Raw genomic sequence first — 230,686 nt, 5'->3', positions numbered from 1 at the left:
TATCGGCGTTGGTTTACTTTGCTTCGCTTTGCTTGTTTGGTATAAGAAAATTTCATCATTTAAAAACTAGCCTTCAAATGAAGGCTAGTTTTTAATTCAATTTTAGAAAAGTTTTAACTGCAAAGAATCGACAATTTCATCAATTTGGTTACGTAAATGAGGTTTTACTTTTTTACCGTACCTCTTTACTCAGTAACTGCATTAGATCTTGTCCTACAACATCATCTAGCTGCTGTTGATCAACTCTTAAAAATAAAAAAAGGGCATCGAATATGCCCTTCAATTGATTCTTTTATGCATTTGATTCTTTTATGCATTACTTCCCGATACAGAACGATCCAAAGATTTTGCCTAATAAATCATCAGCACTAAATTCACCGGTAATTTCTGCCAAGGCATTTTGTGCCAGACGTAAAGACTCAGCCACCAACTCACCCGCTTGATACACCACCAACTGCTCATGCGCTTCCGCCAGATACACCTGCGTACGCTTCATTGCGTCTAAATGACGTGTGCGGGCAATAAAGGTATCTTCTTCTGGCTGGAAGCCGGCATGCGCTGTAATCGCATCGATAAGCGACTGCACGCCTGTTTCCTGCTTAGCCGACACCGTGATATGACGGAAGCCCTGATAATCACCAATATCTGCCGGGGCATGGGTTAAATCACACTTATTGGCAATTAACATTAAGCGTTTCGGTTCAAGATGCTCAGCAAAATAATTCTGTGCCAATTGCAAAGGGTCTTCGCCTTGGCTTAAGTCATAGACCAACAGCAACAAATCAGCTTGTTCAATTTCTTTAATCGCGCGGCGAATGCCTTCTTTCTCGACTATATCGCCAGTTTCACGTAAACCAGCAGTATCAGTGAGGGTAATGGGTAAACCATTTAAGCTAATTTTTTCATGTAATACATCACGCGTTGTACCTGCAATATCCGTAACAATGGCACGTTCATTTCCTGCTAGGGTATTAAGTAACGACGATTTTCCGGCATTGGGTTTCCCTGCAATCACCACCTGTAAACCTTCACGCAGCAACTGACCCTGACGTGCCGAGGCTTGTACTGCCGTAACCGAGCTTTGCACATCTTGTAGGAGCGCTAAAATTTTACCGTCAGCCAAAAAATCAATTTCTTCTTCCGGGAAATCAATCGCAGCTTCGACATGTAAACGCAAATGAATCAGTTTCTCTAACACAGTGTTCACACGCGTTGAAAATGCACCTTGTAAAGAACGTACCGCAGAGCGAGCTGCCGCTTGTGAGGTTGCATCAATCAAGTCGGCAATGGCTTCGGCTTGAACCAAATCGAGTTTACCATTTTCAAAAGCACGCATGGAAAACTCACCGGCTTTGGCTGCAATTGCACCCAACTCAAGCAAACGTGCCAGCAAAGCATTTTGAATAACAGGACCGCCATGCCCTTGTAGCTCCACCACATCTTCACCGGTAAATGAATGTGGATTTGGAAAGCAAATCGCTAAGCCTTCATCCATTACCTCACCAGCAGCATCATAAAACTGCCGAAAAGCAGCAAAACGTGCCTTTGCTAAGTCTTTTTGCGTCAAAGCTTCGGCAATGGCATAGGATTTAGGACCTGACAGACGAATGACACCGACACCGCCACGTCCAGGTGGAGTCGCAATTGCAGCAATCGTTGTTCGGTTTTGCATAAAATTCACCTCAAAAAATCCTAAATCACAGCCAAATAAAAATCCGCCTAAGATTACCATCTTAAGCGGATTTATTCAGCTATTCGCAATCAGTCGTGATTAAACAACTTCGCGTTTGGCACGGTCTTTTTCAACACCTTTGTTGATCAAACTTTGTTGCAAGATGGTAATACTGTTATTGACAATCCAGTACAACACCAAGCCCGCAGGGAAGAACAACATAAATACAGTGAAGATAATTGGCATGATTTTGAAGACTTTCGCCTGCATTGGATCAGCCGGTTGTGGATTTAAAGACTGCTGAATAAACATGGTTGCACCCATCAATAACGGCAGGATAAACCACGGATCCATTGCAGACAAATCTTGAATCCAAAGTAACCAAGGTGCATGACGAAGTTCTACAGACTCCATTAACACCCAGTACAATGCAAGGAAAATTGGCATTTGTAATAACAGTGGCAAACAACCCGCAAGCGGATTCACTTGTTCACGTTTATACAAGGCCATCATTTCTTGAGAGAAGCGCATACGGTCTTCACCGAACTCTTCCTTCATGCGTTGCATTTCAGGGGCAATCACACGCATTTTCGCCATTGAGCGGTAGCTCTTAGACGACAATGGCCAAAGAATCAGTTTCACCAAGACAGTCAATAAGATAATTGCCCAGCCCCAGTTGCCCACAATGTTATGGAAGAATTGAAGACCCAAGAACAATAACTTCGCAATTGGCCATAACCAACCATAATCAACAGTTTGGTTTAAACCAATAGCCAAATCTTTAAGTTCAGATTGAACTTTAGGACCTGAATAGAAGGTTGCATCCAATTCAGCCGCAGTACCCGCAGGCACATTAATCATCGGTGAAGTGAAACCGATAATATTCATGTTGTCTGTTGATTGACGTGATTCTAATTTCGCACTATAAGGCTGACCACCCGCTTGAGTCAGTTTGAGATCACCCGGAATCCAAGCACTAACAAAATAGTGTTGAACCATTGCAACCCAGCCACCTTTTGCTTCAACATTCAATTTTTCTTCATTGAAGTTGGCAAATTTAAGCTTATTGTAATGTTCTTCTGGCGTACCCCAAGCACCACCCAAGAATGTTCCTAGGGTGAAAATACCTTGGTCTGATTTACCCGGATCATCTGAATTATCACGTTTGATTTGACCAAACATCTGACCTTGCCAATTGCCTGCACTACGATTGACAATTTTGTGGTTCACAATAATCGGATATTCACCTTGTTTAAAGGTAAATGTCTTGATGATTTCTACACCATCAGCGGTTTTATAAACCATAGGTACAGATAAAACTTTAACAACTTTGCCGTCTTCAGTTTTTTCTGCTTTAGCATCCGCTAAGTTATAAGATGATTTTTCAATCTCATAAACAGGGCGGCCATTACGGTTACTGTCTGGCCCATTTAAACCAATCAAACCAGACTGAGCAACATAAGTACGTTTTGCATCGCTTTCCAGCATGACAAACGGTTGATCACTGTCTTTATTTTTATCATGGTTCAATAATTCAATACGAACAATGTCACCACCTTTAGGATTAATCCAAAGATGATACAGGTCAGTTTGTACTGAAATAAGCTGTTGACTTACAGGTGCCGTAGCATCTGTTGTTGTTTGCTGAGTTGCAATATTTGCTTGAGGCATGTCAGACGCTACAGTAGCTGTTTGACCATTTGGCAAATCTGCAGATACTTCATGCGAAACAACCGCAGCTTCTTGCTGAGGTTTAGTTTCCGCATGACCATAATCCTTTTGCCATGCCAAAATAAGCAAATATGCGACGACAAACATGGCCCCTAGAATTGCAAACCTGGCCCATTGTTGCATATCTATTATCCCAAGTAGTTAGAGTGATTTCGGTTCAATAAACGATCACGAAAGGGTACAGCAACGTGAAGCATTTGAGAATCTATTTGCTGAAATGAAATAAAACGAATTGCTTTCTGGGGAACAGGGTCATAACCAGAACCACCCCAAGGATGACAACGACAAATACGTTTTGTAGCTAACCACGCACCACGCACAGCACCATAAGAATGCACTGCTTCTAAAGCGTATTGAGAACATGTTGGAATATAACGACAGCGGGGTCCCAATAAAGGACTAATCGCGATCTGATAGAATCGAATCAACCAATGCAGTAAACGTACCATTGGCCATCTCTACTTTTGTGGGGAGGGAGCTATCTTTTTATGCTTATTGGCAAGGCGTTGCAATTTCTGCCAAGCAAATTGTAATTGCTGCTGCAATTCTGCATTAGGAATTGCTTCAATACCTACTTTAGGCATGACCACAATATCTAATAAATCTAATTGCTGTTGATGTAGGCGAAAACTTTCGCGAGCAAGACGTTTTACTCTATTTCTTTCATGTGCGCGACGCACTTTTTTCTTAGCAACAACAATACCCAAACGACTTGAAGGTTGTTCGGAATTTTTTGCCAAAAATAAGAAATGGGGTTGATGCACTTTAAAAAGCGCACCATCAAACACACTTTTATAATCGGCAGCACAGCGTATACGCACGTCTGTGCTGAAGCCATAAAGTGTCATAACACCCAAAATCGTAATAACTTAACTAATTAAACAGTTAAGCTATGACGACCTTTTGCACGACGACGAGCTAATACTTGACGACCAGCTTTAGTTGCCATACGAGCACGGAAACCATGAACACGCTTACGCTTTAATTCAGATGGTTGGAATGTACGTTTCATATCGAAACTCCAAAAATGATCTTTCTATGAAGGTTCGCGATTTTAGTGCTCATTCAATGAGCTGTCAATCAAAAACAAGTTTTCTTGCAAAATAAGTCTTTTTTTTTAAAATTAAGATGCTTAGATGTGTTGAGTTAATTTAAAGCTGTTTGTATTTTATACACAGCACAAACTATTGATTAATAAAACAACATAAGTTATGAACAGAAATATTCACAATATTATCCACAACTTAGTGTTGATAAAACGAATTCCCTTGCTTTTGAATTTAAATTTAAAAATATTGAGAGTTATCCCCATGCCAGATCGTTCTTATTAATTAAATTCAAATTTATAAATTTAAATTTATTACTATTAGGGAGCTATTTTTCTGTGGAAAAGCTATTTTTACCTTTCATAACCATAAGCTTACATTGTGGATAACCATGTTTTTATAACTTTATTAAATTGTGGATAACTTTATGATATATTTTATCCACAGCTTGTGTGTAAGTTTATCCACAGCATGTTTTAAATTTAAATTTAATTTGAAAATTACTTTTTAAAGCAATATTTCGCTAATTTTGCCATGACAGATGTGGATAACTTAGATAGAATGGCGACCCGCTTAGTCGGGCTCAAATAATTTTTTACCAATAATGGAATAAATAGGGGTTTCACATGCTTTGGACAGACTGTTTAACTCGTTTGCGACAGGAGCTTTCGGGGAATGTCTTTACAATGTGGATTCGCCCTTTGGTTGCTGAAGAGCTTAATGACACCTTAAGACTGTATGCACCCAATCCTTATTGGACACGTTATATTCAAGAACATCATCTTGAGTTGATCACGATTTTGGCAGAACAAATGTCGGAAGGTCGTGTACGTAAAGTTGAAATTTTGGTGGATTCTCGTCCGGGTGCAATTTTATCAGCCAATGAGCAACCAGCAACGACAACAGCTGCATTACAATCTGCTCCCGCTGCAATGGTTAAACCACGAAAAGAAAAAGAAGAATCAACGATAAAAAATAGTCGTAAACGTTTATTAAACCCATTATTTACTTTTTCGTTATTTGTTGAAGGCCGTTCTAACCAAATGGCGGCAGAAACTTGTCGTAAAGTTTTAACCCAATTGGGTGCTTCGCAGCATAATCCCTTATTTCTGTATGGCCCGACTGGTTTAGGTAAAACGCATTTAATGCAGGCTGTGGGTAATGCTTTGTTACAGGCAAAACCAAATGCGCGTGTCATGTATATGACGGCAGAGAGTTTTGTCCAAGATTTTGTCAGTTCTTTACAGCAGGGCAAAGTTGAAGAATTTAAGAAAAATTGTCGTTCTTTAGATTTGTTATTGGTCGATGATATTCATTTGCTTGCCGGTAAAGAAGCCAGTTTGGTCGAGTTCTTTTATACCTTTAACGCATTACTGGATGAATCGAAGCAGATTATTTTGACTTCGGATCGTTATCCGAAAGAACTCACAGAACTGGATGCACGTTTAGTTTCACGTTTTTCTTGGGGCTTATCGGTCGGGGTAGAGCCACCAGATATTGAAACCCGTATTGAAATTTTATTGAAAAAAGCCGAAAGCAGTGGTGTAGATTTACCGCGTAATTGTGCGTTGTTTGTTGCACAACAAGTCGTGGCCAATGTGCGTGAGCTTGAAGGTGCACTCAATAAAGTGGTTGCCATTTCTCGTTTTAAAGGCACACCGATTGATTTGGATGTGGTGCGTGAATCGTTAAAAGATGTGTTGGCGATTCGTGCGAGAACCATCAGTACTGAAAATATTCAGCGCGTGGTGAGCGAATATTTTCGCATTCCATTAAAAGAAATTGTCGGTCCTAAACGTACCCGTATTTATGCACGTCCACGTCAGTTGGCCATGGGGCTTGCGCGTGAACTGACAGGGGATAGTTTTCCTGAAATTGGTATGGCATTTGGAGGGCGTGATCACAGTACCGTGATGCATGCCTGTGAGAAAGTACTTAGCCTTCGTGAACAAGATCCGATCTTTAATGAAGACTATAAAAACCTGCAGCGTTTGCTGCAAAGTTGATCTGTTTTGATCAAATTCTATTCTTGCAATGCGGCATATTCTGCCGCATAGTACACTGCTAAAAAATTAGTTAATTGACCTGAAATCTTCAGTTGTTAGAGGAATATGCCGTGCGTTTGAAAATCGCGAAAGAAAGCTTACTTAATGTTCTATCACATGTCGTAGGAGCGGTTGAACGTCGCCATACTTTAAACATTTTATCTAATGTCAAAATTCAAGTCAGCACCGAATCGTTAACCATTACCGGCTCAGATTTAGAAGTAGAATTGGTTGCCAGCACCCATTTGGCTGAGGGTGCATGTTTACAAGTGGGTGAGACAACTGTTCCTGCACGTAAATTGATGGACATCTGTAAATCGTTACCTAGTGCTGCATTGATTGATCTACAAATTACTGAAGATCGTTGTATTTTAAAATCGGGCAATAGCCGTTTTGTGTTGGGAACACTCCCAGCTGAAGATTATCCGCTATTGAGCACTGAAAATGCTCAAGGTACGCAAGTTACGGTAACTCAGCGCGAATTAAAACGCTTGTTTGAGAAAACCGCTTTTGCGATGGCGGTGCAAGATGTACGTTTTTATTTAACCGGTACATTGCTTGAAATTGATCAAAATCAACTTCGTGCAGTGACTACAGATGGTCATCGTTTAGCATTATGTGAAACCGCAGCAACGTCAACTGCGACTCAAGCCATTCAAGCGATTGTTCCACGAAAAGCGGTTGCTGAATTACAACGCTTACTGAGCATTGAAGACGAGCAATTGTCTTTACTGATTGGTCGTGAATTATTAAATGTGACGATTAGTATCCCGAGTCGTGACAAAGAACAAGGCAGTATCACCGTTCGTTTTACCACTAAATTAATTGATGGAAAATTCCCGGATTACCGCCGTGTGATTCCACGTGGTGGTGATAAAAATGTATTGATTGCACATGATGTCTTTAAACAGTCGCTGCAACGTGTTGCCATTTTAAGTAATGAAAAATTACGTGGTGTGTTTTTAAACTTTGGTGCGGACTGTTTGCAGCTTCGTGCCAATAACCCAGAACAAGATGAGGCGATTGAAGATTTAGCCATTCAATATGCTGATGCACCGATGGAAATGTCATTTAATGCGCAATATTTATTGGATGTATTGGGGGCTTTAGATGGTGATGATGTATCAATGACCATGACTGAAGCCAACCAATCGGTCTTGGTGCATGATCCAGCACAACAGGATCAAACCTATGTTGTGATGCCAATGCGTGTTTAATTTGCAGATTTTTGACAAGATCAAACGATGCATATCACGCGTTTAAATATAGAACGTGTTCGAAACTTAAAAGCGGTTGCACTCCAAGAGTTGCAGCCGTTTAATGTCTTTTATGGACCCAATGGTTCTGGGAAAACCTCTATTCTTGAAGCCATTCATTTATTGGCAACAGGGCGTTCTTTCCGGACCCATATCCCGAAAAACTATATTCAAAATGAAACAGCCAATGCCATTGTTTTTGCACAATCTGCCACTGAAAAAATTGGTATGCAAAAATTACTGTCAGGTGAGCAACTGATTAAAGTCAATGGCGATCATATTGCCACTCAAGGACAGTTGGCTAAAATTCTGCCTTTGCAACACATCGACCCACAAAGCACCGATATTATTGACCATGGCGCGAAACCACGTCGACAATTAATCGACTGGTTGATGTTCCACGTGGAACCTGAATTTTATCATGCCTGGCAATATTATTCTCGGGCTTTAAAACAACGCAACAGTTTGTTGAAATCGAGACGAAACATCAGTCTGAATGAATTGGAACCGTGGAACAAAATGTTGGGGGAATATGGCGAGATGTTGCATTCACAGCGCAGTGGAATCGTCGAGCAATGGAAAGTGTATTTTGAGCAGGATTTAAAGCATTTATTGCCTGATGTAGAAGTGCAATTGGAATATAGTCCGGGCTTTCATACCGAACTGGGCTTGCTGAATGACTTAACCGTACATCATCAGAAAGACGTCGATCGACGTTATACCGAATATGGCCCACATCGTGCAGATTTACGTTTAAAAACAATGCTAGGCGATGCTGACGTGGTGCTTTCACGAGGGCAAAAAAAGCTGCTGATTATGGCCTTAAAACTGTCACAGATTGCAATGCTGCATGCCTGTAATAAGGAAACTGTGGTATTATTAGATGATCTGACAGCAGAATTAGATTTAACCGCACAGCGACGATTAATTGAGCGATTGAGCCAGCTAGGTAGTCAAGTTTTTATTACCACTTTAGAGCATGAATCAGTAAAAAAACATTTACATGATTTGTCTATTTCTTATCAATTATTCAATGTTGAAAACGGTCAAGTTCAAGTTGTTGTGCAATAGTTTTTAGATTTTACCCATCTTTGGATAGACCTTTATTTCACTAGGGAGAAACCATGAGTTCAGAAGATCAAGCTGCTTCTCAAACAGAACAAACCAATGAAAAGGCTTATGATTCCTCTAGTATCAAAGTATTACGTGGCCTAGATGCTGTTCGTAAGCGTCCAGGTATGTATATTGGTGATACGGACGATGGTTCAGGCTTACACCACATGGTGTTCGAGGTGGTGGATAATGCCATCGATGAAGCCTTGGCGGGGCACTGTGATGAAATCTTAGTCACCATCCATGAAGATGAGTCTGTAAGTGTTGCAGATAACGGTCGTGGGATTCCAACGGATATTCACCCTGAAGAAGGGGTATCTGCCGCTGAAGTGATTTTAACCATTTTGCATGCTGGCGGTAAGTTTGATGATAATAGCTATAAAGTTTCCGGTGGTTTACACGGGGTAGGTGTTTCTGTTGTAAATGCCTTGTCGAGTAAATTATTACTGAATATTCGTCGTGCTGGTAAAGTTTTTGAACAAGAATATCATCATGGCGATCCAGTTTATAAATTACGTGAAATTGGTGAAACCACTGAGTCTGGAACGACCGTTCGTTTCTATCCGAGTGAATTAACTTTCTCTCAAACGATTTTCAATGTTGATATTTTAGCGCGTCGTTTGCGTGAACTTTCATTCTTAAACGCAGGGGTTCGTATTGTGTTACGTGATGAACGTATCAATGCTGAACATGTATTTGATTATGAAGGTGGTTTGTCTGAATTTGTAAAATATATCAATCAAGGTAAAACCCACTTAAATGAGATTTTTCATTTTACCAGTGAAGTTGTGGAAACAGGGATTACTGTTGAAGTAGCATTGCAGTGGAATGATACTTATCAAGAAAATGTCCGTTGCTTTACCAATAACATCCCACAAAAAGATGGTGGTACGCATTTAGCCGGTTTCCGTGCCGCGTTAACACGGGGTTTAAACCAGTATCTTGATAGTGAAAATATTCTCAAGAAAGAAAAAGTTGCTGTCACAGGTGATGATGCCCGTGAAGGTTTAACAGCAATTGTTTCAGTGAAAGTGCCTGATCCAAAATTCTCATCACAAACCAAAGAAAAATTGGTTTCCAGTGAAGTGAAAACTGCTGTAGAGCAGGCGATGAACAAGTCTTTTTCTGAATATCTTTTAGAAAATCCACAAGCAGCCAAATCGATTGCCGGCAAAATTATTGATGCTGCGCGTGCACGTGATGCTGCGCGTAAAGCACGTGAAATGACACGTCGTAAGAGTGCATTAGATATTGCTGGTCTGCCTGGTAAACTGGCGGATTGCCAAGAAAAAGATCCAGCATTGTCTGAACTCTACTTGGTCGAAGGTGACTCGGCAGGCGGTTCTGCAAAACAGGGTCGTAACCGTAAGATGCAAGCTATTCTGCCGCTTAAAGGTAAAATCTTAAATGTAGAACGTGCGCGTTTTGACAAAATGATTTCATCGCAAGAAGTGGGCACGCTGATTACTGCATTGGGTTGTGGTATTGGTCGTGAGGAATACAATCCTGATAAATTGCGTTATCACAAAATCATTATCATGACTGATGCCGACGTCGATGGTTCGCACATTCGTACGCTCCTGTTGACCTTCTTCTTCCGTCAAATGCCAGAACTTGTGGAACGTGGTTATATCTATATTGCACAGCCACCGTTGTATAAGTTGAAAAAAGGTAAGCAAGAGCAATATCTTAAAGATAATGATGCTTTAGAAACCTATCTTATTTCGAATGCGATTGATGAGCTTGAACTGCATGTAAGTAGCGAAGCTCCAGCCATTCGTGGTGAATCTTTGGCTAAAGTGATTGCTGATTATCAAACTTCACAAAAAAGTTTAAATCGTTTAACGCTGCGTTATCCTGCAAGCTTGCTAGATGGTTTGCTTGGTTTGGATGCATTTAAACTTGATCAAAATCATGATGAAGATTATGTAAAACAATGGTCTGAACAGTTGCGTGCAGCAATTGAACAACACCAACCAAGTTTGCGTCCTGAAATCACCTTAGAAGCTTTTGAAAAAGAGCATGCAGATGGTGAAAAAGTGACGCATTATTGGCCACGTGTAACGGTCTATGTACATAACTTGCCGCATCATTATTTGCTTGATTCTGGATTATTGGCTTCAAGTGAATACAAGCGTTTACTGCAAAATTCGAAGAGTTGGTTCACATTGCTTGAAGATGGCGCTTATTTACAAAAAGGTGAGCGTAAAATTCATGTCGCCACTTTCCATCAAGTTTGGCAACATATTTTATCCGACTCGCGTCGTGGCATGATGATCCAGCGCTATAAAGGTTTGGGTGAGATGAACGCGGAACAGCTTTGGGAAACCACCATGGATCCTGAAAACCGTAATATGTTGCAAGTCACCATTAATGATGCGATTGAAGCGGATCGTATGTTCTCTTGTTTGATGGGAGATGATGTGGAACCACGTCGTGCCTTCATTGAAGAAAATGCTTTAAATGCGGATATTGACGCTTAATGTGTTGATGAGTTCAGTTGTAAAAAGCATCCTTCGGGATGCTTTTTTAATGCCATTTTTATTTAAATATGATTAAATTTTAAGCATATTTTTTATTAAAATGACTTATTCCTCTGTCATGATGCTTTTAAACAGAGGGCATCATTATGCAATATGACGAGGTTAGCACGATGGACAATCAGCTGGAAAAGATTCGAGATATCTGGGTGAATGCATTTTTTACCGGTAATTTTGATCTGTTGGCTTAATATGAGCATGCAGATTTTAAAGTGGTGTATGAGCAAGAAGGGCGTGTAGAAAGTAATTTGACCCGTTATGAACGTATTGCACATGCTGTGAAAAATGGAGTGTGGAAACCGCAAAAACCAGCCATAGAATTTGAAGAGTTCGAATTTGATCGACATTTAACGCACTGTAAAGTTCTTATTGGTCTGGAAAATCAAAAGAAAATTCAGGAATTATGGGGCAATCAAGGGACTTGGAAAATTAGAGAACTTAGATTTTTAAACTAAAAAACTGCATTTAAATGCTGATTGAAGTGGATAAAAAAGCTGCTTTTATTTGAGTATTCACATGTGGATAAGTTTTCTTAGAGGGTTATTCTTGTTTAATATGCATGTGGAACGTTATTTATCCACAGCTTAAATTGGGTTTTTATTTTTAAATTCAAACTGGTTTTGACTGTTGTAGGGCAACCATTTAAATTTAAACATGGAGTTTGAATTTAAAGTGTCGGGGTTGATGATTTTAAATTATGCTAAAGATCTACTGCTTGAAATCAGGATAAAAGTATTGTGTAGTAAAATTAAAAAATCGCAGTACGGGTTGAAAATTGTACTGCGATGATAAAATAAGCATTATTGTAGTTTTACTTAAGAGTTAATTTTGGCTTATCCGAAAGAGCTTTCCAGTTCTTCCAATTCCATCATTAATTCAAGCATTTGCTCTTCAGCCTGTGCTAATTTGGCTTTTAATTCAGTCTGTTCATTCATCAGTTTTAGCAAATCATCCTTACGGTTTGCTTCATAGAGGGCAGTATTACCCAATAAAACTTCAATTTCTGCTAAGCGTGGCTGAACTTTGGCAATCTGAACTTCGTTTTTTTCAATATTTTTACGAATTGGACGACTTAGCTCACGATTACGTGCCGCTTCTTTACGTTGAGCCTCTTTATCCAGTTTAGAAATAGTGGTTTTCACTTCAACTTGTGACTGAACTGGCGCGGAAGGTTGTTGGCCATTCTTCATCATGTCGATACGGGCTTGACGTAACCATTCTGCATAAGCGGTTAAGTCACCATCAAATTCACGACTTTGACCTGCATGAACCAAGATCAACTCGTCACAGACTGAAGCAATGAGTTGGCGTTCATGTGAAACCAGAACCACCGCACCCTCAAAATCTTGCAGTGCCATCGTTAGCGCATGACGCATATCTAAGTCTAAATGGTTGGTTGGTTCGTCCAGAATTAACACGTTTGGACGTTGCCATACAATTAGCGCTAAAGCCAAACGCGCTCGTTCACCACCCGAGAAACTTTCACTTGGCGTGTCCATACGTTCGCCACTAAAACCAAAGCTGCCTAAGAAAGAACGTAAGCTCGCTTCACTGATTTTTCGATCGGCAATGCGTGCCAATTGCAACATTGGGCTGGCATTACCATCCAAAGCATCCATTTGATGCTGGGCAAAATAACCAATATTCAGCAGTTCAGAATCTTTACGCGTCCCTTGCAATAATTTTAAATCGCCAACCAGTGATTTAATCAGGGTTGATTTACCTGCGCCATTCATTCCCAGTAAACCAATCCGGCTGGTCGGGGTGATTTGTAGACTCACATTGGTCACAATCAGTTTTTCACCGTAACCAATATCGGCATTTTCAAGTTCAAGTAAAGGTGAACTCATTTTCGTCGGTTCACGGAAACTAAAGGTAAACGGCGTATCAACATGGGCAGCAGAAAGTTCCTGCATACGTTCCAGTTGTTTAATCCGGCTTTGCGCTTGTTTGGCTTTGGTGGCTTGCGCTTTAAAGCGGTCGATATATTTTTGCAAATGTGCGCGTGTTTCTAATTGCTTTTCGTAGGCTTGTTGTTGTTGTGCTAAACGCTCACTACGGGTACGTTCGAAAGTCGAATAGTTACCGGTATATAAAATCAGTTCTTGATTTTCGATATGTAAAATATGGTCGGTAATAGCATCTAAGAAATCACGGTCATGTGAAATCAGAACCAAGGTGCCTTCGTAGGCTTTCAACCAATCTTCTAACCAAAGAATGGCATCTAAGTCTAAATGGTTGGTGGGTTCATCAAGCAGTAATAAATCTGAACGGCTCATGAGGGTACGCGCAAGGTTCAGACGCATACGCCAACCGCCCGAGAAGCTTGAAACATCAAGTTGTGATTGATGTTCAAAGAAACCTAAACCGGCCATCAGTTGCGATGCTTTAGAAGATGCTGAATAGCCATTAATCTCATCAAAGCGACCATATAAATGCGCCAATTCATCATCACTTAAGCTGTCAGGATGATCTAATTTGTTCTGAATGTCCCAATATTCTTCATCACCAGACAAAACAAAATCAATGGCTTTCATCTCTAAGGCTTTGATTTCTTGTGCCATATGGGCAATGGTCCACACCGCAGGGCGGGTTAAAGAACCACCATCAGACTCCATGCCGCCTAAGAGGGCAGAGAATAAGGTTGATTTTCCTGCACCATTGACGCCTGTTAAGCCAATTTTCCATCCTGGATGTAGCTGCATGGATGCTTTTTGAAATAAAACACGTCCACCGCGACGTATAGAAAGTTGATCTAACTGAATCATTGAAATATCTAAATGAGAAGAATGGTGGACGTATTCTAAAGGAAGCGACTCAGAAAAGAAAAAATCTGAGACATTATTCTTGGATAAAGCGGGTTCTTTGTGTAAATAAATAAAAATGTGACAAGTTGTTTAAAAAATAACCTTTCGTCAGAAATGAAATCAAAGCTCTATTTTTGCCCTTAAAACAACACTATAGTTATTTTTAGAGGAGTCATTGAAAAACAATAAGGAAAGATGATGAAAAAAGGAATTTGGCTGGTCTCTACGGGACTGTTATTGAGTTTTTCCAGTTTGGCTCAAGCAAAACAAGATATCTGTGTGTTTGATTTGCTCGGCAAAGCAGGTGAATCTTATAAAATGATGGAGGAGTGGGCACTCGCTGCAAAAGGATGGAATGCAGATGTCCGATTAATTGCCTATCAAAACGAAGAAAAAGCAGATAATGATTTTAAAAATGGTAAATGTGATGCCATTTATATGACCACCATGCGGGCCCGTGCATATAATAAATTTGCAGGTTCTATTGATGCTTTAGGCGGTGTTCCCAGTAATGCGATTGCGCATAAAGCTATTATTTATGTGCTCGACAAAAGAAATATTAAGCGATTAAAAACAACCATTGATAATGTGCAATATGAAGTTGGTGGTATTGGGCAAATTGGACCTGCATATATTTTTGTGAAAGATCGCAATATCAATACGATTGAAAAAGCGACAGGGAAAAAATTTGCCGTTTTAGAATATGATAAAGCACAAATTGCCATGGTCAAACGAGTGGGTGCGACTCCTGTTTTGTCAGATGTTTCAGATTTTGTGAGTAAGTTTAATAAAGGGCAAGTTGAGATGGTCGGTGCACCCGCTTATGCATTTAAACCCTTAGAAATGGATAAAGGTTTAGGCGCGAATGGCGCGCTGTTTAACTTTCCAGTGCTGAATGTGACGGCCGATTTAATTTTTAATACCGAAAAATTTCCAAGCAATTTGGGCATTCAATCGAGAGATTGGTTTATTAAACAATTGCCGCGTCAATTTGCGATGGTGAAACGTTTAGAAGAGGGGATTCCTGCGAAATATCGCATGCAATTATCCAAAGAAGAAAAAGAAAAATATCAAAAGTTATTAAGAGATGGTCGCATCGAATTAACCAAGCAAGGTATTTATGATGCATCGATGATGACAGTGCTGAAAAAAGCCCGTTGTACGGTAGAGCGAACCAATTTTGAATGTTCTTTAGGGGGCGAATAAATATGCTGCACGCTGTGAATGTATAAAATCATTCAATTTTTTTGCGGATGTGGTGAAAAAAATAATTGTATAAGTGTTTAATTTTATTGTTAATTTAATGAAAATAACAGCAAGTGGATTTATAGACACTAAAAAATGGAGCATATGCTCTATTTTTTTATACTGAACTTGCTTAATATTCATAACGTGAACGGATACTCGTTAAACAATAAGATTCTAAAAAGGACCGCTACAATGAAAAAAACGATTCTCACATTAGCAACATTCTCTGCTATTGCGCTAACAACAACAGCTCAAGCTGCTAAAGTGGATGTATGTGTATTTGACTTACTGGGTAAATCTGGTGAATCTTATCAAATGGCTCAGGAATGGGCACTTGCTGCCAAAGGATGGGGCGCAGAAATTAATTTAATTCCACGCCAAGATGAAGCTGTTGCTGATAATGATTTTAAAGCAGGCAAATGTGATGGCGTTTTTATGACGGCGATGCGTGCACGTCAATACAATAAATTTGTGGGTTCTATTGATGCTTTAGGTGGTGCACCAAGCAATGCCATTGCACAACGAGCGATTACTTTTGCCCTTGATCAGCGTAATGCACCGAAAATGGTCAGTAATTTAGCGGGTAAAAAGTATGAAGTTGCTGGTATTGCACCTTTAGGTTCGGCTTTTATTTTTGTACGTGATAAAAAAATTGATTCGATTGAAAAAGCAGCGGGTAAAAAGTTTGCTGTATTAGGCTATGACGATGCACAAAAAATTATGGTGCAACGTGTCGGTGCTCAAGCGGTCATTTCTGATGTTTCTAACTTTGTAGCCAAGTTCAACAATGGTCAGGTGGATATGGTAGGGGCACCTGCTTATGCGTATAAACCTTTAGAGATTTATAAAGGTTTAGGTTCAAATGGTGCGATGTTTAATTTCCCAGTACTACAAGTCACAGCAGATTTTATTATCCGTCCAGATCAGTTCCCTGCGGGCTTTGGACAAAAATCGCGTGATTGGTTCGTGAAAAATTTACCAAAAAGTTTTGCGATGATTAACCGTCTGGAGACCAGTATTCCTGCCAAGTTTAAAATGAACTTAACCGCTGAAGATAAAACCAAATATCAAAAACTGCTTCGTGAAGGTCGCATGGATATGACTAAACGTGGAATTTATGATGTTGGCATGATGGGCGTATTGAAAAAAGCACGTTGCTCTGTCGATAAAGCCAATTTTGAATGTTCACTTGGTGGTGAATAACATTGATTTTTAAAAATAAAGCCTAGATTAATTCTAGGCTTTTTTGTCGAATTAAATCAGTCATTCCTGCCATTGTTGTCAGCTTAAAAAAGCGTAGGCTTAAAAAATGATGATAAAAATTTTTATCATAAAAATGAAATCAAGTATGACATGCTTGTGATTCGCGATAAATAAAAACTCAAAAAGCTTCAATCTCAGATTGAATAAAAACAAAGAAACAAGGAAGAAAAAATCATGATGCCATGGTCTAAAACACTGCTACTGGGTATGAGTTTATGTGCCGTAACAGGTGTTGCCCAAGCAAAACAAGTAATGTGTGTATTTGATTTAGTCGGTAAAAGTGGTGATGTCTTTACCCTGATGAAAGACTACCAACTTGCCGCTAAAAATTGGGGTGCAGATATTGAATTACGCGTGGGACAAAACGAATCGGTCATTGCTGAGGACTTTAAAGCGGGTAAATGTGATGCCATTAGTGTTACAGGGATGCGTGGTCGCCAGTTCAATGATTTTACGGGCTCTTTAGATGCGATTGGTGCAATTCCCGACTTAAAACTTGCAGTGAAGGTAATGCAAGGTTTAGCCAGCCCAACTTTTGCCAAACATATGGTACATGGCAAATATGAAGTCGTGGGGGTGATACCAGTCGGTGATGCTTATCTAATGGTCAATGACCGAAATATTAATACCGTGGCGAAAGCAGCAGGCAAAAAAATTGCCGTCTTAGATTATGATGAAGCACAAAAAATTATGGTTCAGCAAATTGGTGCACAAGCGGTCAGTGCGGATGTAACCAATTTTGGTGCCAAATTTAATAATGGTCAGGTCGATATTATTGGTGCACCTGCTGCGGTATTTAAACCTTTAGAGTTACATAAAGGTTTAGGCAGTAAAGGCGCTATTGTGAATTATCCAATTTTACAAGTCACGGGTAACCTGATTATTCGCCCAGATAAATTCCCTGCTGGTTATGGACAAAAATCACGTGAATGGGTGAAAAGTCAGTTGCCGCGTGCCTTTGGTATTTTAGGTAAAATGAAATCGGATATCCCACAAAAATATTGGATGCAAGTTCCTAGCGCAGATAAACCGGGTTATCAAAAGTTGATGCGTGAATCACGTGTCGATTTAACCAAACGTGGGGTTTATGATAAACGGATGATGAAATTATTATGGCAATTCCGCTGTAAGGAAGACCCAAAAAATTTCGAATGTAGCCTTCAAGATGAGAACTACAAACAATCTTGATAAAAATACTCAGATTTAACTTTAAATCTTCAAAGACTGACCATATATTGGGTATGATATACTTGAAATACGGTCTTTATCTTTTAAAGACATCTGAATTGAACAGAGGAATCCAACATGAATGCCCAAACTTTGGTGCTGACCGACAATGCTGCGAATAAAGTACGCCAATTGCGTGATAGTGAAGGCAACCAAGAATTAATGTTACGCGTTTATGTTACAGGTGGCGGTTGTTCAGGTTTTTCTTATGGCTTTAACTTCGCTGAAAGCATGAATGAAGATGATGCTGAATTTATCAATGGCGATGTAAAAATGCTGGTGGATTCTTTAAGTTATCAATATCTTGTGGGCTCAGAAGTCGATTATATTGAAGGCTTAGAAGGTTCACGTTTTGTTGTACAAAACCCAAATGCAACAACAACCTGTGGTTGTGGTTCATCTTTCTCTATTTAATAAAAAAGATTAAAAAAAGCCCTCCTTTTTGGAGGGCTTTTTATTATCCATACAATTTATGATGGTGCTAAGAAGGCATTGTTATGCTTCTAATTTAGCGGCTTCTAAAATATCAAAAATAACGGTGGTCACGTCTTGGCTTAAATCACGATTATTGAAAATTTCATGCGCCGAAATGGTGACATCTGTATCACTTGGCAGTAAACGCTGTTCCTCTTCAATCAAATGTTGAATAGGCAATAAGGTCTGTTTGATTTCCAAATGAAGAATATCGCTGAACTCAAGATTTTCATCTTCTAATTCAATTAATTGTTCATTCAAAAAGGGTAATAAAATTGAATGGAGATAAGGTTGAATCTCAAGAATATCAAAGATTTCGATCTCACGTGTTTGCTCAATCGTACTAATGTGATCATTCATTTCAATCAGAATATGGTAGTAACTCACACGCGTCTCCAGAGATTTTATCTTGTTATTTCTGTCCATCACAATAACATGAAATGCCCACTATTTCCGCTCTATTCTGATACATATACTTATAAAAAGTAAGGGATTTTTACATTGTATCTTGGTCGTTGCTTAACGGGCATGTAACAAGGCTAAATCTGCATTGGTCAGGCTAAAATTTTGCATATTTTGATCTTGCATGAGTGGGTACATTAGCGCGACGGGATCTTGATTATGTTTTAAACCCAACGCATGTCCAAATTCGTGTGCGAGGGTAAGACGCAAATCGTCTGTGGATGAAAACTCATAAATATTAATCTGTTTACCATTAAAAAGTCCTTTATCAAATAACCGAGCTTGAAAGCGCTGATTAAACTGATCAATAGATTGATTTAACTGATGGTTGATTTGATTGAGCTCATTGACCTGATGATTTAATTGTTGAATTTTTTGGTTATACAGATGAATTTCTTGCTCTAGCGCCACAATTTGTTGTTGTAGTTGATGACGTTGTTGTATGAATAGATCACGCTGTGAGGGATGGACGCCACCATTTTGATTCAGCATGGCAATTTGCTGATTATATTGCTGTAATTGAGCATCCAACTGTACTTTCTTCGTGTCGAGTTGGCGATTGGCACGATCTATTTCATCTTTAAGTTGCTTAAGATTTTGATTTTTGTTCGACCAAATTTGCTGATTGTGTTCGATATTGCCTAATTGTTGACGGCGTTGATTAGATTCATCTTGGCGCTCATCGTAGATTAAATGAATGGTAAGTTTGGCATTTGGGTCGTAAATAAAATAATCTTTGCCCGTCCCGAGTTTCCAAATATCGGTGGCTTGTTGGCTCAGTTGTATGACCTGCTGTTTGCTTAAACCAAAACGTGGGTCAACTTCAGCAATACGATAACGTAGCCGTGTATCGAAAGGATGCTTAAGTCGATCAGACACTGCATTATAGCGAAGTTGATGATGCTGATGTGTTTGATAGGTCATCAACAACACCCAAATAACGGCAAGAATAAGGCTGAGCATACGCATAAAATTGATTAATCTAGCTCACGGGGTTTTAGAGTCATAGATAGATGGATTGGGGCAATAAGCGTAGGTGCTAATCCCCCTGAAAACAGCCATATTTTAGTGAGATAATTCATTTTACCTATGCTTGAAGATATTTTATTTTGCTGATGACTTTAGCAAAAAGCAGGACTGAATACATTAAAAATGGACATAAAAAAACCGCGCATAAGCGCGGTTTTTTTATAACTTCGTTAAAGCGACAAATTATTTTTTGTCATCTTTAACTTCAGTGAACTCAGCATCTACAACGCCGTCATCCGCTTTTTGTTGTTGACCCGCATCACCTTGGAATGCATTTGGATCAAAACCTTCCGCGCCGCTTTGAGCACCTTGTGCTGCTTCATAAGCACGTTGGCTAATTGGCATAATGATGTTTTGAAGCGCTTCAGTTTTCGCTTTGATGTCTTCAACGTCATTTTCTTTGGTTGAAGCTTCAAGCTCAGCTACCGCAGTTTCAATGGCAGTTTTTTCGTCAGCAGTCACTTGCTCACCAAGATCTTTCACTGCTTTTTGAGCAGAAGACACTAATGCATCCGCTTCGTTACGTGCTTTCGCGAGTTCTTCGAATTTACGATCTTCTTCAGCATTCGCTTCAGCATCTTTGATCATTGCTTCGATTTCAGCATCAGACAAACCTGAGTTTGCTTTAATCTGGATCGATTGCTCTTTACCCGTGCTCTTATCTTTCGCAGATACTTTTAAGATACCGTCTGCGTTGATGTCGAACGATACTTCAATTTGTGGCACACCACGTGGCGCAGGTGGGATGTCGCCCAATTGGAAGTTACCGAGCAATTTGTTTTGCTGAGCCATTTTACGTTCACCTTGGAACACAGAAATGTCTACAGCAGGTTGGTTGTCAGCAGCAGTTGAGAACACTTGAGATTTCTTCGCAGGAATCGTGGTGTTTTTCTCGATGATAGCTGTTAACACGCCACCCATGGTTTCAATACCCAGTGTAAGTGGTGTTACATCAAGTAAAAGTACGTCAGTTTTGTCGCCAGACAATACCGCACCTTGAATTGCAGCACCCATAGCTACAGCTTCGTCAGGGTTCACGTCTTTACGTGGCTCACGACCGAAGAATTCTTGAACTTTTTGTTGAACCATTGGCATACGTGATTGACCACCAACCAAGATTACGTCAGAGATGTCGCTTGTTGAAAGACCAGCATCTTTAAGCGCAATACGGCAAGGTTCAATGGTACGAGCAACAAGGTCTGCAACTAAGCCTTCAAGTTTTGCACGTGTTACGTTGATCACTAAATGTTTAGGACCAGTCGCATCCGCTGTGATGTACGGAAGGTTAATTTCAGTTGCATTTGACGAAGAAAGCTCGATTTTTGCTTTTTCAGCTGCTTCTTTCAAACGTTGTAATGCAAGTGGATCTTGTTTCAAGTTGAAGTTTTGTTCTTTTTTGAACTCTTCAACTAAGTATTCGATTAAAGCGTTATCGAAGTCTTCACCACCAAGGAATGTATCACCGTTAGTCGACAATACTTCAATTTGTTGGTCGCCATCAAGGTCAGCAATTTCAATGATTGATACGTCAAAAGTACCACCACCTAAGTCATAAACCGCGATTTTACGGTCGCCTTCTTTTTTGTCCATACCGAACGCTAACGCCGCAGCTGTAGGTTCGTTGATGATACGTTTAACTTCTAAACCTGCGATTTTACCCGCATCTTTAGTTGCTTGACGTTGCGCATCATTGAAGTAAGCAGGAACCGTAATCACGGCTTCAGTCACGGTTTCGCCTAAGTAGTCTTCAGCAGTTTTTTTCATCTTTTTCAAGATTTCAGCTGAAACTTGTTGTGGCGCAAGTTTTTTATCGTTGACATCAACCCAAGCATCACCATTGTCTGCTTGAATGATTTTGTAAGGTACAAGACCAATGTCTTTTTGCACAGCTTGGTCTTGGTACTTACGACCGATCAAACGTTTGATTGCATATAATGTATTTTTTGGATTTGTCACTGCTTGACGTTTCGCAGACTGACCAATCAGAATTTCACCATCTTTGTATGCAACAATTGATGGTGTAGTGCGCGCACCTTCTGCGTTTTCGATGACTTTAACTTTGTCGCCTTCAAGTACAGCGACACAAGAGTTTGTTGTACCTAAATCGATACCAATGATTTTAGCCATTTGGATGTTTCCTCTAAATTTTTTACAATGTTTTTTGCTTGTTATCCGATATGAGAGCCATTCAAATTTTTTCAAGTTCTTTCAACGAAAAAAATAGAAAAACTCTCGAATTCTTTACTTTATTGACCTACTAAGACCATTGCAGGGCGAAGTAAACGGTTTGATAAGGTATAACCCTTTTGTAATACAGTACCGATTTCACCTGCTTTAGCCTCGGGTGCGATACCCACTGCTTGGTGTAAATCTGCATTAAAACCATTCTTCATATCCACTTCTACCACACCGAATTTTTCTAGCGTATGGAGCAGTGATTTCAATGTCAGTTGCACACCTTCAAGTAATGCTGATTCTGTGTCACCGGCAGCTTGAATTGCGCGTTCTAAATTATCAACCGAGTCGAGTAGCTCTTTGGCGAACTTCTCAATTACAGTTTCTTTGTGCTTTTCAGCATCACGTTGAATACGTTCTACGCTTTTTTGCGCTTCGTATACCGCATTGGCTGTACGTGCTTTTTCAAGTTTTAAACTTTCTTCCAAGTTTTTAATTTGTGCTTGTAAATCTTCAACTGAAACGGCAGTTTGCTCGGTTTCAGCTTGAGTTTGTGCTGTTTGTTGATCAACTTGCTCTTGCCCAAGATCCTGAACTTGTTCGTTTTGCTCAGTTGCCATAGATTTACTCCGTTTAAATGGGTTCTTAAACATGTACAGTCCTTTTGGCTGCAGTGTTAACTGGGTTAATCCTGAACTGCCATGAGTGATAAAATTCATGATTACTACAAAGGTCGGGGCAAGCGATAAAAATTCAAGCGAGACAAGCAATTAAATCTGTTTAATTTGATGAAAATCGTCAAAAAATCCAGTTTTTCACGCAATTCGGTAAAAATGATTGGATTATTGATGCTGATATTAAGGTCATGGCTAAAACAATAATCCAGCTGAAACCCCTCAACCCACTCAAGAATAAAAAGTTTTCGCTCTAAAAAATGCGCTTTGAGTTCATCGCGGTCAATATTATTGCGCTTACTGTTTATGAAACTTTAGCTCTGAAACAGATGGTTGCATCTTGGTGAACAATAGAAAGTTTGAAATTTTATGATTGTTATTTATTTTAATGCATAAAAAAATGCCCAGTAAAAAGGGCATGTGGCGTAAATGAAGGGGTTTTAATCATCGCGACGATGACGTTGCTGTTTGTCATGATCTCGACGAGGTTCATCCCAACGGTTTTTTTGAGATTGATCTTGCTGATGTATTTTTTGACGATCGTTCAGCGTTGGTTTTTCACGTTGTTGCTCTAATCGTTGGCGTTCACGTTGCTTAGCATCCCAACCGGATGAATTCGGTTGATTCTGTTCAGTGTACTTACGCTGTTCAGGTTTTTTGCGATCCCAATCAGACTGTTTTTGACGCTTCTGTTCCCATTGCCGATGTTCAAGTTCGCGCTTTTGACGCTCTAGCTCTAAACGGTTTTGTCGTTGTTGATATTCCCAATGTTGACGATTACGCTCGCGATCATAGCGATAGTCATAATCTCGATCATAGTTATAATCTCGGTTGGAGCGATGGTCATAACGTCCATCGTAATAACCATCATTTTCAGGGAATGCTACGCAACCTACAGCTAAAAATGTGGTTGCTAAAGCCAGTAGCATGAGTTTTTTAGTCATAGCCTATATCCTTCTTTTCAAGGAGTAGCAAAAACACTCCGAAATATACGTGGAAATTGTCAATGACAAGGTATAAAAAGAAGATTAGCGTATGAATGGTTTTACTGTGTATATAGATGATTAGACTTCTATAAGATTATGGTCATTGATAAGCGGATCATGTAGAAAATATGAAGAATATAAAAAAAGGAAGGTGCATGAATGGTTGCTTTTAATCAAACGCTACAGACGATCATCGAAAAAGGACAAGGCATCGCAGCACGCACTTTAGATCGCTTGCCGAGCCTTGCGCAAGAATCTTTGGTTAAAGTTTTAGGTTATCCCTATCAATATCCTGAGCTTGATCCATTAATTAAATGCATGATGGCTGTACAGTTAAAACAAGGCAATCGTGGTTTTATTGGTGCAGATGTAATTCGTGCCCGTAAATCTTTTGACCTGCAAATGCAGTCGATTAAGAGCAAACCAACCCCTGTGAAGCAAGTCGAAGATATACGTTTGCCTTTACACAGCGGCACGATCTTCGCGCGACATTATCATCCTGCTCCGAGTAAAAAACTTCCTATGATTGTGTTTTATCATGGCGGTGGTTTTGTCGTGGGAGGGCTGGAGAGTCATGATGAAGTGTGTCGTTTACTTGCTGTGTATGCGAAAGTACAAGTTTTGAGTGTTGACTATCCTTTAGCACCAGAAACCAGCCCAATGAAATTAATTCAAACCTGTGAAGATGCATTGGCATGGGTCTATCAAAATAGAAAACAATTTAAAATTTTAAAAAATAGAATTTCAGTGGCAGGGGATAGTGCAGGAGGCAATATTAGTGCTGTCGTTGCACAGCGTAGTGCTCATAAAGTATATGCACCGCAAGCCCAATTGTTACTCTATCCCGTTGTTGATTTTAAAAGTCGTCATCCATCGTTTTATGCTTATAAAGACGGTTTACTTCTGACTGGAGAGGATATGGATTTTGTGACGCACTATTATGCAGAGCAACATCAAGTCGAATTAGATGATCCGATTATTTCTCCCACCTATGGCAAACACGATAAATTGCCACCTGCATATGTGATTACAGCGGGTCATGATGTCTTACATGATGAAGGTGAAATTTACGCATATAAACTACGGCATCGTGGCGTGAAAGTGCATTACCAAGAATATAATGACCAACCGCATGGTTTCGTCAATCTCACCCCAATTTCTTCTCGCGCTAAAAAGCATTTTATTGAAATTAGTAAGAACTATAGAAATTTTTGGGATAAACACGCTTAAGCTTTTTTCTTAATGGGTGTAGCTATATGAAAGGTGTTTCACGTGAAACACCTTTTTATTTTTTCCCAATTTTAGCTTTGGGTAGAGTCAGTTGAAATTCGGGTACATAAAAACTGTGTAAGTACTTCGCTTGAGAAAAATCAGGAAAGATGTCGAGCGTATTTTTCCATGCTGCTTGTTTGAGTTTACATAGCTTGCCGCGAAATTGCGGACTGAATTGATAATGTAAACCTTGCCATGTTTGTTGGATGTTTAACAATCGTGTCGGTAAATGATGGCTATTCATATAAAAAGTTTGGCTATGTTTGTACTTATATAGACATAAGCTCATTTCTTGTTGTTCAAATGAAATGGTGCAATACACCACATCATCTTTGATTACCCATTCAAATTGGGCAAGTTGTTTTGGAATGCCCCAAAAATGTTGACCATGAACAACAGAGGTTTCAGTCGAAACATAAATTTTGGCAATCGAAGATAAGCGCCTTTTACTGATTAATGGGTGGTCTAAAAGGAGCAATTCATCATATGGGCCAACAGGGGACTCATGATAACGAACCAATATGACCTGTACCACTCGACCAATCGGAGAGGGTGCAATATGAAAAGCATGATTGTGTTTAATAAAGTTTGGCGTTAACCAATAATTCAAAATAAAAGCATCACCCTGTAAATGCCAAGGCGGATCATGATGAAAAGCCACTGTACTTAATGCTTCATTCATTGTAATTCTCATTTATCCCAAAAAGAGATACTGTTTTATTTATATTGAAAGATTAATATATAGTCATTCACAATGACAACTTGAAATAGAAGAGTAAAGAAATGTTAAAACAAACCTTATTCGCTGTAGGTGCTGTATGTATAAGTTTACAAGCGATGGCTGCAAATAGCATTGTAGAAATGAAAACCTCAATGGGAAATATTGAAATAGAGCTCTTTAATGACAAAGCACCTATTTCAGCAAAAAACTTTGAAGGCTATATAAAAGATAACTTCTATAACGGCACCATTTTTCACCGCGTTATTCCAGGCTTTATGATTCAGGGCGGTGGCATGGATGCCAACATGACAGAAAAACAAACCAAAGCTCCCATCCAAAATGAATCTTATAATGGCTTGAAAAATACACGTGGCACTTTAGCGATGGCACGTACCAACAATCCTAATTCAGCCAGTAGCCAATTTTTCATTAATACCGTAGATAACGACTTCTTAAATAAAAGTCAGATGAATGCAGGTTATGCCGTGTTTGGTAAAGTGACCAAAGGTATGGATGTGGTCGATAAAATTACCAAAGTTCCAACGGCAAACTTCGGTATGCACCAAAATGTACCGCAACAGGCCGTAAAGATTGTGAGTGTGAGCATTAAACCAGCAGTGGTGAAAAATTAATAAAAAAATAAAGCAGAAATATTTTAGTCATATTTTTGCTTTAAAATTATGTATTTATGTTTAAATTTGGGTGAAAATGAACCAAAATAGTGCATAAAAATACAACACTCGATAAAACAGTCAGTTAAAAGCGCTTGCTTGTGTACGAAATTGCCCTATACTGTGCTCATCCCGACGAGATAGCCGGAAACAAACGAAGCATGAAGTGCTGAGATGTTAAGGGTTGTTAAGTTGAGCTACTTAATTACTGACGAAGTATTAAGAAGATCATTAAGAGATTATGAAGAACAACTTGTGTGGATTTTTACTGGTTGATTGATCGAAATTATTTTCATTGATTGATGGTAGAAATTACTCGAAGTTTATTTGAGAAATATTTGTCAGAAAATTGATGAGCCAAGATTGGTAGCCTTTAAGCTACTACTGATTTTAAACTGAAGAGTTTGATCATGGCTCAGATTGAACGCTGGCGGCAGGCTTAACACATGCAAGTCGAGCGGAGATGAGGTGCTTGCACCTTATCTTAGCGGCGGACGGGTGAGTAATGCTTAGGAATCTGCCTATTAGTGGGGGACAACATTTCGAAAGGAATGCTAATACCGCATACGCCCTACGGGGGAAAGCAGGGGATCTTCGGACCTTGCGCTAATAGATGAGCCTAAGTCGGATTAGCTAGTTGGTGGGGTAAAGGCCTACCAAGGCGACGATCTGTAGCGGGTCTGAGAGGATGATCCGCCACACTGGGACTGAGACACGGCCCAGACTCCTACGGGAGGCAGCAGTGGGGAATATTGGACAATGGGGGGAACCCTGATCCAGCCATGCCGCGTGTGTGAAGAAGGCCTTTTGGTTGTAAAGCACTTTAAGCGAGGAGGAGGAGCTCTAGACTAATACTCTAGATGCTTGGACGTTACTCGCAGAATAAGCACCGGCTAACTCTGTGCCAGCAGCCGCGGTAATACAGAGGGTGCAAGCGTTAATCGGATTTACTGGGCGTAAAGCGTGCGTAGGTGGTCTTTTAAGTCGGATGTGAAATCCCTGAGCTTAACTTAGGAATTGCATTCGATACTGGGAGACTAGAGTATGGGAGAGGATGGTAGAATTCCAGGTGTAGCGGTGAAATGCGTAGAGATCTGGAGGAATACCGATGGCGAAGGCAGCCATCTGGCCTAATACTGACACTGAGGTACGAAAGCATGGGGAGCAAACAGGATTAGATACCCTGGTAGTCCATGCCGTAAACGATGTCTACTAGCCGTTGGGGCCTTTGAGGCTTTAGTGGCGCAGCTAACGCGATAAGTAGACCGCCTGGGGAGTACGGTCGCAAGACTAAAACTCAAATGAATTGACGGGGGCCCGCACAAGCGGTGGAGCATGTGGTTTAATTCGATGCAACGCGAAGAACCTTACCTGGTCTTGACATAGTAAGAACTTTCCAGAGATGGATTGGTGCCTTCGGGAGCTTACATACAGGTGCTGCATGGCTGTCGTCAGCTCGTGTCGTGAGATGTTGGGTTAAGTCCCGCAACGAGCGCAACCCTTTTCCTTATTTGCCAGCGGGTTAAGCCGGGAACTTTAAGGATACTGCCAGTGACAAACTGGAGGAAGGCGGGGACGACGTCAAGTCATCATGGCCCTTACGACCAGGGCTACACACGTGCTACAATGGTCGGTACAAAGGGTTGCTACCTAGCGATAGGATGCTAATCTCAAAAAGCCGATCGTAGTCCGGATTGGAGTCTGCAACTCGACTCCATGAAGTCGGAATCGCTAGTAATCGCGGATCAGAATGCCGCGGTGAATACGTTCCCGGGCCTTGTACACACCGCCCGTCACACCATGGGAGTTTGTTGCACCAGAAGTAGGTAGTCTAACCGTAAGGAGGACGCTTACCACGGTGTGGCCGATGACTGGGGTGAAGTCGTAACAAGGTAGCCGTAGGGGAACCTGCGGCTGGATCACCTCCTTAACGAAAGATTGACGATCGGTAAGAATCCACAACAAGTTGTTCTTCATGAAGATGTATCTGAGGGTCTGTAGCTCAGTTGGTTAGAGCACACGCTTGATAAGCGTGGGGTCACAAGTTCAAATCTTGTCAGACCCACCAATCTAACGAACGAAGATGAAGAAATTCATTGAGAGACAGAGAAGAAGATATATCGAATCTAATGATAAGCTGGGGACTTAGCTTAGTTGGTAGAGCGCCTGCTTTGCACGCAGGAGGTCAACGGTTCGACTCCGTTAGTCTCCACCATATATAAAGCTAGGTGATTACAGAATTTAGTGAATATAAAAACTTAATTAAGTTTTTAGTTTATTAAATTCTGTGATTTATCACAGTTACCTACGATCTGACGAAGACGTAGTTAATCATTAACAGATTATAAATTTGAGTTGAAATAAATTGTTTAAACTCAGAACTGAATTGACATTAATTTGTATCACGCAAGTGTTACGAAGAAATGAAAATAAAGAACTGAGCACTAGCGATTAACTGAATCAAGCGTTTTGGAAAACGAACTAGATTGAAGCTGTACTGTGGTTAAATCCACAAAACTCGAAGCAAGGTCATCAACATTAACTTGTAGTGTTGAAACGACTGTTTGGGGTTGTATAGTCAAGTAATTAAGTGCATGTGGTGGATGCCTTGGCAGTCAGAGGCGATGAAAGACGTAATAGCCTGCGAAAAGCTCCGGGGAGGCGGCAAATATCCTGTGATCCGGAGATTTCTGAATGGGGAAACCCACTTACCATAAGGTAGGTATCGCATGATGAATACATAGTCATGCGAAGCGAACGAGGGGAAGTGAAACATCTCAGTACCCTTAGGAAAAGAAATCAATTGAGATTCCCTTAGTAGCGGCGAGCGAACGGGGAAAAGCCCATTAAGTTATCTAAGTTCTAGTGGAATGCTCTGGGAAGTGCAACCATAGTGGGTGATAGTCCTGTACACGAAAGGGCTTAGATAATGATGTCGAGTAGGGCGAGGCACGTGAAACCTTGTCTGAATATGGGGGGACCATCCTCCAAGGCTAAATACTCCTGACTGACCGATAGTGAACCAGTACCGTGAGGGAAAGGCGAAAAGAACCCCTGTGAGGGGAGTGAAATAGATCCTGAAACCGCATGCATACAAGCAGTGGGAGCCGGCATTGCGTCCGGTGACTGCGTACCTTTTGTATAATGGGTCAGCGACTTATATTCAGTAGCGAGGTTAACCGAATAGGGGAGCCGTAGAGAAATCGAGTCTTAATAGGGCGAATTAGTTGCTGGGTATAGACCCGAAACCAGGTGATCTATCCATGAGCAGGTTGAAGGTTGGGTAACACTAACTGGAGGACCGAACCCACTGTCGTTGAAAAGCCAGGGGATGACTTGTGGATAGGGGTGAAAGGCTAATCAAACTTGGTGATAGCTGGTTCTCCCCGAAAGCTATTTAGGTAGCGCCTCGGACGAATACCATTGGGGGTAGAGCACTGTTTCGGCTAGGGGGTCATCCCGACTTACCAAACCGATGCAAACTCCGAATACCAATGAGTACTATCCGGGAGACAGACTGCGGGTGCTAACGTCCGTAGTCAAGAGGAAAACAATCCAGACCGCCAGCTAAGGCCCCAAAATTATAGTTAAGTGGGAAACGATGTGGGAAGGCATAGACAGCTAGGAGGTTGGCTTAGAAGCAGCCACCCTTTAAAGAAAGCGTAATAGCTCACTAGTCGAGTCGGCCTGCGCGGAAGATGTAACGGGGCTAAAACTATATGCCGAAGCTGCGGATTTGCAATTTATTGCAAGTGGTAGGGGAGCGTTCTGTAAGCCGATGAAGGTGGATTGAGAAGTCTGCTGGAGGTATCAGAAGTGCGAATGCTGACGTGAGTAACGACAATGCGAGTGAAAAACTCGCACGCTGAAAGACCAAGGGTTCCAGTCCAACGTTAATCGGGGCTGGGTGAGTCGACCCCTAAGGCGAGGCCGAGAGGCGTAGTCGATGGGAAATTGGTTAATATTCCAATACTTCTGTGTAATGCGATGAGAGGACGGAGAAGGTTAAGTCAGCCTGGCGTTGGTTGTCCAGGTGAAAGGTTGTAGGCATGTATCTTAGGCAAATCCGGGGTACTCTATGCTGAGAACTGATAGCAAGCTGTACTTGTACAGTGAAGTGGCTGATACCATGCTTCCAGGAAAAGTCTCTAAGCTTCAGTTACACAGGAATCGTACCCGAAACCGACACAGGTGGTCAGGTCGAGTAGACCAAAGCGCTTGAGAGAACTCTGCTGAAGGAACTAGGCAAAATGGTACCGTAACTTCGGGAGAAGGTACGCTGCCGACGGTGATGGGATTTACTCCCTGAGCGGTTGGCAGCCACAGAAACCAGGCCCCTGCAACTGTTTATTAAAAACATAGCACTCTGCAAACACGAAAGTGGACGTATAGGGTGTGATGCCTGCCCGGTGCTGGAAGGTTAATTGATGGGGTTAGCGTAAGCGAAGCTCTTGATCGAAGCCCCAGTAAACGGCGGCCGTAACTATAACGGTCCTAAGGTAGCGAAATTCCTTGTCGGGTAAGTTCCGACCTGCACGAATGGCATAATGATGGGGGCGCTGTCTCCAGCAGAGACTCAGTGAAATCGAATTCGCCGTGAAGATGCGGTGTACCCGCGGCTAGACGGAAAGACCCCGTGAACCTTTACTGCAGCTTGACATTGAACTTTGATCTTACTTGTGTAGGATAGGTGGGAGGCTTTGAAACTCGGACGCTAGTTCGAGTGGAGCCAATCTTGAAATACCACCCTGGTAATATTGAGGTTCTAACTCTGCTCCATTATCTGGAGCGAGGACCATGTCTGGTGGGTAGTTTGACTGGGGCGGTCTCCTCCTAAAGAGTAACGGAGGAGTACGAAGGTGCGCTCAGCGTGGTCGGAAATCACGCGTAGAGTATAAAGGCAAAAGCGCGCTTAACTGCGAGACCCACAAGTCGAGCAGGTACGAAAGTAGGTCTTAGTGATCCGGTGGTTCTGTATGGAAGGGCCATCGCTCAACGGATAAAAGGTACTCTGGGGATAACAGGCTGATACCGCCCAAGAGTTCATATCGACGGCGGTGTTTGGCACCTCGATGTCGGCTCATCTCATCCTGGGGCTGAAGCAGGTCCCAAGGGTATGGCTGTTCGCCATTTAAAGAGGTACGCGAGCTGGGTTTAGAACGTCGTGAGACAGTTCGGTCCCTATCTACCGTGGGCGTTGGAAATTTGAGAGGATCTGCTCCTAGTACGAGAGGACCAGAGTGGACGAACCTCTGGTGTACCGGTTGTGACGCCAGTCGCATCGCCGGGTAGCTATGTTCGGAAGGGATAACCGCTGAAAGCATCTAAGCGGGAAGCCTACCTCAAGATAAGATTTCCCAAGGACTTTATGTCCTCTAAAGAGCCGTTGAAGACTACGACGTTGATAGGTTGGATGTGGAAGTGCAGTGATGCATGAAGCTGACCAATACTAATTGCTCGTGAGGCTTGACTATACAACACCCAAACAGTTGTATTGCTCATCTAATTCGATACAAAATACTTGATTTAGTTTAAAAGCTAGTTACAATACCAACTCAAATTTAGCATAATCTGTTAATAACTCATTTGGTACAAAGTAAGGCATACGAAATAAACAGCGTAAATAAGACCCGAAAAAGTCCATAAACAGTTGTGCTGGCGACAATAGCAAGAGTGAACCACCTGATCCCTTCCCGAACTCAGAAGTGAAACCTCTTCGCGCTGATGGTAGTGTGGGGTTACCCATGTGAGAGTAAGTCATCGCCAGCTCATTATTACTAAAAACACCCCAACCTAAAAAGTTGGGGTGTTTTTTTATGCGGGGGGAAAATTAAATAAGTAAAAGTAGCCGCATTTAAACGGTTTAGATAAAAATAGCTAACTGTATGAAATGGATAGGCGCTGGATTTTGGCTTTTATTTATTTAAATGATCTAGATTCAATTCCTTGTACTGAAGCAGCTGATTTAGATCAAACCAATAATTTGAAAATAGAGATAAATCATTTCAATCTTCTACCTTTATTTTTAAGGATAAGCAATAAAATTAGAGAGAAAGATTTTTAAAGAATAATAAAGATTTCTTGGTGATGTGAGAGTGCATGTATAAAAAACTTAGAATAAATTGCTTCTTATTTAGCAGAAGTGGATAAAAGTAGAAAGATTACTGTCTAAAAATATGCATGAAATAAATATAGCTACAGCATAAAAATCATATATTTACAGATTTTTTAATATAGGTTTGCTGTTTTATCCCTAGGTCTAATTGTTCATAAAATTTGACTTGCGTATATTGCGCAAAAATTGAATTTTACTTAAAAATTCATGTGAAATTTTTAACAAGTACTCATGGGAGATGAGAACGATGACAACAGAAAACTTAGATATTAATTCTGTAGTCGATAAAGCGAAATTTACCCCGTTCCACTTCAATGTCGTGGCTTGGTGCTTATTGATTATTTTATTTGATGGCTATGATTTAGCGATTAATGGTGTGGTGTTGCCGCTTTTAATGCAAGATTGGGGCTTAAGCGCTGTACAAGCTGGAATGCTTGCGAGTACAGCATTGGCTGGCATGATGTTTGGTGCAATGTTCTTTGGCTCTTTAGCAGACAAGATTGGCCGTAAAAAGGTCATTATGATTTGTATTGTGCTATTCAGCGGTTTGACCTTTGCTGGTGGTTTTGCATCTAACCCGACTGAATTCGGTATTTTACGCTTTTTAGCCGGTTTAGGCATTGGCGGTGTAATGCCAAACCTTGTTGCCTTAACTTCCGAATATGCACCCCAAAAGATGCGTAGTACGCTGGTGACCACAATGTTCAGTGGTTATGCGGTAGGTGGTGTTATGGCTGCATTATTGGGTTCATGGTTTACCCCTGATTTTGGTTGGCAAATCATGTTCTTTATTGCCGGGATCCCATTATTTTTATTGCCTGTGATCTGGAAATTTTTGCCTGAATCGCTCTCGTTTATTGTGAAACAGAACAAGCAGACCGAAGCGCATCGTATTGTACGTCGCTTGTCACCAAATACTAAGGTTACGGACCAAACCACATTTATTTTGCCACAGGAAAATGTCCCTGAAGCGGCAAACGTGGTGAGTTTATTCCGTCGTGGCCGTGCAACCAATACGCTCTTATTTTGGGTAGCATTTTTTACATGCTTACTGACCATGTATGCATTGAGCAGCTGGTTACCGAAGCTGATGATGGCCGCGGGCTACTCAATGGATAACAGCTTAATGTTCATGATGGTCATGAATGTAGGGGCGGTTGTGGGTATTGTTGGTGGGGGAATCCTGGCGGATCGTTTCCATTTAAAACCCGTGCTTATGTGCTTGGGAATGATGGGTGCGATTGTGATGAGCTTAATGGGCTTCCAGTCGAACCAGTTCCTGCTATACATTTTGGTGTTCTTGGCGGGTGCAGCTTCTATTGGTTCACAAATGCTACTGTATAGCTATGTCGCACAGTTTTATCCATTGGCGATACGTTCTACCGGTATTGGCTGGTCATCTGCTATTGGCCGTATGGGCGCGATTGTAGGACCAATTTTAATTGGTGGTTTGTTAGGCATGAATTTACCTGCTTACATTAACTTTATGGCAGTGGGTTTACCGGTTCTGATTACGGCAATTGCTGTAGCATTAATTATGCATGACGATGAGTCTGAAAAGATTGGCGCAAGTCAGCCAGCTGTTTCTAAAGCTTAAAACGTAAATTTAAAAGAAGCCTCCGTAAGGGTAATGCCAGTCAGTTAAGGGTTTTAAAAAATAAAGCCCTTAGCTTTTTAGTTATTCACGACGGAGTCTTATATTTTTAAATCATATACTTGGAGCTCATCTATTACTTTGGATAAGCCCAAAGTAATCAAAGGCACTTGTCATCCGCAAAACTCGTCAAATACCTTTTATTGATTAATTAATCACAGAAACCTTACTTTTTTAAAATAGTTTTGCCTCGAACAGTTGCGGATGACGTTTCCGCGTATCGAATAACATCATGTATTAAAAAAATAAAATGCCAGTCAATTTCTTAACTGACTGGCATTATTCCGTAAGGGGGCTTTTTTATTTTTAAAATCAAAATAATAGTATTCTATAAAGAGAATCTGTTTTATAAAAAGAGATATAAATTTTATGAGAATATAATTTTAGGTGCAATATTTTTAGCAAATTCCTTTGTGCATGCTCAAAAAATAAACAGCTATGAATGTGTAATAGAAGAAATATCTAATAGTTATGATGTGAGAAATTTAGAGACTTATTACATTGGTCGGACTTTCAATGTTGATCGTAGTACAGGAATCATGAGTGGAGCTTTGAAAAATGATTACGTTAATAAACCATTTATTATTGATCCAGGTTCTAAAGATAATGGTTTTAAAGTAATTAACTATTTAAAAATAGGAGAAGGATTAGGAAGCGGAAGTAATGTATATTCTCTTATTCTTGAAGAGTACCAAAGTAAACCTATCAAATCCTTTACTTATATGGATAATGCAATGGTATTTCGAGGTAATTGTAAAAATAAATAATAGATTTTGATTTTTCCTCAGGCTTTCTCTTCAAAAAATTAAATACATAGTTTTACCTTATTTTTCTATACATATTCATAGCTATAGTTTTTTATTAAGTAGAGCGCGTTAGAATTAGTTATCAATTATAGATGTTGAATAAATAGGATTACTCAGATGAACATCAACTCATTCTCCCCAATCCCTGAAGATGATGACGAGCTGCATCTTCCTGAACTGGTGTACTGGGCATCTTTAGGCGACATCGAACAAGTCGAGCAGGCGCTACAGGAAGGTCTGGACGTCAACTCTGCCGATGAAGAAGGTTATAGTGCCTTACATGCAGCAGCTGAAAATGATCATTTAGAGGTAGTGAAGCTATTAATTAGTAAAGGTGCAGATATTAATCATCGCAGTACTTATACAGCTTTAGAACTTGCTGAAATGGCAGGTAATCAAGAAATAGTGAGTTATCTAAAGAGCTTAAAAGGAATAGCTTAAATCACTTAAATGCAAAAAAGCCCTATCATGATGAGAGGGCTTTTTTGTATGCATTGCTTAGGTATAACTTCTGCTATACCTCACATCCTGATGTTCAAACTTATTATTATTGTTTTCATTTGGGAAACATCCTGTTTCCTAATGAGTTAAGAATAATAAAACTTTATTCATTGGTATATACGCAAAAAGCAGCAGCCTGTGTACGTTATTTCCTACACTATAATTTGTGTCGATTATGTAGGCTAAGATTACTGGGCTGTAGCAATTAACAATAAAAAATAGTGATTTTGAATAAATTACTTAGAATGACAATGATAGAAACTTGCATAAAAGTGGAAATCATAATGAAAATATTACGACTGAGTCTGCTTACTACGGTGACTTTAACCAGTTCTTTGATTTTAATGGCGTGTAATGCACAAAGTAATTCCTCTAAATTTGAGCAAAAAACAGCGGCTGAAATAGCCAAAACAACATCTGTCACTCGGATCAACCAAACTTATCAAGTTAAAACGATTGCACAGTTTAATGAGCCTTGGGCAATGGCAGCTTTAAAAGATGGTCGTGTACTGGTGACTGAGCGTAAAGGAAAATTAAAATTATTTAATCCAAAAACAAAACAACAGGTTGAAATTAAAGGACTACCTACAGTGGCTTATGGTGGACAAGGTGGTTTGGGGGATATTGTATTGCATCCTCAGTTTCAGCGTAACCATTGGCTTTATATTAGCTATGCTGAAGCGGGACAGGGTGGTTATGGTGCTGTGGTTGTACGCGGTGAGTTAGATTTGTCGGATGCTCAAAATCCACAGATGAAACATTTAAAGACCATTTGGACACAAGTGCCTAAAGTACAGGGGCAAGGACATTATTCGCATCGTATTTTATTTGGTGCAGATGGAAAGCTATGGCTGAGTTCAGGTGAAAGGCAGAAATTTGATCCTGCACAGGATATGAATTCTAATTTAGGCAAGATTTTACGTTTAAATGATGATGGTACAGCTGCGTCGGGTAATCCCTTTACAGACAGAGGTGAAATTGCCAAACAAGTCTGGTCATTGGGACATCGCAATCCATTGGGTATGGCATTTGATCATCAAGGTCAGCTTTGGAGCGTTGAAATGGGTCCTAAAGGTGGCGATGAACTCAATATTATTATCAAAGGTGAAAATTATGGTTATCCCGTGGTTTCGAATGGCGATCATTACGATGGTACAGACATACCGGATCATGATACTCGTGCAGAATTTAAAGCACCGGCAATCAGTTGGACACCTGTCATCTCTCCATCTAGTTTAATTTTTTATACAGGAAATCAATTTCCTGCATGGAAAAATAAAGCGCTGATTGGTGGTTTATCTTCTAAAGCGATTGTGATTGTGGATACTGAAATGAAGCCTGTGCTTGAAGTACAACGTTTAAAGATGCAGCAACGGATACGTGGTTTACTCGAAGTTGAGGATGGTTCAATTTGGGTACTTGAAGATGGGAAAAATGCCAGATTACTGCAATTAACCGCACAATAATTTGCTTTTAATAAGAGATCATAGTTGCTGTGTTTAATGCTTTAAAGAAGCCTTTCAACTTGCTAAAACAGATCGCAATGTTCATTTAGTGCTGAATCAAATCATCAATTTTCTGTTCCGTCAGATCAGATTAAAATTGTTTTAACAGGACGTACTTTAGAAAATGGGGGCATACGTGGAGGGCAAGCTGCCTGTGATCTTGATTTAGGATTTCAAATAAACCTTTAATTGGTAAATTCCGACTGTCCCAAGCATTCAATAAAAAAAGCCCCGACATCCTGTCGAGGCTTTTTCATATTCATTTAAAGGTATAACGCCTGTCGTACCGATCAGCTTCCTGCTGTTTATGCTTTATTGTTATTGTTTTATGCATTAGAGGCTTTCTGTCTCTGTATGTCTTTAATATAGCGTGATAAATGATGTGTGAAAAGCGGTGATTTTCTGCAACTGTTGTAAGCTAAAACTGACAACAGACTAAAAAACATCAGGCACTGACATATTGGATCAATTTATCCAAAACGGATGTCAGCTTTTTTTCATCAAATTCATTGGGTTCAAATTCTTCCGTTTTATTGCGTGAGAAGATGTCACGAATTTCAATCACTGCATTACTGTCGACTAAGCCCAATTGTGTGCCGACTTGACGAATTTGATCAATCGAACGTGATCCATTGGTTGCACCATAGCCAATATAGGCCGCGGGTTTACCTTGCCATTCTTTGCCTAAGTAATCTAAAGCATTTTTTAAGGCTGGACTGTAGCCATGATTATATTCAGGACTGATAAAAATAATGGCATCGGCTTGGGAAATTTTATCAGCCCACTCTTGTTGTTTGGGTTGGTCATAAATACCCGTGATAGGAGGGTGTGCTCCTGCAAAAATAGGCAGATCCCATTGTTTTAAATCGACCAGTTCGGTTTGAACGGTACTGAAATTTGCTTTTTCGATACTTCGTTGTACCCAACGTGCGACTTTAATCGCAATACGCCCTTCACGCACACTACCAACAATAATTTGAATTTTCATGCTGAACCTGTTTTTTTTATCTCGTTGCGCTCTAGGGCGTGTCCTCATTTGAAGAATGGATGTTAAAGACTTAAAATAATATTCCAAATTAGTTGTATTTCAATATTATTCAATGGCACGTACTCTTTTAACAGATAATATTTGGCAGCAAATCCAAGATACAATGCGATTACACGGTTGCTACTGTTCAAAGAATAGTAGAAATATCATGGAAGCTATCTTATGGAAACTACGTACAGGTGCGACATGGCGTGATATTCCTCAAGAATTTTGTCCTTGGCAAACTGCTTATAATCGTTTTAATCGTTGGGCAAGTAAGGGGTTGTGGAATAAATTTTTTTTAGATTACGTGGCGTCTTGGATCAAGAATGGGTATTCATTGACGGAAGCTACATACGCGTGCATCAGCATGCAAGTGGAGCTCGGAATGGTTTCGAAAGAGCAATTGGACAATCACGTGGTGGGCGAACAACAAAAATACATCTTGCAACCGACGCGAATGGATTACCGATTGATTTTAAAATCACTGGGGGTCAAGTCCACGATAGCCAAGTTGCAGAGCAATTGATAGAGACTGTAGAAAAAGCAGATTATTTAATTGCAGATAAGGGATATGATGCTGAGACCATCAGAATATTGATTAAAAATAAAAATATGATTCCAATTATTCCAATGAGATCAAATAGTAAAAGATTAAATAAAGAATTTGATAAATATCTATATCGATTAAGGCATTTAGTTGAGAATGCGTTTGCGAGGTTAAAACATTTTCGAGCGATTGCAACCCGATTTGATAAGCTTGCACGAAATTATCAGTCTATGATTTACATTGCTTGCATGTTTATTTGGTGTAAAGCCAAATGAGGACACGCCCTAAATTAATATGAATATGAAGGGCTGAATATGAGGGTTTTGTATTTTACCCAAGCTAAAAAAGCTCCCGAAGGAGCTTTTTTAATACTGTCTCAGCGAATGCTGAATTACATAATTTTTATACCTTGCTGACCCGCAGGCGTGACTTTGAAGATTTCCACTTCAAAAGTAATATCTTTGCCAGCAAGTGGATGATTGAAATCAATTTCAGTAATATCTTCACCGACTGATTTCACCACACCAAATAAGCTTTGTTTGGCTTTATCTTCAAATTCAATCATATGGCCGACAATTGGCGTTTGTTCGAATTTTACCGTATCAAATGTTTGAATATTTTCAGGGTTCCACGGACCAAAAGCATCTTCGGGTGGAAGGCTTACGGTACGACGGTCACCAGCACGTAAACCAAACAGTGCTTTTTCAAAGCCCGGCAGTAAGCTGCCATCGCCCATGACAAGGCTGACAGGTTCTTCACGGCTACGGGTATTGTCAATTTCTACGCCATTTTCAATAGCAACAGAAAAGTGAAGCTCTACTTTTGAGCCTTCAGCAATACGGGTTTCTTCATTGGGATTAATTATTTCAGTCATGTTGTTGCACTTCAGCACGTTGAATACGTTGTTTTTCGAGGAAAAACGTATCGATAAGCAGCAGAATTGTGCCTAAGGTAATGGCACTATCTGCAATATTAAAAGCAGGAAAATGGCTGTTGTTGTAGTACACATGAATAAAATCGACCACATAACCTAAAGAGACACGGTCAATTAAATTACCGATGGCACCACCCAAAATAAGGGCAATCGCCAGCGGTAAAATCACGATTTTTTTTGGCATACGCATGAGCCAAAATACAAAAATCACAGACACTAAACCTGCCAGTGAAGTAAAGAAATAACGTTGCCATCCACCTGCATCGGACAAGAAACTAAAAGCTGCGCCATAGTTATGTAGCAATGTCCAATTTAAAAAGGGCAGTACCGGCACAGGATCTGCATAATTCAGATGTGTCGTTGCAATCCATTTGGTCCATTGGTCGAGAATAATCGCGACAATGGATAAACCCACCCACACTAAATTGTGTAGGTAGAATTGGAATAAGCCCTTTTTCGGTTGTGGATTAGGCATATTTTCTCTCTTCGCCTTGACCTGTAGGAAGGTTGATAATACAACGAGAACACAGACCTGGATGTTCGTGATGTGTATTTACATCTGGAAGAACATGCCAGCAGCGCGCACATTTTTCACCTTCCGCAGCAGAGACTTTCACACGTAAGCCTTCAAGCTCAGTCGCTTCACCTTGTGCTTCATCAAATGCATTCACAATCACAGTTGAGGTAATCAGGACGAAACGAAGTTCATCATTTAACTGATCTAGTACTGTTTTGAGTTCCGCATTGGCCCAAAGTTCAACTTTGGCAGATAAGTTTGAACCAATCAATTTGGCATTACGTGCCGCTTCAATTTGCTTGTTCACTGCCGATTTAACCGCAATCATGGTTTGCCAATCGGCTTCTGAAATCAGGTTTGCAGTTGAAGCAACAGGAATGTCATACCATTCTGTGGTAAATACATATTTTTCGGTCTGACCCGGAATTAACGGCCAAGCTTCTTGCGCGGTAAAGGTCAAGATGGGTGCCATCCAACGGACAAAGGCTTGTACCAAGTGATACAGCGCAGTTTGTGCCGAATGACGCGCTTGAGAATCTGCTTTGGTGGTGTACTGACGGTCTTTGATAATGTCGAGGTAGAAACCACCCAAGTCATTAATACAGAAGTTGGTCAATGAACTGGCCACGATATGGAAATTCATATCTTCATAGGCTTGTTGAATGGTTTTTTGTACTTCAGCCGCACGTTGCAAGATGTATTGATCCAGCGCGATCAATTGATCTACTGGCAAGGCATCTGTTGCAGGGGTGAAACCATTTAGGTTTGCCAACAAGAAACGCAAGGTGTTACGAATACGACGGTAGCCGTCTGATGCACGGTTAAAGATTTCTTTACCTGCGGTCATTTCATAACGGTAGTCTGAAGATGCGATCCAGAAACGTAAGCCGTCTGCACCCATATCTTTAATGATGTCTTGTGGGGTGATCACGTTGCCGATTGACTTCGACATCTTACGACCTTTTTCATCCACCACGAAACCATGGGTCAAGAGCCCTTTATATGGCGCACGTTTGTTGATGGCAATTGATGTCAATAACGATGATTGGAACCAGCCACGGTGTTGGTCTGAACCCTCAAGGTACAAATCAGCAGGGTCGGTTAAGTCTTCACGTTCACGAAGCACGGCAAAATGCGTTGTACCCGAGTCAAACCAGACATCTAAGGTGTCACGCACCGCATTGTAGTGTTCCGCATCTGCACCGATGAAGTCTTTGGCTTCACGGTTATACCAACCGTCAATACCTTCTTGTTCGATCAGTTTTGCAACTTCTTCAATGAGTTCAGGCGTACGTGGATGAAGTTCATTGGTGTCTTTATGTACGAAGAATGGAATTGGCACACCCCAAGTCCGTTGACGTGAGATACACCAGTCTGGACGACCTTCAATCATTGATTGAATACGGTTTTTACCCCAATCTGGTACAAAGCTGATGTCATTTTCGATGGCATTGAGCGCATCTTGACGTAAGCCTTGATCATCCATGCTGATAAACCACTGTGGGGTTGCACGGAAGATAATTGGTGTTTTATGACGCCAGCAATGTGGGTAGCTGTGTTTAATCGCCACATGTGCCCAAAGTTTTCCAGCTTCACTGAGTGCCGCAATAATCTGTGGATTGGCTTTATAGATGTGTTCGCCTGCAAAAATGGGTGCAGTGGGTAAATATACCCCGTTACCACCGACAGGATTATCCACTTTTAAGTTGTACAGTAAGCCAACTTTATAATCGTCTACACCATGGCCGGGAGCCGTATGTACCGCACCTGTACCACTGCTTGCAATCACGTGTTCGCCTAAAATGACTGGAACCTGACGTTCAGTAATTAAAGGATGTTGTAATTGTAAATTCTCAAGTTTGCTACCGGCAAAATCAGCAATCACTTCAACAGTGGTAAAGCCGTAACGTTCAGTGGCAGACTCAACTAAATCTTTTGCCAAAATAAAGTTTTGTGCAGCTTTTTCATCACCACGTGCTTTAACAAGTTGATATTCAATGTCAGCATGCAGGGCAACCGCTTGGTTGGCTGGAATTGTCCAAGGCGTTGTTGTCCAGATCACAATGTCAGTTGAATCTTTAACTTCAACACCCAAACGCGCTGATAAATCGGCTAAATCAATAACGGTAAAACCGACGTCAATCGCATCTGATCTTTTATCTTCGTATTCAACTTCCGCTTCTGCCAGTGCAGAACCACAATCCAAACACCAGTTGACCGGTTTCAGACCCGGTTGGATATGACCTTGTTTTTGAATTGCGCCCAATGAACGCACAATGTCTGCTTCTTGTTTGAAGTTCATGGTTAAGTACGGATTGTCCCAATCACCGAACACACCCATACGCACAAAGTCTTTTTTCTGTAATTCGACTTGTGTGTAAGCATATTCGCGGCAAGCCTTACGGAAAGTAGATGCATCGACTTTTACGCCGACTTTACCGACTTTTTCTTCGACTTTCAGTTCAATTGGTAAACCGTGACAGTCCCAACCCGGAACATAGGGTGCATCAAAACCATCCATAATACGGCTTTTGATGATGATGTCTTTGAGGACTTTATTTACCGCATGACCGAGGTGAATTTGACCATTGGCGTATGGAGGGCCGTCATGAAGCACATATTTTTTCTTGCCAATACGCGATGCACGAATCTGCTGATAAATGTTGTCGGCATACCACTCTTCTAACCATTTTGCTTCACGTACTGCGAGATTTGCTTTCATTGCAAATTCAGTACCTGGGAGGTTTAGCGTGGCTTTATAATCCACTGCATTTTCAGGAGTTTGCTTATCGCTCATGCAAGTTGTCTTCCAATTTAATCAGGCTTAGGCTGACGCGTTTTACAGTAAAAAATTAGGGATTTAAAAGGGAAAATGCGGCGTGTTTTGTCGAAACTCAAGCAGTTTCTCAACATCATCATCAATTCCCGCTTTTAATGCTTCAAGCGAAGGGTAGTCCTTTTCACCATGTAAATAGTTTAAGAACGTCACCCGCATTAACAGGCCATACAGATTAGCAGAAACATCAGGAAAATGTACTTCTAATCGCCATTCAGGATGTTCCTGTTTGATGGCTGGCCGTGTACCAACATGTCCTGCACCAAACAGTGCAGTGGGGTCATAAGCTGCAATCCCGAGTTTTTCAGGATGCTCGGCTTGGACTTTATCTTTTAAAGATTCGGTTTCACATAATACTTCAACGCCGTAAATACCATTTAAACAGGGTTTATGACGGTTGAGACGCACATTGATGGTTGGGAAATTAATCGTCCGTCCAATTTGATCGCCATATTGCACTCGACCTGTGATGCTGTATGGACGACCCAATAATTGTGCGGCGAGTGTTAAATCACCGGCTTGTAAGGTTTGGCGAATACGGGTGGAACTGACCCGTTCACCCGCTTGTTCGACGGTATTTAGATTGGTGACGTGAAAGCCATAGTGACGAAGAAATTCGCTGTTGCCCTGACGGTTTTTGCCAAAGTGGAAGTCATCACCCAGTACTAGGCTGTGTGCATTGAGTTTTTGTTTGAGTATTTGTGCAAATTCTTCAGCACTTAAGCTACGGAAATAATTATCAAATTTTGCGATGGCAATATAGTCGACACCCAGTTCAGTCAGATATTCGACTTTTTCACGTAATGAGCTAATGCGGGGCGGTGCTTCATAGCCTTTAAAGAACTCTAAAGGTTGCGGTTCAAAAATCATCACCAAGGTTTTTAAATTTTGCGCTGCTGCGAGTTCTTTTAATTGTGCAATCATCGCCTGATGACCCAAATGCACACCGTCAAAATTACCAATGGTGACGGCAGTTTTTGGCAATTGAAAATTGGGCGCTAAAGCATTCAGGCGGAGCAGCTTCATGGGCGAATCAATAAATGAAAAATTATCAGGGCTATATATTGCCATAATCTTCAGCGTTCGTCTTGTTGTTGTGTTTTTACTCAAAAAAATTAATCAAAGATTGTGCTTGTTATCAATTAAATTGATTAATTGAATAAAAATAAATCAATTTTTCTTATTTTAAAAGGCTCGTAAAATGCAGATATAGCCTTTGATGAGCAACTGCGATGAAAAAGCCATTTTATCAACTTGAACAAATGCAAGATATTGTGCGCCAATTTACCCCCAATTGGTTTACTGCCAGCATGGGGACTGGTGTTGTGGCATTAATTCTAGCTGAACTGCCATTTGCCCACAGCATGATGGTGCAATTGGGGGCATCATTATGGCAACTGAATATTTTATTGTTTATAAGCTTTTGTCTTTTATATGGGTTACGTTGGCTGATTTATCCGACTGAAGCGAAACAGATTTTTTCTCATGCCAGTATGAGCTTGTTTTTGGGTGCCATTCCGATGGCACTGGCGACCATTATTAATGGCTTATTAAAGTTTGGCATTAGCCTATATGGGGATGGGGTGATTCAGCTGGCGCAGATGTTGTGGTATGTCGATATCTTGCTTGCGGTTGCCATTGCTTGGCTGGTGCCATTTTGTATGTTCAGTCGGCAGGAGCATCAATTACACAGTATGACAGCAGTCTGGCTATTGCCGATTGTGGCCTGTGAGGTTGCGGCAACCTCTGGTGGTTTGTTGTTGCCACACATTGCCGAAGGTCAACAAGCGGTGGGCATTTTGGTCGGCAGCTATGTGTTATGGGGCATTTCAGTATTGCCTGCCTTTGCAATTTTAACCATTTTAATGCTGCGCTTGGCACTGCATCAATTGCCAAGCAAAGAGTTGGCAATCACCAGTTGGTTGGCATTGGGCCCGATTGCGACAGGTGCATTGGCCTTGTTGGTACTGGGTGCACAAGCACCACAAGTATTGGCTGCTGTGAATCTGCAAAGTTTAGGCGTGTTTTGTCAGCAAGCGGGAATTGTGGCAAGCATGCTGTTACTAGGCTTTGCCGTATGGTGGTTGGGCATTGCCGTTTTAACCACATTAAAACATGCCAAAACAGATTTACCCTTTAACTTGGGATGGTGGGGGCTGACCTTTCCATTAGGCGTATTAACCCTTGCAGTGCTGAATTTGGGTCTACAGATTCAGGTCAGTTTTATCCAGTCGATTGCTTATGCTTTGGCCGTGATACTGGTGATGTTATGGCTGTTGGTGGTGAGTAAAACAGCACAAGGTTTTTACCGTGGCAATTTGTTCTTTTCACCGTGTTTAAAATGCTATTTGGAGCAGAGATAAAGTTTTTCTCTTTGCGGAAATAATAAATAAATCATCTAAGGGGGAAATAGCGGTTAAGTCTAAATTTTTTAATCCCCCTAAATCCTCCTTTTTAAAGGAGAGCTTGCTGCCGTGAATATCTTCAAGAAAATAAGTAGAAGCACAGCTCCTCAAGAAAAAACCCACTTTGAAAAAGCGGATTAAAATTTGCACCTAATTACATTTTCTTTTCTAATGAGCACACCTTTTATCTTTTTCCATGAGTACATCACATGATTTCTGATCTGGCTTTAATTATGGCATTGCCGAATGAATCGAAAGGCTTGTTTGAGCAAGCAGGTATTGATGTGCATTACAGTGGTATCGGTAAAGTTAATGCGGCATTTAAAGCCTTTGAGGTGATTCAAAAAACGGGCTGTAAAACGCTGTTAAATTTGGGCACAGCAGGCAGTTCACATTTTGATGCGCATGCTCTGGTTGAAGTCATGACTTTTGTACAACGTGATATGGATGTTTCACCACTGGGTTTTCAGGTGGGTGTAACCCCTATGGATCATGATTATCCGGCTGAAATTGCCTTAGATGTCCATTTTGGAGATTTAGCTCAAGGGATTTGTGGAACGGGAGACAGCTTTGAAACCGGTCTGCCGAAAGTGCCGTGTAACCTTGTCGATATGGAGGGTTATGCCTTGGCCAAAGTGTGTAAAAAGTTAGATGTACGCTTAATTTCGGTCAAATATATTACCGATGGTGCAAATGATACAGCACATTTAGATTGGGAAGAAAATTTATTATTGGGCGCACAAAAATTACTGGCACTTTATCAAAAGCATTTTGTTTAAAGCGAAAATCGGGTGTTTTTATTATTAAATTATTAGTAAGTCATTTATTGGGAAGTTTGGCGACCATAGAGGGGCTATGGTCGTATGCCAAAATTATCGCGGACGATAATTTAAGGTTTATGCACGAGGAATAACGCCATATAACATCATATGCACCGTATGTTGAATAATTCGTTGCTGCATACTGCGGTTACGTAAAGTTTTGCCTGTCACCATTTCCATTTGGGTGGCAAAATCCGCATAGTTTTGTGTGATGGCCCAAATATTCAGGATTAACAGCTCAGGATCAATTTCCTTGGCAATTTTTCCTTGTTCTTGCCACAAAGCAATGACTTTGGCTTTACGTTTCACCAATTTTTTTAAGGGACCTTTTAAAATAGGCAAAATATGCGGCGCACCTTGAATCACTTCCAAAGCAAACAATCGAGACGCTTTCGGTTGGGTACGAGAAACCTCAATTTTTTGCAATAAATAATTGCTGATTGCTTCTTCAGGTTCGAGGTCGGTTTCCAGCATTTGCAGTGGAGAAAGCCACTTCTGTAATACCGTGGTCAGCACTTCAACATACAGCGCTTCTTTATTTTCATAGTAATAGAAAATATTAGATTTATGCATTTCAGCAATTTGAGCAATTTCGTCTAAGCTTGCCCCATTAAAACCATAAAGGGAAAATACATCGAGTGCTGCATTCAGCAGTTGATGTCGTTTTTGAGTACTCTTTTTTTGTTCCATCGGCAATGTGAAAATAATCAAAATTGGAATCTTAAATTGTACGGCAAATCGTCAGATTTGTGCACAGGCAAAAGTTTTAATTTGATGAATATTGGTGATTTATTTTTTAGATTGGCGATTAAAGCATTCAGTTTTTGAGCAATGTAAAACTATCCTGAAAAAGACCAAATGGAATAAATTAATCAATATTTATTAAAACTTTCAATAAGATTGAATTTTTCTATTTTGCAATGTCTGGTATTTAAGCCGCTAGCTGTTGCATGAATGATTAAAATGACTCAAAAATCAGCTTACATTTAGACAACAGAATGATGAAATGAGCCCAAACTAAACCAGAGTAATGTGCTCATTTCATAGCTAAGACATTAGGTTGCCAATACGGCATTTAAAACTTGTTGCTCTAATTCGCTAAACGCATAATCTTTTTTTCGTGGTCGCACTAAATCCACTTTAAATTGTTGAGCAATATGGCCTTTATCGAGCAGGATAATGCGATCGGCCAACTGTACGGCCTCACTGACATCATGCGTGACCAAAATAGCGGTAAAACCCTGTTCACGCCATAGTTTTTCAATCAGTGCCTGCATGTCTAAACGCGTCAGTGCATCTAGTGCACCTAAAGGTTCATCGAGTAATAAAATACGCGGCTTGTGTGACAGTGCACGTGCCAACGCGGTACGCTGACGTTGTCCACCTGAAAGTTGCGAAGGCCACAATGCAGCTTTATCTTTTAGTCCGACTTTTTCTAAAAGGGTGGAGGCATTGCTTTGCTGTTCTTTGGCTAAACCGAGTTGTACATTTTGTTCAATGCTGCGCCATGGTAACAGTCGTGGGTCTTGGAACATGACTCGAATATCATCGCTGGTAATGCCTTCACGGATGTGACGAGCCGATTTAAACTTGATTTCACCATAACTTGGTTGTTCTAAATCGGCAATCAGGCGCAGTAAAGTACTTTTACCACAACCACTACGCCCGACAATGGCAAGGAATTCTCCCGGTTGAATATGCAGGTCTAAATCTTCTAAAACGCTGACTTCACCGTAAAATTTATAGAGTTGCTCAATCAAAATTTCTGCACCGACCACAGCGCTTGGATTGATGTCGCTAGTGACAGGATATTGCGGTGCCTTAGTCTCTTCAGCGACATGGCGCCCTATGCTTAAATCAGTCATGACCCATTCCTTATTTTTGGTATCCAGCATGCCAGCGCAATAGATATTTTTCTAAAGTCACGGCTAAGACATCCGCTAATTTACCCAGTAGGGCGTATAACAAAATCCCGACCAGTACCACATCTGTTTGTAGAAATTCACGTGCATTCATGGTCATGTAGCCAATGCCCGATTGAGCCGAAATGGTTTCTGCCACAATCAGCAATACCCAAACCAAACCCAGTGAAAAACGTAAGCCCACTAAAATGGACGGCATTGCACCCGGTAAAATAATGTCTTTATACAACTGCCAGCGTGTCAGTCCGTAGCTTTTACCCATTTCAATCAATTGTGGATCGACTGAACGAATCCCGTGATAGGTATTAATATAAATTGGAAAAAATACCCCAATCGCCACGAGAAATAATTTTGCTGATTCATCAATTCCAAACCATAAAATGACCAAAGGAATTAAAGCCAAGGCCGGAATGTTACGGATCATTTGCAAGGTGGTATCGAGTAGCGTCGATGCCAGTTTAGATGAGCCATTGAGTAGACCTAGCAGTAAACCCAGACCACCGCCCACCAGTAAACCCAGTAGGGCACGTCCAGCACTGACTTTGACATGTTGCCAAAGTTCGCCGCTGATCAATAGCTGCCAAAATGCAGTCACGACAGCACTCGGTGCAGGCAGAATCCGGCTGGCTAAAAGTCCAGTGCTTGACGCGATTTGCCAAATCAAGATCAGAACGATGGGGAACAACCAAGGCAGCAAACGCTGCCCAAATGCTGTTCCACGTGAAACCTTAGTTTTTACCAAAGCTTCGGCAGAAATGCTTTTGCTCATTAAGCCGGCTCCTTAGTTTTGACTGCTTTTTGGGCTTCATCGGGAACATAGTTATTCGCTACGATTTCCCCAAATGGCCCTGTTAAATTTGGTTGCGCTAATTTTTGACGTGTTTCTAATGGAAGCAGTGGGAACACTAATTCGGCAAAGCGAATGGATTCCTCTAAATGAGGATAGCCCGAGAAGATGAAGGTATCGATACCTAAATCGGCATATTCCTGAATACGTGCAGCGACAGTTTCTGGATCTCCAACCAGTGCTGTACCGGCACCACCACGGACTAAGCCGACACCCGCCCAAAGGTTAGGTGACACTTCAAGTTTAGTCCGATCGCCATTATGTAATTCAGCCATGCGACGTTGGCCCACGGAGTCCATTTGCTTGAATTTTTTCTGTGCGGCGGCAATGGTGGCATCATCGACATATTGGATCAGTTCTTCAGCTGCTGCCCATGCTTGTTGATTGGTTTCCCGTACAATCACGTGTAAGCGAATACCGTAATTTAACGTTCGGCCACGAGCTGCCGCTTTGGCACGCATGGTTTCTACTTTTTCTTTTACCGCAGCAGGCGGTTCACCCCAAGTTAAATAGGTATCGACTTGTTCCGCAGCAAGTTCAAGGGCTGCATCAGAAGAACCACCGAACCAAAGAGGTGGGTACGGCTTTTGTACAGGTGGATAAAGGAGTTTTGCATTATCGACTTGTAAGCGTTCGCCGTGGAAAGTAAAGGATTCACCTGTATGTGAACGGGTTAAAATTTCACGCCAAATTTTGGTGTATTCAGCAGCGGTTTGATAGCGTGTTGCATGGTCTTCATAGACCCCATCGCCTTTGAGTTCTTGCTCATCACCGCCTGTCACCAGATTGAGTAATACTCGACCATTCGATAGACGGTCAAAAGTTGAAGCCATACGTGCAGCCAGTGCAGGTGTTGTTACTCCCGGGCGTAATGCAACGAGAAATTTCAAATTTTTGGTGGCATCAATTAAACTTGCGGCAGTAATCCATGGATCTTCACATGAACGACCTGTTGGAATAAGTACCCCTTCATAGCCCAAGTGATCTGCCGCGACCGCAATTTGTTTCATATAGGCATGATCAACTTGGCGTGCACCTTTACTGGTTCCTAAGTAACGACTATCACCATGGGTAGGAATAAACCAAAAGATTTTCATGTCAGATTTCCTTCGTTAATTTTGAATAAATTACTGTTTGCTCGGAAGTGTCCAGACCGCGTCTTGAACGTTAATTTTTTGTGGAATCAGTTGAACTTGCTGAAATAAATCAGCGATATTTTGTTGTGTCTGGATCACTTCAGGCGTCAAGGTCTGAATTGGTGATGGTTTTAAGCGGCGATCAAAAACACGCTGTGCAATGGTTTTATTGAGACCGGTACTTTGTGCATAAATATCTAAAGCCACTGTTTGATTCTTTAAAATCCATTGGTCTGCGTTATTCAATCCACCAATAAATTGCGTTACAGCCTGAGGGTGTTCAGTAATAAATTTGGGATTGGCAATATAAAATGAATAGGTTTTTGGAAAATCTGCCGCACTGGTCAGTACTTTCGCTTTACTGTCCAGCTCCGCCGCACTTAAGTAGGGATCCCAAATAGACCATGCATCAATAGATTGCTTGTCAAATGCAGCGCGAGCATCCGCTGGCGGTAACCAGATGGGTTGAATATCTGTCCAGCTTAAACCTGCTTTTTGTAAGACCTTGGCCAGTAATTCATGCGCACTCGAACCTTTTTGTACCGCAATGCGTTTACCTTTTAAATCGGCAATGGTTTTAATGCTGCTACTTGCTGGAATCACTAAAGCTTGCGATTGTTCAGGCACCACTTCATAACCGATGTAACGTAAATCTTTATTGGCCGCTTGAGCGAAGATTGGCGGAGTATTACCGACATAGCCAAAATCGACTGCATTTACGGCCAATGCTTCAAGCATTTGCGGGCCAGCCGGGAACTCGCGCCATTCAATTTTAGCTTGAGGAAATTGCTGTTCAAATAAGGCTTGCTGACGCGCAACCAATAAATTTAAGGATGATTTTTGGTAGCCAATAGACAATGTTTTGACTGGAGTATCTGCACGGGTTGCAGATGTGTTGGCTTGTTTTTGTTCTGATTTCTGGCATGCAGCCAGTCCAAGACTGAGTGCGGTCACAGCAATTAGGCTAAAAGATTTAAGTACACCCATGATGCTCATCCTATTATTTATTTGCTGGCATGATTTAAAATGGCAGCTTGAATATTGATTTTATTGGGGATGAGTTTTTGTTGATAAAACGCATCAGCGACATATTGCTGTTCTTGAGCCACTTCCGCAGAAATGGTTTGCACACCGAACCCCATCCGTGAAATCGAGGTTTTCAGGATGTCGGAAGATAAGCCTGTAGGTTTTTCTAACAGTTTTGCCGCTTCATCTTGGTGCTTTGAAACCCATTGTGTGGTGGTGTTGAGTTCATTCACCAGCGTTTTTAGGATTTCTGGATTTTGCTCAGCAAATTTGCGATCGGCTAAATAGAATTGGTGGTTGCTGACGAGGTTCTGACCAGTGGCCAGAATACGCGCACCAATTTGATGTTCTGCTGCGGCAAAGAAGGGATCCCAAATGACCCAAGCATCGACAGCGCCACGTTCAAAGGCAGCACGTGCATCAGAAGGTGGCAGGTAAACCACTTGAATGTCTTGCAGCGTCAGTTTATTGGCTTCTAGCAGTTTTAATAATAAATAATGTACGTTTGAGCCTTTATTCAGCACAACACGTTTACCTTTTAAGTCTTGAATGCTTTTGATCGGTGAATCTTTTTGTACAATCAGTGCTTCTGCCAAAGGTGCAGCGGGTTGGTTGGCAATATAAACCAAGTTTGAGTTTGCCGCCTGAGCGAAAATAGGGGGGGCTTCACCAGCTTCACCAAAGACAACGCTACCCACATTTAAGCCTTCAAGTAATTGTGGACCGGCAGGAAATTCAACCCACTTTACGGTCACGCCTTGTTCTTTTAACGCACTTTCCAAAGAACCCTGTGCCTTAATAATCGGCAATAAACCATATTTTTGAAAACCAATATTTAAGGTCACCGTTTCAGCCGGTTTTTTGCCACAACCTGACAGCATCATTGCACCGGCAATTACTGAAGAAAGAACCAGAAATTTCGCTAAAAAAGGTGCTTGAATGACGCTCATGACAGGGTGCTCCGCAACAGGAAGTGTTGAATATTGCACACAGGCTAAAGTCTTTTCTTTTTCGAAAAAAATAAAAAAATAGGGATTGATCATGAATAAAAAAGATAAATAAAAAACAGCAAAGCTTTGCTTAAAAAATGATTTATAGGGTCAATAAAATACGCGGATTTATTTTTTAAAATATTGATTTTTATTGTATTTTATTTTGGATGCGACATGACCATAAGCTTATGAAAAAAGAGCATAAGTTAAATGCGCCAGATTCAGCCAAATGCGAGATAAAGTTATCAAAAATAAAGATATCGCAAAAATAAAAAAAGCCACCTTAAAGTTAATCAGTTAATGGGTTTTACAGTTAACTCCTTAGCTTTTTAGTTATTCACGACGGAGTCTTATCGTTTTAAATCAAATTTTTGCAGCTCATTTGTTCTTTTGTTTTGCCAAAAGAACCAAAAGCATTTGTCATCCGCAAAACTCGTCAAATACCTTTTATTGATCAATTAATCGCAGAAACCTTAATTTTTCAAAGTAATTTTGCCTCGAACAGTTGCGGATGACGTTTCCGTGTATCGAATAACATCATGAATTTAAAAAATAAAATTAAAAATTAATTTCTTAACTGACTAACATTAATCTTAAAGTGACTTTTTGAAGACCAATGAATTACGTTGATAGTTATATAGGGCCTGACGTGTATTCGGCAGATCATCGACACTGGCTGGCTCAAAGCCATGTTCTACAAACCAATGCGCGGTACGTGTGGTCAGTACAAACAGTTGCTGAATGCCTAAACCTTTCGCCTTATCTTCTAAATAATGCAGAATTTGGCTGCCCCGATTGGATTTTCGATAGCTTGGATCGACCGCGACACAGGCAATTTCAGCCGACTGAATTTCATTGGCCGCCGTAGGAATAGGATAAAGCGCTGCACAGGCTAAAATCATGCCATCCCGTTCAATCACTGCAAATTGCTCAATTTCACTTTCGAGTCGTTCACGTGAGCGATAAACCAAAATTCCTTCAGCTTCGAGTGGACGCAGTAAATTCATCAAGCCACCAACATCTTGAATAGTGGCGGTGCGAACTTCTTCATAATGTGCATCGGTCATCATGGTGCCTGAACCATCGCGGGTGAAAAGTTCTTCCAGTAATGCGCCATCATAAGTATAGGAAATCAGATGAACGCGATTGACCCCTTGAAGGGAGGCATTTTTTGCCCCACGCAGCTGCAAGGCAATATCGGGATTGGAGTCTTGGTATTGCAAGATATGCTGATCGAGCTGATGGGGCGGAATTTCACGTTGTAATTGCCCTAATTCATTGACCAAACCTTGTTGTTTACCCAAGAAAATTAGTTTATCTGCTTTCAGTAATATCGCTGTATTGGTGGCCACTTCTTCTGCGACCAAGTTAAACACTTCACCTGTGTTGGAATAACCTGTTGGGCCGAGCAAGACAATATTATGATTTTTAAGATGGCGTTGAATCGCGTGGGTATCTACAGTGCGTAGTTCACCGGTCAATTGAAAATCAATGCCATCACGAATGCCATAGGGTTTTGCGGTGACAAAATTGCCTGAGATCACATCAATCCGTGCGCCGTACATAGGTGAATTGGCCAGCCCCATCGACAGTAAGGCTTCAATTTGCAAGCGAATAGAGCCGACTGCATTCATCACACAACTTAAAGATTCGCGTGTGGTAATGCGGCGGTGATGATGAAATGGCGTTTCAATACCGCTGGCTTTTAAATTTTGATTGATTTGCGAACGTGCACCATGCACTAAAATCAGGTGAATGCCTAAAGAATGCAGCAGGGCAATGTCATGAATAATATGTTGGAAATTTTCATGTTGTACCGCTTCACCATCAAACATAATGACAAAGGTTTTATTCCGGTGTGCATTGATATAAGGCGCAGAATGTCGAAACCAATGCACATATTGCAAAGTTGTGCTTTGTGATGTTTCAGAGGAATTCGCGTGCATACCTATCTCAAATGAAGAATAAAATCCTATGCATGATTCTAATCAAAAAAAAGCGGAGCGGAACAATAAAATAAAAAAAACACCTTAACTGGCGTTAAAGTGTTTTTAATAGGGGGCAAATTTAAATAACAAGTGTCAAAAATAAATGCCTTAGTTTTGAATGCGGATAATGCGATTGTTTCGTTCATTTACCAACACATAGTCACCATTTACTTTATACCATTGTTGATAACGACCTGTTTTAGCTAAGCGACGTGCTTCACGGTCACTAACTTGAAAACGTGAGCTGCTATATTGACGCGGTAGCGTTTGACCCACACGCCAGTCACGGCTTGGGTTGACACGGTGATTGTCATAACGATCGTGGTCATAATGGTTGTTGTTATTGTTCCAACGATTGTCTTGAGTATGGTTGTTATAGCGTTGCTGATCGTCATAACGATGATCAGATGCTGCCATTGCAGACGTTGCCATTAATGCAGATAAAGACAGTGCAATTGTAGTGATGATTTTTTTCATTTCTTTCACCTTATTTCAAATAGAATGTTTATTTCGATAAAGCCAAAATAACGAAAAAGTCGAGATAAAAGATGAGAGCTGTATAGTTGAATTGTGAAATTCATGGAGAAAAAAAGAAGATTGTAAAATGCTGTAAAACCTACAGAGCAAGGCTTAGCGCTAAAATAAACAAAATAAAAGACATAAAAAAAGCCCAAACTTGAGTTTGAGCTGAGTGTATTGAAAATTGGAGCTTAGAAGCCTTGAATACGCACAATATTATTACTATCCGTATCGACTAAAATATAGTCATTATTAATTTTGTACCACTGTTGATTACGTGACGGTTTGGGTAAGTCATGCTCTTTATAATCGACTTTATAACCATTACCACGATAATGCTGTGGCATCACATAACCGGTTTGCCATTTATGCTGCTGTAGCCGTTTTACGCCACGTTCTTCGCGTACCCGACGTTTATCTTGCATACGGTCATCGTCGTCATCATTGTCACGAAAGTCGCGACCTTTAGACTGATGACGTGGTTGATCCCAATCACGGTCGTTATCGTGAGGTGCAGCAGTGGTTACACTGTTTGCCATCAATGCACTGAAAGAAATTGCCAAAATTGTCAAAATCTTTTTCATGTTGAACCCTCATAAAAAAAGTATTAATTTCACTGACACTAATGTACGAAATAATTGCAGAGAAACTGTGAAGATCAATCACTCATTTCTTAAAAAATGCAGAGACAATCAGGAGATTCTGCATCCATAGTGCATGATTTAAAAATTTTAAGCCATGTTATTGTCCGTATTAAAGACTATAAAAACAGGATATTGATTAAAAAAATCTATCCAATTTGGGCTATTCATTTTATGGCTTCAAATGGTTGCTGTCAAAATATGGTAACGCTCTATTGCAACGGTTCTATCCAGCCTGTTTTAGTTCCATTGTTCTGCTAAGTCTTGTAAGCAGAGGATGGCTTCAGCAATACTTTCTGCTTGTTTGGCATCATTGAGCCCAATAATTAAGGCCGTTGAAAGTTGTAAGTTTTCAATCGAGCGAATGGTGTCCATTTTACGTTTTGGGTCAGCCATTTTAGATTCCTCAAATGTGGTGTTTTACGATGAGGATCAGCATAGCTAGAGGGGTTTAATTTGCAAAACCGTATATTTTTATAAAATTGATTTAAAAATACGATTTAAAGGCGTATTTATGTAATAGATAGCGGAATACTTTAAAAATTAGCCATAAAAAAGGAAGCAGTTTCTGCTTCCTTTTTAGTTTTAAAGATTAATAGATAACTTGCATAAATCAAAAAACTTTCAATATCCGATTCTTTAAAATCAGCACTGCCTCATTTGATTGATTCAATTTTTATGCCTTCGCGTAGGCATTATCTCTACTTTTGAAAGGTCAAAAGTAGGCAAAAACCTTTTGCTTCCCATACACGACATCCCTGTCGTGATGGGAAACCTGTGGCATCCATGCCACACTCATGAATCTAATACCTGCTAAAAAAATTTAATTTTGGCTTTACGAACCATTCGTATTAATCAAAAATGACTTATGAAGAAGTCTAATCCTGTGCATCAATACTTTCACCATTCATTTCTAAGCTGTCTTCACCCATTAAATATAGGTAAGCCGGCATAATCATTTCAGGTGTAGCTAAGGTTTTAGGGTCTTCATCTGGATAGGCTTTAGCACGCATAGCTGTACGGGTCGCCCCGGGATTAATACAGTTGAAACGCACATTGGGATAGACATTTTCTTTGGCAAAGATCTGGTTGACTGCTTCAATGGCAATTTTGGATACCGAGTATGCACCCCAACGCTCACGTGCTTCGCGACCAACGCCTGAACTGGCAAATACCACCGAGGCATGATCTGATTTGTTAAGTAGCGGTAACAGTTCTTGGGTCAAAATAAAAGGTGCGCGTAGATTCACCGCCATCACATCATCCCAAACATCAATTGGGTAATGGGCGAGTTCTGTGCGTTCGCCCAGAATACCGGCATTATGCAAAATGCCGTCTAGGCGACCAAATTGTTTTTCTAAAGTATCGACCAGTAATTCATAATCTCGAGGAGAGGCACTGGAGAGTTGCAAAGGTAGAATAGCCGGTTGTGGTGCACCTAAACTTTCAATTTCATCATAAATGACTTCAAGTTTATTTAAGGCACGTCCATGCAGTACCACTGTTGCACCATGTAGTGCATAGCTGAGTGCTGCTGCACGACCAATACCATCGCCCGCACCTGTAATCAGGATAATGCGATCTTTTAACAGATCGGGGCGAGGTTGATATTCTGAATATTTCATTGCAGACCTCCTCGTTTATTGTATTTTTAGGTGTTTATGAAGTTAGAGAATGATGCTGTTGCTTGGGCGTGACCAATTGATGAATCACTTGTTGTAATTCAGCAACAGTGTTTACTATACAATCCGCTTGCCATGCTGTTAAGTCATCTTTGTGCTGCAATGGTAAATAACCATAAGCCGCTAAGATGGTGTACATATGGGCATGACGACCGGCATCGATATCACGTGGATGGTCACCGACATAAATACAATCTTCTGGCTGAATCTGAATGTGTTTGGCGGCCAGATACATCGGTTCAGGATCGGGTTTGGTTTTGCTGACATCTTCTGGACAGACCAAAACCGCACAGCGATCGGTCAAATTCAGCGCTTTAAGTAAGGCTTCACTTAACCAGCGTGGCTTATTGGTGACAATACCCCACGGAATATTTTGGCTTTCTAATGCTTCCAGCAGTGGATACATGCCGTCAAACAGGTCGGTTTCTACCGCAATATCATCGCCATAGACATCTAAAAAACGTTGTCGATGGGCGAGAAAAACCGGATCTTCAACATCCAATTCTGGGTAAACCAACTTCACCATGGCGCGTGCACCTTCCGACACTTGGGTGCGAATCAGATCCGCAGCCACCACGTCACATTGTTTATCACGGCACATGTCTTGAATAATGCGAATAAAGTCAGCAGCCGTGTCAATCAGTGTGCCATCTAGGTCAAACAGAACCGCTTTCATTCGGCACCTGCTTTGACGGTATAAACCATGTAGTTTACGTCAACATTCGGGGCTAACCAATAACGCTTCGTGAGCGGATTAAAATGTAATCCAGTCATGTCTTTGAGGGTTAAACCGGCATTACGAATATCATGTGCCAGTTCAGACGGCTTAATAAATTTATGATAATCGTGAGTGCCTTTTGCCAACATGCGTAATACATATTCGGCACCAATAATGGCGAATAAATACGATTTGGGATTACGGTTAATGGTTGAAAAGAACACATGGCCACCCGGTTTGACCAGTGTTTGGCAAGCTTGAATAATCGATGCAGGATCGGGTACATGCTCCAGCATTTCCATGCACGTTACCACGTCATATTGTCCCGCTTGTTGTTGGGCTAATTCTTCTACCGGAACTTGACGATATTCAATATTGCTCACACCTTCTTGTTCGGCATGGATCCGCGCTACATTTAACGGAGCTACACCCATGTCGATACCTAAAACCTGAGCGCCACGACGCGCCATACTTTCAGATAAAATACCGCCCCCACAGCCAACATCTAGCACTTTTTTACCCGCGATACCACCTGAATGTTCATCAATCCAATTTAAGCGTAAAGGGTTAATTTGATGCAGTGGACGGAACTCAGAATGCTGATCCCACCATATGGCTGCGAATGCTTCAAATTTGGCAATTTCTTGTGGATCAACATTCAATTGCGACATCGGTGTCACCTCAATCAAGTCGTTATAATTTAAAAAATCTCATCTGCATTAGTGTAGCGTTAATTCTAAAAAAAGCGATAAAAGCTGTAAAAAAGTTCACAGAATGAAAACGAATTCGGAATAATTGATTTATAGTGATCGTATAAACTCATCATAATGATTTAGAGGACAATAAGGTTAATGAAACAATTCCTTTTCAGTAGTGTTGCTACTGCTATTTTTGCCTTTTCAGGCACGGCAATGGCTGCCAATTTTGTCGCGGGTAAAGATTACACCGTGGTTGCCAATCCGGGTAAAGTTCAAGTTCCGGGGAAAATTGAAGTCCGTGAATTTTTTTGGTATGGCTGTCCGCACTGCTTTAAATTAGAACCACATATGCAGACTTGGCTCAGAAATATTCCAAAAGATGTCAACTTTATCCGTACGCCAGCGTCAATGAACCCGTTATGGGAGCAAGGCGCACGTGGTTATTATGTTTCAGAAGCTTTAGGCATCCGTAAAAAAACCCATCTTCCGCTGTTCCATGCGATTCATGAGGGTGGTCAACAAATTTTCGATCAAAAATCACAAGCCAAATTTTTTGTGAAATATGGTGTACCTGAAGCCAAATTTAACAGCATGTTTAATTCATTTGCCATTACTTCAAAAGTGGCTCAGTCGAATCAATTGGCACAGCAATACCAACTGACGGGCGTTCCGGCAGTGGTGGTGAATGGTAAATATGTGGTGCAAGGTGAAGACGGTAAAGTAACGCAAGTGGTGAGCTACTTGGTGGAAAAAGAACGTAAAGCAAAATAATTTTTTTGTAAAAAAGCCCGCAATCATTGCGGGTTTTTTATGTCTAATCGTTCAGTGGCTAGATGGCTCCGCTGCTGTGGTTTGTGTCATATCCCAATTCGAAATACCCCGAAAAATTAGGTGCACTTGGGTAATGGTCTGTAGCTTGAATTGTTTTTGTTGTTCTAGGCGTGCTTGGTCTTGAAATTGACGACTCATGTTCATCCACGTCATGGCCCAAGTAAAGGATAAATTGATTAAAATATTGGCAAGGACTTGTAAGTCTTGTGCATTGCGAATGTGTTTGACGGTTTCCATTTGCGCTAAATCATTGGCCAAATCTTCAATTAAAAAATTAATTTCACGTGCAATGGCATGTCGAATCACTTCAGAGCCTCCCCAACGTTCTGCAATCAAAAACACCCAAGGTTCAGGATTATGCTCAACGGCTTGGAAAAACAGATCTAAGCTAATTTTTGTTTTGGTATTGGGTTGATAAATATAGGCTTGTCCCAGTTGATGCAAAATGCCTTTTAAATGCAGCGCAACTTGATCTACCAGCTCTAGCCCAAGCTCATTCATGTCTTGAAAATGACGATAAAAAGCCGTCGGGACTAAACCAACATGGCGTGCGATTTCACGCAAACTAATACTACTAAAAGAACGTCCAGACGTGCTTAAAGCAAGTGCAGCATCCAAAAGTGCTTGGCGGCTTTGTTGTTTGCGCTCATCCCGTATCGACATTCGACTACCCTAAAAAGATCCTGAGCGAAGTCTATCAAAAAAACACAGATTAAACGACGAATGTCAGTGAACAGGTGTTGACTGAATGAAAAAATAATTATAGTGTACAAGTGTTCACTATAAGAACATCTGTTCACTCAAATAAATAACCAGCAATAAAAGAGGAACGTCATATGAGTCATGTGATGCAGTATCAGCCGCAATGGATCCGAGAAGATTTCGTCGATTTTATTGCTGAAAAAATAAATCCACTGTGGGCGTGGAAAAAAGTGAAAGCCACGATTGTCGATATTCAAGCCATCGCGACAGATTTTTATCAAATTCAGCTGCAACCGAATCATAACTTTCAGACCAAGGCTTTTTGTGCAGGGCAAAGTATTTTAGTGACCGTAGTGATTGCAGGTGTGCGTCAGCAACGGCATTACTCGATTGTGAAAATAACCGAAACAGGCAACATCATCATTGCAGTGAAACGTCAGGGTAAAGTATCGAATGCATTAAGCCATTTGAGCAGCGGCAGTGTGGTGGAAATTTCGCAGGCTCAAGGGGATTTCAATTTAAACCCATCACAAAATTCTATTTTATTGTTGGCTTCAGGCAGCGGCATCACCGCAATTTATGCACTGCTACAACAGGCACTCACGCAAAAAATCAGCCAGATTGACCTGATTTATTTTAGCCGTGATGAGGCTTTTCATGCCGAACTGTTGCAACTGGCAGAGCAGTATCCACAGTTGCACTATCATTATTTTAATACCGTGGCACAGCAGCAACATTTAACGTTGCAACTGCTGGAACGTACGGTGGCAGATTTTGGGCAACGCCTAAGTTATGCCTGTGGTGCTGCGGGCATGATGCAAAGCCTGAATCAAATTTATCAACAGTTGGGCATTGCTCAGCAGTTGAAACAAGAATATTTCCAAGTACTGGTCGATGAAAGCGCATCGGTACAACCAGTGGTATTTTTACGGGCGCAACAACAGTTTGAGGCCAATAGCAATTTACTGGACAGTGCTGAACAGGCCGGTTTAAGACCTGCGCATGGGTGCCGTATGGGCATTTGTAATACCTGTACCTGTACCAAAGTCAGTGGTTCAACCAAAAACTTATTAACCGGTGAAATTGACCACGATAGCAATACCCAAATTAAATTGTGTATTAGCCAAGCGGTGAGTCCGGTGGTGATTAATCTTTAACAATATATTGTGCTTATTTTGGCTGAGGAGAAAAACAATGAATATGTCAGTTAAATTTACAGAAACGAGTAAATCGAAACATCTGAGTGCTGAACAAATGGCAGCATTTGGTCAACAAGTTGATGCCATCCGCCGTGAAATTATGGACAGCGTTGGTGAGCAAGATGCCCAATACATTTATAAAATTCGTAATTTTGTACGCTATAGTGAAATCGCATCACGTGGCATGTTGATGTTCGGGGGCTGGATTCCACCGATTTGGTTGTTGGGTACCGGTTTATTGGGTATTTCTAAAATTGTGGAAAATATGGAGTTGGGGCATAACGTGATGCATGGTCAATTCGACTGGCTCAATGACCCCAGCTTAAATGGTGCCAATTATGATTGGGATACCATGGCCACAGGCGATGATTGGAAACATACGCATAATTATATCCACCATACCTATACCAATATTGTCGGCAAAGACCACGACGTTGGCTATGGTTTGCTGCGTGTCAGTGAGTCGCAAAAATGGGAACCGCGCTTTTTATTCAATCTTCCTTTGGCCATTCAATTGATGGTGTTTTTTGAATGGTATGTCGGCTTGCAAAATTTGCATATCGAAGATGTCGTGGCTTATAAAACCAAAACATGGAAAGAGGTCTGGAAAGATTCAGCGAAATTCCGCAAGAAAGCAGTACGTCAGGTCGCCAAAGATTATGTGTTTTTCCCGTTGATTGCAGGACCCAATGCGATTCCTGTGTTTGCGGGCAATGCTGTCGCCAATGTGATTCGTAGCTTATGGGCATCGGCGGTGATTTTTAATGGTCATTTCACTGAAGATGCAGAAACTTTTGAAGTAGACAATACCGAAAATGAAACGCGTGCAGAGTGGTATTTACGCCAAATTCGTGGTTCAAGTAATTTCAGCGGAACCGAATGGTTGCATATTTTAAGTGGCAACTTAAGTCATCAAATTGAACACCATTTATTTCCAGACATGCCCGCCAATCGTTATGCAGAAGCGGCACCTAAAATCCGTGCCTTATGTGCAGAATATGGCATTCATTATAATGAAGCCAGTTTCATGAAACAGTTTGGCAGTGTCTGGGTCAGTTTAGCCAAATGTTCATTGCCAAATCACTGGTCATCTAGCTTGACGCAGTCTATGCAAAAGGTAAAAGGGCTGTTTGCCTGATTGAATGGCGTCGATGCTGAGCGATTGCCTAAATGTAGTCTGGTAGTCAGAGTTTTGGTATAGGCATAAGATAATTTTGATCGCACAATCTGATTAAACCGCTGTGTTGTGCCAAGGAGCATCTTTGTTCCTTGGCACAATGTCTTCCTATTCCTTTGTCGTGGATTCAATCTTTATGGTGTTGCTTAGAGGATGATATGCAAAAACCATCAAGTTGTAGCAAAATCATCTGATCTGCTTCTGTTATACTAAGCCGCAATGAATTTTAGCCCCAATAAGGACCCATTATGCGTATCGACCAACGTACATTAGATCAATTACGTGATGTAAAAATTACCCGTAACTATACGCGTTATGCGGAAGGTTCAGTATTGATTGAATTTGGTCATACTAAAGTTCTTTGTACCGCCAGTATTGATAATTCAGTGCCACGTTTCCTTAAAGGTAAGGGACAGGGTTGGGTGACAGCAGAATACGGCATGTTGCCACGTTCGACCCATACGCGTAGCGACCGTGAAGCGGCGCGTGGTAAACAAAGTGGTCGTACGCAAGAAATCCAGCGTTTAATTGGTCGTAGCTTACGTGCCATGGTTGATTTGAAAAAACTGGGTGAAAATACCATTACCATTGACTGTGATGTGATTCAAGCCGATGGCGGTACACGTACCGCAGCTATTACCGGTGCAGCAGTGGCATTAATTGATGCCATGAATGTTCTGCTTGAAAAGAAAAAAATTAAACAAGATCCTTTAAAAGGCTTGGTTGCTGCCATTTCTGTCGGCATGTACCAAGACCAAGCATTATTGGATCTTTGCTATGAAGAAGACTCAAGTTGTCAAACTGACTTAAACGTGGTGATGACCCAAGCGGGTGAGTTTATTGAATTCCAAGGTACTGCCGAAGAAAAACCATTTACTCGTGCACAGTGCAACGAAATGCTTGAATTGGCTGAAAAAGGCATTCAAGAGTTAATTAAAAAACAACAAGAAGCTTTAGGCTGGTAAGTTGTTGAGTTCTAAAATGCACCATGAGGTGTGTTTTAGATGAAGAACAAAACCCCATCACAGTGTTCTGGATGGGGTTTTGTTTGCTCTACGGCTTCTTTAAAAAATTTGAAAATAAAAACAGTCAGATACAAAAAGGGTGCAATTGCTGCACCCTTTTAAACATTTGCTTAAGATGACCTTCATATTTGCTGTTTAGACTAAGCTTTTTACTTTTAAGGGGTCTTAGATGTTGAATATCTTGATCATTGTTATTTCTATGGTGACGCTCGCACTGATGACCAGTGATCCAAGAGCATCTGCACAAAAGACCGAGCAATCCGCTTGGCAACAACCATCGACGGACATTCAAGATTTAGCTACTAGAGCAGAATTAGCCTCTCAAGCAAAAAATAAGACCGAGCAAACTTAAGCATTAAACCGCATGGATAAATCGACCGCTGTTACGTCTTTGGTCAAAACACCCATCGAAATATAATCGACCCCTGAGGTTGCCACTTCACGTAAATTTTCAATGGTAATGTTACCTGAAGCTTCTAATTTACAACGACCAGCCACGTGTTGCACTGCATCAATCATTTGTTGCTGACTAAAATTATCCAGCATCACAATATCGGCATGCGCTTCTAAAGCTTGGTTTAGTTCGTCCCACGTTTCCACTTCCACTTCAACGGGTTTGCCCGGAGCAATCTGACGCGCTTTGGCAATCGCTTGTGCAATACCACCTGCCGCCATAATGTGGTTTTCTTTAATTAAAAAAGCATCAAATAAACCTAAACGATGGTTTTGTCCACCCCCAATCGCCACGGCATATTTCTGTGCAATACGTAAGCCCGGCAGAGTTTTACGGGTATCTAATAATTTAGTGTTTAAACCATCAAGTTGTTTGACATATTCAGCTGTTTTTGTCGCAACTGCTGATAGCGTTTGCACAAAGTTCAGTGCAGGACGTTCAACCGTCAGTAAGCTGCGTGCCGAACCGGCTAATTTTAAAAAAGCTTCATTGGCTTGAACACGGTCGCCATCATTTTTAAGCCATGTGACTTGTACATTGGCATCATAGGCTTGAATTAACGCATTCACCCACGGTTGCCCAGCCAATACCATTTCTTCACGGCTAATAATGGTCGCTGTGGCTTGCTCATCTTCAGGAGTTAATAAAGCGGTGAGATCACCTTCACCAATATCTTCTTGTAAGGTGTGTTGAATATTGATTTGAATCGATTGTTCAAGCAGCGATGGAGAGATGCTCATAAGTATTTCCGTATCTTTTTTAACCCATGAAAATTGCGCGTTATATTAGCATTGTTCATTTAAAAGAAATGTTTTTTCAATGGATTTTATCTTTGTAATTTTAGATTTTAAGCTTAAAGTTTAAGGATTGCGCTAAAATCAGCGGCTTAAACCAATAAGACTCAGGATAGAAATATGCAACAGGCAGCGTCTTTTCAGGTCATCGATGGTCAGTTAATCGGTGCAAGGCAAATCGCATCCCCGAATTATAATCAACGTCCTGAACAGACCGAAATTCAGTTGCTTGTGGTACATAATATTAGTTTGCCACCCTCGCAGTTTGGTGGCGGCTATATTGAACAATTTTTTCAAAACCAGCTCGATTGGTCTGTACATCCTTATTTTCAAACCATTGAAGGGATGCAGGTTTCTACCCATCTGTTAATTTTGCGCAGCGGTGAAGTTCTACAATTCGTCAATTTTAATGACCGTGCTTGGCATGCTGGGCGTTCGACTTATTTAGCGAAAAAAGAATGTAATGATTATTCGATAGGCATTGAACTCGAAGGCAGTGATGACACGCCTTTTGAAGAGGTTCAGTACACGGTTTTAGCTGAAGTGATTGGTGTATTGCAGGCAGCATACCCTAAAATCTTACAGCATTTGGCGGGACATTCCGATATTGCGCCGGGACGTAAAACCGATCCCGGGCCATTTTTTGATTGGTCAAAAACCAGAGCGTTAATACAACAATGTAAAGCAGAGCAATAACACCTCGAGTTTATGATTTAACAACGAAATTCCTGTGGAGTTTCTTTACAATAGCGACTTATTTTAAGACTGGGTGGAAACGATGGCGCTTTGGCGGTCGACCTTTATTGTGAGTGCAATGACGATGTTGTCTCGGGTCTTGGGTTTAGTCCGAGACATCGTTTTGCTTAATGTATTTGGTGCAGGTAAAGATTTCGATACCTTTGTGGTGGCGTTTCGTATTCCGAATTTTTTTCGGCGGCTCTTTGCCGAAGGGGCATTTTCACAAGCTTTTATTCCTGTCTTAACCGAATATAAAAGCACGAAAACGCATGCCGAAGTGCAAATTCTGATTAGTCGAGTGTTTGGTTGCTTAGCGACCTTTATGACCGCTTTGACGTTTATTGCCATGATTGCGGCCCCTGCGATCTTGTATATCTATGCACCAGGCTTCCATGATGACCCTGAAAAATTTGCTTTAGCAACGGACATGTTCAGGCTGACGATTCCTTATTTACTGTTTATGTCGTTGACTGCTTTTGCCAGCAGCATCCTTAATAGTTACGGTTCATTTTCAACGCCTGCTTTTGCACCGGTTTTATTAAATATCACCATGATTGCAGGCGCATGGTGGTTAACGCCGTATATGGCTGAACCGATTATGGCCTTGGGTTGGGCGGTCGTGGTTGCAGGTGTGCTGCAACTGGCGATTCAAATCCCAGAGTTATGGCATAAAAAGCTGCTGATTCCACCTAAAGTTGATTTTAAACACGAAGGTGTCGATCGCATCATGAAACTGATGCTTCCGGCATTATTTGGTGTGTCAGTGACGCAAATTAATTTGCTGTTGAACACTATCTGGGCATCATTTATGCAAGATGGTTCAGTTTCATGGTTATACAGTGCAGAGCGTATGACCGAATTGCCTTTAGGTTTAATTGGCGTTGCCATTGGTACGGTGATTTTACCGTCTTTGTCGGCACGTCATGCCGAGCAAGATCAGGTCAAGTTCCGTGGCATGATTGATTGGGCTGCAAAAGTAGTGATGTTGGTGGGTATTCCAGCCAGTATTGCGTTATTTATGCTGTCTACTCCGATTATTCAAGCCTTGTTCCAACGCGGTCAGTTTACTCTAGAAGACACACAAATGACGGCACTGGCATTGCAATGTATGAGTGCTGGAGTCATTTCCTTTATGTTAATTAAAGTCTTTGCACCCGGTTTTTATGCACAACAAGACACCAAAACACCTGTACGTGTGGGCTTAATGGCTGTTGCCGCGAATGCGATTTTAAACGTCGTTTTTATTGGTTTCTTTAAGTTAATTCATTGGGAAGCAGAGCACATGGCATTGGCATTGGCATCTTCAGGTTCTGCCTTGGTCAATGCAGGCATGCTGTATTTCTATCTGCATAAACGGGATATTTTCCGTTTTGGCGCACACTGGAAAAAACTGTTTCTTCAATTTGCGATCGCCAATATCAGCATGATTGCGGTGCTTTGGTATGCCTTGACTTGGTATAATGGTGAGCTATCACAGTGGATTCGTATCTTTGAAGTGATCGGGCTGTGTGTAGCAGGGGTAGTGGCTTATGGCATTGGTTTACTGGCAACAGGTTTTAGACCACGTCATTTAAAACACTAAGTACTGATTAAAAATCTATCCTTTCGCTTAGAAAAATGAATCTTGATTTGAAGTTAATTGACAGAAAAGGGATATTTCAGCAATTAACTTCAACTTCTCTAGATGTGACTAATAAAATTTACCGATGAAAAAAGAGCCACAAATAGGCTCTTTTAACGATGTTTACTTCCTCAGTTTCTATTTTCCATGTAGGGGGACGTTATACTTTGCCTCGAGATAGGAAACCGATAATCGCTAAAATTACCGCGATCACCAGTAAAATAATCGCAAAGTCCTTTGATAAGCCTGCGACACCACCGAAGCCGAGTAAACTGGCGATCAGTGCAATCACTGCAAAAATAATTGCCCAACGAAACATAAGCTTTCTCCATGCGTTGTTATTTTCAAAGTAGATTCAGTATAGAGCTTAGAAATTTCTAGCATTGTTATGCTTCTGTTTATAAAGTGTTCAATTAAATAGTAAGTATATGATTAAAAGTAAAAATAACATTCCTCACATCGTGAACTTGAACACGTTATAATAAGGATTCTTCTTTATTCTTTCACGTTTATGATCGAGCAATTACGTCCGCAATTCTGGAAAAAATACCCTTTAGCTGAGCTTAATCGTGCGGAATGGGAGGCATTATGTGATGGCTGTGGTTTATGTTGTTTAATTAAATTAGAAGATGAAGAACTGCAAGAAGTGGCCTATACCAAAGTGGCCTGTAAACTGTTAGATTGCAAAACTGCACAGTGTAGTAATTATGCGCAGCGCCTTGATTTTGTTCCGGATTGTATTCAATTAACCCCAGAAAAATTAGCGACCATTCACTGGCTGCCAGCAAGTTGTGCCTATCGCCGTTTAAAAGAACAGAAAAAATTACCTTCTTGGCATTATCTAAATACCGGTACACGCAGCAGTGTGATCCAAGCCAGAAAATCGGCAGCAGGTCGCTGTATTTCCGAAGTTGAAGTCGATGAAGATGAGATTGAAGATTATATTGTCCGTTGGGTACGCTAGTCGGATGGGTTTAATAATTCAAAAAAAGTAGCTTCCGAGATCACGTTAAAACCATGTTGTCTTAATAGGGCCGTTGTTACGCCCATCGCACTGACTTTTTGATTGGAAAAAGTGCCATCATAAATAAAGCGACTCCCACAGGAAGGGCTATTTTCTTTTAGCACCACCGTAGATACATGATGCTGCTGTGCCAAAGTTAAGGTTTTATAGGCACCCTCAAGAAAAACCTGCGTGACATCAACACCATCTAGGTCGATGACTTGCGCACGACCGGCTAACACATCTTCTCCAGTGCCCCCAAAAATTTCTGCGGGTTTACGTGGAATGGGCAGTCCGGCTAAAACTTCAGGGCAGGCGGTGATGATTTGTTTAAGTTGAATGAGTTGTTGAATTTGCTCATACACATATGATTTTCCATCATAACGTACAGGCTGACCTGCAAGACAAGCACTGATTAAATACATGGCGGCACCAAGGGTTTATCGGTCTATGGTCTCAATGGAATCAAGTTTTGTCATACAACATTGCGCTCACACATTTACCTTTGCCATATATTGGTACATCGGTGAGCAGCCCTTTCAGATCAAGCATCAGTTGCATCCATGGGCTGTAATAATGCGGTGATATGATCAAATGCCATTGGACGATGAAAATAAAAGCCTTGTCCAATATGACAATCACATGCTTTAAGTGCATCTAATTGTTCTAGATGCTCAATGCCTTCAACCAATATATTTAACGAAATGCTGGCACCAATTTGGCTAATCGCTTTGACAATTGCCATTGCGGAAGGATCATCATGCATATTTTCGATAAAGTTGCGATCAATTTTAAGACAGTCGACCGGATAATTTCTTAAGCGGGTTAAAGACGAATGTCCGGTACCAAAGTCATCTAATGAAATGTGAATTCCGGCTTTCTTTAATAAATTAAGGGCACGAATGACATAGTCAGAGCCACGTTCTGAAAGGCTTTGCTCGGTAATTTCGATTTCCACCATGTCATATGGAATATTAAACTGTGCCAGTCGATTTAAGAGCGTTTCCGCATAATTATCTCTTAAGAATTCGACCGGTGCAGCATTAATTGAAATAGGTAAAAGCTGCATGCCTGAGGCTAACCACTGCGTCATATCTTGAAAGACTTTTAATTGCATAATTTCGCTGATACGCGTCGCAAGTTCATAATCTTGAAAAGATGAAAAAATATGCGAGGGCAGTTGTATTCGACCTTCTTTATCGTACCATCGCAGCAAAGCCTCAAAGCCAATCACTTTAGCATCAGTCAAACGAACTTTAGGCTGATAGAACGGCACGATTTTATCATTTTGAATGATTGCCCGAGCAAGGGCCAATTGTTTGGTGGCAAGCTCGATGGCTTTAAACATGCTGCTCTTAAACATCCGAATGCCGCCACGGCCACTGATTTTAAGATCATTCAAGGCAACATCTGCACATTGCAATAAGGTTGAGCTATTTTGCGCATCCCGAGGGTAAATTGCACAGCCAGTACTCATGCCACCGTTGATATATTGTCCCGCATAACAAATCGGGATATCGAGTTGTAATCGAGCTGTTTTGGCAATCTGTAGTAATTCAGATTCATCGCTTAGGTTGGGCACAATAATCGCGAATTCATCACCGCCTAATCGAGCAACCACGACGCCACTTTTAAAACAACCACTTAAACGTTGACCTAAAATTTGCAGTAAATAATCGCCCGCAATATGACCGAGAGTGTCGTTGATATGTTTGAAATAATCTAAATCAATCAGTAGAAAGCCAACCGATTGTTGCTGTTGACGTGCATTTTGAATGGTCTTTTTAAAAATTTTATTAAATGCCCGACGGTTATATAAACCTGTTAATTCATCTAATTCGATGACTTGTTTGAGTTTCTTTTCAGCAATTTTTTGTGGGCTAATATCACGAGAAACACAGAGGATGCTTTGGGTTAGGCCATTTTTATCCAGTATCGGGGTTAAGGTATGATCCCAATACTGCGCTGGTTGACCTGAAATCACCTTTACGCCATCAAAATGTGCATGTTCTCCTTTTTGGGCATGATGTAACGCATGTTGTCCTGAATTTTGCATAGATTCAGGCAATAAGTTTAACCAAGGCATGCCCCATTTTTTTTCATTGACGGATATATTGAGTGCAAGACAAGCTGAGCGATTCATATAACTGACCAGACCATCCGCAGTTAACATGTTAATGCCATCTAGACTTGCATCTAACATTTGGTTCTGTGCGGTGATTTGTTGAGTCAGTTGAAGCTGTTTTAAATAATGCTCATGTATATCGGTAACGGTGACCATCCAGGCAAAATTGTTTAAATTTTTATGCTGATGTTGTACGGAAATTAAACAAAAGCGATATCCTTTTTGCGCATGCTTAATCCGACACTCTTTTTCAAAATCTTGTTGTGTCAGTAATGAGTGTTGCCATAAAACAATGAAGTGTTCAAAATCTTCTGGATGAACAAATTTTTGCCAAAAATTGATATCCTGTTGATTGAGATTTTTACCAATATATTGGCACATTGCTTGATTATAATAATATTGATTTTGTTTGCTTTTCACCCAAATGAGTTGGGGTAATTCATCTAATAAGGCTTGGGACATTAAATTTTCTGTATGTAATTGAACCTTACTTGCTGCATTCATATGGTCAAGCTGAATATTAAACTCCTGCCTAAGAGGTACTAGCTTGTTTTTGAAAATATATTTCATACAGCTTACCCATTTTAAAATGACCATAGTAATGAGGAAAATGTGATGCTATTCACATAATAATTATATACTTTTTTGATAAAAAGTAGAATTATTAAGCGTAGGTTTTTTTAATCTATAATCACAGTAAGTCGACTTTATTTTATTTCAATGCAGATGCAGATCATTCACAATAATATGGCATAAACTTAAAAAAAAGCGATATGATTTTTTTGTAAAAGCCTTAAATTGAAATACGCGATCGCAAAATTACATAGTAGACTGGTTTGAAGCACAGTAAAGAAATAACAAGATGTCAGACAGTAATATTCCTCTTCCTGAACGGCTCCGCCCACGTGATTTATCCGAAATTATCGGGCAAGAGCATTTGTTAGGCGCCCAAGCACCGTTACGCCAAATGATTGATCAGGGGCATTTGCCTTCTATTATTTTTTGGGGCCCGCCAGGTGTTGGAAAAACCACTATTGCTTTGCTTTTGGCACAAGCGGTTGATCGGCCTTTCGTCAGTCTATCGGCACTCAATACTGGGGTGAAAGAACTTCGTGAAGTCATTGCTGAAAGTGGTGATTTACTGACACCTGTGGTTTTTATTGATGAAATTCATCGCTTTAATAAATCACAACAAGATGCATTACTCAATGCTGTGGAAAAAGGCAAAATTACCTTAATTGGCGCGACCACTGAAAACCCTTCTTTTGAAGTCAATAATGCATTGTTGTCGCGTTGTCAGGTCTATAGCTTAAATGCATTAACCGACGCTGCTATTCAGACCTTGTTAAATCAAGCATTGCAAAATGATGATTTTTTAAAACAGCGCTATATTCAAATTGAAGAATATGAGGCATTGATCCAATTTGCTGCTGGAGATGCACGTAAGGCACTCAATCTCTTGGATCTGATTGCCAGTACTTTTGAACCAGACTTGGAAAATAGCATTACCAATGCCGTGGTGGTGAAAGTCGCCCAGCAAAATATTGCCCGTTATGACAAATCGGGTGAGCAGCATTATGATTTGGTGTCGGCATTTATTAAGTCTATTCGCGGCAGTGATCCAGATGCGACTTTATACTGGATGGCACGTATGCTCAAAGGCGGTGAAGATCCCGTTTTTATTGCCCGCCGTATGTTAATAGCAGCCTCGGAAGATATTGGCAATTCTAACCCAAATGCCTTGTTGCTGGCGGGTGAATGCTTCCGTTCGGTTCAAGCGGTAGGCATGCCAGAATGCCGAATTATTTTGGGCCAATGTGCCGTGTATTTGGCCACCAGTGCCAAGAGTAACAGCACCTATTTAGCGATTAATAAAGCTTTGGATTTAGCTGAAAAGACCGCTAATTTACCTGTACCCTTGCATTTAAGAAATGCACCGACCCAGTTGATGAAAGAGCAGGGTTATGGGGTAGATTATTTATATCCACATAATTATCCTGAGCATTTTATTCTGCAAGAATATCTGCCACCTGAATTAAAAGGCACAAAATTATATGAGTCAGCACGTAATAAACGCGAAGTAGAAGGTGAGCGCTTACAACAACGCCGTTGGCAGCAAGAACAGCAACGGCAATAAATAAAAAAAAAGCCCAACTCAGCAATGAGTTGGGCTAAAAAGGATGTCCGAAATTGGGAGAAGACATCCTTTAGGAATAACGGTTGAGCCAATTAAATTGGGTTTCACAGCCTTAAAGCTGATCTGGTCTGCTATAGGATTATTTTAGCGCGCTAACTGAATTTTGTAAAAACGATCATTTTTATTAAATAAATTCATTTATCCGATCGTTGTGAGCAGTCAGCGTTATAAAAAAACCGAGCCAGCAGGCTCGGTTTTTTGCATCAGCATACGAATTAGATATCAGAAAGATCGATACCTAAACGTGTAGCCACTTCTTCATACGCTTCAACTACACCGCCTAAACCTTGACGGAAACGGTCTTTGTCGAGTTTCTTTTTAGTGTCTTTGTCCCATAGACGGCAACCGTCTGGAGAGAATTCATCACCAAGAACAATACGGTCGTGGAACACGCCAAATTCAAGTTTGAAGTCAACAAGAAGCATATTGCCTTTGTCGAACAAATCTTTCAGTACGTCGTTTACTTTGTAAGTCAGTACTTGCATTTGTGCAAGTTGTTCGGCAGTCGCCCAACCTAAAGCAATGGCTTGAGATTCATTGACCATTGGATCGCCAAGCGCATCGTCTTTGAAGAACAATTCGAAAGTAGGAGGTGTTAACTCTTTACCTTCTTCAACACCTAAACGACGGCACAAGCTACCTGCTGCGTAGTTACGAATGACACATTCAACCGGAACCATGTGCAATTTTTTCACCAGCACTTCAGTCGGAGAAAGAAGTTTTTCAAAGTGAGTTTCAATGCCAGCAGCAGCCAATTTTTCCATGATAAAGGCGTTGAAACGGTTATTAACCTTGCCTTTGCGATCTAGTTGTTCGATTTTTTCGCCATTAAACGCAGAGGCATCATCACGAAAGACTAAAATCAGGTGATCTTCACTGTCTGTTTCATAAACAGATTTCGCTTTACCAGTATAGAGCAAGGTTTGTTTCAACATGGGGGAACCTTTTTCAAAAAAAAATGCCTAGTACGACTAGGCTGGCCAATTTTGGTAAATCTGGGTTAATAGTTCAGCAGCGATTTCTTGGTCTGCAAAGCTATTATCGGCATTGAACACGGCTAGGTTGTTACTTGAACCGACAGATGTCAGTCTTAATACATACACTTTCTGGTCGACTTTAATGGTTACTTCGTAACGATTTTTGCTCTGACCAACAATGTTATGGTTAAGGCTGCTGAGGGTGGCAAGTGTGTACTGCCAAATTGTAGCAGAATTTCCATCAATTTTGAGTAACGGATTTTGATTTCCATCACGAACAAGTTGTGGACGACTGACATTGCTACTGTCCGCTTGACTATTGATTAAGCTGTTTTCTTGCACTTGATTTGGACGGGGAATCGCAAAACGGTTGCCCTTTTTATTTTCCAATTTAGGTGCGTGTTCAAGAGCAAGAGGGTCAACCTTTGGAGCTGGGTACAATGGCGTTGCAGGTCGAACCATTGAGCCTTCAGGATATTTCAGGGGTTCAAGGGATGCAGTATTTTTATAATCCAGAGAACCATTGTTGATTCCCATAGAACTACAACCCATTAAACCAAATGCTGAAAGTGCAAGGGTTAAACCAAAACGTAATTGCATAGTGTTGTGCTCTTTATTGAATGACACCCGAAGCGTTGAGTGCTTCACGCAACGGTGTGCGATATTGTTCTGCAAGAGGAGTTAATGGTAAACGAATACCCGTACCAATTAAGCCCATTTCATGGAGTGCCCATTTCACAGGAATTGGGTTGGATTCACAAAATAGAATATTGTGTAAATTTGCAATTTCGTTGTTCAACGCTTCAGCACGTTCTGCATCACCTGAAATGGCCGCAGCACAAATTTGGCTCATTTCTTTCGGTGCGACATTTGCCGTTACAGAGATGTTGCCTAGTGCGCCTAGCGCGATCAGCTGATAAGCCGTTGCATCATCACCAGAGTAAACGGTCATTTCTTTACCGTGTAATCCTTCAATGAGCGCTTGACCACGGGGTACATCACCTGTGGCATCTTTAATGCCAACAATTTGTGGGATATCAGCCAGACGAATCACGGTTTCATTGAGCATGTCTACGCCAGTACGGCCAGGGACATTATAAAGAATTTGAGGTAGATCAACTGCTTCAGCAATCGCTTTGTAATGCTGATATAAACCTTCTTGAGTGGGTTTATTATAGTACGGAGTCACTAACAATGCGGCATCGGCACCCAGCTCTTTCGCTTCTTTGGTGAGTTCGATTGCTTCATGGGTCGAGTTCGCACCCGTACCTGCAATGATAGGAATACGTTTGTTGGCTACACGAACGATTTCTTTAATCACTTGTTTATGTTCAGCCAGACTTAAAGTCGATGCTTCGCCTGTCGTACCCACCGCAACAATACTGTTGGTGCCTTGTGCAATATGCCACTCAACGAGCTTTTCTAGACCCTTCCAATCTACGCTGCCATCTTCAAACATCGGAGTGACGATTGCGACAATTGAACCTTGGATGATCTGTGCTTGCTGAGTCATTTTAAAAAAATATCCTATTTGTCCATCCGGCAGAGGTAGAAAAACATAAATTTGGATGGGTGCGTATTTTGATTTATAGCAATTTCAATACGATTGAAGTGAATTGAATAATGCTTATGCAAATTATGAACGAACAAACGATGAAGAACAATATGCTTTGGTCAAAGCATATAAAAACTTTATGCAAAGTCGTTAAAATAAATATAGCAAAGTTATGTTAAAAAAATCTTTAGCCCTAAAATTTTAATGAATATCATGGCAAGTGTCAGGCTATTTTTGCATAAAAAATACCAGTAAAAATGTCCTATATGCACTTTAAAGCCAACAGCAGTAAAAATTCCGTGTAAAAACATCAGGATTTAAGATTTAATAAAGCTTAGCATAGACTTTTAAGCTATATAAAACAAGAATTTAATCTATGCAAAACCGTATTAAAAAGTTGCAGAATAATCAGTTAAAACGATGACTGCCATTTTTTTATTTCATTATAAATCGGTCTATAAAGTTGTAATTATAGAGAAAGACGTCAGTTTTTTACGGTAAGGATTATCGGATTAAGTGTTTTTGCGACTATTTGTCATGTTTATTAAAAACGTTAAATATCTATTATTTTTGTTAATACAGTGTAAATCCTTCCACTTATTGGTAGTTATTTGAATTTCCTGAGTCATGGATGATGGCGTTCTATTTTGGACACTGATTGAATAGGGAAATTGCCAATGGAAAGATCAGATAACAGGCATGCTGCAATTACGGTGGCAATCTGCTTTTTAATTGCGGTTATTGAAGGTTTGGATATTCAGGCAGCAGGCATTGCAGCGGCGGGTATTCGTGAAGCTTTTGCTTTAGACAGTTCGCAATTGGGTGTGTTTTTTAGCGCAGGGATTTTAGGTTTATTACCTGGAGCGCTGATTGGTGGGCGATATTCAGATCGTATTGGTCGTAAAAAGGTATTGATTGGCTCGGTTGCAGTGTTTGCCTTATTTACTTTATGTACGGTCTGGGTCAATAGTTTTAACAGTCTTTTATTGGTTCGTTTTTTAGCGGGTGCAGGTTTAGGTGCGGCAATGCCGAATTTAATTACCCTTGCTTCTGAAGCAGTTAAAGCTGAAAACCGAGGACGTGCTGTGGGTCTCATGTATTGTGGTATGCCTGTAGGCGCTGCAATTTTGTCATACATTGCAAGTTTAGATTTTGGTTCAAATTGGAAAAACATTTTTTATTTAGGTGGTTTGCTGCCTATTTTTGTGATTCCAATCATGATGAAGTTTTTACCTGAGTCACGTGAATTTTTAAAAGCAAAAAATACAGTGGAAACCACAGCAGCAACGCAAGGTTCTTTTAAAGATTTATTTAATAGTCATAACGTGGCGCGTACTTGTTTAATTTCAGTGAGCTACTTCTTTACCTTGATGGTGGTTTACATCATGTTAAGTTGGTTGCCTTCATTGTTTATGGAACTGGGCTTTACTCGTAAAGAAGGCAGTACGGCACAATTCTTCTTTATGCTAAGTGCAACAGTGGGTACGGTGGTATTAGGCATGTTAACCGACCGCTGGAAAAAAGCCTATGTCATTATTTTGATGTACGGTGGCATTTTAGCGGGTCTATTTTGTTTAAACGCAGCCAGTTCATTGACGCAAATGTATATGGCTTCAGCATTGGTTGGTGCATTCGTGATTGGTTGCCAAGGTGTACTGTATGCGTTCGGGAGTATTGTTTACCCGACTGAAGTGCGTGCAACAGGCGTGGGTATGGCATCCGCCGTAGGACGTGTAGGTGCAATGCTTGGACCCGCAATTGCAGGTCAGCTCCTTGCTGCGGGCTTTGGTGCAGCAGGGGTGATTTCAGCCGCTATCCCTTGTATCGTTATTTCAGCAATCTTCATGTTGATTTTGGTTCGTCGCTTACAAACAGCAGCTTAAGTTGTTGTTTGATGAAATAGCTCGCATATTGCGGGCTATTTTTTATTCTGTATTAGCCCGTTGATTTGCCCAAGTATTCTTATTCTTTGTAGCACGCGTCATATTATTTTTATCATTAAGCCTGAATACTGAAATTTATTTTGTTATATGCTGAATAACAAAAATGACAACTGACCCAGAATGGACTAAAAATGATGCAAAACAATACCGCGCTGATTGTTGTGGATGTGCAAAATGGTTTTACCCCAGGTGGAAATTTAGCCGTGGCACATGCGGATCAGATTATTCCGAACATTAACCAATTGGCGCAGTATTTTAAAACTATTGTGATTACTCAAGATTGGCATCCTGAAAATCATGTCTCATTTGCCGTAAATCATGAGGCTAAACAGCCATTTGAAACGATTGAACTGGATTATGGTACGCAAGTATTGTGGCCTGTACATTGTGTTCAAGGTACGCCAGATGCAGAACTTCATCCCAAGCTGAATTTGCCCAGTGCTCAATTGATCATCCGCAAAGGCTGTCATACACATATCGACAGTTATTCCGCTTTTATGGAGTCTGATCAAAAGACCAGCACAGGTTTGGCAGGTTATTTAAAAGAACGCGGCATTGATACGGTGTTTATTGTTGGCATTGCCACCGATTTTTGTGTGGCATGGACGGCAATCGATGCGTGTAAGTTTGGTTTTAAAGCCTATGTTATTTCCGATGCCACCAAAGGAATCGATTTAAATGGTTCATTGCAGCATGCATGGCAAGAGATGTTGGCGAAAGGGGTGAAACGGATTTTGGTGAAAGATATTATTCAGCAGCAGGCATGAAAAGTACACAATCAGGTCGAGAACAGAAACACTTTAGCTGGATGAGTCTTGTAAAAAGTGATCTCACGATTCGATACTCGAATAAATAGGGAATGTCACCGTTATGTCTACTTTTTTGTGTTTTACGCAATTTATTCAAAAAACTTTTGCGCTCTGGGTGGTGCTATTCGCGGGTATTGCCTTAATTGTACCGGAAGCCTTTGTCTGGCTTAAAGCCTATATCATCTGGATGCTGGGCATTATTATGTTCGGTATGGGCATGACCATGACCGTAGATGATTTTAAAGGGGTGTTACACAGTCCCAAAGCGGTGGTGATTGGCGTGGTGGCACAGTTTATGCTGATGCCCGGACTGGCTTATCTGTTGTGTCAGTTGTTTCAATTGCCGCCTGCAATTGCGATTGGTGTGATTCTTGTCGGTTGTTGCCCAGGAGGAACGGCATCCAATGTGATTACCTATATGGCCAAAGGCAATACTGCTTTATCGGTGGCGTGTACTTCTGTTTCGACCATTTTGGCGCCTATTTTGACCCCAGCGGTTTTTTATCTTTTAGCCAGTCAATGGATTGAAATCAATGCCTTGTCGATGTTGGGTTCAATTTTACAAGTGGTGCTATTTCCCATCATTTTGGGCCTGATTGTTCGTTCGGTGCTAAAACAAAAAGTAGAGACTTATATTCAAGTCATGCCGTTGATTTCGGTGCTTGCCATTGTGGCCATTGTTGCAGCGATTATTGCAGGCAGTAAGACGCAAATTTTAGAATCAGGTTTGCTGATTTTAGCTGTGGTGGCGTTGCACAATGGTTTGGGTTATTTACTGGGCTTTGGGGCAAGTCGGCTATTTAAATTGCCTTATGCCGATAGTAAAGCCATTGCCATTGAAGTCGGTATGCAAAATTCGGGTTTAGGCGTGGCTTTGGCAGCGGTGCATTTTGCTGCATCACCGATTACGGCAGTACCGAGTGCCATTTTTAGTTTATGGCATAACATTTCGGGGCCAGCACTGGCGACCTATTGGGCCAGCAAAGCCAATCCAATAAAAACAGATTCCATCGAATAGTCTGTTATTTGAAGCGAAAAAAACCGAGCACAGAAGCTCGGTTTTTTTATTGAATTAATTTTAAGATGCTTTCGATTGTTTGGCTTTTAAAATTTCAGTTCTAAAAGTTTGTGCCAATTCAGCCACTTCGCTGTCCATACCATTCATCATAAAGGCATGACGCGTCAGCACATTGGTTGGATTAGGAATGCTGACCAATTGGTAACGATCGGAAATGTCTTTGAGTAATTCATTAGGTAAATGAATTGCACTTTCTTTTGCCGCCAATTGTTGTACCAGCCGCTCTGCGGCTTGCACTGGTGTCAGTTGCATAGCATCGACATGACTGGAAATGGCACTACGGGTTTGTAAAACAAAGCGCTTTTCTTCACGGTAGCGTTTGTATAAGACATCCGACAACAATTGAAACACGGTACTAATCATGACCAAGCATTGCACTGCATTCGGTGTTTCGACCGACATGCTAATGGTTGCACCATGTTCATCAAATTTATGTACTGTAGAAATATCTGAGCTATTGAGTTTGTAGTGTTGGATACACAATTCTGCCGTTTTATTCAGGAAAATTTGACACAAATTAAAATAAGGCACAGAGACTGTTTTAGTGACTGAATCCATCAATTGTTTAGGGTCATAAAACTGAATATTTAAGGCAATACAGTTGTCATTCAGTACCACAGGCTTTGGCTCTTTGATTTTAGCTTTTGCTTGCGCATTATGTTGTGCTTGGGCAATCGCGACAGCAGCGTTATGCTGTTCTTGTTGTAAAGCTTGCGTTAAGGTTTGAATTTCATGTTTCAGGCGTGATTCATTATTAATCCGTGCCAAATATTCGGTACGACTTGGGCGGGCAATTGCACGGTAAGCCAACCAAATTAAACCATGAATGATAAATGACAATAAAATGGCCAACCATTGGGTACGTAAAATTTCACCAATACTGGATTGAATTAAAGTAATTTCAATACTGCCGACTTTCTTTTCATTTTGCAGCGCTTCACGAACAAAGACTTCACCTTGACGTGTTTTGGTTAAACCACCCGTTGCAAGTACCTGATTATTCGCATCTAAAATACGAATAGAAGCAACACTTGGGTTGGTTGCATAACGGTCGGCTAATAATGCTAAGGACACGGTATTGGCAGGTTCAAGCTCGGATAAGCTGTCTGTGACCAATTGTGTGGTCATCAGTTGTCCCTGACTGGCACGATTTGCATTGAGTTGGTGTGTCGTCGCAAGTACCAGTAAAAACGTGTGTAAAGCAAAACTTACAATTAGTAGGCTAGCAAATAGCCCTTGTCTAGGCGCATTCAACGTAAACTTCCAAGGCATTTATATTCAAATTGGATTATGATTCTTACAATAGTTGTAGCTCAGATCCGAGTCAATTCATGCGAGAAATCATTCTTATATCATTTTTGGGACCAGACCAGCCTAATCAATTTACACGATTAATGCAGGTGTTGTCCGTACATTCTTTACAAATTCTGGATGTTGGACAAGCCGTCATCCATAACCAACTGACTTTAGGTATTGTTGTTTCGTCAGATGACCAAACTGCTACAGCATTAGCCATGAAGGAGATCTTGATTCTAGCACATGATATTGGCTTAACAGTGCGCTTTAAACCAATCTCTACAACAGAATATGATCAATGGGTCAGTGAGGGTGGTCAGACCCGTTATATCGTTACGGCACTGGCACCCGAATTGACGGCTTCACAATTACAAGCCGTGACCAAGATTGTCTCGAATCAGGGTTTTAATATTGAAACCGTGACGCGCTTATCGGGTCGTCCAGATCTTCATAGTCAAGCCGATGAGCCTAAACGTTCTTGCGTACAATTTGGTTTAAAAGGGCAAATGTTAGATGCCATTGCCATGCGTGCGGCATGCTTGCGTTTATCCTCTGAACTTAATGTCGATGTTGCAGTTCAAGAAGACAATGCGTTCCGTCGTAACAGCCGTTTGGTTTGCTTTGACATGGACTCGACTTTAATTGAACAAGAAGTAATTGATGAACTTGCGATTGAGGCCGGTGTTGGTGAGCAAGTCGCTGAAATTACTGAACGTGCCATGCAGGGTGAACTGGATTTCCAACAAAGCTTCCGCGCTCGTGTGGCCTTGTTAAAAGGAATGGATGCATCTGTGTTACCTAAAATTGCAGAACGCTTAACGGTCACAGAAGGGGCGGAACGTCTGATTTCAACCTTGAAAGCATTGGGCTATAAAACTGCGATTCTTTCAGGTGGTTTCCAATATTTTGCTGAATATTTGCAAGCAAAATTAGGCATTGACGAAGTGCATGCCAATGTTTTGGATGTGCAAGATGGCAAGGTGACAGGTGAAGTTAAAGGTCATATTGTCGATGGAGCACGTAAAGCTTTATTACTGCGTGAACTTGCCGATAAGATGGGCATTTCATTAGAACAAGCGATTGCTGTCGGTGATGGCGCAAATGATTTACCGATGTTATCGATTGCCGGTTTAGGGGTTGCATTCCGTGCGAAACCTTTGGTTCGCCAAAATGCCAATCAAGCCATTTCAAGCGTCGGTCTAGACGGTGTGTTATATCTTCTGGGTGTGCATGATAAAGATCTTAATCGTGCCTAAGTATTGAAGTTTATTGACGAAACGCGACACAATGTCGCGTTTTTTTGTGGCATAAATCGCTAAAAATGCGATAAACGGCTGACTGGCGTTGTTGATAAAAACAGCAATCAATCTATTTTAAAAAAATATTTTTTTCGGGCTTAAAAGGCATGGTTTTTTTGTAATGACACGGCAAGTCTGAGCCCATCTCACTTTTAGAAAAAGTTAAAAATAAAAAAATGTAATGACAAAATAATATTGCGACAAGGTGTGTCGTTTTATAAAAATACAAGACTTTTTTTCTGGTAAAAACTCCGCATAATGTCTGCATAAGAAATTGATATAGATATATTCCATCATTTATTTAACGGTCATCGGGGATTCGATTTAGGCAAAACTTAAATGTCCAAATTAAATCTTAGACGGAGGTTTTTATGGTCACAGCAAATTTAGCAACCCTTGTGGGCTTAAGCTTGATTGCGGCTGCGTTAATAGCTGTTTTCTTCTCACCTTATCGTCGTTTGTTAAGCTTTATGTTCGCAGGTATGTTGTTTTGGGGATTGATTGAAATTGTCCGTTTCAGTACAGAAATGGTGTTTGAATTGCCCATGACCTATAGTTATCTCACTGCGATCACGTCAGCGATGCTGATTGTGACGATGTTGTTATTGCGGGAAGACCACCGTGCAGAACGTGCTTTAGCCAAACGTCGTTGTATTGAACATACCCCCGTGTACGAAGATGAGCAACAACAATGCTCAAGCCGTTAAAGCGACGGAGCTAAAAATTCTCAAAAAGAGGTGTTCAAAACCCCTCTTTTTTTGTTGATGATTGTTATACAAAGCCTTAGTTCAAAAAACACAACTTATGTTAGGATAAGTCGTCAATTTTCCAACAATTACAATAGGCTTAAATGTCATGAAACTTTCTTCGATTCCTGTCGTAAAATTACCACTGGTCGATGTCAGCACGGATCCGCTTGATTTGTTAGTGGCGGGTTTAGCTTTGCGTATGAAACAGTTGGCGCGTACTAGCCCCAAATTTATTGAGCTGGTTCATGAACGTCAATTCCGTATTCAAATTGGGACTGATTTGGGCGTTGCACGTCAAATTATCGTCAACAATGGGCAAATTGACAGCGTCTCTGGTGCTGCTGAACCAGCCGACTTTATTTTGCAGTTTGCAGACAGTGAACAAGGGGTAAAAACCTTAATGAAAGGTGATCCGACCGCGTTCATGACAGGCATGCAAAATGGCAGCATTAAAATGGAAGGCGATTTTGGTCTTTTGGTTTGGTTTAATAAAGTCGCGAAGTTGATTCCACCTAAACTGCCAAAACCTGTGCAAGAAAAAGTAAAATTGGTTCGTTCATTTATTCGTGAAAAAACCGGTAAATAATTATTTTTTATTGAATATTTAATTCTTGTTGTGAATAATACCTCCTGTTTTTAGGGGGTATTTTTATATGGAATTATTTTTAACTACAGCTTGTTTAGCTGCTGCTTTAACAATGACGGGTTGTGCGAGTATTTTTTCTGGCTCAACACAGACATTGACGTTTAAATCTGTTCCAGATACAGCAAATATTACAATTATCAATAAATTGGGTGAAAAGATTCATACCGGTTCAACGCCTGCCACTGTAACTTTAAAACGTGGTAATGGTTACTTTAAACCAGCAGGTTATCAAGTCACCTTCTCGAAAGAAGGTTTCCAAACTAAAACGGTACAAGTCAAAGCGACAGTAAATGGTTGGTACATTGCCAATATTATTTTTGGCGGTTTAATTGGTTTTCTAATTGTCGATCCTGCAACAGGTGCGATGTACACTTTATCTCCGAGCGATATAAATACGTTATTAGATGCGACACAACTGGTTACGACAAAAAAAGAGCAGCAATCGCTCACTGTGATGTTGGTGCAAGATATTCCTGTAGATATGATGAAACGTGCTCAATACATTGCAACACTATAAAATTTAATACTTAGATTAGCCATAAAAAGCCCTCAAAATTTGAGGGCTTTTTATGGCTATAATTATGTCGTGTTATTCAACTTCTAAATTGAACGTCACAGGTCCATCATTGACCAAATGCACTTTCATGTCAGCGGCAAAAATACCGGTTTGTACCGCTTCAAATTGGCTTTGAGCATAAGCAACCAATTGTTCATATAAAGCTTTGGCTTCATTGGGTGGCATCGCTGGTCCAAAGTCAGGACGTAAGCCTTTTTGTGTTTGCGCCATTAAGGTGAATTGAGAAACCAATAATAATCCGCCACCTGCTTGAGCGACATTCCAGCCCATCTTGCCTTGTTCATCATCAAAAAAACGATATTTTAAAATCTTATCAATCAGTTTTTTGCCTTTTTCGAGATTATCTTCCTTCGCTAAACCCAGAAAGACCACAATGCCATGTTGAATTTCTCCCGTTGTTTCAGCATCCACGACAACTTTTGCTTCAAGAACTCGTTGCAATAACGCACGCATAATTTAACCAAATCAGTAATTTCAAATTTGCTGTGAATTGTAGCAAATACAGGCTTAAAGGCTGAACAAAGTCAGTCTTGATGAGTGTTGAAATAATCAGTTTATTTTCACTGAAACTGGTTTGAGGTTGCCTTGCTTAAAAAAGGCGGCTTATTTTTTAAGATAGCGTGGTGTGAATTGAAATAAGCGCATATGCGGGTTGAGCGTTTATAAATGCGATATCAATAATCCAATCACTTTTAGCATTTACGAAAACATTCGTTTTCAACTGAATAAAATATGCTTTAATGCAAGTAGTTGATAAAAACTGAAAGTTATATGTCTGCAATTATTCATTCATTATTAGATACCGACTTGTATAAATTTACCATGTTACAGGTGGTATTACATAAGTTCCCTCAAACGCATAGTGTCTATCATTTCCGTTGCCGTAATTTGGAAGATACGGTTTATCCACTGACGGATATTTTGCATGATTTGAATGAGCAGTTGGATTATTTATGTCAGCTGAAGTTTAAAGAAGATGAGCTGCTTTATCTGCGGAGTTTACGTTTTATCAAAAGCGACTTTGTTGATTATTTAGAATTATTCCAACTGAAGCGTCGTTTTATTAAAGCCAGTATTGATTCAGAAGGTCGTTTGGATATTTGGGTTGAAGGCCCGATGGTTCAAGCGATGATGTTTGAAATTTTTGTCCTTGCCATTGTCAATGAATTGTATTTCCGCCGTATTCGTAGTGATGCGGTTTTGGCAGAAGGCGAACGCCGTTTACAGGCCAAAATGGTGTTGCTGAATCAATATCAACAACAACAGCAGCCGAATGATCCACCCTTTTTAGTGTCCGACTTTGGCACCCGTCGTCGTTATAGTTATGACTGGCAAAAACATGTGATTGAAGCTTTTCATCAAGCTGCGCCTTATATTTTTCGTGGCACCAGTAACGTCCTGATCGCTAAAGAGTTGGGTTTGACCCCAATCGGCACCATGGCACATGAATTCCTGCAAGCCTTCCAAGCTTTAGATGTACGTTTACGTGATTTTCAAAAAGCCGCCTTGGAAACATGGGTGCAAGAATATCGTGGCGATTTAGGCATTGCGTTGACCGATGTGGTCGGTATGGATGCTTTCCTACGTGACTTTGATTTGTATTTTGCAAAGTTATTTGATGGTCTGCGTCATGACAGTGGCGATCCTTATGAGTGGGGCGATAAAGCCTACGCACATTATAAAAAACTGAAAGTCGATAGCAAAAGTAAGATGCTGACCTTTAGTGATGGATTGAATTTAGAAAAAGCATGGGCTTTACATCAATATTTTAAAGATCGTTTCCAAGTGAGTTTTGGTATTGGCACCAATTTAACCAATGATATGGGACAAACGCCCTTGAATATTGTGTTGAAACTGGTCGAATGTAATGGTCAGTCGGTGGCGAAAATTTCTGATAGTCCCGGCAAAACCATGACCGATAATGATACTTTCCTTGCGTATTTACGTCAGGTGTTCCAAATTACTGAAACCACATAAAGGTCGCTTTGCTATATCTGATTTTTTGCTAAATGAATGCAAAAAATCAGAATAATAGTGAAAATGACTTGTGCTAAGATCGTAACTGTTGATCTAAATAAAACTCGAAAAGTATGACTGTATCTACATTTAATTTTGCGCTGTTGATTGAAGCAGAACAACTGTTGCCACATTTGGGTCATGATAAATTACGTATTGTCGATTTAAGCCGTAGTTCTGTTTATGATCAATTGCATATTCCGCATGCGATTCATGTCAAACCTAAGCAGTTGCTGCGCCAAGAAGAGCAAGCTTCAGGTTTACTGCCAGATGTGGAGGCGCTACAAGCACTGATTGAATATCTCAATATTTCTCCAGAGCATCATGTCGTGGTCTATGACGATGAAGGTGGTGCATGGGCAGGGCGTTTAATTTGGAATCTGCATTGCTTAGGTTTTAAAAATACCAGTTTGCTCAATGGAGGCATTCATGCTTGGTTGGCTGCGGGTTATCCAACCTCGTCAGAAGTGGAAAAATTAACCCCTGTCGAAACTTTGTTTGAAATAAATCAAACGGATATTGATCAATACCGGATTGAATATCCCGAACTGCTGGATAAAGTGCAAAACAATACAATCCAAATCTGGGATTGCCGCACAGAAGATGAATACACGGGGCTGCGACTTGCAGCGCGACGCGGCGGTCACATTCCAAATGCCCGACATTTTGAGTGGAGTACTGCCCTTAACCGTGAAAATCATTTAAAATTGCATCCCTTAGAACGCACTCAACAACGCTTAGAACAATTGGGATTCAATTTAAATGAACCTGTCGTGGTGTATTGTCAGTCACATCACCGTTCAGGGTTAGCTTATATTTTGGGTCGATTACTCGGTTGGCATATTCAAGCTTATGATGGTGCGTGGAGTGAATGGGGCAACCGCCTCGATAGTCCGATTATTACCGGAGAGTTACCATCTTGAGCTTCACATCACGTTTAAAAAAACAAATTTTTATTCAAGCACAGCGTGTTGTGCCACAACATCAATTATCACGTGTGGTGGGCAAACTTGCAGCCAGTGAAAACCCAATTGTCAAAAATACGGTGATTCAGGCGTTTAAAGCTCAATATGGCATTGATATGTCCATTGCTGAACAAAGCAATGCATTGAAATATAAATCATTTAATGAATTTTTTACTCGTTCACTAAAAAATGGTGTACGCGCGATTGATGCTGATCCTAAAAGTATCGTTTCTCCAGCAGATGGTGCAATTTCACAATTGGGTAGCATTGAAGATGGCGACATTTTCCAAGCTAAAGGTCAAACTTTTTCGGTAGAAAAATTAATTGCTGATCCACAATTGGCTGAACCATTTAAAAATGGTCAGTTTGCAACAGTGTATTTATCCCCTAAAGATTACCACCGTGTGCATATGCCTGTTGCAGGCACGTTAACTGAAACGCTGTATGTGCCGGGTGAATTATTTTCGGTCAATCAAACCACTGCGGAAAATATTCCGGGTTTATTTGCGCGCAATGAACGCATGGTGTGTTTGTTTGATACGGAATTGGGTCGTATGGCCGTGGTTTTAGTCGGTGCCATGATTGTGGCTGGTATTGAAACTGTCGCGACAGGCAAGGTCAAACCTACCGGGCGTTTGGAACTCAATCAGCATGACTTATTCCTTGAAAAAGGTGCAGAATTGGGGCGTTTCTATTTAGGTTCGACCGCAGTCATTTTATTTGAACAAGATAAAATGGCATGGGATGCCGCATTTAAAGCCAATTCAACGGTGGTGATGGGTGAAGCTTTAGGCCATACGGTTTAAATGCTTTTAGTCTCCCTTTTTTAAAGGTGAGCATCCTCGAAATATATTTCGAGTGCGCAAGGGAGGGATTTTACCTCTTGAATTATATAAATCCCCCTCATTCCCCCTTTTTTCAAAGGGGGAGGTCCTTCTCTTAAATGAGGAAGAGTCGGGCAAGGTCAAAAAAAGCGCCATTAGGCGCTTTTTCATATCTGGGGTTTAGCGTTTCACTACAATCGAATCAATACCACTGCGTTGTAATGTTTGCTGGGCCATGATTGCAGCTTCAGGTGAATCATAAGGACCCGACATAACACGATACCAAGTTTGACCATTTTCCACTGATTTAACCACATCGGCAGACAGACCATTTAAAATAATTTCAGCGCGTCGAGCATCAGCACTATCTGGGTCCGAATAGCTCCGGACTTGAAGGATATAACTGGGCTGATGTGCAACGGGTGCTTCTGATGCTTCAAGACTTGGTTCTGTGACTGGGGTATTGATCGCAGGTTCTGCTTCTGGTGCTTCAACAATGACGACAGTACTTGAATTTTTACTTTCAGGCACCGCTTGTTCAGGAATAGGCGTGACTTGCTGTTGAGGCAATAAATCGTAGAAACGATAGTCTTTATTGGTGTCTTCTTGGTAATGTTCAGAATTAATTTGATTTTTGGGTTTAACAGGTTCCCACGGTTTCCACAGCATTAAAGCGACTGCAAAACTCAACACGATTAAAATGACCACAAGCGTCCCGAGCCATGTCGGAATCAATGGCTTTTTGGGCTTATTTGGTCGCTCTGATACACCGCGCTGCGTTTTTCCAAACACTTGTGAACCTCATTATTCTAATATTCAATTGGTTGTGCTTTAAGCATGGCTCACATGAGGAGCCATACCCAGTATTATTTCACATACGGACGCAGACAATAGTCGTCACTTAGCGAGCATAGCAAAGTTGCCATGCTCACTCGGAGGTTGTCCTTGTCTTGCAGCAATGTAAAATATTACATGCTCTCAGGAGCGGATACACCTAATAATTCTAAACCATTACGTAGCACTTGTTGTACGTTTACTGAAAGCAATAAACGTGCTTGCGTAAGTTCAGCATCATCATTGAGTACTTTATGCTCATTATACCAACCGTGGAATAATGCAGCCAATTCTTTCAGATAATTACCGACTTGATGTGGTTCATAGCTATTTGCTGCGCGAATCACAATTTCAGGATAAGCGGCAAGTTTGGCTAAAATTTCCGTTTCAGCATCAAGATCAAGTTTTGCTGCAAATTGACGTGCATTCACGGCATCAAAATTCACATCAGTCGCGGCTGCTTTTTCGAGCATACGGCAAATACGTGCATGGGCATATTGAATGTAATACACCGCATTGTCTTTACTTTGTGAAACAGCAAGGTCAAGGTCAAAGTCAATGTGCTGTTCAGATTTACGCATCACGTAATAGAAACGTGCGGCATCATTGCCGACTTCTTTACGTAGGTCACGTAACGTCACAAACTGACCTGAACGTGATGACATTTGTACCATCACACCGCTACGCCATAGGCTGACAAATTGCACCAGAAGTACCGTCAATTTTTTCGAGTCATAACCAAGCGCATCAATGGCTGCTTTGACACGGGCAATATAGCCATGGTGGTCAGAACCCCAAATATCGACAATATCGGTATAACCACGTTGTAATTTATTTAAGTGGTAGGCAATGTCCGATGCAAAGTAGGTGGTTTGACCATTACGACGTTTCACAACACGGTCTTTTTCATCGCCAAATTCAGTCGATTTAAACCAGATGTTGCCATCTTGTTCATATAAGAAACCACGTTGATCCAGCATTTGCAGTGCTTCATCAATTTTTTCAGTCAAGCTGGCTTCACTGAACCATTGGTTGAAAGTCACCCCGAATTCGCCAAGGTCATCTTTAATGTCATCAAGAATGGCTTTTAACGCCGCTTGATGGAAAACACGGTAGCCCTCGCCAATCAAACGTTGTGAATTATAGATTAAGCCATCGATGTGTTTTTCTTTGTCACCTGAAAGCACCACTTTATTGCCATCGCTATCTGGCTCAGCCGCATATTGCACATCTTCTGGCACATCTTGATAGACTTCAGCCACAGGGCGCACGTATGCGTCAGCATCTTGGTCGATAATGCTTTGCGCAATTTCTTTAACGTAGTCACCTTGATAGGCATTTTTTGGGAAAACCAATTCCTGACCGGTTAACTCAAGGTAACGTAAATATGTCGACGTTGCGAGGATGTCCATTTGACGACCTGCATCATTGACGTAGTATTCACGGTCAACCGTTGCACCCGTTGCTTCAAGTAGATTGGCAACCGTCATACCATAGGCGGCACCACGACCATGACCGACATGGAGGCTTGATGTCGGGTTAGCAGAAACGAATTCGACTTGAACACGTTTGGCTGCATTTGCACTGGTGCGACCGAATTGATCTTGTTGTGCTTGAACCAGATCCAGTACAGCAAAGCGTTGGTCGGCATTTAAAAAGAAATTAATAAAGCCGGGGCCTGCGATTTCTGCTTTGCTGATATCGGCAACTTCGGGAAGATGTGCGAGGATTTTTTCCGCGAGATCACGAGGCTTCATACCCGCAGCTTTAGAACCAATCATTGCAATATTTGACGCGAAGTCACCGTGGCTTCGGTCTTTGGTTCGCGTTAAGTTACCACTGTTATTAAAGTCGGATGGGAGTACACCTTCAGCTTGAAGAGATTGCACTGCATGTTCGAGAGCTGCTTGGATTGCCGTATTCATAATCAGTCGAAAAATAAATGTCGCGGAAAAACAATGAATATAGCAAATTTTGCCGTCTTTAGGTAAACCCATTTGTATTGAATAAAACTTACCCGACAGTCTAGCGAAAGAGGAAGGGCATAAAATCAGGAAAATACTCAAAAAAGCCTGATTTATGGCATATTAGAGGACGTCAAAAAAATTCGAGTCGAGCATATGCAATCTAAACGACCTATGATTATCGGCAATATTCCTAAGCTGCCTGCAAAATGGGCCACGGTGGTGATGCCGTTTATGTTGTCTTGTCTGATGAGTGGCATTATTTCTTTTATTAATATGCTGCGCAATTTGGGTTGGATCGACGGTTTTATCAGTTTGTGGTTGCACAACTGGATGATTTCGTGGGCTTTTGCTTTTCCCATAGTGCTGATCCTTTTACCTTTTGTGCGTAAACTGACCAGTAAACTGGTGGATATGCCTCCTCCGAATGAACCGAAATAAAACAATTCTCAGTGTGCAGCTTGCCTGTTGTTAGAAGATGATTTTTTCTCTTAGAGCTATTTTTACAGCACTAAATCAACCAAAGCACGAATAATTCCAAGCACCAAACCAATAAATGCACCGACCACCACGCCATTGACGCGGATCATATGCAGATCACCACCGACTTCATTTTCAATTTTGTCGATCATTTCGCGTGAATCCCATTCATGAATGCGCTCGCTAATAAAGCGAATGACTTTTTCACTGTATTGGTCACTTAAATTGATGGCAATGCCACTCATTTTTTCATTGAGCAGATCACGTACGGCTTGATTGGACATAATATTTTCACCGACTTGTTGAATGGCGACCCGTAGATTTTCTGCAATGCCTGAGTCGGCTTTGAGTAAATCCGCTTTAATCGCATCACATAAAATCACCACCGCACCGCTAATAAAATTCAGCACTTGTGGACTATCAAGTAAGGCATCTTTGCTGCTATTTAAACGATGACTGGCGCTACTTTCATCATCTGCCAGTTCGAGCATGAGCTGATGCCCAATTTCTTCAATCTGTTGTCGCCACGGATGTTCTGGGTCGGCCAGCATGGATTCAACCCGTTCGATCAATGAATCAATGGTACGTTGTTGTACATCAATGCCAATCCAACTGGCACCTTTAGCCAGTTTTAACACCCCCAGTTCTTTGAATAACCTATGGGTCAGTTCACGGGTTTCTTCTGGATGTGAAAGCATCCATTCATGCGCCAAGTCGAGTCCGTGTTGTAATACATCTTGATGGAAATCATTTTCTAAAACGGCACGCAGCATTTCACTGGCGAGGGTGTTGATTTGGGTGTTACGCACCCATTGCACGCTATTGTTTTGAATGAAACGCCCAATTTGTTCTTGTCCAACAAATTCAAAAATCTTGGGTACGGTTTGCTGAATGACTTGCGTCACTTGACGGTTATTTTCAGCTTTAGCCAGCCATTGCCCCACAGCAAGGCTAATGTCAGTACGGTGTAGACTTCTTTCGACCACTTGTGGCGATAAAAAGTTTTCTTGCACAAAGCGTCCCATCGATTCTGCAATACGGGCTTTATTGCGTGGAATAATTTCAGTGTGATCAAGTAAAAATTTAGGAATCGGCATTTTGCCAAACGGGTTGCGGAACAACACGGTAATGGCGTACCAATCTGCTAAACCACCCACGACCCCTGCTTCAGCAGCGAGCATTAAAATGTGAATCAGCCACACATATTCAGGAAGGAGCTTGGCAACCACCATCAGGATTAACCATGTGACAATCGCCATGATTAAGGCAATGGTGGCAAGGCGTTTACTGCGTTGCAAACTTGGGGTGGTTTCTGCTTCCGCTGTGCTCATGCAAGCTTCCTGTTGATGTGTAACATCAGGTTATTTTGTTGTGGTCGGCATTTGCGGTGCTAAGACTTGCCCCGTTGGGCTGAGTCCATATTTTTGACCCAGAGACTGTAAAATTAAACTGGCATCAAAAGCATCGTTCGGTGCTTTTTTCTGATCTTTATAGCATTCAATGGTATAGGAAACTTGCACGGGGTCAATCGTGACCACTTGTGGCATGTCATAAAATGGGTCAGGCCAGAAACCTGGGTAACGACGATAATAACCGTATGGCGCGTACATTGGGGTTGGATAGACCACCGCTTTGCGGGGTGGTTGGTTGATATTGCTCGGATCATTCAGCACTTTAAAATAGCGAAATCCGTTTTGTAGTGTGGTTTGCGCGGCTTTAACCAAGGTAATTTCTTCCGCTGTACCAAAACTCATATTGGGACGGGCCTGAAAACTGATGCGATAGGATTGGGCATTCAAAGGTGTGTTACTGAATTGACCGAGTTGGTCAAAAGTCAGGGGTTTTGAAGGCGTCATGGCACAGCCAGAGAGGGCAATGGCGAGTCCCATGCTCAGACCGATAAAGTTATTCTTCATGTTAAACCTCCATACTGATTTACTGTGCAAGGGAGGGGGCACAATAAATACTTAAAAACGACTATTGGGTTGCGTTAAAAATTCGAGTTCTTCTGCGGTCGAGGTACGCGCCAAAATTTGGTTACGATGCGGATAGCGCCCGAAACGATCAATAATGACTTTATGCTTTTTTTCATAATCGAGACCTATAGGCTGGCCTAATTGTTGAAACAATTTTAACCCAAATTCGTGGATCAATTTCGATTCACTGTGCATAAAGGGCATATATAAAAAAGCACGTTGTTCTGGATTTAAGTGCTGATCTACACCTAGGTCAATGGCTTGTTGGGCCAGTGCCAAGGCTAAAGCATCTTGGGCAAAGGCGTGTGCCTGATCACGAAACAAATTACGCGAAAATTGATCCAGTATGATTACTTCAGCTAAGCGACCTTCAGCGCTTTTACGCCAAGACCAGAGTTCGGCTTGTGCAGCTTGATGATGTATGTCCTGAAACTTTTGATGAATTAATCCATCAAAATCATCATTTTTTGCAAACCAGTAGGCTTGAGTGTCTGGATGAAACCAAAAGTCCAAAATATCTGAATAATTCATAATATTTACAATTCTTTAGCACTTATTATGCAATACAATCACAAAATTTAGATGTCTTGTAGAGTAACTTTGTGATAAAAATTTGCCAGAAATATAGTTGACGGTTTACTTGAAAAATATATAGCAGATCATGTGACAGTCCCAAATCACGTTATACTGCTATAAACTAATGATTTTATTTTAGTAGTTATCTTCCGATAAGCGAGATTGTAATGAGTCAACCCGAATCGACCTCTCACGTTGTATTGCCAACTTGGGTGGATTCTTCGCTGTTTAAAGGCATGTTGCGCGGTATTGAGCGTGAAAGCCTGCGTATGCAAAGTAATGGTTTTTTATCGCAAGCATTGCATCCAAAAACACTCGGGTCGGCTTTAACACATCCGCACATTACCACGGACTATTCTGAAGCCTTGATGGAGTTTATTACCCCTCCACAAGACAGCATTAAAAAAGCATTACATTATTTAGCCGATATTCATGCGATTGCACATCGTCATTTAGAAAATGGTGAAAAGCTCTGGCCGTTGTCGATGCCGTGTATGCTGGATGATGAGGAAGAAAACATTCGTTTAGCTCAATATGGAACGTCGAATGTTGGTCGCTTTAAGACCTTGTATCGTCATGGTTTAGGCGTGCGTTATGGTCGTCGCATGCAGACTATTTCAGGGGTGCATTATAATTTATCTTTCCCTGATCAAGTCTTTGAAGCACTGCAACAGCATGAGAGCGATGAGGCTTTAAAAAGTTTGAGCTTACAGGATTATCGTAGTCATCGTTATTTTGCTTTAATTCGTAATTTTATTCGTTTAACTCCATTGGTGATGTTCTTGGTTGGCGCAAGTCCTTCGGTATGTCAGTGTTTTATGACTGGGCGCGAGCATCACTTATTGCCTTTACTCAAAGGCACATTGTTTTTGCCTTATGCCACAGCATTACGCATGGGCAATTTTGGCTATCAAAATTCAGCGCAGAAACAGTTGGGTATTCACTACAATACCATGTCGGGTTATTTAGAAGGTTTACAGAAAGCGGTCAAAACGCCTTATGCACCGTTTAGTCATTTAGGTTTAACCGATGAACAGGGTGAGCCGATTCAAATTAATGATCATGTGCTACAAATTGAAAATGAATACTATAGTTTAGTGCGTCCGAAACAAGTGCCTAAAGCGGGTGAAACACCATCGCAAGCGCTTGAAAATCGTGGCATTGGTTATGTTGAATTACGTGCCGTGGATGTCAATCCATACAGTTCAATTGGCATCGATGAAAATACCGCGGCATTTTTGGAAGTGTTAGCACTGCATTGTTTATTGCAAGATAGCCCCGATTTATTAGACAAAGAACAATTGCAGATTGAGCGTAATCAAGCGGAAGTGGTCAATCGTGGTCGTGCACCCAATGCATCTATTATAGATGCGACAGGTGAACATCCGATTGAAGCATGGAGCCGCATGCAAGTCATCACCATGCAACCTTTGGCTGATTTACTGGACGCAACCTATAGCACAAATCTGTATTCAGCTGCCTTAGCGTTGATGCTTAAACGTATTGATGAAGTAGATGAAACGCTGTCTGCACAAGTGATTGCCGATACGTTAGAAAATGGCGGTACATGGGGCTTTGGTAGTTTGATGGCACAACAACATGCCATGAGCTATGAGCAACATCCATTAAGCCCAGATACATTGTCATATTTTGATGATTTAGCTGTGCAGTCATTGCAACAACAACAGCAACTTGAACAAGATAGCAGCCTCAGTTTTGAGCAATATCTTGCTGATTATCGATAAAAATTAAGAGGATTTGCCATGCAATGGCGTTATCGCTTCGTAAGTGGTTTTTTATTTTTAGCCAGCGTGATTGGTATGGCTTTTGCGTTGTATTTAGAACATGTACAAGGTCTTGAGCCTTGTCCACTCTGTGTCTTTCAGCGCATTGGATTAATTGGTTTAGGGCTTATTTCTTTGCTGGCCTTTATTCATAACCCAAGTTCAAATGCTGGAAAACGCGTTTATGCCTTTTTGGGAACGCTGTCTATTCTTTGGTCGGCAGGTGTGGCCGCACGTCATGTTTGGCTGCAAAACTTGCCACCTGATCAAGTGCCGAGCTGCGGTCCGGGCTTAGATTATTGGCTCAATACCTTGCCATTAAAATCGGTTTTCCAACAGGTTTTAACCGGTTCTGGTGAATGTGCAGTGGTTGATTGGACCTTTTTAGGGCAATCTTTACCTGTCTGGTCATTCTTATTTTTTGCCGTATTAGTGTTGGTGAGTGTGTGGCAATTATTGCGTAACTATGCTTTGACTACGCCTAAAGCAGTGAAGAAGAAATAAAAATTGTCAGCCAAAAAAGCCACCAAAAGGTGGCTTTTTTATGATTCATTTAAGTTGGCGCACTGTTGGATAAATCTGTTAACTGCATCCTATACTCATGAACCTGTTCTTTGATTGGTGCATCAGGAGGCGGATAAAACCATCTCACAATCTGTTCAGCCACATTGGAATGATAGTGAATTTCAAAGTGATGGATGCCATAGAAAATGGCTTTATTTGATTCAGGCAGCTTCAATTGAAAACGTGGATTAGGGTGTTCTCCTAACGCACTTTTAACACTGACTAAATAATCACCTAATAGGTCGAAGTGCCGGTTTTTCCTATTTTCATAGACAACAGAGCCTGCAACCAAAAAGGTGTTGATATGCGAAGGTAGGGGAGCAGGTTTGCGATTGTCATCCATGCCACCAATGCGGGCAGTATTATGTTCCCAATCATCATCACGCACGCTGCCATAACGTAAATCTAGAATGCCATTGCTGCGAATATTCACAATATGTCGGACGATTTTTACAAACGGGAAGTGCCCCAGTCGATCCTGTAAAATAAAACCAAAACGTTCTAAAACAGCACCATGATGCGGTGAACCTAAGCAGACTAGATTTTCAGTTAAGTGCATCCATTGATGCATATTTTGTTTGCCATAAAATAAGGCGCTGCGTAACACTAAGCCCCCCATGCTATGTCCAATCAAATCAATACTGGTAATCAGAGGGTTACGCTGAATCAAATCTTCTAACGTGTTGGCAAGGCTGCGACCATTGGCAGAAATACGGCGTCCAGTATTGTAGTTTAAGTACAGCATGGTGTTATGGTCACGTTGAGCCAATAATTTTTCACCAATGCCCCCGTATCGACGGTTTGACCATTCCAAATGGTTCATGCATAAGCCATGGGTAAAAATAACGACACGCCCTGAAAGATCACCTTTTTGCAGTTCAGCATAGTGGTCGTAGATCACCATCGGAAGCGCAAGCGGGTTTTGATATTTTAATAAATAATCACCCAGCACCCCGTTTAAAGCCCCCACTAAAAAATGCAGTGCAGGGGTCAGTGGTTTTTCATGTAATTTTGGATATTTTTCAATAATTTGACGTAAACTTGGTGCAAGTAAATAATGACCATAATTGAGTAAGGTGTCGTAGGCAAACTGGTACAATTTGTCAATATAGGGAATGTTTTGTATTTTTTTCGAGCGTTGTTCGCTCATCCCAAATAAGCTAATCAAAATTTCACGTTGAATCTCTTGTATAAGGTCTTGCACCACATCCCCTAAACGAGTCGTCACCAATTGAGCAAGCCCCTCTAATACATCGGCTTGGCTTGGTGGTGTACGATCCCATTTACAATAGGTTTCATGCAATGGTGTTAAACTTGGCATTTTATCCTATCCCTTTTATAGCACTACATCTGAGGCACTTTATTTTTTTTAAGCTCACGCTATCAATTCGTTGCTTTTAATTTAATATGATTCATCTCGAATAGCTTTTACAATAACGAGGATGTGCGTTAAGTTTTCACTTTTTTGTCTGACAATTGCTGTTATATACACATTAAAATAAAGTTGCGCTAGGCATCTTATTTTTTATAACTTAAATTAAACCGATTAATATGTCATAAAAAGCAATGAATATCATCTATTTGCATGGATTTCAAAGTAGTCCTTTATCAATCAAAGGGCAATACATTCAGGCATTTTGTCAAAATCAGCATCATGTTCATTTGCCTGATTTAAATATGCCACCAGAACAGGTGTTAGCATACGTTTCAGAGATGATTGCATGTTTAGATCAAGTGGTCTTAATTGGCAGTAGTCTTGGCGGTTTTTATGCGACACAATTGGTCGCAAAACATGCTGTGCCTGCTGTTTTAATTAATCCGGCTATGCGACCATGGCAATTATTTCATGATTTATTTGGCAGTGAGCTGCCCTATGTGGTGAATGCCCAATGGACTTTGGATCAGACACAACTTGATCAACTCGAACAGATGGCTGTGCCATTTGTGCAAGATGCAGACAAAATTTTAGTGTTACTGCAACAAGATGACGAAGTTTTAGATTATCGTGAAGCACAGCGTTATTATAGCAATGCTGCGCATCAGTCGATGATCATGACTGAAGCGAATGGCAATCATGCGATGGATAATTTCGCAGACAAAATACCGATGGCATTACAGTTTTTATCGGATTGTATAAAATAAGGAAACAGTACAACGTGTCTCAATATACGGCTCAATCACTTGAAGTTTTATCTGGTTTAGATCCGGTACGTCGTCGTCCCGGCATGTATACCGATACCACTCGTCCAAACCATTTGGCACAAGAAGTAATTGATAATGCAGTGGATGAGGCACTTGCAGGACATGCCAATAAAATTACCGTGACGGTGTATAAAGATGGTTCTTTGGCGGTAGAAGATAATGGTCGTGGCATGCCCGTCGATATCCATCCGGAATATGGCCAAAGTGGGATTGAAATTATCCTGACCAAGCTTCATGCCGGCGGGAAATTCAGCACCGATAACTACCAATTTTCTGGTGGTTTGCATGGAGTGGGAATTTCCGTGGTCAATGCACTGTCCAATCGAGTCGAAGTTGCTGTACAGCGGCATGGTAATCTTTACCAAATGGCCTTTGAGCATGGTGAACCTGTCTCACCACTTGAAGTGCTGGAAGGTAAAGCACCGAAACGCGCTTCAGGAACCACTGTTCATTTCTGGCCAGATGCCAAATATTTTGATTCACCCAAATTTTCCTTAAAAGCGCTAAAACATAATTTAAAAGCCAAAGCCGTGTTAGCCGCAGGCTTACAAATTATTTATTTCGATCAAATTAATCACGAAAAAATTGAATGGCAATTTGAAAATGGCCTAGTTGATTACTTGATGGATGAATTGCAGGATCGCGACATTATTCCATGTCCAGCTTTTGTCGCGACTGGAGAAGCAGAACGTGCCAGTGCTGAATTTGCCATTTGCTGGAATGCTGAAGGTGGCGAGCAAGTTCAAGAAAGCTATGTCAATTTAATTCCCACCGCCCAAGGGGGTACGCATGTCAATGGTTTGCGTTCAGGTGTGACCGATGCGATGCGTGAATTTTGTGAACTGCGTAATTTGCTACCGCGTAATTTAAAATTGTCTGCGGAAGATGTTTGGGACGGGGTAAATTATATTCTGTCATTAAAATTCCAAGAGCCGCAATTTTCGGGGCAAACCAAAGAACGTCTTTCCAGTCGTGAAGCATCGGGTATTGTATTGAATATTGCCAAAGATGCTTTTGCACTATGGTTGAATCAAAACTCTGATATTGCGATGCAGCTTGCTGAATTGATGATTGCGAAAGCGGGTCGTCGTTTAAAAGCCGCAAAAAAAGTAGAGCGTAAAAAGATCGTGGCAGGACCTACGTTACCGGGCAAATTATCCGATTGCGTTGGTCATACTTTGGAAGAATCTGAACTGTTTATTGTGGAAGGGGATTCTGCCGGTGGTTCAGCCAAACAAGCACGTGACAAAAACTTTCAGGCGATTATGCCGATTCGCGGTAAAATTTTAAATACATGGGAAGTCTCTTCCGATGAAGTTCTCGCCTCGCAGGAAGTACATAATATTGCGATTGCCATTGGTGTAGATCCGGGCAGTGATGATCTTTCAGAATTGCGCTACGGTAAAATTTGTATTCTTGCCGATGCTGACTCGGATGGTTTACATATTGCGACCTTATTGTGCGCCTTGTTTGTCAAACATTTTCCGACCTTGGTGGAAGCTGGGCATTTATATGTGGCCATGCCGCCTTTGTTCCGTATAGATGACGGCAAAGATGTGCATTACGCTTTAGATGAGGCTGAATTAGAAGTAACGCTGAAGAAAGCCAAGACCAAGTCGCCGCAAATCACCCGCTTTAAAGGTTTGGGTGAAATGAATGCCAGTCAGCTTCGTGAAACCACTTTAGATCCAGACACGCGTCGTCTGGTGCAGCTCGATTTAGACGATGCGCATTTTACTTCGGGTTTACTGGATAAGTTGTTGGCAAAAAAACGCGCAGCTGACCGTAAACATTGGTTGGAACAAAAAGGCAATTTAGCCGATTTGGTTGTTTAACTCTGTTTAGCCCCGAAAGGGGCTTTTTTATTTAAATCCTCAATTAAACAGGCAAGCAAACTTTCCAATACCGTGCAAATTTTTTTGTATTCTTAATCAAGGATGCGTTGCATCAAAACTAAATCACGCCATTGCCCAAATTTTTTCCCGACTTGTGGCATATAACCAGTTTGAATAAAGCCTAGCTTTTCATGCAACACTATCGAGGCTTTATTTTCATGATCAATCGCAGCCACCATGACATGGATATTATGCTGCTGAGCATGATCAATCAGTTTGAGCATTAAGGCTTTGCCTAAACCTTGACGGCTAAAGTCTGGATGAATAAAGACAGAATGTTCAACGGTCTGTTTAAAACCGTGAATTTGACGGAAAGCGGAATAATCAGCGTAACCAGCAATTTTTTTCGATGCACGATGTTCAGCGACAAAGAGTGGAAATTGTTGTGCCATCAAGCTGCTAAACCATGTTTCAAAATCAGCGCTAGACTTTGTCGTATTATTCCAATTCGCAGTTCCATCTAAAATTTCAGCATTATAAATAGCCAAAATCTGTTCTAGATCTGATATTTGAGCGGGACGAAGGAGAAAGTCCATGACATATGCCGAATCAATAAAGACTGTATTGTAGAAATAATCCTATTTTAGGGCAATAAAAAAGCAAGACCGAAGCCTTGCTTTTTGACATCAACAATACAGATTAGAAATGGTATTTAACCAATGCACTGACATTGTTTTCATCTTTGTCTTTTAGACCGAATTTGTTATTCCAAACTGAATGTTCGATACCAAGGTATAAACGCGTCTCTGGAGAAATGTGTTTACCTACATTCCATTTCCACTGTGTGGTCCAGTTAAGCTCGCTTGCATGATCATTTTTTTCAGCTGTAGACCAGTCAAGGAAACCATCTACAAGGAAATCTTCAGCGCCCAATTTAAATGGTACGCCATAAGTCAGCGTCATTTGATAGTCATCTTTAATTTTTTCGTTGTTAGCACGGTAGAAATTTACACTCGCATATTGGAAATATGGGATATCAAGATCGAAACCAACACCATAAAGGAAGTTGTCGAAGTTGTTGCCATCTTCACTATTACCTTCCCAAGTCGTAGACACTAACACGTCTTTTACTGGACCAAACGCAAGTTTTTGACCAGTCACTTCGCCCAAGCTTAAACGAGGTGATAATTCAAAATAAGTTGATTTATGATCATTATCACCGCGCATACGGTCAGCAAAGAAGAATACATCTGCATATTTAACTTTTGCTGCATATTCAACAGTTAAAGTCGTTTCTTTCTCATCTACAACTTCATAGTTTTCACCATAAAGCCCCGTTAGACTAAAATCTTGCCAGATTGGTGCAGCTTGAGTGAGTGCAGCAGTTGAAGCCAGTGCACATGTAGCAAAAATTTGTGTAAGTTTCATTAAAAAATATCTCCCCCGAGAAGCAAGCAAAGCATACAGATTCTTAAGCAAAAATAAAGCCAAAATTGATCAATGACCTAAAAATAATATCTTTTCTAAAACATTCGAGGGTGAAAATGGCAGTACAGCTTGAATACTTAAAAACACGTGCGGATAAAACCGATAAAACGAGGTACAGCAGCGTTTTAAGCGAAAAAAAATAATATGAGATTTATCAAATAACTTAAGCAATAAAGTTGAATCACATATTTGCTATAAGGAATTGCAAAAAATATCAAAATACTACTTGCATATGCTTCGCTTAGCCCCTTATATTCAAGGCATAAGGACACGATTCTGCAGACTCAAAAGTGTTCATCGTTCAATGTGGAGGAATTCGTTCCAAACTAAGTTGAAGATGCTCAGCGCTGTTTTTGACAGCAAAGTTAAACGTGCCAAGATAAGAAGTTTTGCACAAAAAAGATTCGAATAAAGAGGATGATATTATATGAACATTGAAATCCGTACTGATAAAAACATTCAAAATAGTGAACGTTTAATTACTTATGTTCGTGCAGAACTGAATGCAGAATTCCAGCGACACAGTGAACGTATTACCCATTTTTCCGTCCATTTAAGTGATGAAAATGGTCCCAAAGGTGGGGATGATGATATCAACTGTATGATTGAAGCACGCCCAGCAGGATTGAAACCTGTGGTTGTCAATCATCGCGGTCATAATATCGATACAGCGATTCATGGTGCGATCGATCGTTTAAAACGAAGTCTTGAACATCTCTTTGAAAAGAAAGAGAACCCACGTGGTGGAGCACTTGAATTTGCCGAAACCAGTGATGTGAATGGTACAGATGATCTCGATGATGACTAAGCCAAATTTTGCTTAAATTAGACAGAAAAAAAAGCTCTTCGGAGCTTTTTTTATGTGCCGATGTTATGCAAGCCAAATGAAGAATAAATATACTTGTTATACATTTACCCAAAACAAAGCAACTTTTATTCGGCATAATAGTTTAAAACTGATTTAAAGAGAACTTTCTCCATGTTAACAGCGCAACAACAAGTCTTTGTGCAAGCGATAGAAGAACTAGACCTTGCTCAAGTGCAAAGCCTTTTAGCAGACGGTCTGGATCCTAATTTTATTGATCTTGAAAAAGGTCCTGCTATTTCTGTTTGGTCAGATGGTTTGTTTCAATGGTGGGAACAAATTTGTGAAGCACATGAAGCGGGTACGCCGTTATCTGAGCAAGAAAAACAACAAAATTTGGCTCCGCATATTGAAATTTTAGATGCACTGATTCAAGCCAAAGTAAATCTACATTTATGGGATGCAGAAGAACTGTATGGTCCATTATGGGATGCTGCAAGTTCAGCGTGTGTTCCTGCGGTGCAACGCTTATTAGCAGAAAAGGTTGATCCAAATAGCAAAGATGAAGAAGGTCTTACTATTTTGTCTTCAATCAGTGATTTATTCTTTGATTGTGATTTTGATGAAATTAACTGGTCAGAAGCATTGGCTGAAGAAAAACAAACTTTAGAGTTGCTTCGTAGCCACGGGGCTAAAATGAGCAAAGAACTCATATAAAAGAACCAACATCAGAGTGAGATAAAAATGTCAGCAGTAAAAACAGCAGGTTTTATTTTTGGCGCAGCTTTCAGCATGAATGCGATGGCTGCCGATTTTTCCTTTGACCGCCCTGGCGCAGGTATGGGGACAGGCATTACGCCAGTCGGGAAGCTGGCATGGGAACAAGCTTTACCCAGCGCCAATTATAACGAAACGATGGTGAATGGTGAAAAGCAAAAAACCGTCACTTTAAATGGTGATATGTTATTTCGTACCGGTTTGGCCAAAGACCTAGAGTTACAATTGGGATGGCAAGGACCGGCATGGACCAAAGTGAAACGTGCAGGTCAGTCCGTTGAAGAAGATGGTTTGGGCGATGTCAGTATTGGCGTGAAAAAAGCCATTAATTTAGATGATGACAAACTCTCGATGGCTGTTGCAGCAGAAGCGATTTTAGCGACGGGCAATGATGGCTTTACGAATCATGATGATATTTATAGCGTCAGTTCTGTTGTTGCCTATGATTTTAGCGATTTAATTTCGACGTCTATTACCATGCGGTACGAAGTACAAAACAGTAATTGGGCTGTAACGGCCGTACCGACGATTGAATATAAAATTGCTGATAAATGGTCAGGTTTCTCTGAATTAGTTTATCGTAAAGTCGAAAGTGAGCCTTATCAATATGCATTGGGTTCAGGTGTTATTTATGCTTTGAATACACGTATGCAATTAGATGCAAGTGTTGGTGTGGACTTGAATGGTAAAGATAAAAGCTATCAATCAGGTTTGGGTGTATCCTTCTTATTTTAATTAAAAATATAAAACCATATGAAAAAGCATCTTCAAGATCTTGAGTTCTTGGGCAAGTCTGCAATCAGTGGATTGATTTGTAGTGTCATTTTCTTATTTTCAATGACTTTACAGGCGCAGGATCAATTACTTTCCGCAGAAGATGCTTTCTCTTTTACGGTTGAATCGAATCGTGAGCATGAAGCACAACTGAGTTGGCACATGCCCGAGCGTTATTATTTATATCAGCACAAATTTGAAGTCCAACAAGGCACACAAAAACTGGCTTTAAAGTTACCGCCCGCAACGGATTTGTATGATGAAAATTATGGACATACGCAAGTTTATTTTCAGAATGTGCAATTTAATATCGCAACCGAAGCATCAAAAACCTATCAGGTGACTTGGCAGGGCTGCGCCCAAGACCGTATTTGTTATCCACCACAAACCATTGAGTTTCAGACCGATGTTGATGGTTTAGTGCTGCTGCAAAATCAGGCCAAATCAAATCAACGTTTATTCGATCTGGCCCAAACAGCCAATAGCAATACAAGTGCTCAGCCGACTTTCACCGCTGAAAATCATCCTTCACGCAGTACTGCTCAACCTGTGGACATGGATACTGCTCAAGATCAAATGTGGTCAGAAGAATTGGCAGAAAGCTCTTTGGTTTATGGCTTATTGTTGTTTTTTGGCTTAGGCATATTATTGGCCTTTACGCCGTGTTCATTGCCGATGTTACCTATTTTGACCTCCCTTATTGTACGGGACAGTAAAGGCTTAAAAGCATGGATGATTGCTTTGGTCTTTGTCTGTAGCATGGCGATGGTGTATGCCATTTTGGGCTTAATTGCCTCTTCAGCTGGACTGAATTTTCAGCGCTGGTTACAACAGCCTTCAACGCTGATTGCCTTTAGTGCGCTATTTGTGCTATTTGCCTTAAATTTATTTGGTCTGTTTGAAATTAAATTACCACATGCTTTAGTGAACCGTTTAGATCGGGCGCACTCACTACAAAAAGGCGGCAGTTTAGTGGGGGCTGCGGTGATGGGGATGATTTCGGCGCTATTGGTCGGACCCTGTATGACTGCACCATTGGCAGGGGCATTATTATTTATTTCTCAGACGCAAAGTCAGTGGCAGGGTGCACTATTACTGTTCACACTGGGTTTTGGTATGGGCACGCCATTACTGTTAGCAAGTGTTTTGGGGGCAAAAGCGCTGCCTAAAGCAGGACTGTGGATGCACCAAATTAAGGTATTTTTTGCCTTTATTATGTTGGCTTTAGCGCTGTATTTTATTCGTCCTTTAATGTCTGAAGCATGGATGCAATGGCTCAGTCTGGCTTTGGGATTAAGCTTTATTGTTTATGTGCTTGCTCGCTTAATTACACAGAAAACCCAGTTTAGATGGTTGTATATTCTGGCTTTGCTGATGGTGATTCCTTATTTGGCATATAGTCAATATCAACAAAGTCAGCGCTTTTTTATTCAACCAAGCAGTACTCAAGCAACATGGCATATCGCGAAAACAGCCGCCGAATTTCAGGCCTTATTGACCAAGGCACCAGCCGATCAAGCCATCATTATTGATGTCTACGCAGATTGGTGTGTGGCCTGTCAGCCAATTGAACATCGTGTTTTAAAATCAGCCCAAGTTCAGCAGGCGATAGCACCTTATTTTTTAATTAAACTGGATTTGAGTGCCTATGATGCAACACATCAGGCTTTGCTGAATCAATGGGATATTTTAGGTCCGCCAACCTATTTATTTTTAGATCCGAAACAGCAGGAAATTCGTGGTTTGCGTTTAACGGGCGCATTTACCGAAGCTGAATTAATAAAACAAGTTAGTGTATTTCAAAAACATCTAGGACCATAAAAAATGTATCAGCTGTATATTGCCAATAAAAACTATTCCAGTTGGTCAATGCGTCCGTGGTTGGTGCTTCAAGCCTTTGACATCCCTTTTGAAGAAATCATGCTGTCCTTTCCATCAGAACGTGATACTGGCACGTTTAAGCAGCAGGTTTTAGCCATTAACCCGAATGGTAAAGTTCCTGCATTAATAGATGACGGGTTACTACTTTGGGACTCCTTGGCCATTTGTGAATATCTGGCAGAACAACATCCAGAGCAAAATTTATGGCCAAAAAATTTGCAGCAACGAGCGCGTGCCCGCTGTATCGCTGCGGAAATGCACAGTGGATTTCCACATTTGCGTAATGCCTGTGGGATGAATATTCGAGCCAATTTAAGCCAAGTGGGCAAGCGTTTATGGCAGGACAATGCAGAACTGCGTGAAGATGTTGCACGCATCGAGCAGATTTGGTCAGAACGGCCGGAAGCACAGGGTTTTTTATGTGGTGCATTTTCAATTGCAGATGCATTTTATGCACCTGTCGTGACACGTTTAATGAGCTATGCTTTACCTGTAAGTGATGCGACGCAGCAGTATATGCAAACCATGATGCAACATCCTGCCATGCAAGCTTGGGTGACTGCTGCATTACAAGAAGACGCTTGGGTGAATTATTTAGAGCTTTATCAACCACACGTGCTTTAGTATAGCTTGGCTTCGACCAAGCGTTCCCGATAGCATTTGACTTGATTGCGACCACAGGCTTTGGCTTCATACAGGGCTTTATCGGCTTGGCTTAATAATTTTTGTGGGTTGGTCTCTGTACTGGAAAATGCAACTCCAAAGCTTGCAGTCACCTTAATGAGGTCGCCCACATTGCTGAGTAAATGCAGGGCTTGAATTGCTTGGCGACAGCGCTCAGCAATATTTTCTGCTTGTGCTAAAGAAGACTGATGCAGAATCAGAATAAACTCCTCTCCACCAAAGCGACCAACCACATCGTTATCACGAATAATTTGTGAGAGCGCTGCACTGACTTGAATAAGAGTTTCATCTCCTTTGTTGTGACCATATTGATCATTAATTTGTTTAAAATGATCTAAATCAATCAAGACCAGTGCATAAGATTTTGTGGGCTTATGTTCTAATTTTTCTAAACAGGCTTTAATACTGCGTCGATTCAATGTATTGGTGAGTGGATCAATTTGACTTAAATGTTGAATCAGTTGTTCTCTATGCCGCCATTGGCTGAGTAAAATTTCAAATAAAATTAAACAAATAATTAGAATAGGTGCAATGAAATACAACATTGAACTGATCCAAAACTTATTTTGGTAAGGACTTGTGCTTAGATTAAATAAAGGCGCGTAACTGATTTGACCTTGTAAGCTTAAATAATTGGATAAGATTAAAAACAGGGTGACTGGGACCAAGGTGTAGTAAACAATTTTACGATTAAACAGCACCAAGCCCACGGTGACTAAACTGACGTAAGAGACCATTGTGGCGGGGCTAAGCACACCAATCATCGATCCATTACGACATAAAGAAAGAACCAAAATTCCAACGGATAAATAGGGCAACCATTGTTGTGCCCACTTTTTTTTATGCCAATAGGCACAAGGAAAAACCATTAGAATTAAAAGGCAGCAGAATAAAATATCGAGCTTAAGTTGGAGTTTGAGTAACGGTAAATGGACAAAATTCCATAAATTGGGAGAAAGAAGAATAAAACTTTTCCAAATAATCCAGATGATATGTACTAAACTGCCTAAAATCAGAATAAGAATACATTTATTGAGGACACTCCAATTCATGATCACTTCATCTTCGAGCAAATATTTCGCAATTTTTGCTTTCAATGAGGTCAGGGGATTGGGGGGCAAATTCTTCTTCATTTAATAGCGCCGACCTCTCAATCTTTAAATGCTAATTTAAAGATAATTTGATCTAATTTATTTTTTATAATTCACAACATAGCACGTTTTTTTATGAATGGTAATGGCTATATTTTATACTGATTAAAATCTAAAAATAGAGTTCATTTCCATCAAGTTTGTTCTAAAAATAAAACAGTGTGTTGTATATAAGCATATTATTCTATTTTTATAGATCGCTTAAACTGCTGTCATTGAATAAATACAGATCAAGGGTTTAAGCATGAAAGTTTTACATATCGATTCAAGTATTTTTGGTGATGCTTCTGTTTCACGTCAACTCAGTCAGGCCATTGTTACGCAATTAACTGCGAAACATAGCGATGCCAGCGTGGAATATTTAGATTTAGCGACGCAGATGATTCCCCATTTAACTGCTGAAATTTTGATGGGACAAGATGCTGAACAAGCGGCTTTAGGCGAAAAAATTATTCAGCAATATCTAGATGCGGACATTGTGGTGGTCGGTGCTGCCATGTACAACTTTGGACTTCCTTCAACGTTAAAAGCGTGGATTGATCGTATTAGCGTGGCGGGCAAGACCTTTCAATATACTGAAAATGGTCCTGTCGGTTTGGCTGGTGATAAAAAAGCGTATATCGCCAGTAGTCGTGGTGGTGTTTATGGTGCAAATAGCCCAGCAGATTTCCAAGAAGGTTTTTTGCAAACCGTCTTTAACTTCACGGGTGTTAAGGATGTGGAAATTATTCGTGCTGAAGGTGTCAATATGGGGCCAGAACTAAAAGAGCAAGCGATTGCAACGGCTTTAGCTCAAGTACAGGCCCTGTAAGTTTGAACTCAAGTGTTCCTCTTTAGTCAGCTTCGGCTGACTTTTTTTATAAGTTTGATTGTATTTATTGAAATTTAATTGAGTTGTAGCACATATTTGGCAACATCAGCCCAAGTCAAACTTGCACCATAAGAAGCAGCAAATCAAATATATTTTTGGCTTAAATACCTTGATTGAACAAGGTTTGATAGATGTTAAAAATAATAGCCAGCGCTTTAAGCGAAGGAAGCTCAGGTGGTTGAGGTGATAAGGGATGTTTGACGTGAATCACTTGCCTTGGTGTACATGCAGTGACATAGAATCAAAATACCCGATGGGTGCTCGGTGCAGCGAAAAAGCAGGCTCCACCATGCCGATGAAAAAGTGAATGGCAATGATTTACTTAGTGATTTTATTTTTTTAGCTGCTCAGTCTCGTGGTCAAATTTGGACCTGTTTATTGCTTGAAAACACACGACATATTTGCTCTAATGTAAAACGTAGCGCGTCGGGAATGCAGTTCAATTGGCTTGGTTTACGGACGGTGATTTTTAAAATACTTTCTGTAATGAGTTGTTTCCATAACGAACTGATCTTTATTTTTTCCATCTCATTTTTCCATGATGAGATGTTGCTGTATTTACCAATATAAGTTACAAAGTTACACTAAACTAAATAGTCACATTCAAAAATTGCAAAAATGGTGTGACTTTTTAACAATAAACAAGTCTAAACCAGACTAGGGAAATGAACAAAAATGAAAAAAATTGCACTTGCATTAGGATTGCTTGGATTCACAGTTTTAGCGAACGCTGCTGATCCATTAAATGGTACTGTGTGGAAGACAATTGATGACAAAACCAAACAACCCAAAGCTATTGTAAAATTTACTGAGCAAAAAAATGGCTCACTTTCTGCAAGCATTCAAAATGTTTTGACAGTAGGTGAAGAAAACGCATGTAAAAAATGTGAAGGTCCATACCATAATAAATCTTTAAAAGGTTTAAGAATTGTTCAAGGTCTTCAAAATGCGGGTGGTAACAGCTATGAAAATGGCACAATCCTTGATCCACAATCTGGTAAAACCTACAAATTAAAAGGTCAAATCGTGGAAGGTGGTAAAAAATTAGAATTACGTGGCTTTATTGGTGTTTCTGTTTTGGGTCGTAACCAAGTTTGGATTCGTGCAAACTAATTCAAAATAATCATAAAGTAATAAAAAAACCTAGCTGATATTCAGTTAGGTTTTTTTATTGCACAGAACTGATGCTAATTACTTTAAAGCGTTATAGGCTGCTTCATCATAACCGACAATATAGCCTTGTTCAGTTTCAAGTACAGGTCGTTTGATCAAACTGCTATGCGTTGTTAAGGCATGAATTAAATTTGTTTCATTCAAAAGTGCAGCTTGTTGCTCTGCTTCGCTTAATTTGCGCCATGTGGTGCCTTTTTTATTCAGAATTACATTTTGCCCAACGTCATTGAGCCATTTTTTGATTGTTTCAGCATCAATGCTTTGTTTTTTATAATCATGAAACTCATATGCCAAACCGAGTTGATTTAATCGGTCGAAGGCTTTTTTCATTGAACTACAATTTTTGATACCATAAATTTTAAGCATAAGCGGATCATTCCATTTTCTATTCCGAGATAGCGTAACGAAAATCTTAGAGAAGCTCTAGAGAAAATAAGCCGGATTAAATATTTAAAGATCGCGAATCATGTCATGAAATTGACATTTAGATTTGCCAATATAGCGCTATAGATCAGAAGAACATGATGATTAAAACAATACTATCTATGATTAAAAGAATAGAGATATAAAAAGAGAAAACCCGCATTTAATCATCCTGATCATGCGGGTCTCAATATAACGTCCATTGTCACATCCTTGCAAAATAAACAACCTAAGTGGTTTATTTTGTTTTCATCCTACGGCGTCCCATCCTTTTGCTGTCATCCTGACATGTCCCTGTGCCGTGAAGCTATAATGCACTGAAAGCGGCTGTATAAAAATATACAAACGCGTCAAGTGTTGTAGGATTTTGGATGGTATTGGGTGAACGAGTGTTCACCCAAATAAACTATATTGACTCGATTTTATAATCAATAATCACTGGGGCATGGTCGCTAAACCAAGTCTCTTTATACACCCAAGCATTGATGGTGCGTGCTTTCCAGTCGGGTGAGCAGGCTTGGTAATCAATCCGCCAACCAACATTATTGGCACGGGCTTGTCCGCGATTTGACCACCATGAATAGATTTCAGCTTCTTTACGCACTTCACGGAAGGTATCGACATAACCTAAATCATCATAAATATGATCTAGCCATGCACGTTCATGTGGTAAACAGCCAGAAGATTTTTGGTTACCCGACCAGTTTTTAATATCGATGCGTTTATGTACGATATTGTAGTCACCACAGACGATGATGGATTTATCTTCATCCCGCCATTGTTTTAAGATATCTTGATATTGATCTAAAAAGTGGTCTTTACGTGCTTGTGCTTCTTCACCTGATGAACCTGAAGGTAAATAAAGTGAACAAATATGCACTGGCTTGTCTAAACCTAAATCGAATTCCGCAGCAATAAAGCGTCCTTGAGAATCGGCCAGTTCAAAACCTAAACCTTGCGTTACAGAAACAAAAGGTAGGCGACTATAAATCGCAGTCCCTGCATAACCTGCTCGTTCCGCAGGGAAGAGGTGGGCATACCAACCTTCAGGTTTAAATTTATCCGTCCATTGAGCATGGGTGATCCGGCTTTCCTGCATACAAATCACGTCTGCATCAGATTGTTCCATCCACTCCAGTAAGCCTTTGGTGACAGATGCACGCAAGCCATTGACGTTAATTGAAACGACTCGTAGAATTTTTTGATCACTTGGATAGCTACTCTTTGGTATCATGCGCAGTCATAACCTCTATATTATGAATTTCGGAGCACCTCATGACCTCGCAAGCGACTTTTAACCCTCAAGCTTTTATCGAACTTGCACTCTCACGCGGTGTGCTTAAATTTGGTGAGTTTACTTTAAAATCAGGTCGTGTGAGTCCTTATTTTTTTAATGCAGGTTTGCTCAATGATGGTGAAGCATTAACACTGTTGGCTTCCGGCTATGCGGATCAATTAATCGCTTGTGATAATGTTGAAGTGATTTTTGGACCGGCATATAAAGGGATTCCATTTGTTGCAGCAACGGCGGTGGCTTTATCGCAAAATCATGGTGTCAGTGTACCTTGGGGCTTTAACCGCAAAGAAGCCAAAGATCACGGTGAAGGTGGTGTTTTGGTCGGTGCTGCTGTTGCAGGTAAAAAAGTTTGGATCATTGATGATGTAATCACGGCAGGCACTGCGATTCGTGAAGTGGTGACGATTCTTAAAAATGCCGGTGCGCAAATTGCAGGGGTTTTGGTGGCTTTAGATCGTCAAGAAAAAGGTCAAGGTAAACTTTCTGCGATTCAAGAAGTACAAAAAGAGTTAGAAATACCTGTTCATGCCTTAATTAGCATGAAAGATTTAATGGACTTCTTAGCTGCGAAAGGTGAGAAAGAGGCTTTAGCGAAAATGGAAGATTACCGTGTCAAATATGGTATCTAATTGCAGCCTTGCTAGGATTTAAAAAGAAGGAGCCTAAGCTCCTTCTTTTTTTATATATTTCAGCATAGAAAAAAGAATAAAAATGATACCTCACCACCAGCATGACACTGTAATTTTGATTGCTGATTAAGCTGATGATTGCACGGGGAGAGTGGCAAGGGTCTTGCATTAAAATTGTCTTCAAAGACATGCGGCTTGATTTTTATCGGGATTGAATAAAAACCAAATTTTAGCCACCTAGCACTTTATTTTTACTTTTCACTTTATTAGTCGGTGTTTATTTTATGCTCACCATGGTGATTGTGTGGTCGTAAAACGAGGATGAACTTGAAGTATTTTGGGACGTATATACGATTAAATTGCCTAAAATATGATGGATAAAATAGCGCTAGGGGCAAATTTATTTAAAATAATGACCAAGATATAGAATTATTTTCTGCGTGATAATTTAACGAAAATGTTTCATTGTGTGTTTAAGTTCATATTTTTGTAGTATTATGTGTTAGGAATTGTAAATAAACTTTGTCTTTATAATAAATTTTGCAGGTTCATACACATGATAAGCCAATTCAAGAAAAGTGCTGTTTTAAAAACGTCATGGATCACTTTACTTGGCTTATTTATTGGATTTCAAAGTACAGTGGTTTTTGCTCAGCCTAAAGCCGGAAGCAGTATTACCAATATTGCCAGCGGTGATTTTTATGATGAGCAGGGCAATCTGCAAGTAATTAATTCCAACGCTGTTGTTCTGACTGTTCAGGCTATTTATGCGCTCAATTTACAAAGCAATCAACAAAACATTGGCACCATTGGAAGTAAAGTTAATTTTCCACATGTGTTAACAAATACCGGTAATATTGTTGACGATTATAAATTGAGTCTTAGTCAGCTCAGCAATGATCAATTCAATTTAGACAATGTGGCTGTTTATATCGATCGGGATCAAAATGGTGAGCCTGATGATAACAATAACTTACTAAATACAACTACGAGCTTTCGATTAGAGGCGGGTGAATTTGCTTCATTGGTGGTGGTTGGAAGCATTCCCACCAATGTTTCCGCAAATAATGTTGCAAATTTTACTTTAACTGCCACAAGTCAGCATGATAATGCGGTCGTCATGATGGTGAGTGATACCGCAAAAGTTGTTGATGATGCCGTGGTTCAGGTCACTAAAGCGCAAAGTGTGAGTACAGGGAAAACTGGCACAGAAATTACTTACACTTTTAGCTATATAAATACGGGTACAGCAGCAGCCCGATTAGTTTTACGCGATACTTTAGCGACAGATCTCAGCTATAAATCTGGCAGTGGTAGTTGGGGTAATGGTTCTGGTTCACTGACGGATGCTGATGATGTTGAAACGGGTGCAAATGCTGCAATTAAATATAAAGTAAGTAACGGCCAAGTTGATATCGAATTAGCGAGTATTGCTGCTTTAAGTAAGGGGACGGTCAGCTTTAAAGTGACGGTGAATCCGAATGCAGTAGAAAAAGTTCCAAATACTGCGGATTATCAACAATATAATGCATCAAATACGGTTTTAAAAAGTACAACAACCAATACCGTGATTTTTAATGTGCAGCAAACATTAGGCGTCGTATTAAACTATAGCTCTGCTAATGCCAATGATGATGGTGAGCCAAATAGCGGTGCGAATAATTTACAAACTCAAAATAATACCTTTGCCGGAACGGCCAAAGAAATTCAATTTGATCATTATGTCTGGAATACTGGGCAAGCAACAGATACGTATAATTTAAGTTTAATTAAAAGTAATGTTCCAAGTTGTGCTGTAGTTCGTTTGTATCATGCGGATGGTCGCACGCTGCTCACAGATAGCAATGGTGATGGGGTTGTTGATACGGGTGGTTTAGCTGCGGGCCTATCCAAAGCCATTAAACTGGGAATTTATTTCCCTGCGAATTGTACTTCAACAGCAAGCATGGATTTTGATATTACAGCGGCATCAATCACTGATACGGCAGTGAGAAATAGCACACGTGACCGATTAATCAATACGCTGAATATCGGTGACAGCGATTTATATAACAGTAATAATTCGGGTTTAGGTATTGGAAATGTTGCGGATTCAGGTGGGCAAGCCTTACTGATCAAAAATGCCGCAAAAGGTGCAAATGCAGTATTCCCACTGGTGATTAAAAATAATAGTACGGTAGCGAATAATTATAATTTATATGCTTCAAGTGCGAGCATTGATATTAATAGCATGAGTACCACTTTGCCAGCAGACTGGAAAGTGAAGTTTTACAATGGAGATGCCTCTTGCCAAGCCTTGCAAGGTGAAATCAGCAATACTGGAACTTTGGCTGCTGGGGCGGTTAAACAATATTGCGCTGTGGTCAGTGTTCCTGCCAATACAACTTTATCGAATTTTCCAATTTGGTTTGCGATGAAATCGCCGATGAATGCGCAAGGGGACAGCATCAAAGACCAAGTTGATGTTGCGTATAGACAGCTAACCTTAGCCAATGATCAGCAAGGCCGAATTAATATCGGCGGTACTGTGGTTTATTTACATAGCTTAAAAAATGTAGGTTCATTTGTTGAAGGTGATGCCAGTGGCAAAGTGAGCTTAAATGTTGTGCCGCAGAATCCAAATGATGGCTTTAGCTATACGCTATATTACGATGCAAATAATAATGGCGTGCTGGATGCTACAGACCCAATCGCCACGGATTTGTTTATTTCCAGCGGTTTAGCACCTCAAAATTCAATTCAGCTGCTGCTAAAAGTTCAGGCGCCAACCACAGCAACCAATGGTATAGCGAGTGCTGCCAATATTGTTATTTCAGCGACTAATACCATTCAAGGCGTGACGTTGGTATCCGTCCAAAATACCGATTTAACCACGGTCGACCCGACACAACTTCGTTTAACCAAAGAACAAACCAAAGATGAAACTTGTGTGTTGATGAATGTTGCTACAGCCACATACAGCAGTACGCCATTAATGATTAAACCGAAGCAATGTGTGACCTATCGCTTAACCATTAAAAATGATGGTTCAACACCCGCCGCTAATGTTGTGATTAATGATGTCGTGCCCGCTTATAGTATTTTGCGCAGCAGTTTAGCGCCATCGGTGAGCAAAGGTGCTGTAGTGGTGAGTGGGAATCAAATCTCAGGAAATATTGGAGCACTTGCACCACAAGAGCAGGCAGCACTGTACTTTTCTATTCAAGTAACACCTTAAGTTGGGTGGATAATAGAAGATGAATATCATGAATACATTCGATAATTTCCGTACCAAAATTATTTCTTTGGCTGTTTTAGTCAGTACTGTGCTGCTGATGCAACCGTCCAGTTTTGCGGCTGTTTCGACTCGGCAAATTATCAGTAATATGGCGATTGGTGAATATACTGAAGAAGGCTCTACGGTTGTTCAGGTCAGCCGCTCGAATTTAGTTCAAACCACGATTCTGCCAGTTTATTCAGTCAATTTAACCGCAAACAATGCAAAAACTGTGGTTGCAGGGCAAACGGTCTATTTTAGTCATACCTTAACCAATACTGGCAATGAAACAGATCAATATACCTTTACTGTCAGCAATAATACTGGCGATAGTTATGATTTGAGTAATTTATCGGTATTTTTAGATAAAAATAATGATGCCGTGCCAGATGGTGCGGCAATGACCTCTTATGCTTTAAGTGAGGGTGAGTCTGTTGGTATTATTGTGGCGGCGGATGTGCCGAGTGGCGCGACTGTCAGTCAGAATGGTTTATTAACATTAAATATCACATCTTTAAATAATGCTTCAGGCAATAAAACCAATATCGATACAGCCACGGTTACCAACCAGTCGGCTTTGACTGTGCGTAAGAAATTTTCTCAAACCTCGGTCGCAAATGGCGATGTCATTACCGTTCGTTTGGATTATCAAAACTTAAGTAGTGTTGCTACAGGCGTAGTAACGTTAACGGATACGCTTGATTCTAGTCTGGTATATCAATCAAATAGTGGTGAAAACTGGAATGGCGCAGGGGTTAATCCAAATACGGGAAGCAATGATCCAGCAGGGATAAATTATAGTGTCACATCCAATGTGGTGAGTGCGGTATTGAGCAGCATTGCTGCAAACAGTGTTGGCTATATCGAATTTAAAGTTAAAATAAATAAAGTGTTGGCTGGCGCAGTTAACAATACAGTTAGTTTTCAATACGACCATGATAATAATAGCTCAACAGCAACTATTTCTGATTTAAGTAATACCGCAGTGCTTAGTGTTGCGCCAATTTATGCGGTCAAAATTAATGGCAGCACAAGCGATGTAAACAACAGTACTGCAATTACGGCTGCATCAGTCATGCAAGGTGGCGAGCTGGTTTTTAATAACTATGTTTGGAACACAGGAAACAGTGTCGATCGATTCAATTTAACTTTGACTGGGAGTACATTTCCTACGGGTAGCCAAATTGAATTTTATCGTGCGGATGGCGTAACGCCATTATTAGACAGTAATGGTGATGGTATTCCTGACACGGGTTTATTGTCACCTAGTGCTAGTGTCAATTTCCCGATTATTGTCAAAGTTCGTTTACCGAGCAGCTATGCAGTGACAAGTAATACTCTATTTGAAGTCTCTCCTCAGGCTCAGTCTTTAGGCGATACAACTAAAATAAGTTTGATTAAAGACCAAGGTAGTTTACTGGCAACGACCGCCGCTCGATTGGTCGATTTAACCAATAGTCCTGAAAATAATGCTTTGGGTAATGGAAATATTGATAATGCGGGCGTTGCTTGGAAAACTGTAACGACATCAACCAGTATTAACCCAGTTGCTGGTGGTCAAGCCATTTTTCCATTGAAAGTAACCCATACCGGTGTGGGAACAGAATATTTACTCAGCGCAAATGCAAGCAGCGATTTTAGTAGTCTAACTTTACCCAGTGGCGTGAATCGAGTTCGTTTTCATGTCGCACAAAATGGTACAAATTGTACTGTTTTGGGGGCTGAAATTGGTAAAACCAGTTACCTGAATGATGGCGAAAGTCAGCTTGTGTGTGCCGTTGTTGAAATAGATAAAATAAATAACAGTGTGACCATACCCATTTATTTCCGTGTTCTTTCAGCCAGTTTTGTCAGTGGAAATAACAGTAGCAATCCAAGCCAAGATACAATTAAAAATGCGATTACCATTCAAAGTGTAAATGCAGTTGCACAAGTGGAATTTATGCCGAACTCCCGCGGTCAAGTGGCTCCGCTCGGGACTGTCGTTTACAGTCATACATTAATTAATAATACGGATACTGATTTTAGCGGCAACTATAGTTTTCTGATTAGTGATGATCAACAAGCCTTTAATAGCACACTTTTCTATGACGCCAATGCTAATGGAATCGTGGATGGAAGTGACTTGATCATTAAAAACTTAGCAGATTTGCCCAATGGCAAGCTGGTTGCATATCAGCAGGTAAAATTGCTATTGCAAGTTCAGAATCTGGCTGCGAATAACGTCACTCAAGCGAACAGCACCGTAGTGAATTTGACAAATTCCAGTAACAGTCAAGTTTTAGCTTCCATTGTTGATGTGACCACAGTGGCTCAGGCACAGCTTAAGCTGAATAAATTACAAGCACGAGATTTTGATTGTAATGGTACAGCGGACGAAGCCTACAGTGCGAATACTTTGAATATTGGTCAGCAAGCGAATGGTCAGGGTCAGTGCGTATTGTATAAAGTGATTTTGACCAACACCAGTGCAGCGGATTTAAATCGTGTTTTTACTTTTAGAGATATGACACCTACTTATACGGTTCTATCGCAATCTCCAGTGTGTACATCTTGCAGTAGTGTCACCAGTCCTACAATGGGTCAGGTGGGGGCATTAACTGGAACGTTAAATAGTGTGATGGCAAATCAAAGCTACGAATTTAATTTTGGGGTGCGCTATGTGGGTCAGTAATTCAATGGAAAAATTCAAGATAATGAAACTTGCTAATCATGCTGTTCTAAAATTATTGATTCTGTTTGCTGTACTAATCAGTGGTATTACTGTTGCTCAGGCAGCTTACCAACGTAGTTATTTAAATTTTGATTTTGAGAGTACCCCATTAGGTACGGCATGCTATGTGCAGGTTGATGCAGCAAATGTGCCTGGCTGGAATACAACCCATAGAAGTATGCAAGGGAGTGGCGGCTGTGGTAGTACAACTGCACAGTTTGGTAAATTGATTGAGCTGTGGTCACATGGGTTTAGTAATATTCCTGCAAGACAAGGGAATGTATTTGCTGAATTAAATGCTGAAGAATATTCAGAAATGCAGCAAAACGTCTGTCTGATTCAGGGTGAGCCTGTAACGTGGAAATTGAGCCATAATGGCCGTGGTGCGATAGATAAAATGTCGTTACGTGCAGGTGCACAAACGATTGTCAGTGTAGCAACCTCTCAAAATGGGGCAGGAACAATTTTAAGTTGTGCTTCGGGTAACTGTAATGTGTCATCAGGTGTTGTGCCTTATAATGGTAATAAATTTTGGGCAGATTACAATGGAACATTTAATTACACGGGTACAACAGGTCAAACGGTTTTAGGTTTTAAAGCAGACACAGGCTCATCAGGTTCGCTTGGTAATTTTTTAGATGCAATTCAAATTTCGGTAAAACCAATTATTGAGTTTGCCTCAGCAAACTATAATATTCCTGAAAATGGTACTCCCCAAGATATTAAAGTCATTATTGTAGGTGTTATTCCTACGGGCGGTTTAAATTTAACTTTTAATGTAAATGATGGCACACCTCCCAAAAATGCTGAAATCAATTTAGATTACAAAATTAATGGCAGCACTAATAAAACGTTTACCAAAACCATTCCAGCAGGTGATTATGGGATGGGCACACCCTATACATTAAGTATTCCTGTAGAAATTTTAAATGATAATGTTAAGGAGGAAGACGAACAATTTACTGTCACCATTCAAAGAGACGATAGTAATTTTTACTTATATTCTTCATCTGTTTGTGGTTCAGCAGGAAATGGTACAACCACCTATACAATTCTGGATGATGACGCGCCAACCCAGATGAATGTTGCAATAGCGAAGAGTCAACGGGCAGGAACTTCGGGAATATTTAGCAGTGATCCTCTAACTGTTGGAACAAATGGTACTGTCCAATATCGATTGGTGATGACAAATTTGGGTGAAAATCCAATTAGCCAGACTGCATTGGCAACATTCACCGATACATTGCCAGCTAATTTTTCATCTGCGCCTATATCTGTTGTTTCTACAATCTCATCAACATCGGGTGAAAACTGCTCTGCCACAAAGTCAAGTAATACGATTAGTGGTACTTTTAGTGGAGCTAAAAACACAACCTGTACCGTTATTATTCAGGCAACTGCACCCTCTACAGGGGTGATACTCACTAATACTGCATCGACAAATGTACCTATTGGCAATACAGATATTGATACTTCAAATAACAGTAGTAGTGTACAAACGACAGTTGCCGCAGCCACACTTATATTAAATAAGGAAACCACGAGTGGTATTGGAACATTTAGTTATTCTTTAACCAATACCTTACAAAGTTCGGCAACTGTAGCTGTTGATATGCCAGGAAGCTCAACTCAAGTTGATAGTGATACTACTAAGTCGGGAGTACAACCTTTTATTATTAGTAGTATTAATAATGTGGTGATCACAGAAACCATGCCTACAGGGCAGAGATGGGAGCTTTCAACAGCCACCTGTAAAAACGCAGCGGGAACGACTATAACGTCCTCCATTTCAGGAAATGCATTAACCATTAATAGCAGTGGTATCACGGCAGGTGCAGTTATTACTTGTAATCTCATGAATACAAGACTGCCTACTGTTAAAGTACAAAAAATATCTTATGGTGGAACCGGAACATTCTCGTTTAGCAAGACTAACCTGACAGAAACACTCAATAATATAAGTACATCTAGTGCAGGGATTCCTGCTCCAGCGAATCCAACAGCATTATCCGTGACTGTAAAAGGAACGAATGTCACCATTACAGAAAGTTCACCACCCACGAACTATGTCCTAACAGAAGCCAGTTGTAGAGATGACAATAGCCTTGTAACAGGGAATACAGGAACTTTTGGTAGCTTGGTTAACTCAAGTAGAGTGCTCACCATTCCTTCTACCTATTTAGTTACAGGCGGGGCGGATATTACGTGTACTTTTGTGAACAGACTTAATCCACAGACCGATTTAAATATTACCAAAACCAATAATGAAACGGCCTTACTAAGAGGGCAAAGTACTTCTTATTTGGTACGTGTCACCAATAAAGGCAGTACCCCTGTAATGGGGGCAACGTTGGCTGATGCTGTTGGCACCAATCAAACAAAAACCAGTGTGACCTGTAGTAATGCAAACAATAATAAATGTACGCCAAGTTCTACGCCTACAACGTCTCAGATCGAGAGTGGATATGCCTTACCAAAACTAGATACTGATGAGTTCTATGAAGTCATTGTAACGGCAACCATATCGTCAAGCAGTATTTCGACTACCAATAATACTGCGTCAGTCGCAGCACCTTCGGGGGTGACTAATTCAGGAGTAAGTTGTACTGCTAGTAATTCAGGTGGTGTTGTGCGTAGCTATAATACAAGCACAGGAGTATGTAGTGTTGCAGATACTGATACTGTTTCTGTGGCTGGCCCAACTTTAACAGTTCAAAAAACATGGGTAAATGCTAAGCAGTATGACAAGGCAACGATTACTGCAGATACTACTACTGGCTTGGCAAAACTCGAGTCAATTGCGACAGGTGTGGCGAGTCAAACGGATAGTTCTAGTATTTTGATTGCAAACAATACCAGCGTCACATTAAAAGAAGTCATTGATATAGGTGATGGTAACTATACAGTCGCAACACCGACTTGTTCGGCAGGAACAGTGACCAACAATAACGATGGCACTTATAATTTAGCGATTCCATCTAGTGGTACAACAGGAATTACATGTACTTATACCAACACACGTAAAACTGCGACATTGAAACTGACCAAGACATGGACAAATGCAAAAACAGGTGATGTGGTTGCAATTCCTGCGACGTTGGGTTTAGCAGTTAACACCAATAAATTTAAAAGCACTGCGCCAACTTCAAGCGATTCGGGTACTGCGATTACCGTCTATGCGGGTGACACCATCACATTAGGTGCGGAAATAGGTCTAAATGACTATGCATCTGGTGACCCAAATTATGACGCAACTGTAACCATGAACAAAGATAACTATGATGCCATCCTGAGTTGTACCGCGAGTGGGGGAGCAACGGCAAATTTATTGTCTGGAACGAATGCCAAACAAAGTAACACCTTAACGATTGGTGCTAGTGATATGGGCAAGTTAATTACCTGTACATATAACAATAGCCGTATTCCACAACAAATTAGATTAGTGAAAGAGTGGAAAAATGCTGTTATTAATGATCAGATAAAAGTGGTTACCACAGGTGGAACGAACAATCCTGGCATGGTTTCTATTTCTAGCGGAAATAATATTGAATCAGGTGGTGTGGTAACAGTATATTCAGGAGATGTCATTTCATTACCAGCTGAAAGTTTCATCAGTGGAAATGCAAGTCAATATACGATAACGACAGCTTGTAATGGTGGAACGCCATTAAATGATGGATTGGTTGGGCGTACAATTACCGTTAGTAATAATACAGTTATTACTGTATGTACCTATAAAAATACACGAACAGCATTGGATGTGATCGTTTCAGGTAAAGTATTTACTGATAATAGTGGTACTACAGGGGATGTTAGTAAAGCGTACAATGCTGTTCAAGATACAGGCGAAATTGAAATTGCTAATAGCAAGATTAGTTTAACCAATTGTAGTTCAACATCCTTAGCGACTACAGCAACGAATGCTAGTGGTGAGTATCGTTTTAGTATTGATCAAAGCCAGTTGCCAGCAACGTTCTGTATCGTACAAACCAACTTACCTGAATATACCTCGGTGAGTGGTTCTAGCCCAACGGGAACTTATAATCGAAATACTGATACAGTCACACTGGCAAAAACTGCTGCTGTAAGCTATCCAAACAATAATTTTGGTGATGCTAACCTGAATGTGCTCTTTACTGAAGATGGTCAGCATACGGCTGTAGCAGGCGATGTGACTGAATATCCACATCGTTTAGTTGCGCAATCTCCAGTACAGCTTACACAGTTAAATCAAGTGCTTTCTCAGCAGCCAAACTCAAGCAATGATCAGCAGTGGCAAGCTTTGGTGTATCGCGATACCAACTGTAATGGCAATGTGGATGCGGGAGAAACTCTATTTAATCCAAGCGTAGCAAACTCAGTTTTATTGCAGCCAAATGCGGATATTTGTTTAGTTCAGCGTGTACATGTGCCGACAAATGCCGTTGCAGGTGCACAGCATATTGGAGCACTGCAAGCGAGTTATGCTGTGGCTTTGGCTAATCCTGTGCAGACAATTTCGGCGCAGACTGTTAAACGTCAAGATATGACACTTATTGGCAGTGCTGGCTTAACATTGACAAAAAAAGTCCGTGCTGTTGCAAGTTGCCCATCCTCGGCGGCTGATCAAAATGCTTTTTCTGTGAATAATCAAGCCAGAAAGCAAGATAATTTAGAGTATGAAATTATCTATAAAAATAATAGTACCAAGAAACTTCAGAACGTGAAAATCAAAGATAGTTTACCAACGGGTACAAATCTTGGCAGCATCAGCTGCGTCTCAACGCCTAGCGGAAACACGTGTAGTACAAATAGCTCAGGTAGTTCATTGCAATGGAATTTAACGGGAATGTTAAATCCTGCTGCAGCTGGCTCCCTAAGATTCTGCGTCACACAATAATTCTGAGCGTAAGTAAACTTTAAATAAGCAAAGGCAACTGGAATACCAAAATAGACAAAGTTGGTATAAAAGTTGCTTTGCTTGAATCAATTCGTATTTAACGTAAAAAAGTGTGATATTTATCAACAAAAGTGTATTGAAATGATGTATTTTTGTAATTATTAAGCATTTGTTTGAATAGGGTATCGAAAAGTCGAAACTGCAGTTCAAAAAATGGGATCGTGCGTTTTGGAGCAAGCAATATGTATTTAACAAGTCAATGGAAAACAGGTCTATTTGCAGTAGCGGCTTTACTTTTAGCTGTAAATGCAAGTGCTGAAACTAAAGTATCAAAAGATCCTGTATCAGTAGAATTAAAAACCTATCTGGTTAGTGCGAGTGCAGATGGAAAATCGACCGCTAAGCTAGTCACCAAAGTCAAGCCGAATGATGTGATTGAGTATCGTGCGACGTATACCAATAACACGGCTGGAAAAATTAAAAATCTTGCGGCGACTTTACCAATCCCAGTAGAAACCCAATTTTTGGGTAAGTCACAGCCAGAAAATGTGCAAGCAAGTACAGACGGTATGAATTTTGCCCCGATGCCTTTAAAGCGCAAAGAGGGTAACCAAATGGTGAATGTTCCGCTTAAGGACTACCGTGCATTACGTTGGACTATTACAGAGCTTCCAGCAGGAAAATCTGTCACGGTTTCAGCTCAAACACGTATTAATAGCGACAAAACCAAAAACTAAACAAATCGACATTGAATATTCAATCGGGGTAAGTTCCAAATGTCCAATCAAACACAACGTTTAAAGTTCACGCAACTAGCCGCATCTATTGCATTGGTTGCTGGTGGTGCTGCATTTGTTCCTGCGGCGAATGCTGCGGCACCAACTGCGGGTACAAATATCAGTAACATTGCATCTGCAAGTTATACCGACAGTACAGGTAACTCTAAAACTGTTACGTCAAACGTAGTGACAACTACCGTTTTACAAGTGGCTAGTTTTACTTTGGTATCTGACCAGACCAAAACTGCAAATGCCAATGGTCAAGTGTCTTTATCTCATACCTTAACCAATACAGGTAATGGTAGCGATACCTTTAACGTGGGTGTTGTGAATAACGATACACGTGATAGCACTACAGATAACTATGACTTTACTGGTTTAAATGTTTATCTAGATGCCAACAAAGATGGTATTCCAGACAGTCAAACGCCTGTTACTAGTGTCGCTTTAGCTGCTGGTGAGTCGGTTAACTTAATTGTACAAGCAACAACGGCTAGTACTAATGTGACAGCTGGTGATCTTGGTAAGTTGACTGTTTCTGCAATCAGTGGTTTCGATACAAGTATCACTGCTAAAAACGTTGATACCGTTAAAATTACCAATGGTGCGGTCATTAGCTTGGTTAAATCTGCAAGTGTAAAAAATGTAGATGCGACGCTAGCAAGTACGACAGCGCGTGAAGTTGAATATAGCTTAGCTTATCAAAATACAGGTAACACTACGGCAACTGACGTTACCATTACCGACGTACTTCCTGCTGGTTTAACTTATGTTACTGGTTCAGCAACGGTCAATGGCACAGTATTAACGGATGATGCTGATACAGATAAATATAATGTTACTGGTCGTGTAGTAACATTAGTTGTTCCTACTGTTGTTGCCAACAGTGGTGGTGTTTTGAAATTCAAAGTTAGAGTCGATCTAAATACGCCTGCAGGCACTATTACCAATACTGCAGAAGTTGATCCAGATGGTCCTGGTACAGAAGGTAAAACACCGTCTAACCCGAATGACATTACAGTACTGGGCGTTAAAAAAGGTACAATTAACGATCGTACAGATGATGCTTATGCGGATGCAGATGCAACAACTGCGACAAATAAAGATAACCAAATTGTAATTGATACTATTGCTCAAGGTGTGCCGGCTTTCTTTGGTAAATCAGGAAGCGGTGAACCGATTGTTATCCATAATACGGGTAATGTAACAGAGGTATTCAACCTTAGTGTTAACAAGAATACTTTACCAACAGGTAGTATTGTTGAGCTGTTCAAAGCGGATGGTGTAACACCTTTAACCGATACCAATGGTGATGGTATTGCTGACACTGGGCCAGTTGCAAGTGCTGCGACATATCAAGTTGTTGCTAAGATTACGTTGCCATCTGGGTATTCTACAGCATCGGCTATCAATACCATTTTAACCTCGGTTCCTGTTACCAATCCGACTGCGACAGATACCATAACTTTAGCCATTGATGAAGTAACCGCTTCTACAGTGGATTTACATAATGGCGATGCAACGAATAGTGCTGTAGGTTCTGTTTCAGGTGCATCGGGTAAAGATACTGGGCAATATGTTGAAACTAAATCAGCTAAGCCAGGTGTATCAGTTAATTTCCCATTAGCTGTAGAAAATAAAGGCGCGAATGGAGATAACTTTAATTTATCTACAGCACCGGCATTGCCTGCAGGCTGGACAGTTCAATACTACCTAGCAGATGGTTCTGGTAACCCAACAGGCGCTGCAATTACTAATACGGGTAATATTCCCGCTGCTGGTACAGTTAAACTGGTTGCTGTTGTAACATCTCCTGCAAATGCTTCAGCAGGTGATCAAGAAGTGATCTTTAAAGTTGCATCCCCTGCAACTGGTTTGACTGACGTAATGTCTGACCGTGTAACTGTAGAAACAAATCGCGTACTTAGTCTGCAAAATGATCGCACGGGTCAAATTGCACCAGGTGGTACGATAGTTTACAAACATACTTTGACCAACAACGGTAACATTGTTGAAGGTGCGACTACTGGTAGTTTGCCATATACGCTTACCAACGATCAGGCTGCAAATGGTTGGGTAACCAGCTTATTTGTTGACTTAAATAACGACGGTATTGCGGATGCAAATGAGTTAGTAACAGATTCTGATCTTGCAAAATTTTTATTAGATGCTAAGGCGCTAAATCCTTCTGTAGGTGGACCTATCCTAAAAGGCTCTGCTGTTAACTTACTCATTAAAGTTCAAGCACCAACAAATGCGACTGCTGGAACACCAAGTTCAGTTGTATTTACCATCTTGCCTACAACGGCGGGCGGTCAGTCGGTTGTTGCACTTGTGAATACTGATTTAACCACGGTAACGAATGGTCAAGTACGTTTGGTGAAAGAACAATCTTTAGCGAACTGTTCTAGTGGTGTTGCTACGGGTGTTTATACTCAAAACACAGTATCTGCTAAACCAGGTGAGTGTGTGAAATATAAGATTACGGCAACCAATGAAGGTAATGCAGATGTAACGAATGTCGTCATTAGTGATGCCACACCTGCTTATACCACGTTGAAAGTGATTGCAAGTGCTTCTCCAGTTGCAACAAATGCAACATTGAACACTTCAACTGCTGCTTTATTAGATGGTTCAACAGGTACCGTTGCTGCTGAGAAAACACCTTTAGCACCAAGTACAAGTGCGGTATTAGAGTTCGTCATTAAAGTTAATAATTAAGATTCATTTGATGATTTCTAATCGTCAGCAATGAATGGATTAAGCATGTGAGCATTTGCTAAATGCAGGTGCTCACATCACATAATTTTAAAATTTGTTTTTATTTAGACTATTTAGTTAAAGGGTAGAGCGCTGTGCAGCGACGGAAGCAATTTCAAGTAAGTCCGAACATGAGTTTCATGTTATCCACGTTGGCAGTGTCTATATTGTCAGCGCAGTACGGTCATGCGGCGAAGATGCCTGAAGTCGGAAGCACTATTCAGAATATTGCTTATGCAACGTATATCGCACCGAATGGTGTACAACAGCAGTCAGTTTCAAATGCTGTGGAAGTCAGTGTTTCAGCATTATATGCAATTGCGTTAACATCACCGCCTGTACAGGATATTGAACCGAGTGTTCGTGTGATCTGGGCGAATACACTGTCAAATAATAGCAATGCTTCAGTGAATGTTCAGCTAGAAGCTGTAACTATAAATGAACTCAGTAATATTAAAATTTATATAGATAGCAATAAAAATGGTCAATTTGATGCCAATGACCAGCAATTAACAACGACAGTGCCTTTACAAGTGGGGCAGAGCGTTAATTTGTGGGTTGTTGCAACTACAAGCTCAAGTTTAAAAGAAGGTCAGCAATTTAACTTACCAATTAAAGCAACTGTTGTTGAGGATAGCAATAAAGTACCCGTTGCTGAAGATCAGAATGCGACAGCTACAGCGACCGATAGCGCTGTGAGTTATGGCGCAAAATTAGTGGCCACCAAAGAAGTCTTACAAAAGACCTTTGAACCCTCTGCTGTAGCAAATTATGACTTGAACTATACCTTAAGCATCAGCAATCAAGGTCAAAAAACAGCGAAGCCGACAGATGTCATGGTTGATGGCCAATTACAGAAAATGGTGCTGTTGGTCGATGAGCTGCCTGCAAATACCACGTTTAAATCAGCTCAGGTCAAAAATGCTCAAGCTAAAATTTTGTATAAGCTTGCAAATGACCGTTACAGTACGGTTATTCCGAATGATGTAAATCAAATCAATCAGTTGGTGGTTGGATTTCCGCAAATTGATGCCAATACCACCGAGCAGGTTGATCTTGTCATCAGTATGAACCGTAATATTGCCAAAACAACGGTGAATAATACCTATCAAGTGTCTTATGCAGTGACGGATAGCCAAAAAACGGTTTTGTCCAATACGGCTTCCACTGTCGTGGGCGGTTCAGCAAATATTAGCAATAACTCTGGTGACTTTAAAAATATTTTAGCCACTGGTAGTGTGAATAAGCCACTGTATATTGCGGCTCAAAATGCCAGTTGCAATGCAGATCGCTATAGTTCAGATCGGGTCTTAATTCGGATTAAGTCAACCAAAACAGGTGACATTGAAAAAGTGATTGGCGTGGAAACAGGGGTGAATACCGGCGTATTCCAGTATACCTTGCCAACCACATTTTCAGACAAAGGCATTTTAGATGACGCTGTGCTACAAACGCTTAAGCGCGACCAAGTTGATATTCGTCTAACCGATTGTTTAGATGCTCAAGGGCAATCCACAGGCACGATTACCGATATTAGTACCAACGTATTGATAGATCCGTATGGCACCGTATTTGATGCCAAAACAGGCGCGCCAGTTGCTGGGGCAACAGTGACGCTTTTAGATCAAAATGGTCAGCCAATTGGGAATAATATTGCCTTTGCAATTGATGCACAAACGGGCGATAGAATTTCACTGCCGGCAAAGCAAGTGACCAATAGTGCTGGTGAATTTGTTTATCCATTTGTTGAAGCGGGTACTTATAGTTTTGTGGTGGATACCAGCACGATTCCGGGAAGTTCTCGCTATACCTTTAAAAGTGATACATCTGTATATCCAAGCTTCCCAGCAGATAAAGCGGTTGATTTAAAATGGTCGTATGCAGGCCAGTTCACCTTAAATAATGGTGATCCTGCACTGAATATTGATATTCCGATTGACCCAGAAGCGCCAAACAGCAGCTCATCGTTATTTGTGAAAAAGGCAGCATCGAATAAAACCGCAGAAATTGGCGAATTTGAAGAATATACGGTCACCGTGGCCAACCGTGGCACTATAGATTCAAGCAATGTTGCCATTACCGATACTTTACCGAGAGGTTTTATTTACGTACAAGGCTCTATGCGCGTAGACGGAACCAAAGTGGATGATCCTGTTGGCGGTAAAGGACCTTATTTAAAACTTGGATTAGGCACACTCACACCGAATAAAGAAGTTAAAGTTCAATACCGCGTTTATATTGGGCCAAATGCACTTAATGGCGATGGTATTAACCGTGTGCGTGCTAAAGATGCTCAAGGTATTGAATCTAATGAAGCTTCGGCAAAAGTTGAAGTCGTACCGGGTGCGATGATTTCGGATGGCTTCATTGTCGGCAAAGTGTTCACTGACTGTAACCGCAATGGGATACAAGATCCGGGTGAGATTGGCGTGCCGGGGGTACGGATTTATCTTGAAGACGGTAGTTATGTGATTACCGACAGTGAAGGTAAATATGATTTCTATGGTATCAGTGCCAAAACCCACGTTTTAAAAGTTGACCGTACCAGTTTGCCGCTTGCGTCTGAATTGGTCTTGATCAGCAACCGTCAAGCGGGGGATCCGAATAGCCGTTTTGTGGATTTAAAACGCGGCGAGCTGCACCGAGCGGATTTTGCCATTACCGATGATACTTCGCAGTGTTCACAGCCTTTGATGCAGCGGATACTCGATCGGAAAAAACAGATTGAACAAGACAATACCAATTTGGAGCAAGTGCTGCGTTCAGATTTAACCCTCGATCCGATTTTTTCTAAAGTGAGTGATGTGCGTGGCCAGCCAGCCAGTGGTTGTATCTCTGCACAAGGTGTTCAAGCCAACTGTAATCTTGATTTCTCTAAAGAGCAGATTAAAGAGTTAAAACAAGTTCAGTTTGAACCGGATAAAACAGGGATAAGACCTTCAGTTGCCTTACCGATATCTGAAGCTTTGGTTATTCCGAATGGCTCACCCGCAGAATTGATGAGCGCAGTGAAGATGATTAATTTGGAAACCGCTTTAGAAAGCGCTGCCAATAATCAATTAGAAATTTTGAACTTAAAAGATGGGCAGGTTTTGGCTTACCCTCAGACTTCTGTTCAGGTAAAAGGCGCTGCTGGTACGCAGCTACAGCTGTGGGTAAATGGCGAGCAAGTGCCAGAAAAACGTATTGGTAAACGGGCCGTTTTACCGAGTTTGCAGGTTTCAGGTCTCGATTTTATTGGCGTCGATCTTCAGGCAGGCCGCAATACGATTGAAGTCCGTCAAGTAGACATGATGGGCAATACCCGCGACACAAAACGCATTGAAGTGATTGCACCTGACCAATTGGATAAGTTGCAGCTTGAGCCAAGTAAAGCAGCAGCACAAGCCAATGGTTATGACCGTTTTAATGTGGCTTTGAAAATTGTGGATCGTCATGGCACTTTGGTTTCAAGCCGTACGCCCATTACCTTAGATAGCTCAATCGGTAAAATTGACTTATTAGACTTAGATCCCAAACAACCCGGTATTCAGGTCTTCGTTGAAGGCGGTACATTGGTTGTGCCTATTCAAGCACCGATTGAAGCGGGTGAGGGGACATTATCGGTTGAGAGTGGCATTTTTCATGCCAGCACTCCTGTACGTTTCTTGCCTGATTTGCGACCAATCATTGCCGTGGGTATGCTTGAAGGCTCAATTAATTTTAAAAAGTTTGATCCGAAACAATTGAGCGGCATCAATTCAAATGATGGTTTTGAAGAAGAGCTCAGTGAAATTTCTTCTTCTCATGATGGTCAACGCAGTACCACTGGACGGGCCGCTTTGTTCTTAAAAGGCAGAGTTAAAGGCGAATATTTACTCACGTTGGCCTATGATTCGGACAAAGATAAAAATCAGCGATTGTTCCGTGATATTCGTCCAGATGAATATTATCCAGTTTACGGTGATTCAGCCGCGAAAGGCTTTGATGCGCAATCGACCAGTAAGTTGTATGTGCGTGTGGATAAAGGTCGTTCCTATGCCATGTATGGCGATTATGTGACTCGTACTGAAAATGATGAAGGATTATCTTTAGGCCAGTATAACCGTTCTTTAACTGGTGTCCGTGGTGCAGTAGAAACTGATCAATACAAAGTGACTGCATTTGCAGCAAAGACCAATACCGAGCAGGTTGTGAATGAACAACGCGCAATGGGTATTTCTGGCCCTTATGGTTTGGGCAGCGTGAATGCGCAAGACATTCGTGACAATAGTGAAAAAGTCGAAGTGGTTACCCGTGACCGTAACAATCCCGGACTGATCATTACGCGTACGACCTTAACCCGTTTTACCGATTATGAAGTGGATTCATTTAGCAACAGTATTTATTTAAAAGATCCTGTGCCAAGTGTTGATGCAGATCTGAATCCAGTTTACTTACGCATTACCGTGGAATCTGACCAAGGCGGTGAAGAATACACCGTTGGCGGCGTATCGGGTTCAATGAAAATAACTGAGCAGGTTAAAGTGGGAGCCGCTTATGTCAAAAGTGATAACCCGCTTGCTCAAGATCAACTTGCCAGTGTAAATACGGTGGTTAAATTTGCCAATGATAAAGCTAAATTCATTGCTGAATTTGCCCGTTCAGAAAGTGTGAATGATGGCCTTGATCGCTTAACGCAGATTAATGCTGAACCCGATGCGTCTGGAAAATTATCAGGCAATGCGGGGCGGATTGAATTAAATTATGCTTATAAAGACTTGGAGATGAAGCTTTATCATAACCAAGCGGATAGCGGATTCTACAATACTGCCGCATCTATTACTGCCGGTCGTAAAGAAAGTGGTATTAAAGGGCGTATTCAGTTAAATAAAATTGGTTTAGCCAAATTAGAAGCGATCCGTACCGAAGATCAGTTAAATGGTGTGAATCAAGGGGTTTCGGCCAGCATTGAACGGGAGATCAATCGCATCGTGGCGCTAGAGCTTGGCTTAAAATATTATGATGAATCGGCTGATCCAGCGACGTTAAATACCACACAAATAGCGCCTTATCATGGTACATCGGTTCGAACAAAATTGACGAGTCAGCTGCCTTGGCAAGGTTCCAATGTCTTCGCTGAATACGAGCAGGATATATCGGAAGCAGATCGTCGTGTTTTTGCTTTGGGCGCAAATTATCAGATTAATACCAAATTAAGAGCATATGGCCGTCATGAGCTGGTCTCGAGTATTAATGGCTTATATGATTTAAATAGCAGCCAGCGCCGTAATGTCACTGTTTTTGGTGTTGACAGTAAATATAACAACAATGGCACTGCATTTAGTGAATATCGTGTGCGTGATGGCATCAGTGCGCGCGAAGCTGAAGCGGCTATTGGTTTGCGTAATCGCTGGGAAATTGAAAAAGGCTTTTATGCCAACACCAGTTTTGAGCAAACCAAAGCATTGTCGAATGCCAACAACCGGAGTTCAGACAGCACCGCAGCATCCTTAGGGGTGGAATATTTGAAAAATCCGAACTGGAAAGCGGTTGCACGGATTGAAGCGCGCTGGGCAGACCAAGCGGATACGATTTTGAATAATTTAGGGGTGGCTTATAAATATTCGGATGATGTGACCTTATTGGCGAAAAATGTCATTAGCCAAACAGACAGTAAGAGCCAAAGTAGCGGCGACCGTTTGGTTGATCGCTTCCAGCTTGGTTTGGCATACCGCGATACTGAACGCAACCGTTTTGATTCGTTGGCGAAAGTGGAATATCGTTATGACAACAATCAAACAGATTTAACTAAGTCTTACTTAAAGCATGTTTATATTTTCTCGAATCATTTGAATTACCACCCAACGCAGGATTTCACTGTTTCAGGTCAATATGCGGTAAAAAATGTCAATACCACCTTCTCTGGATTAGAGTCCAGCGGTATGACCCATATGTTGAGTGCGCGTGCCATGTATGACATTAATGAACGATGGGATGCCGGTGTGCATACGGGTGCATTGTGGTCCAATATGAGTTCGGGGCAGCGCATTTTGTTGGGTGCTGAAGTGGGCTATTTAGTGGCTGCAAATTTATGGGTTTCAGGTGGCTATAATTTCTCTGGCTATAAAGATGATGATTTGGCGGAGAGTGACACCACGCTTCAGGGCGCATATGTGCGTTTTAGATTTAAGTTTGATGAAAACTTATTTGCCAGTAAGAATACTTTAAGAGAGCCATAAAATTAGAGTAGCTTAAGATTTAAAAATAGGGAGTGTCAGCTCCTTATTTTTGTAGTGCACACTTCTTACACTGCAACATCATGCCTAATTTTTCTTGCCGTCCTGCTGCTGTCATGACCCAAGGACGGTTTTGCCACGGTGGATTATGCCGTACATGTTGTGCATGACCACAAGCAAGCTCAGCAACCCAATCTTGCTCATCATCCAAATGAAACCCAATAATGGCTTGCTGCATAGATTTCTCCTCAATCATCTTCACAATTATAGATAAAGCTTGAGCAAGAATGTGAAAACACATTGTCGTAATCTCCGCTATACTTTTGCCAATCTAAAAATATCAGAGTAAAAGATATGCGCGTACTTGTGGTGATGGATCCGATTGAAAACGTCAACTTGAAAAAAGATTCATCTATGGCCATGCTGTGGGCAGCCAGCCGTCGTGGACACACGTTGGGGTATGCCTTGCAGCAAGATTTATATATTGAACAAGGCAAAGCATTCGGTTTAATTTCACCGCTGAAAGTATTTGAAGATGATGATCATTATTATGAATTAGGTGAAAAACAAAAAGAATCGATTGCCGATTATGATGTGGTATTGATGCGTAAAGACCCACCATTCGACATGAACTTTGTCTATACCACCTATATTTTGGAACAAGCAGAGCGAGAAGGGGCGTGGATTATCAACAAACCGCAAAGCCTGCGTGACTGTAACGAAAAACTCTTTGCCACGCAATTTCCTGAACTGCAAGTGCCAACTTTAGTGACATCACAAGACCGTTTAATCCGTGAATTTCTGAAAGAACAGGTGGATGTAATCGTCAAGCCACTTGATGGGATGGGCGGAACAGGCATTTTCCGTTTATATCAAGATGGCATCAATATTGGGTCTACGATTGAAATGCTGACCAATAATGGTACTCAACCGATTATGGCGCAGCGTTATATTCCTGAAATTGTCGAAGGTGATAAACGCATTTTGATGATTAATGGCGAAGCTGTACCTTACTGCCTTGCGCGTATTCCACAAAATGGTGAAGTCCGTGGTAACTTGGCCGCAGGTGGTTTAGGACAAGCACGTCCATTAAGTGAAAATGACAAAGCGATTGCTGCAAAAGTTGGACCTTTTTTACGTGAAAAAGGGCTGGTTTTTGTCGGGCTAGATGTGATTGGTAATTATGTGACAGAAATCAATGTCACCAGTCCAACCTGTATCCGTGAAATTGATGACCAGTTTGGAACCTCTATTGCAGATGACTTATTTGCTGTTTTAGAAGCGGGTTTGAAGGATTAAAACGCCTGTGGTTAAAAAAGAGTCCAATGCGGGCTCTTTTTTTTAATCAAAGTGATATGGCAGAAGAAGCTTGAATTTATCGACCAGTTTAAATTAAGCGTACAAAACTGGATAAAACAGGCATAAAATTATATATTATTGCCTCGAGTAATAATAAAACTAGTTTAAACTTTTAAATCCGTAGAAAAAAACAATCAAGCACTTGGTGAAAAAAAGTAAATACGCTTCCCCGACTTCGTGTTTGTGATTACAATTGAATGCTTAAAATGAATTTTCCATTGCCTTTATTTTGAATTGAAGAATTAGACTGTGACCAAAGCAATGAAAACAAAGCCCCAACATGTCATGATGATGGCTGCAGGTACAGGTGGACATGTTTTTCCTGCATTAGCTGTTGCTAAACAATTACAGCAACACGGGGTACAAGTGTCTTGGCTTGCAACGCCAACGGGCATGGAAAACCGATTATTAAAAAATCAAGACATTCCAATTTATCAAGTTGATATTCAGGGTGTACGTGGTAATGGTGTGGTGCGTAAATTATTAGCGCCGTTTAAAATTTTAAAAGCAACGCTCAGTGCGATGCGTTATATGAAACAGCTCAATATTGACGCTGTTGTTGGTTTTGGTGGCTATGTTGCAGGACCGGGTGGTTTAGCCGCACGTGCTTTAGGGATTCCTGTCATCATTCACGAGCAAAATGCGATTGCAGGTTTTACCAACACGCAATTATCGCGTATTGCGAAAACGGTGTGTCAGGCCTTTCCAGACACCTTCCCTGAAAGTGCAAAAATTGTGACCACAGGGAATCCTGTGCGCAAAGAAATTACTGAAATTTTAAATCCGTCTTGGCGTTATCAAGAGCGTGCCAGAGCAGAGATGCCTTTACAGATTTTAATTGTCGGTGGTTCTTTAGGTGCTCAAGCATTAAATCAAATTGTTCCAGAAGCATTGAAACAATTGGATGTGCCGATGCAGGTGTTTCATCAATGTGGTCAAGACCACAAAGATGCAACGCAAGCACGTTATGCTGATGTACCGACGACGTTACAGGTCGAAGTACAACCCTTTATTGAAGATATGGCAAAAGCGTATGCCAATGCAGATCTGATTATTTGCCGAGCGGGCGCTTTAACCGTGACTGAAATTGCCACGGCGGGTGTGGCTGCAATTTTTGTCCCACTGCCAAGTGCTGTTGATGATCACCAAACCGCAAATGCCAAATTTTTAGCCAATATCAATGCTGCGAAAATTTGCCCACAAAGCAACATGACAGCAGAAAGTTTAAAAGAATTACTAACACCACTGATGAATCGCCAATTGCTGTCTGAAATGGCAGTCAAAGCACGTCAAAAAGCACAACCCGATGCAACCCAGCATGTGGTTGGTTTAATTCAAGAATTGTAAATTAGAGTTATATATGTCTCCATCTACTCCTGCTGATCAAGCGAAAAAGTTAATTAAAGTGCCTGAAATGCGCCGTATCAAGCACATTCATTTTGTGGGAATCGGTGGTGCAGGGATGTGTGGCATCGCGGAAGTATTAAAAAACCAAGGCTATAAAGTGTCTGGTTCAGATATTAAAGCCTCTAAAACCACAGCACAGCTTGAAGAAAATGGCATTAAAGTTTTCATTGGTCATAGCGCTGACAATATTAAAGATGCCAATGTGATTGTGGTGTCGACTGCCATTGATCAAGAAAATCCAGAAATTAAAGCCGCAATTGAAACCCGTACCCCCGTGGTTCGTCGTGCTGAAATGTTGGGTGAGTTGATGCGTTACCGTCATGGTATTGCCGTTGCAGGAACCCATGGTAAAACCACCACCACCAGCCTTGTAACGTGTATGTTGGCAGAAGAAAATCTGGATCCAACCTATGTAATTGGTGGTTTGCTGAACCGTACAGGTGTGAATGCTGCGTTGGGTGCGAGCCGTTACATTGTGGCTGAAGCAGATGAATCTGATGCATCATTCTTACACTTACAGCCGATGGCAACCATTGTAACCAATATTGATGCTGACCATATGGATACGTATGGCGGCAGCTTCGACGTATTAAAAGATACGTTTGTCGAGTTCCTGCATAAACTGCCATTTTACGGTTTAGCTGTAGTGTGTGGTGATGATGCCAATATCCGTGAAATTATGCCGCGTATTGGTCGTCCGTTATTGACCTACGGTTTTAACGAAGACAATGATATTCGTGCTGTCGATGTTGATCAAGATGGTATGCGCACGCATGTTACTGTACTGCGTAAAGACCGTGAACCGCTACGTGTTACAGTCAACCAACCGGGTTTACATAATGTATTGAATGCCTTGGCTGCGATTGGTATTGCGACCGATGAAGGTGTTTCTGATGGTGCAATCTGCCGTGCATTAGAAGGTTTTAGTGGTGTGGGTCGTCGTTTCCAAGTGCAAGGTGAGTTTGAACTGGACGGTGGCAATGTGAAATTGGTCGATGACTATGGTCACCATCCTAAAGAAGTGGAAGCCACCATTAAAGCGGCACGTCAAAGTCATCCTGATCGTCGTTTAGTCATGTTGTTCCAGCCGCACCGCTTTAGCCGTACCCGTGACTGTTTTGATGATTTTGTCGATGTATTGTCACAGGTTGATCAGTTATTGTTACTTGAAGTGTATCCTGCGGGTGAAAAGCCAATTGTCGGTGCGGATAGCCGCAGCTTGGCACGAAGTATTCGTTTACGTGGTGAAGTTGAACCGATTTTGATTGATCCTGTCGACGGCAATTTAGAAAATGTGATGCATAAAGTGTTACAAGCGAATGACTTGTTATTAACCCAAGGCGCAGGTAATGTGGGGGCTATCTCGAGTGAGCTTGCACAAAATAAATTGTATTTAAAGTAATCGCCTTGTGTGATTTTGAATTTGATTGTTCAATTATAAAGTTTAAGGATATAAACGTGGCAAATGCTTCAGAATTCGGCAAAGTTGCCGTGTTGCTTGGTGGGAAATCAGCTGAGCGCGAGGTTTCTCTAAATAGTGGTAAAGCTGTACTTGAAGCATTGGTACGTTCAGGGATAAATGCCGAAGCGTTTGACCCACAAGAACGCAGTGTGACTGAACTTGTAAACTATGATCGCGCTTTTATTGTGCTACATGGTCGTGGCGGTGAAGACGGTCAAATTCAAGGTGCATTAGAATGGTTGAACTTGCCTTATACCGGTACTGGTGTACAGGGTTCGGCCATTGGTATGGATAAAGTCAAAACCAAGCAAGTTTGGCAGGGTTCGGACTTACCAACAGCGCCTTATCGCATCATTAGCCAAGAGTCAGATTTGGCTGAAGTGGTGGCGAATTTGGGCCTTCCACTGATTATCAAGCCGGTACACGAAGGTTCAAGTGTTGGCATGAGCAAAGTTGAAAAAGCAGAAGATTTGGCGGCCGCGATTGCCAAGGCGACCGAACATGATGCTGTTGTCATGGCTGAAAAATGGATTACCGGACGTGAATTCACCATTTCATTTTTAAATGGCCAACCGTTGCCTGTAATTCGTTTGCAACCGCCTGCGGATGTAGCATTTTATGACTACGACGCTAAATATAAGCGTAATGATGTGCAGTATGGTATTCCTTGCGGTCTAAGCGAAGATGAAGAAAAACAACTGCAAAGATTATGTTTACGTGCATTCCAAGCCGTTGGTGCAAGTGGTTGGGGGCGTATCGATGCGATGCAAGATGAGCATGGTCACTTCTGGTTGTTAGAAGTGAATACTGTGCCGGGCATGACCAGTCATTCTTTGGTGCCTAAAGCTGCGCAAGCAGTCGGTTATAGCTTTGATGAACTGTGTGTGGCGATTTTAGAACAAACATTGACGGGTGTGGCTCACTAAACTATGGCTCAACTTCCTGCTTCAATGCGCCGTAAACGAGCAGCAATCACATCAATACATGATAAGCCACCGACGCGTAAGGAAAAGCTTGCGAATGTGGGTGGCTGGTTGTTATTGCTTGTTGCGCTCGCAGTATTGGCTGTAGGGGTCTATGGTTTATATACGGTCATGACCGATGCGCGAGTGGCTGAGCTTCATGTTGTCGGAACACGATCAGATGCTGAAAATCGTCAGGTCATGACCCATGTTGCACCGACAGTCACCGCCAATTATTTTACCTCTGATTTAGAAAAAGTTCGAGATCAAGCATTAGCATTGTCTTGGGTTGATCGCGTGGTGGTATCACGTGCATGGCCAAACTCAATTCGAGTACGCGTTATGCCGCGTCATGCCATTGCTCGTTGGGGAACAGGGCGATTATTAAGTGATAGTGGTGACATTTTTGCAGAAGTCATACCGCAAAATAATCAAAAATTGCCCTTACTGCATGGACCGACTACGCAGTCAAAAATGATGATGCGGCGCTACAATGAAATTAATCAATTATTCCTGCCAGTCAATGTTCGTTTAAAAGAATTATATTTAACAGAACGTATGACTTGGTTTATGCAGTTTGATTCTGGTTTACGCATTATTGTGGATCAAGATCAGACCATGAGTAAACTTCAACGCTTGAGTCATCTGGCACAAAGTGATTTAAAACCAGTTTGGTCTAAAATTTCATCGGTTGATTTACGTTACAGAAATGGATTGGCCATACAGTGGAAGAATTCAGCAGCACCAAAAATTGTAAATGGTCACTTTGTTGTAACGATTGATGACACAAGCATTGCAGATGTAAGAGCGGTAAAGCCATAATTGAGCGGCTTTATATAAAATAGAGGCTTTAAGCCAAAAATTAACTAAACACGTAATGGTAGTAGTAGATAATGAATGAAGCTGTTCCCTCGGTTGTTGCGATTGACATTGGGACACACAAAGTTTCAGTTTTGATTGGTAAGGTACATGCGCCAGACAATATCCAAGTAATTGGTATGGCGACCGCTCGTAACCGAGGCATGAATAAAGGAAAAATTGTAAGTCTCGACAAAGTCATTACTGCAATCAAAAATGCCGTACAAGAAGCAGAAGACATGGCTGAATGCCGAGTGCATTCCGCTTGGATTTCAATTCCAAGTGCAGAATTAAAAAGCTTTTATGCATCAGGTCGTACACCTATTGAAAATAGTGACCACACCATTACCACAAGTGAGGTGGTACGCGCACTAGAGCTGGCCAAAGCCAGTCATTTAACTTCTGACCATTATTTGGTCAGTGCAGTGCCTTTGGGTTTTGAATTAGATGATTCAACAGAATGGGTGCAGAATCCAATTCGGATGTCTGCGCACAGTATGAAAGGGCATTATCAGTTGATGATGTTACCGATTAGCACCATGCAGAATTTGGATCGTGCGCTTAAAGGTGCCAATATTGGCGTTGAAAAAATGGTGGTGTCTTGTTTAGCCACGGCTGAATCGAGCTTGCTCAAAGATGAAAAAGAGTATGGCGTATGTTTGGTCGATATTGGTGCGGGCACGACCAATATCGCTGTGTATTTGGATGGTCGCCTTGCTTTAACCCATACTTTGCAACGTGGTGGTGAGCATGTGACCCGTGATATTGCGGCTGTACTGCAAACCACAACAGAAGAAGCTGAGCGAATTAAGCTATTGTATGGTTGTGTTGAACTGAAAGTGGTCAAACCAGACCATATGATTCAATTTCAAGGCATTGATGGTCCGCAAACGATTAGTCGTATTGAATTAACTGAAATTATTATTGCGCGTTATGAAGAAATTTTGAATCAAGTGCATCAAGAGTTACAACATAATGGTGCAATTCATGGTTTATATCATGGCGTAGTGCTGACGGGTGATGCCAGTCAAATCGAAGGCATGGTGAATTTGGCACGTCATATGCTGGGTGTTTCTGCGCATTTAGGCAATCCACCGGTACAGGTCTATGCTGAAGAACAAAATCAGGCTGCTTTGCGCCGTTCGCAATATGCAACAGCTGCTGGATTGTTAATGTTTAGTCAAAGTGACACACAAGATACTATTGTGGAAACTACGGATCCTGAAAAGCTGTCTGTTTTCAAGCGAGTAGGGCGAGCATGGTCAGCATTAAATAATCAATTAAAGTCGATATTTTAAGTTTAATTTTTTGGGAATATTGTTAGGAAGTTGTACGTCTAACGGCTTGGACTTGACAAGCGTGCAGTTGAACAGCATTCTAAAAAACAATTTTATTAAGATCAAGGCAGTATACGGGCTTAAGTGACTGCCAATTACGCATTAGGAAATCCAAAGGTCATGGCCTCATTTGAATTTTTAGAAGATGATCAAAACGATAGCAACGGTCAAGCCCGTTTCACTGTGTTTGGTGTAGGTGGTGCAGGTGGTAATGCTGTACAACATATGCTTGAGTCAGACATTCAAGGTGTAAAATTTGTTTGTGCCAATACGGATAAACAAGCTTTAGATCGTATGAATGCACAATTCAAAATTCAGTTAGGCGAACAAAGCACACGTGGTTTGGGTGCGGGTGCAAATCCTCAAGTGGGTCAAACTGCTGCTGAAGAAAGCCGTGAAATCATTCGCCAACACCTTGAAGGAACAGACATGGTCTTTGTCACTGCCGGTATGGGTGGTGGTACAGGTACGGGTGCTGCCCCTGTTGTTGCGGAAATTGCCAAAGAAATGGGCATTTTGACTGTCGGTGTGGTGACAACTCCGTTTAACTTTGAAGGTAAACGTCGTCAACAATCTGCTGAAAAAGGTATTGAAGCTTTAGAAGCGCATGTTGATTCTTTAATTATTATTCCAAATCAACGTTTGCTTAAAGTCTTCCGTGATATTTCAATGAAAGACGCCTACAAAAAAGCCGATGACGTATTGTTAAATGCGGTACGAAGTATCTTTGATCTGGTGGTTCGACCTGGACATATCAACCTTGACTTTGCCGATTTAAAAACCGCAATGAGCACGCGTGGTTATGCCATGATGGGTGTAGGTTCTGGTCGTGGTGAAACGCGTGCCCGCCAAGCTGCTGAACAAGCGATTCGTAGCCCACTGCTTGATAATGTCACTATTATGAATGCCAAAGGTATTTTGATTAATGTGACCGGTGGTGATGACGTGACCTTCGGTGAAATTGAAGAAATTACCGATGTCGTCAATCAGATTGTGGATTTAGATGAAGGTCAAGTGTTCTACGGCACTGTATTTGATCCAGATGCGCGTGATGAAATTAGCGTAACCGTGATTGCTACAGGTTTAACGCGCAATTCAGCAGATTCTGTGGATACGGTAAAACGTCCAACCACGCAGTCTGCAACTCGTCCAGTCAGTTCAGTTGCTCAAGCTGCTGTGGAAGATGACGACGTGCCAGCAATTCAGCGTCAACAGAGCGAAGCAAGTGCGACAGCTGCTCCAGCCGTCGGTACAGCGCGTCCAACACCGATGAGTATTCAAGATTACTTGAAAAATCAGCAACGTAAATAAAGATGAATTAATGTCGTCTGTATAAATTCAACAGAAAAGGTAGCCTAAAGGCTACCTTTTTGTTTTTTATCAATGGCTAAATATGCTAACGTATAGCGGTTTGATGAGCAGATGATAGAAAACATGTTGAAACAAAGAACCCTACAACGTGTCGTGAAAGCGAGCGGTATTGGTCTTCATAGTGGGCAAAAAGTCTTAATTAACTTTGTGCCGCACCATGTCGATGGGGGAATTGTGTTTCGACGTATCGATTTAGATCCACCTGTCGATATTCAAGCCAATGCTATGCTGATTCAAGAAGCATTTATGTGCTCTAATTTGGTTCAAGCAGATGCCAAGGTCGGCACGATTGAGCATGTTATGAGTGCGATTGCCGGATTAGGAATCGACAATCTGATTATTGAGGTTTCTGCTTCTGAAGTACCGATTATGGATGGCAGTGCAGGTCCATTTATTTACTTGCTGATGCAAGGTGGTCTGGCTGAGCAAAATGCGCCGAAAAAATTTATCAAAATTTTAAAAACAGTAGAAGCACTGATTGATGATAAGCGTGCCATTTTTCGCCCGCATGAGGGTTTCCAACTCAATTTCACGATTGACTTCGATCATCCCGCTTTTAAGAAAGAATATCAGTCAGCCACTATCGATTTTTCAACCGAAACCTTCGTGTATGAAGTGAGTGAAGCGCGAACTTTTGGTTTTATGAAAGATTTAGATTATCTGAAAGCCAATAATTTAGCCTTGGGTGCAAGTTTAGACAATGCGATTGGCGTGGATGAAACTGGGGTGGTCAATGAGGAGGGACTGCGCTTCTCTGATGAGTTTGTCCGTCACAAAATTTTAGATGCTGTGGGTGATTTATACTTACTGGGGCATCAAATTATTGCCAAATTTGATGGCTATAAATCAGGACATGCATTAAATAATCAGTTATTACGCAATGTTAAAAGTGATCCAACCAGTTACGAAATTGTAACATTTAATGACGAAACGCAATGTCCAATTCCTTATGTAAGTGTGACATAAGTCATTGTCTTTTAATGTGTGTGTTATAATATAACAACTATGACTGTTAAATCGATCACATAATTTTTGATTGATTTCAGCGACAGCAAAGTGCTGGTTACTTTTTATTGCTTGCCAAACGTAGCATTGCTTGGCTAAGCTTGGGGTCGCTCACAAAGTCAGCAGCACCACGGATTAAATCTTGAGTATCTGGGCTAAGGGATCTGGTCAGCGCTTCAGGTTTTAAGGGTGTTGTTGTTTGAATTCTTAAACGAACTTGCAGTTTCTGCAAATCTTTGAATTCTTCTAATTGTAATAATTGAGCAATATATTGCTTTTGAAGATATGCCAGTTGACTAATCATTGCCTGATTTTCACCGGTAATGGTCAAAATGCCATTTTGATAACAAACAACTTTCCATTGCTCCGGTTGGGGCAAGATAGGTTGAATGATTTTTGTAAGTTTCTGCCATGCAGCAACTTGTGTAGAGAGAAACGTAAAGTTTCCTGTTTTTAAGTGTTTTCTTGTTTGTTGAAAGAGCTTCACTGGTTCAGACATACATTGTTCCTTCATATTTGTGTCTTAATCTTATGCGCTTCGTTCAGTAGATATCAAGGAAGAGATCACACAAGGACATTAACTAAGAACAGTTAAAAGAGGTTTTTTATGCATACGCGACGTATTCTATTAGCGTTTTCATTGGCAGCGTCTGCTGCATCTGTAGCTTTTGCGGATTTAGTTGAACTCAATTCTAACGACGTATCAACAGATCGTATTGAACAACTGACTCGTACTTTGGCTCAGGGTTCTTATGTAGAATCAAATGAGATTGATCTTCCTGCTGAAATTCAAATGAGTGTTCAGTTACGTGAAAAAACGGTTGAATTGAACAATGAATCGCTTGCAAAGAAATACGGCTCAAGCACCTCAAAAAGTTATTCTAACAATCCTTACTCTTGGTTGGTATCGCACCCATTGCCTGATATGAATCGTGTCAGTTCAAACTATGGTGGTCGTACCATGGGTGGTCGTGCTGAAAATCATTCAGGTTTAGATATGTCAGCCCCAAGTGGTACTGCTATTTATGCCACCGGTCCAGGTGTAGTCACTAAATCGGGTTGGGGTACAGGTTATGGTCAATATGTGGAAATTAACCATGGTAATGGTTATCTCACGCGTTATGCACATGCATCTCGTCTGATTGCTCGCGTTGGCGATAAAGTGCAAGCCGGCGAACATATTGCGAATGTGGGTTGTACTGGTCGTTGTACTGGACCTCATTTACATTATGAAGTTGTCAAAGATGGTCAACGTAAAAATCCGTCAACTTATTTAGCGATGTTGCCATAAGTTTTTCAATGACGGGTTAGCAGTCTGCTCTAAATGGTCTTAAAGAATGTGATCTAAGCGCTTATAGCTTTTAACTCTAAATATTATCATTCAAAAGAATACTTATTGTATAAAAAACCGCCTTTATTGGCGGTTTTTTGTTTTATTGCGTAAAGAATGGTCAGCAGATATTTATTTTCTAAATAATAGTGCTATTCCGTATTCAGCTGTGGCAATAACTGAAACCTGCCAAAGTATGATACATATAGAGAATATAAATAGGCTCAAGGAATAGGTGCAATATGGCGTTTTATGGTGATACTGACGCGCAAGAAACCCAAGAATGGCAAGATGCTTTCGACTCGGTTTTACAACATATGGGAACGGAGCGAGCGGCATTTTTACTCGAAAAACTCTATCAGCGTGCAATTGCTACACATGTTCCTATTCAGCGCCTAAATACGCCTTACCGTAATACAATTTCGGTTGACGAAACGCCAGCAATGCCAGGTGACCAAGATATGGAACGCCGTATTCGTGCGTTGATTCGTTGGAATGCTTTGGCAATGGTGTTGCGTGCGAATAAAACAGGTGATGATTTAGGTGGTCACTTAGCAAGTTTTGCATCTTCAGCAACCTTGTATGATGTTGGGTTTAACCATTTCTTCCGTGCTAATAGTGATCACTTCGGTGGTGACATGATCTATTATCAAGGTCACTGTGCACCGGGTATTTATGCACGTTCATTCCTTGAAGGCCGTTTGACTGAAGACCATTTAAATAATTTCCGTCGCGAAGTAGGCGGTATTGGTCTTCCAAGTTACCCGCATCCGTACTTAATGCCAGACTATTGGCAGTTCCCGACCGTATCGATGGGCTTAGGTCCAATCATGTCGATTTATCAAGCGCACATTCAAAAATATTTGATGAACCGTGGTTTGATTAAAGAAGAAGACCGTAAAGTTTGGGCTTATCTTGGCGATGGTGAAATGGATGAGCCAGAAAGCTTGGGCGCAATTTCATTAGCAGGCCGTGAAAAGCTAGATAACCTGATTTGGGTGGTCAACTGTAACTTACAGCGTCTAGATGGTCCTGTACGTGGTAACGGCAAAATTATTCAAGAGCTTGAATCATTGTTCCGTGGCGCAGGTTGGCGTGTGATTAAAGTCGTTTGGGGCCGTCATTGGGATCCATTGTTGGCGAAAGACACCACTGGCGCACTTCAGGCAGTAATGGAAGAAGCGGTCGATGGTGATTTCCAACGTTACCAAGTGAAAGGTGGCGCATATACGCGTGAAAAATTCTTTGGTAAGTATCCTGAAGCTGCGGAACTGGTCAAAGATTTAAGCGATGAGGATATTGATAATCTAAATCGTGGTGGTCATGACCCATACAAAGTCTTTGCTGCTTATGCAGAAGCATGTACAGCCAAAGGTCAGCCGACTGTAATTCTTGCGAAAACAGTTAAAGGTTATGGTTTATCTGAAGAAATTGAAGCGGTTAACAAAACGCATCAAATCAAAAAAATGCAGATTGAATCTTTAAAATACGTTCGTGACCGTTTCAACTTGCCATTCAATGATGAGCAATTAGAAGAAGTTCCTTTCTATCGTCCAAGCGAAAATTCGCCTGAACTGAAATATATGAAGGCACGTCGTGAAGCGTTGGGTGGTTACTTACCTGCACGTCGTAAAGAAAGTGAACAACTTGCTATTCCTGAATTATCTGTATTTGATGCGGTGTTGAAAGGCAGTGGTGGTAAAGAACAATCAACCACGATGGTGATGGTGCGTTTAATCTCTGCATTATTGAAAGAGAAAGCCATTAAAGACCGCGTTGTACCGATCGTTCCTGATGAAGCACGTACTTTCGGTTTAGAAGGGATGTTCCGTCAATTGGGTATTTATGCCGCTCATGGTCAAAAATATACCCCTGAAGACCAAGAACAATTGATGCATTACCGTGAAGCAAAAGACGGTCACATGCTTCAAGAGGGGATTAACGAAGCGGGCGCGATGAGTGCATGGGCAGCTTTGGCCACCAGTTATTCAACCAATAACCTGCCAATGATTCCAATGTACATGTACTACTCAATGTTTGGTTTCCAACGTATTGGGGACATTGCATGGGCAGCAGGCGACGCACAAGCACAAGGCTTCTTGTTGGGTGCTACCGCAGGTCGTACCACGCTAAACGGTGAAGGTTTACAGCACCAAGATGGTCACTCGCACATTCTTGCCAACACCATTCCAAACTGTATCTCTTATGATCCATGTTTTGGTTATGAACTTGCGGTCATCGTACATGATGGCTTACAGCGCATGTATGTGAATCAAGAGCGTGTGTTCTATTACTTAACGGTGATGAACGAAAACTACGAACATCCTGAAATGCCACAAGGCGCTGAGGAAGGCATTAAGCGTGGTATGTACTTATTGCAAGAAGATGAGAAAGCCACTGTACAGTTGATGGGTTCAGGCGTAATTCTACGTGAAGTGATTAAAGCGGCGCAAATTTTGCGTGATGAATACCAAATTCATTCGAATGTATACAGCGTAACCAGCTTTAACGAACTGGCACGTGACGGTATGGCGTGTGAAGAATACAACCGCTTGCATCCAATGGCTGAAACAGCAAAAGAAGCGTGGATCTCGAAGCAACTTCGCAATACCAACGGTATCGTAGTTTCGGCTACAGACCATATGCGTGCATACAGCGAACAAATTCGTGCTTATCTTCCAGATAACCGTCCATTCGTAGCGTTAGGTACAGATGGCTATGGCCGTTCAGATACACGCGCAAATTTACGTAGTTATTTCGGTGTTGATGCTGCGCATATTGTGGTAGCGACGTTGAAAAAACTCGCGGATGAAGGCGAAGTAGATGCGCGTTTAGTGAAAGATGCAATTTCTAGTTTTGAATTAGATACAGACCGCCCAGTGGCTTGGTTGCCACAAACGCATCCAGAGCTTCATGCGGTTGCTGACTACAAAGAGGAGAACTAATCATGCAAATTACGACTCCAGATATTGGTGTAGATAAAGCAACAGTGGCAGAAATTTTAGTCAAAGTGGGCGATACCATTAGCGTTGATGACAGTATTATCTTACTTGAATCTGATAAAGCCTCTGTTGAAGTGCCTAGCACTTCGGCAGGTGTGGTGAAAAGCATTTTGGTTAATTTGGGTGATGAAGTTGCTGAAGGTGCAGTCTTGATCGAACTAGAAGCAGAAGCTGCGACGGCAGTTGAAGCAGTTGCAACAACTCAGCCTGAAGCTGCGGTTGCTCCTGTTCAAGCCAATACAGCGCCAGTGGTTGAAGAAAAAACGTCAACGCCTGCTGCGACAGCAACAGTGGTTGAAGTACAAGTGCCGGATATTGGCGTAGACAAAGCCTTGGTTGGTGAAATCTTGGTTCAAGTTGGCGATGAAATTGACGTTGATCAAAGCATTGTTGTAGTTGAATCAGATAAAGCGACCGTTGAAGTGCCGAGTACGATTGCAGGTACGGTTGAATCGATTAGCATTCAAGTGGGCGATAGTGTCAAAGAAGGTGTGGTGATTCTGACTGTAAAAACGGTGAGTTCAGTTGCACAAGTGACCGCTGAGCCTGCAAAAGTTGCAGCGCCTCAAGTCGCTGAAAGTAAGCCTGCCGAAGTAGCAGCACAAGTTGCTTCTGCTCCTGCGGGCGCGGTTGAAATTGCAGTACCTGATTTAGGTGTAGATAAAGCTGCCGTTGCTGAAATTTTGGTGGCTGTGGGTGATACGGTTGAAAAAGACCAAAGCATCATCGTGGTTGAATCAGATAAAGCGACCGTTGAAGTACCAAGTACGATTGCAGGTGTGATCAAAGCAATTCATGTTGCACTGGGTCAAAATGTTTCGGAAGGTATTGCACTGGTAACGATTGAAGCTGAAGGTCAAGCTCCTACACCTGTTGCGAAAGTCGAGACAGCAAAAGCGACAGCTCCTACTCAAGCAGCAGCGAAAGTACAACAATCTGCTCCTGTAGTTGCGACTACAAATGACGTAGATAAGTTAACCAAAGAGCAGAGTGCGGCAAATTCGAAAGTATATGCAGGCCCTGCGGTGCGTAAACTTGCACGTGAACTTGGTGTCGTGTTGTCAGAAGTGAAAGCATCAGGCCCGCATGAACGTTTGATGAAAGAAGATCTGGTTGCTTATGTAAAAACGCGTTTGACCGCGCCTCAGGTTGCTCCAGTCGCTCAAGCGGTTGCTCAAGTTTCTGGTTTGCCAAAACTGCCTGACTTTACAGCATTTGGTGGTACAGAAGAAAAAGTCATGACGCGTTTGCAACAGGTTTCTGTTCCGCAATTGTCATTGAATAACTTCATTCCACAAGTCACACAGTTTGACGCAGCGGATATTTCTGAGCTTGAAGCATGGCGTAATGATCTTAAAGGAAACTTTAAGAAAGAAGGCATTAGCCTGACCATTATGGCATTCATTATTAAAGCCGTTGCGCATCTATTGAAAGAAGAGCGTGATTTTGCAGGTCACTTGGCAGATGATGGTAAGTCAGTGTTGTTACGTAATGAAATCCATATGGGGATTGCCGTTGCGACACCAGATGGCTTAACCGTTCCTGTATTACGTCATCCTGACCAAAAATCAATTAAGCAAATTGCGGTTGAATTGGGTGTGCTGGGTCAAAAAGCGCGTGACAAAAAGCTTTCTCCGAAAGATCTTCAAGGTGCGAACTTTACCATTACTAGCCTAGGTTCAATTGGTGGTACAGCATTTACCCCATTGGTGAACTGGCCTCAAGTGGCAATTTTGGGTATTTCGCCGGCAACCATGCAACCTGTTTGGAATGGCGAAGGTTTTGATCCGAAATTGATGCTTCCATTGTCATTGTCTTATGACCACCGTGTGATTAATGGTGCAGATGCTGCGCGTTTCACCAATAAATTGACCAAGCTTTTGGCTGATATTCGTAGCTTATTGCTCTAATTTTTAGTCTAAAAAGGCGCATCAAAACCCTGCTTAGGCAGGGTTTTTTTATTGGGAAAAATTCGTTGCTTTATATGTCGTGGACAAAAATAAAATCTGATTTGAAAAAAAATGCTGTGTAAATTACACTAGCACTACTTCATTGGGGAGTAGCCGCTTTTTACGCAATGTAAAAAGGTGATGATCAACATAATTGTTCAACAGAACATGGTCATCATAGCAAAGAACCAATTCAGCTTTTCAAAAAGCTTTTTTTGTTGGCAAGACCTTTGATTTATTACTCTGCAGATTTTTGGCTAGCAGGAGTGATAAGTCATCGGCAAATTTTGCTAGCCAGAGAAAGTTCATATGTATGAGTTCCTGATCTCAACCGCGATAGTTGCACTTGCTGAAATGGGTGATAAAACCCAATTATTGGCACTCTTGCTCGCAGCACGCTTCCGTAAACCGATTCCAATTTTATTGGCCATTTTACTGGCGACCTTATTAAATCATGGTATTTCAGCCGTTCTCGGTCAGTGGATTACCACAGTTCTTAGCCCTGATGTGTTGCTTTGGATTGTATCGCTTGGTTTTATTGCCATGGCATTGTGGATGCTGGTTCCAGACCAACTGGATGATGAAACCGACAGCATTAATAAATGGCAAAGATATGGCGTGTTTGGTGCGACCTTTGTGCTGTTTTTTCTGGCTGAAATTGGCGATAAAACTCAAGTGGCAACCATAGCGCTCGCTGCACGTTTTGACAGTATTTTCTGGGTGATGGCGGGTACCACAGTGGGGATGATGATTGCCAATGCTCCTGCCGTCTTTATTGGCGATAAGCTGGCAGATAAGTTACCTATTTCACTGATTCATAAAATTGGTGCAAGCATATTCTTGCTGATCGGTATTTCAACTTTAGTCCAACATTATTTCTTTTAAAGCTGTGTTAGGGTAAAAATCCTTGCGTTTTTGTCGGGATTTTTACTCGCTTAAATGTGGCACAATTTACTGATAAATTTAAGAATATTTAAACACATGTTTATTGTATATTTCTATAATTCCATATATGTTGTGAGGGATTAAAAAGGCAATTTTAAAACAATATTTTGGGGAATCGGTTATGGCGTTTGATCGCACGACATCACAAGTGTTATTTGATAATGGCACACATAAGTGTATTAGCTTTACCAGCCTCGTCAAAGGTGAAGGCGTACAAGCGAACCAATTTCTAATTTTGGATAATGAACGTGCAGCGGTACTTGATCCAGGGGGTGATTTAACCTATGTCCCTCTGACCATGGAACTGAATAAATATACCCGTTTGACCAATCTTGACTATGTCATGGCCTCACACCAAGACCCCGATATTATTACCTCGATGCCACGTTGGTTGGTGTATACCGAAGCCAAAGTGGTGGCATCTAAACTGTGGGCACGCTTTTTACCGCATTTGAACTCTGCCTTTATGAGTGATCGAATGAAAGGTGGCTGGTTGGAACGCTTGATTGAATTGCCAGACCACGGTGGGATCATTCCTTTGGGCGAATCAAAAATTATTGTCGTTCCTGCCCATTTCCTACATTCGGTAGGTAACTTCCAATTCTACGATCCAATTGCAAAAATTTTATTTTCAGGCGATATGGGCGCATCTATGGTGGATGATGCCAATAAGCCATTGGAAAATTTTGCTTCGCATATTCCGAAAATGAAATCTTTTCATCAACGCTATATGTGTTGCAATAAAATCATTCGTTTATGGGTGAAAATGGTCCGCACCATGGATGTTGAAATGATTGTCCCACAGCACGGTACACCTTTTATTGGGAAAGAGCAGGTCAATCAATTTCTGGATTGGATTGAAACGTTAGAGTGCGGTACTGATTTGATGGATGAATCGGTCTTTACCTGCCCAACTTAATTAATGTCATCCCTTTGCCATACCTGACAAGGATGTTCTGTATGGCAAGTCAAACGTCTTGCGCTGCGCAGCTTAAAAGAAGCAGGCGTGGATAAAGTCTATTGATGATAATTTTATAAAAAATTGATGAATATTCAGCAATGTAAATTTATTTTACCTCGCTGTTTGAAATTAACATGAATAAAACTGTTTTTTTGTTTATAATAGCGCACGGAAATTACCAGTGAGACTGTTATGTTGACCATCGTTCAAGAAGCGCTAACCTTCGATGATGTCTTATTACTCCCTGCCTACTCAACTGTCCTCCCAAAAGATGTCTCCTTAAAGACACGCCTAACTCGTGGCATTAATCTGAATATCCCGCTTATTTCAGCTGCAATGGATACTGTGACAGAATCACGTATGGCAATTGCGATGGCACAAAATGGTGGCATTGGCATCCTGCATAAAAATATGGATATTTCTGCTCAAGCAGCTGAAGTACGCCGTGTGAAAAAATTTGAAGCAGGGATGGTGAAAGATCCTATCACTGTGACTCCAGAAACCACGGTTCGCGAACTTATTGCAATCACTCAAGCCAACAATATCAGCGGTGTACCTGTTGTAAAAGATGGCAAAGTGGTGGGTATTGTGACGGGTCGTGATACACGTTTCGTGACCAGTTTAGAACAGCCTGTAAGTAACATCATGACCGGTCAAGACCGTCTGGTGACGGTTCGTGAAAACGAATCTAAAGAAAATATCCAAGCATTATTACAAAAAAATCGTATTGAAAAAGTACTGGTGGTTGGCGACAACAACGAGCTGAAAGGTTTAATTACGGTCACAGATTTCCGTAAAGCAGAACTTTATCCAAACAGCTGTAAAGATGATTTAGGTCGTTTACGTGTTGGTGCTGCAGTCGGTACTGGTATTGAAACCCCTGCACGTGTTGAAGCATTGGTTGACGCGGGTGTAGATGCCATTGTGGTTGATACGGCGCATGGTCACTCTGCGGGTGTTATTGAACGTGTGCGTTGGGTGAAAGCAAACTATCCGCAAGTTCAAGTGATTGGCGGTAATATCGCAACAGGTGATGCTGCATTGGCATTACTCGATGCGGGTGCGGATGCGGTTAAAGTCGGTATTGGTCCGGGTTCAATTTGTACCACACGTATTGTTGCTGGTATTGGCATGCCACAAATCTCTGCGATTGACAGCGTTGCCAATGCACTAAAAGATCAAATCCCACTCATCGCTGATGGCGGTATTCGCTTCTCTGGTGATATGGCAAAAGCGATTGGCGCGGGCGCAAGCACGATTATGGTCGGTTCAATGCTAGCAGGGACTGAAGAAGCACCGGGCGAAGTTGAATTTTTCCAAGGTCGTTACTACAAAGCATACCGTGGTATGGGTTCATTGGGTGCGATGGCAGGGGCTACAGGTTCTGCTGACCGTTATTTCCAAGACGCTAAAGCCGGTCAGGAAAAGCTAGTACCAGAAGGGATTGAAGGCCGTGTACCGTATAAAGGTCCGATGGGGAACATCGTGCATCAAATGATGGGCGGTTTACGTTCATCAATGGGTTATACCGGTTCTGCTGTAATTGAAGATCTTCGCCAAAATGCCAAGTTTGTCAAAATTACCTCGGCAGGAATGTCTGAATCTCATGTCCATGATGTGACCATTACTAAAGAAGCACCGAACTATCGTGTGGGTTGATTTTTAGTAATTCGTTTCATGAAAAGCCGTCATTTATATGACGGCTTTTTTGATTTTGGTGTAAAGTAATTGTGGAAAAATTGGATGATGAATTTCATCATAGATGTATAAGAAGTGAGTAAAAAATGAGTTATTTTGGAACAGATGGTATCCGTGGGAAGTTTGGGGAACTTCCAATTACGCCTGAATTTGCACTTAAGCTCGGCTTTGCAGCAGGTAAAGTTTTAAAAAAAATGAGCAATAGAAAAAAACCGATTGTTGTTTTAGGCAAAGATACCCGTTTATCGGGCTATATTTTGGAATCAGCCTTACAGGCCGGTTTAAATGCCGCTGGGGTTTATGTCCATTTATTAGGACCCTTGCCCACCCCCGCGATTGCCCATTTAACTCGTGCTTTGCATGCCAGTTTAGGCATTGTGATTTCAGCTTCACATAATCCTTATTATGATAACGGAATTAAATTTTTCTCAAGTGAAGGCAAAAAACTGCCCGATGATGTTCAAGAAGCGATTAATCAAGAACTTGAAAAAGAATTAAAGATTGAAGATACCGCAAATTTGGGTAAAAGCGTGCGTGTCAAAGATGCCAATGGCCGTTACATTGAATTTTGTAAATCGACATTTCCCTACCATTTTGACCTAAGCAATTTAAAAATTGTGGTGGACTGTGCCAATGGGGCAGCCTATAACGTAGGTCCTGCGGTATTTAAAGAATTAGGCGCCAAAATTGTTGCGCTTTATAATGAACCCGATGGCTTAAACATCAATGAACAGTGTGGTTCAACCCATCCTGAAAAATTGCAAAAAGCCGTGCTTCACCATCATGCAGATTTAGGGATTGCCTTTGATGGCGATGCTGACCGCGTAATTTTGGTCGATCAACGTGGTGAATTGGTTGATGGCGACAGTATTTTATATATTCTTGCCACTCAAGCCAGTCATAAACCCGCAGGGATTGTCGGCACCGTGATGAGTAATATGGCGCTGGAATTGGCTTTGGAAAAAGCACAAGTGCCATTTGTCCGTGCTAGCGTGGGTGACCGTTATGTGTTGCAGGCATTGGATGAAAAAGGTTGGGTCATTGGTGGTGAGCCATCAGGACATATTCTGACCTTAGATAAAAGCACCACAGGTGATGCGATTATTGCCGCATTACAAGTATTGACGGTAATGGTCGAACAGAAAAAAGCCTTGCATGAATTGGTTGCTGACTTCCATTTATTGCCGAATGTCTTGGTTAATGTGCGTTTAGAAGCAATGTTTGATCCGTATGCGGTGCCTGCTTTGGTTACAGAGTTTGAAAAAGCGGAAGCACAGCTCAAAGGTCGTGGACGTTTGTTGATTCGTAAATCAGGCACTGAGCCGGTGATTCGTGTCATGGTGGAAGGGGATGATCTGCAAGAAGTTACGGCTTTAGCCAATCATCTTGCAGATGCTGTACGTGCCAACGCTGCTTAAGGTAAGTCTATGGATGATGTGATTAAAGACTTAAGCGAACTGCGCTTAAGTTACCAAAAAGATGAGTTACATGAAACTCAGGTGGATGAAAACCCACATCAGCAGTTTTTAACTTGGTTTAATGCTGCTTTAGCCGCGCACTTGCATGAACCTTATGCCATGTCGTTGGCAACGGCAAATGCACAGGGTCGTCCGCATGTACGTACCGTATTATTGCGTGGTGCAACGACATCGGGTTACGACTTTTATAGCAACTATGACAGCCAAAAAGGCCTAGATTTAATTAGCAATCCGTATGCGGAGTTGCTGTTTTATTGGCCTGAATTGGAACGTCAAATTCGTGTCAGTGGTCAGGTCGAAAAGATCTCTTTAGCAGAGTCGACAGACTATTATCATAAACGTCCACGTGATAGCCAAATTGCAGCGCACATTAGTACGCCGCAAAGTGGTGTTATTGCCAGTCGTGAAGAATTGCAGACACGTTTCCAAGCCTTGCATGAACAAGTGACAGAAAAAGCCGAATTGGCAAAACCAGAATTCTGGGGGGGCTATCGTTTAGTGCCCGATTATTATGAATTTTGGCAAGGTCGTCCAAACCGTTTACATGACCGTTTAAGTTATGAAAGAATCGACGGTCTATGGACCTTACAACGACTTATGCCTTAAATGCCAAAAACATTGATTCAGCAACGCCCTTTGATGACACGCCCTGAAAATATTCAGGGCGTGTCGCCATTTATTGCCCAAATTTTAGCGCGCCGTGGCGTGCAATCAGAACAAGAACTTGAGTTTAAACTGAAGCATTTACTTGCGCCCAATATGAAAGGTTTAGAGCAAGCCATTCAAATTATTGACCAAGCGATTGATCAAAATAACAAGATTATTATTGTCGGTGATTATGATGCCGATGGTGCGACCAGTACCGCATTGATGGTTTTAGCCCTACGCGATATGGGGGCAAATGTTGAATATTTGGTTCCCGACCGTTTTAAATATGGTTATGGCCTAACAGCGAAAATTGCAGATCTGGCTTTTAGTCGCTATCAACCTGATCTGCTGATTACGGTTGATAACGGCATTTCAAGTCATGCGGGTGTCGAACAAGCACAGGCACATGGCATGCACGTGATTATTACTGATCATCACCTGACCACCAAAGCAACCCCCAAAGCTGAAGCGGTGGTGAATCCCAATCAATTGGGCTGTGAATTTCCAAGTAAGGCTTTGGCAGGAGTTGGGGTTGCATTTTACCTGCTGGCACGACTGTCGAGTTATCGCAGTCAATTGGGGAAATCGGCCAGTAAAGTGGCACAGTATTTAGACTTGGTGGCTTTAGGCACTTATGCGGATGTGGCAAGCTTGGATTATAACAACCGTATTTTGGTGGATGCGGGGGTGAAACGGATCCAGCAAAATCAATGCCGTGCCGGAATCAGCGCACTTTTGGATATCGCAGGACGTGACCCTGCACAGCTTAAAGCCCAAGATTTAGGCTTTGTCTTGGGACCTCGGGTGAATGCCGCAGGGCGGATGGAAACCATGGACATTGGCATTGAATGTCTATTGGCGCAGGATATGCAAACCGCTTATCCACTGGCACAGCAACTCAATGATTTGAACGTTGAGCGTCGCCAAGTCGAATTGCAAATGAAGCAGCAGGCTCTAGTTGAACTGGAAAAATTACAGTTGGATCAGCAGCATTTACCTGCCACGTTGGTGATGTTTGATGAACACTGGCATCAGGGGGTGATTGGCATTGTCGCAGGTCGCTTGAAAGAACAATTTCATCGTCCAAGTATTGTGTTTGCAGCGGATGATGACGGGATTCATATCAAAGGTTCTGCTCGGTCGATAGACGGTGTGCATATTCGTGATGCCATCGAGATGATTGCAGAGCAATATCCACATTTGGTCAGCCACTTTGGTGGACATGCTGCCGCAGCAGGATTGACCCTTCAGAAAGTGCATTTTGCGCAATTTAAGCAAGCTTTTGAACAATTGATCTCGGCGATGGATGAGTCACTGTTTCATGCCACTGTATGGACGGATGGTGAATTAGCAACAGAAAACTTTCAACTTGAAACGGTGCAGTTGCTACAGAATTTGACCCCTTGGGGGCAAAAATTTCCATCGCCTATTTTTGAAGGTGTGTTTAAAGTTTTAGATTCTCGCTGGTTGAAAGAGAGCCATTTAAAACTGCGTTTGGCTTTAGACAATGGGAAAATTGTGGAAGCCATTGCTTTTAATGCCCGTGAGAAATTTGAATTTGATGCCATGCAAGATCGTGTCCGATTGGTGTATGAACTCGATCAAAATGAATTTAATGGCAAGGTGAGTTTGCAACTCCGGGTCATACATTTAGAGCATTAAAAAAACCGCTCATTTGAGCGGTTTTTTTATGAAATGAATATCTGTTTTGTTTGCTTAGAAACGGTATTTCGCAGCGACACCAAATGAGTTGTAGTCGTTGTTACCGACTTCACCAAAACCAACACGACCTTCAAGGCTGACTTGTTGATTCAAGAATTTACGTGCATTAATCCCAAATTCGCTTTGATCAGTGAGATCGTTATTGCTGTAGTCGGCACCAATGCTGAGTGTTTTATCAATGAAGTAATCTGCAGCAAGGTTGTATTCGTCTAGATCACCAAATGCTGCACCGGCTTCTAAGTTAATGTCTTTACCATTGCTGAGTGTAGTCACGTATTTAGCACGCAGTGTTGGATCTACACCGTCGTCATTGTCGTTATCATAACCTTTCACACCTGCGGCAATTAATAAGCCCGGTGCAGGAAGATAACCGACTTCAGCGGCATAATACGTGGTATCGAAGTCATATTTTTGACCAAGAGCATTACGATATTCAGCATTGTTACGGCTGATATCACCACCTAGATAGAAATCTGAGTTTGGAACATAGAATTCAGCACCAACACCATAAGTATTGTTGTCAACATCACCACGGTCAGCAAATGTTGCATGTGCATTGACGTTGCTGGCGCGGTCAAGGAATGCTGCCTCTGCAAGAGGGGCATTACGCGTTTGTACTGGGTTAAAGTAATAAGTACCATCTACACCAAAAGCATTGCCTGAACCACCATGATCAGGGTCAAGATAAGCTGCTGATGCGCCTACTTCAGCTTGGTATGCATGAGCTGTACCTGTAAGAACAAGTGCTGAAAGTACAGCAGATGCGATTGCTAGTTTTTTCATGGATACGACCCCTCAAAATTTATGGTTAAAATTAATACATTTCTTGTTACAACTTTTAGTCTAGAGCAAAATGAAATGAGGTCAATCATTGCAGGGTTACAGAAATGTTTCAAACGTAATGTTGTGTAAATATTTTAATTTAATATGTTGAAATTTAATAAATTATTTAAATGTTTTGTTTTATTAAAATTGTGGATATTTTGTGGATTTAATGGATTTTTCTATAAAAAATTAAGCATTTCGTAACATTTTAATTTTTTAGCAATAAAAAAGCACCCTCGATTGAGCGTGCTTTGATCATCATTTTTAGGGCTGGTTTTTAAGCTTAGAAGCGGTAAGTTGCATTGATATTTACTGCTTGAACATTATCACCAAAACCCACTGCACCACCGACTGCGAAGTTAGAATTGATGAAATATTTTGAACGAATCGAGAAGAAATCTGTATCATCTTTTCCATCATCTACAATGCTATATGCAGCACCAAAGCTAAAGGCATGATCGAAGTAATAGTCGGCAGCAATGGTCACTGAGTCGGTATCACCAAAAGCGCCATCGGCTTCTAGATTAATGAATTGACCTTGAGCTAAAGGGGCAACATATTTGGCACGGACTGCAAAACGGTTGTCATCTTTGTCATTATCGCCTTGAAAACCATCCATACCTGCAGCGAATAATAGGTTAGATAAAGGCATATAACCGACCAATACACGATAAGTCGTTAGGTCAGAATCTTTTGAGTAAGACTCACGACCTAAAGGAGTTACAAGTTGGTATTTATCTTCAAGTTGACCAAAACCAATTTCGCCATTTAAGTAAAATTGTTCAACAAAATATTCAATTCCGCCGCCCAAATGGTGTGCACTTATTTCCTCTGAAAGGCTAGCAGCCATATTGTTTGCTGTGTTTTCTACATAGTTATAGGTATAACCTACATAAGCATTGCTGTTATGACCTAAGAATGCCGTTTCATTTAAAGGTGCTTCTGTTTCTAAAACGGGATTGAAGTAAAAAGTCCCTTTTAAACCAAATTGATAGTCTGTATCGGTATAATTATTCTTATGATCGGCATAGCTAAAGCCGCCATCTAATTGCGCATTATAGGCAAAACTTGAAGAAGCTATTGCAGCAAGACCCAATGCGAATAAACTGCGTTTCATAAAACCCCCAAACGGTTATTGTTGTAAAGAAATTGTAATTATGTTTCAAAAACACGCACATTGTTCATAAAAAATACATTTTGGTCAATCACTTATACAAAAATAATCCTGCTCAAATTCCTTGAATGCTCTGTGATATAATTTGCGGCTATGTAAGCCTAATATTCTGATTGAGAGTAATTCACGTGGAAATTAATCCTTATCTAAACCAATTAAAAGACTTAAACGACCGTGGTCAAACACTACGGGGGTATCTTTGACTACGATCTAAAGAAAGAGCGTTTAGAAGAAGTTCTCCGTGAATTGGAAGACCCGAGCATTTGGAATGACCAAGCCCGTGCGCAAGCCATGGCCAAAGAAAAAGGTGAGCTTGAAAACGTACTGAATGTATTGGAAGGCTTGTCGACTCAACTAGATGATGCACAAGCATTGCTTGATTTGGCAGTTGAAGCAGATGATGAAAGTTTGCTTGAAGATGTACAAGCTGAGTTAACCACGGCTGAAGAAGAGTTAGCGAAACTTGAATTCCGTCGTATGTTCAGCAATCCAATGGATCCAAATCCATGCTACGTCGAAATTCAGGCCGGTTCTGGCGGTACAGAAGCGCAAGATTGGGCTTCAATGCTGCTGCGTATGTATTTGCGTTGGATTGAACGTCATGGTTTTAAAGCCGAATTGATGGAAGAGTCGGACGGTGATGTGGCAGGGATTAAGTCGGCGACCATTCGTGTCGAAGGCGAGTATGCTTATGGCTGGTTACGTACTGAATCCGGTGTACATCGTTTAGTACGTAAATCACCTTTTGACTCGGGTAACCGTCGTCATACGTCATTCTCTGCGGTATTTGTCTCGCCTGAAGTCGATGACAACATTGAAATTGATATCAATCCAGCCGATGTTCGTACCGATACGTATCGTGCATCAGGGGCGGGTGGTCAGCATATTAACAAAACCGACTCTGCGGTGCGTTTAACCCACGCACCAACAGGTATTGTGGTGGCGTGTCAGAATCAGCGTTCACAGCATGCCAACCGTGATCATGCTTGGAAGCAGTTACGTGCAAAACTTTATGAGTTGGAAATGCAAAAACGTAATGATGCTGCGAAAGCCTTAGAAGATACTAAGTCTGATATTGGTTGGGGCAGTCAGATTCGTTCATACGTACTGGATGACTCGCGCATTAAAGATTTGCGTACCAGTGTGGAAAGCTCGAACACAGGTGCAGTGCTGGATGGTGATTTAGATAAATTTATTGAAGCCAGTTTAAAACAAGGTCTCTAAGTTTATTGTTAAAAACAGAGGCTAGTCCTCTGTTTTTTTAACGGTAAAATTTGGTTAGATGAGTGAATCCATTCATTGACCAGACAATGTTAGAATAGAATAAAGTTGTACAAAATTTTAGCAATTTACAAAAAGATTTCTTGTATCGAAAAATAACGATATTAATATCGTAAAAAATAGATATAATGAGTCTAGGTAAGGTGCTGATCATGAACATGAGTGAAATGAGATGGACACAGAAGCGATTTATAAAGCCTTAGCTAACCCGATTAGACGTCAGATTCTGCAATGTTTAAAAGAACCGAAACGTTTTATTTCCGCAGAAGAATGTGGAAATGATTTTAGTCGCGGGGTGTGTGCAGGGCATATGGAAAAAATCGCGGATATTTCTCAATCGACCATGTCCAATCATTTATCTGTTCTGCAACAGGCAGGACTGATTCATGTGACCAAACATGGTCAATGGTCTTATTTTTCACGTAATGAAGCACTGATCCAAGAATTTTTACAACATTTACAGCACGCGCTTTAGACTTCAATAAGTCCAAGCAAGCTGTAAGAGGATTGCTTGATGACAAATTTTTCAACACCGATTCAATTTGGTGAACTTAAACTTAAAAACCGTGTCGTGATGGCGCCGTTAACACGCAGCCGTGCAACAACTGATCGTGTTCCCACGCCGATGATGGCTGAATATTATGCCCAACGTGCAAGTGCAGGTCTGATTATTTCAGAAGCGACTGTGATTTCAGAAGCAGCCAATGGTTATGAAAAAACGCCGGGGTTATTTACTGATGCGCAAGTTGAAGGCTGGAAACTGGTGACCGATGCAGTTCATGCCAAAGATGGTCTAATTGTTGCGCAATTGTGGCATGTTGGTCGTGTATCGCATCCTGATTTATTAAACGGTGAAACGCCGGTTTCGGCCAGTGATGTCAAACAGGCGGGTTATGTCAGTTTACTGCGTCCAAAGCGTGAATATGTAGTACCACGTCCACTGGAAATTTCAGAAATTCAAACGATTGTTGAGCAATATAAACAGTCCGCCATTCGTGCCAAAGCCGCTGGTTTTGATGGGGTGGAACTCCATGCAGCCAATGGTTATTTGATTGACCAGTTCTTGCAAAGTTCGACCAATCAGCGTGAGGATAGCTATGGCGGTTCGGTTGAAAACCGTGCGCGTTTCTTGCTTGAAGTGGTGGATGCCTTAATTGAAGTTTGGGGTGCAGGTCGTGTCGGTGTGCATTTGGCACCGCGCGGTGATGAGCACGATATGGGCGATGCAAACCCGAAAGAAACTTTTGGTTATGTCATGCAAGAATTGGGTCAACGTCATATTGCGTTCTTCTTTACTCGTGAATATATCGATGCTGCAAGCATTAGCCTTGATATGAAAGCGCGTTCAAATGGTGTGCCCTATATTGCCAATATGCGTTTAAGCCGTGAAGATGCGTTGGATTTATTGGCATCGGGTCAAGCCGAAGCGGTGTCGTTTGGTAAAGACTATATTTCTAATCCAGACCTTTTTGAACGTTTAGTGCAAGATGAGCCGCTGAATGAATTGAAGCTTGAAAATATGATTGGAACTGATGTAGCAGAAGGCTATATCGACTATCCATTTTTCAAAAAGCAATTCGCTGAAAGCTAATTTCATCCCGATATAAAGCAGAATAAATCATTTGGCAGAGCAGAATTCATTAACATGTGAAGGCTGCTCTGTTATATTTTGCCGATTCAATAATATTTGAGGCAATTTGTTTGGCTACTCCTTTTTGGTACAACGCAGCATTAGCGATGATCAAACCATTGTATAAATGGCGAATAAAAAAACGTGCGTTGAATATGGAGCAGTTGCAACAAGAATGCCTTGAGCGTTTTGGCCCTTTTCAACAGCCCAAAAACCGCAATGCAATATGGTTTCATGTGGTTTCTGTCGGGGAAACCAATGCCGCACAGCCGTTAATTGAACACTATTTAAAATTGGGTCATGCTGTTTTAGTGACCAATACCACCAAGACGGGTCAAGCCCGTGCTAAATCACTCTTTTTAAAAGCACCGTATGCGTCTTTGTTTCAAGCGGTATATTTGCCTGCCGATCAGAAACAATTGGTACGGGCGTTCTATGAAAAATATCAACCCAAAGTATTGGTTTTGGTCGAAACAGAGATTTGGCCCAATTTAATCGATCAGGCCAAACATTTTAACGTGCCTTGTTTATTGATCAATGCGCGTCTTTCAGAAAAATCAGCGCAAGGTTATGCCAAAATTCCAAGTTTAACCCAAGGCATGTTGAATGGATTAGACCGTCTACTGGCGCAAGATCAAGCGACTTTACAGCGTTACTTAAATTTAGGTATGTCTGCAAATAAAAGTCAGGTCTTGGGCAGTATTAAGTTTGATATTCATGCCCCTGAAAGCTTCATACAGCAAGCTGAGCAATTAAAACAAGGCTGGAATTTAGCAGCGCGTAAAATCATTACCCTTGCCAGTACGCATGCACCCGAAGAACAAAAATTACTGACGGCTTTAAAGCCCTATTTAAGCCAATGTCCAGAGCTGTTGGTGATTGTAGTACCGCGTCATCCTGAACGCTTTGATGAGGTCTTTCAGTTGGCACAGGACTTACAACTCAACATACAGCGGCGTAGTTTAGGGCAAAGTATTGCAGCGGATACTCAAGTCTATTTGGCTGATAGTATGGGCGAGATGTGGTTGTGGTATGCCTTAAGTCAAGTCTGTTTTGTTGGTGGTTCATTGAATGAACCGGGTGGTGGGCATAATATTTTAGAGCCGATTGCGTTGCATGTGGCGACGGTGTTGGGCAAAAATTATTTTAACTTCCAAACCATTGTCGATGAGTTTGTGGCTGTTGAAGGCCTAACTGTTGTACAAGATGCCGAGCAAGCGGCTCAAGTTTTAATTGAACTTTTGACCGATGAAGCTAAAGCCAAAAGATTAAATAGCGCAGCGCAGCAGATCATGGCGAAAAATACAGGTTCTTTAGCAAAGCATATTGCGGTGATTGATCAGTATCTTTAAAAGTCCTGTGTACATACGCTGAAATTTATTTCGCGGAGGCGGCATGGATGCCGCCGTTAGGCTATGGTAAAGGGACTTACCATTAGCCTAACAAAGAGTTTTGCCTACTTTTGCTCTGTCAAAAGTAGGAACATGCCTACACAACGTAAAATAAAGTCATGAAATAATAGGTGGCTGTGCAGGTGTATTTGCTTTTAATAGTTGAATTTATAGCTTATGAATATTGTCCTGTTAGACCCACGCCAAACCGAATCTGAGCTTTGGTCGATTACATCGAAACGTCAGCTTGAACATTTAAAACAGCATGTGAATGTACAAGTGGGTGATCATCTCAAAGTTGGCATTCGAGAAGGTCAGCGTTACCTGACCGAAATTGTCGAAGTGACTGAACAAGCCATTAAACTTAAACCTATTCAAATTGAAGTTGTTCCAGCAAAGTTACCGGTCACTTTAATTTTAGCTATGCCGCGCCCGAAAGTGCTGCGCCGTTTAATGATGGACAGTGTCACGTTAGGGGTAGAAAAAATAATTCTTTTGCACAGTTATCGGGTGGACAAAAGCTATTGGCAAACGCCATTTTTGCAACAATTGGATCAATATGTGACGCTGGGTTTGGAACAAGCCGGTGATACGGTTGCCCCGCAAATTGACATTTATAAACGCTTTAAACCGTTTGTTGAAGATGTCTTACCCAGTTTAATTACAGCGGATAGACCTGCTTATGTGGCACATCCTTATGCAGAGCGCAAAATGCCATTTGCAATTGAACATGCCTGCACGATCGTGATTGGACCCGAAGGTGGTTTTATTCCTTATGAAATTGATTTGCTCACAAAAAACGGCTGCCAAGCATTCAGCTTAGGCAACCGCATTATTCGTACTGAAACCGTGATTTCTTATGTACTCGGTCGCTTATTTAGCGCGAGCTGATACATCGTCCTGTATGGCTGCATCACCACGATACACTTTGACTTCCTGTACTGGATAAGGAATCGAAATGTGGTGTTCTGCAAAGGCTTGAATCACTTGTTCTTGAACGCTACTGATGGAGGTCGAGGTTGCAGTTTCGGTAGTATCGACCCACCAGCGGACATTCAGATTCACTGAAAAATCGGCAAGTGCACTGACATTGACACTAAATGCGGGTTGGCTCAGGATGCTGACATCTCGATCCAAAATGGCCATGATAATATTTTTGGCTTTTTGAATATCATCTTCATAACCAATACCGACTACAAATTCACAGCGACGACGTTGATAGGCGGTATTGACCGTGACTGGACTGGTATAGACCGTGGCATTTGGAATGACGATACGGCGACCATCGGGTGAGCGTAAATAGGTGGCACGAATTTGAATATCTTCAACAGTACCTTCCATGCCCGACACAATAATGTCATCACCAATTTTGAACGGTTCACTTAATAAAATCAGAATACCTGACAACAAATTTTGGAAGATGTCTTTGAAGGCAAAACCGATGGCGACCGAACCAATCCCCAGTGCGCTCATCAGCTGACCGGGGGTGAACCCAGGAATCGCAATCACCATGGCAATTAGGAAACCAAGGAACATAATGGCAGAACTACCGACACGATTGAGCACTAAGACTAAGTTCTGCCGAGTATAAGAGCGGTCGGCTAAGGTTTTACGCACAAAGAATTTAAAGACTTTGACCAACAGTAAAAAAATACTAAAAACCACGATGGCGATACATAAATAAGGCACACGCTCCCAAAATCCATCGACAAATTTATCGATGGTGGAGTAGGCATCATTATATTTTGCGGTATGTGCGATGACAGTTTCCGCTGTTTTCTCAGTTGCTTCATGTAGAAGTTGAGAGGTACCTTGAGTCACTTCACTCAAGGCATTATTTTGTTCAGCCACAGGACTTCCGAGTTTGGGTTGATTGTTGCGTATTTTGCCTGAAACTGACGGCGAATTTAACCAAAACTCCGCGCTTTTGCTGTAGTTTTGTGAAAAAGGGCTGAGTGCATTTTAAAAATATTCACTGCCTTTTTGAATGACCTGTTGCGGCATGTCTAATTCACCTGCACCGACCATATAAGACAGCATGCTGCTTGAAGCCAAAACACTGAGCAACATCAGAATGATCATCAGCCATGCTAAGATTTTTTCCCAAACGGGTGTTTCACGCGGCAGACCATAGTTATTGATGCCTGCTGTACCTGAACCTAACAGTAAATACATGCCCAGCAAAATATTCAGCAAGGGCAGCATAAACAATAAAATAAACCAGCCACTTCGGTTCATGTCATGTAAACGCCGCACAGTAATCACTATTAAAAAATAGAAATACAGCAGCACAATCACCATAAAGCCTAGACCCGCAATACCCGTTAATGTATTGACGAACTGATGGTCCATAGACAGGGTATTGAGATTAAAAATCCCCACCGTTAGGCTTAAGGCAATCGTGGCTAAAAAAGTTACTAAATGCACAAAAGCATACCAGCCGATTGAACTTAAACGCCCAAAACGACCTTGCAGCGACAAAGGATGATCTGTGTTCGTTGCTTGAGATCTGGAAAAAAAAGAAACTGAGTCTTGTGGGTTCATACGCTTTTCCAAATCAGGTTGAGCTAAGACAATCGTGGATTTGATAAAATGGTCAGTGCAGCTTGTTATTAAATTATAAGATTAAAAGAACAGATCAGATACGAATAAGACGATTATTTTTGTTGAATACGATAAGGTGTTTATGTTTTAAATTGTATAAATAAACTACGACCAAAGCATGATTGAAGTGGTTGAAAAATAATCGCCATACTGTGAATATGCAGTGAATAAAATCAATAACGTGGCATAGCATCTCGTGATGAGATGAATAAGATCAAGGAAGTAAATAATGAAAGAAATCTATCCTGTACCAGAAGAATTTAAAAAAACAGCTCGTCTTGTAGAATCTGAATATTTCGAGCGTTATCAGCAATCTATTGATCAGCCAAATGAGTTTTGGGCAGAACAAGCGCATAAACTGGATTGGATTAAACCTTTTACTCAAGTCAAAAATACCAGTTTTAACAAAGATAATTTTAAAATTGAATGGTTTGCTGATGGGCAGCTCAACCTGAGTGCCAATTGCTTAGACCGACATTTAAAAGAACACCCACATAAACCTGCGATTATTTGGGAGGGTGATCATCCTTCACGGCATAAAATTATTTCTTTTAAAGAACTGCATGATGAAACCTGTCGTTTTGCCAATGTATTAAAAAAACACGGTGTAGGCAAAGGCGACCGTGTGGTGCTGTATATGCCCATGGTTTCTGAAGCGGCCATTTCAATGTTGGCGTGTGCTCGAATTGGGGCAGTGCATTGTGTGGTTTTTGGTGGCTTCTCACCAGATGCCTTGGCGAGTCGGATTGAAGACAGTCAAGCCAAAATTGTGATTACTGCCGATTCAGGTATGCGTGGCGGTAAGCCCATTCCACTCAAAGAAAATGTCGATGCTGCACTGCAAGTTCAGGGCACTGAATCGGTTCAAAATGTGATTGTGGTGCATCGCACCGGCAATCCGATTGAGTTAAAAGCAGGACGCGACCTGTGGTATCACATGGAAATTATGTCGGTCAATGAAATTTGCCCACCCGAGCCGATGAATGCAGAAGATCCGCTATTTATTCTGTATACCTCGGGTTCAACCGGTAAGCCGAAAGGGGTGTTGCATACCACGGGCGGTTATCTCACCTATGTGAATTCAACTTTTCGTGAAGTATTCGATTTAAAACAAGATGATGTGTTTTGGTGTACCGCAGATGTTGGCTGGATTACCGGACATTCTTATGTCCTGTATGGGCCATTGTCGAATGGTACGACCACGCTGATGTTTGAAGGTGTACCGCAGTATCCGACGTGGGCACGTACTGGTCATATTGTCGATAAGCACAATGTCACCATCCTCTATACGGCACCGACTGCCATTCGCTCCATGATGCGTGAAGGTGATCGGTTTGTTCGGGAAAGTGACCGCAGTAGTTTACGTTTGATTGGATCCGTGGGTGAGCCGATTAATCCAGAGGCATGGAATTGGTACTATACCGTGGTGGGTGAAAGCCGCTGTCCTGTGGTCGATACGTGGTGGCAAACGGAAACAGGTGGTATTTTAATTTCCCCTTTACCGGGAGCCACGGATTTAAAACCGGGGTCTGCAACGCGCCCCTTGTTTGGCATACAACCGGCTATTGTCGATACTGAAGGTCATGAACTAGAAGGTGAAGCCGAAGGTAACTTGGTGATCAAGGATTCTTGGCCGGGTCAAATGCGCACCATTTGGGGCGATCCTGAGCGTTTTATTGAAGCCTATTTTTCGACTTATCCGGGTGTGTATTTCACTGGAGATGGCGCACGGCGTGACAAAGACGGTTATTACTGGATTACAGGACGCGTGGACGATGTGCTGAATGTCGCTGGACACCGTTTAGGCACAGCAGAAGTCGAAAGTGCTTTGGTTGCCCATGAGGCTGTTGCAGAAGCGGCGGTGGTGGGTATGCCGCATGAGATTAAAGGACAAGGGATTTGCTCTTTTGTCACTTTGCAAGCGGGCACAGCGGAATCGGAAGAACTACGCAAAGAATTGGTCGATTGGGTGCGTAAAATTTTGGGTCCGATTGCGACACCAGATGCACTGCATTGGGCACCGGCTTTGCCAAAAACCCGTTCCGGTAAAATCATGCGCCGGATTTTAAGAAAAATTGCCGCCAATGAGTTGGATAGTTTGGGCGATACTTCAACTTTGGCGGAGCCACAAGTGGTCGAAGCTTTAATCCTCACCGTGCACCCCAATAGATAAATTTTTTAGGGATACCGTCTGGTGGCTCAGGCGGTATTTTTATTTTAGTATTTAAGTTGTATTGCAGGAAAATTTAAACTTTGAAGCGCTTAGAAATCATCTTCCTGATGCTACTTATTCTACTTATTTTATTTGCGATACAGTGGATGTTTCATGGTTTTCCTACAGGAAATTAGCATGCAATAAACATACATCATCAGGACGCTAGGGGGAACCAAGTGAAGCATGCAGATCGTTTCATTGTTGCTGTTTATTACGCTATAGGCGGCGTTGTACTTGGTTTTGGCGTGGCACTCTATTTCTCTCTTTACGCTAGTCTAGAGATTGATTCAGCTCAAATTGTATTGAGCAGCGTTATTTTATGTTTTGCTATGGGGTATCTTTTTCCTCATGCTGTGGGGACTTTATTTAAGTGGATTTGGAGATTATTTACCCATTAAAAAAGGTTCTCTAAAGTCTATTTTTTAATTTTGGCTTTACCAACTGCTTCTATTGATCCAAAACGATGGATCAAAGAAGGCGATTACTTTTGTAAATATGTATTTTAAACTGCATTGAATGTTCATAAAAAAAACCCCTCAAGCCGAGTCTTGTGGGGAATGGAGAATACCTTTTATTGTTATTATTATGCTGTGCGAATGTCGTTAAGCTGACTTCGCTTGAATTGCCAGTGCTTGCTGCTGTTTTGCTTCAAGTTCACGAACCAAGGGTAAAACTTTCTGACCAAAATATTCGACTTCTTCAATAAAGTGTAAAAAGCCAGACAGAACCAAATCGACTCCCACACTTTTGAGCGCAACAATACGTTCTGCAATTTGTTGCGGTGTGCCAATCAGATTGGTTTTAAAGCCATCGTTATACTGTACTAAATCTTCAAAGGTAGATTTTGCCCAGTTGCCTTCGCCTTCAGTGGTTGAGGCACCCGCTTCACGTGTGGCATCGCCAAATGCATTGACCGCTTGAATGTTGGCTTTATCAATAATTTCTTGCAGTACCGCCTGTGCTTCTTCTTCAGTATCACGGGCAATAATGAACGCATTGACACCAATTTTGACCTGATGACCATTTAGTTTGGCTTTTGTACGAATGTCATCAATTTGCTTTTTCAATTCCTCCGTTGTATTGCCATTGGTAAAGTACCAATCGGAAACGCGCGATGCCATATCGCGTGCAGCACGTGAGCTGCCCCCTTGAAAAATTTCGATATGCGGTTTCTGCACCGGTTTTGGCTTTAAAGTGTAATCTTTAAACTGGTAATACTTACCCTCAAAACTAAAATGATCTTCGCTCCAAACGCCTTTTAAACAACGGATAAATTCCTCAGAACGCGCATAGCGTTGGTCATGCTCTGGCCATTCTTCACCAATCGCATCAAACTCGCCACGGAACCAACCACTCACCACATTAATGGCGATACGACCCTGAGTCAGATGGTCAATGGTGGCCAATTGTTTTGCAGCTAAAGCGGGCTTCCAAGGACCCGGCAAAATTGCCGCAATCACTTTCAGCTTTTCAGTTTTTGCCAATAGCCCGTGGCTAAAACTCACGGATTCATGTTGATTGTCCGCACCATAACCCGCAGTAAAACGAATTTGGGTGAGGGCATAGTCAAAACCACTTTTTTCCGCGGCTTGTGCTAAACGCACGTTATATTCATAGCTCCAATCTGTGCGCTGTGTGATATTACTGACCACCAAACCACCGCTGACATTCGGAACCCAATAGGCAAAAGTAATATTTTGATTTGGTTGAGTCATATCTTTACCCTCTAGCTGGATGCTTTAACTTATGCCACTTGAGGCTTTGGTGCTTTTTTATGATGTAGACGAGATTCTGCGGCATCTAAATTGGGTACTGCGGCAGAAGGTAAGACGTCATCTTGCTCAATTTGTTTATTGATGCCCAAGTTTTGGTTGGCCAGTTGAGTTTTTTCTTTCACCACTTCTGCACGTTGACCTTTCGCTGGTGCCCATTCCAAAATAGGCAATGCACGTGCGACAGCCAACGTAATACGGTCGCGTAAAAATTCACTGTGAATGGTGTATTCAGGGGTAAAATCTTTGTCTGTTGCATAGACACCAATCGGTAAAGTCTGTGCTTGGAAGAAGCTAAACAATGGACGTAATTGATGCTCAAGGACCAAAGCATGACGTTCACTACCACCCGATGCAGCTAAAAGAACAGGTACATCAACCAATGCAGTTTGTTCAACAAAGTCAAAAAAGTGCTTAAAAAGCCCCGTGAAAGATGCACGATAAACCGGTGTTCCTACAATGAGGGCATCGGCAGCTTCAACCGCAGCCAAGTCATCTTGTACCCGTTGTGGCAGTTGATTACGGTAAATCGCTCCCCCCAATAAATGACCAATTTCACTGAATTTAATAAAATGCACATTAATTGGCGTAGCTTCACCTAATTCATTCAGAATTTCTTGCACGAGAGCTTCTGTTTTAGACGGGTTATTTAAGCCACCGGATACGGCAACAATGTTAAGCGGTTTTTGTTGATTAAGAATGGTCATGAACGTAAAACCTAAGTTGAATCTCGGAATAGTGTTCATTTATCAACATTGTAGAAGGTACTGTAAAATAAAGAAAAAAAAATAGGTTATCTGTTTTTAAGATATAACTGTTTTTAAAATAATGCTGGCGAAAATGGTGGTTTAATTATTTGAAAAGTAAAGTTATATTTGATTTGAATAAGCATTTTCGTTGCATGAATAAAATTTATATCAAAATGTGATTAGATTTGATGTTTTTTGGAAAAATGCAAAAAAAACTAATTTTTTTATAAAATAATGGCATATCGAGTAAAAAAAGTGATTCCTGCATATCCTTAACGATGATTGTGTGGTTAGAATAGCCATCACTGTGCACAAGATCTTTCATGTCGCTTATGAACATTTTAATCGTTGATGATCATCCGTTATTTCGTCATGCTTTAATTCAAGCAGTTCGTTATAGCTTACCGCAAGCTCAAATTAATGAAACAGCTGCAGTAAATGAGTTTTATGAACGTTTAGATAACGGACCAGAACCAGATTTGGTTTTATTGGATCTTAATTTACCGGGGGCGTCGGGCTTTTCGGCTTTGGTTCATGTACGTGCACAATATCCCTCGATTCCGATTATTGTGGTTTCTGCACACGAAGAAGTTTCAATCATTCAACGTGCGATTGCGCATGGTGCGATGGGCTATATTCCAAAATCAGCGCATCCAAGCCATATTGGTGAAGCGATTCGCCAAGTGCTAGAAGGTGAAATTTGGTTACCACCGAACTTACCGACTAATCTGAATTTTGATCCACGTGCGGCAGATGAAACTGCGTTGGCAGAACGAATTCAATCGCTTACGCCACAACAATTCCGCGTTTTAATGATGGTTGCGGAAGGTTTGTTGAATAAACAGATTGCCTATGAGTTAGATGTTTCTGAAGCAACGATTAAAGCGCATGTCACAGCCATTTTCCGTAAATTGGGGGTACAAAATCGTACTCAAGCGGTCTTGGCTATTAGTGCTTTAAATATTGAAGAAAAGAAAATGTGATGTTCTGAACACAGTCTGAAATAGAAAAAGGCACTCATGGAAGTTAATGCCTGTCAGTTAAGGAGTTTTGTAATAAACTCCTTAACTTTTTAGTGCTTCACAACGGAGTCTTATATTTTTAAATCAAATACTTGGAGCTCATCTATTACTTTGGATAAGCCCAAAGTAATCAAAGGCATTTGTCATCCGCAAAACTCGCCAAATCCCTTTTATTGATTAATAAATCGCAGAAACTGTACTTTTCCAAAGTAGTCTTGCCTCGAACAGTTGCGGATGACGTTTCCGCGTATCTAATAACATCATGAATTTAAAATAAAAAAGCCAGTCAATTTATTAACTGACTGGCATTACTTCATGAAAGTGCCTTTTTTATGAAAATCAATTTTTGCAATTTAAACAAAGAAAAAATTTAACCTAAATTACCCAGCTTTTTTTAGGTGTTAGGTCTGTGCAAAATAATGGATTGAGTGCGCATTGCAGGTCATCAATCTGTTCTTGAGAAACATAGGATTTTTCTTTCAGATATTCAGCGACGCTATCATCACGTAGGCTTAAAAAGGCCGCATCATAGACACCTAAGTCGACAAATAAAGCGGCTGTTTCTAAGCTGTTAAAATGGTCTAGGTAGATGTCATTGCCATACATAAGAAAAATATGATCTTCACGATTATCTGAATTTACAGCCAAGTGCTGGGCCAATTCAAAAGGTGAGGTTTTAATAAATAACAGGTCGGATAATTCGTCAAATTGTGTGGTGTCCAATAGATTTTCATTGGTTTTGACCTTACCAAGCCATGCTTTAAACACCAGCACGGCACCACCACGGAGTAACATGCTCCAAATTTGATGACGTACTGCATCACTTAAGCCATTCGATTCAGTCTTTAAGGATTCAATCAATTTATCTTCTTGTTCAGCCAGTCGTTCAAATAGACCTAGGCCTTGTGGTTTATGCGCCGCAGGTGTGAAGACATCAAAATTTAAATCGGCAAATACTTGTAAGGCAAGTGGTACAGCACTTTGGTACAAGGTGTTTAAAGCTTGAATATGTGTATCATTTAACTTGCTGTATTTAAATAATTCAGTCCATTGAATTTCGGGTAATAGGGCATTGGTTCCATATTGACGGTAAAATTGTTGCGATTGATCTAAATCATGATTTCCAGCTTGCGAAATGTTCATCTTCAAACTCCTGTGTTTTTGTCGGATGATCAGTTTCTGTGAGCAGCGTTTTTGAAGTGTGCTTATTGCGAGATAAAACTGACCTTTTCTTGCTTTTATATATGGTCTAGCAGCGCACTGAACGGAATACGACTAAAGTTGTAGATTGAATTTTTTGCATAAAAAATTATTTTAAAACAGCATTTTGAAAAATTGTAACCAAGTGTACATGTATTCACTTAAATTTTGATCTTCTTTGCCATAGAAAATATAGGCTTGAAATTTTTAGTCAATCGAGCAGCGCTTAAAATACAATTTTTTGAGCAGTTTGGCCTAAGTAGGAAAATAAATTGCCAGTGCCGCTGACCAAAGGTGTATTTGTGGCTTAAAACGTCCATTTCATCACGTTGAAATGGACGTTTGATTTTGCAGTTTAGGATTCAGAACTTGAAATTTTTAAGCCTGAAAGCCATGAACGTAGGGATGCCGGTTTTAACGGTTTTTTCAGCAAGACAATATTGAGTTCTTTCAAATGTTGCGGCAGCTCTGGATCAGAATCCGCAGTAATCAGTGCTACAGGAACTTGTTCTTGACGATTTTCCACAATGAAATCTAAACCAATTTTATGGTTGTTTAAATGTTGATCGACCAACCAGACTTGAATATTTTCTTGCTGAATGAGGCGTAAGGCTTGCTCAGGCTCAGTCGCTTTAAAGACTTGATAGCCCCATTTGGTCAGCAGGGTAGACATGCCTTCTAAAATGGTTTCATCATTGTCTAAGCATAAAATTTTATAGGCTTTGCTTTTCAGTGGAATGGCCTGTATTGGGGTTGTCACCACTTGAGGTGCTTCGACAATCGGCACTTCAATCATGAAACAAGAGCCTTTGCCATATTCAGAATAGACATGCACAGGGTAGTCCAGCAGGCTGGTCATACGTTGCACAATGGCTAAGCCCAGTCCAAGCCCTTGTTCACCCCAAGGCGACGTATGTCCACAGCGCTCAAACTCTTGGAACAGCTTAATGCGTTGTTCTTCAGCAATCCCCGGACCGGTATCCCAAACCCCAATGCGAATATGGCGTGGTTTTTCCGCAGAACGCAGAACTCCGACAATCACTCGACCTTTCGCGGTATAGCGTAAGGCATTACTGACAAAGTTTTGAATAATACGGCGAATCCATTGTGGATCGGTATCAATCCAGAATTGTGCATCATGGACACTAAATTGAATGTGACGTTGTGCTGCAATGGACTTAAATTGCAGTTCTAAATCGCTGAGTAAGTCGTGTAGTGGATAAGGCTGACGTTTCGGTTGAATCGTACCCCCTTCTAAACGTGCAATATCCAGTAAGGCCGACAGCATACTTTCAGCACCATGTAAGGCACGATCCAGCTGTTGCAGAGTCTTACGGTCTTCATCCGACTGTACGCTTTGCTCTAATGCTGTACTAAACAAACGCGCGGCATGCATCGGTTGCAGTAAGTCATGGCTGGCTGCAGCAATAAAGCGGCTTTTTGACATATTGGCGCGGTCAGCTTGTTCGCGTGCCAATTGTTGCTCGGAAAGGGCATTGGCAAGCTGTTGAGTACGATCCTGTACACGGGCTTCAAGCACCGCTTCATTTTCACGGAAAGCGGTAATATCGGCAAAAGTGGTGACAAAACCGCCGCCTTCAATTGGATTGCCGCGCATTTGAATGACCCGACCATCTTTACGGATACGTTCAAATTCATGCGCACTTCCCATCGCCATCCAATGAATCCGTTTCCGTACATGTTCTTCTACTGAACCGGGACCACATTCGCCACGTTCTGCGTTATAGCGAATTAAATCGGCAATCGGGCAACCGACATAGACAATGTCTTTGGGATAATCAAAAAGGATCAGGTATTGATTATTCCATGCCACCAAGCACATATTTTCATCCACCACACTCACCCCTTGGGTCATGTGGTCAATCATGGTCATAATCAGATTTTGGTTAAAACGCTGCCATTGCGAGGCTTGGTCTAAAATATTTGCGACCTGACCCAAGGCTAAACCATTATTGACCATAGCGGTGGTCAGCAAAGTCCGTGCGGAAGCTGAACCAATGGTTCCTGCTAGATATTGTTCTGTGAAGCGCCACCACATACCGTTGGCACTGCTATTTTCATTCAAGATGACATTATTTTGCGCACAGAATTGTTGAAATGCTTGCGTGGCTGGCCCTTCACCGGTAATCCGTTTGGCCAAGGCAATTAAATCCCCCACTTTTAGGCGGGCAACGTCATGATTGAGGTAACTTATATCCGTTGAACTGGTGTGTGTGGGTAAGGGCTTGGTTTCGTAATAGAAAAAGCTTTCTGCTTGAATTTGTTCGGCAATACTAGGACGAAAGATTCGTGAAATCCAAACATAGAGCAGAATATTGAGACCTAAAGACCAGACAACACCATGGGTCAAAGGGGCAAAAGACTGGAAACCCAGCAAGGCTTCTGGACGTAACCAGTTAATTCCTAAAGGCCCGAGGTTGAGGAACTGTTGGGTAAATTGGCTATATTCAGCAGGAAAGCTGCGCAGTATTGTGGGTAACAGTAAAGTGTATGACCACATGAAAAAGCCAGTCAGCAGCCCGGCATAGACCCCTTGTTTACTGCCGCCTCGCCAATACAGTCCACCGATCAGGGCAGGGGAGAATTGGGCTACGGCACTAAATGCCAGTAATCCGAAAACGGAGAGCTGGTCAATATCATTGAAAAAATGGAAGAACAAAAAGCCCAATAACATGACGGCTAAAATACAGACACGACGGGTAAATTTCAGTACCAAAGGCAGGCGCTTGTCATGTCGTGAAAGTATGCCTGTACGCCATAATGCCGGCATAATCAGGTCATTACTGAGCATAATCGACAAGGCGACCGAAGACACTAACAGCATACCGGTAGAGGCAGAAAAACCACCCAAAAAGGCCAATAGGGTTAACCAGTCTTGGTTATAACTCAGGGGCAAAGACAGCACAGCAACATCGGGAATCGCTAAAAAGTGCGGTGCGGCATGTAAAGCCCAACTGGCAATCGGAATAATGGCAATGGTGGTCAGAATCAGATAAACGGCAAACCAGCGACGTGCTCCACGAATATGTTTTTCATCGCGTAATTCAACCACAGCGACATGGAACTGGCGTGGTAAACAAATAATCGCCAGTGCTGCCAGCATGGTTTGTACCCAAAAGGTATCTGGTACACCCAAAAGCTGGACCTGTTTAAAGGTATCGGCGACATCATTGGAAATTTGCCCCAAATTATCGGGTGCTTCAAAGACAAAAAATAAGGCAACACACAATAAAGCAAATAATTTCACAAAGGATTCAAACGCCACTGCCAGCATGAGGCCGCCATGTTGTTCGGTATTAGCAATTTGCCGTGTGCCAAACATCATCGCCAGAATGGCTAAAATACCGGTCAGGAACAGGACGCCATTGGTGGTGCTTTCTATGTTGGTATCTTGTTGTAAAATCACGGCGGCACTTAAGGCAATCGCTCTAAGCTGTAAAGCCAAATAGGGAATGATGGCAATGACGGCAAGAATGGTCACCAAAGATGCCAAAGGCCCACTTTTGCCATAACGCGCAGCGACAAAGTCGGCGATGGAGGAAATGGCATGATGCTGACGGACTCGACCTAAACGTCGCCAAATATCATAACCCACTCCAACAAAGATCAGTGGACCCAGATAAATCGGCAGAAAGATAATGCCTTCACGAACAGCAGCCCCTGTCGCACCATAAAAGGTCCAAGATGAACAATACACGCCTAGAGTTAGACTAAAGAGTAACATGCGGCCACGAGTGCTTAATCGGCTGGCGTGTTTTTCCCCAAAAAATGCGCAGATAAAAAGTAATGCGATATAGAGGGCCAAAACCCCGATGATAAGCCAGCTATTCATATTGCCTACAGTCTGAAACTATGACGTCATAATACCCTATCTGGTAATCTGATCAGTGCAATTGGTTAAAATTTAACGACCAAAGTATTAATTACAACAACCCAACAAGATTGTTAAGTTATACAACGTAATAATTCGAATTAAAAATAGCACTTATGGTTGGGTGCAAACAGGAGTATAGGTTATGGATGAGAGACAGGTAGATCAAATTCTACAGAATCCAAAGTTTAAGGAAATGGTTGCAAGAAAAAGTCGTCTGAGCTGGACACTGACTGCAATTATGTTGTTTGTATACGTCGGTTTTATGCTGCTCGTCGGTTATAACAAAGAATTGTTAATGACTTCTTTTAGCGGTGGCGTGACCACTATAGGTATGCCACTTGGTCTAAGCATCATCGTATTATCATTTGTACTCTGCGGCGTGTATTCTTATATTGCGAATAAGACCCTTGATCCATTGACAGAAGATGCAATGCGCGAAGTAGAAGCAATTGCCAATGAAAAAGGACTGCATTAAGATGAAATGGAATTCATTGAAAGCTCAAGCACTTGCAGCATCAACGCTGCTCATGTCAGGTATGGCAATCGCAGGTCCAGATTTAGGCGAGGCTCAACAGCAAGCGACTAACTGGCATGCCATTATTATGTTCGTTATTTTTGTTGCGTTTACTTTGGTGATTACCAAGTGGGCAGCAAAACAAACCACAAGTACTCAGGACTTCTATACCGCAGGTGGCGGTATTTCAGGTTTCCAAAATGGTTTAGCGATTGCTGGTGACTATATGTCGGCAGCATCATTCTTGGGTATTTCAGCGCTGGTATTTAGCTCAGGTTTTGATGGTCTACTGTATTCACTTGGTTTCATGGTGGGTTGGCCAATTGTATTATTCTTAGTTGCAGAGCGTTTACGTAACTTGGGTAAATACAACTTATCTGACGTTGTGTCTTTCCGTTTAGAAGAAAAACCAGTCCGTACTTTAGCAGCAGTGAGCTCATTGGTTGTTGTTGCGTTCTATCTGATTGCTCAGATGGTGGGTGCAGGTCAGTTGATCAAATTGCTTTTCGGTCTGAACTACAACATTGCTGTTGTGATCGTTGGCTTACTGATGATGGCTTACGTGATCTTCGGTGGTATGTTGGCAACGACTTGGGTACAGATCATTAAAGCAGTTATGCTTTTATCTGGCGCAACGTTCATGGCCTTTATGGTTATGAAAGGTGTTGGTTTTAGCTTTACCAATATGTTTGAACAATCGATTCAAGTCTTCAGTAAAGTGCATGACATTGGTCTAGCGGAAGCTGGAAATATCATGGGACCGGGTAAATTGGCTGCAAATCCAATTGACGCGATTTCATTGGGTCTTGCACTCATGTTCGGTACAGCAGGTCTGCCACACATTTTAATGCGTTTCTTTACGGTAAAAGATGCCAAAGAAGCACGTAAATCAGTGGTTGTTGCAACAGGTTTCATTGGTTACTTCTACCTTTTAACATTCATTATTGGTTTCGGTGCGATCCTTTACGTATCAAACAACCCACAGTTTATTGATGTTGCTAAAATGGCGGTTACTGGCAAGTTAGAGCTTGTTGGTGGTAACAACATGGCTGCAGTTCACTTAAGTGATGCTGTTGGTGGTGACTTGTTCATGGGCTTCATTTCAGCAGTGGCATTTGCAACGATTCTTGCCGTTGTTGCTGGTTTGACTCTGTCAGGTGCATCAGCAATTTCACATGACTTGTATGCAAACGTATTCAAAAAAGGTCAAACGACTCCTGAATCTGAACTTCGTATGTCTAAAATTGCAACTTTAGGTTTAGCAATTTTTGCCATGATTTTGGGTATTTTGTTCGAAAAACAAAACGTTGCCTTCATGGTGGGTCTAGCATTCTCAGTAGCTGCTTGTGCCAACTTCCCAGTTCTTGTACTTTCAATGTTCTGGAAAGGTTTAACCACACGTGGTGCAGTGATTGGTGGTGTTGTTGGTTTAGTGACAGCGGTAACGTTGATTATTCTAGCGAAAGCAGTTTGGGTCGATACATTGGGTATTTCTGATAAAGCAGTGAATCCATTTAATGGTCCTGCAATTTTCGCAATGCCATTGTCATTCTTCTGCTGCTGGTTGTTCTCTGTGACTGATAGTTCAGCACGTGCAGAAGCAGAACGTAAAGCATTTGATGCGCAGTATGTACGCTCTCAAACGGGTATTGGTATCTCTGGTGCATCTGATCACTAAGACTTAAAATAGAAGCAATAAAGAAGTCCCTTCGGGGACTTTTTTTATGCGTTGAATATTTAAACTCGATTTATGTTTAAAGTGCTCTTTTTCTGCTTCAGCAGATGAATGTGAGTCCAATTTGAACTTTATTTTTGCAGCGCGTAGCGGCTTTGACAGCGACAGCTTTAATTCAATGCTCACTGCATTTTACATTTTTACTTTTATGCCCAAAATAGATTTGTGACTTTTATTCTGGCAAAGGTCAGTCGTATTTTGTGCTCAATTCATGCTAAGTTAATCAGATTCAAAAAAGAAAACACTGAAATAAACAAAAATAGAAATAGCTTGGAGTTGTAAATGCAGGTGCTGATTGACGTTTGGAAAGTTTTTCGCTTATTGCCCTCTGCTTGGCTCATTTTATTGCAATTTATTATTTTAATTTTATCCATCAGCGTCAATTACAGTATGACTTATCGCACCATAACTTGGGTTTTAGGCGTCTTGGTTTTACTGGTGATTGCTAAAGTGATTCGCCAAACCCCGATGTTTACCATTTTAGGACTCAGTTTTGTGGGTGGGGCAGTACTTTTTTCTTTACTGATGTTATTGGGTTTCGATCATCGAATGATTCAAGTGATTGCACATGGTTTCGAGGCCGCAGCTTATTTTAGTGCAGCTTATGGTTTATTACGCTATATGTTTGAAGACCGCTATTTAACCAGAGATGAAATGTTTGCTGCGGGTGCGGTATTTACACTGCTGGCTTGGGGGTTTGCATTTTTATATAGTATTTGCCAGATTTTAGTGCCTGATAGTTTTCAAAATCCCAATATGAGTGGTGTACAGACGTGGCTTAATTTATTGTTTTTAAGTTTTAGTTTGCAATCGGCGACGGGATTGTCAGATTTAATGCCGATGAGCGCGCCAGCACGGGTGTTGGCAATGCTGCAAATGTTCTGCGGTGTGATGTACTTAGCACTGATTGTCTCGCGTCTTATTTCCCTGCAATACATCGCTTATTTACCTAAAAATGATCAAGAGCATAAATAAAAGACGAGTATGAGAGTGTTACAGGAATGTAACTGCTTTGTTTTGATCATTCATTTATGATGCTTTTGAGTTTTTATTTATTGCTATTGAACTCGTCTTTTATTCATCTTCGATGAATGTTCTGTTTGACCTTCAGGTCTGTCACGTTAATTAAAATATAAAATGGGGGATTTATGCCTTCCAAAAATGCATCATGGTTTGCCAATGTCAATCCAAATGTCTTTTTAAGTACCGTCGCTATTATTGTTATTTTCCTTGCAGTGGTAGTTTTAGCACCCAATTCATTTGAGCTTATCACTCAGCAGTTAAATCAGTGGGTGACCGATTCCTTTAGTTGGTTCTATGTTTTATCTGTTGCCATATTTCTGATTTTACTCATTTATATTGCATTATCAGATATGGGTAAAATTAAATTGGGTCCTGACCATAGTCAACCTGCGTATAGTAATGTTTCATGGTTTGCCATGCTGTTTACCGCAGGTATGGGAATCGGGCTGATGTTTTTTGGTGTAGCCGAACCCGTCATGCACTATGTTTCTCCACCCACAGGTGAAGCAGAAACCATTCAATCTGCACAACAAGCGATGCGTGTGACTTTCTTTCATTGGGGTTTACATGCTTGGGCGATTTATACCGTGGTTGGATTATCACTGGCCTATTTTGCTTATCGACACAATCTGCCACTCAAAATTCGTTCATCTTTATATCCAATCATTGGAAAAAAGATTTATGGTCCTTTAGGGGATGCGGTGGATACCTTTGCAACAATTGGTACTGTTTTTGGTGTTGCAACCACATTGGGTTTTGGTGTCACTCAAATCAATGCAGGGCTGAATTACCTGTTTGGCATTGAACAGTCTGCGACAATACAAGTGATCTTGATTGTGGTGGTGAGTGCGATGGCATCCATGTCAGTATTTTTAGGGCTGGATAAGGGCATTAAACGGCTGTCTGAACTCAATTTAATTCTTGCACTGATTTTACTGCTGTTTGTATTTTTCGCCAGTTCATCTATTTATTTACTGCAAACCACCATTCAAAATGCAGGACAATACATCTCCAATTTATTTGCGATGACCTTTAATTTATATGCCTATCAACCGAATGGCTGGATTGGCGGTTGGACGATTATGTATTGGGCATGGTGGATTTCATGGTCACCCTTTGTTGGGATGTTTATTGCCCGAGTTTCTAAAGGTCGCAGTATTCGTGAATTTATTGTCGGTGTATTGCTTATTCCGACTGGATTTACCCTGATTTGGATGGGTTTCATGGGCAATGCTGCGCTATATAGCATTTTACATGAAGCAAATCATGCGCTGGTTTTGGCCGTTCAGCAAGATTCATCGGTCGCGCTGTTTGAGTTTCTACACAGTTTGCCTTTTTCTGCTGTTATGAGTGTATTGGCGACCTTTTTGGTGATGCTGTTTTTTGTCACATCGGCAGATTCAGGTGCATTGGTTACCGATTATTTAACCGCCAAGTCGGAAAAATCTCCAATGTGGCAAAGGCTATTTTGGACTGTACTGATGGCTGTTTTAGCCATCGTTTTGCTGCTGGTTGGTGGTTTAAGTGCTTTACAGTCTGCGACCATGATGAGTGCATTACCCTTTACTTTTATTCTGCTGTTGATCTGCTGGGGACTATTAAAAGCCTTGCACTTAGAGGTGACTAAAATGCATGCCTTGCAACAGGCACGTATTACCCCGCGAGCTATTCAGAATCCGCGAAGCTGGCAACAACGCTTAGGTTTGATTATGCACTATCCGCATAGTGAACAAGAGATTCAGCACTATATTGATTCTGAAGTATTTAATGCATTTAAAAGTGTACAAAAGGAGTTTCAGCGTCGTCAGCTTGAGGTTTCTATTCAAAGCATTGATGGTGGAATGGAGCTTAGAGTGGATCATCACAATGAAATTAATTTCGTTTACCAAGTGGTTGCCCAAGAAACGGTGCCACCCAGTTTTATGGCAGAAGCAATGCCAAATGAAGTGAAGTACTATCAAGCCGAAGTCTTTTTAAGAGAAGGTGGGCAAAACTATGATGTGATGGATTGGACTTCGGAGGATCTATTGCAAGATATTATTGACCAATATGAACGCCATTTACATTTTTTAAGTTTAGTCAGAACCGCTGAATAAAAAGCTAGAAATTAAAAAAGGACTCACATGGAGTCCTTTTTTTAATTCAGTTTCTAAAATGAATTAGAAGCGGAATTTAGCATTTACGCCAACAGTTTCAGTATCACGTACTGAACCTTTTTCAGCATTAGCGCTAACATAGTTTGCGCCAACAGCGACAGCTGGAGTAATGAAGTAATTTACGTTTGCGCCCCAAGCTTTGTTTGGAGATTCACTGATGCTTGATTCAGCATAAGATGCGCCAACGCTTAATTTCGGATTTACAAATAAATCAGTTTTGAAACCGTAAGTTTTGTATTCAGCAAATAATATGTTGGTTTCGAAACCAATGGCCATATTCGTACCGTCAATCGCACCCACGTATTTAGTACGTGCAGTAACTGCGTCTTGGTCACGGGCAATCGTTTTCGATTCTAAAGCAGCTTTCTCAACACCGTTAGACAGGATGTTGAAAGCATCATACGAAGTTTGGTTCGGTGCGCTAGTGTAACCTACAGCAACCAAGAAGTTAGGCACAACGACAGCACCAACTTCAACTGCATAGCGGTCGCCATGGTCATCAGCTTTGTTATCTTTGTTGTCGGTAATAGTGTTGCTATAAGACGCGCTAGCGTATACAGGAACAACTTTAGTTGGAATATAAGCTTCAGCTTTAGCACCGATAGTATGAGATACGAAGTCAGCCTTGTCAGCATTAACGTCGTATTCGCCATAGTTGTAAGCTAAAGATGCGTTAGAAGCTTGGTTTAAGAATGCTGCTTCAGCCAATGGACCTTTTGACGCGTCAACATTTTTGAAATAGTAAGTTCCTTGCACAGCACCCGTAAAGTTTTTGTCATTTACAGTGTTGTCGATGAACTCAGACTGACCTTGAACTTCAAATTGATACGCTTGAGCACCGGTCATGGCTAATAATAAAGCAGTGGCTAAACCAAGTTTTTTCATAATAATTACCAGTTCTGTTAAAAATGGATTAAACAGCCGCCATTGTATTGTAACAAAACATTAAGTCAATGAACTAAAACAATATTGTTTTATTGAGCTTTTACTCTAAATAGTGTAATTGCTTAAAAAGCATACAGTTGGAATACAGCATGTCAACGCTAAAAAACCTTTTTCAGAACAAAAGAATATGGGCATTCATGCAACTGATTTGCTGGAGAATGGATGAAATGTAAATGATTTTTAACAATGTTAAATTAGATCAAATATTTATTTTTAATAGTAAAAAACAATTAATGTTTGCTGCTAGAGCGTGAATGATTTGTCATATTTTGAATAGAATGTAGACCATACTTAGAAAATTGCGCTAAAAACAGCCATTTATTTGTTTGAAAAACAAGCATATTAATATCTATTTTGTGAAATTCCGCACATTATTGTTTTATTTCGTGTTGGATTTAAAAAACCAACTGCTTTAATAGGCTTTACTTATTTGGTTATTTTTTACATAATTCACCTATCAAGTCATACTACATTGAAATAATGTGATCATGATCTGATTCTCCACAGAAACAGTTTTTGTTTTATATGCCCAACTTTCCCCAAGGTTGGGTTTTTTTTATCAAAAAATTTCTCTTACATTTTCTTTATGGTCAGTAAGACAGACAGCATTTAAAGATAAAATAATTTATAAAGTTGTGTGATGGCTTCAGCTCTATTTTTGTATTCATGAATCAATCATTCAGTCTTAGACTTCATATAGATAAAAAAGATGAATCCTGAAATATTTATGCACTTATTTGGTGCTTATTTGTTGGGTTTATAGCATTGTTGATTGATTTAAAAGCATAAAAAAACCCAGTTTCCAAAGAAAACTGGGTTTTTTTAGCCAAAAATCTCGGGGAAATCAAAAATCCTGCTGAGGAATGACTTTGATTTGCCCTAATAAGGTGCATTATGCACTAACTTGTTGCATGTGTAAATATTTCCGCATCACGGTCGTGAAAAATATTTTGCATGTGCGTAATTGATACAACGTTTTGTCGTCAGATTTGATAAAAATAGCAATTTATTCCATTGAGACTTTTGAGATGCAACAGCGGTTATTTTACTTTGGCTGTTTATTGCTCTTAACGCAATTAAGTGCTTGCCACATGAACAGGGCGCAGACGTCTAATCAATCCGTGCAAAAAGCTGTTTTGCAGGCACCCTCTGAACGCCCAGAAGAGATTAAGCAATTGTTTAATTCTGCACACACATCAGCCGTTTTTATCACCTATGACGGTCGGCAGTTTAATCGTTATGGTAATGCTTTGGCTCGTGCCCAAAATGCCTATATTCCAGCTTCAACGTTTAAAATATTAAATGCATTGATTGGTCTTCAGCATCATAAAGTCAGTACGTCTGAAGTGTTTAAATGGAAGGGTGAAAAGCGTTCATTTCCTGCGTGGGAAAAAGATATGAACTTGGCGCAAGCCATGCAGCTTTCAGCCGTTCCAGTGTATCAGCAGCTTGCTCGACGTATAGGCTTAGAACTCATGCAGAAAGAAATTTCTCGGCTTGGTTTTGGCAATCAAAAGATTGGTCAACAGGTGGATAATTTTTGGTTGGTTGGCCCTTTAAAAATAACCCCAGAACAAGAAGCACAATTTGTCTATCAACTGGCAACAGAGCAATTACCTTTTGATGTAAAAGTACAAAAACAGGTCAAAGAGATGCTTTATATTGAGCGTCGTGGTGATACAAAATTATATGCAAAAAGTGGTTGGGGAATGGATGTTAAGCCTCAAGTGGGGTGGTATACAGGGTGGGTTGAACAAGCAAATGGACAGATCACCGCTTTTGTTTTAAATTTGGAAATGCATGATGGCGATGATGTGGGCGAACGTAAGCAGCTCACTTTGGATGCATTGGATAAGCTGGGATTATTCTTTTATTTACACTAAAAGTTGGTTTATTAATAAGCAAAATTCTAAAATGCGGTATATCGATGATTTTTATTAAAATAATATAAGTGCCTGATAAAACAAATTATTGATGTTTATATCATGTAATATATAAGTCTATTATGGAAATCATCACCATTATGATTGACCAGTTGGTTTTGTACGGGGCAGATTGAATCCATGTATAAATTACGTTCGGAGCGTATTAGTCAACAACTTTTCTGGTCGATGATCCTGATTATCTTCTCTTTGCTTCTGCTTTCTGTGCCGTTAATTGTGAGTAGCTATAAGAGCTATCAGAAAGCAGATCGAGCATTATCAGAAATTTCTGCGCTTCGTGCGGTGGCGGATTTGGCCAATAAAATTTCACGTGAACGAGCACCTGCCAATAAGGTGATGTCGAGTCGGGCTGGTGAATTAGCCGCGAAGCTAAAAGAATTAGATGACTATCGAAAAGAAGTCGATTTACAAATTGAACAAACCATTCGGATTTTAAATACAAGAAGTTTTTCTGGTCAGGAAAAAGCCTTATTTAACAATTTAAAAAAAAGCTTACAACAAGGTCGTCAAGCGGTAGATGCTTATGCTGCTTTACCTCTATCGCAACGTAATTCAGAACAGTTTGATAATGCCATTCAGCAAATGTTTAAGGCTTGGGACAGTTGCTACGAAATTTTAAAAAATGAATTAGTGCAATCTGAGGGCAAAGGAACCGCTGTTTCTGAGTACTACACGCTGATTTTAATTTTGTCAGATTTACGTGATCAGGCCGGGCGAATGGCATCGAATGTGATTGCACCTGTGACGTTTAAAGAAAAAATGTCTGAGGATAATTTAGCCCGTTCTTTACAAACTCAACATCAGGCCAATTATTTGTGGGCCTTGATCAATACGATTCAGCCTGAGCAGGATAAAACACCCGAATATTTAGCGTTGCATCAGCAAGTGAAAACACAATTTTTAGATCAGGCCATTCCAATTGCTGCTGGTTTGATCGATGAAAGTTTGCATAATCAACCTTACAGCTTAACAGGCACGCAATTAACAGAAGTGATGGTGGATAAGTTTGTTACGGTGGTTAATTTACAAAGCTATATTCTTGATTACAGTGTACATATTGCACAAAAAGAAAAACAAGAATCCTATCATATCTTTATTTTAACTTTGTTGGTCGCGTTGATTTGCTTGGTCACAGCATTTTTCACCATGATTTATGCCAGAAATGGCGTGTTTAAGCCTTTAATTGATGCTAGAAATTCAATTCTTCAGTTGGCACAGTATAAAGTAACCGATAGTGATTATAAAAACTCCTCTGCCGATCCAGTGACCTTATTGGATGCCATTCAAAAGCTGAAAGGTGTGCTGCAACAACGTGATGCTTTAGAATTTCAGCTTAGAAATATTGCCAATACCGATACTTTGACGGGGGTATCGAATCGTTTAGCTTTGGACGAATATATTAAATATGTAGAAAGAAAGCCTGAAAAATTCACTCAAATCGGTTTAATTATTTTCGATATTGATGATTTTAAACAGGTTAATGATACCTTTGGGCATATTGTTGGTGACGAAGTGATTCGTTTGGTGGCAGAAAAATTACAATTTAATGTGCGTACTTCGGATTTAATTGTGCGTTATGGTGGTGACGAATTTTTAGTGTTAATCGAGCAGATTCATTTTCATGATGCTTTGGTCATTGCCAATAAAATGCTAAACGAAATTGGCAGTTCTGAACTTTATATTGCTGAAATAAATCAAAATATTCAAATTTCTGTCAGTGCAGGGGTTGCAGTCGGGGCAGTGTCTTGGATGGCCTTATTAGAAAAAGCAGACAAGTCTTTGTTTAAGGCCAAGGCACGTGGCAAGAATGCAGTGGATGGGTGAGTGACTCACCCTTATGTTGATGCATAGATTACATGCGAGATAAGTCTATTTAATTAGTCTTCAGCACTAAATTGAGCAATACAGTTCTTTGTAGAGATGACTTGATTTGATGCTGTCCAACATTGTGCATCTATAATTTTTCCAGCTTGGTAATTTAAAACTGCTTCAGGCTTGCCATTTTCATACCAAGATTTATATGTGCCATGACGCACGCCATCTCTGTATGCACCCAAGCGTTCTAACTTTCCATTTCTGTACCATTGTTTCAGTTCACCCACTATGTTGTCATTTTCAAAACGTGCGTAAGTCCACGGTTCACCATTTTCATACCAACGTTGTTTCATACCGTTTTGCATACCCTCTTTATAGCCCATTGAAAGTGCCAATTGCCCGTTAGGATGCCAGATACGGTATTCACCATGAGATATGCCATTGCTCACATTGGATTCTTGTTCTTTTAAGCCATTGGCGAACCAGAAGTTGAGTTTGCCGTTATAGATACCGTCTGTATATTCAATAAGGCTGCGTGGTTTTCCATTGGGATAAAAGCTTTCGAAAATTCCAGTGCCTTGTATATGGTTTGGAAAATGAACCTGATGTTCGCATTCAACTTCTTGGGCCGAAGGTTTTTGTGTGGTGAGGTATGTTGAGGTGAGCGGGGTGTTATCCAGATAGGTATATTGCACAGACCATGTTTTAGGGGATTCGCTATTTTGTAGGATTGGAATACATTTAGGATGGTCTTTCCACGGACTTTCATCTGGATCCATAGAGGATGTAAACACCACCATATTTTCATTGATATAGCCTTCGGCATGTATAGCGAGTGATGAAATAGAAAGGCAAATGCTGATAGCAAATTTTATTTGATTTTTATGGTGCATGAATTTTCTCAGTTTTTATAAGTATGTAGTTCATTTTATGAATGAAATTTGTGAATATACTTTTAGCTTATTTTTTTTCAATCAAATAATTAATAAAATTGGTACATGCAACCAACATAAATTTTGCATCTATATAGCTTAAATTTGATTCTTCTAGCATGGCATGGCGAATACCGTCAGCATCAGAAGTATAACCATAGAGTTGGCTTAAACTTCCTTTTAGAGCAGGGTGTAAACCAAATTTATCCTCAACGATTTTTAAAGCTTTACCTAAAGTTGTTTTTTCATCATTGGTCACGATTTTGCAAATGGATTCAACAGCACTAATCGATTCTTTAATTGAATTACGATAATCAGGATTTTGTCGATCTGACATTAATTTTAAAGCTTGATTTAAATGTTGTTGAACACCTGAATACGGATTGGTATTTACTAAAGCATCCTCGATGGATTGAATTTCTTGTTCTGAGGTTATTGGTGTAATTTCGTTATTGATTATTCGATATGCACTATTTTCTTTTTCCAAACAATTATTTAATTCTTTAGTGAAGAACTCTTTATTTTTCTTTAATTCTCTTGGATAGTTTTCTAATGTTTCTTCAATGAAGCTATAAACTTCATGCCACTCGCAGTTAAAAAAACAACTTCTGACTTTGTATAATACTTTTTCAAATTGAATGGGAATCGTATCAATGGGTTGTTTGAAAAAATTAAGCCAATAAGCAATTATGAGTGTTTTTAAATTTGATGTATTTATATTTCCATGAGATTGATACGATGAATAATCTACTTGATTCCATAAATAAATAGTGAATAAACTCCAAATTCCATTACGTAAGTTATCATCCATACTGCCTTTTTGAATAATTTCTCGAACAGGTTTATATCCATATCTTTCAGAAAATCGCATTATTTATCTCAAAATAAAATATTTTATTTTTATCAATTTCTTAAATCCTCCCTAACCCTCCTTTAAAAAAGGAGGGAATTCCCCTCTTTATCAAAGAAGGGTTAGGGGAGATTTATAAATTCTTACTTCAACATCGTTTTTAAGAACTTCGCGGTATGTGAAACGTCACTCTTGGCAACGTCTTCCGGTGTACCTTCGGCAATAATCATACCGCCGCCTGCACCACCTTCAGGCCCTAAATCAATCACCCAATCGGCAGTTTTAATCACATCCAAATTATGCTCAATCACCACAATGGTATTACCCTTATTGCGTAGCTCATGCAAAATATCCAGTAGTTTTGCAATGTCATGGAAATGCAAACCTGTGGTCGGTTCATCTAAGATATAAATGGTTTTACCCGTATCCCGTTTCGCCAGTTCACGTGCCAGTTTTACCCGTTGCGCTTCACCGCCCGAAAGTGTAGTCGCAGATTGCCCTAAACGGATATAACCCAAGCCAACCTGATGTAGCGTTTCTAAACGTCGGTGAATCACAGGAATGGCATCAAAGAAATGCATCGCATCTTCAACGGTCATGCCCAAAACATCCGAAATGTTTTTGCCTTTATAGCCGACTTCCAAAGTTTCACGGTTATAACGGTCGCCATGACAGTTATCGCAAGGTACATACATGTCGGGTAAGAAATGCATCGCCACTTTAATCATGCCGTCGCCTTCACAGGCTTCACAGCGACCACCTTTCACGTTAAACGAGAAACGACCCGCAGCATAACCACGTGCTTTGGCTTCAGGTGTTTGCGCAAAAAGTTCACGAATTGGGGTAAATAAACCGGTGTAGGTTGCAGGGTTCGAGCGCGGGGTACGTCCAATCGGGCTTTGGTCAATATCGACGACTTTATCCAGAAATTGTAAGCCATCAATTGAATCAAACTTTTCAGCCGTAAGCGTGGTTGCACCATTGAGTTGAGTCGCTGCAAGCGGTAACAGGGTACGGTTAATCAGGGTTGATTTACCCGAACCCGAAACGCCTGTGACACAGGTCATAATGCCCAAAGGAATGGTCAAATCGACCTGTTGTAGGTTATGACCACAGGCCCCCATCAACTTAATTTGTTCTTCAGGTTTTGGTGGCTGGGTACGAACTTTTGGCACTGCAATTTTTAACTTACCTGACAGATATTGTCCTGTCAGTGAATTCGGATTGGCCAAAATTTCTTCATAAGTGCCTTCGGCAATAATATGCCCACCATGAACACCTGCACCCGGACCAATATCAATAATATGATCGGCTGCACGAATGGCATCTTCATCATGCTCAACCACCAATACGGTATTGCCTAAGTCACGTAAGCGAACCAACGTTTCCAGCAGACGGTCGTTATCACGTTGATGCAAACCAATTGATGGTTCATCCAGCACGTACATCACCCCCATAAGGCCCGCACCAATTTGCGAAGCCAAACGAATGCGCTGTGCTTCACCGCCGGATAGGGTTTCGGCAGAACGTGACAGGCTTAAATAGTTCAAACCGACAGAGACTAGAAAGTGTAATCGCTCACGAATTTCTTTAAAAATTTTATCGCCAATTTCGCCTTTAGCCCCTTCAAGATGGACATGTTGATAATACTGTTCAGCGTCACCAATCGACATTTTGGTGATTTGGGCAATGGTCTTGTCTAAAATTTTAACGTTACGCGAAATTTCATTCAGACGTGAACCATCACAGGCATCGCAGGCTGCATTCGACAAGTATTGGGCTAAATCTTCACGGACATAATTCGATTCGGTTTCACGGTAACGACGCTCAAGGTGCGGCAAAATACCTTCAAAGGGTTGTACACGTTTATGTGAGCGACCACGTTCATCAATATAACTGAGGTCAACTTTGTCTTTGCCAGTACCATAAAGAAATTTCTTTTTGGTTTCAGCATCCAGTTCATTCCAAGGCGTATCTAAAGAGAAGCCAAAATGTGCTGCGACTTTTTCAATCATGCTGTAGTAATACGGACGCTGTCTGTCCCAACCACGAATTGCACCTTGGCTGATCGAAACTTCATTGTTTGGAATCAGTTTGTCGGCGCTAAAATGACTACGCGTACCTAAACCATCACATACAGGACAAGCGCCAAAGGGATTGTTGAATGAAAATAGACGCGGTTCGAGTTCACCAACAGCACGTTCACATTCTGGGCAAGAGTGCTTTGCAGAGAACACGCGATCTGCATGTTCGGCATTCATCCATGACAAAATGGCAATATCACCACCCAAACGTAGCGCAGTCTCGAAACTTTCTGCAATACGGTTGCCTAAATCATCGCGGACTTTAAAGCGGTCGACCACCACTTCAATGGTATGTTTTTTCTTTTTATCCAGTTCGGGCGGTGGATCAATATCCATCACTTCGCCATCGACACGGGCACGGACAAAACCTTGACTTTGCAGTTGTTCAAATAAGTTGCTGTATTCACCTTTACGATCACGCACCACAGGGGCAAGCAGCATCAGTGCTGTGCCTTCCTCAAGTCCTTTAACCGCATCGACCATTTCAGAAATGGTTTGCGCGACCATTGGTAGATCATGTTCAGGGCAGTACGGTGTCCCGACACGGGCATAGAGCAGACGTAAATAGTCGTAAATTTCGGTGATGGTTCCCACGGTTGAACGAGGGTTGTGACTGGTTGATTTCTGTTCAATGGCAATCGCTGGACTTAAACCCTCAATGGAATCCACTTCGGGTTTTTCCATTTGCGAAAGGAATTGGCGCGCATAGGCAGACAGTGATTCTACATAACGACGCTGACCTTCGGCATATAACGTATCAAAGGCAAGGGAGGATTTACCTGAGCCTGAGAGTCCCGTAATCACCACGAACTTGTCGCGTGGAATATCGAGTGACACATTTTTTAAGTTATGGGTACGTGCGCCTCGAATACGGATGTGACTTTGGCTCATAAAACATCTCGGGAATGGATAAATTGAAGGTTATATATGATAGCGCATGAAAAATGTTCAAGCTGTATTAAAAAGAATTTAAACGTCATTTTGTGTCGGATCAGTTCAGGATTTAAAATAAACGCGGGGTAATGGTGTTTTTTTATACCCATAAGTCAAAAAATTAAATGTCAAAATTCAGTATTTCGACAGATTCATGGCTAAAATGCAAAATATGCTCTGAAAAATAAAAAGGAAATCACATGCTCGTTGCTCAGATTCTGATTGCTATTATTGCAATTTTACATCTCTATTTTTTAATTCTAGAAATGTTCCTGTGGGATAAACCTTTAGGAATGAAAGCCTTTGGCAATACGGCTGAAAAGGCAAAACTCACCAAAGTTTTGGCACAGAATCAGGGTTTATATAATGGTTTCTTAGCCGCAGGACTGATTTGGTCACTCTTTGCATCTGCACCCTTCGCCATTCAACTGGCCAATTTCTTTTTAGGCTGTGTTTTGGTGGCCGGTGTTTATGGTGCCATGACAGCAAGTAAAAAGATTCTTTATATTCAGGCGATGCCAGCATTGATTGCTTTAATTGCGCTAAATGTGTTTTAGGGAGCACGATTGGCATAAACTTCGTGGCTTAAAGTTTTTGCTGTTGGATTTGTAAATATGTTGTCTTTATTTTTGAAATGTATGTTAGGTGCCGCTGCGGTATTGGTGATTTCGATCTTTTCTAAAAGTAAGGCATTTTATATTGCAGGTCTGGTTCCACTTTTTCCGACGTTTGCCTTAATTGCGCATGTGATTGTGTCACAGCAGCAGGGGGCGGAGGCTTTACGCAAAACTGCATTGTTTGGTTTATGGTCTCTGATTCCATATGCCATTTATTTGTTGATGGTGTATCTGCTGGCCACCAAAATGTCGATGTGGTCATGTCTAGGGATCGCCACAGTGTGCTGGATTGTCGCTGCGGCAGGATTGATTTATGGCTGGCAGATGTTTCAGCAGTAACAGAACATCCTCCCTCGAAGTCTGCGCTATAGATGGCGTAAGAGGGAGGAATGATCATCAAAGTATTTAGATTTGAGGCGGAGTCGAATTAAGCATCCAAGCCTAACCACTGTCTTTGATCATAAGCACTATCCCAGAATAACCATTCTAGTTTGGCAGCCGTGGTATAAGCGTGATGCATTTTTTCAAGGGTGTCGGTATCGCAACGTGCAGCGACTTGATCAATAGTGGTAATCACATTACGTACCGCTTGATTGAAATCCTCACCTGAATAGGTATCAATCCACGCTTGATAGGGATTATTCGCAATTGAATTGTCCACAATGTCTTTACCCACTTCGGCATAAATCCAGAAACATGGCAGCAACGAAGCCAATACCACAGGATAGCTTTCAGACCATGCCGTCGCAGTTAAGAACGAGGTGTAATGATGACAGGCCAAGGTCAGTGGCGTAGTTTCAAATTGATCTTTAGAAATATCAAATTCACGCATAAAGCTATCATGTAGACTGCGCTCAACCACAATGGCAATCTTTGCTGCTTCAGAAAATTGCATCACATCATCGGCGGTAAAAGCTTTTGCAGCACAAACCGCCAGTGCACGACCGTAAGCCAGTAAATAATGCGCATCTTGAATCACATAATGGCTAAACACCTCTTTGCTTAATGTGCCTTGAGCAAGCTCTTGGTTAAATGGCAGCGCTAAAGTCTTTTGATATAACGCTAAATTTCGTTGCCATAGATCTTGAGAAAAGCTCATGTCGTCATCCTAATGATAAAGAAGAATTTACAGATGACGGGGACTATAGCAAGAGTTATTGCGCTAGGATACGACACCCAATAAATAGTATATGGGTCTGCTAAAAAATCATCCGAAGAACTTTGGCTTAATTTGCAAAAGTCGTCATAATTGTGCGCATAAAATCTTAAGCACGCACTGTTGTTAAGTTTTACCGAATTCAATTGATATTAATATTTCTCTATAGGTCGATCTATCATGATGAAACATTTTGGTTTCTCAATCATTTTTACGATCGTGTGTCTGGCGATTTCTGCATATTGGGGTTATACCCATGGCCCAGAAGCAGGTTTAAAGACCATGTTCACGGCATTGACCATTACTGCCATTTTAGCAGTGATGGAAGTGTCGCTTTCTTTCGATAATGCCGTGGTGAATGCCTCGGTACTCCGCGGTTGGGATCATTTTTGGAAAATGATCTTTTTAACTGTGGGTATTGTGATTGCCGTATTTGGTATGCGTTTAGTCTTCCCGATTGTGATTGTTGCAGTCACTGCGGACATGGGCATGCTGGATGTGGTGAAAATGGCGATCAATGACCCTCTGCTTTATTCAGAGAAATTGATGGCACATCATGCTGAAATTGCAGCATTTGGTGGCTCATTCTTATTGCTGGTGTTCCTGAATTTCTTCTTTGATAGTGAAAAAGATACCCACTGGTTTAGATGGCTTGAAGCACGTTTATCCAATCTAGCCAATGTTCCTGCAATGTCAGTATTCCTTTCATTGATTGGCTTATTGATCATGGCTGCAAATGTCGATGAAGCGACGCGTTTAGTGGTGACCATGGCGGGTATTTGGGGCATTGTGGTTTACATCGGTGTGCAAGTGCTCAGTCACTTGTTAGGCGGTGAACCTGAAATTGATGAAGACGGCAATGCTGTCAGTCATGATGCCAGTGGTGCATCAACAGGTGTGATTAAAGCTGGTCTGGGTGGTTTTATTTACCTTGAAGTCTTAGATGCATCGTTTAGTTTTGATGGTGTAATTGGTGCGTTTGCCATTACCTCTGACGTGGTGATCATCATGCTTGGTCTCGCAATTGGTGCGATGTTCGTGCGTTCAATGACCATTTACCTCGTTGAAAAAGGCACCTTAGATGCCTATGTATTCCTTGAACATGGTGCGCATTATGCCATCGGTGCTTTGGCATTTATTATGCTGGCGAGTGGTACAGGTGTACATATTCCTGAAGTGGTCACAGGTTTAATTGGTGTGGCATTTATTGTGTGGGCAATCTTTGCCTCGATTCAATATCGTAAGCGTCAAGAACGGATCGGTTAATCGTTGTTTAAGAAAAACGGTTACAATAAGGGCGCATGAAAATGCGCCTTTTTTTATGGTGGCTCATCTTGCAATAAAACAGCATCTGTAATACGAATGTTGTAGGATAGTCGATCGAAATTAAACTCATAAAACCAAGCTTATTGATATGATGAATGCTTTAGAACGTCGTTCAACCTTTGCCTTAAGCAGTATTTTTGCACTGCGTATGCTGGGCTTGTTCATGATTATTCCTGTGTTTTCTGTGGCAGGACAGTCATATCAAGGTGCAACCCCTGCGCTGATTGGCTTAGCTGTCGGTGTATATGGTTTAACCCAAGCCATTTTACAAATTCCATTTAGCTTGCTGGCGGACCGTTTTAGCCGTAAGCCTTTGGTGGTTTTAGGCTTATTGTTGTTTGCACTGGGCGGTGCCGTTGCTGCTATGTCTGAGAGCATTTATGGCGTGATTATTGGCCGTGCGATTGCGGGTGGTGGTGCCGTTTCTGCGGTGGTAATGGCATTGCTTGCCGATATCACGCGTGAGGAACAACGTAGTAAAGCCATGGCCGTTATGGGCATGAGTATTGGGGTGTCCTTTATGGTGGCCTTCAGTCTTGGGCCTTGGTTAACCAGTTTGGTTGGCATTTCTGGACTATTTTGGGTGACCACGATTATGGGAATCGCGGCAATTTCAATGTTGCTGTTGGTGCCTAAAGTGACGCGTCATCATCGCAATTATCAGCAAGGCTATGTGACGCAGTTAAAACAAGTTTTGAAAATGGGTGATTTAAACCGTCTGCATATTTCAGTCTTTGCGCTGCATTTATTGCTCACCGCAATGTTCATTTATATGCCATCACAACTGATCGAATTTGCGGATATTCCACTCTCTCGTCATGGTTTGGTGTATTTACCTTTATTGGTGATCAGCCTATTTTTTGCCTTTCCCAGTATTATTTTGGCGGAAAAATATCGCAAAATGCGCGGTATTTTCTTAACCGCAATTGGTGGGATTGTTTTAGGTTTATTGGTACTGATTTTTGGCTTTGAGTCGAAATATATCTTACTGTTAGGCCTCGCTTTATTCTTTATTGCCTTTAACGTCATGGAAGCATTATTGCCTTCTTGGTTGTCCAAATCTGCACCCATTCAATCCAAAGCAACAGCCATGGGCGTAAATGCCAGTAGCCAGTTCTTAGGCGCATTTTTTGGCGGTATGATTGGCGGGCAATTGTTAATTTTGAACAATACCGCAATGGGTTGGGGGATTTTGACCGCAATTGCCGTGGTTTGGTTATTGATTAGTTTTGGCTTGGTTCAGCCGCGTTATCTGTCATCGTTAGTGATTCGTTTGCCTGAAAGCAAACAAACGGATGAATGGACTTCTCAACTTTTGGCAATTCGTGGTATTGAAGAAGTCGTGGTCATGCCCGACCAACAGGTTGCGTATATTAAAGTCGATAAACAGCAAATAGATGATGTTGCACGACAAGATTTAACGCACTTGTTAGGTAAAGAGGTAGCCATTTAAGCATAACTCTTATAAAGTAAAACATAGTAATAAATAGGAAGAATACGTCTGATGCGTGGTGTTAATAAAGTTATTTTAGTCGGAACTTTAGGCAAAGATCCTGAAACCAAAACTTTTCCAAATGGTGGTTCTCTTACTCAGTTCTCAATTGCAACCAGCGATTCGTGGACGGATAAAAATACCGGTGAGCGCAAAGAACAAACGGAATGGCACCGTATTGTGTTACATAACCGCTTAGGTGAAATTGCGCAGCAGTATCTACGCAAAGGTTCTAAAGTTTATATTGAAGGTTCATTGCGTACGCGTCAGTGGACAGACCAAAGCGGTCAAGAACGCTACACCACAGAAATTCGTGGTGAGCAAATGCAAATGTTAGACAGTGGTAATCGTCAGCAAGGTGAGCAAAGCACGGGTGGTGATAACGCGGGTTATAATCAACCTCGTTTCAACAATAACCAAGGTGGCGCTAACTCAGGTTATAACAACAATAATAATAACCAAGGCGGTTATGGCAATAATCAAGGTGGTTTTAATAACAACCAGCAAAGTGGTTATGCCAACAATAACCCAGCGGGTTTCCAGCCTAAAGCACCACAATCTGCACCTTCAGCGCCTGCACCTGCTGATTTAGATGATGATCTTCCATTTTGAGGTACTTTAAGTAAAATAAGAACCTGATATTTATCAGGTTTTTTTATGCACAAAAAGATTGATATAGAACAAAAAGTGGATAGTCACCGATGTCATAAACACGCTTTAGTTAGATCAAATTGTTAATTAATCGTGAAAATATCATTTGCTTCGATCCTAAAAGCCTATGTTAAATCGGCAATTAAGGTGCTGTTGAAGTAGATTCATAAATACCCTCGTGTTTAGCAGGATAATTATGAATTGATAACAAATTATTCGAAATAAGAAGATATAAGCAAAGAAAGACGATTCTCACTTGATTAAGAGAGAATCGTAGAGGGACTAACGTTTTTGTGTTTGCATCCAAAAACCTAAAATAACCATCAAGGCAATCAGACCTGCAAGGCTAGCGAGTAGGAGATCTCGAAGTGTTTTATCTATTGGTAACCAAGTCCATTTATGTAAGTAAGCAAAACTAAATCCTTCTAAAGCATCTTGCTGCGTGACTTGTGCGGCAATTAAACCGCTACTTGGTTCGATATAAAGCCTGAGCTGATTGTTTAAGCTCGTTTCGACTTTAACAACAGGCAAACGTTTATTGATAAATCCATATTCTCCACTAAAACTGGTGACCCATGAACTGTGAGTAAATTGATGGGCAGGAATGTGTAAATAATTTGCAGCCAATCGTTTACTTTGCTCAAGAATATCCAATTTTGCAGAAGTTTTAGCATCGATCAGTTTAATGGTCGGTGCTGCACTTTTGGCCTGATTATGATGATCATGTTCTTTAACAGCCGTCATACTACCTTGCATTTGAGGCGTTCCTACGAATTGAACCATCCAACCAGCAACAGCTTGTGCGTTATTCAGTGCAATTGGGACAAGGTTTAATCGTTGTAATGGCTGTTGAGTCGCAGTTTGCCATGCTTCTAAACTCAAATCCTGCGTATTAAAAATGGGTTGAATATTTTGAACAGCAGGTTTCTTTTGCCAAACATGATAAAAACCACTGATGAGCCACAATGTAATGAATACACTTAAACTAATCGCTAAATAGCGGTGTAAAAAGCGACTCGGTTTTTGGCGTAAACGATGATTTTTACGATTATGGATTTTAAAAAACAATGCAACACCCATCACCACCAATACCAATATGCCAATTAAGGCAATTTGCATGAGGATCGTTTGCCCAAGCCAAGCTTGATCACCCCACGTCCATGTATGACCTAAACGGAAAATTCTTGCCATCCACATTTTTTGGTCATTGGATAGGGTGGCTAATCGAGATTGTGATGGATCAACATAAGCTCTCAGGCCATTATCAAAACTGACACGCCAAACAGGCAATAAACGATTAACACTTGGATAATCATCACTAAATTCAGTGATTAGTTTAGCCGAAATAATCTGTTCTTTGGCTAAACCTGTATACCAAAGTGCTAAGCGTTTTGCATCATGCTGTTCGCCATGTTCAATGAATTGACTGGTTTGACTATCATAATATTCAGCACTATTTTGATTCGGCTTTAATACCCGATAAGCCACAAGCTTGGGTTGCAGCTCAATAGCTTGTAATGCCGAAAATTGCGTAATGTTATGTTGTTGCAACACTTGCGAGGCAGGCATTGCATGTTCTAAATGAAGTTGTTGAAATGGAGGCATTCGTTTTGCGGGTTGAGGTTGTGTTGCACTCATGATTGGATGCAACACACCAGTTAACGACCACATTAAAACGAGAATGCCGAGCACCATTCCAAAACCCCGATGAAACTTCATCAGCTTTTTGAGTTGGCTGGCATTCATAAATTATTCCCCAAAATGATAGCGTAGACCGAGTAAATAAGTGCGCGGCGCAGCAGGTGTGTAGCTCGCTTGATTATTACTAAATGACGTACTTTCTGCGTAGTGAGCATCTGCCACATTTAAAATTTGCCCATAAATTTCATAAGCATTTTGACGATAATTGGCACGTAAATTCAGTACGGTGTGTCCGTCATATTTTTCGGTATTCGCTTCATTAATCCAATAAGAACCGACATATACACCTTCCACAGAAAGTAATAATTCAGGAATGGGTTTAATTTGATACTCAACAGTTCCAAAACTTTTTGGCGAGCTTGGCATGGTATTACCGCTGTAATCAGCCACGCTTGATGGTTTGAAATCTTCATATTCATGCTTGGCAAAACTGCCTGAAAGTTTCAAACGTTGATTATAAATGTCGCTGATTTTCCAAGTTCCGCCAATTTCGATGCCTTGATGTAAGGTTTGACCTGCATTGCGAGGCTCTCGAGTGTTATCAGGTTTGGTATAGCTGAGTACTTCGTCCTGACCTTGCAACCGGTACAAAGTAATTTCGCCATCAAGATGATCATCAAATAATTTAAAACGTAAGCCTGCATCCACATTGTTAAAGGTGGCTTCTTTTAAGTCTGGCGTAACTAAATTTGCGCCATATAAACCGCTGACTTCTGGCGGTACAAAACCTTGCGACCAGTTGCTATATAAGTCGAACTCAGGGGTAATATTCCACACCAAGCCAAGTTGCGGGCTGGCTTTATGAAAATTGCGTTTTTCATCAGGTGCACCTGTGACTTTTGACGGAACGAGTTGGTTATCAAAATCATAGCTAATCCAGTCATAGCGTGCGCCGCCAACTAAATTGAAGTTGGGTAAAACTTGCCAATTTGCTTGTGTATAGAGGGCTTGGTTATTGACGTCGACTTTGAAATCACGTAATAACTGACGTTGTTTGTAGCCTGTATAAACCAGTGTGTTTGGATCACGAAAGACTTCAATATCATTGGTTTGGGCTTGATTCGGTGAATGTTCTGCCATAACGCCTATGGTGAATTTCACTGGATCGAAATTGGCAGAATGTTGCACATTTAAACCATAAGATTGAAAAGCGTTATAGGTGGTTTGCCCACTATATGTGCCCGTAGGTACGCCACTAACAACGTCAGTGCGGATGTTATAACTTGGATTTTGCTCAGTGGTATTATCACGATAATACACGGTCATTTGACTTTTTTGTTGCTCATTCCAGCTATGATTTAATTGAGATGATAGGCGAGTTGCATCGACTTCACGATAAGTAAATGTCTGATAACTATAACCTTGGCGCTTGCTGAAATCATTTGCATTTAAGCTACCCGTCATATCGGCTTTTAAATGGTTATAACTGGCAATGTTTTTAACTTGAGTGGTATCTGAAATACGCCAGTCGTGTCTTAAAGTCACACTTTGCTTATTGCTTTCAGCATGATCTTGCCAGCTTGCACCACGATCACTCACATAGGCAGACAGTCTTAGACCATGTTCTCCATATGCCGTGTCAAAGGTATTCGATGCGCCGACCTCTAAACGGCGATAACCTTCTGAGCTTGAACTCAGGCCCAAATCTGCCGTTGGCGTTAAACTTGGCGCTTTGGTTAGAAAATTAAGGGTGCCACCAATGGCATTGCTGCCATATAAACTACTGGCTGGACCACGCAAAATTTCAATGCTGTCAATTCCAGCTAAATTTACTTCATATAAGGCATTGTGGTTAAACACACCGACAGGACGAATTGAAATTCCATCTTCTAAATATTGATACACCGCAGCGGTGGTAATCGGTTGGCGAATCGACATCATGTGCTGTTCGTTGCCCAAGTCATTCATCAAGACACCAGGGGTTTGATTGATCAGTTGACCAATAAAAGTCGCATGTTTAGCTTCAATGTCTTTATTGTTAATTTTGCTGATGGCAGTAGGGGTATTATTAATCGATTCACCCTCACGGCTTGCTGTAAACACAATCGTCGCGAGTGTCTTGACGTCATCTTGCGATGAGGTGTTGGCGAATATAGGGGTACTGTAGGTTATTGATAGGCATGCAGCTGTTAATACTGACAAACGAAATGGAGTATTCATAATCAACTCTATAAAAAAAGCAATAAACGAGGCTGTACCGCAGTGCATCACTGGATACGATGTATAAAAATTGCGATTTATAGAGCGAGTGGAGGCGCTTGTTTGATGGGGAAAAGATAGAAGATAGGTGGGATATGCAGATCTTCTGACCAGGCATAGCATAAGCATCGTACACGAGTGAACCAAGCCAATAAAAATACAAAAATAATTGCAATAAAAGGGACTATCGCAGCTGCATCAACACCATAAGTACACAAAGGGCAATGCTTCATAATTTGGCTTGCGAGTGCAAAAACCTCTTTTGCATAATCACTGAGTTGATCATGTCCAGTCGGTTGCAAATGCTGTTGGTGATGCATGCCATGATGATCATTTGAATGTGGTTCAGACAACATCAAGCTATTTTGAATATTGGTGACTTGGCAATGTGTCGGCATTGCATAGAGTGCAGGTACCACGCCAGTATGTACCAGCGTTGGTAAGAAGATATGCCAGAGTAAACAAAGCAAAGTAATCGCACCCAAAGATGCGCGCCACTTTAGCAAATGTTGACGAAAACTGGACTTCATATCAGCGATACGACACAGTGGAAATGTGGCAGCAGTATAATTAAAAAAATATTACAGTACAAAACATATCTGCCACAATTAAATCGTGATACAGGTCCTTGATAATAGGTTTCGCTTATATGTTCAGGACATTCAACCTGCCATAAAAAACCGTTTGCTTGTCTATTTGAAGCCAGTTCTTTTATACCAAGCCAAAATATGCATAAACAATCATCACACATAACACAAGAGAGGAAATGATGAGAATAAGCTGAGTTGGAACATCAATTGAAATGCTCTTTGCTTGAGTTGGCGAGTGGCGTTGAATCTCAGAAATATTCCATGCTTGGTCTTTATTTAAAGGTGACTTGATTTGTATTTGATCAGCATAAAAAACCCTTTGTGAAAACAAAGGGTTTTTTATGCTGTGTAGCTGCTGGTATAAGCGATGAATAAATTGAATTAGAACACTCGGGAACTGAGCATATAGTCTTGAGTCACCTGATTTAAACGATCTAAAATGAGCGCTTTGTCTTGCGTTTCAAGGGCGGCATTTAATTGTTGCATATAGGTCAATAACTGGGTTTTGGCCGCATTGGAAAAATCAGCTGTCACTGCTTGATCTTCATATAGCAATACATAATTTTTGGCAAAACCATAAATTAGAAATAGGGATGTTTGTTCTAGAGAAAGGTCAGCCGTTTTGATTTGCTGTTCGCAATGGTTTTTGAGTTGTTTAAAGCTGTCAGTGCCAGAAGGGAGGGCTTGGAATTGTTCAAGAAGAGATTGAAACATCATTTTAATTGTCCACTCAAAAACAAAATCTACAGAACAAATGAGCGATGGTCAACTTAAATTTGAATTGAGTTTTACGATGATAAAAAGCATCGTGATGGAAATATTAAATCTATTTTTTCGATTGTTTTTATAAAAAAGTACGGTTTTACCAATTTGAAAAGATTTCGTATTCTAGCTTCACAACCTAAGCAATCCCAGAAACGAGCTAGAGGAATATCTCATGAGTTTAATCAATACGGCAATCAAACCATTCAATGCAACAGCGTATAAAAATGGTGAATTCGTTGAAATCTCTGAAAAAGAAATGCAAGGCAAATGGTCAGTGGTATTTTTCTATCCTGCCGACTTTACTTTTGTTTGCCCAACAGAACTCGGTGATTTGGCCGATAACTATGCTGAATTCCAAAAAATGGGCGTAGAGATTTATTCAGTATCGACGGATACTCACTTTACCCATAAAGCTTGGCATGACAGTTCGGATGAAATTAAAAAAATCCAATATGCAATGATCGGTGATCCAACGTGGACTTTGGCAAAAAACTTTGAAGTTTTAATTGAGTCTGAAGGTTTAGCTGACCGTGGTACTTTTGTGATTGACCCTGAAGGTAAAATCCAGATTGTTGAGATTAATGCGGGGGGGATTGGTCGTGATGCTCAAGAGTTACTTCGTAAAGTGAAAGCAGCGCAATATGTTCATGCACACCCTGGTGAAGTTTGCCCAGCAAAATGGAAAGAAGGCGATGCAACGCTTGCGCCTTCAATTGACTTGATTGGTAAAATTTAAGTTCAAATTAAAATACTCGCCTAAAAATCCAGAACTTTGTTTCTGGATTTTTGCTTTGTTTGATTGATCCATTTAAAGTGCGTAACCTAAATGATCTTTGGCTAAATCTCTTAAACCTTCGACTAAATAATCAATCAGTTTTTCCATCACCAAACGCTGTCCTTTACGAGAAGCATAGACCAATTGCACGGTGCCTAAATTTGAGCACCACTCAGGTAAGACATGAATCAGTTTGCCTTGCTTGATGTCTTGTTCAACCGCTAAATAAGGTAAATCGGCAATTCCAAATCCATCGTATACCGCATAATACACGCCAGCAAGATCATTGCTTTTAATCCGTGGCTGGAGGGGAATATCAATCATTTCACCATGCTCATGATTGTTTAAATGCCAATAATATTGTGATTTTTGCATACCCAAAACCACACTTGGAAATTCGTGTAATTCTGTGAAATGTTGGATGTGCCGTCCTTTGAGTAATTCAGGGCTTGCCACCAAGCAATGGGTGGTTTTAATGACATCACGCACAATCAAGCTGGAGTCTTCATTGGCTTGAAAATTGGTCCGAATGGCTAAATCGATATCATCATGAATTAAGTCAACACGGCGGCTGGTCAGCTCAAGTTCAATCTGTACTTTGGGATAATTTTTTAGAAACTGATTGAGCAATGTACGGATTTGAAAATGCATCATGACCGAAGGGCAGCTTATTTTGATTAAGCCTTGAGGCTCACTTTTTTGTTTCAGTAATACATTGTTGGCACATTCAATCTGGGCGATGACTTTACAACATTCCTCATAAAATTCTTGCCCTAAAGGAGTGACTTTAAAATGGCGTGTTGAACGCTGAATGAGACTGACATTAAATTGACTTTCTAAGTCTAAAATCCGTCTGCTCAATTTTGATTTGGTGATATTACTTGCTTCACTTGCGGCACTAAATCCAGCGTATTTCACCACCAGAAAAAAGTAATAATAATCATCAAATGAATGCATACATCACGCTCAAAACGGGGCAAGGAAGTCATTATTCTAGCTGAAAAAAGTCGCATGATTGAGGGTGCAGAATAACAAAATCAAAAAGCGATCCGAAAATCTAATGCTAATCAGTTAAGAAATTGACTGGCTTTTTTATTTTAAATTCATGATGTTATTCGATACGCGGAAATGTCATCCGCAACTGTTCGAGGCAAGACTACTTTAAAAAAGTACAGTTTCTGCGATTTATTAATCAACAAAAGGGGTTTGACGAGTTTTGCGGATGACAAATGCCTTTGATTACTTTGGGCTTATCCAAAGTAATAGATGAGCTCCAAGTATTTGATTTAAAAATATAAGACTCCGTTGTGAAGAACTAAAAAGCTAAGGAGTTTATTATAAAACTCCTTAACTAACTGGCATTAATCCGAAGATCGCCTTTGAAAAATAGACAAAGCTTATTTTTGCGATGAATGTTGGTTGTAGCTGTTGATGAGATTGCGATAATCCGGAATATGATTGGAGAACAAAGCACCCAAACCTTCAATATCATTCCGCCAGTCACGGTGTAACTCACATGCCATCCCAAACCAAGTCATTAATTGTGCACCTGCATTTGACATGCGATCCCATGCAGAATCACGAGTTAAATGGTTAAAGGTGCCTGAAGCATCGGTAATCACGAATACTTCAAAGTCTTCTTCCAAGGCTGAAAGGGCAGGGAATGCGACACAGACTTCTGTGACAACACCAGCAATAATCAATTGTTTTTTGCCTGTTGCTTTAACTGCTTTGACGAAGTCTTCGTTGTCCCAAGCATTAATTTGACCGGGACGAGCAATATAAGGCGCATCTGGAAACATTTCTTTGAGTTCTGGAACTAAAGGACCATTTGGACCTTGTTCAAAACTGGTGGTTAAAATCGTCGGAAGGTTGAAATATTGCGCCGCTGCAGCAAGGGCTAAAACATTATTTTTGAATTTGTCGGGGTCGATATCACGAACCAATGACAGTAATCCAGTTTGGTGGTCGACTAACAAAACAGCTGCATTATCTTTGTCTAAACGAACGTAGGGTTTGCCCATTTCTTGTGCCTCGTAAATAGTATTATGGAGAAGTCGAACTTCTGTTCTAGATGTTCTGGGGTGAATTTATATTAATGAGATAATGAGGGTGGATAAAGCCGGTGATTTGAGATTCATTTTATTGTTTATGGGATAATTGGTCAGGTTGAACTTAAAAAATAAGCATGCTTAAAAATGAAAGCCCTTATTTTGTCCTAAAAATGAGATGGTGTGTATTGGTGTTTCACTATATTGACGCATTTAAAAAGACTAATATGTACTCATATTGTTTCCTAGAGATAGGAGTTTGAGATGAAAAAAATTATTGGCGTTTATCGTAATCAAAATATGCATTGGGTCGGAGATGGTTTCCCTGTTAAAAACCTATTTTCTTATGATCGTTTAGGTCAAGCGATTAGCCCATTTTTATTATTGGATTATGCTGCGCCGTATCATTTTAATCCAACCACGGCACAACATGGTGTAGGTTCACATCCACATCGCGGTTTTGAAACGGTGACCATTGCCTATCAAGGCGAAGTGTCGCATAAAGACTCCAGTGGTGGTGGCGGTCAGATTAAAACGGGCGATGTGCAGTGGATGACTGCGGGTGCAGGTTTAATGCATGAAGAGTTTCATTCTGAGGAATTCGCTAAAAGCGGTGGATTGTTTGAAATGGTACAGCTTTGGGTTAATTTACCTGCAGCAGATAAAATGACTGCACCTAAATATCAAGCCATTGAAGCACAAGAAATTCCTGTGATTGAACTTGAAAATGGTGCAGGGCATATCCGTGTCATCGCAGGTCGCTATATGGCGGATCAGCTAGAATATAGCGGTCCTGCTGCAACTTTTTCACCTGTAAATGTGTGGGATGGTGAGTTAAAAGCACAACATACCCATCACCTTCATGTACCCGTTGATCACAATACTTTGCTTGTCGTGCTATCCGGTGAAATGTTAGTGAACGGCATGCAAAAGGTTCAGGACAGCTCGATTGTGCTGTTTGCTCAAGATGGTGAAGCCGATATTCAACTTGAGGCTTTGCAAGATAGCAAATTTTTGCTGCTGACAGGTCAACCTTTAAATGAGCCTATTCAGGGCTATGGTCCTTTTGTCATGAATACTAAAGATGAAATCATACAAGCATTTAATGATTTGAATAGTGGCAAGTTTGGTGAAATAGCGGTGGCAGGTTAATCCTGACTTTAAAGCCGTTGGTGCAAAAATAAAGAAGCCCCTAAATTTTTAGGGGCTTTTTGCGAAATGGATTTTGTTGTTTTGACTTTATTTGCATCATTATTTGCTATAAAAATTATGATGTCATGATCAAGTGACCATACTCATTATGATAATCATATTTTAAGATTTTGTAAAACGATCGTTATAAAATTGGTTAATATATACTGATGGTTTTAAATAATTTTTATTTAAATATTTAAATAAATATAATTATTTTATGGTTTTTGATTGTTATTTTTGTATGCCAATAAGGATAAATATCTGGCCGATATGCATCATGATGACTTTTGTTAAAAAGATAGATTCTGGAATATTTTAATACCGCCTTTTAATCCGGCTTGGTTCATAATTTCAGTAATCTTATATAACTGACGGATAATAATTTTGGATATTGCAGTTATTGGTAGTGGCATGGCTGGGCTAGCTACCGCAAGAATTCTTAAAGATGCAGGGCATAGCATTACGATTTTTGAAGCATTGCCTGGACGTGGTATGGATAGCCATAGTACTGAATTTGAAGGTGGCTTAATTGATGCGCCATTGCGCGTCATGAACCCTCATTTATGGAAAAATACCTTAAGTTTGGCGACTTATTTAGGGATCAAAACTTTTCCTGTTCGTACCTATATGGCGTGTAGTTGGTTATTTGAAGATCGTACTGAAACATGGTTAACCACCACCCGTAGTCGTATTGGTAATTTTCCGATTATTAATAATCGTAAAGGCATTCAACAGTACGGTTGGCGTTTAGTCAAAGGCATGTTGCAACTTAAAACGGCCATCGCTAAATTCTTCAAATCTAAAGACCAAGAAATCACGCTGGCTGAATTCATTAATAACAATGATATAGAAGAGGTGTTTTGGCATGGCGTGGTTATGCCCGTGCTGTATACCATTTGCACCTGTAGTTCTAAAACCATTGGTGAATGGCCGGCAAAACCCTTATTGATTTTCTTACGTCAATTGACCGATGGCGATGCTTTATTGCGTATGCAAGGCGGCACACCTGCGTTGGTAGACAAATTGATTGCAGGGATTCAAATTCATAATGGTTCTGCGATTACCCAAGTCAAAGAACAAGACAATCACGTGCTGGTTGAAAATGCCTTGGGTGAAAAATACATTTTTGATCGGGTGATTGTGGCAACACCAACCAACAAAATTGAAGATTTCTTAAATGCTGAGCAATTTGCGGATGATATTGCCCTGTTAAAGCAATTTAAATTTGAGCAAGGTCAATTGGTTGTTCATACTGATCAAACGGTGATGCCGCCAAAGCGTAAAGATTGGGCGGTACTCAGTTATATGATGGATCGTAAATTTACCCGTCAACAATTTACAGTGTGGTTAAATTCGGTTGAACCAAGTTTAGTGGGTAAAACAGCCGTGTTCCAAACATGGAGACCAGTGATTGACATTGATCCTAAAAAGGTCATTTCAACCGTGACTTTAACCCGTGCTGTGGTCGACTCACAAACTGTGGCTTTAAATAAAGAGTTGCAAGCTCGCCATAAAGATGCAAACCGTAAAGTGTTCTATTGTGGTTCATGGTCTTGTGATGGTTTGCCTATTTTAGAGTCAGCCGTGACCTCCGCTATGCATATTGCAGAAATTTTTAAAGCACCCTTGCCGTTTGTTGGATTAAAACCTAAAGTTGAGGTTGCCCCACAACTTGGCTACTAAAACACATGAAATGGCTTCAAGCGATTCGTCAGCATTTTCCACAACATAAATATGCAATTAATGCAAAACAGTTAGGAGATGATGCAGCGCTTGCTTGGAGCAACTTGGGCTATTGGGATGATGCAATATCATCCTATCCACAAGCTTGTCGTCAATTGGCTGATCAGTTGGCGCAAGCTGTACAGTTAAAGTCGGCCGATAAACTGCTCGATTTAGGCTGTGGGCAGGGTGCGAGCTTAGCGCTGTGGCAACAGCACTATCAGCTGCAATATATTGAAGCCGTTGAATTACAAGCCAATTGTGTGATGCAAATTCAACAGCATCTTCCGCACCTTGTAGCAATTCACCAACACTCTTTTTTAAATTTAAAACAAATTCAATTCAAAACTGCTTTTGACGTGGTGCTCTGTATTGATGCCGCGTATCACTCAAATTTAAATTCATTTTTAGCATCGGTATGCACAGTTTTAAATGCAAAGGGCAGACTGGGTTTTCATTATTTAATCTTGTCTGAACAATGGTCGGCTTTAACCGCCTTACAAAAGCAAAAATATAACTGGTTATTAAAATCGGCCGATGTGAATTTGGATGATTTAATGACGCAATCCGTCTTGACACAAACCTTGCAGCGTTATGATTTTAGCGAGATTGAAGTTGTTGATTTATCTCAAGCGGTTTTACATGGCTTTTCACATTATATTCAACAATCGCCACCGCCTCAGCTTGGTTTAGATGCGGTTAAAATTCAAATGACTGCAAAGTTATGCCAGAAGCTATATGTTGATGGTTTGGTGCAATATGTACAAATTAGTGCCAAAAAGAACGCGCCGTCATGATGATGTGATTTAGATTGATATGGTTTAGATTTTTAAAATGAACTTGGATTTTTAAAATGAACCTGCAAATACAACAAAGCCCCACGATAAAGTGAGGCTAAGTATAACATGGTGCCGGCACACGGATTCGAACTGTGGACCTACTGATTACAAGTCAGTTGCTCTACCAACTGAGCTATGCCGGCGTTGTTGGATGAATAATAGCGAATTTGGTTAAAATTGCAAGCCAAAAAGTGAACGATTGAATTGCACAGCTATTTTAAGCATTAAAAAATCAACTTAAATCAAAAATTTTTTCATCTGATTAGAGGGATTTACGCCTTAAAATTTGATCGAGGTCTTGCGCACATTCTTCTAGGGTTAAAGCCATATCGATTTGCATTTGTGGTTTGAGTTCGTTGGCCAGTTTTCTCCATTGATCAATCAGTCGAATGGCTTTCTGAATTTTATGTTTGTTAATATCTTTTGCGATGGTCGGCGTGTAACCACCACGTTTAGCGTTCTTGATTTGTTTGACATAATTATTGCTGGTATTCATATTTACTCCCGAATAGCAGTTTTCTATGTATTCAATGCGCTTCTATGATTCGACTTAAGCCATTGTCCTATGATTGTTAGCATGGAAATATTGCAGCTTTATGATATTTTTTGAGTTTTTATTGTCTCTTGTCATGATTGAGTGAATGCTTAAATTTATTTTAAAAGAGGTGGGCGGTTATTTTTAATTTTCCATCAACCGAGCAATTTTTTTAAAAGGATGAATGAAGAAAGTATCCGTAAATACTTTCTTCAGTTGAGTTAAATCTTAATATTCCCAAAACATGCGCTGAATTTCTTTTGCATCTTTGGTTTTGGTGAGAGCCAGTGCAGCCAGTAGTTTTGCTTTTTGTGGATTTAAATCATGCGCCACGACCCAATTGTATTGATCATCGGGCTGTTCCGCATTTCTTAATACAAAACCTTGTGGCACACGAGATGAACGAATAATTTGCACGCCTTGTTTTTGTAGTTCATTTAAAGTCGGCACAATATTTTTTGCAACGGATCCATTACCCGTACCTGCATGAATAATGGCTTTCGCTCCTGCTTTTGCATAGGCCGTATAGGCATCGGGAATCATGTTGCCAGAACCATATACAATCTGAACCAAAGGCAAAGCATCGCCCTGAATATTTTCAATATTAAATTCAGAGCTGTTATTAAAACGTTTTGCGACATTTCTAAACCAATACGGTTTAGCTTCGACCAGTGTACCTAACGCGCCCCACTGACTCGCAAAGCCATTGGTGTGAATATTGATGGCTTTGGTGACATCTCGTGCTGCAAAAATATCATCATTCATGAGCACAAAAACACCTTTGCCTTTTGCAGTATCGTTGGCTGCAAGGGCAACAGCACTATACAAATTTAAAGGGCCATCCGCAGATAAGGCTGAAGGTGGGCGCATTGAACCCACGACTACAATGGGTTTGTCGGTATGAACGGTTAAGTTTAAAAAGTAAGCGGTTTCTTCTAAGGTATCCGTACCATGTGTGATCACAACGCCATTTACATCTGGCTTTTTCACCAATTCATTGACTTTTCGTGCAATGGTTAACAGCTCTTTGTCGGTTATGCTTTCGGATGCAATTTGAAGTGCTTGTACACCCGTGACATTGGCAAGGTTCTGAATTTGCGGAACGGCCTTAAGTAAATCATCAACAGGCACTTTGGCCGCAGTATATGTTGCACTGTTGGTGGAGCTGGCTCCTGCACCTGCAATCGTGCCACCTGTGGCAACCACCACGACATTATTTTTAGCAAAAGCTGAAAAGGGTAAGAGTAAACCGAGACTTAATGTGAGTGCCGTAAGTGTCTTTTTCATCATTTTTCCTTATAAAAAGTTCGGTACGATCCAAGCATTTTTTGTACCACTTATAACCTAATCTAAAGAAACTGGTTTTGCCTATACCAAATTTGAAATATGGATTTCATCATCAGAAATATAAGACCAATCATTTTGATATTTGCGAATGAACTGGGGGCAAAGATATTGAATGAATTACTTTTTTGCTGATAAAACCAGCATGTTGATGGTGTGAATGCTAAGTTTTGTCAAAGATGTGACATAGAAGCATCTAAGAAAGGAGATTGATAAAAGGCTACAGTGCCTCTTATTTTTAATGGGTTCGCATGGGTTTTCCCCACATATACCCTGATCGTAATGCATGGAATGTCATTGCCACAGACAACAAAAAAAGCTCAATCCCTTTAGAATTAAGCCTTTCGTCACTGCTTTGGAGTGCAGTTCTTTGCAATTTGGCGGGAAGGAGGGAATAAACTAATGGTATTAAGTTGTTGAATATTAATATTTATATATATTTAAAAAGTATCCTATACCAACAAAAATACCAACAAAAAACAAAAGTACCCCCTATTTTTACCTGTAAGTGGTAAATGAATTGTTATCACTGGTTAATAGCTGTAATAGCTTTGGATGTAAGAATAATTTTTCTTTACCTATGTTTATTTCTTCCAGTACACCAATTTCAACCAGTTTTTTAAGGTATGTAGATGCTGATTGACGTTTTGCTATATCACGATCTACTAAGTTTGATATTCGGCTGTATGGCTGTTCAAAAATAATATCGACTAATTCCCTTGAATAGATTTTTGGGGCATCGGATTTAACGTACTCAATGGTATGTTCGTGTAATTGCCTAATGCTGTTGATTTTGGCTATTGTCCACTCGCTTGTATTTTTAACTGCCTGCAAGATGAATAAAATCCATTCCTGCCAATTTTCTTGGGTGGTTACACTTAAGAGTAATTCATAGTATTTGGCTTTATTCATAATAATAAAGCGGCTTAGGTACAGAATTGGCAAAGTAAGTAGCTGGCAATCCATTAAATACAGAATATTTAAAATACGCCCTGTACGTCCATTACCATCAATAAATGGGTGTATGGCTTCAAACTGATAATGAGCGATTGCCATTTTAATTAATGGATCTAGTTCATTGTTGTAGTGTAGGAAGTGGTCTAGGTTTGATAGCAGATTACGGATAGCATCCTGTCCCACTGGTGGCGTGTAGATAACTTCATCTGTATAGCTATTCTTTAATGCTGTTCCTGTGGTCGCTCTAATATCTAAATCAACACCTTTGATGGTTTGACATATCTCTATGGCTGTACTGGTGCTCAATGGTCGTTCTTTGATTGATTGCACACCCTTATACAAAGCTGTTCGATACCTTAAAGCTTCTTTGGTTGCATGGTCTGCTTGATCTTCACTGCCTTGGGCATGTTGGAATAGCTTATCTGTTGTGGTGACAATATTCTCAATCTCTGAACTGTCTTTTGCTTCCAGTAAAGGGATGATGTTAATTAATATGGTTTGATTGGGTATTAGCTCGCCAGCCTGCTTTAATTCAGCCAGTGCAGCCCTCGCTTCAATACATAGTTTTAAAACCTTTTTGGTTTCTACATCTTGAATAGGTGGTAGGCTGGGTAATGCATTGTATGGGCTTGAGGCTTGCCATGCGGTCATCGTCTTAACCTTTATTGTTATGTCGATAAAACCTATAAAAATCGACATGAGATTATTGTCATGTCGATAGCATAAACATATTTATAGTGTCATGTCGATAAAGTTAGAAAAAATCGACATGATGGAGGCATCATGTTGATAGGATAAACATATTCATGGTCTTATGCCGATAAAACTAATAAAAATCGACATAAGGAAGGTGACATTAATTTAATAAAAATAAAACCGTGTGAGTCAAATATCCAACTTTGGCAATGACTTCACAATTTTCATTGTCTCAAGGCTGACCGTAATCACACGTAAGAACAATTCAAGCGGGTATAGGCTTTTAATCACTCACCTATAAATTTAGTCCATCTTGCTCAGACGGGAACTCTAAGGCTATTAGCTTATCTATATCCCTGTAAAAAAGTCCTTTCTACTTTTCCGCTGTATAGAGCCTGAGTTTGTGGAATTTGATAAGCTTAATTGAATCCATTCATTCCGTTAAATTTTTATGTGAATCCACTCATTCCGTTAAAGTATGTAGCCAGTTTATTTAGATCTTTTTGACGCAACCAATTTAAGCAAAAACATAAATAAAATTAATAATAATCAATTATTTAATTAAAAATAAGGTTTGAAGTAATCTTGTTATTTATACAGTTTTTTTTCTTTTATAACTCAATATATTTACCATTTAAAGTTTTATGTGAATCCACTCATTCCGTTGATTATAGCTAAATAATAGCCACTTCATTTTCCAAACTATAAATTCGCTATATTTTTAAAGTTATTTTCGATTTTTAACTATATTTTGAGATAAGTCTGCTTTTCTTTGAAGGGACTAAATCTCTTAAATAGGTTGGCTCTTTAATGACAGCCTTTCTACTATCCAGCCATTCAAGGGCAAGTGTTTTAAATAGGCTGCTTTCATCTATTTCTATTTTTTGTTCTTTCTTTTGTTCTGCTGGATCTAATCCATTGGCTAATGCCTTCCTCGCCTCTAGGTGCTTCATTCGCGCTTGAGCCAATGACATAAACTCATAAGAGCCTAGAGTGAGGTTCTTTTGTTTACCACTGAAACGATACGCATATATCCATGTCATTCGCCCATTAGGGAAAACGTGCAGCTGTAGTCCGTTTCCGTCACTGTATTTATCAGGTTTTTTTGCATTTAACGGTGGCTTTAAACGCTTTATCTTTGAGTCGGTTAGCATAGAAAACCCCTTATTTGTTGGTATCAAATGCTGGTATTGAAAACGATACCAACAATTATACCAACACTAGACCAACGATTGCAGCATATTGCACTTTATTGCCACAGACAGCAAAAAAGGCTTAAACCCCTTAGATTTAAGCTTTTTAAGACAGCATTAGATGTTTTAAGAATAGAAAATGGCGGTGAGAGAGGGATTCGAACCCTCGATACGCGCAAACGTATACACACTTTCCAGGCGTGCTCCTTAAGCCACTCGGACACCTCACCATTCGGCCGCGATAATAACCAAAAAAATGAAATCTGCCAAGTTGAAACAATTGATTTAGAGCAAAAAAAATTTCTCGATGATATTATTCGGCAAAATTATGTCTACATTAGAAGACGCATATATGCAAAGTACCGCAAAAAAAGCGGCATTGCCTGCAATTACCTTAGCAGCATTAGGTGTTGTATTTGGAGACATTGGAACTAGTCCACTGTATGCCCTTCGGCAATGCTTCCTCACCGCACATCTCGCTATTACTGAAGCGACAGTTCTTGGGATTCTGTCGCTGATTTTTTGGTGCATGATGCTGACCATCAGTTTTAAATACGTCACCATCATCATGCGTGCAGATAATAATGGTGAAGGTGGGATTATGTCCTTGCTGGCATTGAATCTGCGAACCACTCGGATCGCTGAGAACAGGAAGATTTATCTGATTGCTTTAGGCTTTATAGGTGCATCTCTGTTCTTTGGTGATGGCATTATCACACCGGCAATTTCTGTTCTATCTGCAATTGAAGGCTTAAGTATTGCGACGCCGATGTTTAACCAATGGCTCATGCCTTTGGCGATTGGCATTTTGGCAGGACTCTTTCTCGTACAACGGCATGGTACAGCCACGATGGGCAAATTTTTTGGTCCATTAACCATGACTTGGTTTCTTTCCATTGGTGCAGTGGGCGTGTGGAGTATTATTCAAACCCCATTTGTATTGACGATGGTTAGTCCACATTGGGCTTTTAATTTTATTGTTCATCAACCCTACGTTGCTTTCCTGACCATGGGGGCTGTCATCCTTACGATGACTGGTGGTGAAGCTTTATATGCCGATATGGGGCATTTTGGTCGCTTACCTATTCGCCTTGCTTGGTTCATTATTGTTTTACCGTGCCTACTGTTTAACTATGCAGGACAGGGGGCATTATTACTGCGTAACCCCGAGGCGATTTCCAATCCATTTTATATGTTGGTTCCAGATTGGGGTTTATATCCAATGATTGGCTTGGCGACGGCTGCCGCAGTCATTGCATCGCAAGCGGTCATTACTGGTGTATTTTCAATGACCAATCAGGCCATTCAACTGCGCTATTTACCCCGTTTAACTGTGCATCACACTTCGGATATTGAACAAGGTCAAATTTATTTGCCGTTCATCAATTGGGTACTGTTTATTTCCGTGGTGATCCTGATTTTATTGTTTGAAAATAGTGCCAATTTAGCCAGTGCTTATGGGGTTGCCGTGACCATGACCATGCTGTGCGGTACAATTTTAATTTCGTTCCTCGCTTATGGTTTCTGGCGTTGGCCGGTATGGAAAGTCCTGCTCTTTACGATCCCATTCTTGTTCATTGATTTAATTTTTGTTGCCTCAACATCGTTAAAAATTATTGCGGGTGGATGGGTGCCTATTTTAATTGGGGCCGCGGTCTATACCATTCTGATGACATGGAAAATGGGACGAGAAATTGTCTTGGTGCGTTTAGAGAAAGATGCTTTACCGATTGATCTGTTTATTAAAAGCATTGGCATGAGTGCTGAAACACAATTTGTTCCTGGTGCAGCAGTCTTCCTGACCGGTACACCGAATATTGTGCCGCATGCCATGTTGCATAATATTAAGCACAATAAAGTGCTGCATGAATTGAATATGATGGTGACCGTGATCACTCGCGATATTCCTTATGTTGCAGCAGAGGAATGTATTCAAGTTGAAAAACTGGATGAGCGTTTCTACCGGATCTCGATGTATTATGGTTTCAAAGATCAACCGAATATTCCACAAGCGCTTCAGCAAGCCTATGCACAATTGGGGCTTGAGTTTGACATGATGCAAATCAGCTTCTTTATTTCCCGTGATCGATTGATTCATACAGTTGGAGATGGATTGTCTCCATGGCGGGAAAAACTGTTTATTTCCATGCAACGAAATACCAGTCCAGTCAGTGATTTTTATCAAATTCCACCGAATCGCGTGGTCGAGCTAGGCAGTCAAATCGAAATTTAGTTATCAACTGAATAGCACATAAAAAAACCAAGGTGAATGCCTTGGTTTTTTTATTGGAGGATAAAGCTCAACACAGGGTGATCAGTTCTCTGTTGTTTCTGCAATCGGTGCTTCAGGAGAAGCATTGACTGGTGCATCGCTAAGATTTGCTTGGGGTGCAGCTTGTACAGCATCATGGGGTTGTGCGACTTCAGGTGCAGCAGCGATGGCTTCATTGGTCATCATGGTGTCAGCAGCATTTACGGGTGCAGCAGCAACAGCTTCTTGGGTGACATCAATTTGCGAGCGATCTGCCGCATTGACTGGAGTTTCAGCAGAAGATGAAATCATCGGTGCAGCCGCTTTTTGATTTAAAGTCTGTTCTGTTTGTTGTGCGGCTAATTCAGCATTGGGTTGCATTGCTTCTACATTTTCAGAGGCAACTTGAGCCGTTTGTTCAATCGCAAGAGCATTGGCTTGTTCTACGGCAGGCGAAGCCATTTGTGCTGTCGTTGCATTTACCGTTGAATGGTTTGGTATTGCTGCTTCGGTGCCGACTTGATTGGGCGCAGTCAGTGCTTGGTTAGCATCAACAATACGAATTTGACCACTGGCCACTAAATCTTGAATTGAACCTGCTTGACCATTTACAGTAGTGCTTACTTTCACTTTAGATAAACTGTCTAAAGAATCACCCGCTTGAATGGCAGGTTCTGCGAATGCCGTGGCACTCATCAACCCTGTAATCAGACTTAAACTTAACAGCTTAGCGTGCATAAAATACTCCGTAGATAGAATCATTTTGAAATCTTGCTTGTTTTTACCTTGTCATATGTTTGATCGGTTTTTCAATCAAACATACCGAAAGCCATTAAGAGTCTTTATAAAAGCTGTAGAAAGTTAGACATACTGTTACAACAACTGTGCTTTTGTTGGTCAAATATTGTTTAATTGTTAAACAAATAACTTTGGTTACATATACTTCAATTTACTTGCTTGTTAAGCTCGTGAAAAATGAGTGTTTATCTAGAAATGGCAATTAAGAAACGTAAAACGAGTAAGTCTTGGGTTCAACTTTTAAATCAAAATAGTTTAAAAATTATTTTGGGTTTAGTGGCGACCAGTAGTTTTGCGATTGCTTTCGGACAAGAAAAAATCCAACAATTTGTTTCACTGCCATCGTCATCAAATTCGGCCTGTTTAGATCAGTTTTATCGTGATATTCCACCTTATTTAGCCAAAGAAAGCCTCAATAAAAATACTTATCCCTTATGTTTTAATGGTTTCAATGTGATGTATTCGGGTGTTTCTAAAACGCCGTTATGGGTTGCTGAAGCATTGACGCCGCAGCGCTTAAGTCAAAAAATTCCGCGTGAAGATAGTTTTCATGAAGAAACCAAAGTGAAGGCAGAACATCGTGCCACCTTGTCGGACTACAAAGCCTCCGGTTATGACCGCGGGCATATGGCACCGAATGCCGATATGCCGACCAAAGCTGCGCAAAGTGACAGTTTTTCCTTAGCCAATATGGTGCCGCAAGCACCGAAAAATAATCAACAAATTTGGCGTGAATTAGAAGAAGCCACCCGTGCGATGGTCACTAAACATAAATATGATGTTTATGTGGTTACGGGGCCTGTGTTTGCAGCCAAAAAATTAAAAACCATTGGCAAGGGTGTTATTGTTCCAACTGCAGTCTTTAAAGCGGTTTATATTCCTAAAACCGGTGCAATTGGTGCCTACTATGCACCTAACGATAATTCACTACAGGTCAAAATTGTCAGTGTGTGTTATTTAGAAGAACAATTGGGCATGAATTTGTTCCCCCAACTGACCGAAGAACAAAAACGCAATACCTATCATTTGCCGTTGACTGCGACTGCGGTGAAAGCCACTAAAGAAATTAGCTATTCACATTGGGATGCGGAAAGCCAATGTGCGGAAGATGTCAGCCCCGATCAACTGAGCGCGGTACAAAAAGAGTTTAAATCTTCATCTGTGGCTTCTACCTCGAATACCACCCAGACCAATGCAAGCAAGAATGGGGCAGAGACGATAGATCCAAATACCCAAGATGCCATTGTGAAACAATTGATTGAAGCATTATTACAATACATTTTACAGTTGTTAAAGTAAGCTATTTTTCGCTAGGATGATCTGGATCATCCTAGTTTTTTAAAAACAATAAAGATCAGTGAGCAGGCCATGTTTAAACCTTTTGAAAATGCGACAGCGTCACATGCGATACATGATTTAACGCTGGAAAACCAAGAAGATTGCGTCAGTATTTATGGTAATTTGCAGCTCACCAAAGATCAGGCCGGTTTACAGGCGGCTAAAGTTTTACAAGCCTTTTTAAATGATGTAGTGAGTGCTTTAGAAAATGAACAAAATTTGCCTGAAAAAATTGAGCGTCAAGATGAACAGGAAATTGAAAATCCATTTTTATAAAATTTGAGTGATTACCGTGTTCCATGTGGAACATCAGAAAAAGTGCCTATAAAGCATTAAATCGAACTTTTTATTGATCGAAAATGAAACCTTTCTTAATCACAACATGATGGGATATTTTTATTCTTGTTGTTTGCGCCATTGTTGCGGGGTCGAACCCGTCCAGTGTTTAAAGGCACGTTGAAAAGCACTTTGTTCCGAGTAACTCAACAATAACGCGATTTCTTGCAACGCTAAATGTGGATCTCTTAAATATTGTTCCGCCAATAGATGCCGAACTTCTTGCATCCGTTGTTGATAGGTCGTGCCTTGTTGTTGTAAGTGGCGTTGCAGTTGCCGTACCGACATATTTAATTGTTTAGCGATAGGTTCAATCTGATACAGGTTTTTTTGTAAGCCGGTTAAAATGGCCTGTTGAATACGCTGATCGAGCTGTGTGGAATGAGGTAGTTTTTCTAATAAGGCTTGCGCTTGTTGCATCAGCAATTGTTGTAAGGTCTGGTCACCTTGACGAAACGGTTTTGCCAGTTCTTGAATAGGTAAAATAATTTGCGCGATGGCTTGGGAGAAGCGGACTCTGCAACCGAAATATTGCTCATATAGCGCAACATTTTTGGGCGCTGGATGGGTAAAATGAACCTCATGGATATGAACCGTTTTAAATTCCATAAAAAGGCGAAGAAATTGCAGCATTAATGCAATCGCAATTTCATTGGTCACTTGAGTGGTCAGGTTAAAGGGGATATTGCCCCAGTTAATCGCGACATAGTCGCCCTGTATATTGACCTCTAAAGGACTACCATCGTAAAGCAGGCGATGAAAGTCATGATAACGATACAAAGCCTCCCCTAAGCTATTACAAGACAATGCAATATAAGCAATGATTCCCAGATGTTTCGGTTGTACATATTCAGCAATATTTAAGCCCAGTGCCGGGACTTGAATATGCTGTTCGATGTCTGTCAGTAAGTCGCGCCAAAGACTGTAGTCAAAGCGTTCTAAGTTTTGAACTTGTTGCAGTTTTTCAGAAATAGCTAAGCCTTTGGCTTGGCTATAAGCGTAAAGTAAATGTCCAAGTCCACCGTAGACAGAGCCTGTGTAATCCTTAAATTGCTGCATTTTAATCTTTAATCTTTTTGTTGTCGTAATTTGTCAATGAAGTTCCATTTCACAGTCAATATTTAGCACATTTCATCCCCTATATTCAATACTATATAAGGAGTAAATGAAAATGTGGAAAGGTTTTTTGGTTGGATTGGTGGTGGCCAATGGCTTTGAATGGGTGGCGCATAAGTATATTTTGCATGGTACACATCGTAGTGGAAAACCACGTTATAGCCCCGTACCCGACAGTATGAAGTCACATTGGGAACACCATCGTGAAGTGCGTAAAACCGATTTTAATGATCATGGCTACGTCGAAGGAATTTCGAATTGGCGCACTAAAAATGAAATCATTTCTGTAGCTGTGGTGGCTAGTGCAGCCAGTGTATTGTTTTATCCAGTATCGAAGGGAATGGCAGCGGCAGCGGTTTATAGTGCGTGTAATTATTATTACATTCATCGTCGTGCCCATTTAGAGCCAGATTGGGCAATGAAAAAAATCCCGTGGCACTATGACCATCATATGAATTCGAATCAGGATGCCAATTGGTGTGTGACTAAGCCTTGGTTTGATTATATTTTGGGAACACGGGTGATTTCTTCAGAAAATCTACAAGAACAAAATCCATTGGGTATTGCACTTCCGCAACCGCTTTCAAAAGTACTCAATTCTGTGGCAGAACGTTATTTTCCGGCTAAATGGGTAGAAAAAGTGTCTAAATTGGAGTTAAAGGTAGAGGTATAAAAATAGGTTTCCTTAGATTTTGCGTTTAATGGCGTTGATTTGATGCATTGATCTCTGCTGAATCATGTAGCCTGTTTGGGTGTTGTTGTCGTGATTTGTCAATATTTTTGGCATGAATGGTCAATATTGTGCTGATTTTTTAATTTATATTTGCTGCTCCAGTCAGTTATAACATCAATTGCTTGAGTCAGATTTATCTTTTTTATGCTATGTTTTAGAGATTGCAAGAAACCACGCGCTGTCGTTTTTTGAGTTTATAGGGAGTCTTAAAGGCTCCTTTTTTTTATCTTAAAATTTTATACTCCGGTATGCAAAAATTACGCTGAACATGCTGCTTTCTATTGGTTGAATGTTGCTGGATTTCAATTTTTTCTGCACGATGGGATAGCAAGCAGCCCAAATAAGATGACTGATTTTTATACTTCACTTAAACATAAACTTGCTGAACAAAAGCAGAATCAGCATAACAACCCATTAAAGTAGCGCTATGAATTCAGGCTTGATATTTTGTATAGGCAATAAAAAAAGAGTGTTCTTTAAACACTCTTTTTTAGCTTGATGGTCAATGGCTCTATTAAAGACGCATTTCAATACCTTGAGCTGCAAGATATTGTTTCGCTTCAGGAATGGTGTGCTGACCAAAGTGGAAAATGGATGCGGCTAAAACGGCATCTGCACCACCTTTTAAAATACCATCGGCTAAATGTTGTAAGGTGCCTACACCGCCAGAAGCAATGGTTGGAATGGTAACGCGGTCATTGATTTGACGCATTAAAGCCAGATCATAACCCGCTTTAGTACCATCAGCATCCATAGAGGTGATCAGCAGCTCACCTGCACCGAAATCGGCCATTTGCACCGCCCATTCAATGGCATCAATCCCTGTTGGTTTACGACCGCCATGGGTGAAAATTTCCCATTTGTTTTCGCCGGTTTTTTTAGCATCAATGGCCACCACAATACATTGTGCACCAAATCGTTGTGACGCTTCTTGAACAAACTCTGGATTAAACACCGCAGCAGAGTTAATGCTGACTTTATCTGCACCGGCATTGAGCAATAAGCGAATATCTTCGACTTTACGCACACCACCACCTACGGTTAATGGAACGAATACACTTTCAGCCATACGTTCAACCGTACGGTAAGTCGTATCGCGACCACCCGATGTTGCGGTAATGTCTAAGAAGGTAATTTCATCTGCACCTTGTTCATTATAGCGGCGTGCAACTTCAACTGGGTCGCCTGCATCACGAATATCAAGGAATTGAACGCCTTTCACTACTCGACCATTATCTACGTCAAGGCAAGGAATAATACGTTTAGCAAGCATAATTTTTTCCAAAAATAACAGTCGATTATGAAACTTCACCACGAAGGTGCTACACCTTGATAGTGGGAGCAGGTATTCTAGCAAAATTATGTAAGTTTTTTTGCAGGTTTTCTATGTCGGTTTATACCACTTTGACTTTACAGGAAGTTCAGACTTTTGCAGCACCTTATGGATTAGAGGTGGTTGATCTGATTCCCATTCAAGGCGGTATCCAAAATACAAACTATTTTTTGGTGGGTAAAAATGCGAAGCAGTATGTACTGACTGTATTTGAAGAGATGGATGAGCAAGGGGCAGCGGAGTTGGTTCCGGTACTGGAGCATTTAGCTCAACAGGGTTTGGCTGTACCTGTACCTTTAAATTATGCGGGTAAAGCGATTCATAGCCTTAAAGACAAGCCTGCACAAATTGCGCCGCGCATGATGGGTGAACACCCAATGCCATCGACTTTAGCACAGGCAGAAGCCATTGCCATTGCACAGGCAAAAATACATGTGGCTTTGCAAGACTTTCCGCTTGAACGTGCAGAGTATCGCAACCATGATTATTGGTTACAAGTCGCTAAAGAATTAAAACCGACTTTAAATCCTGCGGATGCTATTTTATTAAGTGAAGTCCTTGGTCTGTATGATGCGCTGACTGCGGTCTATCCAAATCGTCCTAAAGGTTTTATTCATTCCGACTTGTTCCGTGATAACACTTTATTTAATGGCAATCAACTCAACGGTATTCTAGATTTCTACGAACTGAATAAAGATGAGTTTCTGTTTGATATTGCCATTACTTTAAATGACTTCTGTACCGAATATCCTGAAGTGCATTTAAATGAAGTCAAAGCGCAGGCTTTTTTAGCAGCGTATGAAACGGTGCGCCCATTAACCGATGATGAAAAAGCCTGCTTGGAAATTTATTTGGCAATAGCTGCTGCACGTTTCTGGCTGATGCGTTTACAAGTCGCACAAAAAAATACACAACAGGGACGAACTGGGGGTGATATTTTGCAGAAAAACCCACAAGAGATGCGTAATATGCTTATAGAACGACTAAAGTTTGTTACGGCTTAAATAGGGAAGTGAACATGCGTGATCAGGGTCGCTTAGTCGAATGGTTTGATGAAAAAGGCTATGGCTTTATTCAACCGAATGATGCTACGAAAGATCGCGTATTTTTACATATTAAAGATTTTGCGCGTCAAGGGCCACGACCGATCGTGGGCTGTGCACTGGAATACAAAGTCTTACTGGATGGACAGGGACGTTTCCGTGCACAACAAGCGACCTATCTCAAAGCATCACAAATGCAGGAAAAAATCACGAAACTTAAAAAAGAAAATGGGCAGCAACAACAAAAATTAAAAGCGATGCAAATCGCCTGTATTGCTTATATCTTGGCACTGGCTGTTTTTAGCATCGCTGGATTACTCAATGGAATGGTGTTGTTGTTTATTAGTATTATTAATGCCATGACCTATTGGATGTATGCACAAGATAAAGAAGCGGCGCTACAGGGCAATCGCCGTGTACCTGAACAGACTTTACATATTTTATCTTTTCTGGGCGGTTGGCCTACAGCTTGGCTGGCACAGGAAAAATTGCGACATAAAACAGAAAAACAACCGTTTAGAAAGATTTATTTTTGTACCATAGGGTTAAACATTCTTTTGATCCTATGGCTCATTTCTCCTTTAAATGTGCTGAAGTTTTAAAAGAGAATGACGACTTTAAAAGGTATAACAATGAATTATTCTATCGACAAAGATGCCAATCGTACGCTGACTTTAGTGCTCTATGTCCTTTATATTATTGCTATTTTTTCTGGCGGATTGTTGGCTGTGGTGGCATTAATTATTAACTATGTCAAACGCAGCGATGTCCGTGGTTCTATTTTTGCAAGTCACTTCACTTGGCAAATTCGCACCTTTTGGTGGTATTTGGCTTGGAATATTATTGCCTTTATTCCCTTCTTTTTCTTGTTTTTTACCGGTGAAAATGTCGATCTTTTCGCAGGTGTTGCACTGCTTGCAACCACGTTCTGTATTTTAGTGGTGGCAACTTCTTGGATTTGGATTGTCTATCGTGCCATTCGCGGTATTATCAAATTGAATGATAATCAGGCGATGTATCAGTAGTTTGATTTGAACGTTTAAGCAAAAAAGAGTTCTATTGGAACTCTTTTTTATGGCCTGTTTTATTTAAAAACTTCGGTTTCCACTCACTTAAAATCACCCCAACGACGACCAGTAAGCCACCCAATAAAGCAAGGATAGGCAAACGTTCACCCGCAATTCGCCCAAAGAGTGCTGCCCAAACAGGCTCACCGGCATAAATAATAGCCGCTTGTGAAGGTGCAACAGAACGTTGTGCCCAGTTCATGGTGAGCTGAATGAGTGCGCTGGCTAATCCTAATCCAACAGTGATTGCAACCAAGATCCAAGAAAAATCAGGAAGATGGTGTTCACCGACCAAAGGCATTGAGGCAAAAGCGAGTAATGAGGCTACTGCAAGTTGAATCACGGTAACACGTTGAATATTCACCTTTCCTGCAAAATAACCAATGAAAATAATTTCTAATGCAATGGCGATTGAACCGAGTATCGTTAAGCTTTGTCCAAAGTTTAACGAAATTTGCTGGAAGCCATTACCGGTTAAAAAGATTAGACCGACAAAAGCAAAAATGCTCCCAATCCAAGTCATGACATGCGGTATTTTACGGAAAAGCAGCCATAATAAAACCGGCACTAAAGGGACATAGAGTGCAGTCAAAAAAGCCGATTCACTGCTACTAATGCTTTGTAAGCCGATAGTTTGCGTCCCATAACCGAGAACAATGGTTAATCCAATTAAACTGCCTGCGTACACATCTTGTTTGGTCATGCCTTTTAAATCAGATAGGGAAATCAGTCCGACAGCCAGCGTGGCTGCCGCAAAACGGCAGCCGACAAAAAACATCGGACTAGAAAAATTTAAACCATATTGCACGGTTAAAAATGTGCCCCCCCAAATGAGGGTAATCAGGATCAGGGCAATCTGTGGTGCTTTGGATTGTAGCTTCAGCGATTGATTCATGGTGATTTTTGTGCAGTATATTGCACACATATTGCTTCATTTTTATCTTTTGTGCAATATAATACACATTACTTTAGAGTGAAAGAGAATGAGTCAGCACAGCCAAGTCTTACAACATGTCAGCCATAATGTGCGCTATTTTCGAGATTTAAAGCACTTAAGCCAGCAACAATTGGCTGATTTAGCTGGGGTAAGTCGGCGTATGATTGCTGGCATTGAATCAGGTCAGGATAATATTAGTCTCGCCAAACTGAGTTTAATTGCGAGTGGACTAGGGGTCGATTTTGCCACATTAGTCAGTCCCCTGAGTCAGCAGGATCAGGCTGTGATTAATGAATTGGCATGGCAAGGAAAAAGCAAACAAAGTTTTGCTAAGCTAATGACATCGATACCGGCAAAACAAGTCGTGGAGCTTTGGGTGTGGTCGCTTGAACCCAAAGAGCAGTATCAAGCAGAACCTGATCCACAAGGCTGGCATGAAATGCTGTATGTGATTGAAGGGCAGTTAACACTGGATGTGGCGGGTATACCAAAGGTTTTGCATGCAGGAGATTCACTGGTGTATTCCAGCGCAGTAAAATACTGTTATCAGAACTGGGGTGACAAAACCGTCAAATTTATTCGCAATGTGGTGTACTAAATTTTAAGCATTAAAAAGAGGTCCGAAGACCTCTTTTTAGCATCTCTAATTTTAGAGAGATTCGTTATCCCACAAAGATTGAGCTTCACGAAGATTCAATGTGCCTTCGTAAATGGCACGACCGGTAATTGCACCTAAAATGCCCGGTTGACCTTTGAGGTTGCGGACATCATCAAGGTTGGTGACACCACCAGACGCAATTACAGGTAAGCCTGAATACGTTGCCAAATTCACGGTTTGCTCAATGTTCACACCTTGCATCATGCCATCACGCGCAATATCTGTATAAACAATGCTTGATACGCCAGCATCGGCAAAACGTTTTGCTAAATCGGTGGCTTTAATATCGGTGATATTAGCCCAACCATCCGTTGCGACCATACCGTTCATGGCATCGATGCCAACAATAATATGACCAGCAAATTTCTTACATGCTTCTTCAACAAATGCAGGATCTTGCACAGCTTTAGTGCCAATAATCACAAAAGATACGCCAGCATCTAAATAGTGTTCAATGGTTTCAAGTGAGCGAATACCACCACCAATCTGGATAGGAAGCTCTGGCTGTGCGCGTGCAATAGCTTCAACCACAGGCTTATGAATTGGCGTACCTGCGAAAGCACCATTTAAATCGACCAAATGTAAGCGACGTGCGCCTTCATTGACCCAATGCTGTGCAGTTGCAACGGGATCGTCAGAAAATACGGTATCGTCTTCCATACGACCTTGTTTTAAACGGACACATTTGCCATCTTTCAGGTCAATTGCTGGAATGATCAGCATGCTTGCGCTCCTAGCCAAATCTTATAAAGAATGTATTAGGTGCAATCTTAGCAAAATATTGCCAAATTTCTAAGCATCAGTTTCAGCTTTTATTGTGTTTGGCTGCATGCTGAATTTGAATAAATGACGGGTCATGGTTTTGGGCAATAGACCCAAGCGTAATAATTCTTCAAAAACCAGTACAGGTGCATAAGCATCGGCCGCTGCATATTCAATTTGATGTGGGGTCAGTATTTTTCGTGCCCAGTTGGAGGTGCTTGTTTTTTTACTTTTGGGGAAATTAACTTGAAATAAAAGCGCCATAGCATTTTTTAGCCCCATTGGATTGCTCAAGCCAAAGGCTGAAAAACATTTAGATAATTCAATCACATTATGCAGTTCAATGCCTTTTTTACGGAATAAATGAGCATCGTTTTTTAAACCAAAGCCAACTTTCATTTGATTTTTATTTTCAAAAATCGGTTTTAGGAACTCAAGTATTGCGGGGCTAATCTGAAATAAATAGGCTTTGTCACGACTTGCCAATTGAATGAGGTGTGGGCCAGTTGAAACTTCACCTTTGTTAAAGGTTGGTTTAGATTCAGTATCAAAACCGAATAGGGCACACGTTTTGAGTTCTTGTTCAATGGCATGGCATTGTTGCAGCGAATGAATGACCTGAATTTGTTGTAATGGAAGATTTTGAAAGATAGGTAATTGCTGAATTTGTTCTTTGCTGGGTAAAACTGAATTAAGGCTGAAATTATTCATAAGAAATAAAACTTAAGCTTTTTTGAAGACTAACGTGTTTTTAGAGTAATGGCAAAAATAAAGCCCGCAAAAGTACAGGCTTTAGTGCAGTGTTGAATGTGTACCGTTATTCAGCTTTTTGCTGTATTTCGATTTGCCCTTGATCAGCGCGCTGCACATAGTCTTGATAAGCGGGTATCGCAATGGCGGCTAAAATGCCGATGGGGAAAATTAACACATAAATCCAACCCAAAACTTTTTCCCATGTTCGCGTTACTCTTGGCAAACCAAACTGGTTTGCATACGCATCGCCTTTGGCAAAAGTTAAATACAGCGCCATAGCAATATTCACAAAAGGCACCAGCATCAGCAAAGAGAGCCAGCCGCTGTGATTGCGGTCATGCAGGCGGCGAACAGCGAAAATAAAACTAAAGTAAATGAGGGCAATATACAGTATGCCTAAAATAATCATGGCAAAGACAGGCATATCTTGATTCGTGTCTGGAGCAGAACTAGGGAGTGCTATGGCAACGATGATGCCTAGAAGCATCATGACGAGTAATAAGAGGCCATTCCATCCCAGGTAAGAAAAGCGACTAAAGCGCCCAGCAGCATTCAGCACAGAGTCATTTACAGAGTTATTCATTATTATGTTCCAGTTTTTTAGTTGGTCTTTTTAACAAGCAGTCAAATAATAATCGGTTTTTAGCCAAGATTAAACAGCAGATAGTACATCAATAAAAAAGCCCGCATGATGCGGGCTTTTTTGCGGGAATAAAATTAAATATCCCATTCCACGAAGTTTTTCAATAATTGTAAACCTGCGGTATGACTTTTTTCTGGATGGAACTGAGTCGCGAACAAGTTTTCTTGATGAATTGCCGTACAGAATTCTAAACCGTAATCACAGGTTGCAGCGACAAGATCGGCATTTTTCGGTTCAACATAGAAACTATGTACGAAGTAGAAACGCGCATCTTGTTCAATGTCTTTCCACATAGGATGGCTTGGATCTGCCTGATGCACTTGGTTCCAGCCCATATGAGGTACTTTTAAACCAGCCACATCAGGGAAACGCTTCACTTCACCTTCAAAAATACCCAGTGCATCTGCACCGCCATTTTCCTCAGAGTGTTGCATCAATGCTTGCATACCGACACAAATCGCCAACACAGGCTTATTAAATACAGCACGGCGTACCACGTCATCAATGCCTGCTTCATGCATGCCTTGCATACAATCACGCATCGCACCGACACCGGGAAAGACAATTTTATCGGCTTGGGCAATCAGTTTGGGATCATTGGTCACATCTACCGTTGCGCCAACGTGTTCTAAGGCTTTGGCAGCAGAGTGTAAATTTCCCATGCCATAATCAAGAAGGGCAATACGGGTCATTACAAGGTTCCTTTGGTTGAAGCCACTGTGTTTTCTGCACGTGGGTCAATTTCACAAGCCATACGCAGTGCACGTGCGAAGGCTTTAAATACACATTCAATTTGGTGATGACTATTTTTGCCTTTCAAGTTATCAATATGCAATGTCATCAGTGCATGATTCACAAAGCCTTGAAAAAATTCAGAGAATAGATCAACATCAAAGGTACCAATACGTGCGCGAGTGAATGGAATATCCATCCATAAGCCGGGACGACCAGATAAATCGACCACGACACGACTTAAAGCTTCATCTAGTGGTGCATAAAAATGACCATAACGACGGAGGCCTTTTTTGTCACCCAAGGCTTGTGCAAATGCTTGACCAAGCGTGATACCACAATCTTCTACGGTATGATGATCGTCGATATCCAAATCACCATCACAGTGAATGTCGATATCAAATAAGCCGTGTCGCTTGATTTGATCGATCATATGGTCTAAAAATGGAACACCTGTATTGAGGGTGCCTTGACCCGTACCATCAAGATTCACACGAACTCGAATTTTGGTTTCGTTAGTGTTTCTTACCACTTCACTGATACGCTGCGTCATAGACACGTTCCTCAAAAACGTCAAAAATGATGATGTAAAATGTTTTTTCGCGGTGACGAAATCACCGCATATTAGATTGCTCAGGAGGGTTAATCAATGCCTATTACCGTACATGCTTATACTTCACTAGAAAATGACGAAGTGCGCAGCCAGCTTGAGCGACTGTATGACACCAGCCCAGAATTTGGAGATGGGCAGGATGCCATTGAACAACTAGAGCAAAACTTGGCTCAGTATACCTTAGTTTACACAGCAGAATTTAATACTAAAGTGATTGGGGCAATTTGGTGTACTGGACAAGGGGAAAGTAAGACCTTGGAAAATATTGTGGTTCACCCTGCCAACCGTGGGCGTGGTGTTGCAGAAAGGCTGGTGAGTGAAGTCTGCCGCATGGAAGAGGCAAAAGGCGTTAAAGTTTTTGAACCCGGATGTGGTGCAATTCACCGTTGCTTGGCAAATTTAGAAAAAATTTAAGCTGAATTGAATGATAAAGAAGCAGCCATTGAGCTGCTTTTTTATGCGCTAAAAAGGTCAAAGATTAAATACTCGGTTGAGTATTCAATAAAAAATAAGCAAATAACTGTGAATTTGCTGTAAAAATAATCACTTGTTTTAAAAAGCATAAAAGTCACTTGACTGAAAAACACTTAAACTGTTTAATACGCGACATTGGCGTGATAGCTCAGTCGGTAGAGCAACGGATTGAAAATCCGTGTGTCCCCAGTTCGAACCTGGGTCTCGCCACCATATTCAAAATCTATTTCAAGATTTCAATCCCTGATCCCATCAGGGATTTTTTTTGGGTAAAAAATATTCAATCAAATAAAAATGTGATGAATTATATTGACTAATGTCCTGAGATACGGCTTAATACACGGCATTGGCGTGATAGCTCAGTCGGTAGAGCAACGGATTGAAAATCCGTGTGTCCCCAGTTCGAACCTGGGTCTCGCCACCATATTCAAAAAACCCCCAAACATTGTTTGGGGGTTTTTTTATGCTTAAAATTGTCAGACAAGTTGCATGACAGTGGGTTATTTTTCTGAGTATAGTCATTTTATAAAAATTGATTTGAACATTAAAACAATGAAAGATCTCTTTTCTCAGCATAGTCTGCGCTATAAACAAGCCCGTCCAAACTATTCCATACAGATTTTAAAAGAAATTTTACAACATGTGCCTGAGAGTGGCTTTGCATGGGATTGTGGGGCAGGTTCTGGGCAATTCACCCAGTTGTTAGCACCATATTTCGATCATGTAGTGGCAACCGATATTAGCGATGCACAGTTACAACATGCGCCTTATTTTGAAAATGTCAGCTATCAAGTGCAAGCGGCAGAGCAAACCAGTATTCCCACGCAATCTATAGATTTGGTCACAGTTGCTCAAGCCATTCATTGGTTTGACTTTGAGGCATTTTATAGCGAAGTGAAACGCGTGCTTAAACCGCAAGGTGTGGTGGCTGCTATTGGCTATGGCTTAATTCAGCTCCAAGATGCTGCCCTGAATCATTTGATTCAACAGTTGTATTTTGAAACCTTAAAGGACTATTGGGACAGTGAGCGCCGTTATATTGATGAATGCTATCAAACCATGCCGTTTCCTTTTCAAGAAAAGGTTGTACCAGCACTGTCTTTGCAATACCAATGGACAGCGCAGCAATTGCTGAGTTATTTAAATACATGGTCAGCACTGAAACATTATCAAGAACAGCATGCTGATGATCCACTTCAGTTGATTTCAAATGCCTTAAAAACTGCACCTGAATACTTAGATGTAACATTTCCTGTACTGCTACGTGTAGGAACAGTGAAAAAATAAAGTTTTAGTCAGTTGCTTTATAAGTAAGATACTCATGCCATACAACGAAGTTAACATTATGATTTTTAAAATTTTAGTGAATTTAATGTTGTGCTTTTGATGCAGAATTTGATCTGGTTAAAGAGGAAAAATTAAATTATTTTTGAACAAACGTTGGAATTTGTCTAAGACCATTGATCGGCGCAAAGGTTATTCATTTGATGGTTTATTATATAATTATAGCTGTTGAAGGTTGTTTATTTACTTTTCTTTTTTGAGTAGAGCTGCCATGAATCTCCTAAAATATGTGTCTTTTGCTGTTGCTATACTTGCTGTAAATTTTCCTCTCTCTACAGCTTTTGCTGACACCGTTGAACTGCCGATGTTAAGAACATTGGCAGAGCCTGAATTAAGAGCTGAAACAGGGATCATTCAATATCAAGAAGACCCTCAAGAAGTCAGAGCTTTGCAGCATAGAGTCATGAAAATACAGCTGGATACTCAAAGCTTTGTGGTTGATCCAACCATTGTGACCACTTTAGAACTTGTGCCTGAGGGGCCAATACCCGATTTAAACAGCTTGCCACTGGCATTGCAGCAACATGTTTTGGCAATTGCAAAAGGTTTGCAATCTCCTGATCCCCGAGAAGGTTTGTATATTATGCTCGCACCTTTTGGTATAGACCGTAATGCAACCAATGTACAAATTAGTCGAGAGCAAATTTCATTGGGTATTGTGAATCGTTGATTGCTTGGTGAGATAGATCATCTGTTCCTAGCAGCAGGAAGTGCACCGAATAGCACTATGTGCTGTTATCGACATAAACACGAATATTTTGATTTAAAAAAAGGATACTAATCAATAGCATCCTTTTTTATAAAGTATTCATACATACTTTGGTTTTAAGCTGAAATTACGCAGCTTTCTTTTTAAACCAAGAGAAGAATGATTTTTTCTCTTCAGTTTTTACTGCTTCAACTTTCTCTTCAGCTTGAACAACTTGTTCAGTTACAGCTTGTTTTACCTCTTCTGTTTCAGCAGCAACAGTGTCTTTTGCTTCAGTCGTTTGAGTAATCGTTGCATCTTTTGCCGCAACAATTTTTTGGGCAGTAGCATCTTTCACTTCTGCCACTTTGTTTGCAACAGCAGTCGTTGTGGCTTTAGCGTGTTCTTTTGCAACAGTTGTCGTTTGAACGGTATCTGCTTTAACGTGTGCTTTAACAACGGCTACTTTTGCAGCTGGAGTTGCTTCTACTGGTGCAGTCGCCATTGCTGATGTCGTAGCTGCAACGAAAACCAGTGCCATAGCTGTTTGAATAGCATTCATGAGTCACAATCCTGAATAAATAAGATGGAATATTTGAAGTCCTACATGGTATCGCTTATTGTTTTTCAGTTCTGAGCTATGCTGAATAAGTCATCGTTAATTGTGTGAATATTCCACTAAAATTACAGAGTTATAACAGGATGTTGCGCAATGGTTACATGCTATCAATGGTTGGAGATGACCTGATATTCATGTATTCAAAGTGATGCAGAGAAATCAAAAGAGCATCACCAGTATGGTTTTAAATTTTTTTCTGTGACTTTTGAAGGGAAGGGGGAGTTCGCCGTACTGTTAAAGGTTTTTAAATCAAAATCCCCTGCAATTAGCTAATGCCAGTCAGTTAAAGAGTTTTGTAATAAACTCCTTAGCTTTTTAGTTCTTTACAACGGAGTCTTATATTTTTTAAAGCCAATATTTGGAGCTCATTTATTACTTTGGATAAGCCCAAAGTAATCAAAGGCATTTGTCATCCGCAAAACTCGCCAAATACCTTTTACTAATTAATAAATCGCAGAAACTGTACTTTTCCAAAGTAGTCTTGCCTCGAACAGTTGCGGATGACGTTTCCGCGTATCGAATAACATTATGAATTTAAAATAAAAAGCCAGTCAATTTATTAACTGACTGGCATTAGCAGTTAGTGGGGATTTTTTTATTACACTAATGAAGAATTAAACAGCTTCGATAGCGACAAACAATTAAATTGAATTAATCAAAAATCTTTTCAGCTGCTTGAAAAGGTAAAGAAATAACATCAATTGCGACTGCAAATGGCAGTAAAACCAACTTTTCTAAGGGATTCATTTTTGAACTTGATTTATAACTTTCTTGATTGTTGGTATAGATCGTCACTTGATAAGGTTTACTTAATGCTTTTAGCGAAGCAATATTATTCGCAACAGGGTAGACCACGCCTG

At 40.9% G+C, this 230,686-nt stretch carries 194 protein-coding genes, 6 tRNA genes, 3 rRNA genes, 1 pseudogene and 1 riboswitch (2 of these 205 cut by a window edge); of the genes and pseudogenes, 115 read left to right on the top strand and 89 right to left on the bottom strand.

The genetic code is table 11. The features are described from left to right. Nucleotides 1-70 carry the 3' portion of an MFS transporter gene (locus F994_RS12710; RefSeq protein WP_034697184.1) on the top strand. It extends 1,109 nt beyond the left edge of the window, so the window shows 70 of its 1,179 coding nt (coding positions 1,110-1,179); its start codon lies off the left edge, out of view; the stop codon is at nucleotides 68-70. 246 nt (nucleotides 71-316) lie between these two features. Here the strand turns inward: F994_RS12710 and mnmE are convergent, their stop codons facing one another. The 5 genes from mnmE to rpmH form a co-directional block, all read right to left on the bottom strand. Further along, complete coding sequence (gene mnmE, locus F994_RS12705) at nucleotides 317-1,672, bottom strand: tRNA uridine-5-carboxymethylaminomethyl(34) synthesis GTPase MnmE (protein WP_004650904.1); 1,356 nt, start codon at nucleotides 1,670-1,672, stop codon at nucleotides 317-319. 99 nt (nucleotides 1,673-1,771) lie between these two features. Continuing rightward, the gene (gene yidC / locus F994_RS12700; protein WP_004650903.1) at nucleotides 1,772-3,526 is read right to left on the bottom strand and encodes a membrane protein insertase YidC; all 1,755 of its coding nucleotides are present in this window, start codon (nucleotides 3,524-3,526) and stop codon (nucleotides 1,772-1,774) included. 5 nt (nucleotides 3,527-3,531) lie between these two features. Continuing rightward, on the bottom strand, nucleotides 3,532-3,852 hold the full coding sequence (yidD, locus tag F994_RS12695; protein ID WP_004650902.1) for a membrane protein insertion efficiency factor YidD: 321 nt from the start codon (nucleotides 3,850-3,852) through the stop codon (nucleotides 3,532-3,534). Nucleotides 3,853-3,861: 9 nt separating this feature from the next. Further along, the gene (gene rnpA / locus F994_RS12690) at nucleotides 3,862-4,251 is read right to left on the bottom strand and encodes a ribonuclease P protein component (protein WP_004650901.1); all 390 of its coding nucleotides are present in this window, start codon (nucleotides 4,249-4,251) and stop codon (nucleotides 3,862-3,864) included. 29 nt (nucleotides 4,252-4,280) lie between these two features. Then, on the bottom strand, nucleotides 4,281-4,415 hold the full coding sequence (gene rpmH / locus F994_RS12685; protein ID WP_000831329.1) for a 50S ribosomal protein L34: 135 nt from the start codon (nucleotides 4,413-4,415) through the stop codon (nucleotides 4,281-4,283). Between the two features lie 660 nt (nucleotides 4,416-5,075). Between rpmH and dnaA the strand changes: the two genes are divergently transcribed. From dnaA to F994_RS12660, 5 genes and pseudogenes are all read left to right on the top strand, one after another. Further along, nucleotides 5,076-6,455, top strand: a complete 1,380-nt coding sequence (dnaA, locus tag F994_RS12680) for a chromosomal replication initiator protein DnaA (RefSeq protein ID WP_004650899.1) — start codon at nucleotides 5,076-5,078, stop codon at nucleotides 6,453-6,455. Between the two features lie 110 nt (nucleotides 6,456-6,565). Next, on the top strand, nucleotides 6,566-7,711 hold the full coding sequence (gene dnaN / locus F994_RS12675; protein WP_004650898.1) for a DNA polymerase III subunit beta: 1,146 nt from the start codon (nucleotides 6,566-6,568) through the stop codon (nucleotides 7,709-7,711). 27 nt (nucleotides 7,712-7,738) lie between these two features. Beyond that, the gene (gene recF / locus F994_RS12670) at nucleotides 7,739-8,821 is read left to right on the top strand and encodes a DNA replication/repair protein RecF (protein ID WP_004650897.1); all 1,083 of its coding nucleotides are present in this window, start codon (nucleotides 7,739-7,741) and stop codon (nucleotides 8,819-8,821) included. Between the two features lie 53 nt (nucleotides 8,822-8,874). Continuing rightward, nucleotides 8,875-11,346 carry a DNA topoisomerase (ATP-hydrolyzing) subunit B gene (gyrB, locus tag F994_RS12665; RefSeq protein WP_004650896.1) on the top strand — a complete coding sequence of 824 codons (2,472 nt, stop codon included), beginning with the start codon at nucleotides 8,875-8,877 and terminating at the stop codon, nucleotides 11,344-11,346. A 170-nt stretch (nucleotides 11,347-11,516) separates the two neighbouring features. After that, nucleotides 11,517-11,858: pseudogene (locus F994_RS12660) on the top strand (hypothetical protein). A 378-nt stretch (nucleotides 11,859-12,236) separates the two neighbouring features. On the opposite strand, the gene F994_RS12655 reads toward F994_RS12660, so the two are convergent. Further along, complete coding sequence (locus tag F994_RS12655; protein ID WP_004650893.1) at nucleotides 12,237-14,171, bottom strand: ATP-binding cassette domain-containing protein; 1,935 nt, start codon at nucleotides 14,169-14,171, stop codon at nucleotides 12,237-12,239. Between the two features lie 237 nt (nucleotides 14,172-14,408). Here F994_RS12655 and F994_RS12650 point away from each other — a divergent pair, with 237 nt between their 5' ends. From F994_RS12650 to erpA, 4 genes are all read left to right on the top strand, one after another. After that, entirely contained in the window at nucleotides 14,409-15,416 is a 1,008-nt protein-coding gene (locus F994_RS12650; RefSeq protein WP_004650891.1) for a putative solute-binding protein, read from the top strand. 234 nt (nucleotides 15,417-15,650) lie between these two features. Further along, nucleotides 15,651-16,661: a putative solute-binding protein gene (locus F994_RS12645; RefSeq protein WP_004650890.1), complete on the top strand. Its 1,011-nt coding sequence runs from the start codon at nucleotides 15,651-15,653 to the stop codon at nucleotides 16,659-16,661. 237 nt (nucleotides 16,662-16,898) lie between these two features. After that, complete coding sequence (locus tag F994_RS12640) at nucleotides 16,899-17,909, top strand: putative solute-binding protein (RefSeq protein ID WP_034697182.1); 1,011 nt, start codon at nucleotides 16,899-16,901, stop codon at nucleotides 17,907-17,909. Between the two features lie 117 nt (nucleotides 17,910-18,026). Next, nucleotides 18,027-18,362 carry an iron-sulfur cluster insertion protein ErpA gene (gene erpA / locus F994_RS12635; RefSeq protein WP_004650888.1) on the top strand — a complete coding sequence of 112 codons (336 nt, stop codon included), beginning with the start codon at nucleotides 18,027-18,029 and terminating at the stop codon, nucleotides 18,360-18,362. 81 nt (nucleotides 18,363-18,443) lie between these two features. Here erpA and F994_RS12630 read toward each other — a convergent pair whose 3' ends face one another. From F994_RS12630 to F994_RS12610, 5 genes are all read right to left on the bottom strand, one after another. Continuing rightward, a complete protein-coding gene (locus F994_RS12630) occupies nucleotides 18,444-18,821 on the bottom strand; it encodes a hypothetical protein (RefSeq protein ID WP_099049328.1) in 378 nt (125 codons plus the stop codon). 120 nt (nucleotides 18,822-18,941) lie between these two features. Further along, complete coding sequence (locus tag F994_RS12625; protein ID WP_004650886.1) at nucleotides 18,942-19,853, bottom strand: matrixin family metalloprotease; 912 nt, start codon at nucleotides 19,851-19,853, stop codon at nucleotides 18,942-18,944. A gap of 243 nt (nucleotides 19,854-20,096) precedes the next feature. Next, nucleotides 20,097-22,040, bottom strand: coding sequence for a molecular chaperone DnaK (gene dnaK / locus F994_RS12620; protein ID WP_004650885.1), 1,944 nt, complete (start codon nucleotides 22,038-22,040; stop codon nucleotides 20,097-20,099). Between the two features lie 119 nt (nucleotides 22,041-22,159). Continuing rightward, the gene (gene grpE, locus F994_RS12615) at nucleotides 22,160-22,708 is read right to left on the bottom strand and encodes a nucleotide exchange factor GrpE (RefSeq protein WP_004650884.1); all 549 of its coding nucleotides are present in this window, start codon (nucleotides 22,706-22,708) and stop codon (nucleotides 22,160-22,162) included. 494 nt (nucleotides 22,709-23,202) lie between these two features. Further along, nucleotides 23,203-23,706 carry a hypothetical protein gene (locus F994_RS12610; RefSeq protein WP_004650882.1) on the bottom strand — a complete coding sequence of 168 codons (504 nt, stop codon included), beginning with the start codon at nucleotides 23,704-23,706 and terminating at the stop codon, nucleotides 23,203-23,205. Nucleotides 23,707-23,907: 201 nt separating this feature from the next. On the opposite strand from F994_RS12610, the gene F994_RS12605 reads away from it, so the two are divergent. Further along, nucleotides 23,908-24,978, top strand: coding sequence for an alpha/beta hydrolase (locus F994_RS12605; RefSeq protein ID WP_004650881.1), 1,071 nt, complete (start codon nucleotides 23,908-23,910; stop codon nucleotides 24,976-24,978). Nucleotides 24,979-25,033: 55 nt separating this feature from the next. Here the strand turns inward: F994_RS12605 and F994_RS12600 are convergent, their stop codons facing one another. Further along, nucleotides 25,034-25,702 carry an acetoacetate decarboxylase family protein gene (locus F994_RS12600; RefSeq protein ID WP_004650880.1) on the bottom strand — a complete coding sequence of 223 codons (669 nt, stop codon included), beginning with the start codon at nucleotides 25,700-25,702 and terminating at the stop codon, nucleotides 25,034-25,036. Between the two features lie 101 nt (nucleotides 25,703-25,803). On the opposite strand from F994_RS12600, the gene F994_RS12595 reads away from it, so the two are divergent. From F994_RS12595 to F994_RS12550, 10 genes are all read left to right on the top strand, one after another. Beyond that, nucleotides 25,804-26,373, top strand: a complete 570-nt coding sequence (locus tag F994_RS12595; RefSeq protein ID WP_004650879.1) for a peptidylprolyl isomerase A — start codon at nucleotides 25,804-25,806, stop codon at nucleotides 26,371-26,373. A gap of 431 nt (nucleotides 26,374-26,804) precedes the next feature. Then, nucleotides 26,805-28,342, top strand: a 16S ribosomal RNA gene (locus F994_RS12590). Nucleotides 28,343-28,403: 61 nt separating this feature from the next. Then, nucleotides 28,404-28,480 (top strand) — tRNA-Ile (locus F994_RS12585). Nucleotides 28,481-28,551: 71 nt separating this feature from the next. Beyond that, a tRNA-Ala gene (locus F994_RS12580) sits at nucleotides 28,552-28,627 on the top strand. A 361-nt stretch (nucleotides 28,628-28,988) separates the two neighbouring features. Then, nucleotides 28,989-31,886 (top strand): 23S ribosomal RNA (locus F994_RS12575). Nucleotides 31,887-32,066: 180 nt separating this feature from the next. Continuing rightward, a 5S ribosomal RNA gene (gene rrf, locus F994_RS12570) occupies nucleotides 32,067-32,181 on the top strand. Together the 16S, 23S and 5S rRNA genes with 2 tRNA genes alongside form the textbook arrangement of a ribosomal RNA operon. A gap of 593 nt (nucleotides 32,182-32,774) precedes the next feature. Continuing rightward, nucleotides 32,775-34,124, top strand: a complete 1,350-nt coding sequence (locus F994_RS12565; protein ID WP_004650878.1) for an aromatic acid/H+ symport family MFS transporter — start codon at nucleotides 32,775-32,777, stop codon at nucleotides 34,122-34,124. Nucleotides 34,125-34,594: 470 nt separating this feature from the next. Then, nucleotides 34,595-34,948: a hypothetical protein gene (locus F994_RS12560; RefSeq protein WP_004650877.1), complete on the top strand. Its 354-nt coding sequence runs from the start codon at nucleotides 34,595-34,597 to the stop codon at nucleotides 34,946-34,948. Nucleotides 34,949-35,104: 156 nt separating this feature from the next. Then, nucleotides 35,105-35,428 (top strand): ankyrin repeat domain-containing protein, encoded by a 324-nt coding sequence (locus tag F994_RS12555; RefSeq protein WP_004650876.1) that lies wholly within the window; start codon nucleotides 35,105-35,107, stop codon nucleotides 35,426-35,428. A 344-nt stretch (nucleotides 35,429-35,772) separates the two neighbouring features. Next, a complete protein-coding gene (locus F994_RS12550; protein ID WP_004650875.1) occupies nucleotides 35,773-36,954 on the top strand; it encodes a PQQ-dependent sugar dehydrogenase in 1,182 nt (393 codons plus the stop codon). Between the two features lie 484 nt (nucleotides 36,955-37,438). Here the strand turns inward: F994_RS12550 and F994_RS12545 are convergent, their stop codons facing one another. After that, nucleotides 37,439-37,981, bottom strand: a complete 543-nt coding sequence (locus F994_RS12545; protein ID WP_004650874.1) for an NADPH-dependent FMN reductase — start codon at nucleotides 37,979-37,981, stop codon at nucleotides 37,439-37,441. Nucleotides 37,982-38,093: 112 nt separating this feature from the next. Between F994_RS12545 and F994_RS17245 the strand changes: the two genes are divergently transcribed. After that, a protein-coding gene (locus F994_RS17245) for an IS5 family transposase (RefSeq protein ID WP_407636529.1) occupies nucleotides 38,094-38,845 on the top strand; the annotation gives its coding sequence in 2 pieces (ribosomal slippage) (nucleotides 38,094-38,328 and nucleotides 38,328-38,845; 753 coding nt in all). 116 nt (nucleotides 38,846-38,961) lie between these two features. Here F994_RS17245 and F994_RS12535 read toward each other — a convergent pair. From F994_RS12535 to ribF, 4 genes are all read right to left on the bottom strand, one after another. Further along, nucleotides 38,962-39,444, bottom strand: coding sequence for an FKBP-type peptidyl-prolyl cis-trans isomerase (locus F994_RS12535; protein ID WP_004650872.1), 483 nt, complete (start codon nucleotides 39,442-39,444; stop codon nucleotides 38,962-38,964). Then, nucleotides 39,437-39,979 carry a signal peptidase II gene (gene lspA / locus F994_RS12530; RefSeq protein ID WP_004650871.1) on the bottom strand — a complete coding sequence of 181 codons (543 nt, stop codon included), beginning with the start codon at nucleotides 39,977-39,979 and terminating at the stop codon, nucleotides 39,437-39,439. The genes F994_RS12535 and lspA overlap by 8 nt, the downstream gene beginning before the upstream one ends. Next, nucleotides 39,972-42,818: an isoleucine--tRNA ligase gene (gene ileS, locus F994_RS12525; RefSeq protein ID WP_004650870.1), complete on the bottom strand. Its 2,847-nt coding sequence runs from the start codon at nucleotides 42,816-42,818 to the stop codon at nucleotides 39,972-39,974. Before ileS ends, lspA begins: the two co-directional genes overlap by 8 nt. Before the next feature lie 63 nt (nucleotides 42,819-42,881). Continuing rightward, nucleotides 42,882-43,883 (bottom strand): riboflavin biosynthesis protein RibF, encoded by a 1,002-nt coding sequence (gene ribF / locus F994_RS12520; protein ID WP_034697181.1) that lies wholly within the window; start codon nucleotides 43,881-43,883, stop codon nucleotides 42,882-42,884. Nucleotides 43,884-44,089: 206 nt separating this feature from the next. Here ribF and F994_RS12515 point away from each other — a divergent pair, with 206 nt between their 5' ends. Together F994_RS12515 and F994_RS12510 are read left to right on the top strand one after the other, a co-directional pair. Next, nucleotides 44,090-45,220 (top strand): TDT family transporter, encoded by a 1,131-nt coding sequence (locus F994_RS12515; protein WP_004650868.1) that lies wholly within the window; start codon nucleotides 44,090-44,092, stop codon nucleotides 45,218-45,220. Between the two features lie 251 nt (nucleotides 45,221-45,471). Then, on the top strand, nucleotides 45,472-46,041 hold the full coding sequence (locus F994_RS12510) for a phosphorylase family protein (RefSeq protein WP_004650867.1): 570 nt from the start codon (nucleotides 45,472-45,474) through the stop codon (nucleotides 46,039-46,041). A 117-nt stretch (nucleotides 46,042-46,158) separates the two neighbouring features. Here the strand turns inward: F994_RS12510 and F994_RS12505 are convergent, their stop codons facing one another. The 13 genes from F994_RS12505 to ubiG form a co-directional block, all read right to left on the bottom strand. After that, nucleotides 46,159-46,773 (bottom strand): TetR family transcriptional regulator C-terminal domain-containing protein, encoded by a 615-nt coding sequence (locus F994_RS12505; RefSeq protein WP_004650865.1) that lies wholly within the window; start codon nucleotides 46,771-46,773, stop codon nucleotides 46,159-46,161. A 365-nt stretch (nucleotides 46,774-47,138) separates the two neighbouring features. Next, a complete protein-coding gene (locus tag F994_RS12500) occupies nucleotides 47,139-47,948 on the bottom strand; it encodes an ABC transporter ATP-binding protein (protein ID WP_004650864.1) in 810 nt (269 codons plus the stop codon). 10 nt (nucleotides 47,949-47,958) lie between these two features. Further along, nucleotides 47,959-48,774 carry an aliphatic sulfonate ABC transporter permease SsuC gene (gene ssuC / locus F994_RS12495; protein WP_004650863.1) on the bottom strand — a complete coding sequence of 272 codons (816 nt, stop codon included), beginning with the start codon at nucleotides 48,772-48,774 and terminating at the stop codon, nucleotides 47,959-47,961. After that, the gene (gene ssuD / locus F994_RS12490; RefSeq protein WP_004650862.1) at nucleotides 48,774-49,949 is read right to left on the bottom strand and encodes an FMNH2-dependent alkanesulfonate monooxygenase; all 1,176 of its coding nucleotides are present in this window, start codon (nucleotides 49,947-49,949) and stop codon (nucleotides 48,774-48,776) included. The genes ssuC and ssuD overlap by 1 nt, the downstream gene beginning before the upstream one ends. Before the next feature lie 30 nt (nucleotides 49,950-49,979). After that, the gene (locus tag F994_RS12485; RefSeq protein ID WP_004650861.1) at nucleotides 49,980-50,975 is read right to left on the bottom strand and encodes an aliphatic sulfonate ABC transporter substrate-binding protein; all 996 of its coding nucleotides are present in this window, start codon (nucleotides 50,973-50,975) and stop codon (nucleotides 49,980-49,982) included. 17 nt (nucleotides 50,976-50,992) lie between these two features. After that, nucleotides 50,993-51,964, bottom strand: coding sequence for a sulfonate ABC transporter substrate-binding protein (locus F994_RS12480; RefSeq protein WP_034697179.1), 972 nt, complete (start codon nucleotides 51,962-51,964; stop codon nucleotides 50,993-50,995). A 635-nt stretch (nucleotides 51,965-52,599) separates the two neighbouring features. After that, nucleotides 52,600-53,952 carry an amino-acid N-acetyltransferase gene (argA, locus tag F994_RS12475; RefSeq protein WP_004650859.1) on the bottom strand — a complete coding sequence of 451 codons (1,353 nt, stop codon included), beginning with the start codon at nucleotides 53,950-53,952 and terminating at the stop codon, nucleotides 52,600-52,602. Between the two features lie 150 nt (nucleotides 53,953-54,102). Further along, nucleotides 54,103-54,471, bottom strand: coding sequence for an RcnB family protein (locus F994_RS12470; protein WP_004650858.1), 369 nt, complete (start codon nucleotides 54,469-54,471; stop codon nucleotides 54,103-54,105). Nucleotides 54,472-54,704: 233 nt separating this feature from the next. Further along, nucleotides 54,705-55,097: an RcnB family protein gene (locus tag F994_RS12465; protein ID WP_004650857.1), complete on the bottom strand. Its 393-nt coding sequence runs from the start codon at nucleotides 55,095-55,097 to the stop codon at nucleotides 54,705-54,707. Nucleotides 55,098-55,394: 297 nt separating this feature from the next. Beyond that, a complete protein-coding gene (locus F994_RS17630; protein ID WP_004650855.1) occupies nucleotides 55,395-55,550 on the bottom strand; it encodes a hypothetical protein in 156 nt (51 codons plus the stop codon). Nucleotides 55,551-56,032: 482 nt separating this feature from the next. After that, the gene (locus F994_RS12460) at nucleotides 56,033-56,779 is read right to left on the bottom strand and encodes a YciK family oxidoreductase (RefSeq protein WP_004650854.1); all 747 of its coding nucleotides are present in this window, start codon (nucleotides 56,777-56,779) and stop codon (nucleotides 56,033-56,035) included. Nucleotides 56,780-56,813: 34 nt separating this feature from the next. Further along, a complete protein-coding gene (locus F994_RS12455; protein WP_004650853.1) occupies nucleotides 56,814-57,512 on the bottom strand; it encodes an HAD family hydrolase in 699 nt (232 codons plus the stop codon). After that, nucleotides 57,509-58,225, bottom strand: a complete 717-nt coding sequence (gene ubiG, locus F994_RS12450) for a bifunctional 2-polyprenyl-6-hydroxyphenol methylase/3-demethylubiquinol 3-O-methyltransferase UbiG (RefSeq protein WP_004650852.1) — start codon at nucleotides 58,223-58,225, stop codon at nucleotides 57,509-57,511. The genes F994_RS12455 and ubiG overlap by 4 nt, the downstream gene beginning before the upstream one ends. Nucleotides 58,226-58,405: 180 nt before the next feature. Here ubiG and F994_RS12445 point away from each other — a divergent pair, with 180 nt between their 5' ends. Next, nucleotides 58,406-59,023 (top strand): thiol:disulfide interchange protein DsbA/DsbL, encoded by a 618-nt coding sequence (locus F994_RS12445; protein WP_004650851.1) that lies wholly within the window; start codon nucleotides 58,406-58,408, stop codon nucleotides 59,021-59,023. Between the two features lie 51 nt (nucleotides 59,024-59,074). On the opposite strand, the gene F994_RS12440 is transcribed toward F994_RS12445, so the two are convergent. Next, nucleotides 59,075-59,746: a TetR family transcriptional regulator gene (locus F994_RS12440; RefSeq protein ID WP_004650850.1), complete on the bottom strand. Its 672-nt coding sequence runs from the start codon at nucleotides 59,744-59,746 to the stop codon at nucleotides 59,075-59,077. Between the two features lie 173 nt (nucleotides 59,747-59,919). On the opposite strand from F994_RS12440, the gene F994_RS12435 reads away from it, so the two are divergent. From F994_RS12435 to F994_RS12420, 4 genes are all read left to right on the top strand, one after another. Next, a complete protein-coding gene (locus F994_RS12435; protein ID WP_004650849.1) occupies nucleotides 59,920-60,942 on the top strand; it encodes a flavin reductase family protein in 1,023 nt (340 codons plus the stop codon). A 43-nt stretch (nucleotides 60,943-60,985) separates the two neighbouring features. Continuing rightward, nucleotides 60,986-62,122, top strand: a complete 1,137-nt coding sequence (locus tag F994_RS12430) for a fatty acid desaturase family protein (protein ID WP_171065348.1) — start codon at nucleotides 60,986-60,988, stop codon at nucleotides 62,120-62,122. A gap of 287 nt (nucleotides 62,123-62,409) precedes the next feature. Further along, a complete protein-coding gene (rph, locus tag F994_RS12425; RefSeq protein ID WP_004650847.1) occupies nucleotides 62,410-63,126 on the top strand; it encodes a ribonuclease PH in 717 nt (238 codons plus the stop codon). 229 nt (nucleotides 63,127-63,355) lie between these two features. Beyond that, a complete protein-coding gene (locus F994_RS12420; protein ID WP_004650845.1) occupies nucleotides 63,356-63,538 on the top strand; it encodes an ABZJ_00068 family colistin stress protein in 183 nt (60 codons plus the stop codon). Here the strand turns inward: F994_RS12420 and nadC are convergent. After that, a complete protein-coding gene (gene nadC / locus F994_RS12415) occupies nucleotides 63,535-64,380 on the bottom strand; it encodes a carboxylating nicotinate-nucleotide diphosphorylase (protein ID WP_004650844.1) in 846 nt (281 codons plus the stop codon). The two genes, F994_RS12420 and nadC, sit on opposite strands and share 4 nt — an antisense overlap. Before the next feature lie 174 nt (nucleotides 64,381-64,554). On the opposite strand from nadC, the gene ampD reads away from it, so the two are divergent. Continuing rightward, a complete protein-coding gene (gene ampD, locus F994_RS12410) occupies nucleotides 64,555-65,130 on the top strand; it encodes a 1,6-anhydro-N-acetylmuramyl-L-alanine amidase AmpD (RefSeq protein ID WP_004650843.1) in 576 nt (191 codons plus the stop codon). Nucleotides 65,131-65,203: 73 nt separating this feature from the next. Beyond that, nucleotides 65,204-66,754, top strand: a complete 1,551-nt coding sequence (murJ, locus tag F994_RS12405) for a murein biosynthesis integral membrane protein MurJ (protein ID WP_171065340.1) — start codon at nucleotides 65,204-65,206, stop codon at nucleotides 66,752-66,754. A gap of 199 nt (nucleotides 66,755-66,953) precedes the next feature. Here the strand turns inward: murJ and F994_RS17240 are convergent, their stop codons facing one another. Beyond that, complete coding sequence (locus F994_RS17240) at nucleotides 66,954-67,112, bottom strand: DUF1328 domain-containing protein (protein ID WP_004650841.1); 159 nt, start codon at nucleotides 67,110-67,112, stop codon at nucleotides 66,954-66,956. 192 nt (nucleotides 67,113-67,304) lie between these two features. Here F994_RS17240 and F994_RS12395 point away from each other — a divergent pair, with 192 nt between their 5' ends. Then, the gene (locus F994_RS12395; protein ID WP_004650840.1) at nucleotides 67,305-67,757 is read left to right on the top strand and encodes a YcgN family cysteine cluster protein; all 453 of its coding nucleotides are present in this window, start codon (nucleotides 67,305-67,307) and stop codon (nucleotides 67,755-67,757) included. On the opposite strand, the gene F994_RS12390 is transcribed toward F994_RS12395, so the two are convergent. Both F994_RS12390 and F994_RS12385 read right to left on the bottom strand, forming a co-directional pair. Further along, nucleotides 67,754-68,221, bottom strand: coding sequence for a 2-thiouracil desulfurase family protein (locus F994_RS12390; protein ID WP_004650839.1), 468 nt, complete (start codon nucleotides 68,219-68,221; stop codon nucleotides 67,754-67,756). The two genes, F994_RS12395 and F994_RS12390, sit on opposite strands and share 4 nt — an antisense overlap. 119 nt (nucleotides 68,222-68,340) lie before the next feature. Then, nucleotides 68,341-70,491 (bottom strand): bifunctional diguanylate cyclase/phosphodiesterase, encoded by a 2,151-nt coding sequence (locus F994_RS12385; RefSeq protein ID WP_228128051.1) that lies wholly within the window; start codon nucleotides 70,489-70,491, stop codon nucleotides 68,341-68,343. Between the two features lie 292 nt (nucleotides 70,492-70,783). Between F994_RS12385 and F994_RS12380 the strand changes: the two genes are divergently transcribed. Then, nucleotides 70,784-72,058 (top strand): replication-associated recombination protein A, encoded by a 1,275-nt coding sequence (locus F994_RS12380; RefSeq protein WP_004650837.1) that lies wholly within the window; start codon nucleotides 70,784-70,786, stop codon nucleotides 72,056-72,058. A gap of 275 nt (nucleotides 72,059-72,333) precedes the next feature. Here the strand turns inward: F994_RS12380 and purC are convergent, their stop codons facing one another. Genes purC through dapA form a run of 3 tightly spaced genes read right to left on the bottom strand, consistent with a single transcriptional unit; the run spans nucleotide 72,334 to nucleotide 74,608 of the window. Continuing rightward, a complete protein-coding gene (gene purC / locus F994_RS12375; protein WP_004650836.1) occupies nucleotides 72,334-73,053 on the bottom strand; it encodes a phosphoribosylaminoimidazolesuccinocarboxamide synthase in 720 nt (239 codons plus the stop codon). A gap of 36 nt (nucleotides 73,054-73,089) precedes the next feature. Next, the gene (locus F994_RS12370) at nucleotides 73,090-73,695 is read right to left on the bottom strand and encodes a hypothetical protein (RefSeq protein WP_004650835.1); all 606 of its coding nucleotides are present in this window, start codon (nucleotides 73,693-73,695) and stop codon (nucleotides 73,090-73,092) included. 13 nt (nucleotides 73,696-73,708) lie between these two features. Then, the gene (gene dapA, locus F994_RS12365) at nucleotides 73,709-74,608 is read right to left on the bottom strand and encodes a 4-hydroxy-tetrahydrodipicolinate synthase (protein WP_004650833.1); all 900 of its coding nucleotides are present in this window, start codon (nucleotides 74,606-74,608) and stop codon (nucleotides 73,709-73,711) included. A 719-nt stretch (nucleotides 74,609-75,327) separates the two neighbouring features. Here dapA and mhpT point away from each other — a divergent pair. The 3 genes from mhpT to F994_RS12350 all read left to right on the top strand — a co-directional run bounded on the left by mhpT (nucleotide 75,328) and on the right by F994_RS12350 (nucleotide 78,420). Continuing rightward, a complete protein-coding gene (gene mhpT / locus F994_RS12360; RefSeq protein ID WP_004650832.1) occupies nucleotides 75,328-76,533 on the top strand; it encodes a 3-(3-hydroxy-phenyl)propionate transporter MhpT in 1,206 nt (401 codons plus the stop codon). Nucleotides 76,534-76,727: 194 nt separating this feature from the next. Then, the gene (gene pncA, locus F994_RS12355; protein ID WP_034697175.1) at nucleotides 76,728-77,360 is read left to right on the top strand and encodes a bifunctional nicotinamidase/pyrazinamidase; all 633 of its coding nucleotides are present in this window, start codon (nucleotides 76,728-76,730) and stop codon (nucleotides 77,358-77,360) included. A 103-nt stretch (nucleotides 77,361-77,463) separates the two neighbouring features. After that, nucleotides 77,464-78,420: a bile acid:sodium symporter family protein gene (locus tag F994_RS12350; protein ID WP_004650830.1), complete on the top strand. Its 957-nt coding sequence runs from the start codon at nucleotides 77,464-77,466 to the stop codon at nucleotides 78,418-78,420. A 60-nt stretch (nucleotides 78,421-78,480) separates the two neighbouring features. Here the strand turns inward: F994_RS12350 and F994_RS12345 are convergent, their stop codons facing one another. After that, complete coding sequence (locus tag F994_RS12345) at nucleotides 78,481-79,734, bottom strand: hypothetical protein (protein ID WP_034697174.1); 1,254 nt, start codon at nucleotides 79,732-79,734, stop codon at nucleotides 78,481-78,483. Nucleotides 79,735-79,811: 77 nt separating this feature from the next. Between F994_RS12345 and serB the strand changes: the two genes are divergently transcribed. From serB to F994_RS12325, 4 genes are all read left to right on the top strand, one after another. Beyond that, the gene (serB, locus tag F994_RS12340; RefSeq protein WP_004650828.1) at nucleotides 79,812-81,032 is read left to right on the top strand and encodes a phosphoserine phosphatase SerB; all 1,221 of its coding nucleotides are present in this window, start codon (nucleotides 79,812-79,814) and stop codon (nucleotides 81,030-81,032) included. A 413-nt stretch (nucleotides 81,033-81,445) separates the two neighbouring features. Beyond that, nucleotides 81,446-81,781 (top strand): ciprofloxacin tolerance protein AciT, encoded by a 336-nt coding sequence (gene aciT / locus F994_RS12335; RefSeq protein ID WP_004650827.1) that lies wholly within the window; start codon nucleotides 81,446-81,448, stop codon nucleotides 81,779-81,781. Between the two features lie 148 nt (nucleotides 81,782-81,929). After that, nucleotides 81,930-82,409 carry a hypothetical protein gene (locus tag F994_RS12330; protein WP_004650826.1) on the top strand — a complete coding sequence of 160 codons (480 nt, stop codon included), beginning with the start codon at nucleotides 81,930-81,932 and terminating at the stop codon, nucleotides 82,407-82,409. Between the two features lie 67 nt (nucleotides 82,410-82,476). Then, entirely contained in the window at nucleotides 82,477-82,986 is a 510-nt protein-coding gene (locus tag F994_RS12325; protein WP_004650824.1) for a hypothetical protein, read from the top strand. Between the two features lie 72 nt (nucleotides 82,987-83,058). On the opposite strand, the gene dtd is transcribed toward F994_RS12325, so the two are convergent. Continuing rightward, nucleotides 83,059-83,499 (bottom strand): D-aminoacyl-tRNA deacylase, encoded by a 441-nt coding sequence (gene dtd / locus F994_RS12320; protein WP_004650823.1) that lies wholly within the window; start codon nucleotides 83,497-83,499, stop codon nucleotides 83,059-83,061. Between the two features lie 318 nt (nucleotides 83,500-83,817). Between dtd and pncB the strand changes: the two genes are divergently transcribed. The 3 genes from pncB to asd all read left to right on the top strand — a co-directional run bounded on the left by pncB (nucleotide 83,818) and on the right by asd (nucleotide 86,833). Next, a complete protein-coding gene (pncB, locus tag F994_RS12315) occupies nucleotides 83,818-85,023 on the top strand; it encodes a nicotinate phosphoribosyltransferase (RefSeq protein WP_004650822.1) in 1,206 nt (401 codons plus the stop codon). A gap of 113 nt (nucleotides 85,024-85,136) precedes the next feature. Further along, the gene (locus F994_RS12310) at nucleotides 85,137-85,985 is read left to right on the top strand and encodes a sulfurtransferase (protein ID WP_004650821.1); all 849 of its coding nucleotides are present in this window, start codon (nucleotides 85,137-85,139) and stop codon (nucleotides 85,983-85,985) included. Continuing rightward, complete coding sequence (asd, locus tag F994_RS12305) at nucleotides 85,982-86,833, top strand: archaetidylserine decarboxylase (protein WP_004650820.1); 852 nt, start codon at nucleotides 85,982-85,984, stop codon at nucleotides 86,831-86,833. Before F994_RS12310 ends, asd begins: the two co-directional genes overlap by 4 nt. Nucleotides 86,834-87,031: 198 nt before the next feature. On the opposite strand, the gene F994_RS12300 is transcribed toward asd, so the two are convergent. After that, a complete protein-coding gene (locus tag F994_RS12300; protein WP_004650819.1) occupies nucleotides 87,032-87,643 on the bottom strand; it encodes an SPOR domain-containing protein in 612 nt (203 codons plus the stop codon). 176 nt (nucleotides 87,644-87,819) lie between these two features. Continuing rightward, a complete protein-coding gene (gene argS, locus F994_RS12295) occupies nucleotides 87,820-89,610 on the bottom strand; it encodes an arginine--tRNA ligase (RefSeq protein ID WP_034697172.1) in 1,791 nt (596 codons plus the stop codon). A gap of 195 nt (nucleotides 89,611-89,805) precedes the next feature. Between argS and F994_RS12290 the strand changes: the two genes are divergently transcribed. Beyond that, nucleotides 89,806-90,090, top strand: a complete 285-nt coding sequence (locus F994_RS12290; protein ID WP_004650817.1) for a DUF2798 domain-containing protein — start codon at nucleotides 89,806-89,808, stop codon at nucleotides 90,088-90,090. A gap of 62 nt (nucleotides 90,091-90,152) precedes the next feature. On the opposite strand, the gene F994_RS12285 is transcribed toward F994_RS12290, so the two are convergent. The 3 genes from F994_RS12285 to F994_RS12275 are packed head-to-tail and all read right to left on the bottom strand — an operon-like array spanning nucleotide 90,153 to nucleotide 92,636. Then, complete coding sequence (locus F994_RS12285) at nucleotides 90,153-91,460, bottom strand: DUF445 domain-containing protein (protein WP_004650816.1); 1,308 nt, start codon at nucleotides 91,458-91,460, stop codon at nucleotides 90,153-90,155. A gap of 30 nt (nucleotides 91,461-91,490) precedes the next feature. Then, nucleotides 91,491-92,045: a CC0125/CC1285 family lipoprotein gene (locus F994_RS12280; RefSeq protein WP_004650815.1), complete on the bottom strand. Its 555-nt coding sequence runs from the start codon at nucleotides 92,043-92,045 to the stop codon at nucleotides 91,491-91,493. A 51-nt stretch (nucleotides 92,046-92,096) separates the two neighbouring features. Then, complete coding sequence (locus F994_RS12275; protein ID WP_004650813.1) at nucleotides 92,097-92,636, bottom strand: DUF924 family protein; 540 nt, start codon at nucleotides 92,634-92,636, stop codon at nucleotides 92,097-92,099. Between the two features lie 212 nt (nucleotides 92,637-92,848). On the opposite strand from F994_RS12275, the gene gshA reads away from it, so the two are divergent. After that, entirely contained in the window at nucleotides 92,849-94,426 is a 1,578-nt protein-coding gene (gshA, locus tag F994_RS12270) for a glutamate--cysteine ligase (RefSeq protein WP_004650812.1), read from the top strand. 18 nt (nucleotides 94,427-94,444) lie between these two features. Next, entirely contained in the window at nucleotides 94,445-94,969 is a 525-nt protein-coding gene (locus F994_RS12265) for a disulfide bond formation protein B (protein ID WP_004650811.1), read from the top strand. A gap of 49 nt (nucleotides 94,970-95,018) precedes the next feature. Here the strand turns inward: F994_RS12265 and F994_RS12260 are convergent, their stop codons facing one another. Next, nucleotides 95,019-96,350, bottom strand: a complete 1,332-nt coding sequence (locus tag F994_RS12260; protein ID WP_004650810.1) for a PGAP1-like alpha/beta domain-containing protein — start codon at nucleotides 96,348-96,350, stop codon at nucleotides 95,019-95,021. Nucleotides 96,351-96,595: 245 nt separating this feature from the next. Between F994_RS12260 and F994_RS12255 the strand changes: the two genes are divergently transcribed. Together F994_RS12255 and parE are read left to right on the top strand one after the other, a co-directional pair. Then, on the top strand, nucleotides 96,596-97,171 hold the full coding sequence (locus F994_RS12255; RefSeq protein WP_004650809.1) for a YqiA/YcfP family alpha/beta fold hydrolase: 576 nt from the start codon (nucleotides 96,596-96,598) through the stop codon (nucleotides 97,169-97,171). Nucleotides 97,172-97,185: 14 nt separating this feature from the next. Further along, nucleotides 97,186-99,066: a DNA topoisomerase IV subunit B gene (parE, locus tag F994_RS12250; RefSeq protein ID WP_004650808.1), complete on the top strand. Its 1,881-nt coding sequence runs from the start codon at nucleotides 97,186-97,188 to the stop codon at nucleotides 99,064-99,066. Between the two features lie 92 nt (nucleotides 99,067-99,158). Here parE and F994_RS12245 read toward each other — a convergent pair whose 3' ends face one another. Together F994_RS12245 and F994_RS12240 are read right to left on the bottom strand one after the other, a co-directional pair. Continuing rightward, nucleotides 99,159-99,662: a GNAT family N-acetyltransferase gene (locus F994_RS12245; protein WP_004650806.1), complete on the bottom strand. Its 504-nt coding sequence runs from the start codon at nucleotides 99,660-99,662 to the stop codon at nucleotides 99,159-99,161. Between the two features lie 103 nt (nucleotides 99,663-99,765). Beyond that, entirely contained in the window at nucleotides 99,766-100,494 is a 729-nt protein-coding gene (locus F994_RS12240) for an outer membrane protein OmpK (protein ID WP_004650805.1), read from the bottom strand. 487 nt (nucleotides 100,495-100,981) lie between these two features. Between F994_RS12240 and F994_RS12235 the strand changes: the two genes are divergently transcribed. The 5 genes from F994_RS12235 (at nucleotide 100,982) to F994_RS12215 (ending at nucleotide 105,415) form a co-directional block, all read left to right on the top strand. Then, nucleotides 100,982-101,362 (top strand): HPF/RaiA family ribosome-associated protein, encoded by a 381-nt coding sequence (locus F994_RS12235; RefSeq protein WP_004650804.1) that lies wholly within the window; start codon nucleotides 100,982-100,984, stop codon nucleotides 101,360-101,362. Nucleotides 101,363-101,533: 171 nt separating this feature from the next. Next, complete coding sequence (locus F994_RS12230; protein WP_004650803.1) at nucleotides 101,534-102,076, top strand: ankyrin repeat domain-containing protein; 543 nt, start codon at nucleotides 101,534-101,536, stop codon at nucleotides 102,074-102,076. Nucleotides 102,077-102,103: 27 nt separating this feature from the next. Next, a complete protein-coding gene (locus tag F994_RS12225; RefSeq protein ID WP_004650802.1) occupies nucleotides 102,104-102,871 on the top strand; it encodes a transporter in 768 nt (255 codons plus the stop codon). Between the two features lie 18 nt (nucleotides 102,872-102,889). After that, nucleotides 102,890-104,731: a protein-disulfide reductase DsbD gene (gene dsbD / locus F994_RS12220; RefSeq protein WP_004650801.1), complete on the top strand. Its 1,842-nt coding sequence runs from the start codon at nucleotides 102,890-102,892 to the stop codon at nucleotides 104,729-104,731. Between the two features lie 3 nt (nucleotides 104,732-104,734). Beyond that, the gene (locus tag F994_RS12215) at nucleotides 104,735-105,415 is read left to right on the top strand and encodes a glutathione S-transferase family protein (protein ID WP_004650800.1); all 681 of its coding nucleotides are present in this window, start codon (nucleotides 104,735-104,737) and stop codon (nucleotides 105,413-105,415) included. Here the strand turns inward: F994_RS12215 and F994_RS12210 are convergent. After that, nucleotides 105,412-106,608 (bottom strand): GGDEF domain-containing protein, encoded by a 1,197-nt coding sequence (locus F994_RS12210; RefSeq protein ID WP_004650799.1) that lies wholly within the window; start codon nucleotides 106,606-106,608, stop codon nucleotides 105,412-105,414. The genes F994_RS12215 and F994_RS12210 overlap by 4 nt on opposite strands. A gap of 262 nt (nucleotides 106,609-106,870) precedes the next feature. Here F994_RS12210 and F994_RS12205 point away from each other — a divergent pair, with 262 nt between their 5' ends. Both F994_RS12205 and F994_RS12195 read left to right on the top strand, forming a co-directional pair. Further along, nucleotides 106,871-107,437 carry an FMN-dependent NADH-azoreductase gene (locus F994_RS12205; protein WP_004650798.1) on the top strand — a complete coding sequence of 189 codons (567 nt, stop codon included), beginning with the start codon at nucleotides 106,871-106,873 and terminating at the stop codon, nucleotides 107,435-107,437. Between the two features lie 735 nt (nucleotides 107,438-108,172). After that, nucleotides 108,173-108,610 carry a DUF2147 domain-containing protein gene (locus F994_RS12195; protein WP_004650795.1) on the top strand — a complete coding sequence of 146 codons (438 nt, stop codon included), beginning with the start codon at nucleotides 108,173-108,175 and terminating at the stop codon, nucleotides 108,608-108,610. Between the two features lie 78 nt (nucleotides 108,611-108,688). On the opposite strand, the gene F994_RS12190 is transcribed toward F994_RS12195, so the two are convergent. Continuing rightward, nucleotides 108,689-109,036, bottom strand: a complete 348-nt coding sequence (locus F994_RS12190) for a Spx/MgsR family RNA polymerase-binding regulatory protein (protein ID WP_004650794.1) — start codon at nucleotides 109,034-109,036, stop codon at nucleotides 108,689-108,691. Nucleotides 109,037-109,499: 463 nt separating this feature from the next. Next, nucleotides 109,500-110,327: an exodeoxyribonuclease III gene (locus tag F994_RS12185; protein WP_004650793.1), complete on the bottom strand. Its 828-nt coding sequence runs from the start codon at nucleotides 110,325-110,327 to the stop codon at nucleotides 109,500-109,502. Between the two features lie 41 nt (nucleotides 110,328-110,368). On the opposite strand from F994_RS12185, the gene pyrE reads away from it, so the two are divergent. From pyrE to F994_RS12150, 7 genes are all read left to right on the top strand, one after another. Then, entirely contained in the window at nucleotides 110,369-111,019 is a 651-nt protein-coding gene (pyrE, locus tag F994_RS12180; RefSeq protein ID WP_004650792.1) for an orotate phosphoribosyltransferase, read from the top strand. Between the two features lie 556 nt (nucleotides 111,020-111,575). Further along, a complete protein-coding gene (locus F994_RS12175) occupies nucleotides 111,576-114,236 on the top strand; it encodes a COG1470 family protein (RefSeq protein ID WP_004650790.1) in 2,661 nt (886 codons plus the stop codon). 19 nt (nucleotides 114,237-114,255) lie between these two features. Then, nucleotides 114,256-116,949, top strand: coding sequence for a hypothetical protein (locus tag F994_RS12170; protein WP_004650789.1), 2,694 nt, complete (start codon nucleotides 114,256-114,258; stop codon nucleotides 116,947-116,949). Nucleotides 116,950-116,971: 22 nt separating this feature from the next. Next, the gene (locus F994_RS17010) at nucleotides 116,972-121,867 is read left to right on the top strand and encodes a beta strand repeat-containing protein (protein ID WP_167555805.1); all 4,896 of its coding nucleotides are present in this window, start codon (nucleotides 116,972-116,974) and stop codon (nucleotides 121,865-121,867) included. Between the two features lie 242 nt (nucleotides 121,868-122,109). After that, nucleotides 122,110-122,604 (top strand): hypothetical protein, encoded by a 495-nt coding sequence (locus F994_RS12160; protein WP_004650787.1) that lies wholly within the window; start codon nucleotides 122,110-122,112, stop codon nucleotides 122,602-122,604. Between the two features lie 39 nt (nucleotides 122,605-122,643). After that, nucleotides 122,644-125,367 (top strand): beta strand repeat-containing protein, encoded by a 2,724-nt coding sequence (locus tag F994_RS12155; RefSeq protein WP_004650786.1) that lies wholly within the window; start codon nucleotides 122,644-122,646, stop codon nucleotides 125,365-125,367. Between the two features lie 179 nt (nucleotides 125,368-125,546). Next, entirely contained in the window at nucleotides 125,547-131,606 is a 6,060-nt protein-coding gene (locus F994_RS12150; RefSeq protein ID WP_228128054.1) for an SdrD B-like domain-containing protein, read from the top strand. 43 nt (nucleotides 131,607-131,649) lie between these two features. On the opposite strand, the gene F994_RS12145 is transcribed toward F994_RS12150, so the two are convergent. Continuing rightward, complete coding sequence (locus F994_RS12145) at nucleotides 131,650-131,841, bottom strand: DUF3565 domain-containing protein (protein WP_034697129.1); 192 nt, start codon at nucleotides 131,839-131,841, stop codon at nucleotides 131,650-131,652. A gap of 116 nt (nucleotides 131,842-131,957) precedes the next feature. On the opposite strand from F994_RS12145, the gene gshB reads away from it, so the two are divergent. The 8 genes from gshB to lpxC all read left to right on the top strand — a co-directional run bounded on the left by gshB (nucleotide 131,958) and on the right by lpxC (nucleotide 141,325). Further along, nucleotides 131,958-132,902, top strand: a complete 945-nt coding sequence (gene gshB / locus F994_RS12140) for a glutathione synthase (protein ID WP_004650783.1) — start codon at nucleotides 131,958-131,960, stop codon at nucleotides 132,900-132,902. A 321-nt stretch (nucleotides 132,903-133,223) separates the two neighbouring features. Next, nucleotides 133,224-134,309: an undecaprenyldiphospho-muramoylpentapeptide beta-N-acetylglucosaminyltransferase gene (gene murG, locus F994_RS12135; RefSeq protein ID WP_407636543.1), complete on the top strand. Its 1,086-nt coding sequence runs from the start codon at nucleotides 133,224-133,226 to the stop codon at nucleotides 134,307-134,309. 13 nt (nucleotides 134,310-134,322) lie between these two features. Beyond that, the gene (gene murC / locus F994_RS12130; RefSeq protein WP_004650781.1) at nucleotides 134,323-135,771 is read left to right on the top strand and encodes a UDP-N-acetylmuramate--L-alanine ligase; all 1,449 of its coding nucleotides are present in this window, start codon (nucleotides 134,323-134,325) and stop codon (nucleotides 135,769-135,771) included. Nucleotides 135,772-135,827: 56 nt separating this feature from the next. Then, entirely contained in the window at nucleotides 135,828-136,757 is a 930-nt protein-coding gene (locus F994_RS12125) for a D-alanine--D-alanine ligase (protein WP_004650779.1), read from the top strand. Between the two features lie 3 nt (nucleotides 136,758-136,760). Next, nucleotides 136,761-137,615, top strand: coding sequence for a cell division protein FtsQ/DivIB (locus F994_RS12120; protein ID WP_004650778.1), 855 nt, complete (start codon nucleotides 136,761-136,763; stop codon nucleotides 137,613-137,615). Between the two features lie 71 nt (nucleotides 137,616-137,686). After that, nucleotides 137,687-138,949 carry a cell division protein FtsA gene (gene ftsA, locus F994_RS12115; protein ID WP_004650777.1) on the top strand — a complete coding sequence of 421 codons (1,263 nt, stop codon included), beginning with the start codon at nucleotides 137,687-137,689 and terminating at the stop codon, nucleotides 138,947-138,949. Between the two features lie 159 nt (nucleotides 138,950-139,108). Continuing rightward, on the top strand, nucleotides 139,109-140,299 hold the full coding sequence (gene ftsZ / locus F994_RS12110; RefSeq protein WP_004650776.1) for a cell division protein FtsZ: 1,191 nt from the start codon (nucleotides 139,109-139,111) through the stop codon (nucleotides 140,297-140,299). Between the two features lie 123 nt (nucleotides 140,300-140,422). After that, nucleotides 140,423-141,325, top strand: a complete 903-nt coding sequence (lpxC, locus tag F994_RS12105) for a UDP-3-O-acyl-N-acetylglucosamine deacetylase (protein ID WP_034697125.1) — start codon at nucleotides 140,423-140,425, stop codon at nucleotides 141,323-141,325. Nucleotides 141,326-141,422: 97 nt separating this feature from the next. Here lpxC and F994_RS12100 read toward each other — a convergent pair whose 3' ends face one another. Then, entirely contained in the window at nucleotides 141,423-141,863 is a 441-nt protein-coding gene (locus F994_RS12100) for a DciA family protein (RefSeq protein ID WP_004650774.1), read from the bottom strand. Nucleotides 141,864-141,971: 108 nt separating this feature from the next. On the opposite strand from F994_RS12100, the gene F994_RS12095 reads away from it, so the two are divergent. From F994_RS12095 to recJ, 9 genes are all read left to right on the top strand, one after another. Continuing rightward, the gene (locus F994_RS12095) at nucleotides 141,972-142,655 is read left to right on the top strand and encodes a M23 family metallopeptidase (protein ID WP_004650773.1); all 684 of its coding nucleotides are present in this window, start codon (nucleotides 141,972-141,974) and stop codon (nucleotides 142,653-142,655) included. Between the two features lie 281 nt (nucleotides 142,656-142,936). Then, a complete protein-coding gene (gene aceE / locus F994_RS12090) occupies nucleotides 142,937-145,639 on the top strand; it encodes a pyruvate dehydrogenase (acetyl-transferring), homodimeric type (RefSeq protein WP_004650771.1) in 2,703 nt (900 codons plus the stop codon). Between the two features lie 2 nt (nucleotides 145,640-145,641). Continuing rightward, on the top strand, nucleotides 145,642-147,606 hold the full coding sequence (locus tag F994_RS12085; RefSeq protein ID WP_004650770.1) for a 2-oxo acid dehydrogenase subunit E2: 1,965 nt from the start codon (nucleotides 145,642-145,644) through the stop codon (nucleotides 147,604-147,606). 132 nt (nucleotides 147,607-147,738) lie between these two features. Then, nucleotides 147,739-147,881: riboswitch (yybP-ykoY riboswitch) on the top strand. A gap of 73 nt (nucleotides 147,882-147,954) precedes the next feature. After that, nucleotides 147,955-148,530, top strand: coding sequence for a TMEM165/GDT1 family protein (locus F994_RS12080; RefSeq protein ID WP_004650769.1), 576 nt, complete (start codon nucleotides 147,955-147,957; stop codon nucleotides 148,528-148,530). Nucleotides 148,531-148,711: 181 nt separating this feature from the next. Continuing rightward, nucleotides 148,712-149,509, top strand: a complete 798-nt coding sequence (locus F994_RS12075) for an oxygen-binding di-iron domain-containing protein (RefSeq protein ID WP_004650768.1) — start codon at nucleotides 148,712-148,714, stop codon at nucleotides 149,507-149,509. A 234-nt stretch (nucleotides 149,510-149,743) separates the two neighbouring features. Beyond that, nucleotides 149,744-151,210: an IMP dehydrogenase gene (gene guaB, locus F994_RS12070; protein ID WP_004650767.1), complete on the top strand. Its 1,467-nt coding sequence runs from the start codon at nucleotides 149,744-149,746 to the stop codon at nucleotides 151,208-151,210. 125 nt (nucleotides 151,211-151,335) lie between these two features. Continuing rightward, nucleotides 151,336-152,667: a phosphoglucosamine mutase gene (gene glmM / locus F994_RS12065; RefSeq protein WP_004650766.1), complete on the top strand. Its 1,332-nt coding sequence runs from the start codon at nucleotides 151,336-151,338 to the stop codon at nucleotides 152,665-152,667. A gap of 9 nt (nucleotides 152,668-152,676) precedes the next feature. Next, nucleotides 152,677-153,333: a pyridoxamine 5'-phosphate oxidase gene (gene pdxH, locus F994_RS12060; protein ID WP_004650765.1), complete on the top strand. Its 657-nt coding sequence runs from the start codon at nucleotides 152,677-152,679 to the stop codon at nucleotides 153,331-153,333. Next, a complete protein-coding gene (gene recJ / locus F994_RS12055; RefSeq protein ID WP_004650764.1) occupies nucleotides 153,334-155,037 on the top strand; it encodes a single-stranded-DNA-specific exonuclease RecJ in 1,704 nt (567 codons plus the stop codon). Between the two features lie 54 nt (nucleotides 155,038-155,091). Here the strand turns inward: recJ and F994_RS12050 are convergent, their stop codons facing one another. Both F994_RS12050 and F994_RS12045 read right to left on the bottom strand, forming a co-directional pair. Beyond that, complete coding sequence (locus tag F994_RS12050; protein ID WP_004650762.1) at nucleotides 155,092-155,880, bottom strand: putative porin; 789 nt, start codon at nucleotides 155,878-155,880, stop codon at nucleotides 155,092-155,094. 325 nt (nucleotides 155,881-156,205) lie between these two features. Beyond that, nucleotides 156,206-157,039: a putative porin gene (locus F994_RS12045; RefSeq protein WP_004650761.1), complete on the bottom strand. Its 834-nt coding sequence runs from the start codon at nucleotides 157,037-157,039 to the stop codon at nucleotides 156,206-156,208. A gap of 185 nt (nucleotides 157,040-157,224) precedes the next feature. On the opposite strand from F994_RS12045, the gene prfB reads away from it, so the two are divergent. The 5 genes from prfB to F994_RS12020 all read left to right on the top strand — a co-directional run bounded on the left by prfB (nucleotide 157,225) and on the right by F994_RS12020 (nucleotide 162,289). Next, nucleotides 157,225-158,320 (top strand): peptide chain release factor 2 gene (gene prfB, locus F994_RS12040; protein ID WP_099049326.1). Its coding sequence is split into 2 segments (ribosomal slippage): nucleotides 157,225-157,296 and nucleotides 157,298-158,320, totalling 1,095 coding nucleotides; the frame shifts between segments, so codons are not numbered across the junction. Between the two features lie 229 nt (nucleotides 158,321-158,549). Further along, on the top strand, nucleotides 158,550-158,852 hold the full coding sequence (locus tag F994_RS12035) for an ArsR/SmtB family transcription factor (RefSeq protein WP_004650759.1): 303 nt from the start codon (nucleotides 158,550-158,552) through the stop codon (nucleotides 158,850-158,852). 39 nt (nucleotides 158,853-158,891) lie between these two features. Then, the gene (locus F994_RS12030; RefSeq protein WP_004650758.1) at nucleotides 158,892-159,968 is read left to right on the top strand and encodes an alkene reductase; all 1,077 of its coding nucleotides are present in this window, start codon (nucleotides 158,892-158,894) and stop codon (nucleotides 159,966-159,968) included. 110 nt (nucleotides 159,969-160,078) lie between these two features. Beyond that, the gene (locus tag F994_RS12025; RefSeq protein ID WP_004650757.1) at nucleotides 160,079-161,359 is read left to right on the top strand and encodes a 3-deoxy-D-manno-octulosonic acid transferase; all 1,281 of its coding nucleotides are present in this window, start codon (nucleotides 160,079-160,081) and stop codon (nucleotides 161,357-161,359) included. 216 nt (nucleotides 161,360-161,575) lie between these two features. Continuing rightward, nucleotides 161,576-162,289: a 16S rRNA (uracil(1498)-N(3))-methyltransferase gene (locus tag F994_RS12020; RefSeq protein ID WP_004650755.1), complete on the top strand. Its 714-nt coding sequence runs from the start codon at nucleotides 161,576-161,578 to the stop codon at nucleotides 162,287-162,289. On the opposite strand, the gene F994_RS12015 is transcribed toward F994_RS12020, so the two are convergent. Further along, complete coding sequence (locus tag F994_RS12015) at nucleotides 162,272-163,249, bottom strand: mechanosensitive ion channel family protein (protein ID WP_004650754.1); 978 nt, start codon at nucleotides 163,247-163,249, stop codon at nucleotides 162,272-162,274. The genes F994_RS12020 and F994_RS12015 overlap by 18 nt on opposite strands. Before the next feature lie 111 nt (nucleotides 163,250-163,360). Beyond that, nucleotides 163,361-163,942: a DUF805 domain-containing protein gene (locus tag F994_RS12010; protein ID WP_004650753.1), complete on the bottom strand. Its 582-nt coding sequence runs from the start codon at nucleotides 163,940-163,942 to the stop codon at nucleotides 163,361-163,363. Nucleotides 163,943-164,231: 289 nt separating this feature from the next. Here F994_RS12010 and acs point away from each other — a divergent pair, with 289 nt between their 5' ends. Beyond that, nucleotides 164,232-166,175: an acetate--CoA ligase gene (acs, locus tag F994_RS12005; RefSeq protein WP_004650752.1), complete on the top strand. Its 1,944-nt coding sequence runs from the start codon at nucleotides 164,232-164,234 to the stop codon at nucleotides 166,173-166,175. 218 nt (nucleotides 166,176-166,393) lie between these two features. Then, nucleotides 166,394-166,615 (top strand): hypothetical protein, encoded by a 222-nt coding sequence (locus F994_RS12000; RefSeq protein WP_004650751.1) that lies wholly within the window; start codon nucleotides 166,394-166,396, stop codon nucleotides 166,613-166,615. Between the two features lie 204 nt (nucleotides 166,616-166,819). Here the strand turns inward: F994_RS12000 and sfnG are convergent, their stop codons facing one another. Further along, the gene (gene sfnG, locus F994_RS11995) at nucleotides 166,820-167,932 is read right to left on the bottom strand and encodes a dimethylsulfone monooxygenase SfnG (protein WP_004650750.1); all 1,113 of its coding nucleotides are present in this window, start codon (nucleotides 167,930-167,932) and stop codon (nucleotides 166,820-166,822) included. Between the two features lie 29 nt (nucleotides 167,933-167,961). Then, nucleotides 167,962-168,696, bottom strand: coding sequence for an FMN reductase (gene msuE / locus F994_RS11990; RefSeq protein ID WP_004650749.1), 735 nt, complete (start codon nucleotides 168,694-168,696; stop codon nucleotides 167,962-167,964). 374 nt (nucleotides 168,697-169,070) lie between these two features. On the opposite strand from msuE, the gene F994_RS11985 reads away from it, so the two are divergent. After that, nucleotides 169,071-169,721, top strand: a complete 651-nt coding sequence (locus F994_RS11985) for a response regulator (RefSeq protein WP_004650748.1) — start codon at nucleotides 169,071-169,073, stop codon at nucleotides 169,719-169,721. A gap of 414 nt (nucleotides 169,722-170,135) precedes the next feature. On the opposite strand, the gene F994_RS11980 is transcribed toward F994_RS11985, so the two are convergent. Further along, nucleotides 170,136-170,903, bottom strand: coding sequence for a hypothetical protein (locus tag F994_RS11980; RefSeq protein WP_004650747.1), 768 nt, complete (start codon nucleotides 170,901-170,903; stop codon nucleotides 170,136-170,138). Nucleotides 170,904-171,315: 412 nt separating this feature from the next. Further along, nucleotides 171,316-174,813 carry a hybrid sensor histidine kinase/response regulator gene (locus F994_RS11975; protein ID WP_004650745.1) on the bottom strand — a complete coding sequence of 1,166 codons (3,498 nt, stop codon included), beginning with the start codon at nucleotides 174,811-174,813 and terminating at the stop codon, nucleotides 171,316-171,318. Between the two features lie 184 nt (nucleotides 174,814-174,997). Between F994_RS11975 and F994_RS11970 the strand changes: the two genes are divergently transcribed. The 4 genes from F994_RS11970 (at nucleotide 174,998) to F994_RS11955 (ending at nucleotide 180,223) form a co-directional block, all read left to right on the top strand. Further along, nucleotides 174,998-175,330, top strand: a complete 333-nt coding sequence (locus tag F994_RS11970; protein ID WP_004650744.1) for a DUF485 domain-containing protein — start codon at nucleotides 174,998-175,000, stop codon at nucleotides 175,328-175,330. 1 nt (nucleotide 175,331) lies between these two features. After that, entirely contained in the window at nucleotides 175,332-177,047 is a 1,716-nt protein-coding gene (locus tag F994_RS11965) for a cation acetate symporter (protein WP_004650743.1), read from the top strand. Nucleotides 177,048-177,386: 339 nt separating this feature from the next. After that, nucleotides 177,387-178,079, top strand: coding sequence for an ion channel (locus F994_RS11960; RefSeq protein WP_004650742.1), 693 nt, complete (start codon nucleotides 177,387-177,389; stop codon nucleotides 178,077-178,079). Nucleotides 178,080-178,252: 173 nt separating this feature from the next. Then, nucleotides 178,253-180,223 carry a BCCT family transporter gene (locus tag F994_RS11955; RefSeq protein ID WP_004650741.1) on the top strand — a complete coding sequence of 657 codons (1,971 nt, stop codon included), beginning with the start codon at nucleotides 178,253-178,255 and terminating at the stop codon, nucleotides 180,221-180,223. Nucleotides 180,224-180,286: 63 nt separating this feature from the next. Here F994_RS11955 and omp33-36 read toward each other — a convergent pair whose 3' ends face one another. After that, nucleotides 180,287-181,168: a porin Omp33-36 gene (omp33-36, locus tag F994_RS11950; protein WP_004650740.1), complete on the bottom strand. Its 882-nt coding sequence runs from the start codon at nucleotides 181,166-181,168 to the stop codon at nucleotides 180,287-180,289. A 1,088-nt stretch (nucleotides 181,169-182,256) separates the two neighbouring features. Here omp33-36 and F994_RS11945 point away from each other — a divergent pair. Together F994_RS11945 and F994_RS11940 are read left to right on the top strand one after the other, a co-directional pair. After that, nucleotides 182,257-183,111: a class D beta-lactamase OXA-296 gene (locus tag F994_RS11945; protein ID WP_004650739.1), complete on the top strand. Its 855-nt coding sequence runs from the start codon at nucleotides 182,257-182,259 to the stop codon at nucleotides 183,109-183,111. Between the two features lie 180 nt (nucleotides 183,112-183,291). After that, nucleotides 183,292-184,995 (top strand): GGDEF domain-containing protein, encoded by a 1,704-nt coding sequence (locus tag F994_RS11940; RefSeq protein WP_004650737.1) that lies wholly within the window; start codon nucleotides 183,292-183,294, stop codon nucleotides 184,993-184,995. 53 nt (nucleotides 184,996-185,048) lie between these two features. Here the strand turns inward: F994_RS11940 and F994_RS11935 are convergent, their stop codons facing one another. The 3 genes from F994_RS11935 to uvrA all read right to left on the bottom strand — a co-directional run bounded on the left by F994_RS11935 (nucleotide 185,049) and on the right by uvrA (nucleotide 189,743). Beyond that, nucleotides 185,049-185,879 carry a toxin-antitoxin system YwqK family antitoxin gene (locus tag F994_RS11935; RefSeq protein ID WP_004650736.1) on the bottom strand — a complete coding sequence of 277 codons (831 nt, stop codon included), beginning with the start codon at nucleotides 185,877-185,879 and terminating at the stop codon, nucleotides 185,049-185,051. A 67-nt stretch (nucleotides 185,880-185,946) separates the two neighbouring features. Next, a complete protein-coding gene (locus tag F994_RS11930; protein ID WP_004650735.1) occupies nucleotides 185,947-186,789 on the bottom strand; it encodes an AbiJ-NTD4 domain-containing protein in 843 nt (280 codons plus the stop codon). Nucleotides 186,790-186,911: 122 nt separating this feature from the next. Then, nucleotides 186,912-189,743 carry an excinuclease ABC subunit UvrA gene (gene uvrA / locus F994_RS11925; protein ID WP_004650734.1) on the bottom strand — a complete coding sequence of 944 codons (2,832 nt, stop codon included), beginning with the start codon at nucleotides 189,741-189,743 and terminating at the stop codon, nucleotides 186,912-186,914. A gap of 242 nt (nucleotides 189,744-189,985) precedes the next feature. Between uvrA and F994_RS11920 the strand changes: the two genes are divergently transcribed. Together F994_RS11920 and F994_RS11915 are read left to right on the top strand one after the other, a co-directional pair. Continuing rightward, on the top strand, nucleotides 189,986-190,342 hold the full coding sequence (locus F994_RS11920) for a DUF1304 domain-containing protein (RefSeq protein ID WP_004650733.1): 357 nt from the start codon (nucleotides 189,986-189,988) through the stop codon (nucleotides 190,340-190,342). A 57-nt stretch (nucleotides 190,343-190,399) separates the two neighbouring features. Beyond that, nucleotides 190,400-190,741 (top strand): GlpM family protein, encoded by a 342-nt coding sequence (locus tag F994_RS11915; RefSeq protein WP_004650732.1) that lies wholly within the window; start codon nucleotides 190,400-190,402, stop codon nucleotides 190,739-190,741. 88 nt (nucleotides 190,742-190,829) lie between these two features. Here the strand turns inward: F994_RS11915 and tenA are convergent, their stop codons facing one another. Beyond that, on the bottom strand, nucleotides 190,830-191,501 hold the full coding sequence (gene tenA / locus F994_RS11910; RefSeq protein WP_004650731.1) for a thiaminase II: 672 nt from the start codon (nucleotides 191,499-191,501) through the stop codon (nucleotides 190,830-190,832). Between the two features lie 237 nt (nucleotides 191,502-191,738). Between tenA and F994_RS11905 the strand changes: the two genes are divergently transcribed. The 3 genes from F994_RS11905 to ssb all read left to right on the top strand — a co-directional run bounded on the left by F994_RS11905 (nucleotide 191,739) and on the right by ssb (nucleotide 194,988). Continuing rightward, on the top strand, nucleotides 191,739-192,824 hold the full coding sequence (locus F994_RS11905; protein WP_004650730.1) for a DUF475 domain-containing protein: 1,086 nt from the start codon (nucleotides 191,739-191,741) through the stop codon (nucleotides 192,822-192,824). A 148-nt stretch (nucleotides 192,825-192,972) separates the two neighbouring features. After that, nucleotides 192,973-194,337 (top strand): MFS transporter, encoded by a 1,365-nt coding sequence (locus tag F994_RS11900; protein WP_004650729.1) that lies wholly within the window; start codon nucleotides 192,973-192,975, stop codon nucleotides 194,335-194,337. Between the two features lie 51 nt (nucleotides 194,338-194,388). Further along, a complete protein-coding gene (gene ssb / locus F994_RS11895) occupies nucleotides 194,389-194,988 on the top strand; it encodes a single-stranded DNA-binding protein (protein WP_004650727.1) in 600 nt (199 codons plus the stop codon). Nucleotides 194,989-195,309: 321 nt separating this feature from the next. On the opposite strand, the gene F994_RS11890 is transcribed toward ssb, so the two are convergent. The 4 genes from F994_RS11890 to F994_RS11875 form a co-directional block, all read right to left on the bottom strand. Continuing rightward, nucleotides 195,310-196,773 (bottom strand): PepSY domain-containing protein, encoded by a 1,464-nt coding sequence (locus tag F994_RS11890; protein WP_004650726.1) that lies wholly within the window; start codon nucleotides 196,771-196,773, stop codon nucleotides 195,310-195,312. 3 nt (nucleotides 196,774-196,776) lie between these two features. Next, the gene (locus F994_RS11885; RefSeq protein ID WP_004650725.1) at nucleotides 196,777-198,888 is read right to left on the bottom strand and encodes a TonB-dependent receptor; all 2,112 of its coding nucleotides are present in this window, start codon (nucleotides 198,886-198,888) and stop codon (nucleotides 196,777-196,779) included. Between the two features lie 77 nt (nucleotides 198,889-198,965). Next, nucleotides 198,966-199,457, bottom strand: coding sequence for a hypothetical protein (locus F994_RS11880; RefSeq protein ID WP_004650724.1), 492 nt, complete (start codon nucleotides 199,455-199,457; stop codon nucleotides 198,966-198,968). 441 nt (nucleotides 199,458-199,898) lie between these two features. After that, nucleotides 199,899-200,234 carry a hypothetical protein gene (locus F994_RS11875; RefSeq protein WP_004650723.1) on the bottom strand — a complete coding sequence of 112 codons (336 nt, stop codon included), beginning with the start codon at nucleotides 200,232-200,234 and terminating at the stop codon, nucleotides 199,899-199,901. A 220-nt stretch (nucleotides 200,235-200,454) separates the two neighbouring features. On the opposite strand from F994_RS11875, the gene ahpC reads away from it, so the two are divergent. Further along, the gene (ahpC, locus tag F994_RS11870) at nucleotides 200,455-201,018 is read left to right on the top strand and encodes an alkyl hydroperoxide reductase subunit C (protein WP_004650722.1); all 564 of its coding nucleotides are present in this window, start codon (nucleotides 200,455-200,457) and stop codon (nucleotides 201,016-201,018) included. A gap of 72 nt (nucleotides 201,019-201,090) precedes the next feature. Here ahpC and F994_RS11865 read toward each other — a convergent pair whose 3' ends face one another. Continuing rightward, nucleotides 201,091-202,014: a LysR substrate-binding domain-containing protein gene (locus F994_RS11865; RefSeq protein ID WP_004650721.1), complete on the bottom strand. Its 924-nt coding sequence runs from the start codon at nucleotides 202,012-202,014 to the stop codon at nucleotides 201,091-201,093. A gap of 440 nt (nucleotides 202,015-202,454) precedes the next feature. Beyond that, complete coding sequence (ycaC, locus tag F994_RS11860; protein ID WP_004650720.1) at nucleotides 202,455-203,081, bottom strand: isochorismate family cysteine hydrolase YcaC; 627 nt, start codon at nucleotides 203,079-203,081, stop codon at nucleotides 202,455-202,457. A gap of 291 nt (nucleotides 203,082-203,372) precedes the next feature. Between ycaC and F994_RS11855 the strand changes: the two genes are divergently transcribed. The 3 genes from F994_RS11855 to F994_RS11845 all read left to right on the top strand — a co-directional run bounded on the left by F994_RS11855 (nucleotide 203,373) and on the right by F994_RS11845 (nucleotide 206,821). Then, entirely contained in the window at nucleotides 203,373-204,260 is an 888-nt protein-coding gene (locus F994_RS11855; protein ID WP_004650719.1) for a pirin family protein, read from the top strand. 426 nt (nucleotides 204,261-204,686) lie between these two features. Continuing rightward, nucleotides 204,687-205,985, top strand: coding sequence for an FAD-dependent oxidoreductase (locus tag F994_RS11850; RefSeq protein ID WP_004650718.1), 1,299 nt, complete (start codon nucleotides 204,687-204,689; stop codon nucleotides 205,983-205,985). A 5-nt stretch (nucleotides 205,986-205,990) separates the two neighbouring features. After that, complete coding sequence (locus F994_RS11845) at nucleotides 205,991-206,821, top strand: SAM-dependent methyltransferase (protein WP_004650716.1); 831 nt, start codon at nucleotides 205,991-205,993, stop codon at nucleotides 206,819-206,821. A 109-nt stretch (nucleotides 206,822-206,930) separates the two neighbouring features. Here F994_RS11845 and F994_RS11840 read toward each other — a convergent pair. The 6 genes from F994_RS11840 to F994_RS11815 all read right to left on the bottom strand — a co-directional run bounded on the left by F994_RS11840 (nucleotide 206,931) and on the right by F994_RS11815 (nucleotide 211,818). After that, nucleotides 206,931-207,006 (bottom strand) — tRNA-Thr (locus F994_RS11840). A gap of 119 nt (nucleotides 207,007-207,125) precedes the next feature. Then, a complete protein-coding gene (locus F994_RS11835; protein WP_004650715.1) occupies nucleotides 207,126-207,359 on the bottom strand; it encodes a hypothetical protein in 234 nt (77 codons plus the stop codon). A 267-nt stretch (nucleotides 207,360-207,626) separates the two neighbouring features. Beyond that, nucleotides 207,627-208,685 carry an asparaginase gene (locus F994_RS11830; RefSeq protein WP_004650714.1) on the bottom strand — a complete coding sequence of 353 codons (1,059 nt, stop codon included), beginning with the start codon at nucleotides 208,683-208,685 and terminating at the stop codon, nucleotides 207,627-207,629. 555 nt (nucleotides 208,686-209,240) lie between these two features. Then, nucleotides 209,241-210,350 (bottom strand): protein adenylyltransferase Fic, encoded by a 1,110-nt coding sequence (fic, locus tag F994_RS11825; protein ID WP_004650713.1) that lies wholly within the window; start codon nucleotides 210,348-210,350, stop codon nucleotides 209,241-209,243. A 785-nt stretch (nucleotides 210,351-211,135) separates the two neighbouring features. Continuing rightward, nucleotides 211,136-211,549: an Arm DNA-binding domain-containing protein gene (locus F994_RS11820; protein WP_004650712.1), complete on the bottom strand. Its 414-nt coding sequence runs from the start codon at nucleotides 211,547-211,549 to the stop codon at nucleotides 211,136-211,138. 179 nt (nucleotides 211,550-211,728) lie between these two features. Next, nucleotides 211,729-211,818, bottom strand: a tRNA-Ser gene (locus F994_RS11815). Nucleotides 211,819-211,940: 122 nt separating this feature from the next. On the opposite strand from F994_RS11815, the gene F994_RS11810 reads away from it, so the two are divergent. Next, nucleotides 211,941-213,821 carry a potassium transporter Kup gene (locus F994_RS11810; protein WP_034697118.1) on the top strand — a complete coding sequence of 627 codons (1,881 nt, stop codon included), beginning with the start codon at nucleotides 211,941-211,943 and terminating at the stop codon, nucleotides 213,819-213,821. Nucleotides 213,822-213,902: 81 nt separating this feature from the next. On the opposite strand, the gene F994_RS11805 is transcribed toward F994_RS11810, so the two are convergent. After that, nucleotides 213,903-214,577, bottom strand: coding sequence for a hypothetical protein (locus F994_RS11805; RefSeq protein ID WP_004650710.1), 675 nt, complete (start codon nucleotides 214,575-214,577; stop codon nucleotides 213,903-213,905). A gap of 255 nt (nucleotides 214,578-214,832) precedes the next feature. On the opposite strand from F994_RS11805, the gene F994_RS11800 reads away from it, so the two are divergent. After that, nucleotides 214,833-215,936, top strand: coding sequence for a DNA/RNA non-specific endonuclease (locus tag F994_RS11800; RefSeq protein ID WP_034697116.1), 1,104 nt, complete (start codon nucleotides 214,833-214,835; stop codon nucleotides 215,934-215,936). Between the two features lie 69 nt (nucleotides 215,937-216,005). Next, nucleotides 216,006-216,251: a hypothetical protein gene (locus F994_RS11795; RefSeq protein WP_004650708.1), complete on the top strand. Its 246-nt coding sequence runs from the start codon at nucleotides 216,006-216,008 to the stop codon at nucleotides 216,249-216,251. 120 nt (nucleotides 216,252-216,371) lie between these two features. Here the strand turns inward: F994_RS11795 and F994_RS11790 are convergent, their stop codons facing one another. After that, nucleotides 216,372-217,370 carry an AraC family transcriptional regulator gene (locus F994_RS11790; protein ID WP_004650706.1) on the bottom strand — a complete coding sequence of 333 codons (999 nt, stop codon included), beginning with the start codon at nucleotides 217,368-217,370 and terminating at the stop codon, nucleotides 216,372-216,374. Nucleotides 217,371-217,482: 112 nt separating this feature from the next. On the opposite strand from F994_RS11790, the gene F994_RS11785 reads away from it, so the two are divergent. Further along, the gene (locus F994_RS11785; RefSeq protein WP_004650705.1) at nucleotides 217,483-218,100 is read left to right on the top strand and encodes a sterol desaturase family protein; all 618 of its coding nucleotides are present in this window, start codon (nucleotides 217,483-217,485) and stop codon (nucleotides 218,098-218,100) included. 574 nt (nucleotides 218,101-218,674) lie between these two features. Here the strand turns inward: F994_RS11785 and hisF are convergent. After that, complete coding sequence (gene hisF, locus F994_RS11780) at nucleotides 218,675-219,433, bottom strand: imidazole glycerol phosphate synthase subunit HisF (RefSeq protein ID WP_004650704.1); 759 nt, start codon at nucleotides 219,431-219,433, stop codon at nucleotides 218,675-218,677. A gap of 113 nt (nucleotides 219,434-219,546) precedes the next feature. Here hisF and F994_RS11775 point away from each other — a divergent pair, with 113 nt between their 5' ends. Genes F994_RS11775 through F994_RS11765 form a run of 3 tightly spaced genes read left to right on the top strand, consistent with a single transcriptional unit; the run spans nucleotide 219,547 to nucleotide 221,561 of the window. Then, complete coding sequence (locus F994_RS11775; protein ID WP_004650703.1) at nucleotides 219,547-220,497, top strand: homoserine kinase; 951 nt, start codon at nucleotides 219,547-219,549, stop codon at nucleotides 220,495-220,497. Between the two features lie 14 nt (nucleotides 220,498-220,511). After that, nucleotides 220,512-221,138: a DUF1294 domain-containing protein gene (locus F994_RS11770; RefSeq protein ID WP_004650702.1), complete on the top strand. Its 627-nt coding sequence runs from the start codon at nucleotides 220,512-220,514 to the stop codon at nucleotides 221,136-221,138. 30 nt (nucleotides 221,139-221,168) lie between these two features. Continuing rightward, nucleotides 221,169-221,561 carry a DUF4870 family protein gene (locus tag F994_RS11765; RefSeq protein ID WP_004650701.1) on the top strand — a complete coding sequence of 131 codons (393 nt, stop codon included), beginning with the start codon at nucleotides 221,169-221,171 and terminating at the stop codon, nucleotides 221,559-221,561. A gap of 31 nt (nucleotides 221,562-221,592) precedes the next feature. On the opposite strand, the gene F994_RS11760 is transcribed toward F994_RS11765, so the two are convergent. Continuing rightward, the gene (locus F994_RS11760; RefSeq protein ID WP_004650700.1) at nucleotides 221,593-222,498 is read right to left on the bottom strand and encodes a DMT family transporter; all 906 of its coding nucleotides are present in this window, start codon (nucleotides 222,496-222,498) and stop codon (nucleotides 221,593-221,595) included. 88 nt (nucleotides 222,499-222,586) lie between these two features. Between F994_RS11760 and F994_RS11755 the strand changes: the two genes are divergently transcribed. Continuing rightward, on the top strand, nucleotides 222,587-223,138 hold the full coding sequence (locus F994_RS11755; protein ID WP_004650699.1) for a helix-turn-helix domain-containing protein: 552 nt from the start codon (nucleotides 222,587-222,589) through the stop codon (nucleotides 223,136-223,138). A 51-nt stretch (nucleotides 223,139-223,189) separates the two neighbouring features. Here F994_RS11755 and hisA read toward each other — a convergent pair whose 3' ends face one another. The 5 genes from hisA to hisB all read right to left on the bottom strand — a co-directional run bounded on the left by hisA (nucleotide 223,190) and on the right by hisB (nucleotide 226,641). After that, nucleotides 223,190-223,921, bottom strand: coding sequence for a 1-(5-phosphoribosyl)-5-[(5-phosphoribosylamino)methylideneamino]imidazole-4-carboxamide isomerase (gene hisA / locus F994_RS11750; protein WP_004650698.1), 732 nt, complete (start codon nucleotides 223,919-223,921; stop codon nucleotides 223,190-223,192). A gap of 69 nt (nucleotides 223,922-223,990) precedes the next feature. Next, complete coding sequence (locus tag F994_RS11745) at nucleotides 223,991-224,671, bottom strand: 3'-5' exonuclease (protein WP_004650697.1); 681 nt, start codon at nucleotides 224,669-224,671, stop codon at nucleotides 223,991-223,993. Nucleotides 224,672-224,777: 106 nt separating this feature from the next. Beyond that, nucleotides 224,778-225,296, bottom strand: coding sequence for a DUF805 domain-containing protein (locus F994_RS11740; protein WP_004650696.1), 519 nt, complete (start codon nucleotides 225,294-225,296; stop codon nucleotides 224,778-224,780). Between the two features lie 134 nt (nucleotides 225,297-225,430). Further along, nucleotides 225,431-226,048: an imidazole glycerol phosphate synthase subunit HisH gene (gene hisH / locus F994_RS11735; protein WP_004650694.1), complete on the bottom strand. Its 618-nt coding sequence runs from the start codon at nucleotides 226,046-226,048 to the stop codon at nucleotides 225,431-225,433. After that, entirely contained in the window at nucleotides 226,048-226,641 is a 594-nt protein-coding gene (gene hisB / locus F994_RS11730) for an imidazoleglycerol-phosphate dehydratase HisB (protein ID WP_004650693.1), read from the bottom strand. Before hisB ends, hisH begins: the two co-directional genes overlap by 1 nt. Before the next feature lie 96 nt (nucleotides 226,642-226,737). Between hisB and F994_RS11725 the strand changes: the two genes are divergently transcribed. The 5 genes from F994_RS11725 to F994_RS11705 all read left to right on the top strand — a co-directional run bounded on the left by F994_RS11725 (nucleotide 226,738) and on the right by F994_RS11705 (nucleotide 229,189). After that, a complete protein-coding gene (locus tag F994_RS11725; RefSeq protein WP_004650692.1) occupies nucleotides 226,738-227,115 on the top strand; it encodes a GNAT family N-acetyltransferase in 378 nt (125 codons plus the stop codon). 197 nt (nucleotides 227,116-227,312) lie between these two features. After that, nucleotides 227,313-227,388 (top strand) — tRNA-Phe (locus tag F994_RS11720). A gap of 135 nt (nucleotides 227,389-227,523) precedes the next feature. Further along, nucleotides 227,524-227,599 (top strand) — tRNA-Phe (locus F994_RS11715). A 128-nt stretch (nucleotides 227,600-227,727) separates the two neighbouring features. After that, nucleotides 227,728-228,462 carry a class I SAM-dependent methyltransferase gene (locus tag F994_RS11710; RefSeq protein ID WP_034697167.1) on the top strand — a complete coding sequence of 245 codons (735 nt, stop codon included), beginning with the start codon at nucleotides 227,728-227,730 and terminating at the stop codon, nucleotides 228,460-228,462. 268 nt (nucleotides 228,463-228,730) lie between these two features. Further along, nucleotides 228,731-229,189 (top strand): hypothetical protein, encoded by a 459-nt coding sequence (locus F994_RS11705; RefSeq protein WP_004650690.1) that lies wholly within the window; start codon nucleotides 228,731-228,733, stop codon nucleotides 229,187-229,189. Nucleotides 229,190-229,355: 166 nt separating this feature from the next. Here the strand turns inward: F994_RS11705 and F994_RS17005 are convergent, their stop codons facing one another. Then, a complete protein-coding gene (locus F994_RS17005) occupies nucleotides 229,356-229,769 on the bottom strand; it encodes a hypothetical protein (RefSeq protein WP_004650689.1) in 414 nt (137 codons plus the stop codon). A 708-nt stretch (nucleotides 229,770-230,477) separates the two neighbouring features. After that, a protein-coding gene (locus F994_RS11695; RefSeq protein ID WP_004650688.1) for a YidX family protein crosses the window boundary here: on the bottom strand, nucleotides 230,478-230,686 show its 3' portion. 490 nt of this gene lie beyond the right edge of the window; the window shows 209 of its 699 coding nt (coding positions 491-699); its start codon lies off the right edge, out of view; it ends in the stop codon at nucleotides 230,478-230,480.

The organism is Acinetobacter bohemicus ANC 3994, from assembly GCF_000367925.1.
Taxonomy (GTDB): Bacteria; Pseudomonadota; Gammaproteobacteria; order Pseudomonadales; family Moraxellaceae; genus Acinetobacter; species Acinetobacter bohemicus.
This window is presented reverse-complemented; position numbering and strand designations above follow the sequence as displayed.

Bases quoted from the DNA above. Each gene is read 5' to 3' on its own strand.
- mnmE (WP_004650904.1), bottom strand. From the start codon at position 1,672: ATGCAAAACCGAACAACGATTGCTGCAATTGCGACTCCACCTGGACGT.
- yidC (WP_004650903.1), bottom strand. From the start codon at position 3,526: ATGCAACAATGGGCCAGGTTTGCAATTCTAGGGGCCATGTTTGTCGTC.
- yidD (WP_004650902.1), bottom strand. From the start codon at position 3,852: ATGGTACGTTTACTGCATTGGTTGATTCGATTCTATCAGATCGCGATT.
- rnpA (WP_004650901.1), bottom strand. From the start codon at position 4,251: ATGACACTTTATGGCTTCAGCACAGACGTGCGTATACGCTGTGCTGCC.
- rpmH (WP_000831329.1), bottom strand. From the start codon at position 4,415: ATGAAACGTACATTCCAACCATCTGAATTAAAGCGTAAGCGTGTTCAT.
- dnaA (WP_004650899.1), top strand. From the start codon at position 5,076: ATGCTTTGGACAGACTGTTTAACTCGTTTGCGACAGGAGCTTTCGGGG.
- recF (WP_004650897.1), top strand. From the start codon at position 7,739: ATGCATATCACGCGTTTAAATATAGAACGTGTTCGAAACTTAAAAGCG.
- gyrB (WP_004650896.1), top strand. From the start codon at position 8,875: ATGAGTTCAGAAGATCAAGCTGCTTCTCAAACAGAACAAACCAATGAA.
- F994_RS12655 (WP_004650893.1), bottom strand. From the start codon at position 14,171: ATGATTCAGTTAGATCAACTTTCTATACGTCGCGGTGGACGTGTTTTA.
- F994_RS12650 (WP_004650891.1), top strand. From the start codon at position 14,409: ATGAAAAAAGGAATTTGGCTGGTCTCTACGGGACTGTTATTGAGTTTT.
- F994_RS12645 (WP_004650890.1), top strand. From the start codon at position 15,651: ATGAAAAAAACGATTCTCACATTAGCAACATTCTCTGCTATTGCGCTA.
- F994_RS12640 (WP_034697182.1), top strand. From the start codon at position 16,899: ATGCCATGGTCTAAAACACTGCTACTGGGTATGAGTTTATGTGCCGTA.
- erpA (WP_004650888.1), top strand. From the start codon at position 18,027: ATGAATGCCCAAACTTTGGTGCTGACCGACAATGCTGCGAATAAAGTA.
- F994_RS12625 (WP_004650886.1), bottom strand. From the start codon at position 19,853: ATGCGTATGCTCAGCCTTATTCTTGCCGTTATTTGGGTGTTGTTGATG.
- dnaK (WP_004650885.1), bottom strand. From the start codon at position 22,040: ATGGCTAAAATCATTGGTATCGATTTAGGTACAACAAACTCTTGTGTC.
- grpE (WP_004650884.1), bottom strand. From the start codon at position 22,708: ATGGCAACTGAGCAAAACGAACAAGTTCAGGATCTTGGGCAAGAGCAA.
- F994_RS12610 (WP_004650882.1), bottom strand. From the start codon at position 23,706: ATGACTAAAAAACTCATGCTACTGGCTTTAGCAACCACATTTTTAGCT.
- F994_RS12605 (WP_004650881.1), top strand. From the start codon at position 23,908: ATGGTTGCTTTTAATCAAACGCTACAGACGATCATCGAAAAAGGACAA.
- F994_RS12600 (WP_004650880.1), bottom strand. From the start codon at position 25,702: ATGAATGAAGCATTAAGTACAGTGGCTTTTCATCATGATCCGCCTTGG.
- F994_RS12595 (WP_004650879.1), top strand. From the start codon at position 25,804: ATGTTAAAACAAACCTTATTCGCTGTAGGTGCTGTATGTATAAGTTTA.
- F994_RS12565 (WP_004650878.1), top strand. From the start codon at position 32,775: ATGACAACAGAAAACTTAGATATTAATTCTGTAGTCGATAAAGCGAAA.
- F994_RS12555 (WP_004650876.1), top strand. From the start codon at position 35,105: ATGAACATCAACTCATTCTCCCCAATCCCTGAAGATGATGACGAGCTG.
- F994_RS12550 (WP_004650875.1), top strand. From the start codon at position 35,773: ATGAAAATATTACGACTGAGTCTGCTTACTACGGTGACTTTAACCAGT.
- F994_RS12545 (WP_004650874.1), bottom strand. From the start codon at position 37,981: ATGAAAATTCAAATTATTGTTGGTAGTGTGCGTGAAGGGCGTATTGCG.
- F994_RS12535 (WP_004650872.1), bottom strand. From the start codon at position 39,444: ATGACTGAAATAATTAATCCCAATGAAGAAACCCGTATTGCTGAAGGC.
- lspA (WP_004650871.1), bottom strand. From the start codon at position 39,979: ATGCCTAATCCACAACCGAAAAAGGGCTTATTCCAATTCTACCTACAC.
- ileS (WP_004650870.1), bottom strand. From the start codon at position 42,818: ATGAGCGATAAGCAAACTCCTGAAAATGCAGTGGATTATAAAGCCACG.
- ribF (WP_034697181.1), bottom strand. From the start codon at position 43,883: ATGAAGCTGCTCCGCCTGAATGCTTTAGCGCCCAATTTTCAATTGCCA.
- F994_RS12515 (WP_004650868.1), top strand. From the start codon at position 44,090: ATGAAAAAGCCATTTTATCAACTTGAACAAATGCAAGATATTGTGCGC.
- F994_RS12510 (WP_004650867.1), top strand. From the start codon at position 45,472: ATGATTTCTGATCTGGCTTTAATTATGGCATTGCCGAATGAATCGAAA.
- F994_RS12505 (WP_004650865.1), bottom strand. From the start codon at position 46,773: ATGGAACAAAAAAAGAGTACTCAAAAACGACATCAACTGCTGAATGCA.
- F994_RS12500 (WP_004650864.1), bottom strand. From the start codon at position 47,948: ATGACTGATTTAAGCATAGGGCGCCATGTCGCTGAAGAGACTAAGGCA.
- ssuC (WP_004650863.1), bottom strand. From the start codon at position 48,774: ATGAGCAAAAGCATTTCTGCCGAAGCTTTGGTAAAAACTAAGGTTTCA.
- ssuD (WP_004650862.1), bottom strand. From the start codon at position 49,949: ATGAAAATCTTTTGGTTTATTCCTACCCATGGTGATAGTCGTTACTTA.
- F994_RS12485 (WP_004650861.1), bottom strand. From the start codon at position 50,975: ATGGGTGTACTTAAATCTTTTAGCCTAATTGCTGTGACCGCACTCAGT.
- F994_RS12480 (WP_034697179.1), bottom strand. From the start codon at position 51,964: ATGAGCGTCATTCAAGCACCTTTTTTAGCGAAATTTCTGGTTCTTTCT.
- argA (WP_004650859.1), bottom strand. From the start codon at position 53,952: ATGCACGCGAATTCCTCTGAAACATCACAAAGCACAACTTTGCAATAT.
- F994_RS12470 (WP_004650858.1), bottom strand. From the start codon at position 54,471: ATGAAAAAAATCATCACTACAATTGCACTGTCTTTATCTGCATTAATG.
- F994_RS12465 (WP_004650857.1), bottom strand. From the start codon at position 55,097: ATGAAAAAGATTTTGACAATTTTGGCAATTTCTTTCAGTGCATTGATG.
- F994_RS17630 (WP_004650855.1), bottom strand. From the start codon at position 55,550: ATGGCTGACCCAAAACGTAAAATGGACACCATTCGCTCGATTGAAAAC.
- F994_RS12460 (WP_004650854.1), bottom strand. From the start codon at position 56,779: ATGAAATATTCAGAATATCAACCTCGCCCCGATCTGTTAAAAGATCGC.
- F994_RS12455 (WP_004650853.1), bottom strand. From the start codon at position 57,512: ATGAAAGCGGTTCTGTTTGACCTAGATGGCACACTGATTGACACGGCT.
- ubiG (WP_004650852.1), bottom strand. From the start codon at position 58,225: ATGTCGCAATTGAATGTTGATCCACAAGAAATTGCCAAATTTGAAGCA.
- F994_RS12445 (WP_004650851.1), top strand. From the start codon at position 58,406: ATGAAACAATTCCTTTTCAGTAGTGTTGCTACTGCTATTTTTGCCTTT.
- F994_RS12440 (WP_004650850.1), bottom strand. From the start codon at position 59,746: ATGTCGATACGGGATGAGCGCAAACAACAAAGCCGCCAAGCACTTTTG.
- F994_RS12435 (WP_004650849.1), top strand. From the start codon at position 59,920: ATGAGTCATGTGATGCAGTATCAGCCGCAATGGATCCGAGAAGATTTC.
- F994_RS12430 (WP_171065348.1), top strand. From the start codon at position 60,986: ATGTCAGTTAAATTTACAGAAACGAGTAAATCGAAACATCTGAGTGCT.
- rph (WP_004650847.1), top strand. From the start codon at position 62,410: ATGCGTATCGACCAACGTACATTAGATCAATTACGTGATGTAAAAATT.
- F994_RS12420 (WP_004650845.1), top strand. From the start codon at position 63,356: ATGTTGAATATCTTGATCATTGTTATTTCTATGGTGACGCTCGCACTG.
- nadC (WP_004650844.1), bottom strand. From the start codon at position 64,380: ATGAGCATCTCTCCATCGCTGCTTGAACAATCGATTCAAATCAATATT.
- ampD (WP_004650843.1), top strand. From the start codon at position 64,555: ATGCAACAGGCAGCGTCTTTTCAGGTCATCGATGGTCAGTTAATCGGT.
- F994_RS17240 (WP_004650841.1), bottom strand. From the start codon at position 67,112: ATGTTTCGTTGGGCAATTATTTTTGCAGTGATTGCACTGATCGCCAGT.
- F994_RS12395 (WP_004650840.1), top strand. From the start codon at position 67,305: ATGATCGAGCAATTACGTCCGCAATTCTGGAAAAAATACCCTTTAGCT.
- F994_RS12390 (WP_004650839.1), bottom strand. From the start codon at position 68,221: ATGTATTTAATCAGTGCTTGTCTTGCAGGTCAGCCTGTACGTTATGAT.
- F994_RS12385 (WP_228128051.1), bottom strand. From the start codon at position 70,491: ATGAAATATATTTTCAAAAACAAGCTAGTACCTCTTAGGCAGGAGTTT.
- F994_RS12380 (WP_004650837.1), top strand. From the start codon at position 70,784: ATGTCAGACAGTAATATTCCTCTTCCTGAACGGCTCCGCCCACGTGAT.
- purC (WP_004650836.1), bottom strand. From the start codon at position 73,053: ATGTTGAAACAAACCTTGCTCTATACTGGTAAAGCGAAATCTGTTTAT.
- F994_RS12370 (WP_004650835.1), bottom strand. From the start codon at position 73,695: ATGCAATTACGTTTTGGTTTAACCCTTGCACTTTCAGCATTTGGTTTA.
- dapA (WP_004650833.1), bottom strand. From the start codon at position 74,608: ATGACTCAGCAAGCACAGATCATCCAAGGTTCAATTGTCGCAATCGTC.
- mhpT (WP_004650832.1), top strand. From the start codon at position 75,328: ATGGAAAGATCAGATAACAGGCATGCTGCAATTACGGTGGCAATCTGC.
- pncA (WP_034697175.1), top strand. From the start codon at position 76,728: ATGCAAAACAATACCGCGCTGATTGTTGTGGATGTGCAAAATGGTTTT.
- F994_RS12350 (WP_004650830.1), top strand. From the start codon at position 77,464: ATGTCTACTTTTTTGTGTTTTACGCAATTTATTCAAAAAACTTTTGCG.
- serB (WP_004650828.1), top strand. From the start codon at position 79,812: ATGCGAGAAATCATTCTTATATCATTTTTGGGACCAGACCAGCCTAAT.
- aciT (WP_004650827.1), top strand. From the start codon at position 81,446: ATGGTCACAGCAAATTTAGCAACCCTTGTGGGCTTAAGCTTGATTGCG.
- F994_RS12330 (WP_004650826.1), top strand. From the start codon at position 81,930: ATGAAACTTTCTTCGATTCCTGTCGTAAAATTACCACTGGTCGATGTC.
- F994_RS12325 (WP_004650824.1), top strand. From the start codon at position 82,477: ATGGAATTATTTTTAACTACAGCTTGTTTAGCTGCTGCTTTAACAATG.
- dtd (WP_004650823.1), bottom strand. From the start codon at position 83,499: ATGCGTGCGTTATTGCAACGAGTTCTTGAAGCAAAAGTTGTCGTGGAT.
- pncB (WP_004650822.1), top strand. From the start codon at position 83,818: ATGTCTGCAATTATTCATTCATTATTAGATACCGACTTGTATAAATTT.
- F994_RS12310 (WP_004650821.1), top strand. From the start codon at position 85,137: ATGACTGTATCTACATTTAATTTTGCGCTGTTGATTGAAGCAGAACAA.
- argS (WP_034697172.1), bottom strand. From the start codon at position 89,610: ATGAATACGGCAATCCAAGCAGCTCTCGAACATGCAGTGCAATCTCTT.
- F994_RS12290 (WP_004650817.1), top strand. From the start codon at position 89,806: ATGCAATCTAAACGACCTATGATTATCGGCAATATTCCTAAGCTGCCT.
- F994_RS12285 (WP_004650816.1), bottom strand. From the start codon at position 91,460: ATGAGCACAGCGGAAGCAGAAACCACCCCAAGTTTGCAACGCAGTAAA.
- F994_RS12280 (WP_004650815.1), bottom strand. From the start codon at position 92,045: ATGAAGAATAACTTTATCGGTCTGAGCATGGGACTCGCCATTGCCCTC.
- F994_RS12275 (WP_004650813.1), bottom strand. From the start codon at position 92,636: ATGAATTATTCAGATATTTTGGACTTTTGGTTTCATCCAGACACTCAA.
- gshA (WP_004650812.1), top strand. From the start codon at position 92,849: ATGAGTCAACCCGAATCGACCTCTCACGTTGTATTGCCAACTTGGGTG.
- F994_RS12265 (WP_004650811.1), top strand. From the start codon at position 94,445: ATGCAATGGCGTTATCGCTTCGTAAGTGGTTTTTTATTTTTAGCCAGC.
- F994_RS12260 (WP_004650810.1), bottom strand. From the start codon at position 96,350: ATGCCAAGTTTAACACCATTGCATGAAACCTATTGTAAATGGGATCGT.
- F994_RS12255 (WP_004650809.1), top strand. From the start codon at position 96,596: ATGAATATCATCTATTTGCATGGATTTCAAAGTAGTCCTTTATCAATC.
- F994_RS12245 (WP_004650806.1), bottom strand. From the start codon at position 99,662: ATGGACTTTCTCCTTCGTCCCGCTCAAATATCAGATCTAGAACAGATT.
- F994_RS12240 (WP_004650805.1), bottom strand. From the start codon at position 100,494: ATGAAACTTACACAAATTTTTGCTACATGTGCACTGGCTTCAACTGCT.
- F994_RS12235 (WP_004650804.1), top strand. From the start codon at position 100,982: ATGAACATTGAAATCCGTACTGATAAAAACATTCAAAATAGTGAACGT.
- F994_RS12230 (WP_004650803.1), top strand. From the start codon at position 101,534: ATGTTAACAGCGCAACAACAAGTCTTTGTGCAAGCGATAGAAGAACTA.
- F994_RS12225 (WP_004650802.1), top strand. From the start codon at position 102,104: ATGTCAGCAGTAAAAACAGCAGGTTTTATTTTTGGCGCAGCTTTCAGC.
- dsbD (WP_004650801.1), top strand. From the start codon at position 102,890: ATGAAAAAGCATCTTCAAGATCTTGAGTTCTTGGGCAAGTCTGCAATC.
- F994_RS12215 (WP_004650800.1), top strand. From the start codon at position 104,735: ATGTATCAGCTGTATATTGCCAATAAAAACTATTCCAGTTGGTCAATG.
- F994_RS12210 (WP_004650799.1), bottom strand. From the start codon at position 106,608: ATGAAGAAGAATTTGCCCCCCAATCCCCTGACCTCATTGAAAGCAAAA.
- F994_RS12205 (WP_004650798.1), top strand. From the start codon at position 106,871: ATGAAAGTTTTACATATCGATTCAAGTATTTTTGGTGATGCTTCTGTT.
- F994_RS12195 (WP_004650795.1), top strand. From the start codon at position 108,173: ATGAAAAAAATTGCACTTGCATTAGGATTGCTTGGATTCACAGTTTTA.
- F994_RS12190 (WP_004650794.1), bottom strand. From the start codon at position 109,036: ATGCTTAAAATTTATGGTATCAAAAATTGTAGTTCAATGAAAAAAGCC.
- F994_RS12185 (WP_004650793.1), bottom strand. From the start codon at position 110,327: ATGATACCAAAGAGTAGCTATCCAAGTGATCAAAAAATTCTACGAGTC.
- pyrE (WP_004650792.1), top strand. From the start codon at position 110,369: ATGACCTCGCAAGCGACTTTTAACCCTCAAGCTTTTATCGAACTTGCA.
- F994_RS12175 (WP_004650790.1), top strand. From the start codon at position 111,576: ATGATAAGCCAATTCAAGAAAAGTGCTGTTTTAAAAACGTCATGGATC.
- F994_RS12170 (WP_004650789.1), top strand. From the start codon at position 114,256: ATGAATATCATGAATACATTCGATAATTTCCGTACCAAAATTATTTCT.
- F994_RS17010 (WP_167555805.1), top strand. From the start codon at position 116,972: ATGAAACTTGCTAATCATGCTGTTCTAAAATTATTGATTCTGTTTGCT.
- F994_RS12160 (WP_004650787.1), top strand. From the start codon at position 122,110: ATGTATTTAACAAGTCAATGGAAAACAGGTCTATTTGCAGTAGCGGCT.
- F994_RS12155 (WP_004650786.1), top strand. From the start codon at position 122,644: ATGTCCAATCAAACACAACGTTTAAAGTTCACGCAACTAGCCGCATCT.
- F994_RS12150 (WP_228128054.1), top strand. From the start codon at position 125,547: ATGTTATCCACGTTGGCAGTGTCTATATTGTCAGCGCAGTACGGTCAT.
- F994_RS12145 (WP_034697129.1), bottom strand. From the start codon at position 131,841: ATGCAGCAAGCCATTATTGGGTTTCATTTGGATGATGAGCAAGATTGG.
- gshB (WP_004650783.1), top strand. From the start codon at position 131,958: ATGCGCGTACTTGTGGTGATGGATCCGATTGAAAACGTCAACTTGAAA.
- murG (WP_407636543.1), top strand. From the start codon at position 133,224: ATGAAAACAAAGCCCCAACATGTCATGATGATGGCTGCAGGTACAGGT.
- murC (WP_004650781.1), top strand. From the start codon at position 134,323: ATGTCTCCATCTACTCCTGCTGATCAAGCGAAAAAGTTAATTAAAGTG.
- F994_RS12120 (WP_004650778.1), top strand. From the start codon at position 136,761: ATGGCTCAACTTCCTGCTTCAATGCGCCGTAAACGAGCAGCAATCACA.
- ftsA (WP_004650777.1), top strand. From the start codon at position 137,687: ATGAATGAAGCTGTTCCCTCGGTTGTTGCGATTGACATTGGGACACAC.
- ftsZ (WP_004650776.1), top strand. From the start codon at position 139,109: ATGGCCTCATTTGAATTTTTAGAAGATGATCAAAACGATAGCAACGGT.
- lpxC (WP_034697125.1), top strand. From the start codon at position 140,423: ATGTTGAAACAAAGAACCCTACAACGTGTCGTGAAAGCGAGCGGTATT.
- F994_RS12100 (WP_004650774.1), bottom strand. From the start codon at position 141,863: ATGTCTGAACCAGTGAAGCTCTTTCAACAAACAAGAAAACACTTAAAA.
- F994_RS12095 (WP_004650773.1), top strand. From the start codon at position 141,972: ATGCATACGCGACGTATTCTATTAGCGTTTTCATTGGCAGCGTCTGCT.
- aceE (WP_004650771.1), top strand. From the start codon at position 142,937: ATGGCGTTTTATGGTGATACTGACGCGCAAGAAACCCAAGAATGGCAA.
- F994_RS12085 (WP_004650770.1), top strand. From the start codon at position 145,642: ATGCAAATTACGACTCCAGATATTGGTGTAGATAAAGCAACAGTGGCA.
- F994_RS12080 (WP_004650769.1), top strand. From the start codon at position 147,955: ATGTATGAGTTCCTGATCTCAACCGCGATAGTTGCACTTGCTGAAATG.
- F994_RS12075 (WP_004650768.1), top strand. From the start codon at position 148,712: ATGGCGTTTGATCGCACGACATCACAAGTGTTATTTGATAATGGCACA.
- guaB (WP_004650767.1), top strand. From the start codon at position 149,744: ATGTTGACCATCGTTCAAGAAGCGCTAACCTTCGATGATGTCTTATTA.
- glmM (WP_004650766.1), top strand. From the start codon at position 151,336: ATGAGTTATTTTGGAACAGATGGTATCCGTGGGAAGTTTGGGGAACTT.
- pdxH (WP_004650765.1), top strand. From the start codon at position 152,677: ATGGATGATGTGATTAAAGACTTAAGCGAACTGCGCTTAAGTTACCAA.
- recJ (WP_004650764.1), top strand. From the start codon at position 153,334: ATGCCAAAAACATTGATTCAGCAACGCCCTTTGATGACACGCCCTGAA.
- F994_RS12050 (WP_004650762.1), bottom strand. From the start codon at position 155,880: ATGAAAAAACTAGCAATCGCATCTGCTGTACTTTCAGCACTTGTTCTT.
- F994_RS12045 (WP_004650761.1), bottom strand. From the start codon at position 157,039: ATGAAACGCAGTTTATTCGCATTGGGTCTTGCTGCAATAGCTTCTTCA.
- F994_RS12035 (WP_004650759.1), top strand. From the start codon at position 158,550: ATGGACACAGAAGCGATTTATAAAGCCTTAGCTAACCCGATTAGACGT.
- F994_RS12030 (WP_004650758.1), top strand. From the start codon at position 158,892: ATGACAAATTTTTCAACACCGATTCAATTTGGTGAACTTAAACTTAAA.
- F994_RS12020 (WP_004650755.1), top strand. From the start codon at position 161,576: ATGAATATTGTCCTGTTAGACCCACGCCAAACCGAATCTGAGCTTTGG.
- F994_RS12010 (WP_004650753.1), bottom strand. From the start codon at position 163,942: ATGAACCCACAAGACTCAGTTTCTTTTTTTTCCAGATCTCAAGCAACG.
- acs (WP_004650752.1), top strand. From the start codon at position 164,232: ATGAAAGAAATCTATCCTGTACCAGAAGAATTTAAAAAAACAGCTCGT.
- sfnG (WP_004650750.1), bottom strand. From the start codon at position 167,932: ATGACTCAACCAAATCAAAATATTACTTTTGCCTATTGGGTTCCGAAT.
- msuE (WP_004650749.1), bottom strand. From the start codon at position 168,696: ATGACCATTCTTAATCAACAAAAACCGCTTAACATTGTTGCCGTATCC.
- F994_RS11985 (WP_004650748.1), top strand. From the start codon at position 169,071: ATGAACATTTTAATCGTTGATGATCATCCGTTATTTCGTCATGCTTTA.
- F994_RS11980 (WP_004650747.1), bottom strand. From the start codon at position 170,903: ATGAACATTTCGCAAGCTGGAAATCATGATTTAGATCAATCGCAACAA.
- F994_RS11975 (WP_004650745.1), bottom strand. From the start codon at position 174,813: ATGAATAGCTGGCTTATCATCGGGGTTTTGGCCCTCTATATCGCATTA.
- F994_RS11970 (WP_004650744.1), top strand. From the start codon at position 174,998: ATGGATGAGAGACAGGTAGATCAAATTCTACAGAATCCAAAGTTTAAG.
- F994_RS11965 (WP_004650743.1), top strand. From the start codon at position 175,332: ATGAAATGGAATTCATTGAAAGCTCAAGCACTTGCAGCATCAACGCTG.
- F994_RS11960 (WP_004650742.1), top strand. From the start codon at position 177,387: ATGCAGGTGCTGATTGACGTTTGGAAAGTTTTTCGCTTATTGCCCTCT.
- F994_RS11955 (WP_004650741.1), top strand. From the start codon at position 178,253: ATGCCTTCCAAAAATGCATCATGGTTTGCCAATGTCAATCCAAATGTC.
- omp33-36 (WP_004650740.1), bottom strand. From the start codon at position 181,168: ATGAAAAAACTTGGTTTAGCCACTGCTTTATTATTAGCCATGACCGGT.
- F994_RS11945 (WP_004650739.1), top strand. From the start codon at position 182,257: ATGCAACAGCGGTTATTTTACTTTGGCTGTTTATTGCTCTTAACGCAA.
- F994_RS11940 (WP_004650737.1), top strand. From the start codon at position 183,292: ATGTATAAATTACGTTCGGAGCGTATTAGTCAACAACTTTTCTGGTCG.
- F994_RS11935 (WP_004650736.1), bottom strand. From the start codon at position 185,879: ATGCACCATAAAAATCAAATAAAATTTGCTATCAGCATTTGCCTTTCT.
- F994_RS11930 (WP_004650735.1), bottom strand. From the start codon at position 186,789: ATGCGATTTTCTGAAAGATATGGATATAAACCTGTTCGAGAAATTATT.
- uvrA (WP_004650734.1), bottom strand. From the start codon at position 189,743: ATGAGCCAAAGTCACATCCGTATTCGAGGCGCACGTACCCATAACTTA.
- F994_RS11920 (WP_004650733.1), top strand. From the start codon at position 189,986: ATGCTCGTTGCTCAGATTCTGATTGCTATTATTGCAATTTTACATCTC.
- F994_RS11915 (WP_004650732.1), top strand. From the start codon at position 190,400: ATGTTGTCTTTATTTTTGAAATGTATGTTAGGTGCCGCTGCGGTATTG.
- tenA (WP_004650731.1), bottom strand. From the start codon at position 191,501: ATGAGCTTTTCTCAAGATCTATGGCAACGAAATTTAGCGTTATATCAA.
- F994_RS11905 (WP_004650730.1), top strand. From the start codon at position 191,739: ATGATGAAACATTTTGGTTTCTCAATCATTTTTACGATCGTGTGTCTG.
- F994_RS11900 (WP_004650729.1), top strand. From the start codon at position 192,973: ATGATGAATGCTTTAGAACGTCGTTCAACCTTTGCCTTAAGCAGTATT.
- ssb (WP_004650727.1), top strand. From the start codon at position 194,389: ATGCGTGGTGTTAATAAAGTTATTTTAGTCGGAACTTTAGGCAAAGAT.
- F994_RS11890 (WP_004650726.1), bottom strand. From the start codon at position 196,773: ATGAATGCCAGCCAACTCAAAAAGCTGATGAAGTTTCATCGGGGTTTT.
- F994_RS11885 (WP_004650725.1), bottom strand. From the start codon at position 198,888: ATGAATACTCCATTTCGTTTGTCAGTATTAACAGCTGCATGCCTATCA.
- F994_RS11880 (WP_004650724.1), bottom strand. From the start codon at position 199,457: ATGAAGTCCAGTTTTCGTCAACATTTGCTAAAGTGGCGCGCATCTTTG.
- F994_RS11875 (WP_004650723.1), bottom strand. From the start codon at position 200,234: ATGATGTTTCAATCTCTTCTTGAACAATTCCAAGCCCTCCCTTCTGGC.
- ahpC (WP_004650722.1), top strand. From the start codon at position 200,455: ATGAGTTTAATCAATACGGCAATCAAACCATTCAATGCAACAGCGTAT.
- F994_RS11865 (WP_004650721.1), bottom strand. From the start codon at position 202,014: ATGCATTCATTTGATGATTATTATTACTTTTTTCTGGTGGTGAAATAC.
- ycaC (WP_004650720.1), bottom strand. From the start codon at position 203,081: ATGGGCAAACCCTACGTTCGTTTAGACAAAGATAATGCAGCTGTTTTG.
- F994_RS11855 (WP_004650719.1), top strand. From the start codon at position 203,373: ATGAAAAAAATTATTGGCGTTTATCGTAATCAAAATATGCATTGGGTC.
- F994_RS11845 (WP_004650716.1), top strand. From the start codon at position 205,991: ATGAAATGGCTTCAAGCGATTCGTCAGCATTTTCCACAACATAAATAT.
- F994_RS11835 (WP_004650715.1), bottom strand. From the start codon at position 207,359: ATGAATACCAGCAATAATTATGTCAAACAAATCAAGAACGCTAAACGT.
- F994_RS11830 (WP_004650714.1), bottom strand. From the start codon at position 208,685: ATGAAAAAGACACTTACGGCACTCACATTAAGTCTCGGTTTACTCTTA.
- fic (WP_004650713.1), bottom strand. From the start codon at position 210,350: ATGACCGCATGGCAAGCCTCAAGCCCATACAATGCATTACCCAGCCTA.
- F994_RS11820 (WP_004650712.1), bottom strand. From the start codon at position 211,549: ATGCTAACCGACTCAAAGATAAAGCGTTTAAAGCCACCGTTAAATGCA.
- F994_RS11810 (WP_034697118.1), top strand. From the start codon at position 211,941: ATGCAAAGTACCGCAAAAAAAGCGGCATTGCCTGCAATTACCTTAGCA.
- F994_RS11805 (WP_004650710.1), bottom strand. From the start codon at position 214,577: ATGCACGCTAAGCTGTTAAGTTTAAGTCTGATTACAGGGTTGATGAGT.
- F994_RS11800 (WP_034697116.1), top strand. From the start codon at position 214,833: ATGGCAATTAAGAAACGTAAAACGAGTAAGTCTTGGGTTCAACTTTTA.
- F994_RS11795 (WP_004650708.1), top strand. From the start codon at position 216,006: ATGTTTAAACCTTTTGAAAATGCGACAGCGTCACATGCGATACATGAT.
- F994_RS11790 (WP_004650706.1), bottom strand. From the start codon at position 217,370: ATGCAGCAATTTAAGGATTACACAGGCTCTGTCTACGGTGGACTTGGA.
- F994_RS11785 (WP_004650705.1), top strand. From the start codon at position 217,483: ATGTGGAAAGGTTTTTTGGTTGGATTGGTGGTGGCCAATGGCTTTGAA.
- hisF (WP_004650704.1), bottom strand. From the start codon at position 219,433: ATGCTTGCTAAACGTATTATTCCTTGCCTTGACGTAGATAATGGTCGA.
- F994_RS11775 (WP_004650703.1), top strand. From the start codon at position 219,547: ATGTCGGTTTATACCACTTTGACTTTACAGGAAGTTCAGACTTTTGCA.
- F994_RS11770 (WP_004650702.1), top strand. From the start codon at position 220,512: ATGCGTGATCAGGGTCGCTTAGTCGAATGGTTTGATGAAAAAGGCTAT.
- F994_RS11765 (WP_004650701.1), top strand. From the start codon at position 221,169: ATGAATTATTCTATCGACAAAGATGCCAATCGTACGCTGACTTTAGTG.
- F994_RS11760 (WP_004650700.1), bottom strand. From the start codon at position 222,498: ATGAATCAATCGCTGAAGCTACAATCCAAAGCACCACAGATTGCCCTG.
- F994_RS11755 (WP_004650699.1), top strand. From the start codon at position 222,587: ATGAGTCAGCACAGCCAAGTCTTACAACATGTCAGCCATAATGTGCGC.
- hisA (WP_004650698.1), bottom strand. From the start codon at position 223,921: ATGCTGATCATTCCAGCAATTGACCTGAAAGATGGCAAATGTGTCCGT.
- F994_RS11745 (WP_004650697.1), bottom strand. From the start codon at position 224,671: ATGAATAATTTCAGCCTTAATTCAGTTTTACCCAGCAAAGAACAAATT.
- F994_RS11740 (WP_004650696.1), bottom strand. From the start codon at position 225,296: ATGAATAACTCTGTAAATGACTCTGTGCTGAATGCTGCTGGGCGCTTT.
- hisH (WP_004650694.1), bottom strand. From the start codon at position 226,048: ATGACCCGTATTGCCCTTCTTGATTATGGCATGGGAAATTTACACTCT.
- hisB (WP_004650693.1), bottom strand. From the start codon at position 226,641: ATGACGCAGCGTATCAGTGAAGTGGTAAGAAACACTAACGAAACCAAA.
- F994_RS11725 (WP_004650692.1), top strand. From the start codon at position 226,738: ATGCCTATTACCGTACATGCTTATACTTCACTAGAAAATGACGAAGTG.
- F994_RS11710 (WP_034697167.1), top strand. From the start codon at position 227,728: ATGAAAGATCTCTTTTCTCAGCATAGTCTGCGCTATAAACAAGCCCGT.
- F994_RS11705 (WP_004650690.1), top strand. From the start codon at position 228,731: ATGAATCTCCTAAAATATGTGTCTTTTGCTGTTGCTATACTTGCTGTA.
- F994_RS17005 (WP_004650689.1), bottom strand. From the start codon at position 229,769: ATGAATGCTATTCAAACAGCTATGGCACTGGTTTTCGTTGCAGCTACG.